This window comes from Providencia sp. 2023EL-00965, from assembly GCF_033550225.1.
Taxonomy (GTDB): domain Bacteria; phylum Pseudomonadota; class Gammaproteobacteria; order Enterobacterales; family Enterobacteriaceae; genus Providencia; species Providencia manganoxydans.
Genome location: NZ_JAWUEH010000012.1, coordinates 1 through 185,401 on the forward strand (window position 1 = coordinate 1; position 185,401 = coordinate 185,401).

Below are 185,401 nucleotides of genomic sequence, written 5' to 3' on the forward strand. Positions count from 1 at the left end.
GAGTGGTGAAAGCTATCGATTGAAAGATAAACGACGCTCAGGTGCCATACCTAAATGAAACAGTGGATCACTTTTGATTGATCGAATTTGAGTTAAAAGTGGATCAGTTTTCGTTGATCGTTGACAACTTCCGTGATGGTGATGAGAAAATTGAGTATGATGGATATGCAGATCACATGTACATCGGTGCAAGCAACAAAGCCCGACCACTGGTTATTGACCGTGATCGCACTCCGTTAACGGCACAAGATGGTCGCCCTTATTGCAACTATCACCATTTTTGCCTATGACAACCAAGGCAAAGGCATATCAGCTTCGCTAGGTGGTGTTCAGTTCTTCCGCGACGGTGACGCCTTCGCAGGTGGCGGTGTCGCGAGCGAAGATGACTTCGATGATCTTAGTGTCGCCGAAGAGGAAGAATCATTGATTTGATCTAGTTTAAATGCGCTGGCATCAATTTTGACTAGCGCATTATTATATTCTTTCAAATGTTTCACTCTGAAAATTTTATTATAATTATTAAGTGCCAAAATTTCGAAAAAGCCCATAACTATGAGAGGAATAAAAAAACCATATTCAGAGCCTTCATACAATTTAAAATAAAACGATATTGCAATAGTAATTACCATTGCAATCAAATAAAAAACAAACTTAGTTACATAACCACTTCTATTTTTCTTGTATTTTTTAAAATCAATTCGAAACCGTCTACCAACAGAGATATAGCTTATAATGTTTCTTAAAACAATATCTCCATAACTCCATTGTTCTATGCGTGAAGATACAAACATAAAAATATTTCTTTCTTTATAATCACTAATCTTTGTAACTCTTCGCTCTATTACTTCATCAATTTTAGCATTGATATATTTAGTGGTTGTTTCACTTTTAACTTTATCTCTATAAAAAGATAGTTCATTTAATTTTTTATTTTTAATTTTATAAAAAACACCAGTGAAAAACTCATATCTATAGCTAAAAAATATAGCAACAGCCAATAACATAAAACTTCTTTTTTCTGGGTCAAAAAAATATTTAATAACATCTTCAATAAAATCCATTATATTTTTAAAATCTGACATGGGTACTGTCCTATAATTTATGAAAAATATACTCTGGCTCGACCTCGAAACATTCAGTAAAAAGCCAATTAAATACGGCACGCATTCTTATGCGGAAACTGTTGAAATTATGCTTTTTGCTTGGGCGTTAAACAACAATTTAGTTCAAGTCTGGGATGTTACAGATAAATCCCCTATGCCTACTGAATTAAAGCAAGCATTAACAGACCCTAACACTATTATTTATGCACATAACAGCCATTTTGACCGCACCATGCTTAATCATAGCGGTATCAAAATAGATGTTAGCCGCTGGCGCGATACCATGGTACAAGCGCTAGCACACGGTTTACCCGGTGCTTTAGGCACATTATGTGAAGTGCTTGGTGTGCCTTTGGATAAGGCCAAAGATAAAGAAGGTAAAGCGTTAATACAGTTATTCTGTAAGCCACGCCCTAAAAACTCAGCGTTACGCCGCGCCACTAGCAAAACTCATCCCGAAGAATGGAAGCGTTTTGTTGCTTATGCGGGGCTAGATATTGAAGCCATGCGTGAAGTGCATAAGCGTTTGCCAAGCTGGAACTATCACGACAATGAGTTAGAACATTGGCATCGTGACCAACTAATTAACGATCGCGGTGTGTGTATGGATATTCAACTCGCCACCGCAGCCATTGAAGCCGTTGAAATTGAACAAAAGCGCTTAGCAAAATTAACGCAAAAGCTAACCGATAATGAAGTACAAGCGACAACACAGCGTGACGCTCTGCTACAACATATATCAGCTGCTTTTGGTGTTGATCTACCCGATATGCAAAAAAGCACATTAGAGCGTCGTATCAATGATCCGGATATTCCTTTGCCATTACGTGAGCTATTAGACATACGATTACAGGCCTGTACTACCAGTACCAGTAAATACAAAGCACTAATGAATGGTGTAAGCCCCGACGGTCGTTTACGTGGAACATTACAATTTTGCGGTGCTTCTCGTACAGGTCGTTGGGCGGGTCGATTATTTCAACCGCAAAATTTACCAAGGCCAACACTCGACCAAGACACCATTGATAACGGTATCGAAGCGTTAAAAGCAGGATGTGCAGACCTCATTTACGATGACATTATGCAACTGACCAGTTCGGCTTTGCGTGGTTGCATTATGGCACCAGAGGGTAAAAAACTTGTCGTCTCTGACCTTTCGAATATCGAGGGCCGTATGCTCGCTTGGCTAGCCGGCGAAGCATGGAAAATTAAAGCGTTCAGTGAATTCGATAAAGGTATCGGCGCTGACCTCTATAAATTGGCCTATGCTCGAGCATTCAATATTGGCCCCGAAGATGTTGATAAGCATATGCGCCAAATCGGTAAGGTAATGGAACTAGGCTTAGGATACGGCGGCGGTGTCGCGGCATTCTTAACATTCGCCCTCACCTATGGCCTAGATTTAGATGAACTTGCTGAAGCCGCATTACCTAATATTCCACCAAAAGTGAAACACGATGCGCTTAGCTGGTATAAAAAATCTATTGAAACCAAGAAAACATACGGCCTGAGTGAAACCGTGTTTATTACCTGCGATTCACTTAAACGTATGTGGCGAAATGCTCATCCCGAAACAGTCTCTTTTTGGTATGAGTTGGAAGATACCGTCCGTCGTGCAATTGCGTTTCCGGGGATCACCTTTCCTTGCCGTAAGCTTAAAGTTAGACGTGATAAAGCATGGTTACGTATTGTTTTACCTTCGGGTCGTGCAGTTTGTTACCCCTCTCCTCGTAATGATAACGGGCAAATCAGCTATATGGGCGTTAACCCTTATAGCCGCAAATGGCAACGTTTGAAAACCTACGGTGGGAAATTAGTGGAGAACGTAACTCAAGCTGCTGCGCGTGATGTTCTCGCGGTTAACATGCCAACGATTGAAGATCACGGTTATGACATCGTGCTCACCGTTCACGATGAAGTGTTGACCGAAGCACTCGATAACCCCGCATTCAACCATGAACACTTATCTGAGTTACTTGCGATTAACCCCGAATGGGCTTTAGACCTTCCACTTAGTGCCGGGGGTTTTGAGGCTTGTCATTATAGGAAGGATTAAAAATAGTTTCATTCTTATTTAAAGTAATGATTTACTATAGGTATACTTTTCTTTTATTTGTGATAAGGCGACCTATAATATGAATAGAGCTATCAATCAAATCAATATAGATATATATCGCAGTGATACTAATCATGATAAATATCTAGTAGTAGAGCACGGTGTACAACGACCAAACCTTAATGACCCTGATTTACAATCAGTGCATATGTTCAGTGAAAACCGACCTTTAACCCCTTCTAATTTTACATTTTATGCCGATGCAGTAAGAGATCTAACCCTAGGCCTTGGATACCATATTCATAGCCAAGGTATCTAATATCAATAGCTATTCTAGTTAACAATTCAATAATTAACTAAAATAAAGAGAGTTCAGAGAATTAATTCTGAATTCTCTTTCGTTAAATTGCCCATAATATCCTACAAGAAGAACCATTATGACATTCATAAACAACGATAGCCCGTTGTATTTCCGCGCGGCTCGAGATGCTGTACGTCTTGAGCAAACCGGAAAATACTTCGAGGCTGCTACGGCTTGGTTGCAAGCGCACCGTCTTGCTCGAGCAAGAAACAATCAAATTTGGAGCGAAAGACGCTCTGATTTTTGTATGAAGCAACTTAAACGCGAAATGTACAAAGGCATTAGTAATGAGCAAAGTACGTGAAGATGTAATCGAAAGGCACTTAGTCAACGAAGTGAAAAAAGCAGGTGGTATCGCTTATAAATTTACTTCACCGGGTCGTCGTGGTGTGCCAGATAGGATCGTACTTTTGCCTAATGGCAAAATCATTTTCGTTGAGTGCAAAGCCCCCCGGTGAAAAGCCCCGCCCCGATCAGTTACGAGAGCACGCGAGGCTTTTTGCATTAGGGTTTCATGTTGTTGTTTTGGATAGTAAAAATCTAAACAACATTATTAGATGATATTAAGGCTTTTCAGGTGGAGGCGTAGATGTATCGGGGTTCTTAACAGGTTTATAACCTTTCTCAGGTATTGAGGTGCGCTCACGATGCTTTGGTTTATATCCTTCCTGTGAGACTTGAGGTTTATACCCCTCGTTAAGATCTCTCAATTTGGATAAGTCGATATCGTTTTGGTCAGACATTTAAATATTTCCTTCTAGTAAACTCTATTTTTTAAAAAATTCAACAGTTACAATATCAGAATTCAGTATTAAAATTCCTGATGTACTATTTACCTTTCTTTCAAAACCACCATCTTTGTTCATAATCCAGTGTTCACTTAAGTATAATTGCATAGGCTCAGGACTACTTGAAGCGAAAGAATCGCCAGAATAAGCCCCTCCAATAATCGTTCCATCTTTTAACGTCACTTTAATCCAGCTCTCTGGCGCATTTTGAAAGACATAATCCCAAGCCTTACCTGTCGGGTGCGGTAATTTAGCACACCATTCACTTTTTCTTATCCTTAAAAAAATAAAGGGTAATATCACTGGAAATATTATAAATACAAATACATAGAACAGATAATATAAAAACGGACAGTCAGAAATTAGCTGACTTTTTTCGACAAAATAAATTGGAATAGCAAGAAAAGCATAATTTATACCGCTGTACGTTATGGCATCAATAACTAATTTTGACGATTCTATATAGTTTGAAGGCTGCAATAGATTATATATTTTCAAACTAATAAAACCGGGAACAATAAAAAGAAAAAACAAAATCAATTTATCTTGATTTAGAACATCCATTAACAAATTCCCTTAATAAAATAAGATTGATTTTATGAAACTATTTACACCACGTCCATACCAAAATCTCATACTCAACCACGAAATTGATATTAAACGCTCAAATGTTTGGGCAGGTATGGGAATGGGCAAAACAGTAGCTACGTTCACCGCATTAGAAGATTTGTTTATGGCAGGAAGTGAAACACAGCCGGCTTTAGTTCTTGCACTATTGCGGGTAGCAAGTTCAACATGGCCAGACGAAGCGGTTAAATGGAATCACTTACGTAATATTGATGTTCAACCGATTATTGGTACCGCCAAAGAGCGTATGGCGGCTATCAAAAACACCAATGCCAGTGTGTTTACTATCAACTACGATAACTTAGTTTGGCTAGTTGAAATATTTGGTGAACATTGGCCTTTTGGTTTCATCATTGCCGATGAAAGTACAAGGCTAAAGTCGTTTAGGCTTCGGAAAGGGGGTAAAACGTGCTGCAGCACTGGCGAAAGTGGCTCACAAACATGTGCATCGATGGGTAAATTTGACGGGAACACCTTCCCCTAACGGTTTAATTGATTTGTGGGGGCAAGCGTGGTTTGTTGATCAGGGTCAACGCTTAGGCAGAACCTATAGCGCATTTACTTCACGTTGGTTCAACAACATTCAATTCCCTGGTCAACAGTGGTCTAAGTTAGAGCCTTGGCTTTTTGCTCAAGAGCAAATGCAAGATGCTTTACGGGATGTCACGATATCACTAGATGCCGCTGATTGGTTCGATATTGAAGAGCCTATCCACAATATCATTAAACTCGAACTTCCCACCAAAGCCCGAAAACAGTATCAAGAAATGGAAAAAGAGATGCTTCTTGAGCTAGAGCATGAAGGCATTGAAGCGCTAAACGCGGCAGCTAAAACAGTCAAATGCTTGCAAATCGCCAGTGGTGCTATCTATACCGATGATAGTAAAAATTGGGTAGAGCTGCACGATGCCAAAATTCAGGCGTTAGAAAGCATCATTAGTGAATCAGGTGGTATGCCAATACTCGTTGCTTACCATTGGAAACACGACCTAGAACGCCTATTAAAAGCCTTTCCTAAAGGTAAAAACTTAGATGCTGATCCCCAAACATTACGCGATTGGAACGCAGGCAAAATACCGATTCTTTTTGCTCACCCTGCTAGTGCGGGTCATGGTTTAAACTTGCAAGATGGCGGGAATATTCTGGTCTTTTTCTCGCACTGGTGGGATTTGGAACAATACCAACAAATCATCGAACGTATCGGCCCAACCCGACAAATTCAAGCAGGTTATAACCGACCTGTATTTATTCACCATCTTATCGCAATTGGGACTATGGACGAAGTTGTTATGGAACGCCGTAATTCTAAGCGCGAAATACAAGACCTTCTTTTAGAAGCTATGAAGAGGAAATAATACCGTGAAAAAAGATGAGCTAATTAAAGCTACACGGCAAATTAAATATGAATCACGCGATGCCATGAACAGTATGGATGATGATTATATTTCATTCCCTGCGGAGCTGATTTATAGAATATGTGATGAACTCCTCAAGTACCAACAACTTAGCCCCTACGCTTGGGAATATCGGAACGCTCGAGGCTTAAACTTTACTAAAGACAAAAAGCAAATCGAGCTTGTTAAAGAATACTGCCCCGATGCAAATATCATTGAACTCTTTAAATTGGATACTCAAAAATAGGATACTAATATGATTGAAACTATAGAACGTGACGACGATTTACTCACAATGAAAAAAGTCGAAAAATTAGTGACTCTAAAAAAATCGACTATTTATGAAATGATCAAACGGAAAGAATTTCCCTCGCAGCATAAAATTGGTGTACGTGCTGCTCGCTGGCTACGAGGGGAAATTAATGAATGGAAACAACAACGAACTGCATCTTAAATCAAACAAAGCTTATCAATATAATCTGCATACCACTGCAGCATTTCTCTCCGCCCTTCTAAATATTGAGCATGGTTATATGTTCCTCGAATAACATTCTTGTCAACGTGAGCTAATTGCAATTCTATCCAGTCAGCGGGAAACCCTTGGTCGTTTAGAATGGTGCTCATTGTATGGCGAAAACCATACCCAACAATTCGACCTTCCCAACCTATCCTTTTTATCATGGCATTAATTGTGTTTTCGCTCATCACCTTCATCGGGTCAGAGCGATTAGGAAACATATATTTAAAGCGACCTGATAATCGACTTAACTCTTTCAATAAAATAATTACTTGGTCAGACAGAGGAACAAGGTGATCTTTCCTTTTCTTCATCTTATCTATAGGTATTGACCACAGCCGGGCATCAAAATCTATTTCCGTCCATTCGCCAAACCTTAGCTCTGCGGTTCTTAGTCCCGTAAGCATCAATATTCTGGTTGCCAGTACCGTAGTTGGGTCACCACTATAATCCGATACCGCAGATAAAAAATCGGGGAGTTCATTAGCTGTCAAAAAAGGAAAACGGGTAGATACGTGCCCTTTCATTGCACTTTTTAATTCGGCTACTGGGTTATACTTCGCTCTACCCGTTGCAATTGCATACTTAAATACTTCACTTGTCCAACGCCTAACTTTACTCGCTTTTTCAGTGGCGCCACGTTGCTCTATCGCATATAACGCTTTCAGAGCATAAATGGGTTCAATGCTATCAACAGGCAGATCACCGATAACTGGATAAATATCCATTTTAAATGCTTCGAGAATATCGGAGGCATATCCTGCAGACCAACGTGATTTTTTAAATTCATGCCATTCAATCGATAATTTTCGAAATGTATTCTCTACATCAGAAACAGCTTTAACTTGCCGAGCTTTAACGGGGTCAACACCGTCTAAGACTTTGCGTCTAGCTTCATCACGTTTTTGTCTTGCTTCTGCTAAAGTAATTTCAGGGTAGACACCAATAGCATACATTTTCTCTCTACCCGCAAATTGATAGCGGTAACGCCAATATTTTGCACCATTGGTTCTAACAAGTAAAAAAAGCCCTGCACCATCGGCAAGTTTATAGTCTTTTATTTCAGGTTTCGCGGTTTCTACTTGGCGAGCGGATAATTTCATAATAGGTACCCAGTGTCCTAACTCAGATACCCATCTTTGTACCCATTTATGCAGAGGATTGCAACGGATCGGACTGGAATTTACTGGATAAAAACACAGTTAAATTTAATTAAAACAAGAAAAAACCCGTTACCTTTCATATCTCTATGGAAAATAACGGGTTCTTATTTGGTGCCGGCTACCGGAGTCGAACTGGTGACCTACTGATTACAAGTCAGTTGCTCTACCAACTGAGCTAAGCCGGCGAATATGGCGGAGAGATAGAGATTCGAACTCTAGGATGGTTTCCCATCGGCGGTTTTCAAGACCGCTGCCTTCGACCGCTCGGCCATCTCTCCATGGGGCGCGATTATGGAGGAATCAGCTCAGCTTGTCTACCCCTGAAAGTAAAAAAATTGATTTTTTTGTTCCGTTTGGCTAATCTTCATTCAATTGTTCTCTATTACATAGCAAAAGTGTTAATATCTGTGCAAAATAGGTGCATTAAACCTTTATAGGCGTATGATTTTTAATCAATTAATATCTTTTTGCCGACAGGAACGTCCACCAGAATATGTACAGACAATCATTAATAAAAACAACACGGCTTACACGTCTATTCTATCTCTTTATCCTCTTACTGGTGGTGATGCTCTCACTATCGCTATTTAACTCCTATAATTCATGGTTACTTAGCCGACAAGCCGCTTTAAACACCATGGCGAAGCAGTTAGCTTATCAATTAGAAGATTATCGCTATCAAGCCAATTTGATTTATAAGCTAGTTAATGAAAAATCAAGTGAATCCCCCCCTTCCTATGCAGTAAACTCGCCACTCCATACCACCAAGATCCGTCATGACGTATTTTGGTTAAGTAGTGCGAATCAAACTATTGATGCTATTTTGTTTGGCAGCGATAAGCCCAAAAATACTCAATTTGCCAGTAAACTTGCTGATTATATGGAGATTGTTTGGGGGGCTCGAAATGAATATAACTCAATGTATTTTCTTAACGGCTCAGATAACACCTTAGTTTTAGTCACTACACATTCAATTTTAAAACCAGAGTTACGCTATAAAGAAAGCTATTTGACATTAACTGCGGAAGAAAAACGCACTGATATGTTAACGCAGTCAACTTTACTGGATAGAAGAGAGATTGTTTCTAATCTACAAAAGTTAACACCAGATAATATTTATTATTACACGTATCGCTTGATGTTCAATTCACCGGGTCAGCTCACTAGCGTGATCTCTTTTGACATTTCAATAAATTCAATCTTACCTTTTAACTTAAAAGGTGATTATTTATCTATCTCACCACGTAATATTGATACCAGCAAAAGCGAAGATGTTGAAACACGTGGCACGAGCCTCGTCTTTTCTCATCAAATCGAAGGCAGTAATTATCAAATTTATTATAAAGTTCCCCTAAAAGATTTAGTCGTTGGTGTGATTGGCTATAATCTCTGGCTATTAATCTGCATGTTAGTGATTATAGTATTGGTGCTTTCTACCAGTATTTTCATCCGTAAACGCATCATTTCACCCAACTCCGCGATGCTACACGAGCTAAATCTCAAAGATAATCTCAATCACGATATTATTAATAATATTAGTTATGGTATTTTGGTTTATGATTTCGCCAGCAACAAAAAACTCCTAAGTAATAGTGTGGTTAATCCCCTGCTTTCTTCAATGGATCTCAATCATATTAAGGAATTAGCAATCAACAACCATGATATGATCCAAGTTTCGATTGAGAATAATATTTATGAAGTTGTTTTAGTCCATATCACTATGCTGGAAGACACCTATCTCTTTGTTATCATTGATAAAGATAAGGAGGTGTTAACTCAACGGCGCCAAGAACTTGCTAATCGTGAATATAAAAAGAATATTCAGCTCAGAAAAGTCGTTTTTGAAAATATGCAGTCTGAAATTCAGCCATCACTGAATGAGTTAAATAAAGCTGTTGAAGGGCTACTTCATGCATCTGAAACGACTAAGCAAGAATTTATTGAGACTATTCTGCTGCAAACAGGCTATATTAATCGTTGGTTTAATAACATTAATTTATTAAATTCAATCGAATCTTCAACGGGTAAATTACAGTTAGATAAAGTTTCAGTCTCTTTGCTAGTGAGCCAATTTTTAAAAAAAAGCCTTGGGAAGTTAAAACATAAAGGGCTGTCTCTTTACTTTCATAATAATATTAATCCTGACTCATTATTCAGTTTAGATACAAGCTGTCTTGAACATTTATTACAGCTAGTTCTGGATTACTCAATTGATACCACAGCATTTGGTAAAGTATCTGTCACCCTTAACTATCAAGAAGATATAAAAAGTCTTGTGATTGATATCAAAGATAGTGGGAATGGTTTAACTAACCAAGAATTGAGTAACTTGCAGCACCCATTCTCTGGTCAAGTATTAAACTCCTCTCAGTTTGCACGTTCAGGGGTGACTTTTTACTTGTGTAGGGCAATCAGTAAAAAGATGGGCGGTAATTTTACAATTAATAGTAGTTCTGCTATTGGCTCTCATTACCAAATCACCCTACCCATAAAAACGGCATTAATAGAGAAAAACTATCCGACCTTACTGGAAGATGTTCATATACGTCTAGATATTCACAATCTTGATGCATCCCGCATTGTTAGAAATATCCTAACTAATTATGGTGCCATTTTTCTAGAATTGCATGAAAGTTCGCCTCATACCGATTGGGATTTATTGATAACAGATAATGATGACAGTACATTTAAGAACCTAATAAAAATTTCAGGAACGGCCTCAGGTGTCAACTCAGTCACATCACGCAACCTTGAAGTAAACTATAACTTTGCAGATGAGCTGATTGATGCTATATCTTTGCTAATTGAATACTCAGAATCTGGAAGCAATAGTTTAGATCACTCTGGTAGCATGTCATTTGCCGATTACGATCATGCCCCAGCTTCTGATGATTCAATAGAAAACATACTACACACTTATCAAAATATTTTATCAAATAGCGATTATAAGGATTTGTTCATCACGACAGTACCGATAGATATTAATAAACTGTATAATAGCGAAAGTGTTGAGGATTTAACCGAATTGAAAAACACAGCACATCGTTTAAAAGGAGTTTTTGCTATGCTGGATTTTAGGTTCCTTCATAAACTTTGTGAAGATTTGGAACTATACATAGCAGAAGAAAACAGCTTGAAAATAAGTAATTGCATTAGAGAACTGGATATCTCAGTGAGAAGACTAATGCCAGAAGGTAACCAATAATATGAATAACCTAAATGTCATTGTTGCCGATGATCATCCTATTGTTCTTTTCGGTATCAGAAAATCACTCGAACAGATTGAATGGGTCAATATCGTTGGTGAATTTGAAGACTCTACATCTTTAATTAATAACTTAGCACGTTTAAACGCTGACGTTTTAGTCACTGATTTATCAATGCCAGGCGATAAGTACGGTGATGGTATTACGTTGATTAAATATATTAAGCGTCACTACCCTGATCTTTCTGTCATTGTTCTAACAATGAACAATAACCCTGCGATTTTAAGTGCTATTCTTGAATTGGACATTGAAGGGATCGTACTAAAGCAAGGTGCGCCAGCTGACTTACCTAAAGCATTAGCCGCATTACAAAAGGGTAAAAAATTCACCCCAGAGAGTGTGAGTAAACTGCTAGAAAAAGTAAATGCAAGTGGCTATGGAGACAAACGTTTATCACCTAAAGAAAGTGAAGTATTACGTTTGTTTGCAGAAGGCTTCTTGGTAACAGAAATCGCTAAAAAGTTAAATCGCAGTATCAAAACAATCAGTAGTCAAAAGAAATCAGCTATGTTGAAGCTCGGTGTCGATAATGATATCGCCTTGCTCAACTACCTGTCTTCTGTCAGCATCGATAATTCATCTTCCGATTAATGGATTGATGTATTATGAATAGTGGCGAAAAACCCGGTTGCACGGGTTTTTCTCTTTCTAAGCTTAACATTAGTTAGAAATACATCTCAGTAAAGTCTCTTTTAACACCGTAATCTTTGTTGGCTTAGATAAGCACTCATCCATACCCGCATCAATACAACGCTGTTTTTCTTCTGCCATCGCATTCGCCGTCAAAGCAATAATGGGTATTGTATGCCCAGACTTTCGTAGCGCTTTAGCTAACTCATAACCATCCATATTTGGCATGTTCACGTCTGTCAATACGATATCAACGGAATGATTTTCTATGTATTTCAGTGCATCAAGGCCATCTACCGCAGTACAAGTGTTAAAACCAATATTGGAAATTTGGTCACTCAATAAAACTCGATTAATTGGATGATCGTCCACTATCAATACTTGATAAGAGCATAACGAAGCATCGATTTCATGTGAGTTTACTTTATTAGTTTCTTCTTTCAGTACATTCCCTAATGCCACTTTTGAAATAATTTTATCGATAACAAAAGGTAATTTTTCATTTTGATAAGTATTGTACAACCACTTATTTATTGAAACCTCTCGCAAATCACCAACATATAGGTTGCATAACTGGATCTCATTTTTACCGTTAACCCCATGCGACTCTTGGTTATCGGTGATCACTAAATCATAACCGGCTGTTTTATCAATTTCATCGTCAATAAATACCATGAAATGACTATGTTTAAGCAGTCTAGCTAAAAAATTGGCTAAAAAGCTATTTTGACAGACAATCGCTATACGGTAACTCAGACGATATTCAGGAATATTATGCTCAACATATTTTTGCCCATAAAGGGGAATTCGGACGATAAATGAACTTCCTAAGCCTGTTTGTGAATTAACTTCGATATCTCCATCCATTAAATTAATCAGTTTTTCACAAATCGCTAGCCCTAAACCTGTTCCTTTATGCCCTACATTGTTTTGGTCATAAACTTGAAAGAATGGATCAAATAATTGCAAAACAACTGCATGGGACATACCTATCCCTGAATCTTTGACTTCAATTTTTAAGTAATTTTGGTCACGCCATACATAAAATACGACAAACCCTGAGTCTGTGAATTTAATACTATTATTGATAATATTTGAGATCACCTGCTGTAAGCGTACTGCATCATTAAATAATAAATCAGGCACATCAGGTTCAATGTAGGAATATAGTGCAATACGTTTCTTAGCAATGAGCGGTAAGTAGTTCGCCAAAACAAAAGCAAATACATCGCGGCAGTTGAATAACTTTTTTTCGATCTTCAACTGTTTGGATTCTATTTTTGAAAAATCTAATATATCACTGATTATTTGCAATAACAGCGATGATGAGTTGTCCATTGTCGTGACAAGGCTATTCGCTTTATCAGATAATTCAAGTCGTTGTAATAATTCGATATTACCAATAATCCCATACAATGGTGTTCTTAATTCATGGCTCACCGTCGCTAAAAACATCGATTTAGCATGGTTAGCTTGTTCCGCGGCATCAGCGACATCTTGTAGTGATTTTTCCATTTGCACACGTATGCTAATGTCAATCAAAACACAAATTGCGACATCTTCATTTTGATAGCGTGAATTAACAAAGCTAATTTGTAAATGGGTGCTGCTACTTGTCACTACATCAATATAGTTACTTGATTTTTGACGAATGATAGTCAGTATCCGTTGTTTATCATCTTCGCTTAATAAACGAAAATAATCATGAGCCAGTTCATTACTTAAAATATTCCCACCATCGCTCAAGCGTAAAATAATGATACCAACAGGTGCTGAAGCGACGATTTTATGGTTAAACTGTTCATGTTCTTCAAGTCGAATAGCCGTGTTTGCTGCTGGAACTAACATTTTCTTTTCAAGCAACCAGATCAAGGAAAAGATCAAACAGCCAGTAAAAATGTTAATAATCGCGCTATAAAATATGGTTACTTTAAGCTCAGACAATATCTCAATGGTTGGTACAGCATAAATTACCGTCATCAATGATGGCGTTAGACGTTTTTTGAATATCAGCTTTGAGTAATCTGAGTTAAAACCAAAAAAACTGGGTTCTGTTATTGATAGTAAACTTGAGTTTTTAGGATTCGAATCTGAAGGATAATACAAAACAGGCTGGTTATAAGCATTTACCACTACAGCTTCAATTGATTTGTTATACCGCGGGTTAAATTGGTTTAAATTAATCGTTCTTTCTAAACCAATAAACCCTAAAAGCTTACCTTCTGAATAGATAGGTTGAATAAGATACAGCTGCCCCGTATCGGTTTGAACGCCATGGACAATCGTATATAAACTACGTTCCTGACCTTGTAACCTTAAGCTTTGATAAGAACGAACATTTTCATAACCAATTTTTTTGAGTACCTCAATATCTGATACCGTTGTACGGATAGGATAATCCATCATACAGTAGCTTTTAGAGCCAATGACATAAATATGATTGAGCCCTTGCGGAGCCGCAATACTGTCTTTCCAAAAATAGATCAGCTGCTCAAATGCCGTTAAATAAGCACTGGTTTGCGTTTTAAAATATTCGCAATTTGCTTCAGATGATAGTGGATACAGTGAGTAAGAACCTGTTGCTGGCAATCTGACGAAGTCTGGCTGGCTTTCTAACTTATCTTCATGCTGCTCAGTCATAAACTGGATGGAACGCAATGTTGTGCCAGTTTGTAAAATAAACGCCTGCATATTTTCAAAGCCTGAATAAAACTGCTGGCGGATATCAGATTTGCTTTCATTAAACTGAGTGTAGAGAAAGAATAAAGTGATAAAAACACCCATTCCCCATAGCATTAAGCCTAGGATGCGGAATAAATCACGGGATAACCTTAATGATGTCCTAAATGATGGTAAATATCTCAATCTTTATCCTAAATAGGGGCTATATCACTGTTATTGAATATACTCGTCATACTCCAAGTTGCAGCGTTTTGCGTTGAGGTATGATGACGCCGCTCATTCGCGCCAGTCATCTACTTTTGTAGGCTCCTAGCGACTCATTCACTTGTCGCCTAGCTGCACCTCGAATAATTTAAAGTATACCTGATACAACTTACAAAAAGCGATAACTGTTAAAGAGGCTGATAGTAGATAGCAAAACGGGCGCCAAAATAGCCGCCCGTTAATTGTAAGCTAATAACCTGATAACTTACTCAGATGTGTTAGCATCTACATCGTTGCTAGAGGTTTCATCTCCCCCTTCTTCATCAGAAGTTTCATCATCCTCTGTTTCTGCGACACGTTGTAGACCAACAACTTTCTCGTCTTCTGCCGTTCTAATCAGGGTAACCCCTTGAGTATTACGACCAACGACACTTACCTCAGCCACGCGTGTACGAACCAATGTACCCGCGTCAGTGATCATCATAATTTGGTCAGTTTCATCAACTTGGATAGCACCAACCACATTACCATTACGCTCACTCACCTTAATAGAGATAACACCTTGAGTTGCACGTGATTTTGTTGGGTACTCTTGCTCCGCAGTACGTTTACCATAACCATTTTCAGTGACTGTCAGAATATGGCCTTCACCTCGTGGAATGATCAGTGAAACGACTTTGTCTTCATCGACTAAACGAATACCACGAACACCGGTTGCTGTACGACCCATAGGGCGAACCGCATCTTCAGCAAAACGTACAACTTTACCTTGAGCAGAGAACAGCATGACTTCGTTTGAACCATTAGTTAAATCAACACCAATGAGTTCATCGCCTTCATTAAGATTAACGGCAATAATACCCGCGCTTCTTGGGCGGCTAAAGTCTTGTAGAGGCGTTTTCTTCACAGTACCGCTAGCGGTTGCCATAAAGACATAATAACCCTCTTCATATTCGCGAACAGGTAAAATAGCGGTGATACGCTCATCTTGCTCAAGAGGCAGCAAGTTGACGATTGGTCGACCTCGAGCACCACGGCTAGCTTCTGGTAATTGATAAACCTTCATCCAATAGAGACGACCACGACTTGAGAAACATAAAATAGTGTCATGGGTGTTCGCCACCAGTAAACGCTCAATGAAATCTTCTTCTTTGATACGGGCTGCGGATTTACCTTTACCACCACGGCGCTGAGCTTCGTAATCAGACAATGGTTGATATTTCACATAGCCTTGGTGAGATAACGTCACAACAACATCTTCTTGGCTAATCAAGTCTTCGATATTGATATCAGCTGTATTCTCTGTGATTTCAGTGCGGCGAGCATCATTATATATATCACGAATCGCTTCTAACTCTTCGCGGATCACTTCCATCAGACGCTCTGGGCTACGTAGAATAAACAGTAACTCTTCAATTTGTTTCAGAAGGTCACGATACTCTTCTAGCAGTTTTTCATGCTCAAGCCCTGTTAGTTTTTGCAAACGCAAATCCAAAATTGCCTGCGCTTGTTGTTCTGTTAGATAGTACTTACCATCATGAACCCCAAACTGTTCTTCAAGCCATTCAGGACGAGCTGCATCATCACCAGCACGCTCTAACATTGCAGCAACATTGCCCAGATCCCAAGGACGTGCAACTAATCCAGCTTTCGCTTCCGCTGGTGTAGGTGCTTGACGGATCAATTCAATAATTGGGTCAATATTTGCTAGTGCAACCGCTAATGCTTCGAGGATATGCGCACGATCACGCGCTTTGCGTAGTTCGAAAATGGTACGACGAGTGACTACTTCGCGACGGTGACGGACAAAAGCAGCAATAATGTCTTTTAAGTTAAGGATCTTAGGTTGGCCTTGATGTAAAGCAACCATGTTGATACCAAAAGACACTTGTAGCTGAGTCAATGAGTATAAATTGTTAAGTACAACTTCACCCACCGCATCACGCTTAACTTCAATCACAATGCGCATACCATCTTTATCAGACTCGTCACGCAGTGCACTGATGCCTTCGACACGTTTTTCTTTAACTAGCTCGGCGATTTTTTCAATCAGGCGTGCTTTGTTCACCTGATAAGGGATTTCATTGACAATAATGGTTTCGCGACCACTTTTTTCGTCAACTTCGACTTCGGCACGAGCACGAATATAAACTTTACCGCGACCAGTTCGATAAGCATCGATAATACCACGACGACCATTAATAATGGCTGCCGTAGGGAAATCAGGCCCTGGAATGTGCTCCATGAGACCTTCGATGCTGATATTTTCATCTTCAATGTAAGCTAGGCAACCGCTGATCACTTCCCCTAAATTATGTGGAGGAATGTTAGTTGCCATACCCACGGCAATACCTGACGATCCGTTAACCAAAAGGTTAGGGATTTTCGTCGGCATCACTTCTGGGATTTGCTCAGTACCATCATAGTTTGGGACGAAATCAACGGTTTCTTTTTCAAGATCCGCCAACATTTCATGGGCAATTTTCGCCATACGGATTTCCGTATAACGCATCGCAGCTGCGGAGTCTCCGTCAACTGAACCAAAGTTCCCCTGACCATCTACCAACATATAACGCATAGAGAAAGGCTGAGCAAGACGAACAATTGTCTCGTAAACAGCGCTATCACCATGTGGATGGTATTTACCGATAACGTCCCCGACTATACGGGCAGATTTTTTATAGGGTTTATTCCAATCATTTCCCAATACATTCATCGCAAATAAAACTCTGCGGTGTACTGGCTTCAGTCCATCTCGAACATCTGGAAGTGCGCGACCGACAATAACGGACATCGCATAATCCAAATACGAACTCTTCAGCTCTTCTTCGATATTGACTGGTGTGATTTCTCTGGCAATGTCGCTCATGGAACCACTGTCCCTCATAACTTCGGATTCAAAGGTTTAGAACTATACCACAATTCGCCAATTTAATAAAAAAAATGAGAAGTGAGTATTTGTCTTTCAAGCCATGTATAATAGCCGAAAAATATCCTTATGTGTCCGCAAGCATCGAGTTTATTGCGTAAGAGCAACAAAAAACCGTTTATGGTACCAATAAATGCCTATTTTATACTCTAAATAATTCAACGAGCCACGAAGCGCTACAAATTGAATATGGTGAGTATAACGTTCGGACAGCTATCTAGAAACAGGAGCTCCACTCATGAATGAGACATCAACCCCAAGCTATCAAAACGTCGACCAACAGGAAATTGAAAAATTTGAAGCTATTGCTTCTCGCTGGTGGGATTTAGAAGGTGAATTTGCACCACTTCATCGTATCAATCCACTGCGTCTTGGCTATATCATGCAGCGTGTCGATGGTTTGTTTGGTAAAAAAGTGTTGGATGTGGGTTGTGGTGGTGGAATTTTATCAGAAAGCATGGCGCGTGAAGGTGCAAATGTCACAGGCCTTGATATGGGTGCGGAGCCATTGATGGTCGCTCGATTACATTCATTAGAATCGGGGATCCCCGTTGAATATGTTCAAGAGACCGTTGAACAACATGCCGATAAATATCCACAAGCCTATGATGTAGTCACCTGTATGGAGATGCTTGAGCATGTTCCAGATCCTGAGTCTGTCGTTCGTGCTTGCGCTAAATTAGTCAAACCCGGTGGGCATGTCATTTTTTCCACGATTAACCGCAACAAAAAAGCATGGCTAATGGCGGTTGTTGGGGCTGAATATGTAATGAAAATGGTGCCAAAAGGAACCCATGATGCGAAGAAATTCATTCGTCCTTCTGAACTCATTGGCTGGGTTGATAACACGCAACTAAAAGACAATCATATCATTGGGTTACATTACAACCCTTTGAAGGATAAATTCTATTTAGGGCCGAATGTAGACGTCAATTATATGTTGCATACTGTCAGCGAATAAATAGCAAGCGTTGCGTTTAAGAAACCAGCAAACAAACTCCATTTACAAAATTTATTTTTATCACCATGTATCGAGCTTCGATTAATAGAATTCCTTTTCTAGTGCAGCTTACCGACATGGTGATTTTTTTTATCCCAAAAGTTATCCACAGAAGACTCAGATTTGTGCACTTGCTAAAAATGTACATTAACATTATCTTGTTATTGTAAAATCAACAAACCACTACATATAGTATGTAATTCAGTTCTAACACTACAAGCCTCATAGGGTCACACCATGAGTTTTTTTATTGTTAGGGATGTGCTATTTCTATTTGTAGGCCAACCAAGGTGTACTTGCTCATGAACCAGAGTCTGTTAGTCACAAAACGTGATGGACATAAAGAACGCATTGATCTCGATAAAATCCACAAGGTAATAACCTGGGCCGCTGAGGGCCTAAGTAACGTATCTGTTTCACAGGTGGAGTTACGTTCACAGATTCAGTTTTATGATGGAATTAGAACCTCCGATATTCATGAAACCATGATCAAAGCAGCAGCAGACCTGATTACTGGTGATACCCCTGATTATCAGTACCTTGCCGCGCGTCTTGCTATTTTCAACTTGCGTAAAAAAGCGTACGGTCAATTTGAACCGCCAACACTGTATAAACACGTCAAACGCCTAGTTGAAATGGGCAAATATGATAAGCATTTGCTGGAAGACTACTCACAAGCAGAGTTCGAGCAAATGGATGGTTTTATTGACCATTGGCGTGATATGAATTTCTCCTATGCTGCCGTCAAACAACTTGAAGGTAAGTACTTGGTTCAGAACCGTGTTACGGGTGAAATTTATGAAAGCGCGCAATTCCTGTATATTTTAGTTGCGGCATGCCTGTTTTCACATTATCCGAAAGAAACACGCCTTGACTATATTCGTCGTTTCTATGATGCGGCATCAACATTTAAAATCTCATTGCCAACCCCTATTATGGCTGGTGTACGTACTCCTACTCGCCAATTCAGCTCTTGTGTACTGATTGAGTGTGGCGATAGCCTAGATTCAATTAACGCAACCTCAAGTGCGATTGTTAAGTATGTTTCACAACGTGCTGGGATCGGTGTTAACGCAGGCCGTATCCGTGCGCTAGGCAGCCCAATTCGTGGTGGTGAAGCATTCCACACAGGTTGTATTCCTTTCTATAAGCATTTCCAAACAGCGGTTAAATCGTGCTCGCAAGGTGGTGTTCGTGGCGGTGCAGCGACACTGTTCTATCCACTGTGGCATTTGGAAGTTGAAAGCTTATTAGTCCTGAAAAATAACCGTGGTGTTGAAGGTAACCGTGTACGTCATATGGACTACGGTGTTCAAATCAACAAGCTAATGTATGAGCGTTTGATCAAGAACCAAGACATCACTCTGTTTAGCCCATCAGATGTACCGGGACTATATGATGCATTCTTTGCTGATCAAGATGAATTTGAGCGCTTATATGTGACTTATGAGCAAGATGAAACTATCCGTAAAACTAGCGTCAAAGCGGTTGAACTGTTTTCATTGATGATGCAAGAACGCGCCTCAACTGGCCGTATCTATATTCAAAACGTAGACCATTGTAATACGCATAGCCCATTTGATCCTCAAGTGGCACCGGTACGTCAATCTAACCTTTGTTTAGAAATTGCATTACCAACCAAGCCATTGAATAACATCAATGATGAAGAAGGCGAAATTGCGCTCTGTACGCTATCTGCCTTTAACTTAGGCGCGATTGATAGCCTTGACGAGTTAGAAGAGCTGGCAGTATTGGCTGTACGTGCTCTGGATGCGTTATTAGATTATCAAGACTACCCGATCATTGCTGCGAAAAAAGGTGCAATGGGTCGTCGTACGTTAGGTATTGGCGTTATCAACTATGCTTATTATTTAGCTAAGCATGGCGTGCGCTATTCTGATGGCAGTGCCAATAATTTGACACATAAAACGTTTGAAGCCATTCAATATTATCTATTGAAAGCCTCTAACGAGCTGGCAAAAGAACAAGGGGCTTGCCCTTGGTTCAATGAAACCACTTATTCACAAGGTATTTTACCAATCGATACCTATAAAAAAGAGTTGGATAAACTGACCAATGAACCTCTACATTTTGATTGGGAAACATTGCGTAAAGATATTCAACAATATGGGCTGCGTAACTCAACATTGTCTGCGTTGATGCCATCTGAAACATCATCACAGATTTCTAACGCAACGAATGGTATCGAGCCACCTCGTGGTTATATCAGTATTAAAGCATCGAAAGATGGTATTTTACGCCAAGTTGTTCCTGATTATGAGAATCTGAAAGGCGCTTATGAGTTATTATGGCAAATGCCTTCAAACAGCGGCTATTTGCAATTAGTCGGTATTATGCAGAAATTTATCGATCAGTCGATCTCTGCCAATACTAACTATGACCCAACGCGTTTTACCACTGGCAAAGTACCAATGAATCAATTGCTAAAAGATTTATTGCTCGCCTATAAGTTTGGTGTGAAAACACTTTACTACCATAACACCCGTGATGGCGCGGAAGATGTTCAAGGTGATCTGGAAGAAGTTGTTGAGTCAGCTGATTCAGATTGTGAAGGCGGCGCGTGTAAAATTTAATAGGAATTGTCATGTCACATACATACACAACCTTCTCTCAAAAGAGAAATGACCAATTGCTGGAGCCGATGTTTTTCGGCCAGCCTGTTAACGTAGCTCGCTTTGATCAGCAAAAGTATCCGATTTTCGAAAAGTTAATCGAAAAACAGCTTTCGTTTTTCTGGCGCCCAGAAGAAGTTGATGTTTCACGCGATCGCATTGATTACAATGCACTGCCTGATCATGAAAAGCATATTTTCATCAGTAATTTGAAATACCAAACGCTGCTTGACTCTATTCAGGGTCGCAGCCCTAACGTAGCACTGCTGCCTTTGATTTCAATTCCTGAATTAGAAACTTGGATTGAAACTTGGGCATTCTCAGAAACTATTCATTCACGCTCTTACACTCATATTATTCGTAATATCGTGAATGACCCGGCACTGATTTTCGATGATATCGTTGAAAATGAAGAAATTCTGAAGCGTGCTCGTGATATTTCAGCGTACTACGATACACTGATTGAAATGACTAATTATTACCATATGTTTGGTGAAGGCACTCACACCTGCAATGGTAAGCAAATTACGGTGTCATTACGCGCTCTGAAAAAACAGCTGTATCTGTGCCTAATGAGTGTTAACGCACTGGAAGCCATTCGCTTCTATGTCAGTTTTGCTTGTTCATTTGCTTTCGCAGAGCGTGAACTGATGGAAGGTAATGCTAAAATCATCAAATTGATTGCCCGTGATGAAGCATTGCATCTCACTGGTACACAGCATATGCTAAATTTACTGCGTTCAGGTCAAGACGATCCTGAAATGGCAGAAATTGCCTTAGAATGTGAAGATGAATGCTATAAACTGTTTGTGGATGCGGCTGAGCAAGAAAAAGAGTGGGCTGAATACTTATTTAGCGAAGGCTCAATGATTGGCTTGAACAAAGACATTTTGTGTCAATATGTTGAATATATCACCAACATTCGTATGCAAGCTGTTGGTTTAAAACTACCATTCGAAGCACGTTCAAATCCAATTCCTTGGATCAATGCATGGTTAGTTTCTGATAACGTTCAAGTTGCGCCACAAGAAGTTGAAGTCAGCTCCTATCTGGTCGGTCAGATTGACTCTGAAGTCAATACTGATGACCTGAGTGATTTTGAACTCTAATCATGGCTAGCCATAAAGTCACCCTGCGGCTTTCGCAGGGTGTGCAAGTCCCCTACCATACCGAGATCCACACTAGCTTGCTCGATGCACTTGAAGACAGCCGTATACCTGTCGAGTTTCAATGCCGAGAAGGTTACTGTGGTTCATGCAAGGTCATGCTTCTAAAAGGGAAAGTGGGTTATAAACAAAAGCCTTTGGCCTTTGTCCAAAATGGAGAAATCCTACCTTGTTGCTGCCACCCTCTTTCTGATATTGAAATCAATCAATAAGTAGCACACTGACAGAACCAAGTAAAAAAGTGTTTGATTGTCACCGTTGTACTATTCATCGAGCAGTCAAACCTTTCTTGAGCACACGCTAAAAAAACAGCAAAAATTTTGTTTGCGTCATATTAGAGCCCTCATCATAACACCACTTTTAGCCTAATAAGTAGAGCACTTATCTTCACAAGTTTGAAGATAAGTGCTCTTTTCACTTTAGCTATTTTGAAGTTAAAAATTGAAGAAATTGCCAATTATTCTATTTTTTATATACAAGTCACAGGAACCCAACTTTGCAGGCATTCAAAATCGCTACGCAATTGCTCTTTATTTTCATTAGTGAAGATGAGGATGCCAGCAGTATCAATAAGTGAACGCGAATTAACAACATCACCAACTTTAATATGCCAGTCTATGTGCCATTCACTTATTAACTTCGGCTCATTTAAACTGGTAACAATTCCATGACCCACAGGTAGTAATGCGCAAACAACATTATTTTGTATATCAGGATGTATGCTTTCTAATGCTGATGAGCCCGCTGTTTGTAGCAAAGTAGCATCAATAAGATTAATGTGACTATTTTGGGTGTGAAACGGTACACCTATCCCCCCTGGAACTCGAGCAGCAATTTCAAGAAAAATAATATCTTGTGAATCTTCTTTGATAAATAATTCATGATGGGTAGAGCCGTTTTGAAAGCCCAACTCGGTAATCAATGTCTGATTAAATTCAAATAACCGCTGGTATTGAATGCTGTCTGTCACGGGATAAACTGAGAGTGGTTTTCCCATAACAAAATCAAAATTACTGCATCCTAATTCTAATATTCCACAAAATACAACTTTACCATTTTGAATAAATGAGTCGCATTGATACATTTTTCCACAAATAAACTCATCTATTTCATAAGAAAATGTGTGTTCATCAATGTTTATCATTTCTTGGGCTTCTCGTAAATCAAGCTCTGAATTGATTATTTTGACATTAAAGCTTCCAGCACCTGAAGTTGGTTTAATGATCATTCTCTCGCCAAGAGCTTCTTTTAGTTCGTGATAATAATTATGAATATTTTCATTCAGTAATTGTATATCTAGCTTTTGATGTTTGGGTACTGAGTTGGGAAAAATAGCACTCACACATTGTTTCATCAATAATTTATCACGGAACTTCAATACCATTTCCGTATGATCTCCATCGATATCAAATGCTAAACGTACTTTTGCTGCGGTTAATACATTATCTTCTTGCTGACAAAAAATAGCGACATCTTCAGCTGAGCCTACTAAAGCGATTTCTTGTTTTACAATTTCAGAGACTTGTTCGAAATCCAATTCAGGACGTAAACTTTCTGTCACGGCCCCACTGACATGATAAATTTTTGCTACTTTTCTAGCCAAAAGTGGATGCGCTACCTCGCTATGTTCAATAACTAAAACTAAACGAATTTGTTGAATTAATTGAGTGAGTACAGCTTCAGAAGCAAATTGTAAATAAGACTGAGAAAGAAGTATGACAGTTTTTTTCATAGTAATAACCCCCTATTAGAATAATTAACATTCATTCTGTATAACAAACGACTATTTTGGATATCATGGCTAGGTTTAATAGCATAGCCACGATGAAGTGTGAGTAGGTTGTCCCAAATAATAATATCGTTTGGGCTATAATGATGTTGATAAAACTGGGAATTCTCGATAATGAAATCTTCTAATTCATTCAGTAATTTCAATGAAACTTCTTGGGATATTTCATCAAAGCAAAAAGCAGTACCTGAGATAGCAAAAAGAGATTGTTGTCCTGTATATGGATGGACTTGCACTAAATTGTGTATTGCAGGAGCAAGGGTCATTTGTTGATCACTGGTTAACAATTGATTTGGTGCAGATGGATTTAATATTGTCCTCCGGTTACCAAAAGCATGGTGCACTCTAATATTATCTAATGATGTTCCACAAATACTTTCAATTTTTATTACTAAATCAGAATTTAGACGAAGAACATTAAGTGCATCAACCATATCTATAAATTGAGTATAACCACCATAAATAGGTTCCCTTAAAGACATTAATGCTGTCGCAATACCGAGACTAGGTTTATAAGACATATCTGTATGCCAGTATGTTCCGCCATCTAAAATACCTTCCTGCTCACCTTCTGGATTAATATAATTAGATATTCGAATAATATCTTTATAACCATCAACAGAAAAATTTTGTAAAACATGATATTCAGGTTCCCCTATTGATAACATTAATCGGTGATAATCCTCCAATGATATCTTTTTATCGCGTAATATAAGTACTTTTCCAACATGAAGTAGAGAATTTAAATAATGAGTGGCCTTATCATTAAATATTTCATCAAATTCATAAATTTCATAAATAAAATTATCTAATAACATCTTAACTTTCATACTCCACCTTATTCATGGTATTAACCGATTTTGCGCCAGCTAATGTACCTGCAACATATAATCCGGCAATAGATGTTCGCCCTAGTTCATTTGATATATATCCATAACTATTTAATTTTAATTGGGATAGATCATTAGGAGGTAGAGTACATGAAACACCTATAGCTGAGATAAATAATGTACTCTGGGAAGAGATTAAAAGTGTTTTTGTGTTATCACTATCTATATCTGAAAAAAGTTCAGAGTATGAAATATCAGCAATATGAATTTTATTTTTTACTTTCTCTATTTTTACAGATAAATATTCCCCATCAGAAAATATAGATGAATAAATCAAAAATGATAACCGAATCTTATTTTTAGTAGTATGACTTTTCCATATGTTTTCAATTGTAATTTGACTTGAGGCCCTAAGTGCAAATCTATCCGTAGTTTCCTGAGGGAATAAGCCCAGATATTTCTTCGCTAAAATTGTCGTATTTAATTTATATGAAGCGGCAATATTGGCTAGTTGAAAAGCAGTATTACCACCACCTAAAATTACGACTTGATTATATTTATTAATATTATGACTATTTTGATTGAATAATTTATAAGCTGAAAAGCAACTTATATGTGGTAATAAGGAAAACGTATCAGGAATTTCTTTTGATATAATGCCCGTTGCTAAAACCAATCCTTGCGAATAATAAATTGTCTTACCAAATTGATTTTCCACTAGACATTTAAACTTATCTTTATATTTAGTAAACCAAATAACTTTTCCAATAATAATCTTAACAGGAAGAGCATCGATAACCCGCTTAACATATTGCACATATTCATTTGCAGTAGGGGTCATCTCAACGCAAGACATACAATCAACTAAAGACAAATTAGTATCATGCAGATATAATTCATCGTAATAAGATTGAAGTCTTTTCTCTCCCATAATTTCCATACAACCACCGATTTGTTCAGTGATAATAGTAACATCTTTACCTAAAGAGCAAAGTCTTGATGCCTCTATTGCAGCTGAAGGGCCACCGCCAATAATAATGAAAGAATCCATATATTAAATCCTTAAAAATTAGATGACATCAAACGCTGGTATGCAGAATCAATAACAGAACTATTTAAAGCAAATGAAAATCTCAACCAATTAGTGTCTTTATTGTAAAAAAAATCATTAAGAGGTAACGGAGTTATCCCTAAATTTAAGGTAAGAAAAATAGCTTGCTCGATAGCAGGTTTATCGGAAAGTCTAGGATGGGATGCCATAATGAAATGCCCACCATTAGGTTTAATTAAATTAAACCCCGCATGAAATAAACCTTCATACAACTTTATTGCTCTTTTATGGTAGAGTTGAGATACACAACTTAGCGTAGAAGAAGAAACCACTTGCATCACCCTTAACGAAGCTCTCTGCAACAATTCAGGTTGACAGTTAGACATATGTTTATGAATTATGAGAGCTTGTTCTAATAACTTCGAGGTTCCAACAAGCCATCCAACCCTAACCCCAGTAGCAGCAAAACTTTTTGATACAGAACCTGCAATCAGAATATTACGTTGAGACATATCTAAATAAGGAGTTAACTCTTCAGTGAAATTGAAATGACGATAGACGTCATCAATTAAAATAGCACAACCTGTGGTATCTTGAATTAACCATAATTGCTGCCAATCATTAGCTGTAAAAACAGCACCTGATGGATTGTGAGGAGTATTGATTAGAATAATACTTTTAGAATTAGCAACCTGTTTCAGGAGCATCCAATCTATAATTAGTTTTTCCGTATTTCTCCCCATCAAAATGGGTTTAAATTTAAGATGAGCTAATTTAGCTAAACCTATATAGTAGGAATAAAAAGGTTCCATTACAATAAGATCAGAATAACCATTTTTACTCCATGCATATAATCCACACAATAATGCTTCAGTACAACCAGAAGTAATGATTGCATCATCGAATGCGTTCAAAAAAGTACTCTTCAGTAACATCTGAATAAGTGGCAAGTATCCTACAGATGGCTGATATTGCCACATATTTAGGTGTGAGTTCTTTATAGCTTCATCCCATAAGTTATCATAAATATTGTCAGGAATTCCTTGTGAAAGATTTAGCGAATTATTTTTCTTAGCAAAATAAGACATATATTCAAAAATACTTACTGATGAATTACTATTCTTTATCATTAACTCACCTTTTTATTTTTAGCGTCAGTAAATTAACAACACTATCATGTATATCAACTTATGTAATAAAAGACTTTAAATTATCATTTTTAATTAAAGTCTTTATAAGCATAATCTTTATTTGTAGTAGCCAATCTATTGAGTCCGCTCCAAAAATTATTAAGAGACTCTAACACTTGACGTGCTCCCTCTATTATTTCCATCTTAGAATCATCATTTTTTGCAGCAGCTAGCATTGCTTCTTGTATCCAATCAACATGATTACACTCAATTAATATATGTAAATAGAAATAATTGTAATCTTCATGTTGCCAACCTTTATATAAACGAAATCCTTCATAAAGATTAACTATCATAGGAAAACCAAATTCCTCTATAACATAATGTGCACCTAATGCATAATTAGGTGATTCAAATAAAAAAAGTCGATTTAAATTTTCAATTAAATCTTTAGTCTCTTGATTATAGTCAGCATTTTCGTAATCATCTAAACTAATACCAATAGCAGTTAATACCTTTTCAAACATAATGTAGTGAGCATCCCCTTTACCATCACCTAACTCAGAAACTACAGTACGACAAATTTTCAATCGAATTAATTCATCACTTACTCTAGGAGCTAGCCCTGAAAGAATTCGTGGAAAAGTTCGAATATAATAATAGTATTGTTGAAATATGGTTTTAACTATATCAAGGGGTAATATTTCTTTCTGAAATGTTTTATAAAAATCATTTTCATTTATTCTTGAAGAAGTTATCATTTTTCGTATTTCATCTACTAGATTAGCATTCATTTTAACTCCTTATTTTATTAAAAATATATTTAGTCATATACTATAAATAATTAAAATTACAGGTAGGCAATAAGCGAAGATAGACAAAGAGAATAAATGAACTCTATGATTCAATTCGCTGAGTATAATCACCCCCTCTGAAACTTGAAGTATAATGAGCATAAACCTATGCTTTAAACTTCATTAATATATTACTAATAATTAATGATATACTGACTAAACCAATTAGAATAGGAACCCAGACGTTACCCCATGGAGCTACAATATATTCAGTTGCAAGTGCAACTACAGGAACTAATGGGGTTATAATAGAAACGCGTGCAGCACCTAATTTTAAAATTGCATGTTGTAATAAGTATACAGGAATAACAACAAAGACGATTGAAAGAAATACTAATTTTGACAAGGTATATAAATCAGTTGCGACTATAGTGAATAACTGTTCTTGAGCTAACGCGCTCGTGACTAAAAGTAAAATAACAAATCGAGTAGTTAAAACATGTAATGTTGTCACCCCGATAACTTTCATTATTTTTGCTGAAAGGAAGATATAAATACCACCTGTACATCCAGCAATAGAAGCAAGAATAACGCCATCTAAGACCATTTGCGTGTTGTTATAATGAAGATCTTTATTAAAATATAATCTAGCCACTATTAGCGCAAAGATAGAAGTTGCAATGAGTAGCGGACCCATGACTTGTAGCCAACCATTATTTCCTTTAAATAACCCTAACAGCATAACGACGATGGGTACCCATCCCTGATAAATAGCAGATTCGACAGATGCCTCAATCCTTTGTAGTGCCATGAACATCAATAACCAACTAAATAATGTTAAAATGTTTAACCAAAAAACCATAAGTTTATTTTCCATAATAAACCCTATAGTTTTCTGCTTTTTGATAAAAGAAAATATAAGAAAGATTATTTGTGCCACTAGTAATGTGAAGAATGTTAACGTTGTTCCTTTAATTTCAGAAAAACTCATTGATACCCATACTGAAGAGATAGACGTAAACAAACAGTAAAGTATGATAAATATCCAACCTGAACTACTCGATAAATAAAACCAATTAATATGATGATTATTATTCATTCTGAGTACCAAATATTAAATAAAGTCACGATAAATACAGGTGACAAGTGAATAGAACCTCATCTCCTATAAAATACATTATCCATATGAATTACAATACAATTCCGAATAACTCTAATAATTTATTAAAAGATTGTGATTGCCTGTTTTTTTACATTTTAATCTTACGTATTTTTCCATATAAGAAAATATATTTAGCTGCCTGCATTTATTTATTTTTTAAATAAACAATACTCATCAACACCTTATTGAATGCAGTATGTATTTTATTAATTTTTATAATTTATAGTATCTATTAGATTTCGGTTACTTTGATGACAAAGCAAATACATTAATGAACTCACTGTTAATTTAATATAGCATGACATTTCTAAAATTGATGAATTTTATTATTATTAAAAAATAAAAATAACGATATTTTAGTTATGAACCAAAGTGGTGCATTTATCTTATAGGCTAAATTTATAATAGAATGATATTAAAACGCTTTATCTCATCATGAATAATATCAATTTCCACAGTGCAATCAAAACCCTATATAGTAATATTATCGCTATTGCTGAGACTTCAAAAACGTTCGCTAAGTAAAATAACCATTTTATCATTTAGCTTTCTACGCATTAGGCTGCTGTATGCAATGAATAAACAATACGTTTTTTGTCATCAGAAAAAGGATATCAGTGGATTTAATATGTTAGGATCTTAGGCTGAGCCTTTCATCATGCACATTGTTGACCTACAAAATAAGCACTCTTTATAACCCACTGATTCTATTAACATCATTTAATATTATACTTTGCTATACAGATAAGTTTAATGCTCATAAGATATTCCGCAAGCAGGATACATTACATATCCGTTTTATATACAGTGAATGACACGAAAAAGCTTGATTTGAGAAATGAGTTAAAATAGCTTGTTCATAAAATATTATGGCGACTGTATGCTGTCAAAAATATATGACAGAATGATCAGAATATATATTGGATGTGAATACGCGTTATAATGAAAATCTCGAAAGTAAAGAGATGCCATTCAAATCAATCAATTTATCAAAAAATTAAATGACTACCGTAAAATATCATTTATTCAACGGTAGTCTGACATACTCATATCACTTTAGAAGTGATTATTTTATGCATTATAGGTAGCCGTACAAACCTGCAAATACCCAGCCAAACACACAAGAAACACCCACACCAATCAAACCCGGTAAAATGAAACTGTGGTTAATCACAAATTTACCAATCCGAGTTGTTCCTGAACGGTCAAATTGAATGGCAGCAAGATCGCTCGGGTAAGTTGGTAAAATATAATAACCATAACAAGCAGGCGCAGATGCAATAATATAGGCGGGATCAACACCAATACCTAACGCAATCGGCACCACCGCAGCTAATGCTGCCGCTTGTGAGTTAACAAATTTAGAAACTAATAATAGAATGACTGCGTAAGCCCATGGAAAATCTTTTACTAATGCGCCAAGGGTGCCTTTTATCTCATCCATATGTGCGCCGAACATGGTTTCTGCCATCCATGCGATACCATACACCGCAACAATTGCTATCATCCCTGAACGGAATACTTCGTTTTTAGATATTTGCCCCGGGTTTGTTTTACAAATAATGATAATCAGTGCACCAGCCAACAGCATAAACATTTGGATCACGAGTACCATGGAAAGTGGCTTACCATTAACCAAAGGTCTTAATTCAGAAACTGCGCCCAAAATGGCAACAACAGCGATGGATGCTAAAAAAATCCACATCGCAACCCAATTAATTTTTGGTAATTTCTTATCAAGTAAAGTCGCGCTGTCACCATAAACATACTCATAGTTTTCTGGCACTGAGATGAATTTTTGGAATTCAGGATCTTTATCTAAATCCTTACCTCTAAACCAGCTAAAAATACCAATAGCCAGTATCCCGATCAGCGTAGATGGAATGGTAATTGCTAATAAATCTAAAAATTCTAATGATTTGCCATTAATAGTGACACCATTAAGCATCGCTACTAATGATACCACTGCAACAGAAACAGGACTGGCGATGATCCCCATTTGTGCACCAATGCTACTGGCCGCCATCGGTCTTTCTGGACGGATATTATTTTTGATCGCGGCATCATAGATAATCGGTAAGATGGTATACACCACGTGCCCTGTACCACACAAAATGGTTAAGATACATGTCACAAAAGGTGCCACAATAGAAATGTATTTTGGATTTTTACGTAGTAGTCGTTCTGCAATTTGCAGCATGACATCCAAACCGCCTGATGCTTGTAAGGTTGCTGATGCGGCAACAACAGCAATAATAACAAGCATAACATCAACAGGCGGTTTTCCAGGCGGTAGACCAAAACCAAACACCAGTATTACCAACCCAACACCACCTAACAGCCCTAATGCCATCCCTCCTTTTCTTGCTCCGTAGAACAAGCAGACAAGAATAATGGCGAGTTGTATCAGAAAGTCCATAAGTTCATCCTTTAATTAATGTTTATCTACATTATCAGGATGAAAGATTGGCAAATTGTTGATTTATATTAATTAGTAAAAGAATTTAATCTTATTTTTCAATGCGATTTCGGCATTACATCACAATATTTATCTTAAGTTACTGTCATACTGTTCTGTTAAGTTAAAATATCCATATAAATCAGTCGATTAATAAAGACATGTTAACATTATAAACCATATACATTCACCTTTAATGATCTAATTTCATAACTCTAATTAATTAGTTACCTAAAACTATTCGCCGTTATTTTCATCACTTAAGTTCAATAAACCCCACCATCGTAAACATATGTTTACATCAAATGTAATTTAGATTTGACAGAAAAAAGCAGATCGCATAATCTGCACAGCTTATTAATCTATGACTTTTAATCAGAGGAATTTGTGAAAAATCGCACGCTAGGTAGCGTTTTAATCGTTGCAGGAACAACAATAGGTGCAGGGATGCTGGCAATGCCACTAGCCGCTGCGGGTGTCGGTTTCACAGGTATCGTTTGCTTACTTGTAGGCTTATGGATGTTAATGAGTTATACCTCATTACTGTTGGTTGAAGTTTATCAACATAATCCACCTGATATGGGTTTAGGCTCTATCGCTAAAAAATACCTAGGTCCAATAGGCCAAATCGTCACTGGCCTTAGCATGCTATTATTAATGTATGCACTCACGACCGCTTATATTGGCGGTGCAGGCGTATTAATTTCCGACAGTCTTTCGTCTTGGTGGAATATTCAAATTTCAACCGAAAGCGCAATCATTCTATTTACCGTGATTGGTGGTGCGGTAGTTTGTATCGGTACCCATTCTGTCGATTTTATTAACCGCTTACTATTTACTGCTAAAATTATTTTTCTGGTAATTATGTTAGCCGTTATGATGCCTCATGTTGAATCTGTCAACTTAGCGTCGATGCCTGTCGAGAAAGGGATGCTCCTAGCCGCTGTTCCTGTGATTTTTACCTCTTTTGGTTTTCATGGCAGTGTGCCTAGTCTAGTTAATTACATGAATGGTGATGTACGTAAATTACGTCTCATTTTTATTACAGGAAGCGCGATCCCTCTGATCGCCTATATTCTGTGGCAAATCGCCACATTAGGTTCAATCCCATCTAGCACCTTTTTAGGTATTTTGGCTCAAGAGGCTGGACTTAATGGTCTATTGACGGCAATCCGAGATGTCGTCGCAACACCACGAGTCAACATTGCAGTGAGCCTGTTTATGGATCTTGCTCTCGCCACTTCATTCTTAGGAGTCGCACTCGGCTTGTTTGATTATTTAGCTGACTTATTCAAGCGTAGTAATCATTTCTTTGGTCGGATGCAAACGACGTTATTAACCTTTTTGCCACCACTACTTGCCGCATTATTTTTCAGTAGTTTTGTGCAAGCGTTAACTTATGCAGCAGTGGCATTGTCAGTATTAGCACTGATCATCCCTGCATTATTAACCATGCGAGTCAGAGCAACAGAAAAGCCCACGGACAAACCTCACTATCAGGTCAAAGGTGGTTCGGCTGTTTTAGGTGTTGTGCTACTTTGTGGTATCGCTGTGATTGTGATCCAATTTGCTATTGTGGCCGGTTTTTTACCTAATGTAGGTTAAATATCTCTCCCATAAAAAAACCTGTACCGTTAATAAAACGGTACAGGTTTTTTCTTTTAGAACAGATTTATTAGAAACTTAAACCTGCACCAACATACCAACCATCAGCAATTTTGTTGTTTGGGTTGTTGTGATTACCTTTAATATCGATGATACGGTAACCTGCATCAACGGATAAAGGTTTAAATACCGTGTAACGAGCACCCACTTTTGCTTCAGTATAAGCATCACTACCCGAAGTTAACGAAGCAGGCGCACCATAAGCTTCGCCATAGATATTTAATGAAGGTAGAGCTTGCCAGCCTAAACCTGCACCAGCCGCTAGTGCCATACCGTTTTTATTATCTTCAGGAGATAAATATAGCGCTTTACCGCCAACATAAGCAGAGAATGGCCCCAGTGGTAAACCAAAAGTTGCACCTAAGCTACCCATTTGACCGTTATGATCACTGCGCGCCCATGAACCATCAAATGCTAGGCCAGAACCTTTAGTACCAATACCAGCGCTTAATTCAGTATAATGTTCACCTGCACTTGCATTTACCGAGATTGCTTGTGCTGTCCCAACAAACATCAGTGATGACGCCGCAGCAGCAGCGAGAAATAATCCTTTACGCATATTATTGCCCCATAAATAGAAGTTATAGTAATAATATTACAATATATAATCACTATTCTCAGCAGTTATTACTGTTTTTTACTTTATGATTACTAAAAAACAACCAATAACTACTGAAATGAGTATCACTTAGCTCAAGCCAATCTCTATTTATAATCATTTTTAATTAGTTATCACAGCAATCGATACGACAAATTAGTTATACTTCAACCAATCAACTATAATCGAATGATAATAATGCATAATTTATCAATTTATATGATATAAACTGCATTAAAAGGATTTATTGGTTTTATTGTCTATAACTCACTGGAGAGTATTGTGATGAAAAAGAAAGGCCTCACGACTGCGTCTGGCGCACCTGTTGTCGATAATAATAATGTAATGACCGCTGGCCCACGTGGCCCAATGTTATTGCAAGATGTTTGGTTCTTAGAGAAATTGGCTCACTTTGACCGCGAAGTGATCCCTGAACGCCGTATGCATGCTAAAGGTTCAGGTGCATTTGGAACTTTCACCGTAACTCATGACATTACCCGCTATACCCGCGCTAAAATCTTTGCTTCCGTTGGTAAGAAAACCGATATGTTTGCACGTTTTTCAACAGTCGCAGGTGAACGAGGCGCTGCTGATGCTGAACGCGATATCCGTGGTTTTGCACTGAAGTTCTATACCGAAGAAGGGAACTGGGATCTGGTTGGTAATAATACCCCTGTTTTCTATTTACGTGACCCTCTAAAATTCCCTGACTTAAACCACGTAGTTAAACGTTGTCCGTATAGCAATATGCGCTCAATGGCTTATAAGTGGGATTTCTTCTCTCACTTACCTGAATCTCTCCACCAGCTAACCATTGATGTCAGTGACCGTGGTTTACCACGTAGCTATCGTAATATGCATGGTTTTGGTAGCCACACCTATAGCTTTATCAATAATGATAATGAACGTTTTTGGGTTAAATTCCATTTCCGCTGCCAACAAGGCATTGCTAACCTAATGGATGAAGAAGCCGAAGCCATTATTGGTAAAGATCGTGAAAGCTCACAACGAGACCTGTTTGATGCGATCAACAAAGGTGATTACCCACGTTGGAATTTGCAGATCCAAATTATGCCAGAAAAAGAAGCATCAACAGTACCTTATAATCCATTTGACCTCACTAAAGTTTGGCCACATAAAGATTATCCACTGATTGATGTTGGTTATTTTGAATTAAACCGTAACCCTGCCAATTACTTCTCGGATGTTGAGCAAGCTGCATTTAGCCCAGCGAACGTCGTTCCAGGTATTGGTTTCTCACCTGATAAAATGCTGCAAGGTCGTCTGTTCTCATATGGTGATGCACATCGCTATCGCTTAGGTGTTAACCACCATCAGATCCCTGTTAATACCCCACGCTGCCCGTTCCATAATTACCATCGAGATGGTGCAATGCGTGTTGATGGCAATAGTGGTAATGGTGTGACTTATGAGCCAAACAGTGCTGGCTTATTCCAAGAACAGCCTAATTTCAGTGAACCACCACTGACGATTGAAGGCGCTGCTGACCATTGGAACCATCGTGAAGATGAAGACTACTTTAGCCAGCCTCGTGCTTTATATGAATTACTGGATGATGCAGAACATCAACGCATGTTCAAACGCCTAGCAGGTGAATTAATTGAAGCGTCTGAAGAAACACAAAAACGCCAAATTGATTTGTTTAAAAAGGTGCATCCTGAATACGGTGCAGGTGTTGAAAAAGCGCTTAATGCACTTAAATAACGTTAGATAAAAATTAAGTTCGGGCTCTATGCTCTAAATAGTTCGAGATGCAGGAAGAAGACAAGCGAAGGCTGGTGAGCTGCATAGATAACTCTATGCCTCGGTGAGCGTAGCACGGTCATCTCCCTGCAACTTGAAATATAAAGAGTATATATTAGAGCCCTAATTATTTAACTCTCATTATTGATTGTATACCCAGTCTCTGACCTGCTTTCGAGAGACCTTAATGCCACTGCTTTTTAACTGACTTTCAAGTCGATAGAAATGTACAGGAAATTGATATGGCGTGAGTTTGTCTTTTAACCAATCCGCAATCTCACTTAATATCTGTGTCTCGCTGACATCCACCACTGCCACTCCTCGTTGCCCAAATTCTTTATCATCAATTGGTATAATAAAGCTCTGTTTTACCGCAGGATGGCTATTAATAACGGCTTCAATATCTTCTGGTTGGACACATTCACCACCACTGATAAACAGATTATCTAATCGCCCAAGCACTTGATATTCACCATCAATATAAGCTCCTTTATCATTAGTTTTCAACCAACCCTCAAGCGTATTGAGTGGTTTTATTTTCCCATCAAACCAATAACCAAGGGCTTGGCTATGCGACTTAATTTGAATTTCATCGTCGACTAATCTGACTTGTTTACCACTAAGAGGCAGGCCGACCCCTTTTCTACCATCGGCACGTTTAGCACACACCGTTGAAGCCATTTCTGTCATGCCATAACCACTCCAGCAATCAATTCCTTTGCTTGCGGCTAAATCAGTTAATGATGTTGGTATTGTCGCACCACCTAACAAAACTTGTTTTAGGGTTAATGAACGACTTTCTGTTTGCTCAAGCAGTCGCCATAATTGTGTTGGCACCAAAGAGGCATGACTGACCCCTTGTAACGATTCAATTAAACATGCTGATTTAACTGCTAATTTAGCGCCACGCAATAACCAACGCCATAAAATACCTTGCCCAGAAACATGAAATAACGGTAACGATAACAACCAACAATCATTCAATTGGTAGTCCATTGCCTGTAACACACCATTAGCGCTATCAAAATGCGCATACATACTATGCAGCGCCGCTTTAGGTAATCCTGTCGAGCCTGACGTTAAGATCAGGGTTGCGGGCTGTTCAATCATATGCTCAAAACATGGCAAATGGCTTATCTGCTGCGGATAAGAAGGATTCGTCTCTATAAATTGTAATTCGGGATATGAAAATAAATTGAGTAATCCATCATCAAAGTCAATAACGAAATCAATATCGAGGTGCGGTAATAAATCTTTCAGTAATAATTCAGGTTGTCGTGGATTCAGAGGTAACACCTTTGCACCACAACGTAATATAGCCAATTGGCTTAAGAGCAGTTGTGGGCTATTTTTCCCGCGTAAGATAACAGTCTGGCTATTACGTAGCCCCTGCTGATAAAAACACTCAGCAAGCGCGGTAATTTTTTCGGATAACTGCAACCACGTCAAAGCGCTATCATCCGTTAGCAATGCAATAGCACTAGGTTGTTGACTGGCCCAGTGCTGCCAAGGCCAGTCATTAAAACGTGTTAACTCTGCCATTCGATTGTTAATTCATCAAGCTGTGTAACCGGAAGTGAGCTATTAGGCCAAGTTCTAATTAATTGAGACTGAATTAAATCAAGTGTATCTAGCCCCGGTATCGTATGCGGTGTTAGCTGATGTGCGATACGAGCTAATTGTGTTAGCCCAAAGCTCGTTTCTATTGATGAGCTGATCACCGCTTGCAAACCATGTTGATGTGCCTCAGTCACCAATTGACGACAATAGGTTAAACTCCCCGTGAGCGTAGGCTTGATCACTATCGCAGCTACCCCTGCTTGCGCTTCGACTTTGAAATTAGCTTCTCTAACACTTTCATCCCACGCAATGGCAATACCCGTATCTGCGGCATATTGCAGTGACTCTTCCCGCGTTTTGCAAGGCTCTTCAAGAAAGTCGATGCGGTGACGATATTCAGGATTAACGTATTTCGCAAAACCCTCCGCTTTGGCTCTTGTCCAACTGCGGTTTGCATCAAGACGTAATTTCAAGTCAGGTACCGCTTCTAGCAGCAAGTTAGTGACCATACCGTCACGTACCGCTTCATACAACCCAACTTTGACCTTAGCAATCTTTTCACCTTCCATTGCATCAAGGCGTAAAATAAGGTCGTCAGGATCACCACTACACAGTGGCGCTTTACGGTAGTCTGCTTGCTCGGGTAGTTCACCTGATAATTCAGCTAAGGCACAGCTGCAACCAAAAGCAACCGATGGTAAAAGGCTATCTATCAAAGGCTGCCCACTTACCCACTCCGTCAACTTTTGTTTTGCTTCTTCGGTGGCTTCAGCTAATGTTTCTCGACTAAACTCAGGAAGGGGCGATATCTCTCCCCAACCTACGTTCTCCCCATCCTCTAAGCGAACCAGCAACCCATCACGAGTTTTTAGGCGTTGGTAACGCAGGATAACGCCTGCCTCCATCGGCAGGCTAAACGCGTAAAGTGTTGCCTTACGCATTATGGGTTACGCTTATATTTAGAGAAGTCAGGCGCACGTTTTTCATTAAAGGCATTACGGCCTTCTTGACCTTCTTCGGTCATGTAAAACAGCATAGTTGCATTACCTGCAAGTTCTTGTAAACCAGCTTGTCCATCACAATCTGCATTTAAAGCTGCTTTCAAACAACGTAATGCCATTGGGCTATTTTCTAACATTTCACGGCACCAACGCACTGTTTCTTTTTCCAGTTCAGCGTAAGGAACAACCGTATTCACCAGCCCCATATCTAATGCTTCTTGTGCATTGTACTGACGGCATAAGAACCAAATTTCACGAGCTTTTTTCTGGCCAACGATACGTGCCATGTAAGAAGCGCCCCACCCACCATCAAAGGAGCCGACTTTTGGCCCTGTTTGACCAAATACGGCGTTCTCTGCGGCAATCGTCAGGTCACACATCATGTGCAGTACGTGACCGCCACCGATGGCAAAGCCTGCCACCATCGCAACAACCGGTTTAGGGCAAGTACGAATTTGGCGTTGAAAATCCAATACGTTAAGGTGGTGTGTACCACTTTCATCACGGTAGCCGCCGTAGTCACCACGGATTTTTTGATCGCCACCAGCACAGAAGGCTTTTTCACCTGCGCCAGTCAAAATAATGGTGCCTACCGTGTCATCATAACGTGCATCAGACAACGCTTGGATCATCTCTTTCACGGTTTGTGGGCGGAATGCATTACGTACTTGCGGACGGTTAATGGTAATTTTTGCAATCCCTTCAGGTGATTTATGATACAGAATATCATCAAACCCCTCAGAGCAATCTTGCCATTCAATCGGAGCATAGAGCTTTTCTTCGCTAGGATAAATCATTATCAGGTTCCTTTAACCACAAAGTGATAAAAAATGGTGAAGCGCAGTTGCATAGTCATGCGGATTTTCACGATGAGCATTATGCCCTGCATTGTTAATTAGCGTAATCGGCAAAGCATATTGTTGCGAAACGCTTCGAAATTTTTGGTCTCGTTCGCCACAAAAATAGCGAAATGGTATCGAGAGCTCAGATAGCTTGTCGGCTAAAAAAGGTTGTTTGGCTAATGAGGTATTTTCTAAAATATTCGCAACCGATTGAGGATTGTTTTGCTGGCGTAATAATACTAATTGTTGGCGTTCATTAGCGGTTAAATGAGCAAAAACCGCTTGTTGATACCAATCATTTAGCACTATTTCAATCGGCTCAAAACGAAAACGTTGCGCCCATTGATGATCGTTTTTCTCTCTTTGAGCACGCAGAGCAACCTCATTTAGCCCGACATTTCCGCCTTCAATAATCAAACCACATAGCCCATCAGTCTGATAGTAACATGCATAGTGCATTGCTAAACGCGCACCCAATGAGTAACCAATAAGATAATATTGTGAAATACCATGATGTTGTATTACCTGAGCTAGCTGCTGATCAAAATCAGCAAAACCATGACAATCTATGGAGCTAGAGGCTCCGTGCCCCGGTAAATCTATACGCAGAGAGGGATAATTTGGACAGAGATCAACAATAGGTTGCCATTCATCAGCACTGCCTAGTAATCCATGTAGCCAAATCAGCCACGGTCCTGATTGGTGTTGATTATCACGGTAGGCCGCTAACATCAAAGGTTACCTACTTCATCAAGTAACTGTTTGAATGTGCGCGCCCCTTCATCGCTATCGACAACTAATTCGATCAATAACGTACCTTGTTGATTATGCCAAAACTGCTCAACAACATTGAGTAATGATAACCAATCTTTTGGAGCCTCATATTGCAAGCCAAACATCAAAGCCGCGTGCTGAAAATGAACGTTTTGTGGCATGCAGTAGTAATCTTGTCGTGTTTTTTCAGGCGTTGGCAGCATCGAAAAAATTTGCCCTCCATTATTGTTCACTACAATCAAAATGGTTGGAGCAGAAGGTTCTCGCAATAATGCTAAACTGTTGAGATCATACAGAGCAGAAAGATCACCAACAATGCCCAATGTCGGTTTTGCTGTTGCTCGTTGTACGCCCGCCATCGTGGCAATTAGCCCATCGATACCACTCGCACCTCGATTACTATAAACCGGATATTCAGCAGGTAATTGAGCAAATGCATCAATTAGCCTAACAATAAGGCTATTACCAACAAATAATTGCCCTTTTGGTGCCAAAAGTTGTGGTAGCTGATGCGCAACCGCAGCTTCAGAAAATTGATGTTGTAATTGCTCTGTGACGTGCTGTTGCGTACGTTCTGCTAATGCTAATAAACCATCACACCAAGTACCGCGCGGTTGTGCAGGATGTTCATCAAGCCAGCCTTTGATAGAACAGGTTAATTTTCGACCATAATGATTTGCTGGGTCAAGACGCCCTTGGATCGTATCAATGACCCAGTATTCTTGTGGATGGCATTGAGCCTGCCATTGAAGTAAGCGTTTACCGGTTAAACTTGAGCCAAATTGCACCACTAATTCCGCTTGCTTCAGCCAATCTTGAGCTTGAGGATGAGCTAACCAGAGATCTGCACATGGGTAAGGCTGCCCTGTTTGCGAAAGAACATCACCAATTAATGGCCAGCCAAGCATTTTAGCCCAGTCAGCAACGCGTTGGCCATCCTGTTCATTCATTCTACCGGCTATCACGACACCTTTTTTTTGGCGCCAAAAGTACCAATCTGAAATATGCGCAACGGTATTTGTTAAAGGTTCACTTAACCAAGGTAAATTTGAATGCCACCAATCACCTAACTGTTGTTGCCACTCATAGGCTCCGTCTGTCTCACCGTATAATGGCTCTGCAAATGGGCAATTAATATGAAATGCACCTTGGTGTAACAAGTTCATGCCATTATCAATAGCACTGACTAGCCATTTTGCAGAAATATCTTCTGTTGGCCTTGGCAACATCAAGCTTTGCGTAGGATGCGAAGCGAATATATGTGTCTGACGAATAGCTTGGTTTGCACCGCAATCAATGAGCTCTGGTGGTCGATCTGCGGTGAGAAAAACGATTTTTTCACCCGTTAAGCCTGCTTCAATCAAAGATGGATATAAGTTAGCCACTGCGGTGCCTGAAGTTACGATCACACCAACAGGTGCTAAACTCGCTTTTGCTAAACCTAATGCAAGATGCCCTAACCCTCTTTCATCAAAATGCGTGTGACAATGTAATTTGTTATTCTTTGCCGCAGTTAAAGTCAAAGGGGTAGAACGTGAGCCGGGCGCAATACAAATATGTTTCATGCCATGACGGGTCAGCGCTTCGATAATAATCTCAGCCCAACGCATATTAAAAACAGAATTCGACATAATAAGCTCAGTAAGTTATTTATTATCAACAAGTGTAATGCGCTTAATAAAAATTTCTTGATCTTAGAACAATTTTTAGTGAACTAATTGAAAGCAAAAGAAAATAACCATTCTATTAATAAGGATATTAATCCTGTTCAAGCAATGATTTTAAACCCGCAGCCTTGTTTTCAATTTCAATCCATTCTTGTTCGGGATCAGAATCGCTGACGATACCTGCACCAGAAAATAGCGACAATTTTTGATGTTCAATTTGAGCGCAGCGTAATGAAACTGCAAATTCACTTTTATTAAGACTAACGAAGCCTCCCGTTCCGGCATACCAACGCCGAGAAAAAGGCTCATGTTCAGTTAAAAATTGTCGTGCAACTGCGCGAGGTAAGCCACACACTGCTGCGGTAGGCTGTAATCGTTGAAGGCATTCGCTATCTGATGAAGAGATCAGCGTTGCCGCAATCGAACGGTATAGATGTTGGATCTTACGTAAGCGAATTATTTTCGCTGGAGAGACGTCAATTCCTGTGACAATACCTTGTAGTTGTTGGCAAATATCATCAACGACAACTAAGTTTTCATGCTGGTTTTTACTGTCTTCCATCAACCATTTTGCATTTTGTGCCGCAATATTGTCATCCATATCATTAGCGACGGTACCTGCTAATGCCTCAGAATTTAATTGGGTTCCTTGACGCAAATACAGGCGTTCAGGTGTAGATGATAAAAAACCCGACTGTTTATCAAACGCCATCATAAAGTGATAACATTGATGATTCACTTGTTGGCTAGCCAATAAAAATTCAGCCACTGATACGGATTTTGACAAAGTGAGCTTAGTCTCCCGCGCCATCACCACCTTTTCCATATGGCCAGATTTCATGCGGGTAATTGCATCGCTCAACAATTCACACCATTGTTTTTTTTCTGGTGAATGCTCATAGCTTATGATTCGTGCATCTAAAGGAAGAACTGATGATGTAACAGGTTTAAGCTGCTTTAGAAATTCTATCGCAGCCAAGCGATCCTGTTCCCCCACGATATTAATAGTGATGGTGATTGATGAACGTTGACGAAAAATTTCTAAACGCGGTAAAAAATAATAAGCTGCATTCTGTTTATCAGCTTTTGTGATGCCATCGCCAAATGCATTCCAGCCATTTAGCCCCCATAGACGCATATCAGGGTAATCTGCATTAGCGGAGAGAAAAGCTTCTGCTGCATCAATATCATTAAATTCACATGCAGTGCCAATTGCACTACATTCATCAGTACCAGTACGCTGATACCAATAAAATTGTGGGTAGCAAGGCTGTTCAGATAGCCATTCAAGCCCTGGAAAAGCTGATTGCCCCTCAACTTTCCAGCATAAACGAGTCAAATTTTGATTATTCAATACCAATTCTGACAGTTGTTGAAGAATTCCAGTTACTAAATTATCTATTTTTTTATATGCCACTTTAGATCCCTACTGCCATCCCCACAAAGACTGTAGGTAATTATATAGTGCAATATAATTTATTGACACATTCATTATTCCTGACAATAGGTGTTACCAATAAAAAAATCAAATTTGCTTTAACAATAGCTTCCTATTTTATCAACAAGATATAGTCTATCTATTTGTATATTATGGCTAAATTTAAAATTGAATCTCTTTGATTTATATCAAATTTCATCACTAACTTAGCATTTATTACCCCAATAAACATGAAAATACGATGACTAATTAATACGCATATCGTAATAAGAATGAGCATTAACCTCCCCTAAATCAAATTAAGTTATCACTATTAACAATTTTGACAACGCTAGCGATTTACACAATTCAAATAAATCTCAATTATGTTGAGATAAATTATTCAGTGGATGAAGAAAAAATAGACATTTTCATTTTTAAATTAAAATAATAGAGATCTGAGTTAAGTATCACTAACTATATTATAATATATACAATACTCTATTGATTGATTGGAAGTAAAATCAATGATGATTATATTAATACGTCAATTTCTAATATATATTCTCATATTTTATTATCTTCTATTCTACAAACATTCAAGTAGCTTAGTCACTACTCACTGGGTATAAATAAATCTAAATTAATACATTACGTCATAGAGCATAGAATATTAATGTTTTTCTATTTTATTTTAAATAATAAATAAAAAAACGATTCAAATACAAACTTAAAATATGACGAGTCGCTATGAGTTAAGAGATTATATACCTATTATATTAACCCGTTATTAAATTGGAAACCAATCATTATGAGTGATACAAACTATGATAAAATAATTGAAAAAGAAAATATAGGAAATGTAACGCTTGCATTATTAACTAACCAAGATCCTCTTTCTGCCCGTGCCCCCGGAATTTTCACTCAACTCGATCTTATCAATATTCATAAATACATCAACTTTGCATTAACATTACCCACTTCTTCTCACGATATCTTGTCATGGTTTAAAATTAGTAGCTCAGCAAACTTTCCGCTTGAAATCAGCCACCTCACAAATACTATCCAACTAATTAATAGTCATGCAAAAACTTGGGATAATGTTGAACAACAAGTAAAACAGCAAGCGATTAATCTATCATTAACTAGCCGAAATATTGTTCAAACAGGTAATCAAATAGTCGATTATATTAATCACATGCCAATTGTCCAACAAATAGCAAACAGCTTAGATGAACTCTCTGCGGAAGAACTACGAAATATAAGATATCAAAATGACGATCAACAGATTGCTACAGAATTACTCAGCATTCTAGGTTTTATAAAAGATGATATTTTAAATCAAGCAGATAAGACATCAAAGATAAAAAATATTATTTCTGATTTTCGAGTACATATTATCGGAGGGAATTTATCTAACAATCAAGAAGTCGATTCTTTACTTTTTAAAATTAAATCGATTTATATGCAATTAGATTCTACTGATGATACTCATACAGAATCTAATCTAATTGAAAAGATCTCAGCGCTTAAACACGAAGTGATGATCCTCGAAAAAGAATATAAACATTTTGTTAAACTCAGTTTTACAGGGCTTGCTGGTGGTCTTATCGGTTTAATCATCACAGGAGGAATATTTGGTAGCCAAGCAGAAAAAGTTCGCCACAGGAAAAATGGGTTAATAAATCAAATTAGTGAATTAAATGAACAAATTAACCGCGACCGTTTTATGAAGAAAACAATCCTTGATATTCAAATTAATCTACAAAAAATTGAAGGCCATTTTAAAGATGCCCGCTTAGCCATTGACCATTTAGATTATATGTGGCTCGTGATATTAACAGAAATTAACCAATCGATAGAGACATTCTCTCGTATCGATAATGCTGAAAATCTTCTTAAATTCATTGCCCGTTTTAAAAAAATTATCACTGCATGGGTCTCAGTTCAAATATATGCAGATCAACTAGTCGAACTATTTGATGTTCAGCTCACTAAATCTTCTCAGGTTTAATAAAGGTAATCATATGTATACTATTGCAACGACTCCTGTTTTACCTAAAATTGAAATTTATCAAGTAAGAATGCTAACTAATAAAATTAAAAATTATAATCAAAGCATTATTAATTATGACCCTATTATTTTCAATCAAATAAAAAGAATATCTAACCAAGCCAGTCATCTAAATGAGTTAGTTAGAAACTCACTCCCTATCATGAAATTAAAAACTCGCTACATCATAAACAGTACTATGTACAATAGTTTCGCATATCATGAAACAAATCAATATCAAAAAAGCCTCAATGAACTAGAAACCATCGAGTTTATTGATGACCTTGCTGATCTTAAAGATGAAATTATCAAATTAAAGACACCATTGCGTACAACTATCGATTTTCTATCAGTATTGGAACTTGATGAAATAAATCAACTAAAACACCATTATTATACTCAAAAGAAAGCAAATCTTTTAATATCCATTGAAAACAATAATAAAAAGATAGAAGAATTCACTCAAGATATGAATATTATTATTAAGGCTGAAGAAGTCATATTAAATTATCGACTTTCTGATATGTTTGATAAAATTTTTCCAGAGATTTCTGTCATTGAGTCAATGGATATCCCACCGTCAAAGAAAGATTTAATAAAATTAGCGATCGATTGTGCCAAACGTCTTTTGGTTATTATTGATAATGGCTTAGATTTCATGAAACTCGTTGATGCTCGATTATATTTAACCGACCAGTTATTTGTTTTAAGGGAACAAGCTAGAGAATATAGTGAACGTAGTAATAAACTGGATTATTTACTGACATTAGCCGGTGATGTCACGAAAATAGAAAAAAATAAAAACAGTATTATCGAAAACTTCCAACAGCTACAGAGTTATTTACAACAATGGATTGATTATATAAATCATTGTTTAAATGAAGAAATAATGGATATCCATAAAGCGATAAAATCTTGTAATACTTTTATGGATTTTATCCTTGAGACAGAATATCAATATCAGCGCCAATTAGCCGATTAAAAAAAAGCGGCTACTCAAAGGTAGCCGCTCTGTTTAGCAATAATCAACTGTATTAATTACAAACTAATTACTGCTAATGCACTTGAAGCGATATTGATCAGAGGCTGTGGCCATACACCCATTAGGATAACGATGATAGCGCAAATTGCTGCTACAACAGTACCAAAAGTGGCTTTTGCAGGGCCAGTATAACGATCTGCATGCTCTGCATCACGGCTATACAAGCTTGCCATAAAGCGTAGGTAATAGAACAAACCAATAGCGCTACCAACAACGACTGCACCAGTTAACCACCATAGTTCCGCATTCACCGCAGAGATAATCACATAGAATTTACCAATAAATCCTAATGTAATCGGCACCCCTGCTAAAGAAAGCATCATCACGGTTAGCACAGTGGCTAATACTGGCTTATGCCAGAACAGACCACGGAAAGCACTTATATCGTCTTGGTCATCACCACGGTACGGACTAGATACAATACTAATCACACCAAACGCACCTAAACTTGCAAATAAATAGCCTGCTAAATAAATAGCCACTGTCACTTGCGATGCAATTGGGTCAACGCGTAATGCAACTAACGCAACAAGCAGGTATCCCATATGCGAAATTGATGAGTAACCAAGCAGACGTTTTGCACTTTTCTGAGTGATAGCCAACAAGTTACCAAACAGAATAGATGCTATCGCTATCACACTTACCACAATCGCTAAGGTATTACTTTGCGCTGCTGGTGCTTCCATAAAGATACGCATCAATACGGCAAAGATCCCTATCTTACTGCCTGTTGCTAAGAATGCCGCTACAGGAGCTGGTGCGCCTTGATAAACATCAGGTGTCCATAATTGGAATGGGAACAGAGACAGTTTGAAACCAAACCCAACGATCAGCATACCTAGACCGACTAATACGAGTGGGGCATGGATTTGGCTGTCAGTGAGGCTCTGGCCCACCGCAGAGAAGCTCAGGCTACCTGATTCTGCATACAGTAACGCGATACCAAACAACAAGAAAGAAGAAGCGGCAGCAGATAGCACCATATACTTGATACCTGCCTCCAGCGAGCGTTTACGCTCAAATGTGTAAGCCACTAAGCCGAACAGAGGTAACGAAATCAGCTCGATACCAATGAACATTGATGCCATGTGGTTAGACATTGAAAGTAATACCCCACCTGCCACTGCAATTGTCAGCAGCAAATGAAATTCATCTCTGTTGTCGTTGAAACCTTCCAACCAATGGAAGGCGAAGATGCTTGTTGCCATACCCGCAATCAAGACTAGTGCAGTGTAGAACATTGCATAGCCATCAACACGAATAAGCTGAGTGACTTCCATTGGCAAACTATCAGCAATAAAGAACAGTGATAGCAGCGCAACTGCGAAGCCAAATACTGTCAATGTGGCACTTGTTAGATGATCGCGTCGCCACGCAATGGACAGCATCACAACCACCGCCGTCAATCCGACGATCAACAGCGGGAGTATTGCGATCAATTGTTGAGGTGTTATTGTCATGGCGAATTACGGCCTTAATGTTGTAAGTGAAGCAGTGTACAGGTTATGTAATGTTTCCATCGCACCCGCTGAAGTATCTAACAGCGGTTGAGGGAAGAAACCGATGATAACCAGTAATACAGCCAGAGCTAGCAGCACACCAAACTCACGTGCAGTTAACCCTTTCATTTCGCTTTCGGACTTTGGTGTACCATAGTAAGTTTGTTGCATCATCCACAATGAATAAACCGATGCAAACACCACACCAAAGACCATAATGCAAGTCACTAAGGTGAACTGGCTGAATGTACCGAACAGGATCATAAATTCACCGATAAAGTTACCTGTTCCCGGCATACCTAATGTTGCAGCAGCGAAAAACAGTGACAAACCCGGTAACCATTTGATCCGTTTCCACAAGCCGCCCATCATGCGCATATCACGAGTCTGTGTGCGTTCATACAGCTGGCCACTGATAATAATCAATGCCGCACCTGACAGACCATTGGTGATCATTTGGATCACCGCGCCTTGGTACGCAAGTACTGAACTTGCATAGATAGCAACAGTGACAAATCCCATGTGAGACAAGCTACTGTAGGCAGCTAATCGTTTGATATCCGTCTGTTTAAACGCTAACCAAGCACCATAGAAGATGCTGATCACACCGAGTGTCATCGCAATTGGTGTGAATTCAATAGACGCTTCAGGGAACAGAGGCAAAGTGAAGCGTAGCAAGCCATAAGCGGCTGTCTTCAACATGATACCTGAGATATCAACAGAACCCGCCGTTGGAGACTGTTCTTGCGTATCTGCCATCCACCCATGAAATGGAACTAACGGCATTTTCACTGCAAAGGCAATAAAGAAACCTAGCATTAGCATAAAGCCAACAGTGCTAGACATCTGAGTGCCAAGCAACTCATTGTAGTTAAATGTCCACACGCTAGTATCACCGAAGTGGACTAATGCTAATCCAACAATCGACACTAACATAATCAAGCCGCTGGCTTGTGTGTAGATAAAGAACTTAGTTGCTGCATTAATATGTTGTCTGTTTTCTGCCCCTTTGTGCCCCCAGTTCGCAATCAGGAAGTACATTGGGATCAACATCATTTCCCAAAAGAAGAAGAATAAAAACAGGTCAACGGCCGTAAAGATCCCCATCACCCCTGCAATAATCCACAACAGGTTAAAGTGATAAGCACCTTGGTTAGCTTGGTTTTCGCTCCATGAACTGAGTACTGAGAAAGCACCCATAATCGCGGTCAATACCACCATCAGTAGCGATAAACCATCAATAGCAAGATGGAAATTAATCCCCAGCGATGGGATCCACGGCATAAAGAATACGGCTTGCCATTGTGGGATGCCTTGTGGGTTTGCCAGAGAATAATCTCCCTGCAACCACAGCTGGATTGATAATATTAATGTTATTCCCATTGAAGCCAGCGCAACCCAACGAGGTGCACGATGGCTGAATCGGTCAGCCTGCCAACTTAGCAGGCCTCCGATGAAGGGAATGAGTATTAGCCAAGGTAATAGCATGGCGCAATGTGTCCCTTAATTAAACCAAAAGCAGCAGAGCAAGAATCAGCACTGCACCCAGCCCCAATGAGGCAACATACCAACGGACTTGACCGTTTTCACTCACTGCTAACCCTTTATTTGCCCAACGAGACAAACAAGCAGGTAAATTCATCAATGAGTTAATTGGATCGCTTTCCAGCAACCATGCTACACCTTTGAAAGGTTTCACAAAGACAACATCGTACAGCCAATCAAAGCCCCACGCGTGATACCACCACGTAGAGAAGAAACGGCCCGGCGCGCTTTTAGCGATGCCTGTTGCGATAGAACGTCTGAACAGATAAATGAATGTCACAATCAACAGACCGATAACCGCGAGACTACCTGAAAGGATTTCCAACTGTAGTTTGCCAGCTTCATGCTCTAGCGGGTTAACAGGGAAAACACCTTCTAGCGGCTGGTGGATTTGTGCACCAATAAATGTTGCTAGAATAGCTAAAATGCCCAGTGGTACAGAGTGAGTAAAGCCTTTGACCTTGTGCGCTTTGATTTTCGCTTCGCCGTGGAACGCGATGAAAATCATACGGAAGGTATACATTGCGGTTAGCAGTGCACCGATGAGGCCGGCCCATAACAGAACGGTTTGCCCATCAACTTCAGCACCCCATAAAATCGCATCTTTACTGTAGAAACCAGCGGTAAACAGAGGCAATGCCGCCAATGCACTTCCACCAATTAACATCACAGCGTAGACGTAAGGGATTTGCTTACGCAACCCACCCATTTTGAAAATATTTTGTTCGTGATGACATGCAATGATCACCGAACCCGCTGACAAGAACAGTAACGCTTTAAAGAAAGCGTGAGTCATCAGGTGGAAAATTGCCGCATCCCATGCTTGCACACCAAGCGCCAAGAACATATAACCGATTTGACTCATGGTTGAATAAGCAAGTACACGTTTGATATCGGTCTGTACCAATGCAGCACAGCCTGCAAATAGCAGCGTCACACCACCAACAATACCGACTAAATGTAGAATTTCAGGTGCCATCAAGAACAACGCGTGAGTACGCGCGACAAGATATACACCCGCAGTCACCATGGTTGCTGCGTGGATCAGTGCAGAAACTGGAGTTGGACCTGCCATCGCATCAGCTAACCATGTCTGTAGTGGTAACTGGGCAGATTTACCTACCGCACCACCTAAGATCATTAAGGTTGCCCATGTGATTGCTGTGCCGCCTTCCGCCATTTTTTGTGGCGCCAGAACAGCCATTTCGCTGAAATTCAAGGTACCCAGTTCATTCCACAGAATAAACATACCGATAGCTAAGAACACATCACCAACACGGGTTACAAAGAAAGCTTTCATCGCGGCTTTGCCGTTATCTGGATTGGTATAGTAGAAACCAATCAATAGGTAACTGCACAGCCCTACCCCTTCCCAACCTAGATACATCAGCATCATATTATCAGCGAGGACTAAAACCACCATACTCGCGATAAACAGGTTCGTGTAGGTAAAGAAACGTGAATAGCCTTCTTCGCCACGCATATACCAAGAAGCGTACACGTGGATCAAGAAGCCAACCCCTGTCACAACACCTAACATTGTCAGTGAGAGGCCATCAAGGCGAAGACTAAATGGGATATTAAAGTCACCCACTGACATCCAAGTCCAAAGCAGCTCGGTATACGGAGGATATGCGCCGTTTGCAAGTACAGGTTGTTCTAAAAACTCAATACCCACATACAGTGCAACAACCGCTGCAAGGCCGACTACCCCAGCACCAATAATAGCTGAAACATTTTCTGACCAACGACCGCGGGAAAATGCGAGTAGCACAGACCCCAGTAGTGGCAGCAAAATGGTTAAATAGAGTAAGTTCATCCGCGCATCTCACTGACTTTATCAATATTCAGATTCTGACGATGACGATGGAGTTGCAGTAACAACGCCAATCCAATACTCGCCTCCGCAGCAGCCAGCGCAATGGCCAAAATGTACATAATTTGGCCGTCTGGTTGCCCCCAGAAACTCCCTGCGACAACGAAAGCTAACGCAGTTGAGTTAATCATGATTTCCAGTCCGATCAGCATGAACAGCAAATTACGGCGGATAACAAGACAGCTTAGTCCCATTACAAATAAAATCGCCGCTAAAATCAGACCATGTTGAAGAGGTATCATTATTGTTCCTCCGCATTTGCATTGGCATTGCTAACAATGTCAGCGCCGTTTTCGTAGCGGTCACGACCGACGTGGAACGCAACCACGAGACCAGCAAGCAACAGCAGTGACGCTAATTCAACCGCGAGGACATAAGGTCCAAACAGGCTGATAGCCACTTCTTTTGCACTGATCACCGTACCTGCAATACCTTCTTGGTATGACAAGCTAGTGATGCCATAAATCAATAGCGCTAATAGAACCAGAGACAAAATTGCCGGCCCGATCCAATTTTTTGGCGCTAACCACTCACGCTCTTGCTCTTGTACAGAGCGTCCGAGGTTGAGCATCATCACGACGAAAACAAACAACACCATAATGGCACCTGCATACACGATGATTTCTAATGCACCCGCAAAGTACGCGCCGAGTGAAAAGAACACCATGGACAGTGCCAGCAAAGAAACAACCAGATACAACAACGCATGTACCGGGTTAGTATTGGTTATCACCCTCAAAGTTGCTAATACAGCAACCAGACCGGCGATATAAAATGTAAATTCCATGAATATCGCTCCTTATGGCAACAGGTCTTTGACGTTAATCGGTTTGGCTTCGTTATCCGCTTCACCTTTGTCTTTACCTGCAATCGCCATACCCGATTTACGGTAAAAGTTATAATCAGGATATTTACCCGGACCTGAAATTAATAAGTCATCTTTCTCGTAAACAAGATCCTGACGACGCCATTCACCCATTTCAAAGTCAGGCGTTAATTGGATAGCCGTTGTCGGGCAAGCCTCTTCACACAAGCCACAGAAAATGCAGCGTGAGAAGTTAACGCGGAAAAATTCAGGATACCAGCGACCATCTTCATGTTCTGCTTTTTGCAATGAGATGCAGCCTACAGGGCAAGCAACCGCACACAAGTTACAAGCAACACAACGCTCTTCGCCATCTGGATCACGAGTTAGTACGATCCGACCACGGTAACGGGGTGGCAGGTACACAGGCTCTTCAGGATACATTTGTGTTTCACGTTTTTGGAACGCATGTAATCCAACTAACCAAATACTGCGTACTTGAGTGCCGAAACCGACCAATAAATCTTTCAATGTCATGGTTCAATCACCCCTTACTGAGCATTGTATAAAATGACTGCTGCGGTACCCAGCAGGTTAAGCAGCGTCAGTGGCAGACAGATTTTCCAGCCAAAGGACATCACTTGGTCATAACGCGGACGCGGTAAAGATGCACGGATCAAGATAAACATCATCATGAAGAAGGCAGTCTTAATCGCAAACCACAGGAACGACGGCAAGAATGGACCATGCCAGCCACCAAAGAACAGTGTCACGATCAGCGCAGAAACGGTCACAATACCGATATACTCACCCACGAAGAACAGGCCAAATTTCATACCTGAATATTCTACGTGGTAACCATCGGCGATTTCTTGCTCTGCTTCTGGTTGGTCAAATGGATGACGGTGACATACCGCAACCCCGGCTATCGCAAAAGTCACAAAACCGAAGAATTGTGGAATAACGTTCCACATGCCTTCTTGTGAATTGACGATATCAATCAGGTTAAATGAGCCTGCTTGAGCAACCACACCCATCAGTGATAGACCTAAGAACACTTCATAACTCACCGTTTGTGCAGATGCACGCATTGCACCGAGCAGTGAGTATTTGTTGTTACTTGACCAACCAGCGAATAGCACCGCATAAACAGCCAGACCTGCCATCATCAGGAAGAATAAGATCCCGATATTCAAGTCTGCAACGTGCCATGTTGGGCTAACCGGAACGATAGCAAACGCAAGGAACAGTGAGCAGAATGCAATCACTGGCGCTAGCGTAAAGATTTTTTTGTCCGCAAACTGTGGGATCCAGTCTTCTTTGAACAACATTTTGAACATGTCGGCAATTAATTGCCCCATGCCAAAAGGTCCAACACGGTTAGGACCGTAACGGTTTTGGAATAAGCCGAGAATACGACGTTCACCCAAACTCATGTACGCACCACAGGTAACGACAACCAATAGGATGACAATCGACTTAAGAATGGAAATTAACACTTCCATCACTTCTGGGGATATCCAATCCATCATGCACCCCTCCGTAGATTATTGACTGACACACCCGCCATTGCTGGTGCAATACCTGGCATCCCCAAAGGCAGACCGATTTGACCACTCGACAGATTTTGGCTTAAACGTACAGTCAAATTGAAAGCTTGACCTTGATGACTGAATTCCGCTTTAGCGCCAGCACCCAAACCGAGAGCTGCTGCATCTTGTGCATTCAACATCACATAAGGCTCAGGCATACGCTCTTGGATCACCTCTGAACGTTGTGACATTTCATCACTGCCGAACAGATGATAATAAGGCGCAACCACCCACTGTGCTTCAGTTGCATGATAAGCCGCTGGAATATCAGTGAAATAAGCCAATTTAGCTTCAGTTGAATTAAACAGACGCACACCCGGATCACCGAAACGTAGATGCCCACCGACTTCGCTTTGGAATTTGTTCCAAGCTTGTGGTGAGTTCCAACCAGGTGCCCATGCAAATGGAATTTGCTGACGCGGAGCCGTTGGGCTGTTGTTACCTTCCATTGAGAAGGCAAACGCAGTGTCTTTATCTTGCGGTTGACGTTGCTCATGGACTGATTGATTTGCCAACATTGCAGTACGACCACTGTAACGATGTGGTTCACGTGCTAACTTCTGGCCACGAATGCGGAAAGACGCTTTCGGTGCTGCATCAACAATACCGGCGAACTGTGGCAGTGCCGCAACACAATCCGCAATCACATGATCAAGTTGAGACCAGTCAGCGTCACGTTCTTGTGCTTCCGTTTGCAGAGAATGCAACCAACGCCAGCTTTCGTTCATCACGATAGATTTGTCGTAGAAAGATGGATCAAACACTTGGAAGAAACGTTGTGCACGGCCTTCTTGGTTGATTAAAGTCCCATCGGCTTCTGCGAAGCTTGCAGCTGGCAAAATCAATGACGCTTTATCCATGATGTCAGTGTGTTGATGGTCGGCAACAATCAAGTGTTTCAATTTAGCCAGTGCACTATCAACGACATTGACACTGCTATGACGATAAAGGTCATTTTCCATTACGATAGCAACGTCAGCTTCGTTCGCGTTAATACGCGCAAATGCGCTATCTAATGATTGCGCTTTCATCATGGCTAAACCGAAGCTATTTGCATGCGATGCAAGGTAAGATAAACCAACTTGTGCACCTTTCGCTTTCAGTGCAAAGGCAACGTTTGCAGCAGCTTGGATCATGGCATCACTTGCCGAGTGGCTACCACTGATAATCAATGGTTTTTTAGCCCCTGCCAGCGCTTGTGCGATGGTTTCTACTTTGGCTTTTAAATCAGCTGGTAAATCAGCAACTGCGGGTGCATCACCGTTGATCATATTCGCAATGGCGAAACCAAAGCGCGCTTGATCAGCGACTGGCGCACGATAGTTAAATGCCGCAATATCATCTAAGCGAGTATCATCAACGTTAGTGATAAACAGTGGATATTTCGCATGTTGACCGATATTCATGATCGCAGCGATTTGCCAATCAGCGACTTTCTGTGCTGCTGCCATTTCGCGTGCTTTGCCTTTTACAGCTTGACGAACGGAAAGTGCCATGCGTGCACCAGTTTGAGTTAAGTCTTCACCCAATACCAGCACCGCATCATAGCCTTCAACTTCACGTAGGCTAGGCGTATAAACACCACCGTTTTGTAAGATATTTTGCATCAACTCAAGGCGACGTTGCTCATCAGCCGAAACACCTGAGTAGAAGTTTTCTGCACCCACTAATGCACGTAAAGCATAGTTGCTTTCGATGCTCGCGCGCGGCGAACCAATACCAATCACTTTTTTCGCTTGATTGATTATTTGTGCACCACTTTGCATTGCTTCGATTGCAGAAACAACTTGCTTAACACCGTCTTTATTTAAGAGTGGCTGACGTGGTCTGTCTTTGCGGTTAACGTAGCCGTAACCAAAACGACCGCGGTCACATAAGAAATAGTGGTTTACTGAACCGTTATAACGGTTTTCGATACGGCGAAGTTCACCATAGCGCTCACCTGGACTGGTATTACAGCCGATACTGCACTGTTGGCAAATACCCGGTGCGAACTGCATATCCCATTTACGGTTATAGCGTTCTGAGTGAGTTTTATCGGTAAAGACACCTGTAGGGCAAACTTCAACGAGGTTACCGGAGAATTCGCTCTCTAACGTACCATCTTCCGTACGTCCGAAGTAAACATAGTTATGTGCACCATAAACGCCTAAGTCAGTGCCATCAGCGTAGTCTTTATAATAACGCACACAACGATAACAGGCGATACAGCGGTTCATCTCATGACTGATGAAAGGCCCTAGATCCTGATTAATGTGAGTACGTTTCGTGAAACGATATTTACGCATATTATGACCGGTCATCACCGTCATATCTTGCAGATGGCAGTTACCACCTTCCTCACAGACTGGGCAGTCATGTGGGTGGTTGGTCATTAACCATTCAACGACACTTTCACGGAATTGTTTGGCTTCTTCATCGTCAATAGAGATGTAAGTACCTTCCGTTGCGGGTGTCATACAGGACATAACGAGACGACCGCGGGTGTCATCCGCGTTTTGATATTGCTTAACCGCACACTGGCGGCAAGCGCCAACGCTTCCCAGCGCCGGATGCCAGCAAAAATAAGGAATATCTAGCCCCAGAGAAAGGCAGGCTTGTAACAGGTTTTCAGACCCGTTTACGTCATATTCTTTGCCGTCTACATATATTGTAGCCATAGTCAGCATGCTTCCCAAAGGCCCGCTCAAAGCAGGCGTTAATCAAAAATACGTTCTTCGTGAAAAATAACTTTTGCGGTTGCTCATTCGCAAAAGCGTTACCAACGCTGTTTCAGCAAGTTGGGTTGGATACCGGCTATCTGGGCAATATTGCGCAGATCTTTTTGCGAGATACCCGCTTCAAATTCTTCACGGAAATATTTGATGGCGCTCTGTAAAGGCTCAACCGCACCCGGTGCGTGAGCACAGAAGGTTTTACCCGGACCTAAGAAACGACACAACTGCTCTAACGTTTCAATATCCCCCGGTTGCCCTTCTCCTTTTTCCAACGCTTGTAAAATTTTCACGCTCCATGGCAAGCCATCGCGGCAAGGTGTACACCAACCACATGACTCACGAGCAAAGAAAGTTTCAAGGTTGCGAACTAAAGAGACCATGTTGATTTCGTTATCAACAGCCATAGCTAATGCCGTACCTAAACGGCTCCCTGCTTTACCGATAGATTCAAAATCCATTGGTAGATCAAGGTGATCACCTGTCAGGAAGTCCGTACCTGCACCACCCGGTTGCCATGCTTTTAGGGTCAAACCATCGCGCATGCCACCCGCGTAGTCCTCTAGCACTTCACGTGCTGTGGTGCCAAATGGCAGCTCCCACAACCCCGGATTTTTAACGCGGCCAGAGAAGCCCATCAATTTGGTGCCGGCATCTTTGCTCTTACCTGCGCTTAAGTTGATATACCACTGGTCTCCATGCTCTAAAATCGCAGGTACGTTACAGATAGTTTCAACGTTATTTACACAGGTTGGCTTGCCCCATGCACCGGATGTCGCAGGGAATGGTGGTTTTGAGCGAGGGTTAGCACGACGACCTTCAAGGGAGTTAATCAGTGCGGTTTCTTCACCACAAATATAACGACCGGCGCCTGTATGCACAAACAGTTCGAAATCAAAGCCAGAACCCAAAATATTTTTGCCAAGCAGACCCGCAGCTTTTGCTTCTTCGATGGCATGACGCAGATGTTTTGCTGCCTCAACATATTCGCCACGCAAGAAGATATAACCACGGTAAGCTTTGAGTGCAAATGCCCCGATGATCATGCCTTCAACTAATAAATGTGGCAGTTGTTCCATCAAAAGGCGGTCTTTATATGTGCCCGGTTCCATTTCATCTGCGTTACATAAAAAGTAACGTAGTTTCATGTTTTCGTCTTTTGGCATCAGGCTCCATTTCAGACCAGTGGAGAAACCTGCACCACCGCGACCTTTTAAGCCAGCGTCTTTGACTAAGTTAACCACTTCATCAGGAGCCATGCCTTTAAGTGCACGCTCTACACCTTTATATCCGTTTTTACTGCGGTACTCATCCAACCAAACAGGTTGATTGTCATCGCGCAAGCGCCATGTCAACGGATGTGTCTCGGCAGTACGGATCACGGGTTGAAAGGAGTTTGTCATGGATACTGCTCCAGTAACTTTTTAATATCTTCAGGCTGTACGTAGCTGTGGGTATCCTCATCAATCATCATGGTAGGACCTTTATCACAGTTACCCAAACAACAGGTTGGTAGTAATGTAAAACGACCATCTTGTGTTGTTTGACCTGGGCGAATATTGAGCTGGTTAATAATTTCAGCTTCTAATCCCTGATAACCCGTGATGTGACAGACCACACTGTCGCAATAGCGAATAATGTGGCGACCAACAGGTTGACGGAAAATTTGGCTATAGAATGTCGCTACGCCTTCGACGTCACTTGCAGGGATGCCCAGTACTTCAGCAATCGCGTGGATAGCGCCATCTTCAACCCATCCACGATTTTTTTGCACAATTTTCAGTGCTTCAATTGAGGCAGCACGTGCATCTTCATAGTGATGTTTTTCACCTTCAATTTCAGCACGCTCAGCCTCTGTTAATACGAAGCCGTGCTGAGGTGTTGGTTCAAAAACATTAACACCATCAAGACTGGTCTGCTTATTATGTTCATTATGCATGGTTAGCGATCCACATCCGACATTACAAAATCGATACTACCCAGATAGACAATCAAGTCAGAAACCAGACTTCCGCTGATCACCGCTGGAATTTGCTGCAAATGCGCATAACTCGGTGTACGGATACGGGTACGATAGCTCATGGTGCTACCATCACTCGTCAGGTAATAACTGTTGATCCCTTTGGTTGCTTCAATCATCTGGAATGATTCATTGGCAGGCATCACTGGGCCCCAAGACACTTGCAAGAAGTGATTAATCAAGGTTTCAATGTGCTGCAACGTCCGCTCTTTTGGTGGCGGAGTTGTCAATGGGTGGTCAGCTTTGAAAGGTCCTTCAGGCATATGCTTCAAGCATTGTTCAAGAATGCGAATACTTTGACGCATCTCTTCCACTTTAATCATCACACGATCATAACAGTCACCGTTGTGAGCAATTGGAATATCGAACTCAAAGTTTTCGTAGCCTGAATATGGACGCCATTTACGCACGTCGAAATCAATGCCTGTCGCACGCAAGCCAGCACCTGTTACACCCCACGCCAATGCCTCTTCTTTAGTGTAAGAAGCAACGCCGATAGAACGGCCTTTCAAAATGGAGTTTTTCAGTGCGGTCGTCACATAAGATTCAAGACGTTTTGGTAGCCAATCTAATAGCTCGCGTAGCAACTTATCCCAACCACGCGGCAGATCATGAGCTACACCACCGATACGGAACCATGCAGGGTGCATGCGGAAACCCGTAATGGCTTCAACGACGTTATAAACTTTCTGACGATCAGTAAATGCAAAGAATACAGGTGTCATCGCACCAGTATCTTGAATATAAGTACTGATATACAGCAGGTGACTGTTGATACGGAACAGTTCCGATAACATAACACGGATCGTTTTCACGCGATCAGGTACTTCAATACCTGCTAGTTTTTCAACGGCCAATACGTATGGCATTTCATTGACACAGCCACCGAGGTACTCGATACGGTCAGTGTAAGGAATATAGCTATGCCATGATTGACGCTCACCCATCTTCTCAGCACCACGATGGTGGTAACCAATATCAGGTACGCAGTTAACGATTTCTTCACCATCAAGTTGTAACACAATGCGGAAAGCACCGTGTGATGATGGGTGGTTAGGTCCTAAGTTTAGGAACATGAAGTCTTCGTTTTCGTTGCCGCGAGACATGCCCCACTCTTCTGGTTTGAAAGTCAATGCTTCCATTTCCAGATCTTGTTTTTGCTTAGTTAGCTCAAACGGGTCAAACTCGGTCGCACGTGCGGGATAATCTTTACGGAGTGGATGACCTTCCCAGCTTGGTGACATCAGTAAGCGACGTAAGTTCGGATGACCTTGGAAGGTGATACCGAACATATCCCATACTTCACGCTCATACCAGTTAGCATTTGGGAACAGTGAAACAAGAGAAGGCACATTGAGATCTTTTTCACTCAATGCCACCTTCAACATAATATCACGATTGCGGTCTATCGAGATTAGGTGATAGAAAACACTAAAGTCCGCCTCTGGCAAACCTTGTCTGTGTATTCTTTGACGCTCATCAACCCCATGTAAGTCAAATAACATGACATACGGTTTTGGCAATTTTTTCAAAAAATCTACAACTTCAAGTAACTGTTCGCGTCTTACCCAGATAACTGGCATGCCAGTACGGGTTGCTTGAACAGAAAAGGCATCCGGCCCAAATTGGTTGCGCAACTCCAGAAGCACAGGATCACTTAAGTGATCTTGTGTCTGCCATCCTGGCTGGGTACTCTCTTGCGCTATCTGATCTGTCATCATTCTTCACCATAACGCTTGATCAGGTTTATTATTTCGCAACACATTGCTCTGTTACGCTGTATGGCTTTAAGCCTTAAATTTCGTCTGGGGTACGCAGGTTAGTCACTGCGATACGTTCACCGTGTTTTCTTTCTCTTTCTGACTGCATATTGGCACGGTAAACGCCCTGATCACCAACAACCCACGAAAGAGGACGACGCTCTTTACCGATAGATTCTTGTAACAGAAGCAGTGCTTGCATATAAGCTTCAGGGCGCGGCGGACAACCTGGGATATATACATCCACAGGAATAAATTTATCAACGCCTTGAACGACAGAGTAAATATCGTACATACCACCAGAGTTGGCACATGAGCCCATTGAGATGACCCATTTTGGTTCTAGCATCTGATCATAAAGACGCTGAATAACAGGTGCCATTTTTGTAAAGCAGGTTCCTGCTACGACCATAAAGTCGGCTTGACGAGGTGAAGCACGAAGTACTTCTGCCCCAAAGCGGGCTACGTCATGAACTGCTGTGAACGACGTTACCATTTCGACATAGCAACATGAGAGACCAAAGTTATATGGCCAAAGAGAATTTTTGCGGCCCCAGTTAACCACATCATGTAATGCATGAGAAAGTTTTCCCATATACACGCTGTTTTTGACTTGCTGCTCAAGTGGATCTGTAACGATTTCTTGAGTTTGCAGGGGGTAACGGTCGTTCTCACCGTTCGGATCTATGCGGGTGAGCGTATAATCCATTGTATAATGCCTCGCTTTTTACTGCGGATGACGATTGCTGATTTTAATAACTTCACTAGGACCTTTAACTGCGCGACGTGAACGGACAGGAGTCCAGTCCAATGCACCGACGCGGATCAGGTAAAATAGTCCCGCCAACAATACCAAAATAAAGATTGCTGCTTCGATAAAGCCTAACCAGCCAACTTCACGGACGGCAACGGCCCATGCAAACAGGAACATAGCTTCAACATCGAAAACAACGAAGAACATGGCAACCAGATAAAATTTGGCTGACATACGAAGACGGGCACTCCCTACCGAATCGATACCGGACTCATAAGGTACGTGTTTTGTTCTGGCTTTGGCGCGACTGCCGAGGAAATGACCAGCGACCAACATAAACGAACAAAGGGCGATGGCGCCGACAAAGAATATCGCAAACGCCCAGTTATGGGCTAACGCTAGGATAGATTCAGACATACTCGTTGCTTACTCATTACATATGGTGCGTAAATCTGCTCTTTTTAACATCACGGCAGTATTGCACCATAATTGCCCAGTTAACTGAGAAGAAAGACCAAAAATCATCACCAAACATAAAAATCAGCCTGAAGACTGCGTTTGGTTTGTCCTCTCTCTGACTATTTATTTTGCTTAACTTAAGCAAAATAACCCGTATTTGTTACAAATCCTTGACATTTTAAAAACAAGGTTGAAACAAAAAACACTCAAAAGCAGCTAAAACGTGTCAGTGTGATAATACACCTAGTAAACACAATGACTAGTTTAACTGATTATTCGCTTTTACTACACTATTATCTCAGGAAAAACCTGTCTTACCAGATGAAAACTTGCTCTTTTTATTTGATCTAACGCACAGTTTTATTGAAAATATACTCAGATTGTTTACAGAACATTCAAATTTAGTCTAAGTCGTATTAACTATTTTTTACTCACTAAATCAAGTAACTGTCTGACTAAGCAGCCCAATTTTAGCAATTATTCAAAATATGATTGTTAACAACATAACAACTTCTTAACGAAAAAATGAAATTTCTGTTCTGCCATCCACATCACAATTATTTCACGTTATAATTATTTTAACCATACTTATTAAGTGGTTAATTCGCTTTTTTTACCTACAAACTGCTCAAAAAAAAGCCGCGACATCATCGCGGCATTCTTATTAGATATATTCTAAATAATTCGAGATACAGGTAGGTGACCCGTGAAGATAGATATTGAACAATTTATAATTAATATAAACCTTCACTTTCACTGACAACTGTATCATCGGCTGTAGGTGCAACTGCATAAGGAATTTTTTTATTCTCTATGGCACTAAACACCGTCAGCACAAAATCCTTTTGCTCATCCGCATTTTTATATAGCCAATACTGAATATCAGGTAAACGTGGTAAGCCATCTGCTTCATTTAAAATACGTAAATCCGCATTTTGCATTTCCATTGGTCGTGCCGTGACGCCAACTTCTGCATTCACAGCAGCTCTGACAGCTGGCAATGATGCAGCTTCATAGGCAACATGCCAAGACAATCCAGCATCATCTAATGCATCAGTACTCATTTTACGGAATGGGTTTGATTCATCCATTACCACTAATGGGATAGGTTCATTAGCACGCAATTGGAAATCAGGTGCGCTGTGCCATAATACAGGCACTGTTCTCAATGCTGTTTTAGGGTGATGACTAATACGTGCAGTTGTCAATGCTAAATCGATTTCATGATTATCTAACATCGATTCAATAAAATGCGCACGTTTAATTCTTACCTCAACAGCAAGGCGAGGGAAAACAGACGCAATACGATTTAATAAGAATGGCAATAAAATATCGACAGTATCATCCGATGCACCAATGCGCAGCTCACCTTCAGCGTCATTGTAGGTCAATGATGCTGTCGCATCATCGTTAGCACGTAAGATTTGTCTCGCATAGCCAAGAAGCTGTAAACCATGAGCGGTAAGTAATTTATTTCGCCCATGACGAGCGAATAATTCACGGCCTACCAGCTGTTCTAGACGTTGCATTTGCTGGCTCACAGCAGACTGTGTGCGACATACAGCGGCGGCGGCGGCAGCAAATGTATTGAGATCGGCTACCGCAACGAATGTGCGCAGTAAGTCCAGATCGAGATTCATTATTGGACGATTGGAATTTATCATCATTATTCTCTTATATAATTTTATGGTACCTGGTGTTCCTGCTCTCCTCCTTGAGATCAGCTTGTTTAATAACTTAAAATAACTTGCTTAGTGCTTTCCAATCCCTAGGATCGCATTGACTACTCTTTAAATGTGTTGATAGCTCGTAAAACGACAATACCAACCTACGACAAAAAAAGTTTACTAAGTGAGCGATTTAATTTAAATCCCAAATACAACCTTCTTATTTTGTCGCTCCGCAAATAGTAACATATTTAATGTAATTGCAATTATTTTAATGTAAATGCCTATAGGCACATACTCAAAAAGACAATTTTATCATTTAAAATCAATAAATTGAAATCATTTGATTTAATCTTTGTGGCTACTTTTTTACTAGAACAATCAATATTACTAACAAAAAGAGCTCGTTTTTGCTGAAATTTCGTGGAAATTTATTTCTAAACATCTAATTTCGTCATCAATCTTACAATTTGATACAAATTTTTTATTTCTTACTTAACTACATGAAGATTTTTTGTTTTTTCCTCCAAAACTGCGATATTTGACGATATATAAACCCAACTTAATAAATACAAACAGATAACTAGTTTGATATAATAAAAATATTTAGTATTCATCTATCGCATTACGGTATTAGCCAACCTTTTACACCAAAAATTATCTACTATCTTCAAAAGCTTCCGAGGTAGGAGTAGAGTAGAACTGTTCGCCGGAATCCCCCTACTTAAAGCATCCCAAATAGGGTAATGAGAGAAACAATGAATACGATAAAGAAATCTAACAAGCTTGATAATGTCTGCTATGACATTCGCGGGCCTGTCTTAAAAGAAGCAAAACGCTTAGAAGAAGAAGGTAACAAAGTCCTCAAGCTCAATATCGGTAATCCGGCACCGTTTGGCTTCGAAGCCCCAGACGAAATATTGGTTGATGTTCTACGCAATTTACCAAGCTCACAAGGTTATTGTGATTCAAAAGGCTTATATTCAGCCCGTAAAGCCATCGTTCAACACTATCAAGCACGTAATATCCGTGAAATGACGGTTGAAGACGTTTATATTGGCAATGGTGTTTCTGAATTAATTGTGCAGGCGATGCAAGCCCTGCTAAATAATGGCGATGAAATGTTAGTGCCTGCCCCTGATTACCCGCTGTGGACTGCGGCAGTTTCTTTATCAGGTGGTAATGCAGTGCATTACATGTGTGATGAGCAACAAGGTTGGATGCCAGATATTGAAGATATTCGTAAAAAAATTAGTCCTCGTACCCGCGGGATTGTTATCATCAATCCAAATAACCCAACAGGTGCGGTATACAGCAAAGAGCTATTATTAGAAATTGTTGAGATTGCTCGTCAACATAATCTGATTATTTTTGCTGATGAGATTTACGATAAGATCCTTTATGACGATGCAGTCCACCATTCCATTGCTGCTCTTGCCCCTGATTTGTTAACAGTGACCTTTAACGGGTTATCTAAAACATACCGCGTAGCCGGTTTCCGTCAAGGTTGGATGGTTTTGAATGGTCCAAAACAGCAAGCTAAAGGCTATATTGAAGGTTTGGAGATGCTGGCATCTATGCGCCTTTGCGCAAACGTCCCAATGCAACATGCTATCCAAACCGCTTTAGGGGGTTATCAAAGTATTAGTGAGTTTATTCAGCCGGGTGGCCGATTGTATGAACAGCGTGAGCGTGCATGGGAACTTATCAACCAAATTCCTGGAGTCTCTTGTGTTAAACCACAAGGTGCTCTATATATGTTCCCTAAAATTGATATTAAGCGCTTTAATATTCATGACGACCAAAAAATGATCCTAGACCTACTACTACAAGAAAAAGTACTTTTAGTGCAAGGAACTGCATTTAATTGGCCGGAACCTGACCATTTCCGCATCGTTACGCTACCCTATGCAGATGATCTTGAAATGGCAATTAATAAATTTGGTCGTTTTATCGAAAACTACCGTCAATAATCCCCTATATACTCTAAATAATTCGAGATGCAGGTAGGCGACAAGTGAAGATAGGCGGGGAGCATAGATAAACTCTATGACTCGACTAGCTGAATGTAGTCAACAACCCTGCAACTTGAAGTATAACGAGTATTTAACGCTCTTACCACAATGAGAGCATTGCTCCTTTCATACTATAAAGTTCTACAATAACGGTATCAACAATATATAATGTAATGCCCTATTTTATTAATTTAATATAAATGAAATAGGGCATCAATAAAAACATACTGCTATAAACATTCGAAATTTACTTTTATAAACCATCGAGAAAAGATGGTTTTAAATGAAAATTTAAAGTATAGAAATAAAATAAACTGCTGCTAAGAAAAATAGCAATAAAATAATGGGGAAGTATTTCATGGCATTCCTTACTATTATTGAATAATAATGACCTTTTCATTATAGTTTTTTATCACGTCAAATCAAACACTAATTATAAACTTATATAGTTGCAGAACATTATAATCTTAATTTGATTATCCATATTAAACAGGCAATGATTATTCTCTTATTATTCCCTCGCAATAAATAAGTTGCCATCACGTCATCAAGCAAAATCTGACAACAACGTTACCTTTTAAAATAATAAGTTAACTAAACACTTCCGATTAAAATCATCTATTTTTAGATTATATTTTTCATTCTCTATATCTGGAAGCACATACTCCATATATGCAGATATTTCATAAAAAGGCATACCTTGCTTATTTTTAGTTTGTAATCACCTCATAAATATCAATGTAAATAATTTATCGACTATCTATCCTATAAAAAATAAATATTCAGCCTTAATCATCGCTATGTTTATTTCTACTAACATTACACGCTTATGCATGTCTTAGGTTTGCTTTCACTTATCAGTAAACTGTAACCAATAAATTAATTAATAAGTTCAATAGGATTGATATATAATTTTAAAATTATACATATCAATTTTGAGCCTTCTCCACTACAATATAGCTTTAGCCAATAGGGAGTAATCATGAGCTACTTTTTTGCCCACCTTGCTAGAATGAAACTGATCCATCGCTGGCCATTGATGCGCAATGTACGCACTGAAAACGTTTCAGAACATAGCTTGCAGGTTGCAATGGTTGCCCATGCACTCGCTATCATAAAAAATAAACGATTTGGCGGGAATGTTAACCCTGAGCATGTTGCCTTACTCGCGATGTATCATGATGCCAGTGAAGTGATTACGGGCGATCTACCAACTCCCATCAAATATCATAACGAACAAATTGCTCATGAATATAAAAAAATAGAAAAGTTTGCTCAACAGAAGCTGTTAGATATGTTACCTGAAGAACTCCGCGAGGATTTTAAAGAACTTATCATTGAAGAGTTGCAAACTGAAGAAGAGCACTTTATTGTCAAGCAAGCAGATTCACTTTGTGCCTATTTAAAATGCTTAGAAGAGCTATCTGCTGGAAATAGTGAATTTAAATTGGCTAAAAAGCGCCTTGAAAAAATTCTATCTGACAGAAAAAGCCCTGAAATGGACTATTTTATCGAAATATTTGTTCCTGGTTTTAAACTTTCCCTTGATGAAATTAGCAACTAATTTACAGGAAGGAATAACATTTTTATTCCTTCCTTGCTGAATTTAATTTATTTCGTTCAATTCGGTATTACATCCTGATGATACCGGAAATGCGACATAAAACGTTTTGGCATCACCATTGACACCTAATATTGCCCTACCATCATCCTGTTCACCTAATGAACAATAAAATCGTCTTTTGCTTTGATACGTTTTACCACTTTTTGTGTGTATTTTAATGATCCAATAATCATAGCGATCCCAAGGCCCCACTGCGTATCGAAACACAAATGCATCCGTTATTTTTGTTTTATCAGGAACATTATGGATTATTTTACTTGTTCCATAGACTTCAGATTGGTCAATAAGTCCCGATACAAAATGAGTAAACTCAACTTCTATCAATTCCTCTCCCCAGTAGTTTTCGAAGTCACAATAACCTGTAAGATATTCATATTCACCAAAAATTTGTTCTTTTTTCATTTATCCTCACTAAAATGTATATTCCAAACGGAATTCATCATCGATGAAATATCAACAATACAGGATAAATTCAAATGTAATATCATAATTGGTATCATAGAATAATAAAAATAAAATTCTGGTGACTGACTAAATAAATGAGTCAGTCACCTTTTATTAAAAATAATTTAGAAAGGAAATAAAATAGGAACAATTAATATACTAATAATCATGACAATAACAGTAAATGGAACGCCGATCTTAATAAAATCACTAAATTTATATCCCCCAGGTCCCAGCACTAAGGTATTTACGGGTGAAGAAACTGGTGTCATAAAGGCTGCCGATGCGGCTATTCCTACTATCATAGCAAACGGTAACGGCGACACATCCATATGACGAGCTGCTGCAATGGCAATTGGCGCCATCAAAACAGCAGTGGCTGTATTAGAAATAAATAAGCCAATTGAGGCGCAAAGTATAAATAAACACAACAACATAACGTGTGGCCCTAACCCACCCGCAATTTTCATGAGAGCGTCAACCGCTAAAGCAATACCACCTGTTTGTTGTAGTGCGATAGCAAATGGCATCATCCCTACAATTAAAATAATACTCGGCCAGTGAATTGACTTATACGCACTCTCCATATCAATACAACGAAATTTGCCCATCAATAAACAGGCAATGAGCGCGGCAATAAAATTGGGGATCTCATTGGTTACCATCATAGCAACCATCAAGGCAAGACAAAATAAAGCATGTGGGGCTTGAGATGATGCAGGAGCGACAGCTTCAACTTCCGCGGCTAAGTTTAATACAATAAAATTACGAGGCTTAGTTGAAAGAATACGAATTAATTTCCAGTCACCAATCACTAATAAAATATCACCAAGCCTTAGTGGTTCATCAACTAATTTCCCCCCTATCGCCTTACCATCACGTCGAATACCAACAACGTTTAGACCATAACGAGTACGAAATTTAATATCTCGGAGACTTTTGCCCAATAGTTCGGAATCCGGGTTCATCGATACTTCCGCCATCCCCACATCACGCGACTGGTCGGAGAAATAATCGCCACGCAGGATCATCGGTTCAAGTTTTTGCTCAAAACAAAACTGTCGCAGAGCATCATCACTCACTGCAATATCCACTAATAAAACATCTTGCTCTCTTAATTCCGTCCCCCCCGTTGCACTCACCATAACACGCCGAAATTTACGCCAACGTTCAATACCAACCACGTTAGCTTCATAACGCGAACGTAAATGTAATTCATCGAGGGAGTGCCCAATTAATGGTGAACCTTTACGAATAGCAAGACGACGAGCCCTACCCGTTAATTTATAATCACGAATTAAATCACGGAAAGTACGCTGATAGCGCTCAGGTAATTTATTAGGCTCACTACTCCCTAGCCAACGACGAGCAACCCACATGTAAGCGATCCCTGCCAGTAAGATCACAATACCTATTGGGGTGATTGAAAAGAATTGGAAGCCTTTGATACCTTCTCGAACTAACTCACTGTTGACCACCATATTTGGCGGTGTTGCGACTAATGTCATCATGCCGCTGATCAAACCAGCAAATCCTAATGGCATCATTAGACGACTTGGGGAAATTTTCATGCGCCCAGCAACGCTAAGCACAACAGGGATAAAGATAGCAACCACACCAGTCGAACTCATAAAAGCCCCGAGCCCAGCAACGGTGATCATCAAAAACACTAACATTTTACTTTCACTGCTACCCGCGACACGAACCAGCCAATCGCCCATTTGGTAGGCTATACCCGTTCGCACTAAACCATCACCAATCACAAATAAAGCCGCAATCAATAATACGTTAGGGTCAGCAAAGCCTGCTGTCGCCTGCTCTAAAGAAAGTGTATCGCTTAGCACAAACGCGACAATCACCAGTAATGCCACCACATCCATCCGTATTTTATTTGTGGTGAACAAAACTATCGCGATCAATAAGAGGGTTAACACCCACAGCAATTCTCCGTTCAAAAACGTCCCCTTTCAACGAAAAAAATAGTGTTAGATATTCCCTTAGTTAACCATGTTTTACGGAGAATTACTTTGATTTAATCGCTGTTAGACATTTTTTGATACATGGAGTGTAAAAACACCATTTTTATCTGGGCCTGTCACCGTAATCTGCGTTAATGAACTGATAATTGCATCAATTTGTTGTCTTCTTGGCATACTCTCTGGCGCGTGCACGGCTACAACTTGACAGCCTGCATCAAGTGCTGAATAAATCCCTGCTTGAGCATCTTCAAAAGCCAGACAATCGTTTGGTGATAAATTGAGGGATTGTGCCCCTAAGAGGAAAGGTTCTGGGTCAGGTTTACCTTTTGATACCTTTTCAAAAGTAACCCAATGTTTTGGTTCAGGTAAACCCGAAGCTTTTTGGCGTCCATGTGCTATTGGTACCGTTCCTGAAGTCACAATCGCCCAAGGTGCACCTATCTCTTCTAAACGTGTCAATAAAGCCACTGCTCCGGGTAATGCGACGACACCTTCCATATCGGAAGCTTCCATTTTTTCTAACCAGCGAAAGCGAGACATAATTTCGTCTTCGCTGGCTTCAGGCATAAAGTGACGTAAGCTAGTTAGCGCAGGTTTTCCATGGATATAGCTAATGATTTCTTCGGGTGAACCCCCTATTTCTTTACCAAATAAACACCAGCAACGTTCAACTACCGCTAATGAATCGGCTAAAGTACCATCAAGATCAAACAGAAAACCTTTTGCTTTTAACTCCACATTTACCCCTTAGAAACGCATTTATGCGTTAATAACCTGATTAATTTCCACGGCAGACAAATGGTATTGACGAGGACAAGCACGCCAAATACCTAGCATCCGCACATATTTATCCCACATTGGTGTTTGAGAATTAAAGCCATGAGTTCCGCTATCAAAATGGGTATAGCGGCCTTCGGTATTGACCATAAAGCGTACATAGCTCAAGTAACGCGCTTCTGTCGCTGCGTCAAAGCCTAAGAACTGCACACGGCGTTCATCGATACCTTGAGGATCACTCATATTTCCATAAGACACTTGTAATGCATGATACATTTCCATGATATCAATCACGGTGCGACAAGTGCTCTCACTTAATTCGCCGAAGTCTCTATCTAGCTCACGCATTTGTAAGCCGAAGCCACGCTCAATAATAGTTTGCAAACGACGGTAGCGATCTGCATTATCAGGATCCAACATCGTCATCATTTTGTATTGATTTGATAAAATCAGGCGTTGTGCATTAGTCATTTCCATCATGATCCTCCTCGGAAAATTTTTAGCTCATCTTCGCATTCAAAATTCATGATGGACAGTGAAAACACCACTTTTATTGATCTAAACAACCTTTTTACATTACTTGTTGTTAAATCGAACTTTTAATTTAAATATCTTCAATAAAAGACTTATCTAACTGCTTAAATGCGCGTTGTAACAACTGCGCTAATGCCAAGTAATCAGGTTGATGTTCGATAGGCGCCATAGCAATGCCTGCTTGGGTAAATTTGTCGCGGATTTCATAAAACCAACTGAGCAAACTAGCAGGCAGTGGAGTTGCCGCCCTTTTTCCTAACCACCATAAGCCTTGCATTGGTAAACTACAGGCAAACAGAGCTGTTGCGACCGCAGGTCCGAGCTGTCCGCCAAGCGCAATTTGCCAAGCGAGCGTAAAAATAGCGATCGGTGGCATAAAGCGGATACCAAAGCGCGTTGCTTTGATCATGCGTAATTCGGGGAATATTGGAGATAACTTTTTCTCCATTGGAAATGTTTTTAGGTACAGGTTCCCCAGCCTAAATCGTTTGAAAAAACCTGGCGGTGAGTTTTGTAATGTACTCATGGATACCTTCCTATTAAATCTTTGCTTCGCCATCACCATACGCCATTTTATCCGTAATGCCTATACTCATGATACTTCAAATAGCAACACCTTTCGTTAAGGCATAATGACCACGTTCATTCGCACTCATCACCTAGTTATTTTGCCGAAATCAGCTATTCTGATGGATAGGTAATTTTGCATAAAATGCGTATTTTATAGGGCTGTTATGATTTCAATCAATCAAAGCTTCTATTTATAAAAAAAACATACAAAATATAAAATATTTTTAGTAGAATTAACCGCATTTAGTATTGCTGTCGAAATTTGCTAGCCGAGTAAGGTTATCAATGTTCAACAGGCTTGTTATATATTGGGGTTCTGACGTGTTATTTCAACACCAATGGCTGAATGCATTAAACTATGCACTTAGCCAATAAAAGATACACTCTAAATAATTCAAGATGCAGGTAGGCGACAAGCGAAGATAGACGGGGAGCATAGATAAACTCTGTGACTCGGCGAGCGTAGCGTAGTCACTTATACCTCAACGAAAGCCCTGCAACTTGAAGGATGACGAGTATAAACACATATAACGTCCCCCTTTTATTGTACCCAATAAATTTTAAATGATTTGAAGTATCACAGACTGTTTACTTCTAAATAATTCGAGGTGCAACTAGGCGACAAGTAAATGAGTCGCTAGGAGCCTACATAAGTAGGTGACTAGTGCGAGTGAACGCAGTCACCATACCTTAACGAAAGGCGTTGCAACTCGAAGTATGACGAGTAAATGACTTGAATCATAAAATTAGGGTACAAAATACGCTAGGCTCTAGCACATTAGATTTTTACAAAGTCTTTTTAGGCAATTTTGCATTTTAAAGGCTTCACTACAACAATTAACAATAGGTATTTCCATGTCAAGTAAGCTGGTACTGGTTCTAAACTGCGGTAGCTCCTCACTGAAATTCGCCATCATCGATCCATCTAATGGCGATGAATATTTATCTGGTTTAGCTGAGTGCTTTAATCTGCCGGAAGCCCGTATTAAGTGGAAAATGGATGGCGCTAAGCATGAAGCTGAATTAGGCGCAGGTGCTGCACACAGTGAAGCGCTGAATTTCATTGTTAACACGATCTTAGCAGAAAAACCTGAGTTGTCTGCACAAATCGCCTCTATCGGTCACCGTATTGTTCACGGTGGTGAGAAATTCACTTCATCGGTATTAATCAATGATGAAGTTGTTGAAGGCATTAAAGCAGCCATCCCATTTGCTCCACTGCACAACCCAGCTCACTTGATTGGTATCGAGGAAGCAAGAAAAGCATTCCCTCATTTGGTTGGTAAAAACGTTGCCGTATTCGATACTGCATTCCACCAAACTATGCCTGAAGAAGCATACTTGTATGCGCTGCCATACGAATTATATGAAGAGCATAGCATCCGCCGTTATGGTGCTCACGGTACTAGCCATTTCTATGTGTCTCGTGAAGCCGCTAAAAAATTAAACAAACCTGTTGAAGAATTAAATGTGATCACCTGCCATCTAGGTAACGGTGGCTCAGTGACTGCGATTGTTAACGGTCAATGCGTTGATACTTCTATGGGACTAACGCCACTGGAAGGTCTGGTGATGGGTACGCGTAGTGGTGATATCGATCCTGCGATTATTTTCCATCTTCATGATTCTCTAGGTATGAGCGTTGATCAAATCAATAAGATGCTGACTAAAGAGTCAGGTCTACTTGGTTTAACTGGCGTAACCAGCGATTGCCGTTATGTTGAAGATAACTACGATACTAAAGCAGATGCGAAACGTGCGATGGATGTATTCTGCCATCGTTTAGCAAAATACGTTGGTGCATACAGCGCACTGATGGAAGGTCGTCTTGATGCTGTTATCTTTACTGGCGGTATCGGTGAGAACTCAGCTCAGGTTCGTGAACTGACACTGAAAAAACTGGCTCTGTTAGGCTTTGAATACGATCATGAGCGCAATTTAGCTGCCCGTTTCGGTAAAGAAGGTCTAATCACCACTGATAATAGCCGCCCAGCGTTAGTTATTCCAACGAACGAAGAGTTAGTGATTGCCCAAGACTCTGCTCGCTTAACCGCTTAAGGTCTCGATACCGCCAGCTCTACGCTGGCGGTACTGTTTTATAATTAGAGAGAGGTTCCCGTGTCTCGTACAATTATGTTAATTCCTACCGGCACCAGCGTTGGCCTAACCAGCGTCAGTTTAGGTGTCGTTCGCTCAATGGAACAAAAAGGTGTTCAATTGAGTGTATTTAAGCCTATCGCACAGCCGCGTGTTTCAGGTCAGAAAGACCAAACTACCGAGGTTTTACGCTCTCATTCAAGTATCACATCTATCGTCGAACCATTAGAAATGGGATATGTTGAGTCATTACTGACCTCATCAAAAAAAGACGTATTGATGGAAGAAATTGTTGCTCGTTACCATGAGCAAACTAAAAATGCAGAAGTGGTTCTGATTGAAGGTTTAGTGCCAACCCGTAAGCACTCTTTTGCCCAATCACTAAACTACGACATCGCGAAAACTTTAGGCGCTGAAATTGTGTTCGTTACTGCGCCAGGCAACAGCACAATCACTCAAATGAAAGAACGTTTAGAGTTAGTGCGTAACGAGTTCGGCGGCCCACGTAATAAAAACATCATTGGTGTCATTGTTAATAAAGTCAATGCACCTGTTGATGAACAAGGCCGTACTCGCCCTGATCTGTCTGAAATTTTTGATGACTCAACTAAAGCAACCGTCACTAATATCACACCAAAAGAATTAGAGTGCCTAAGCTTACCTGTACTAGCCTCTATTCCTTGGAACTTTGATCTGATTGCGACTCGTGCCATTGATATGGCAAAACACTTAAATGCTGAAGTGATTAACGAAGGTGAAATTAACACTCGCCGCGTTAAATCAGTTACATTTTGTGCACGTAGCATCCCTCACATGCTAGAACACTTCCGTCCGGGTTCATTGTTGGTCACATCTGCTGACCGTCCTGATGTATTAGTTTCTGCTTCCTTAGCAGCAATGAATGGCGTTGAAATTGGTGCTCTACTATTAACTGGCGGCTACCATATCGACGCACCGATCCGCCAGCTGTGCGAACAAGCCTTCGAAACCGGTTTACCCGTCTTCATGGTGAAAAGTAATACGTGGCAGACTTCATTGAACTTACAAAGCTTCAGCTTAGAAGTTCCAGCAGATGACCATGAACGTATTGAAAAAATTCAAAACTACGTTGCTCGTCATATCAGCAGCGAGTGGATTGAGTCATTAGTGGCTGATTCAGAGCGTCCAAACCGCCTGTCTCCTCCTGCATTCCGTTATCAATTAACTGAATTAGCACGTAAAGCGGGCAAACGCATTGTTCTGCCTGAAGGTGATGAGCCACGTACTGTTAAAGCGGCTTCTATCTGTGCTGAACGTGGTATTGCAACTTGTGTTCTACTGGGTAATCCAGAAGATATCCGTCGTGTTGCATCCGCTCAAGGTATCGAATTGGGTACAGGTATTGAAATCGTTGACCCACTGAAAGTACGTGAAGAGTATGTTGCTCGCCTTGTTGAATTACGTAAAAACAAGGGAATGACCGAAGTTGTTGCACGTGAGCAATTAGAAGACAACGTCGTTCTCGGTACATTGATGTTGGAAAAAGGCGAAGTTGATGGCCTCGTTTCTGGCGCGGTTCACACCACAGCAAACACCATTCGCCCACCGCTACAGTTGATTAAAACTGCGCCGGGTAGCTCGCTGGTGTCTTCCGTGTTCTTTATGCTATTACCTGAACAAGTTTTTGTTTACGGTGACTGTGCAATCAACCCAGATCCAACCGCTGAGCAACTGTCTGAAATCGCTATCCAATCTGCTGATTCAGCAAAAGCGTTTGGTATCGACCCACGCGTTGCGATGATCTCTTACTCTACAGGTAACTCAGGTGCGGGTAGCGATGTAGAAAAAGTACGTGAAGCAACACGTCTGGCACAAGAGAAACGCCCTGATCTGATGATTGATGGTCCACTACAGTATGATGCTGCGGTAATGGCTGATGTTGCTAAGTCCAAAGCACCAAACTCACCCGTCGCAGGTAAAGCAACTGTATTTATCTTCCCTGATCTGAATACAGGTAACACCACTTATAAAGCGGTTCAACGTTCAGCGGATCTGGTTTCTATCGGTCCAATGCTGCAAGGTATGCGTAAACCTGTAAACGACTTATCTCGCGGTGCATTGGTTGATGATATTGTCTACACTGTTGCCTTAACAGCCATTCAAGCTGCACAAAATGAAAATGCTTAATCACTACGATTAACCTTTCATTCGCAAAAAGCCAACTATGATAGTTGGCTTTTTCTTTATCTATAAAATGAATAATATCAACAATAATCAAACACATTAGTTTGAATGGTTTTGATGGCCAAATCTTTATCAATAAAATCGTAGATAAGCACACCTTTACCTGCACTTTGTTGCAACATCGTTAATTTGTTAGCAAGGATTGGATTCAAAATATCTGCATACCCCCTAGGATCCCCTAATTTTCCATTGGTTGCGCTGATATGGTTGAGGACTAGTTTATGGCTGTAATGCGGCATGGGTAATAATAATGCATCGATGTCCTGTATTTTCTCTTCAATCTCAGGCCCATTCCAATTATCTTGCAATACGATATTGTTATTTTCATGCCAATTATATGCCCAAGTGAGATCCCCCAATGAAGATACCTGCCATATAGGTGCAGCACATTCAATTGCAATAATCTTCCCTCTTGCTTCACCCAATGTTGGCCATACATAAATATCACCATTATCATTGAGTTTTGGTAGATAAAGATTATCAAGATAGTCAGCAATAAAGGTTTGAATAGCTGATTTGTATTGCTCGAAATCATCTTTTTTTCATTGGCATTTTGGATCCGTACCAACACAAACTCAGATGGATTTTGAGCTAAAAATTGCTGTAACTGTTCGAAAATAACTTGAGCGGAAATATCGCTGACCCACTCACGATGCGCAGCAACCAAATCTCGCGTGATCCTTAAATCAAAAAAACGTACCCCAATATTCAGTTGCTCAATCAACGACAGGTGCTGAGTTTTATAATAAGCACTGTCACATAAGGCCGTCATCGCATCATGCGTTCCCGGAATGCTCAATTCAGTCACTGACCGGTTATCATTAATATATTTTAACCAACAAGGTAATTTATTATTTATCATCAGGCATACTCACCTTTTATACTCTAAATACTTCAAGATGCAGGTAGTCAACTTCACTGCAACCTGAAGTATGACGAGTATATTATTAAAAATTATCCGAAAGTTTGCCTTCCGGATAATCATCATTATTGTGTTGCTCCAGCGGCCTTTTTCATCTTAATTAACTTCCAAGATAACAACGCCGCAATCAGAGTTAAAATAGATAGACCAATGAATACATGACTGATAATCGTTGTTGGGGTAAGTACTTCACGAAGAATTTTGCCATGTTCATCTAATTGTGGGCTAAAAATAATACTAGCCTTGTTATGACGAAATTTAGAAACATACAACATGAATCATGCATTTCAAAATTATTACTTATAAAAAAATTATTCCATGATCGTTTTCACATATCATTAACCTTCATATTTATTCATGACGGATTTGCTACATAAATAACACAACAATAAAGTGCAATGTCATTAATGCTAAATATTTCAATAGGTTACTTTTATTTATAGAAAGGAAAGTAATTGCTGGTATTTAGACTTAATGTAAGGTGAGACACTCATCAATTTATGACTATATTAATTGAAAAATCATTACGGCTAATAAATAAAAAGCTAGGAGAAATATCCCCTAGCTTTGGTGTTTAGACAATATTTTATTTTTGTCTGTTATTTTTTAACAGTAAATAAAGATACAATCGTAGCAACAAGTATATTTAATATAAATGCAGCAATACCGATATTCATAAACTCAAGTCCCTCGCTTAACCAAGGGAATAATTGAGATAATGAGATATGTTCAATATAAGTGATAGCGAGGAAAAGTACGCCTGCAATAATGCCTGCGATCGCCCCAGCAGCTGACATCGGATTATATTTTCTAAAACTCATTAATAACGCAGGGAAAAACTGCGCAACAATATTGACACCAAGTAGCATTATCGCCACCAAAGTATCATTACTGTGGAAAATAAAATACAAACTGACTAAAGCAACCAGTGGCACCATAAAGCGTGCATAAATACCAGATTGGCGTTTTTCTTCACTGACATTTAACGCTTTTTGTACCACCCCCGCTAACATATTCGATGTTGTCAGCAGCAACATCGAACCAGGAACCAATGCGGTTAACATTCCCGCGGCACCAATTAAACCGACAATGACGGGTGAAAAAGTCGCCTTAGAAATTTCAAATAACGATAAGTCAACTTGTGAGCCGTCAAGATGAGGTATTTGTAGTATTGCAGCATAGCCTACAAAGAAAGCAAACAACATGATCAAACTATAAGCAGGAATTAAAATACTATTGCGTTTCAATGACTTTTCATTTTTTGCCGTAAATACCGCCGCCATATAATGTGGCCAACAAAAATAGGCAACTACCGATAAGAAGATAGTGGAAATATACCAAGGAATATTTAACCCTTTTTCTGAAAAGGTTAAAAAGCCGGGGCTTGCGGTATCAATCGCACGGAACATATCACTAAAACTGCCATAATAATGCAGCGGAATATAAATACCGATAAATAACACTACCAGTAATATCATCAAATCTTTTAACGCTGATGTCCATGCAGAACCATGAATACCGGAAATCATCACAAACAAAGTAACAGCAATGATCCCAATCCAAATCGCCATATCAGCAGGAATTGCGCCATAAGAGGCCTGAGACACAATGATCCCCAACCCTTTAAGCTGCAAGACAAATAAAGGCACCATTGCCGCAATAGAAATTAAACTGACTAACAATGCTAAACCTTGACTATGGTATTTCGCTCCAAAGAAATCTGAAATCGTTCTGATATCATTTTCTTTAGCAAATCGCCAAACTCGTGGGTGCACCCAATACAAAAAGATCCCCATAAATGCATTGACGGCTAATGTATACAGAATTGCGGGTCCTTTACCATATGCCCAACCACTTCCCCCTAAAAAGGTAAAAGTGGTATAAATTTCCCCTGCACTGAGTAAAAAAACCAACAACGCACCATAACTACGCCCTCCCACCGACCACCCTTCGTGATCCATGGTTTTGCCTTTTTTGGCTCTAAGCGCAAGATAAATGCTAAACAGGAAAAACAGCGTAATAACAACTAATGCTGAGCTCATTGTTCTTCCTTACTGTGTCTAGAGTCTAATACATTAATTAGCAGCATAATCAGTGCACTAATAACCACCCAAGCAACGATCCAAAACATTAAAAACGGCAGTCCCATCACAAACGGTTCTACACGATTGGCATAATAAATACCTACCGTCAGCGCTAGTAAAGGAAAGATGACCAAAAAGTGATACCATTTCATAGATAAGCTCCTTGATGATTAACCACGAGAAACTAAATTTCGTGGTAGATGGCTCAGCATTTCGACTCCATCCTCGGTGATCAACAACATATCTTCGATCATAATACTTCCAACCCCAATGCCGTAATAAGGTGTTTCAAGGCTCATTACCATACCCGCTTTAAACACTTCCTGTGCTGCCGCACTCACAAACGGGGCTTCCTCTAACCCAGTAAAAACACCGTCACCATGACCTAAATGACCACGATTGTAGTGAGGCAAGCCAGAATTACGAATTAATGTCATAGTGTCATTAAAGACATCACTTAATTGCACTCCCGGTGCAACTCGGCTTAACATATATTCATGCCCTTTCTGGATAGTTTGATAAAGCGATGAGACTTTGTCATTTGCTTTACCCACCACAAATGTTCTGGCGATATCAGCACCATAGCCAGCCACATCAACACCACAATCAAACTTAATTAAATCACCTTCTTTGGCTGGCACATTGTCAGGTAACATTTTGGGTGAAAAATCACTGCCTACCGAGATCAAATTAAAACGGCTATAGTTCGTTTCAGGATATTGCATAACTTTCGCTTTAAACGCTGCGGTTAACTCGGCTGAAGTACACCCAACTTTAATTAACTCACTTGCCGCTTGAATACCTGCTTCGGTAATTTCCGCACTTTTTCTTAGCTGCGCTATTTCCCACTCACTTTTAATCATACGCAATTCATTAAATAACGGCGCAGAATCCACTAAATTAAGTTCAGGGATCACTTTGTCTAACCACACTTTACCTGCGTAGCTAATTTGATTTAACTCGATAGCAACCTGTTTACCATCCCCTTTAACATCTGCTAAAGCGTCTTTTAATAAGCTGAAGATAGCTTCAATTGGGCTATTAATCGGTCGTGGCTTTATCACTTTGCCATGGTCGGGGTTGTACGGATCATCAACATCAACCCAAATAGGGAAAGTTACGATATGTGCATTCGGCATTTCTAATTGCAAATTTGCCGCTTCAAATTCATTCATAATAACCAGTGATTTTATCGCAGGATCACGAAAAATAACGGCAATCGCTGTACCCGTTTGTCTAAAGGTATACATAAAGAAACTCGCAAATCCTGTTAGATGATAGAAGTTATCAGCAACTGTTGCGATGAGCACTTCGATATCATCACGTTCCATGATTTGACGCGCTTTCTTTGTGACATTCTCAAGGTGTTGTTTTTTCAAAAAAGAGATATCTTTATATGTTGTCATTATTTAATTTCTCGGGTGATGTCTAAATATCAATACCACCCCACTCAGTAAGCTTTGCGGGGTGATGAATATAACAATTAATCTTTCTACCATTTATAACTAATAGCTATACATTATTCTAGATAATACTATATAGGAAATAAGTGGAAGCATAATTGAAAAGCCAATACTGACGGTTAACTGATTGAAATAACTTTAATATTTAGCTCTTTCTGCGAAGGGATTATTGATAGTATATGTAAGGATGGTTGACCTTTGCTGCTGATCCTTACAACTAAAAAGATAAAACAAAAGTTTAAAAAATCGATGATTATCTTGCTCAACTCAACTCTCCATTGTTTGAGTTAAGTATTATGCTTGCATGTCAGTCTACCAGTACGCTTAAAACATGCGTCTTTCATATGAGGCGATATTGAGAGGCTATCGCCGAATTCAGTAGACCACGAACCTCTCATCTACCCTACCTAGTTGGCCGTTAATTTGAATAAAAATTCACCGTCAAAATCAACGCCTCTAGCTATCAGCACAAGAAATGGCTTTATCAAATTGATTATTACGCGTTAACCATAAGGAGAGTGCTTTCAGTGAATCTGGAGTGAACTCATCACAACGCGCGCTAATTTCATCAGGTGTTAACCAACTGACTTCAACAATTTCAGATTCCTGTAAAGCAAATGGGCCATGACTAACACAACTAAACAAACCACCCCAAATACGACAGTTCTCACCTTCGTAATAAAATAAGCCATGCTCAGCAAATGGCACTCCAGAAACCCCAAGCTCCTCTTGTGCTTCACGCTTTGCGGAATCAAGAATATTTTCGCCTTGAGTTACCACTCCACCTGCCGTTGCGTCCAAATAACCTGGATAAAAATCTTTGATATCAGTTCGCCTTTGTACCAAAATTTTTCCCATGCCATCATGGACAACAATGTAGGTCGCACGATGACGTAGATTTTCTGCACGCATTTGTCTGCGAGTTGCCTGGGCAATCACCTCATTGTTATCATCAACAATATCAACCCATTCAACCACTTCGGTTTGTTCATCCATCCTTAAAACCTTTTTTATCAGCCTGTTAAGTACAGTTGTTATGCCATAGAACTTTACCGAAAACGGTCAAGCAAACAGTCTATCTCTCCGATATCACTCAACATTCAACTTGATGTATGCTGAGCACATAACAAGGTATTCTTTTCATTGCTCCCTTGCAAGCGAACACCAATAAATTTGAGTGTTTATTCCGTACTATTGACGAATTAATCGACATTTATCATTTCCTTATGAAATAATTTTCACAAAATTGTTAACAGCCTCAGCAAATTTATGAAGCAACTGCTATAGTTAGCACAAATAGGCTCGATATTAGTCCCATTTTTCACAGGAGGCGATTATGCGGATACTTATTACTGGCGGTACAGGGTTAATTGGTACACCCCTCGTGCAACGACTTGTTGCGCGTTCAGATAAAGTAACTGTACTAAGCCGCTCTCCACAAAAAGTTTACAGTCATTTCTGTAAAGCTGTTGAATGTTGGACTTCTCTTCAAGATAAGCAAAACCTTAATCAATTTGATGCGGTAATTAACCTTGCAGGAGAGCCTATCGCCGAAAAACGCTGGAGCGATGAACAGAAAAAAATCTTATGTGAAAGCCGCTGGGTAATAACTCAACGCTTAACGGAATTAATTGCAGCCAGTGATACACCACCACATACTTTTTTATCCGGCTCCGCTGTCGGTTATTATGGCGATCAAGGGCAAGCGGTTGTGGATGAATTTGAACAACCCCACGACGAATTTACTCATTATTTATGTCAACATTGGGAAGCGCTTGCTCAAAATGCCGAATCACCAGCAACACGGGTATGCATATTACGTACTGGGGTCGTCATGTCATTAAATGGTGGAGCATTGGCAAAAGTCCTCCCTATTTTTAAAATGGGCGCTGGTGGTCCTATTGGCCATGGAAAACAGTTTATGCCGTGGATCCATATTGATGATATGGTAAATGCAATCTGCTTTTTACTCGATAATCATTCATTATCAGGGCCATTTAATATGACAGCCCCTTATCCCGTTCATAATGATCAATTTTCAGCTATTTTAGGCGAAGTTATTAACCGTCCTGCGTTTATTCGTACCCCTGCCTTTGCTATTAAAGCCATTCTGGGTGAAGCCGCTGCATTAGTTCTTGGCGGTCAACAAGCTATTCCTAAGCGCTTAGAAGAAGCGGGTTTTCAATTTGAATATATTGAATTGAAAATTGCTTTAGAGGATTTATTTAAAAAACAATAAAAAATAGCCATACCTATGAGGTATGGTTATTAAGATCATGACATATTTTATTATAGATATAACCTATACTCGTCATACTTCAAGTTGCAGCGTTGTTGATTAGCTTCATTCGCACTAGTCATCTACTAATGTATGCGCCTAGCTGCATCTTGAATTATTTGGAGTATATACTAAAAATGAAATAATTAATTTATATAACTATCAATCTATGAGTTTTTATTTCTTAATTATTAAGCTATATATGATATGGGTATTAATCTTTTAACTAATTACATTGAGCGATAATTTACATGAAAAGATTACTTATATTAATTTATAGTTTTATTAGTTATATCTCCTTTCTAATTGGTTTTAGCTTTTTATTTTTACTATTAACCAATATTGGTATCCACAATATGCAAAGTGATAACAGTGTATCCGATATTTCACCTTGGCTTATCAATATTGCGCTACTTTTGCTGTTTGCTTTTTCACATTCGTTACCCGCTAGACTCACATTTAAACAATCGTATCCATTGTCTCCTGCCATAGAACGAAATAGTTATGTCTTTTTCTCTGGTTTGGTACTCATATTTTTAGCACTGTATTGGCAACCGCTACCGGGAAGCCTCTGGCAATTACCTGCTAATAATAGTATTGCAATCGGATTAAATCTCATTGGAGGGTTAGGTTGGCTGATCTGTATCAGCTCAACTTTTATGGTGAGTCATAGTGACTTATATGGTTTACGCCAAGCTTGGCTACAATGGAAAAAACAAATCTATACCCATATTCCATTTCAAATGAAAGGTTTCTATAAATTGACACGCCATCCAATGATGACTGGTTTTTTAATTGCCTTCTGGTTTACCCCTGATATGACAAGTGGTCGGTTATTATTTAATATTGGTATGACACTTTATATTTTCTGGGGGATCTATTTAGAGGAAAACGACTTAAGAAAAACATTAGGGCAAGACTACCATAATTATATACAAAACGTACCTAAGATTTTACCTAAGCTATTTAAAAAATAACATTTATTATTAGGCTGAATAATATAATTAAATTCAGCCTAAAATTTTATTATTTACTACCTTGCCAACGGGTAAAGAGATCTTGTTCTAATTGAATATCAAATTGATCTAGAATTCGATTTACTGTTTGATCAACAATATCTTGAATTGTTTGGGGTTGATGATAAAAAGCTGGCATTGGAGGCATGATCACCGCGCCCATTTCGGCTGCTTGTACCAGTAAACGCAGGTGGCCGAGATGTAATGGGGTTTCACGTACGCCTAACACTAATTTTTTACCTTCTTTTAATACCACATCTGCTGCGCGCGTGACTAACGTATCAGTATAGCTATGTACAATGCCCGACAGTGTTTTCATGGTACATGGCATGATCACCATGCCCGCTGTACGAAATGAACCTGATGAAATCGCAGCCGCGATATCACGGCTATCATAATTATGATCAGCCAGCTGTTGGATATCTTTTACTGTATAGTCGGTTTCTAACGATAATGTCTGGCGAGCAGCCGCACTCATCACAAGATGTGTTTCCACATGATCCACTGGTTTTAAAACTTCTAATAGCCTAATGCCATAAATGGCACCACTTGCACCAGTTAAACCAATGATTAGCTTTTTCATGCCACCCTCTTTCCAACGAATATATCCAGCGCTAATCATAACAGCTATTGTGATTAAAAACCTTCAAATCTACCGGTTAGATCGCCAAAACTAAAGATGTTAACTTTTCAGAATATCGAAATTTTCAGTAGTATTAAATTAAATAATAGAGCTTGTTTTATGTTTAGGAGTAACTTTTAAGCTACGGCTTGCTGAACAAGATATAAACCTTATCTAATAAAAAAACCAGCCTAAAATGGGATTTCCCATAGGCTGGTTTTCTTCTTAAATCAAAAGTGATTAACCTTCGTTATAAATCTCTAGGTTCTCAATCTCATTTTGATCTTTAATTTTTAGCTCATCATCTCTACGTAGATTCTCTAAATAATCTAAGTAGGTCTGGTCGATATCTTTTGTGACATAAATACCATCAAACACTGAACATTCAAACTCACTGATTTCAGTATTCTCTTCACGAACGGCATCCACTAAATCACTGAGATCTTGGAAAATCAAACCATCAGCACCAATGAGCTTACGGATTTCATCAACTTCACGACCATGTGCAATCAATTCATTGGCGTTTGGCATATCAATACCGTACACATTCGGGAAGCGAACTTCAGGTGCCGCAGATGCAAAATAAACATTTTTCGCACCAGCTTCACGCGCCAGTTCAACAATCTGTTCTGAGGTGGTACCACGTACAATTGAATCATCAATCAATAATACGTTTTTATCACGGAATTCCGCACGGTTAGCATTCAGCTTACGGCGAACTGATTTACGACGCTCTTGTTGCCCTGGCATAATAAATGTGCGGCCAACATAACGATTTTTCACAAAACCTTGGCGGTATGGCTTATCTAAAATATGCGCGATTTCTAAAGCGATATCACAAGATGTTTCAGGTATTGGGATCACTACATCGATATGTAAGTCTTCCCACTCACGAGCAATTTTAGCGCCTAACTTTTGCCCCATACGCAATCTTGCGTTATACACTGATATTTTATCGATAAAAGAGTCTGGGCGAGCAAAATAAACATACTCAAATAAGCATGGCGTTAATTGTGGGTTCTCGGCGCATTGGCGTGTATACAGTTGACCTTTCTCAGTCACATAAACCGCTTCACCGGGTGCAACGTCACGTAAAAACTCAAAGCCTAGTGTATCTAATGCAACGCTTTCTGAAGCTACCATGTACTCTTCAGCCCCATTTTCCAGCACCCGACGACCTAATACTAATGGACGGATACCGTGAGGATCACGAAATGCCAGCATGCCATGACCAATAATCAAGGCCACACATGCATATGCCCCACGCAATCTTTTATGCATGGCAGCTACAGCTGTAAATACATTGTCTGGCTCAAGTGGAAAGTGATCAAAGCGGTCTAACTCATAAGCCAATATATTTAATAAAATCTCAGAGTCCGAGGTGGTATTCACATGACGGCGAGCTGTTTCAAATAAACGACGCGTCAGTTCATGCGCATTTGTCAGATTCCCATTGTGAGCAAGGGTGATACCAAAAGGCGAGTTCACATAGAAGGGCTGTGCTTCTGATGCGCTTGAACTTCCCGCAGTTGGATAACGTACATGGCCAATTCCCATGCAACCTTGCAGTCTGAGCATATGCCGCGTTTCAAAAACATCTTTTACGAGGCCATTCGCTTTACGTAAACGAATATTATTTTTGCCATCAATGGTAGCAATCCCTGCTGCATCTTGCCCACGGTGCTGAAGCACAGTTAAAGCATCATAAATAGATTGGTTGACCGGTGATACACCGGCGATACCGACAATACCGCACATTTAGTCTTTCCTCATCAGCCAGACGGAGAGATGTTCTCCGGTAGGAAACTTGACGCATTTTGCAGGTAGTCAAAGAACCACCTGATTATATGACTGAACTGCGGAATAAGTTCCGAACGTTGCCAATCCTCACTTTGAGGAAGTGGTGTAAAGGTATCAAGAAAAAATAATAACGCAGATACAATTAACACACCACGCAACGCACCGAAGCAGATCCCCAGAACACGATCTGTGCCCGATAAGCCAGTTTTTTGAACCAGAGAACTAATCACATAGTTAACAACTGCACCGACAATTAATGTCGCAATAAATAATGCAGCAATAGCAATACCATTTCTGACTAGTATGTCCTCAAAGCGCGTAAAATACTGTGCTAAGTAAGGATAAAATGTACTAGCAACAAAGAATGCACAGCCCCATGTTATCAGTGATAAAGCCTCGCGAACAAACCCTCGGATCAGGCTTACCAGTGCCGAGAAGCCAATGATGGCAATAATTGCATAATCTAACCAGACCATATTTCATTCCAAAATTCGCACCCACGGCAGTGGCTGGAGTGCATTCTAACAGAAAACGAAAACGTTTGCGTAACCAATTTACATACAATTTAAAAAAACCAACGGCGAAAAGAAAAATTCATATTCGCCGCTACAATTGGTTAAAAACTCAAATTTTTATACTCTAAATAATTCGAAATACAACTAGACGACAAATCAATTCGTCGCCAAGGGCCTACAGCAGTATATGACTATTGCGTTGAGTATAGTCACTATACTTCAACGCAATATGCTATAAATCGAATGATAACGAGTATCTTATTCCTAATTCAATACGATGATTTACTCATGGCTTGAAAGCCCTAATCTCACCTTGCAGCCCTGTTATCGAACGCAACTCAGGTAATGCGCTTTCTAAGCGTTGCCGTGAAGCTTCTGGCCCAACAAAAATACGCGTTAATTGGCCATTCACTGGTCGTGAAGGAACCGTATAGACTTGATACCCAGACAACCGTAATTTTGCGACAATTTCCTCAACCTTCACTGAATTTTTCAATGCACCAAGCTGCACTACAAACGCTTTCCCCTGTGGAGCTTTAACTTCAGGCTTAGGCTCTGGTTTTGGTTCCGGCTTCGGCACTGGCTTCACTTCAGGTTTTGGCGTAGGTTTAGGTTCTGGCTTTTTAGGCTGTTCAGTTGGGGTAACCGCTTTTTCTGGCAATGTTGTGGCAGATTGCTGTTCGCGCTGCTGTTCATCTTGTTTCTGCTCAGAAATCGCTTCAGATATCATGGCTTCCGATACCGCGCCTGACGTCGAAGATTGCGTCAGCGGTGCGATCGCTTCGATATCTTGCTCGTCACCCGGTTTTGGAATAATAGGTATGGCCGCAAATTCATTTTCATTGTATTTCTTATCGCCATCAAGTAATGCGGGTAACACAATGATCCCCGCAGCAACTAAAACAATGGCGCCGACAAGACGATTTTGAAATTTACTTGCCACCTACGCTATCCTTTTGTTTGATCTAACAACATCATTACATGAGCAACAGTATGGAAAGAACCACAAACAATCACAATATCCTTCTCTGTTGCATCAACACAAGCTTGCTGCCATGCTTCATCAACCGAATCAAATACCTTTGGCGAATCTAGATATTGGCTTAATTGAGATGCTGATGCACCACGAAACTCAGTTAATGACGCCACATACCAATCCGTCACTTGCTCAGATAAACGCGTTAATGTGCCTTGGATGTCTTTATCGCCTAACATACCAACTACCGCACGGATCCGTCGCCCTTCAACCGAAGGAAGTTGTGCTAAACGAGTCACCAGATAACCTGCTGCATGTGGATTATGCGCCACATCCAGTATCATCAACGGTTTCTCACCAATAATTTGAAAACGCCCAGGGAGTTGAGCAGACTTCAAGCCCTCTCTCACCGCCTGATCAGTAATTTTATTGGCTAGTTGATGGTTAGTTTCTTTGAGACAGCAAATAACCCCTAAAGCAGTCGCTGCATTAGCGAGCGGTACATTAGGTAACGGTAAATTCGCCCACTGGTATTTATCGCTTTGCCATGACCAATTATTTTCGTGTTGCTCAAAAGACCAATCTTTATCACGACGAAACAGCAGAGTACCAATTTCATTGGCATATTGACCGATCGATTCAGGCATGTCTGGTTCACCGACTACACCATAACGACCACCACGGAAGATACCCGCTTTCTCGAAACCAATGTGTTCTCTGTCAGAGCCTAGCCAATCAGTGTGATCGATAGCAATACTGGTGATTGCCGTGACATCAGCATCGACGATATTGGTCGCATCTAAACGCCCACCTAACCCTACTTCAAGGATCACCACATCTAACGCAGACTGTTTAAACAACTTCAGCGCTGCCAATGTGCCATACTCAAAATAAGTTAATGAAATATCGCCACGTTCCGCTTCTATATCAGCAAATACACGACAGAAATCCGCTTCAGCTAGCTCTTGACCTTGAATACGTACCCGCTCGGTGTAGCGGACTAGATGTGGTGAACTATAAACTCCCACTTTGAGGCCAGCCGCCATTAAAATAGATTCAAGAGTATGGCAGGTTGTCCCTTTACCATTAGTGCCTGTCACGGTGATCACGTGAGGTGCGGGTTGAAGCAACCCCATTTGACGAGCAACTTGTCCGACGCGCTCTAGCCCCATATCAATATTTTGGCTATGCAGGTCTGTAAGATATGAAAGCCAAGTCTCCAATGGAGACTCGGCATTTGGAATAGTAAATTGATTACTCATCATCTTTTTTATGCTTAGCAGAGTCCTTTACTTGCTCATGAGCATCGATGACAACATCGTCTTTAGCGATATCGATTTTCACTTCCTCTTCAACCACAGGTACAAACTCTTCTGTATTGAAGCTCGGTTTATTGGTTAACATTGCTAATACATCAGCTAACGTATCACGCATATCAGTACGGCGAACGATCATATCGATAGCGCCTTTCTCTAACAAGAACTCACTACGTTGAAAGCCTTGAGGCAATTTTTCACGTACCGTTTGCTCGATAACACGTGGGCCTGCAAAACCAATTAACGCTTTTGGTTCAGCGACGTTGATATCACCTAACATTGCTAAACTTGCCGATACCCCACCCATGGTTGGGTCAGTTAATACAGAGATGTATGGCAGACCACGTTCTTGCATTTTTGCTAACGCTGCACTGGTTTTCGCCATTTGCATCAGTGACAACAGCGCTTCTTGCATACGCGCGCCACCACTTGAAGAGAAGCACACTAATGGGCAGTTATCTTCTAGAGCTTGTTCAACTGCACGAACAAAGCGAGCACCAACAACGGATGCCATTGAGCCACCCATGAAAGAGAATTCAAATGCCGCCGCAACAATTGGCATTTCTTTTAACGTCCCTTTCATTACCACGATAGCATCTTTTTCACCCGTCTCTTTTTGAGCCGCTGAAATTCTATCTTTATATTTTTTTGAATCACGGAACTTGAGTATATCTTTTGGCTCAAGTTCACTGCCTAATTCCGTTGTAGAGTCTTCATCAAGAAAAGCTTCAAGGCGCTGGCGTGCATGAATGCGCATATGATGATCACATTTAGGGCACACTTGTAAGTTACGCTCTAACTCAGCCCCATACAATACTTGTCCACAACTATCACATTTAGTCCAAACCCCTTCAGGGATATTGACTTTAGTTGATTGGGTCAAGTTACCTTTCTTTAATATTTTTTCAATCCAGCTCATTAATAGACCTTTTCGTCTGATTGATCTCTGGCTACTTCCTTGAGAAGCCGAATATAACGCCTCTCAGGTAAAACACCAGTATGTAATTTTGTGCCATTAAACCACAATGGTACTCCACTGTGGATAAAAAAATTTAAAATCCGTTACGGATTATCACTGTTTTGCGTAGCGACACGCTTTTCTTTCGCTGCTGCACGGCGATGACGGATCACTTCAATCACCCCCGGAAGAATAGAAATAAAGATAATGGCGACTATCAATAATTTCAAATTCTGCTGTACGAACGGCAAATCACCAAACAGGTAACCTGCATAAGTGAATGATAACACCCATAATAACGCACCTGTCACATTATAAAAGGCAAAATGACGATAAGACATTTTGCCCATTCCTGCAACAAATGGCGCAAAAGTTCTAACAATCGGCACGAACCGCGCCAATATAATGGCTTTACCACCGTGTTTTTCATAAAACGCATGGGTTTTATCTAAATAAACACGACGGAAAATTTTTGAATCGGGATTTTTAAATAATTTTTCGCCAAATATACGACCGATTGTATAGTTAACTGCATCACCTAAAATAGCCGCGATGATCATCAGTGTAACCATTAAATGCACATTCAAATCATTACTATCTAATGCAGAAATTGCTCCTGCGACAAACAATAATGAATCACCAGGTAAGAATGGGGTTACTACCAGCCCAGTCTCACAAAACAAGATCAGAAATAAAATACCGTACACCCAAGTACCATATTCAGCAACCAGCTCTGCTAGATGCACATCGATATGCAGAATGAAATCGATAATAAAACTGATAAACTCCATAAATGTCCTCGTGATTTATGAATAGCGTCCCTGCTATATCTAAGATTCTTAAGATTAGATTTACATCAGCTCATCGGCTAAAAAAAGCGGCCCCATCACATTCGATGGCAGAGCAAATTTCTCAGGATAATCAACCGCAACTAAGTACAAACCTTCAGCTTTAGCGGTCGCCGCAGCTTTTGTTCTGTCCTTAAGTTCCAGTAATTCTGCCATCCAATTAATATCTTGATTACCGCAACCAATCTCTAGCAGACTTCCAACAATATTTCTGACCATGTGATGAACAAATGCATTGGCTTTGATATCCACCACCACATAGTTACCATGACGGCTAACTTGCACGTGCATTACATTACGCCAAGGCGTCCTTGACTGGCACTGGACTGCTCTGAATGAGGTAAAATCATTTTCCCCCAATAGAACTTGCGCCGCCTGATGCATTCTTTTTTCATCTAATGGATAATGAAAATGCGTGACGCCATTCGATAAAATCGCAGGTCGATAGCGATGATTAAAAATGACATAACGATAACGACGTGCTGTTGCACTGAATCTCGCATGAAATTCTTCATCAACACCTTGGCACCAACGCACGGCAATATCGTCAGGCAAATGGGTATTAACGCCCATTGTCCACGCTGCCTCTTTGCGCACTACTGGCGAATCAAAGTGCACCACCTGCCCTGTCGCATGTACGCCTGCGTCAGTACGCCCCGCACAAAACACACTAATCGGCTGATTAGCCACTTTAGACAGCGCTTCTTCGAGACAACCTTGTACACTTTTTACTTCTTGTTGGCGTTGCCAGCCATAATAGCGACTACCGTTATATTCAATGCCTAACGCAATGCGAGACAACTGGGTTGACTCGGACATCAGTAAGATAGCTCCTGAGCCAGTTTTTCTGCGGTTTCAACTGCCATCAATGCACCGCCAAAACGCACATTATCGGCAACCGACCAAAACTGTAAGATTTCAGGAATACCGTAATCATTACGGATACAACCAATACTCAAATAATCGTTGCCAGAGGCATCAGTCACTTGAGTTGGATAATCGCCTTCTTCTGAGACCTGAATATCATCAAAACGTTCAAGTTCATCGCGAGCTTCTTCCATACCGACGGGTCGTAAGGTTTCAAGGTAAACCACTTGGGCATTACCATAAAATACTGGTGATTGAATAAAGCTCACAGCAACGGGTAGTCCATCGTCCTGCAATACTTTGCGTACTTGCTCAACCAGACGGCGCTCTTGCTGTACACTGCCTTCTTCATCGGCTAATGTTGGTAACATATTGAATGCGAGTTGTTTAGTAAAACGGCCTTCTTCAGCTGGGATGCCATTTAACAAACGGGCACTTTGTCCTGCGAGTTCATCCACTGCCGATTTACCATAAGCAGAAACAGATAACATATTTGTCAGCGTAATACGTCCCACTCCTGCCGCATCAATTAATGGCTTAGTGGCACTCAATAATTGGCTCACATAGCTATCTGCAACAGCAATAATATTACGATTGCGATAATCAGCTAAGACATGCGGGTTTACACTCGGTACAACTAAAGGGACATCTGGTTCGAGAGCAAACACACCACTGCTATCAATCACAATACAACCTTCTTGTGCCGCTTGTTCCGCATATTGCAAGCTGACTTCATCACTTGCAGCAAAGAACGCCATTTGAGCTTGCGACCAATCAAAGTCGGTAGCATCTTGGACTTGATAACTTTTGCCATTAAAACGAATGCTCTCCCCTGCTGTTCGCTCGCTGGCTAACAAGTACAATTCGCCAACCGGAAATTCGCGTTCTTGTAATAATGCTAAAATGGCTTCACCGACAGCGCCGGTTGCACCCAATAACGCAATATTCCAACCTTCAGTCATTGCTGTTTCTCCAAAAAATAACGATTAAATGAAATAATTAGCAAATAATAAGTTAATGATGTAATCATCAACTTATTATCGTTGTTTGCTGTATTCACTTAATTAAATGTGCATTAAAACCCAGTGCAGATAGTTGTGATGCAACCTGAGCATCATCACAACCAATGTTGAGAGACGACCACTCACGGCGCTCCTGATAGTGCTTGCGTAATTTGTCAAACTCACCGGGTATTGCGGCGACTTCACGCAATGCAGCGTCGTCGCGACGCACATCATACACGAGATGAACCAGCCTTTTGAGCTGACTTTGCGATAATTTACCTTGAAATGTTAGTGCGCTAATTTCAGGTGTAGGTAATAAAGAAGACAGCGCGATATTGTCTGGTTTGCCTAAGAATTGGCAATACGCCTCGTAGACTTGGGTTGTACCACGTGCCTTACCTTCAAGGGTATAACCTGCAATATGTGGTGTGCCAATGTCTACCCATTGAAGTAATTCAATATCTAAATCTGGCTCGGGCTCCCACACATCTAAAACGACAGAAAGCGATTTACCTTGTTTCAATAGTGATAACAAAGCTTGATTATCAACGACTTCACCACGACTAGCATTGATAAGGATCGTGCCATCACGTAGCTCAGCCAAACGTTGAGTATCCATTAAATGGTAGGTTTTATCCGCACCATCCATATTCAATGGGGTATGGAAAGTCAAAACATCCGCTTCCGCCAGTACTGTTTCTAAAGGTAAAAATTCGCCCTGACCTTCTGCTTGCGCACGAGGAGGATCGCATAATAATGTTTTTACCCCCCAAGCTGCCAAGCGATTGGCTAAACGGCCTCCAACATTACCAACGCCAATAATTCCGACTGTTTTATCACGCAAATCAAAATGATCGCGTTCCGCTAACATTAATAATGCAGAAAATACATATTCAACCACAGCGATTGCGTTACAACCCGGTGCTGAAGAAAACGCGATCTTGGCTTGGTTGAGCCATGCTGTATCGACGTGATCAAAGCCCGCTGTTGCCGTACCCACGAATTTAACTGGTGTATGGCTAAGTAATGCGCTGTTAACTTTGGTAATTGAACGTACCATAAGTGCGTCGGCATCAAGCAATTCACCTTCAGGTACTGGGCGGCCTGGCACAGCAGTAACTTTACCTAGCTTGCTAAATAATTGCTGAGCATATGGCATGTTTTCATCAACTAAAATTTTCACTGAATTCGCCCCAATATCATCACGCGTCTTTTAAATAAAAATGCAAAGTATACTCTAAATCATTCAAGGTGCAGCTAGGCGATAAACGAACGCTCAGCTAGAAGTATAGAAAACACTGTGGCTAGCGTCAGTGAGTGTAGGTGCCCTATATTAATGAGAAGCGCTGCAATTTGAAGTATGACGAGTATGTCATCTATTTTGCCACGTTCCAGCACCATTTCCTATGTACGATTTACTTCGTTTAACGATTCTTTAGTACGAAAACGATCAGGGGTCACACCCGATATTTGTTGAAACATTGCAATAAATGCCGATGCGGAGCTATAGCCCACATCCAGCGCGACCTCATGCACACTTTTTCCGCGTTCTAATCCAGCTACCGCATGCAAATAACGTAAACGCTGACGCCATTCACTAAACGACATCCCTAGCTCTTGCTGACAACGACGCGATAACGTTCGTTCTGAGGTGTAACTGCGTTTAGCCCACTGCGCTAAAGTCGAGTTATCAGTGGGATCTCTTTGTAAGGCATCTAAAATGGGGGCTAAAAATTTATCTTTTGTGATAGGAAGATAGGTATCTTGGCAAGGTGAAAGTGCAAATTGGTCAACCAACACACTGGCTAAGCGCTTATCTTCATCGGTTTGAGGCTCAACAATTCCCCTTTGATAAAAATTGGACATAATCGTCTGAAAAATGGGGCTTAGTCGAACTACGCAGGCACGAGAGGCTAACTTGCCGCTGAGGTGTTGTGCAAAATCGATGATCCGAAATTTAACACTTTGTTTATTAAAACTCGCATGCTGGACATCGGCAGGTATCCAAATGCAAAATTCAGGTGGCGCTAGATAATGCTTACCGCCAACTTCCATTTCCATGATCCCACACACCACATAGAGCAATTGCCCAAACGAATGAGAGTGAGATTTATACTCTGTCTGGGTATCAATTTGTTCATGCCGTAAGGCAATAAACGCAGGTTCAATGATATTGCACTCATTAATTAGTCGTTTCGATGTGTTTGTAATTTGTTTCATGAATGTTGTCTGAAAACCGTTATCGAATGTCTGAATATCAGTATATATAAAAAATCTGACAAGGCTATACTATTGCCATCATTAGGGAGAAGCATTTGATGAAAAATTTAATCTTTCCGTTAATAGCGGTTTTACTGTGGTCAATCAATGCGATTGTCAATAAAGCGGCTGCAACGGCCATCGATCCTGCGGCAATATCTTTTTACCGTTGGGCATTAGCACTATTAGTCATGACTCCATTCGTACTGCGTTCAGTTCTTAGACATTGGTCGGTTGTCAAAAAACATTGGTGGCAATTAGCCATTTTAGGGGCACTAGGCATGATGCTTTATCAAAGCCTTGCTTATTATGCGGCCCACTCAGTCAGCGCAACCTTTATGGGGATCATGAACTCATTGATCCCATTGCTAACCGTGGTAATTAGTATATTTGTCCTACGAGTCATTCCAACGGTCGGTATTTTTATCGGTACACTACTGTCATTGGTTGGGTTAGTTTGGCTAGTGAGTCAAGGAAACCCTGCCACTCTATTTTCTCAAGGACTTGGTACAGGTGAGCTATTGATGTTAATTGCCTCCGCAGCCTATGCTTTATATGGCGTACTGACTAAACGTTGGGCAATTCAGTTATCAAGTTGGGATTCACTGTATGTGCAGATTTTCTTTGGTGTGCTCCTATTAATACCTAACTTTTTATTGGCTGACGATGTTTCACTCAATAGCCATAATATTGGTCTTGTGGCCTTCGCAGGGATTGCAGCATCAATTATCGCCCCTGCGATGTGGATCCAAGGTGTGATGCGCTTAGGTGCCAATACAACATCTATCTTTATGAATTTAGCGCCAGTATTTACAGCAATTATCGCGATTTTTGCGCTCGGCGAAGAATTAAAAAGCTACCATCTATTAGGCGGCGGAGTGGTCTTACTTGGTGTAATGTTAGCACAACAATTACGCACGCCACTGACTGATCTTTTCAAGAGTAAAAAACACATTGAGCAGAAAAAAGATTGCGTAAACGATAACAGCCAGTAAAATTAGCTTTCAAGCAATGCAATGTCGTAATCCATATGCCCCACTTATGTGGGGCTATGTTTTTTATTTATACCCATTAATTATTAAATGAATCATCTTAATTTAATTTATTTAATAAAATACCAATACATTAAATATTACATTGTTGAAAACATTATGGATTAGGTAACTAATATTATGATGAATATGTAAAAGGATAGCCATGCTCCCTAATATTAAGCCATTTCGAATAGCCACCGTGACTTTAGCTACACTGCTCGCTTTGTGCTTTACGTCTTCAAAACTTCATCTATCACCATTAGCAACAAGTTATGCTTTCTCTCAATCCGATGACACTCAAAAGGGTTTAGTGTCATTGGCTAAAAATGAGCATAATGACTTGCCATCAACGGTGACTCTTCCTACGATTTTCTCAACCATTGTTAATGATAATTACGCCCAAGAAGCGTATTTACTGTATCGAATCTATGATGGTGATGAGTATCGAGAAAATTTAACACCAGACCGGTTACAAGCTCAAAAATACCTTGAGCTTGCGGCTGAATTAGGCCATCAAGATGCATTGATTGAAATGATTGAACAGTCAACTTTCCGTTTTAATTTTCCCGGAAAGTACCTTGATGAGCTAGCGCAAAAATATATTAATACTCTGTTAGACAAATACCCTGATTCTCCGAAAGCCCTTATTGCTTTAAGCGATCTTTATGCAACATATACAACACATTTTTATAATCCTGAAAAATCATTTGAATTAATTCAAAAAGCGAGTGAAATATCACCATCAGCAGAGAACAACTATAAACTTGCTCAAAAATACGCTCTCGCTCTAGGTACAGAGCAAAATTTAAAACAAGCTATCAGTCTTCTACAAGAAAATATTGCTAACGATAAATTAGTAAAAGATAGCCAATATGCATTAGCACGACTCTATTTTCAATTTGATGTATCCGATGAAATTGAAAAAGACTTCGTTATTGATATACTCAAAGAAGGTGTTGAAAGAAATAAAACTTCTTTATTTCCAGATTATAGCTTAGCACATTACTATGCAGACTATCTTTTAGAGCAAGACCCAATTAATAATAAAGAATATGCTTTTTCATTATACAAAAAAACAGTCAACTATTTTACTGATGCAAATATACATCATGCATTAGCGCTAATAAAATATAAAGAACACGAAAAAGATCAGGCCATGGCCCTTATTTTATTAACGCTAGAATCAGATAAAGAGCGTCATTATCTCACCACAAGAGAGCGTCAAAATGCTTATGACCTACTCTTTGAACATGCTCTTGAGTATCCTAGAGCAATTCAATTTATTATTGAACAATCATTTAATAATGAACGAGCAAAAAATTTCATCCTTCCCTTATTAGATCAAAATCCTGACGTAAGGTTTAAATATGCCATCGCTAATGTTAGCCGTATGAGTATTGAGAATAAAGTTGATGAAAATAAATTAACCTCATATTATCTAGACATAATTAAAGCCGCAGAGTTAGGTTCCATTGATGCTATGCTGTTTATTATTCATGGGAAAATTGATGATAACTTTATTCCTGGAGCCCTTTATTACAATAATAGATTTGATCAACTCACTGGTACAACACAAAGTGATCGTTTGATGTGGCGTAACAAGTGCGCAGAACAAGGGAGTAACCGCTGTTTGGCCGAACTTGGTAAACTCTACCAATATGGGCAATCTGGCGTTGAAAAAAATTATCCGAAAGCACTGGAATATTATCAACGAATTCATATCACACCTAATAAGTATGAGTTTCTGGATTATAAATCTGATATGAAATTGATTGAAAAAGAGCAACAAGAATTCAATGAGCTGCTCAATCAATATCACAATAATGACGCCGAAGCTGCTCACAGGCTAGCCGATATTTATCGGCTCGGTAAATATGGGCAAAAGAAAGACAACATTAAGTGGCTTAACTATCTCGATCAAGCAGCAAACTTAGGCAGTTATGAAGCATTAAATGATCTACAGACATATTATGAGAACGAAGGTTTACTCGAAAAAAATCGAGCTAAAATCCTGCGTTATTATGACCAGCAGATCGCCTCAGGTAATCAATCAGCTACCCTCAGCTTAGGCTTAAATTATTTATACGGATTGCACCTTGTTGATGCAGATCGCACGAAGGCTCGTGAATTATTGAAAAAATCAGGCAAAGATGGCGAGCGTTATCTCACTGAAATGGATAATTTTGATACAAAATTTAATGTGAAAAATAAAGATGCAGATACCAATCTTCAGCTAGGTATCGCACATACATCTGGCCGAGGAGCCAGTATTGATCATTTAAAAGCTCGACAATATTTTAAAGCCGCTGGGGAGCAAGGTGATCAAGATGCTGCTTATACCTATATTAGATCGTTACAAAATGGTATTTATAATTATAAAAAAAATCGCTGGATAGTAGAGCCTAACTGGGATGAAGCTATTTCATGGTTAAAAAAACACCCTCTGACCTGTTGTGAGGAAGATGAGTTATTTCGTTATAATACACTGGTATTACCCGCGTTAAATAATGATATTAATGCAACACTCCGATTGTCCCATTGGTATATTGAGCAACAGCAACATACTGCGGCAGCCTATTGGTATAACAAAATACTGGATAAAACAGATTTAAATATCATCATCCCTGCTCTTGATAAAATAATTACCAATACAGACAAAAAACGCGAATTATATTCATTTGGAACATTGAAGAACAATCTATATTCTAAAGTCCATTTTGCATCTTTAGCGCTAAGTAACAAAAAAGTAGCCGCAAACCCAGAGCTCTACCAGTCTCTCATTCAATACCTGCATGAAGGATTAGACTCAAAAGATCCTGTGATTGCAAATCTTGCATTTGATTCTTTATTGACTGCATATAGAGATGGAACTGAACGATATAGTTATCGAAATCTTCGTCCAAAACATGAAAAAGCGTACGTTGAATTATTAGAATCACAGTCTAAGAAACGTACTGATACGCTAATGCTATTGGCTGAATATTATACAAGAAAAGATCCGCAGAAAGCGCTAGCATATGCCAAAGAAGCTGATGAAAAAGGTAATATTAAAGCAGCTAATTATCTATTTAACTTTTATCTTGCTCAACATGATGCTGAAGATGAGAATTTTGAGCGTGCGATTCAATATCTCAAGAAATATTTAAATATGAGGGAAGCTGCTGATAAAGAGAAGATTAAAGAGCTTACTGTTCCTATTCTAAAGATAACCTACATTGCCAATATTTATTTCGAAGGCTTTGACGATATAGCGCGAGATCTAGATAAGGCGATTGAAATGTATCAATATTTATTAAAATATGAACCTGAAATTGCATTAGAAAAACTTTATGAGGCACATATCCTAAACGGAAATGCCAATGAAGCTTATTACTATGCATTAGTTCTTGATAAAGATATTGATAATGTCACCATGTTTAATACGCTAACCGATGTACAGCGTGAAGCTATCAAGATACGTGCACAAAATTATATCGATGGTCAAAATACTAAAAAATAAATCATAACCGTAGTCCAAACTTTCATAGCATCCGTCTGTACTGATTGATCTGCGACTAACAAGCTTAGCTTCCTATACACTTTGCTTGAAAAATAGCCACGCTGGTTGACCTGAGAGTACTCATCAATCAGCCAGCGTCTGCAAGGAAGCATCCAGCTATTACATAAACCGGTCAGCCCCACCTGAAGCCTCAATAGTCTGACCGGTAACAAACTGATTCCGTTCAGAAAGTAAGAATGCGGTGATTGCCGCAATATCTTCGGGTAATCCAAAACGCCCTACAGGCGTTTTCTCTTTGCCCAATAATGTCATGATCTCTTTATCCGTTTTATCAGCCAGCTCAGGACGACGGTCACGGACATTCGGCAGCATATTCCTAGCCCAGTTATCCGTTATGACAGCACCTACCCCCACCGCGTTAACCAAAATCCCATCAGGCGCAACACTCAGTGCCAGACTACGAGTTAGATTATTGATTGCAGCGCTCAAAGCATGCGAAACCGTCAGTTGGGGGTTTGGATAGATCCCACCAATAGAAGAAATGTTAACAATGCGTCCCCAATTTTGAGCCTGCATTCCGGGTATGACAGCCTTACAAAACCGTCGCATTGCGGAAAACTTAGTCTCTGTCATCGACTGCCACTCTTCTTCTGATGTAGTCAGCAGCGTGCCTGCGTGGGCTCTTCCTGCATTATTTACCAGTAAATCAATGCGCTCAAAAATACTTTCGGCCTGTTTTACCACCAGCTCAGGCAGTTCAGGATCCGTCACATCCCCAGCAATAGGCAGTACGGTTACACCGTATTTATCTGCAATTTTTTGTGCTGCTAATATCAATTGTGCTTTTTGTCTAGCAACCATGATCAGATGGACACCATTCGCGGCCAATTCTTCGCAAATGCTGAAACCAATACCAGTTCTGGCTCCAGTTACTAGAGCCACTTTACCCGTCAGTTTTAAATCCATTTTCAACTCCTTAGATTATGTTCAGTGATTAATGTGAATAACATGAGTAGCAATTTTCTGTTTCAAACACTTGGGGAATAAAATTCAGACGTCTGAATAAAGTGGTCAAAGAATCGGGAATAGATATTGCCTAGAGTAGACAACATTGCGTTTAGAACGAGGTGTGAACATGTGTACTGATAGCGAGGAACTTTCTTCGATCAAGCTCCTAATACTGGCAATTATTTGCTGTATCGTTGTCGCTAATATTTATTTTAATCAATCCGTCCTGAATCTGATTGCGAGTTCTTTTCCTAATGAGTGGAAAGCCGTTTCTTTGATCCCCATGGCCACCCAGTTAGGCTATGCGGCAGGTTTGTTCTTGTTGATCCCGCTGGGCGATTATATAGAACGCCAACGGCTTATCCTGCGTCAGGCACAAGTGCTGTTTTTGGCACTGATTGGCATGATATTGTCTCCAACTGCATCAGCGCTGGTGTTTTTCTCTTTCCTGACTGGCATTGCTGCCACCGTTGCCCAACAGATTGTGCCGCTTGCTGCTTCACTCTCGAAAAGTTCTTCACGCGGTAAAACAGTGGGAACGGTAATGAGTGGTGTTTTGGCAGGAATTCTAACGGGACGGGCTATTGGCGGCTTTATCGGTGAATATTTCGATTGGCGAGGAGTCTTTTTGTCTGGCGCAGTCATAACACTGTTCGCGATATTTTTCATCGCCCGTATTTTGCCTTCTCAGTCGTTATCCACTCCGAAATTTAATTATCTCACAGTACTGCGTTCCTTAGGCCAGTTGTGGAAAAATGAACCACAGCTGAGAAATGCCACACTGACACAAGCCCTGTTATTTGCCTCCTTCAGCATATTATGGACTGCCCTCCCTTTCTGGCTAGACTACCGCTACCATTACGGGACAGGCATAACTGGGTCTCTGGCAGCACTGGGGTTAATCGGAATTCTCTGTGCGCCTCTGGCAGGAAGTATCAGCGATCGTCAGGGCCCTTTTAGAATGGTTATCTTGGGCATAGTGCTGATGCTGCTGGCCTGGATTGTTTTCTGGGGTTGGAACAGCATAGTCGGCATGGTGGTGGGCATCCTGTTACTGGATGCGGGGGAACAATGTGTCCTGATCGCGAATCAGCACACCATTTATTCTTTGTGTCTAGAGGCCCGAAACCGTCTTAACACACTTTTTATGTGCATCATGTTTATCGGTGGCGCATGTGGCTCACTGACGGCTACTTGGCTATGGGAAACCACGCATAACTGGATGTTGATTGTGGCTGCTGGGGCGGGGCTCGTGATGTTAGGTATGTTAATCGCCATCAGATACAACCCTTCATCCCCCCAAACGAGCACATAGCTCTCGCGCATTTCTGATGTCTGTTGAGTGTTGAGAATCATCGATGTGGCTTAACACCTCCGTGATTAACTGTTTTGCCACCACACGCTCACCGATTTCAATCAGCAGCGTTGCTAGCGAGCAAACAATGCGCAAAGCCCAGCCATATGCCTGTTGCTGGTATGCTTTATTCAGTGCCAGTTCTAATTGCTGGCGCTGAGCGCAGATCGGTAAATGTATCACGGAAAGACGCATCAGTTCGGGCGTACACCAGTTTTCATGCAGGGTTTGCTGTGAAAGCCTGCTATCCATTTCTGATAATAAAGGAGAGTACTGCCAGTCTAATCCCATGCCTCTCAGCGATCTAAATAACATAGTTTGCTTGATATTCGGCTGACTGAACTGCTCAGCCCAATGGAGAAATAACTCACCGTAGGTTTTCCAAAAATAGAGGTCATGTTTTTCAGCCAGTTCAATAAGCCAAAGAGCGGCCTTTCTTACCCAGCGCGGATTGCGATCGAGCGCCGCTGTCATGCAAGCACCTTCCGCCAATGCGCAACACAACGAACAAATATGTTGTAAACGCGCCGCTTTTTTCACTGCTCGCCATGCAATCTGCTTAGCGGTTTTATACTCACCCTGTACCCACAGTACACGGGATAAAAATGCCTCTCCGGCAGTTTCCTGATCAAGTCCAAACCGGAAAACGTGGTCAGAACCGTCAATGGCAAACCGCTCTAGAGATTGTTGCAAATAATCGCGACCGAGAGCATGCTGCCCCAAAAAATGCCAAGATACCCCCAAAATTCGCAATCCTGTAGCCAGTGCGTTTGTATCATTAATCGCCTGTGCGAGCGTGCACATTGACTGCGCATGATGAAGCGATAGATCCAGTTTTCCGGTGCGTAAGTAATACAACCATAGCCCATAATAAGCTTGTAAGCGGATTTCGTTATCGTCGAGTTGTTCAGCAAGTGACAATGCTGTTTGCCAAGTGGATCGTGTTTCAGGAGTGGGACCTTTTGCCCAAGTCGATGCTTTACCCGCAGCTGCACTGAGATCCATTCTCTGATGTAATGTTAAAACTCCCTGCAAACGCGCTTCACTGAGCAACGGATAAATATGACGCTGACATTCATGATAAAGTGAATATTCAATCCAGAATGGCGTCATGGCCTGTAATATATCAAGTCCTTTTGCAGGGTTAGCTCCTTCAGTTAAGGTATGCTGTAAAACACTGCGTAAATCATTAAGGATAGAGTCATAACGTGCTCGCCACTGTTTCGTTGGCAGCCTATACCAATCGAGCTGAGCTTGCTCCGCTCGACGATGGCAATAGTCAGCAAACTGAGCGGCAAGCCTTGGATAGACTCCTTGCAGCCTGAGTTTATCGCAAGCGAACTGACGAAGGGTTTCCAGTAAACGAAAACGGGTAACGGGTGCCTGAGTAATCACTTGGATCAGTGACAGGGAGACCAATCGTTGGAGATCATCGACCATCTGCCAACTATTTTCTTCGGGAATCTGTAAGAAGTCGGTCACAGCGTTCACGGAAAATATATCGGTGAAGATCCCCAAAGAGCAGAATAATTTCTGTTCACGCGGATTGAGTAATTGATAAGTCCACTCTAGCGTAGTCTTGATTTTTTGATGTCGAGATACCCGAACGCTTTGTCTGTTGCTCAAAAGCTGAAAACGATCTTCCAGACCATGATAAATCTCACTGACGCTCATAATCGGTAACCGAGAGGCTGCAAGTTCAATTGCTAGGGGGAGCCCGTCAAGATGACGGCATAATTCACCTATCACCGGCAGCTCAGCATTTGATGGATGGTAATCAAATCTCTGAGCCTGAGCGCGTTCAATAAATAGGCGAACACAGGGAAACAGCAGCAATCGTTGAGAATCGGCCTCTTCTTTTTCTGGAACCACTAGTGGCGGTAGAAGGTACTGTTGCCGCCTGACTAGTAAGTAACATGGTAATATGCGGTGCTGCATTCAGTAGCAAGGCAATCACCGGTTTTAACTCTTTAATAACATGCTCACCATTATCAATCATCAACAAGCACTGGCGTTGGGCGAGCTGATGCGATAAATCAGAATCGTTATGAACAGCAGTTAATGGCAGATGCAAAGCCTGTGAGAAAGCGGAGAGAAGACTAGAAGCGTCAGAGATGTGGGCCAGTTCAACCACACAAACACCATCTGGATACTTTGCCCGAACAAAATTAACGACTTCCCAAGCCAAACGCGTCTTACCCACGCCGCCTAGACCAGTGATAGTGACAAGTGGGTGCTGACGTATTAAGGCGCATACCTCCTGCACTGCTTGATCACGCCCTAAAATCGAGGTTAGAAAAGGAAAAACAACCGGGGATTTTCTGCTATGTTCTGACGATACGACTTGATGACTGGGCAAAAGGTCAAAACGGTAGCCAGCACCAAATTCGGTCGTTAGAAGATGACGATCGTTGCCAAGCACGCGACGGATGACAGAAATCTGCGCTTGAAGATTATTTTCCTCAACAATTTCATTCCCCCATACCTGAGTAAGCAATCGGTCTTTACTGACGACTTGGCCTTGTGCACTGACCAGAGCAACCAGCACATCAAAGGCTCTGGCAGAAATTTTAACCGGTTTACCGCGATGCAGCAGGATCCTCAATTGAGGCCAAATTTGCCACTCAGCAAAGCGGATTTCATCGGTAGATTTCATGATGACACTCTCTTTTGTCGGGATCCTCTGTCGCAGGTCAGCGGTAGTATAAAATCAGGGGCAGCGTGCCTCATAACACAGTAGTTAATTCAGCAATAATAACATAGGGGATTTCTCATCACAGCCAGATGAGCGATATAAAGTACAATACATTGAATTAAACATTTTGACACTAAACTGCCCTCAAACAGCGCTCAAGTGCCTAATTTAAGTGAAGAGCTGACGCACGTAACAGTGCAACAAAGATGATTTTTTGAATGAGATCGTTCATATTGATTGGAAAGAGTTCACTTCCACTAAGAAAATTAAATTAACAAAGGCTGAAAATGACAAAGCTCGAGGAATTAAAAAATATTTATCCCGATGCACTTGTATGGCAATTTGGCGATAGCCCAGAACTTGCTGACGAACTTGTACAACTGGTTTTGAGTGGAATTAAAACAGCGACATGTTCTTCGATAGCATCTTTTCAGCATGAATATAAGCGAGGCGAAGCCCCCTACGTTGGCAGTTATAATATCATTCTTAACGGAGCCGGACAGCCAATGTGCGTAATCAGAACTCTCAAGATGCAAGTCATCCGCTTCAATGAAATGACCCGTGAACTCGCCAGTAAAGAAGGTGAAGGTGATTTAAGTCTGGAGTATTGGCAAGAAGGCCATAAGCGTTATTTTGAACGTGAAGGCTCTTATTCTGAAGAAATGGAGCTTATCTTTGAGGAATTTGAACTTATAGAAATTTTGTAACTGCCCGCTTTGGCACAGGACTACCCTAAGCGAGTTTCAGCGGTCAGCCATGAGCGAGGAGCGGATAACAAATTAGTCGGCAAGCCATGGGGAAATTTTAATGCTTCTATTCAGGCCAGCCATCGGATCCTACTGGCCATTATTAAAACCGGAAACATATTCAAAATGCTCAGGTCATCGGATCTTCACTTTTAGTCCAATAACGAGCGTGGCAAGAAACATTACGCAACCAGCGGTGATGAAAACCCCTATCACGCCGCTGATGCTAAAGAGTAAGCCTCCTAGTGCAGCTCCAGCAGCAATTGAAGACTGTACTGCTGCCACTACCATACCCCCTGCTGTTTCAGCCTGATCGGGAACGGAACGTGCTACCCAGTTTGACCACGCCACGGGAACGCCACCAAAAGCCATCCCCCATAACGCAACAAACAATATCAATCCATTTTCGTTCAGGGGCAATAAAATCATGCCCAGTGCTGCCAAACCGACAAGTGCTGGCATCAGTATCAGCGTAAAACGCAAACTTCTTTCCATTAGCCAACCAGTCAGCAGCGTTCCGATAAAATTAGCCACGCCGAATCCAAGCAGGATTAAAGATAAATGGTCTACATCAAGCTGAGTAATATTTTCAAGAGCCGGTCGAATATAGGTAAACATCGCATACTGACCAGTATGTACAATAACACATCCAGTCATTCCGATCGCAACGCCTGGGCGGCGAAGCACATCCAAGATAGTTGCAGTTGCCATCATTCTACGTGGAGCCATTCTAGGAAGCGTAAACAACTGAAAAATGAGTGTCAGCACGCCTACTCCAGTTGCAGCGATAAAAGCACTGCGCCATCCATAAAGCCCACCTAAGTAGCTTCCCAGCGGAATCGAAACGACTGTTCCGACGGCAATACCACTAAAAATAATGGAGAGAGCACGCGGCACTCTTTTTGCAGGAACCAGCCGCATAGCTACGGCAGCTGCCATACTCCAGAACCCACCCAGAGCTATACCCAACAGAATGCGCATTACAAGTAAGATTGACAGGCTCGATGAAAGTGCCACAAGCAGGTTGGAAGCAATCATTAGCACGGTAAAACCAAGCAAGACATTTCGGCGATCATAATTGCGCGTCAGACGGGGAACTATCAGGCCAGCAAACAGTGCTACCACTGCTGTTATCGTCACAGCCTGACCTGCAAGGGCTTCGGTAACACCAAGATCAGCGGCCATAGGTGTCAGCAAGCTAGCTGGGAGGTATTCTGCGGTCAGCAATCCAAACACCCCCATCGTCAGCGAAATAACAGCCATCCATGCGGATTCTTTAGGCTCTGAACTATTCAGACTAGCAGATATGGCTTCAGGTGCTTCATTTCTCATAACATACTCTTTTCAGGAAAAAATTTAGGTTCCAAGTCTAGAGCTGTGAAGCCGGATGATCTATGATGTTACATCCTGATTTTTTACCCGAAACGCCGGAAATACATGTGAATAAACATTTTGCTCTGTCATCCGAACTCATCAGTGAACTATTGCTTGAAATGCGCCTACGTGGCGTACAGTACCGTCGTTTACTGACTGGAACTGAATTTGGTGTCGGTTTTAGTAATAAATCGGGCCATGCCTATTTTCATTACATCGCTGTGGGAACTGCTTTGCTTCGTACAAACGATGGTGTGCTTCACAAGCTGAAAGCCGGAAGCATGGTATTTATGCCACAGGGTGAGGAGCATCAGCTTATATCGGATGTCAGCTGTGCAATTCAACATATCGATACGTTAGGCTCTGCGCCTTTAGGAGAGGCTGTCAGCGGAATCAATACCTGTCCCAGTACGCATCCGACTCCCAGCACAGTTCTGTTTTATGGCTGTATGGAGTTCGATCTTGGTGGAATGCAGGGCTTGGGTAAACTGATGCCGCAAGCCATAGTGGTGGAAGCAAACGAAAAGGTATATCCGGGACTGGTTCCCATTCTGGATGCAATGAAATTTGAAATTTGTTCTGGACGTGCTGGCTTCGCGGGCATTTTGGCACGCCTAGCAGAAGTGGCTGCTGCCATGATCGTTCGTGGATGGATAGAAAACGGCAGTGAAAATGCCGCTGGCCTTATCGCTGCGCTACGTGATCCGCGGCTTGCCCGTGCCATTCTGACCATCCATCGCGATACAAGTCGAGAGTGGTCTGTTGCAGAGCTTGCTGCTCAGTCTCATGTTTCACGTTCTGTTTTCGCTGAACGCTTTACATCAATCATTGGAATACCTCCCCAGCGCTATGCAAGGGAAGTACGAATGCGCCTCGCTGTTCACTGGATTATTCACGATAAAGTCTCAATCGACACGGTAGCTTTACGTCTCGGCTATGCCTCACAGGCAGCATTTAGCAGAGCTTTTAAGCGTATCATTGGGTATCCACCGGGTGTTATGCGAAGCAACCAACTAAAAGCCATTCAGAGTTAAATTACACATTCCAGCTTTTAGGTTTTCCCCCATCTTTGTGATGAATCTGCTGATTGCAAAGGAACTCATATCGATGGGCTGGAAAGAGCGTCACCGACAGGGACACGGTTACTGGAACGCTAGTATCTACAAGCTACCTGAGTAAATATTTTAGTTAGATATTTAATGCATCCAGCCTTTCGAAGCCAATAAATCCGCTTTTGGCAGTCAGATTAGATTGGTTTTTTACCATAACAGTATCCGATCAAACACAACGAATTTACTTTTATTAGTGCTCTATCCCCTATTCATCACGGGCTAGTTTGAAACACCACCCTAGCCAGTAGCCCACCCAATTCCGTCCCTTTCAATAATTGCAATTCCGTGCCGTGGTAAATCGCAATATCTTTTACCAATGCAAGGCCAAGTCCAGAGCCTTCCATCGCTAATGCATTATTTAATCGTGTAAATGCTTCCATAGAACGCGTTATTTTTTTATCGGGAATACCGGGGCCTGAGTCTTCTACTTCCAAAATAGTATGCTGCTTGTCTTCACTGAAGAGTATTCGTACCGTTACTATGCCATTGGTAGGGGTATATTTAATCGCATTATCAATTAAATTGGCGCACATTTCAGAAAGCAAAATTGGCTCTCCTTTGATCCATGATTGTTCTTCCCCCTCATAACCTAAATCAATACCTTTACTTTCAGCTTGCCCTAGGCGAGTAAAACAAGCCTGCTGAACCAACTCAACAAAATTGATTGCTCGATATTGGCGGATAGCTTCTTTTTCATGTGCTTTTAAACGTGCTAGCTGCAATAACCTATCAGTTAAGGCAATAGTACTATCCAACGTATTATTAATGGCATGTAAACTTTGCTGTCGTTGTTGTTCATCATTGCTATTCAATGCCACAGACACTTGTGTTTTCAACACGGTTAAGGGCGTTTTTAATTGATGAGAGGCATCAGCACTAAAACGCTCTTGGCGCTTCACCATTCTTTTTAATCTTTCAATATAACGATTTAATGCATCTACAAGCGGTGATAACTCTGACCATGGTAATACATCGGGTATAGGTGTTAGGTCATTTGCAGAACGCCCCATCATCAAATAAGATAATTTTTTGAGTGGGGTTAATAGGCGGCTCAATAATAGATAAGCTAGAACCAAGGTCAAAAATACCACAGTTCCTTGGCTCATTAAGGATGAAATGAGTAATTGGCGTGCAAATTCGTGTCGTGATGCGACTGTCTCTGCCACACGGATCTCTACCATTCCCATCATGCCGCCTTCATTCACGGGTTGATAAAATGAGGCAACACGGATCGGTAAACCTTTGTATTCAGCATCGTAAAAATAAACCAGTGCCGTATACAGCTGAGAACGCAACCAATGCGGGGGGATCTCAGGTAAATCATTATAACCTGAAATAGTTTCACCACTTGGAGAGATGACTTGATAGAATAAGCGGTCATTAATGTTGCGCTCAAAACTGTCTAAGACAACATAAGGCACATCAACGATTAAATGACCATCTTGCACTTGTATACGTTCAGCCACTGTCCTCGCGGAAGAAAGCAAAGTGCGATCATAAGCTTGGTTCGCCGCATTTTTGGCGCTGTAATAATGGGTGTAGACTGTAAAAGCCCCCAAAACAATAAGGGGGATACCGAAAAAGAGCAGCAACTGATGAAAGAGAGAGTGTGGATGAGAGACTAATTTCATACACTACACTGCTCTAGTCGGTATCCTAATCCGCGAAGAGTACTAATATTGACATCTGTCCCCGAAAGTTTTTTTCTGACGCGATGCACATATAATTCAATACTCTGTAAATTAGCTTCATCGGAGAGGGAAAAAACCTGCTCAAACAATTGTGTTTTTGAAACAGGACGCCCACGGCGATTGAATAAGGTATTGAGTACAGCAAACTCCCTTGGTGTTAAGGCAAGTGGTTCTTGGTTCAGCAAAAAATAGCCATCTTCATGATAGCAAAGTGAACCAAAACGTTGCTGTTCATTGACCTGCCCTTGACTACGACGTAACAGCGCTCTAATTCGTGCTTCCAATTCAGCTAAATCAAAAGGCTTAGTCACATAATCATCAGCACCTGCATTGAGCCCTTTGACTCTATCTGCAACATCCGAGTTGGCTGTCAATAATAAAACGGGCAGCTCTTGTCCACGTTTACGCATTTGTGCCAGTACCTCTAAGCCATTTAGTCTTGGCAAAGAAACATCCAACACCACCAGCGAATAACTTTCTGTTTGTAATAGTTGATCGGCTATGGCGCCATCACTCGCGATATCCACCGCAAACCCTGTCGAGCTAAGTGCTTTTTGTAACCACAATGACAACTCATCGTGATCTTCCACTAGCAAAATTCTCATTGTTCATGCACTCATTTAAGCAGATTTTGCGTATACGTTCGCATTAACCTCTACGTAATGAAAGACTTAAGCATAATATTTCCAATCCAGCTCACAGGAATACCTCACGCACACAAATTAACATTAAATTAACAATTAAAAATAATTAATAATAAACAATCTGATATTCATCACAAAAAAATAACTTTGTTTGTTAATGAAAGGTAAATGAAAGCTTAGTGAGCCCATGATGTTGGCGAGAAAAACAACAATGACATCTCTTTATTTGATTTCGTGAGGAAAAAAAATGAAAAAATTATCATTAACCACTGTTGCGACCGCCCTATTTTTTGCCAGCTTACAGCAAGCCAGTGCCCTACCTGATCGTACAGAGTGTATTGCTCCAGCGAAACCCGGTGGTGGTTTCGATTTAACCTGTAAATTAGTTCAAGTATCTATGCTTGAAACAAAAGAAATAGAAAAACCAATGCGGGTCACTTATATGCCAGGTGGTATTGGTGCTGTTGCTTACAATGCTATCGTAGCACAACGCCCAGCCGAGCCAGGTACCATTGTCGCATTCTCTGGCGGTTCTTTACTTAATCTCGCACAAGGAAAATTTGGCCGTTATAACGAAAATGATGTGCGTTGGTTAGCCAGTGTTGGTAGCGATTACGGCATGATCGCGGTTCGAGAAGATTCACCCTATAAAAATTTGCAAGATTTAATGGAAGCGTTCAAAAAAGATCCTAACAGTATCGTTTTCGGTGCTGGTGGTTCAATCGGCAGCCAAGATTGGATGAAAACTGCTCTGCTCGCTAAACAAATCGATGTCGACCCGCGCAAAATGCGTTATGTCGCCTTTGAAGGGGGTGGTGAAACATTAACAGCATTACTCGGTAACCACATTCAAGTTATGTCTGGTGATATGAGTGAAATGGCACCTTACCTTAACGATGGCAAAGTACGCGTACTGGCGGTTTATGCTGATAAACGCCTCAGTGATGGGCTTGAAAATATCCCAACGGCGAAAGAGCAAGGTTATGAAATTGTCTGGCCAATTATTCGTGGTTTCTATATGGGGCCCAAAGTTTCAGATGAAGACTATAACCAATGGGTCGAAGCCTTCCAAAAACTACAACAAACCGATGAATTCAAAAAACAACGCGAACTACGCGGGTTATTTGAATATAACTTAACAGGTCAAGAACTGGACAATTACGTTAAAAAAGAAATCGAGCAATACCGAGAACAAGCTCGCTCATTTGGTTTAGTGAAATAACGGGGGCCGATGATGAGCCAGCGCATATTTGCCATTGTTTGGCTGATATTGTGTGGGATCGGTCTTTACATTGGTTGGGGCATCCAGAGTGAGTTCTCATACGAACCTCTGGGGCCTCGGCCTTTCCCGATAGCCATACTCTCCTTAATGGCTTTGTGTGCCTTACTGTTACTTTTAGGCAAACAAGAAGCTATTGAATGGCCAAAACCTTATGTTTTACGTCGCTTAGCACTGCTGATCTTGTCATTAGTGATCTATGCATGGGTATTCGAATGGTTAGGGTTTCCATTATCAACCAGCTTACTGACCATCAGTGTTGCATTGCTATTTGGCGCGACACCAATTGCCGCAATTATTTCAGGACCAATACTGGGTGTTGTACTGTTTTATGCCTTCGACAAGCTACTTGATGTCACCCTGCCTATTGGCAATCTGTTTAATTAAGTAAGGAAATAGCCATGGAAACTTGGATGTATCTTTCGCAAGGGTTTGAAGTCGCATTAATTCCTCAAAACTTGCTGATCGCCCTTATCGGCTGTTTTATTGGCACCGTCGTTGGCATGCTACCCGGTTTAGGGCCAATCAATGGTGTTGCGATACTGCTTCCTTTAGCATTCGCATTAAAACTGCCTCCAGAATCAGCATTAATATTATTAGCAACCGTATATTTAGGCTGCGAATATGGTGGGCGTATATCTTCTATTTTACTGAATGTTCCCGGTGATGCCGCTGCCATTATGACAACTTTAGATGGCTATCCGATGGCAAAACAGGGTAAAGGTGGGGTTGCACTATCTATCTCAGCAGTCAGCTCATTTATTGGTTCAAGTATCGCGATTGGCGGTATCATTTTATTTGCACCACTTTTGGCACAATGGGCTTTAGCATTCGGACCGGCTGAATATTTTGCGCTTATGGTATTTGCGATCGCTTGCCTTGGCAGCATGATGAGCCAAAATCCCATTAAATCACTATTAGCCGCGCTAATTGGTTTATCTTTTGCGACCGTAGGCGTAGATGCAAACTCAGGTGAATACCGTTTTACTTTTGATAGCGTTCATTTATCAGATGGGATCCAATTTATCGTCGTTGTCATTGGATTATTTTCTGTTAGCGAAATTTTGTTAATGCTAGAAGGTACCGCTACAGGACAAGGACTGATCCGCAAAACAGGTCGTATGCTATTTAATCGCAAAGAAGCTAAACAGTGTGTAGGTCCTACATTACGTTCTTCATTTGTTGGTTTTTTTGTCGGTGTGCTCCCCGGCGCAGGTGCAACAATAGCCAGTGCTATCACCTATATGACTGAGAAAAAAATCAGTGGTGCAAATAACCAATTTGGTAACGGTGATGTACGTGGGGTCGCGGCTCCAGAGGCTGCTAATAATGCCTCAGCCTGTGGCTCTTTTATCCCAATGTTAACCTTAGGCGTCCCCGGTTCAGGAACCACGGCAGTCATGATGGGGGCATTAACGCTGTATAACATCACACCCGGTCCAGGTATGTTTACAGAGCAACCTGATATCGTGTGGGGGCTAATTGCCGCATTACTGATTGCAAACGTGGTTTTATTAGTCATGAATATCCCATTAATTGGCTTATTCACTCGCATGCTTACCGTACCGCTGTGGTTTTTAGTGCCCGCGATCGCTACAGTTTCTGCTGTTGGCGTCTATGCTGTTCACAGTACAACGTTTGACTTATTACTGATGATGGGACTCGGCGTATTTGGTTATATATTACGGAAAATGAATTTCCCACTATCCCCTCTGATTTTAGGTTTTGTACTTGGTGAGATGCTTGAGCAGAACTTGCGCCGCTCTTTATCAATCAGTAATGGTGAGTTCAATATTTTATGGAGCAGCACTATCTCACAATGCTTACTGGCTATGGCAGTGCTAGTGCTAATATTACCGCCAATTATTAAACTTATTCGTAGAAAACGCCAACACCAGTCCCACACAACTGAATAATCTTACTCGCAATCAATTCTCTGTAACATTTTGCCCCAGTTCTATTTTGGGGCATTTTTTATTCAGTTTATTCCATTGATTTTATTAAAAATCAGACAATCTCTATATAAAAACAGTCTTGGCTTTTTATATTATTTTTGTATTATCTCACTTTAGAATACCATTACTCTTAATATGTTTATTAAAATATTTACGCGTCTATTTAACTGGCAACCTAAACCACTTGCTTATAACCAATATGCCAAGGTTTTAAATGATAATTACCAAATTAGTAGCCAAAATCCAGCGACCTTGACTTATAAAGAAAGCGGCTATTTATTAATTAAATCTCAAGGTGAAGTACATGTACGCTGTAATGGATTATTAGTTTTACGTTTAAAACGCAATATTAATATTATCACGATTGGTTGGATTGGTAATAAAACCCAGATCCTCGATATCAAACACAATATTTTCACGTCATCACGCGGCTTTACCTCCTCAAATAGTCGCCATTATTCAACGACGACAACCTCTTCTGAGAGCAGCTCTTCAAGCCATGAGCAACGTTCAAGCAATAGCAATGATAGTTATGAGTGTAGTTCGTCCGGAAGTGATTCATGTGGTGGTGACTCAGGTGGTGGTGGTGATTAAATATTCCAGTCACCCAATAAAAAGAGCGAAAACCTAATCGTTCTCGCTCTTTAAAAATTTATTTAGCTAATTAAATAAATTAAGCTTTGTATTTGCTCATCACTAACGTTGCGTTAGTACCACCGAAGCCAAAGCTATTTGACATTACAGTCTCTAGCGCTTGTTCAGTTGGTTTAGTCACAATATTCAAGCCTTCTGCTTTAGGATCTAACGTCTCAACGTTGATGCTTGGCGCGATAAAGCCATGTTCTAACATTAGCAGGCTATAAATCGCTTCATGTACACCCGCAGCACCCAGTGAATGGCCGCTCATTGCTTTAGTTGCAGAGATAGCCGGAGAGTCATTGCCAAAGACTTCTTGAATAGCTTCAAGCTCTTTCGTATCACCGACAGGTGTTGATGTACCATGAGTATTGATGTAATCAATTTTACCATCGACACCCTGCATTGCCATTTGCATACAACGTACAGCACCTTCCCCAGATGGAGCAACCATATCAGCACCATCAGAAGTCGCGCCATAGCCGACGATTTCTGCATAAATGTGCGCGCCACGCGCTAATGCATGCTCAAGTTCTTCAACAACGACGATACCGCCACCACCTGCAATAACGAAACCATCACGGTCAACATCATACGTTCTTGATGCTTTGCTCGGGTCTTCATTGTATTTGGTAGACAGTGCGCCCATCGCGTCGAATTCACAAGTCATTTCCCAACTAAGCTCTTCACCACCACCGGCGAAAACAACATCCTGCTTACCTAATTGGATCAATTCCACTGCGTGACCAATACAGTGCGCTGATGTTGAACATGCTGAGCTGATTGAATAGTTAACACCTTTAATTTTAAATGGCGTCGCTAAGCAAGCAGAGATACCCGATGCCATCGCACGAGTGACCATATAAGGACCAACACCACGTAGGCCTTTTGCTCGCATACCATCTGAGCCTGCAACTTGGTTACGAGGAGAACCACCACCCGAACCCACAACAAGGCCAGTACGTAAATTAGAAACTTGTTCGTCAGTTAAACCCGAATCACTAATTGCCTGCTCCATAGACAAATAAGCGTAAACTGAGCAATCGCTCATGAAACGGCGGATCTTACGGTCAATTAAACCGTCTGTATCCATTTTTACATTACCCCAGACGTGGCTACGTAGCCCCGCCTCTTTGAATTCTTCTGAAAAAGTGATCCCGGAACGACCTTCCTTCAGAGAAGCCAGTACTTCTTCCTGGTTATTACCAATACTGGAAACAATACCCAGGCCAGTGATGACTGCACGCTTCATTCATTACCTCATGTCTTTTAATAATGTGAGTACGGGATTTATAGTGTGCCACTTTAGCTTACACTTGTACGCTGAACAAGTCCGATCAGGGTAAATATTTGTATTTTTTTCTTATCTAACATAACAACATTTTTGTTCAAAGGTAGCCTTGGTGCCTGTTCAGCGCTAAAATTCAGCTATTATTTGGATAATATTAGGCATAAGCGTGAAAAAGTCAGCAGTTCAAACAGCCCGCCTTAGCTGGAACGACGAAGGCACTCCGATTTCAGAACAATTTGATGACGTCTATTTTTCTAATCAAGATGGTTTAGCAGAAACCCGTTATGTTTTTTTACAGGGAAATCAATTTCCAGCACGCTTTGAGAGCCATCCATTTGAAACCTGTGTTATTGCGGAAACGGGTTTTGGTACAGGCCTAAACTTTCTCACTTTATGTCAATCTTTTGAAGAGTTTAACCGTAATCATCCACATGCAACGTTACAGCGATTACACTTTATTAGTTTTGAAAAGTATCCACTTAGTCGAGATGACCTTAAAATGGCACATAGCCGTTGGCCTGAGCTTGCTGCGCTCTCAACCATGCTGTGTGAACAATGGCCTCAACCACTCCCCGGAAATCATCGAATTGTATTAAAAAATGGGCTAATTACACTTGATTTATGGTTTGGTGACGTAAATGAACAATTAACCCAACTTAATAGCAATTTAAACAATAAGATAGATGCTTGGTTTTTAGATGGATTTGCACCTTCAAAGAATCCTCAAATGTGGAGCGAACAACTGTTCGCTGCAATGGCTAAATTTGCTCGTCTAGGAGGAACGTTTGCCACCTTTACCTCTGCTGGTTTTGTTAAACGAGGTTTACAACAAGCAGGGTTTACTATTAAAAAAATTAAAGGATTTGGTCATAAACGTGAGATGCTTACGGGTAACTTAGCCGATAAAAATGACAAAATGATGACACCTTGGTTTGCCAGACAAGCTGCATCAACACCCGATGACATTGCCATTATTGGTGGCGGCCTCGCCAGTTTAACCACCGCCTATGCACTCATACAACGAGGTGCGCATGTTACTGTTTATTGTAAAGATGAACACGTGGCACAAAATGCATCAGGTAATCGACAGGGAGCGGTTTACCCACTGCTTAACGGTAAGGCGAATGCATTAGAACAATTTTTTGTCAGCGCGTTTCCTTACGCACATCGTTTTTATCATCAGCTAAGCCGTCAAGGGATCGAATTTGATGGGCAATGGTGTGGTGTTTCCGAATTGGCTTACCATGAAAGAAGTCGCCGCAAAATTAATTCCATGTTACAAACCCAATGGCCAGAGCAATTTGCCGCAGAAAAAAACCGTGAACAGCTGAGCCAATTAGCGGGGTTGGATGTCAATCATTCAGGTATTCATTACGCCAATGGCGGCTGGCTGTGCCCTGCTCAACTTTGTGAAAATCTTATGCGGCACCTCAGTGAGAAAGGGGCTAAGTTTCACTTTAAGCACAACATTAAAGAACTACAACACACTGAAAAAGGCTGGTTATTACACGCCGAAGTTGAAGAACAACAACAATCCTTTATACATCAAACCGTAGTGATTGCTAATGGGCATCTGCTGACCCAATTTTCACAAACGGAAAAACTGCCTGTGACCCCAGTCAAAGGACAAGTCAGCCATATCCCAACAACGGCCATACTAGGACAGTTAAATAATGTGCTCTGTTATGAAGGGTATTTAACACCAGTTAACCCTGCGGATCAGCAGCATTGTATTGGTGCCAGCTATCAGCGCAATCAACTCGACTTTGATTACAGTGAAGCTGACCAACAAGAAAATCGTCAAAAATTACGGGATAGTTTGCCTGATATCACATGGACTGAAGAGATTGATGTTTCAGGAAAGCAAGCACGACAAGGGATCCGCTGTGTTATTCGCGACCATATGCCGCTAGTCGGTAATGTTCCCGATTTTACACAACTCATGACTCTGTATGAAAATCTATCTGAACAAATGACACAACCAGAAGATATTCAAGCTGCTCCTGTTCATCCTAATTTATTCATATTAGGTGCGCTTGGCTCTAGAGGGCTCTCGACTGCGCCTTTATGCGGTGAATTACTTGCAGCACAAATCTTTAATGAGCCATTACCATTCAATGATGAAACGCTAGCAGCACTACACCCTAATCGATTTTGGGTCAGAAAATTATTAAAAGGTCGCGAAGTAAAAGTAAAACCATAGACGATCAAATTAACCAGCAGTTAAAAAAGCCTCTTGCAACATAGAGGCTATCATTGTGTATTGTCTCTAAACGAACTACTTTTGGTTATTTTTTCTGCGGTTACAGTACCAGCGACTAAACCAATTAGTGATGTAGATATAGCAGAATATGATCAACGTAATGGTCAAAATATCCATATTTAACGTATTCGTATCGAAACCAATAATGCTAATAAACAGGGTTGGCGATAAAATTAATAATAATAAATCAAAAAATAGCTGTAGACGATACGGCTTAGCTGAAATAACATTCCAAATCGTTTTATGAACACTCATTAAAGTAACCTCTTATTCTGAAATCAAACGCTATGATTAGGGTTATTTTTACACTGCTTGCTGCCTAATATATAACCGAAATAGATAACAATAAACCCAACGACTACGCTCAATATTAAATATACGACGCCAGTCCATAAATATTGAGGGTATTTCATTATCTCTACTGCTCCGTACACAAAACTGGAAAAAGTAGATAACCCGCCCATCACTCCAGTAGCAAAAAAAGCATTCATTGATTGGCCAATGCGTTTACTGGTGAGTAACCCTGCAACAATACCCAATAAAAATGAAGCACTAATATTGGCAATGAAAATATCTAAAGGAAACTGGTCTGCCATTTTCGGTACAGAAATCATTAATAACTCACGAAAAATTGCGCCAATAGCACCACCGATAAAAACTAAGATTGCAATATTCATATTTTTATCCTTTAGTTAATCAACCACGCGCCAAAAAATGCAGCCATCAGACCTGCAATAATTGACAACAATAAATAAAACAACGCTAATATTTTTTGTTTTGTTTGCGTCAGTTTTAGCGCATCAAGCTGCATACTACTAAATGTGGTGTAGCCACCTAATAAGCCAGTTAATATGGCTGATTGTAGAAATGAACCATAACGATCATCCCAATCTAACAAAAAATAACTGCTTAAAAAGCCGATTATAAAAGCACCTGATACATTAATAATGAAGGTCGATAAAGGAAATTTACCGTGATATTTTTCACCGACTAAACGTCCAATCCACCAACGTAATAATGAACCGATCCCACCACCAGCACCGACTAAGGCGATATCAAAAGCGAGCATATTGAGTACCTCAATGTATTTAATTTCAAATAGAAGATATTTCCCAAACTGACGTACATACCTTTTCTAATAACATTTTATTATGACTAAAAATAATCATCGCTAATGGTCTGTCTTGTGATAATTCAATCAGAAATTGCCAAATATCTTTTTGTAAATGTGCATCAAGTTGAGCCGTTATTTCATCGGCGATTAATATTTTAGTGCGAGGATCTAGCGCTCTTAATAGAGCAATACGTGCCAGTTCTCCCCCTGAAAGCTCACTCGGACGTCTTTCTAACCATTGTGCTTTAATTGACAAACGTTCGAGATATTCATCACTTGGTTTCCATGCATCATTGACACTTGAGCCGACAGTTCTATATGGATTAAAACTTTTCTCTGGGTGTTGTGGCACTAATTGTATTGGACAATAACCTGTTGGCGCTAATGCCTTTCCCTCAAATAAAATCAAACCATTAGAGGGTGCTTGCCATTGTGCTAATACTCGACCTAATGTGGTTTTACCAAAGCCACTTGGTGCAGAAAGTCCTAAGCGCTCATTATTACCTAAGCAAAAGGAAAGATCGTTCCAGAGTGTATTCCCTCCCTGAGTGATACGTATATTTTTTACTTCTAACATCTTCCCTTCCTCTTACACCTAAAATAGTCACTATTAGCTAAATAAAATCCAACCTGCCGCAATCGACATACAAATTAAGGCAATGATACCGCCTGATTTTGTAAATTCTAAAAATGAAATTTTAATACCATGTTGGGCTGATTGATCGACAGCAATAATGCCCGCAAGGCTACCAAAAACAAAAATATTACTTGAAAAACAAGCACCAAAAATCAATGCAGCTCCTAGTGGATCAGCATTACCATCGGGAGAAACGAATTGAATTAACAGCATCACGGTTGGCGTTGTCCCAATAAAGATACTCATAATACTTGAGACCAAAAATAGCGTAATAGGGCTACTCAGATCGATACCTTTATTTAACAAATAATGCAAAACTTCCTGCGGAACCCCTGTCTTAGCAAAGGCAGCGTTAATAATAAACAGGCCCATTATTAGCAATAACAGATCACCATTAACATGCTTTAGCATGTCACTAGAGGCAATTTTCCTATTTAATAATAAAAAGCAAGCCGCTGAGAGTGCCACTAACTCTCTAGGTAAATCTGTAAACAAAAACGCAATAATGACAATGGCGATCACAATAGCGGCTTTACCCGTTTCCCATTGATTAAATGGGATCACCGTATGTGTTTTAGGGGGTAGCGATGCCTTTTGACTTTCAGGTAAATACCAATTTTTACGATAAAGTAAGCTAATTGCACACCAAACAACAGGCAAAGAAAGCAATACAGGAATAGCGGTGATATGCAGCACGCCTATAAATGAAAGATCTAAGCCTTGTGCAACTATCATATTTTTAGGACTACCAATCAATGAACCTGCTGCCCCATTGTTTGCTGCGAAACAAAAGCCCAATAAAAATGGAATTGGATTCAACCCTCTTGCTAATGTGATTGAAATTAACAATGGCGTCATTGCCACGACCACCACATCATTAGTCAATACCGAAGCAAGTACAGCACCAACAATAATAAAGACCAGTAACAATTTGGGTGGGCTAATTTTGAGGATAGCCATTTCATTCGCGACTTTATGATAAAAGCCAGAAACGGTGAATGAAGCCGATACCACCATCAAGCCAAATAGCAACCCAACTGCTTGATAATCAATAGAGTCCCAAGAAGCTTTCGGGGTAATAAAACCAAAACCAATCATTGCTAAGGCGCCAGCAACAGCCGCCCCCGTGCGGTCAATTTTTATTCCTGGAAACGTGCCAAAAGCCATCGCGATGTAAACCAGCACGAAAATAATAATAATTGAATCCATATTTAGCTCGCCATTTTTATTCTTGTATTATTTCACTTGAAGCAAAATAAAATAATGAGCTGTGGTCATTCCACAGCTCATATTCAGGTCTCTACGCATCTTCTAAGAATCTAGAATATTGTTCGAGAAAATAATGTTTTCAATTATTTGGCTATTGATACTCTCACCAAAAATCATTTTAATTAATACTTCACTACCTAACGATGATAAAGAGATCAACAGGTCAGCATGCAGTAATTTCAAGTTTTCGTAGTTATTATCATCGTTGACGACCATAACACTTTTGATATTCGCGCCGACAATCTCTTTAGCCGCCAGCATCGCAATCGTGTTTTCGGCATCTGAATCTCCAAGTATAAATAATGCTTTGGCATCTGCTAAATTCACTTGGTTTAAGCTTTTCTTATTGATTTGTGATGTCGTGATCACTGGAGCATTATCTGGATAATTGTTTTTGTGTTCTTCTTTACACAGCACCATCACATCTAAATCACGCTTTTTTAATCCATGATAGGTGTTTAACGCTAAAGGGCTAGCACCGACAATTACATAATGATCTTTCATACGGAATAATCTCTTTTTGACAATTTCTTGTGTGCTCTTTGCAAACACTCCTAAAAAATAAACAATAGAAGTGGTAAAAATTGTGATACCCAATATCACAATAGAAATGGTAAATAACCTTGCTTCTACACTAATAGGAACAATATCCCCGAATCCTACGGTTGTCATACACACCAGCGCAAAATAAAACGCAGAAGAGATATCGGTTATATGAGGTTGGAACTGATCACCAAGATACAGTGAGCCAAATACTGAATATCCCAGTAAAGCAATCAAACTGACAAAAGCAACAAAGCCCGCACCGGATAAGCTATGCCGGTGGAATATTTTCCAATTTGCAATCAATGCAATTAATATCAGTAGTGAGAGCGTTCCCGTTAATACATTCTCTCTTGCTAAGAGCAAGTTAATCAGAACGAGAACAAACAGCATAAAACAACTAAATACCCATCCAATTCTGATACCTAAATAAATAGGTAATGCCAAAATAATCAAAACGACCCCGATAGCAAACCGAGGGATATCCAGTAATTTAATGAAACCTAATGACTGCAACCAATCAACAAAATTATGGTGTTGTGGGGACAAATTAATATTATATGACGCTAAGATAGGCAGTATTATCAATAGCCCATCCAGCAAGATCAACAATGCTAATGTTGTCCTTATCATCGTCATATTTTGAATGTATTTATAAATCGCATTCTTTTTCATATCGATATGACCTAAAATTATATTTTATACTGTCAATAGTCCGCGTTGCAGGTAGAGGACCAGCAAAGATAGTCGAGAAGCTTAAATAAATTAGGTAACCCGACCAGCAAAGCATCGCCCTCCTCTGCAACTCGAAAGATAACGAGTATAATTATGATTGCCTATGTTCAGGCATAATATCTTGGTTCGGTACTAAGAATAACCATGATGCTAAAACAAATGGCATGGTTAATGTAGGTATACCAAACGGCTCCAGAATAATATCTAATGCACCTTGAACAAAAACAGTAAAGATAACTCCGATGATAGCATAGACTACCACTCGATAACTCGGCTTATTAAATGTTGAACCTAAAGCAATTGCAGTTAAAACGGCGCTAAATGAATATAAACCAGTATGGATGCTAACAAAATCGCCTTTCAATAACGTGGCAATAATAAATGCTAATAGCGAACCAACAATAGCAAACACTGCGGCCCATATTGAGCTAACAGCAAGTCCAACCACAAAAATAATACCAACAATCACACTACTTAGTAAAAAGACTTCAGAAACACCACGGAAGACATCAGCAACAATATCACTGTGTGGAATACTGCCAATTGGCTCAATAAATTGTTGCGGAAGCGCCGGTGCTGGTAAAGCAACACCTTTTATACCTAAAAAACTGTAACTGGCTAATAAGATAGTCCAAGAAACTAATACAAAAGGAGCGGTTAATGCAGCAACTTTCCAATTTTTTAAGAAGTCCATTAAGGATATGGTCGCGATCACCGAAACAATACTACCTAAAATAATCGATAACCAAACAAAAGGCGTATTTTCTAAAAAAGTAGGTAAAGCTACACCAACTAAACAGCCATTATAACCATACAACCCCGAACGCAATGAGCTTGTATCCAACTTACTGATATACGCAGTCAATGTGGATACGACTGTGCCTAATAGGCAGCCAAAGGCTACAGCAGGCATGCTTTCTAAAAATGCTCCGATAAAGATTGCAATAAAAAATAGCAATCCAGTTAATGGATTATTTTGAAACATCACTTGAGCACAGCCACGAAGTGTGACATCAATAAACTGTACTGTAATATTTTTATCAGCAAGCTGATCCCAAGCATTTTTATTTATTGTTGAAGTGTTCATCGTAATGTCCCTTCTATTCCTTGGCATAGGTATAGATAGGATCGTTAATCAACGATCCTACCTGTCATTATTTGACGAATATCTTTGTAACTTAATAAGCTAAATAAGTTTATATACTCTAAATAATTTTAGGTGCAGCCAAGCGACGAATAAACTGATCGCAGCAGCATAAAAACTATATGACTAACGTAAAAGAACGCAGTCGCCATACTTTAATAATACAAAGTATGGCGAGTATACTTTTTAACGCCATAAAAAAGGCTTCTGTAATGTTATTCCCAGTATTTCTTCACGTGCGATTTGCCAAAAATATCTAACAGCCTCTTTCACTTTTGGACTATCAACACCCAATGCTTTAAAAATTAAACCGCAATCATTAGGTAATTGAGTTGCCCCAAATGCAATATTGTTCTCTGTATCATAAATAGCTTCTAGACGCTCTAAAATACGACTATGGTGAATTTTAGGCGTTAGCAAAATAACATTGCCAAACGTATCAAATTTATCCATCACCGCAGTGGTCATTAATTGTTCTTTTTTAGGCTCTAGAATATATTTCTCAACAAACAATTCTTTATTCGATGAAGATTCTGCTCTGATATGCGAAGAGAAAATATCAAAACCAAACTGCTCATCTTGGTGATGATACTTACGTCCCGACATCAATATTTCAGAATATATCATTGTCGCACTCGGATGAATGTTAATCCGAGTATCAGTAATAAAGCGTGAATTGCGATGAGGAATAATTGGATCAGGTAAATACTCTAAATAACCATCTTCTTCAACGATAATATTTTGGAATTGTGTTGCATAGTTTGCTTCCATCATATGCACTTTCGTTGCAGATTGTGTGGTTACATGAGCACACGCCCCCTTTTCCACAATGATATCCAACGCTTGACGGTCGCCCTGCAAAAGACAACCTGAAGTAGAAATCATGGTGACACAAGGTAACTGTGGCATCATTTCATCCCAATAGAGTGCTTTTTGCACCAGAGATGGAACACGACGTTCCATCTCTACTAGCTCGCTGCGATATTCGCCTTGCGCAAATCTTAGCTTGAGATAACCACTTTTACCTACCGCACCGCTTTGCATTTGTTTAGGCTCATCTTGATAGATGGCAAGTTCAGGTGCATTGTTACCGAGTGTATGTGCTTGAACACGTGATGGTGTATTTGCGATATCTGCCCTGAATTGAGTCATACTTAGCCCCTTGATGATTGATGGGTAAACAGGAATTTATCCATAATCATATCAACCAGTTCAACAACACCTTCGCCGGTTTTACAGTTAGTCATCACATATGGACGATTACCGCGAACCACTTTCGTGTCGTGCTCCATCACTTCAAGGCTCGCGCCAACATAAGGGGCAAGGTCAATTTTGTTAATGACTAAAATATCAGCCTGTACTAAACCTGGACCATTTTTACGTGGAATTTTTTCGCCTTCAGCCACATCGATAACATAGATGTAAAAGTCAGCCAATGCGGGACTAAACGTTAATGTTAGGTTGTCACCACCACTTTCAATCATGATCACATCGCTATCAGGAAAACGCTCTTCCATATCTTCTACCGCAGCAATGTTCATACTTGGGTCTTCACGAACAGCAGTATGCGGACATGCACCTGTTTCCACACCCAAAATTTTCTCTTCGTCTAAAATACCTTTTAAAGTACGTTTAACTTGTTTCGCATCTTCAGTGGTCACAATGTCATTAGTGATAATTAACGGTTTAACGCCACGCTCAATGAGGATCGGAGTAATTACTTCAATAATTGCTGTTTTGCCTGAACCTACTGGTCCACCGATACCAATCCGAGTCATTTTTTTCATCATTGTTCCTCAAAATTTTTTAGTTAATCATCAGTTCATAAACAAACGAACAAACGATTTTGTATGCACTGCTGCCAGCACATCAATCACTGGCACATACGAGGCCATTTGTTGAATATCGCCACATGATGCAATGTCACAAAAGATGTCGATATCTTCATTCAATTCAAACAGAATATGTTGTGTTTCATAATGCGTAACACGCATCAAGCGCATTGCTGCACTCAAAATCGTCATGGCAATACCATATTGATGCATGACCACCACATCTCTTTCTGTTATTCCTTGAACTGCCATTACAATGGCTTGTGTCACTGGCTGGGTTCCTGCTGCTGTGCCATTTTTAATTTGTTCTAGCCACCAAGCAACTTGCTGGTTTTCAAATATATGTACTGAGATCTCCGCGAGTTTCTTTCCCATACGGGTCGTCATTATTCTCGCTTCTTCATTTAATTTACGATTGTGCACAGCCCAATCGATATTAATTAATGCTTCATTATCTTGTGCGATAACGGCTCGATGGGCAGCAACTACCGCAATACCATCAGAGCTTGCCGCAACATTGAGTGATGTACGGACAAATGACTTTAGCGTTTCTTTATCGTGCACAACGCCTTTTTGTATTGCCGACTCTACGCCATTTGAAAAGGTAAATGCACCTATAGGTAGCGCCGAGTCACCAAACTGCATGATCCTAATTAAATCAGATGCCTTCATACCACAATCCTTAACTGCAATGACCATTAATGCTTATGTGTATGGCTATGCCCATGGTGATGGTCATGATCGTGATCGTGGTGATGGTCGTGATCATGGTCATGAGAGTGGCTATGTGCATGTTGGTGAATTTGACCAATTGCCACATGGACATGCGTATCGGTATCTTCCGCACCACCAAATAATAAACGCGCTTCTGAATGTGTCAGTTTTGGTAAAATAGACTCACCTTTTACGAAAGCAAAAGTATCTTGAGAAAAACCATGGGTACGCATAACCGATTCCATGACTTTTTCACTCACCGTTAATGGCACATAAACTTGATTCTCTTTTAAAACCGCTTTCCAGTGCTGGTTTCCTAATGCATGTCCCAATTCAAAACTAACTCGAATTTGTTCTTCAGCATCCAAACTTTGCAAGCGCTGTAAATTAACTACCATCACGTCACGCAAAGAAATCTGCACAATAACCATCGTATTGGCGGCTTCATCAAATAAAATAACATCGCCATCAGAAAGTAGGACATTACGATCTAATGCAATACCGAGATCAAGACCCTTTTCTGTATGTTTACGACAACGACTCTTCTGTGCTTCACGTTGGTCAAGTATCAAAACATCCAGCTGTGCTTTTTGACTTTTTTCTTGCCAAACTGGATCTTTTTTCACATTTCCAAGAATTTGTTCAATGATGATCATCGCATTACCTATTATGTTAATTCTGCCTGCTTGAAGGCAGGCAGAAAATAAAACAATCAAATTACTGGTTGTGTCGCAGTATTAACCAAAGAAATAACGTTGGTTCATGGCTGCTTCACTAATCGGTTGGCAAGTAGCATGTTCGCCATTCACTTTTACAGCAAAAGTTTCAGGGTCAACTTCAATATTCGGAGTTTCACCATTACGAACTAAATCACGCTTACCAATCGCACGGCAGTTGTTCACCGCCACAACTTGGCGCTCTAAACCAGCTTTTTCTTTAACGCCATCATCTAATGCTGCTTGGGAAACAAATGTGACACAAGTGTCATTAACGGTTTTACCCATAGCGCCAAACATTGGACGATAGAATACAGGTTGTGGTGTTGGCAGTGACGCATTTGGATCGCCCATTGCCGCCCAGTTAATCAAGCCACCTTTAATCACCAGTTTTGGTTTAGCACCAAACATTTTTGGATCCCATAACACCAAGTCAGCCATTTTACCAACTTCGATTGAACCTAAGATGTGACTCACACCTTGTGCAATCGCTGGGTTAATCGTGATTTTTGCAACGTAACGTAAAACGCGGAAGTTATCATTACCCGGCGCATCTTCAGGCAGTTTTCCACGTGAAGCTTTCATTGCATTCGCGGTTTGAATGATCCTCAACCAGTTCTCACCAACACGACCCATCGCCTGTGAGTCACTAGAGAACATCGAGATTGCCCCCATATCATGCAATACGTTTTCCGCTGCGATAGTTTCTGGACGCACACGACTTTCAGCAAACGAAACGTCTGATGGTATATTTGGGTTTAAGTTGTGGCAAACCATGATCATATCGAACAATTCTGATTGGCTATTAACACCAAAAGGAAGTGTTGGGTTCGTTGAACTTGGCAGCACGTTTGGCTGGCTAACAACTTTAATAATATCTGGTGCGTGACCACCACCAGCACCTTCTGTGTGATAGGTGTGGATAGTACGGCCTTCGAACGCTTCGATAGTATCTTCTACATAACCACCTTCGTTGAGGCTGTCTGTATGCACAGAAATTTGCACATCAAACTCATCAGCGATACGCAGTGCGTGACGAATTGCGTTCCCTGTTGCGCCCCAGTCTTCGTGTACTTTTAAGCCTGCCGCGCCAGCAACTAATTGCTCAATTAATGGTTCACGGGTATATGAGTTACCTTTACCCAAAATACCAACGTTGATTGGCAAGCCTTCAATGGCACGCAGCATGGCACGCATGTTCCATGGACCTGCAGTTACTGTGGTGCCGTTGGTACCATCAGTTGGCCCAATACCACCACCAAAGAAAGTCGTTACACCGTTTGATAACGCAGCATAAGCCTGCTGAGGTGAAATTAAATGAATGTGAGTATCGATACCCGCAGCGGTTAAAATTAAGTGCTCACCTGAGATAGCATCAGTGGCTACACCCACCACCATTCCAGGGGTGATATTGTCCTGAACATTCGGGTTACCACTTTTACCAACCCCAACGATTTTACCGTTTTTAATCCCTACGTCGGCTTTGATCACGCCTAAACGTGCATCAACAATAGTGACGTTGGTAATAACGAGATCAAGAACCCCGTTATCGCTGGTAAAGGTGTTATTTGCACCCATACCATCACGCAAAGATTTACCTCCACCATAGACAGACTCTTCGCCATATCCGCGTAAGTCTTTCTCGATTTCAATATACAGATCTGTATCACCTAAACGAATTTTATCGCCGACTGTTGGGCCAAATAGGCCGCTATATTCTTGTCTAGAAATTTGTGGCATTTTATTTACCTTTATAGTTTATAAGGTACATAGCTATTTATCATTATCGATAAACAACACAATTACTGTTCTTTATGTTTATAACCGCGAGCAATCGCTTCATTTAATGCAATCGCTTTTGCTGGACGCTCTGTTGTTGCGACGTTATTCCCTGCCCAACCATCAACGAGGTTATTAAATCCATAAACAGTTTGTTTTCCACCGAAAGGGATAAGTGATACTTCAATTTCATCGCCTGGTTCAAAACGTATTGCAGTAGTAGACGCAATATTTAAACGCTTACCATAAGCCGCAGCACGATCAAATTCTAATGCATGGTTAACTTCAAAAAAGTGAAAGTGAGAGCCTATTTGTACTGGACGGTCACCGGTATTTCGCACTTTTAATTTCGTTTCAGGTTTGCCTACATTAAATTCAATTGGGGTATCCGCTAAAATAACCCCGCCTAAAGGTGTAGGTGCTTTTGTATCTGTTTTCGCGTTGCTCATATGCTCACCTCGTCATCAGCTTATTTTATCGGATTATGCACAGTAACCAGACGTGTGCCATCAGTAAAAATAGCTTCAACTTGTACGTTTGGAATTAAATCCCACACACCATCCATAACATCTTTTTTCGTTAAGACAGCAGCAGCTTCTTTCATCACATCTTCAACGGTTTTACCATCACGTGCACCTTCTAAAGCAGTAACCGTAATAATGGCAACCGCTTCTGGGTAGTTTAATTTCACACCACGGTCACGACGTTTTTGTGCAACGTCTGCGAGTGTATAAACCATCAATTTTTCAATTTCCCTTGGGGTTAATTGCATAACGCCTCCTCGATTGATAAAAGTTTGTATTTATCAATACAGATAAATATTTATTACACGCATTAAATAGCCATACTCAAAATAATTCGAGATAAGGTCGACAACACACGAAAATAGACGGAGCATAAATAAACCATATGATCCGGCTAGCTGAGTATAGTCCCCCCTAAAATTCAAAGTATGACAAATATAAACAATCCTTTGCGCTATAAATCCTTGTAAAAACCAAATAACAAGTTCGTTGCATTTAAAAAATAATCATTAATATTAAAGTCACCTTATCTCACCAATAAATACTCATCAAATGACCAATCAAAATAAGATAACCAATATTATTAATGATACCTTGTTAAAAGTTTGTTATTTTTAAATACTAAAATGATTATTGTTTAAAATTCATAAATTGGTGTTCAGGCAAAGAATGCCATAGAGATTGGAGCCATTTCCCCCCTCCACCATTTTGTAATTTTTCACTCGTTAATACTTCTTCAAGTGACCCATTGCGTAAAAGTGCAATACGGTCGGCGAAACGTACAGCCATCGCAAGATCATGTGTTACCCACAAAATACCTTTTCCATCTTGGCAAAGTGACTTGATATGTTCCAATAGCTGGATTGCATGTTCATCATCCAACCAAGAAGAAATCTCATCCGCTAAGATATATTCAGCACGCGATAATGTCGCACTACAGGCTAAAACACGTTTTGCCATTCCACCTGATAATTGATTTGGATAATTATTCACCACACTGGATTGCAAGTTATATTGCTGCAAATGCAGTGCTACATCGTGCATTTTGATATGCTGCCCACTTAACACGGCCGCCCTTTCGAGTTGAGGGCCGATTCTAATTAAGGGGTTTAGAGCACTGACACCCTGTGGTATATAACATAAAGAATTACCACGATACTGCTGCTTGTTTTTTTCAGTTAGCTTATTACCATTTAAAACAATATTGCCATGACAACGCATATTCTCTGGTAATAAACCTAAGCCACTTTGTAACAATAGGCTTTTACCTTCACCACTGCCCCCCACTAGCGCAACCATCTCACCGGGGCGAACATCCAATGAAATATCATTCAATAATGGCTGCCAACGTTTTTTTCCAAGCCAACGAAACTGTGCAACATCTACGGTTAAATGATCAAAACTTAACATCATACTCCCCTTAACCATAAGTTTTGGACAGATTTGGCAAACTGGTCAAATAACAGTACCAATCCAACTAATGCAAGACCCGGAAACATCGCTAACCACCAAGCACCTGTACTTAAATAACGCAGCGCATCAGATAGTAAAATGCCTAATGATGGCTCATGTGGTGACAAGCCAAAACCAAGAAAACTCAATGCAGCGCTGTGTAAAATTGCATGTGGAAACATCAATAATGTTCCAACCATCCACTGCGGTAAAATCATCGGCAGATAATCATATCGGCAACGATATAGTGCACTGTTACCAATCCGGCGCGATAACATGATGTAATCTGCTTGTTGTACTCGCAATAACTCAGAACGTAAGATAAGCGTTAATTTTGGCCAGTGAGTTAATGCAACCGCCCAAATGACTCCCGCTTTTCCACCGCCTAATGTAAAACAAATCAAGATCAGCAACAGCAAATGTGGCAGTGCTAATAATGAATCGATAATGCCACGCACGATATAATCCATCGTTTTGCTAAATGACGATAAGCCCGCCATCACAACTGCGATTAAACCACTCGATACCGCTGCCGTCGTTCCAATCTGCAAACTGGTCGCTAAACCTTGAAATACGCGATCCCATAAATCACGCCCTAAACTATCAGTACCGAATAAATGAACTAATGAGGGCGCTTGACGGCGATCTAATAAATTCACTTCGACATCAGTCTGTGAAAGCCACAAGGCATAAATGGCTAACACGCATAAACACACTAAAGAAATTATTAACTTCAGTAAAGCTCGGTTTGGGTTATAGGTCATGACTCTCTAATCACTCCCTGATTAATCTTTTTCAATAACAAATCTGAAAGGCTATTGCTGAAAAAGATCACCACTGCACACAACATCACAATCCCCATGAGCAATGGAATATCCCCCCGTAGCCCTGCATCAATTGTCGCTTGCCCTAAACCAGGGTAAGCAAATACCTTTTCAGCCAATAATGCGCCGCTGAGTAATTCCCCCACCGAAGCAAATTGCAAACACATCGCGGGTGTAATTGCATGTTTTAAGATATGAAAACTCATCATTGGCCATCCTTTATCACCCTGCGCTTTCGCATAGTGAATGAACTCGCTATTCATCACTTCCGCCACTTTAGAGCGCGTGTGTAAGGCGATATTTCCAACACCCAGCAGCCCTAGAGCGATCACGGGCAGTACTAAATGATGGATTTTTTGTGACCATGTCGCTGTTTGTTCGTCTAAACCGATTGGCCATGCACAACAAATTGGCGCCCAATGCAACGAAACAGCAAATAATGACAGTAATAATAATCCTATCCAAAACACAGGGATCGACGCTAATAGGTAAGATAATGTTGAAATCACCCTATCTGGCCACCGGTTAAGGTAACGTCCCGCAACCAATCCCAAAGCAAAACCAATAATCCCTGAAAATAACCACGCTGATATCAATAATGCTAATGAAGGCGCTAATCTATCGGCTATGACTTGTGATACGGGTGTGTTATAGAGCATCGAATAGCCCATATCACCTTGTAATAGCTGCGAAAACCAACGCCAGAACTGCATCCATAATGGCTGGTCAAGCCCCCAACGAGCAGCAATCAGTGGATACTGCTCAGGGGGTACATGCATTAAATCATTACCAATATAAGCTTTTATCGGATCAATAGGTGAATAGCTTAAGAGAATAAAAACCCCTATCGCTGTCACCAACAGCAAACAAATAAATCGCAGTAAAAGCCCTATTGTTGTACGCATTATTTACAGGTCCAAGCCCAATCATCAACGTTATTCAGTACAGACCAAGAACCATGAATTTCAGGTGCACCTTTGCCTAATTCAACACAATTATCTAATAAATAAATGTGTTGAATATTCATCAACCACGCCCAAGCTGCATCACCTTGGATACCTGTTCCTGTTTGACCATTCCAATCCACTTGTTGCCATAATGGAATTGCGGCTGTTTGGTCTGGCTGGCGCAACGCCTCTTCGATGATTTCATCAATAGCTGGATTTTTATAATAACCAGGGTTGTAGAAACCAACACCCGCAGCCTTACTGCTATAGTTATGAACCAGTTCCATTGGGTCGAGGCTACCCCAACCAAACAATGTTGGGTTGGCATGCATGTAACGCTCAACGGTTTCCCAACTTCCTGATTTCAGATCCATCTCAATACCAATAGGTTTCAAACTTGCCCTTACCGCTTGAGCTAAATCACGACGCGTAGTATCACCGCTCGCATACCAGAGAGTCAGCTTAGCAACCTTACCGTCTTTTTCTCTTAAGCCGTCTTTATTTAATTTCCAACCAGCCTCTTCTAAAATCGCTTTCGCTTTTTCTACATCACCATCTTTAAACGATGATTTTGGGTTATTCCAAGGTAATCCTTCAACCCCTGTGTAGGCAGGGATAGCAAATCCTTCAAGTACCGATTCAGACAGCAATTTACGGTCAATCACATAGTTGATGGCTTTACGCACCGCCACATCGGAGGTGATATCATTACCAATTGGATTGCCTTGTGCATCTTTTTCACCTGCTGGAGGAATAGGGAAAGAGATCCCTCTATTCTCTACACTATGACGTTCAACCAATTTCATATCTTTGACATCTTTTGCATTCGCTGCGATAGCCGCAGGGATGCGCACGATATCAAGTTGACGACTTTGTGCCGCAGCGAAAGCCGAGTCTTCATCAAGGAATACGAAGACCATCTTATTAAAGTCGTTTTTTGGGCCTGCATAGTATGGGTTTTGTTCAACGATCAGTTGCTGTCCCGGTTGAAATTCAACTAAACGATATGGACCTGCACCAATCGGATTATGTGCATACTTTTTAGCATCGTACTTATCGGCAGAAACAATACCTAATGAACCTAATACGTTAATAAAGGTACTTTGTGGTGATGATAATGTAATCTTAACGGTTAATGGGTCAATCGCTTCAGCGTTAGCAAAGTTCCCCATATCCACTTTACCACCACTTGCAGCGGCATTGTTATAGGTGAAAACCACATCTTTTGCTGTTAATGGTGAGCCATCAGAAAATTTTAAATCTTTCTTTAATGTTAGCGTCCAAATTTTACCATCATCAGAATGTTCATATTTCTCAAGCATATAACTATGCCATGACAAATCTGCATTCTGTTTTAACAGCGGACTATGAAGAAGCATATAGCTGCCATGACTCCAGCCTAACATAGGGTCAAAACCTTCTGTTGGTTCAGAACCAATAGCCAGACGTAAAGTATGTTCTGGTGAAGTAGAATCGGCTAGAGCACCCATAGATAGCCCCATTAAGCATGCGGCTTGGATTGCTGTTGCTAATCTCTTTTTCATATTATCCTCTTTCTATTTCGTTCATTTTTATAATAATGTTATTTAATAATAGGTTAATCAAAAACTAAGCCACCGAAGTGGCTTAGTGACTAAACTCGACTAAACACTAGTTAGATTTTTCTCTATACGCATCTTCATCAAATTCAGTGATATCTAAATCATCACCAACAGTCTGTTGATTTACTTTGACTGGGGTAAATTTATTAATGATCCATAGAATTAATAATGTAAATACGAACGACCATACACTAGTAAAGACAACAGCAACAAGTTGCTTCACAATTTGCATACCATTGCCTTCAAGTAAACCTGCTGGTCCTTTAGGGTTCCAAACTGTGGAAGCAAATACCCCAACTAAAATAGAACCTGTGATCCCGCCTACACCATGCACACCAAAAACATCCAGTGCATCATCTAAATGACGTCTCACTAAAAACACAAAGAAATAACAAACAAGACTTGCAATAATACCAATGATTGCCGCTGAGCCGATTGATACATAACCCGAAGCTGGCGTGATCGTTGCTAAACCTGCAACGGCACCGGTTAAGAAACCAACTAATTTTGGCTTACCTGTATGCAGACGTTCAATAATAAACCAAGTGACTGCTGCAAAAGCCGCAGCAATATCCGTGGTTAAAAATGCAGACACCGTGACTGTATTTACTTGCAACTCGGAGCCCGCGTTAAAGCCATACCAACCAAACCACAGTAAAGCAGCACCTAATGCAATATAAGGAATATTATGGGTTCCATCTGAGGGTACCATCCGTTTGCCGACATACAGTGCGGACGCTATCGCAGCAAAACCGGCTGTTGCATGCACAACAATCCCACCCGCAAAGTCAACAACGCCCCACTTAGCAAAAATTCCCTCGGGACTCCATACCATATGAACAAATGGGCAATAAACAAATAACGTCCATAAGGTCAAAAAGATCAGATAAGCAGGGAAGTTAACTCTATTTGCAAAAGCCCCTGTTATTAATGCAGGTGTAATAATGGCAAACATCATCTGATAACTGAAATGTACCAGTATTGGTAACCCGCCATCATTCCCTGTATACATGGTTTGGGGACTGACGTTATTTAAAAACGCATAATAAAATGGATCACCAATGATCCCATTAATTGATGGACCAAAAGATAATGAATAACCGACAACAAACCAAATAATCGCCACCCATCCCATAGAGAAGAAACTTTGGGACATTATGGTAATAACACTTTTACGAGAGACTAGGCCGCCATAGAAAAAAGCCAGTCCTGGAGTCATTAACATAACTAAACTTGTACACAGCAGCATAAAGGCCGTATTTGGAACATCCAAAACCGACAGTATATTTTCCATAAACTTTCTCACACTAGATAGTCATATATAAATCAGTGAACTTATTATTTATAAAATAAGCCCATTTGTAATATTAACCTACCTATATAATAGAATAAGCACAACGATTATCAACAATATTATTTAGATCATTCAAGATTCATCTTCAACGATCATCTCAATGTAATAATCATTACAAATACAAGGGAGTTATCATGATAATACTCACATTATGTTAATAATAAGTTATATTAATTAAATTAATGTGCCTAATGGCTAAAAAAGAACGAATTAGTCTATTTTGGACTATCTTTATTGGACCAATAAAGGATAATGAAAGTCTATTCTCTTAAAATAACTAAATGAAATCTAAACTAAATAGTGAATAAATTTCATTCATTGTTAAAAGAGACAAAATAACATTTTGTCTCTGCTAGATTAAGAATTTAATAACGATATTTAGATTATTTTATAATTACCCTAATAAAAAACTAGAGTATACACAAATAACAACAGATATGCGTACAGATTAGATAAATCACTCGATAGATTTAATACGCAAAAATAAACTTGATATATATCAAAAATAAGTATTCTTATTAAATATATTATTATTGTGTTTGTATTATTGACATAAAAATAAATATATTAACAATATTACTCTGTTGTTCTCTTGTAAAAAATTAAATATAGTTTAATTATTTTAATAGAATAAATGCTTGATAATTGCCATTATCCAGATACTAATAGTTGAGTATTAAAATCATCTATTTTAACCCCTAAAAACAGAAATAACTAAACTGTTTATTTTAAATAGTCTATATATGACTAACATAGCTATATTACTTCAATATAGCCTAGCCATGGAGTGTATTATCAATACTTATCTAAACTACCTAATAATATTAAGACGCATCGCACATCGTTGTTCAGCGTTAAAACCTGCATTCACTTCTTGTTGCAATATAGATGCTAAGTCAGTAGTTAATTCACTCGCTTCTACTATCGAAAAACCTAATCGCTGGTAGTAAGGTGCATTCCATGCAATCTCGCGGAAAGTGGTTAGCGTGACAGAACGAACCCCTTCCAGTAATGCGAACTCTACTACTTGTTGGATCAATCGACGTCCGACACCTTTCCCCTGCCAAGACTGACACACCGAGACTTCACAGATATGAAGGCTCTCTTGCAATCGTTCGATATTGATAAAAGCGACTGGCTGATCGTTATTATTGACAGCCACCCACTCCATTTCTTGAGCTATATAATTAAGATGATCTTGTTCTGATTGCACATCATCATCAGCAATCCAACCTAATTCAAGGTGACCACGAAATGTTTGTGCTGCTGAATGTTCAATAGTCGGTAAGATCGCAGCATCAGAAGGAACGGCTTTACGAATTGAAAACATTTTTTGCTTCATAATAAAAAAGAGGGATCCCCCCTCTAGACTCGTCATACCTCATGTTGCGGTAATTTTCGTTAAGGTATAGTGATCGCATTCACTACTTGTCTAGCCGCACCTCGAATTATTTAGAGTATAGGGGGTGTTGACGAAGCGAATAAAAGCCTGTTTTTTCCGCTTCTTTATTTAAAAAAATTAGATGTGTTTAGCGCACTTCATCTAAGAGTGATTTCCACATGCCTAGTACTAATACTTGATCTGGAGGGGTTAACTCGCCACCTTTAATCGCTTGTTGAATACTGTCTTCTACACGTTGATAGAGAGCATCTGCGCTAGTTTCTTGTTCTTCTTCAAGTTCAGCTACAGCAAGGGTTAAATGCCCACGCAAATAGCCGCCGGCAAATAATTCATCGTCACTTGCGTGTTCGACCATATCATCAATTTTTGTCAGTATGCGTGTTTCAAAATCCGCAAGCATGCTTTATCCTTACTGTCGTTAGTGTATCTATATTCATCATACTTCAAGTTGCAGCGCTTTACGTTAATACAAGGTAACTGCGCTCATTTGCACCAATCATCGACTTGTGTATACGCCTAGCCACACCTCAAATTATTTTGAGTATATTAGGAGAAGATATCTTCCGGATAAGGAAAATCTTCTGCGCAAAGAGGTGGGGTATTGTAAAACGTTTGTAGCGCCTTCACAAAGCGTAATGGCCTTTCAGGAATACCATTTGCTAAATATTCCATCACTTGGCGATGAACTTTGCGTTGAAATGCGATACGGTCAGGCTCAAAATCCCCTTCTAAGTTATCGCAACTCACATTAAAAGGGATCCCAGCGGCAACACAAAATAGCCAATCGAATGATTGAGGCTTAACCTCAACCACCTCAAACTCGCCTTGTGTTTTTTCATCACGGCCATCAGGGCAATACCAATAGCCATAATCAACCTGTTGGCGCCGAGCCTCTCCCGCAATACACCAGTGAGAAATTTCATGCAAAGCACTCGTAAAGAAACCATGAGCAAAAACAACACGATGATATGGCGTATGCTCATCCGCAGGTAAATAAACAGGCTCGTCATCACCTTTAACTAATTTCGTGTTGTACTCTTCTCCGAAGCATTCTTCAAAAATATCTATCAACTGCTGATAATGATGTTTAGTCATGAAATTCAAATCATTTTAAAATAACGAAATAACCCAAGCCTTGATTGCATCACCATGACTATCATGGAGCAATTTAATACTCATTAACAAAGAGATGATCACTATCATCGGTCGGATCAGTTTTTGTCCTTTAGTCAGCACTAAGCGAGCACCCAATCTCGCGCCAACCATTTGGCCAACAAGCATAACAAAGCCTAGTGCCCATAAAACATGACCTCCGATAATAAAAAATATCAAAGATCCAGAATTTGATGCAAAATTAAGTAATTTCGCATGGGCTGTCGCTTTCGCAAGGTTGTAACCTAACAATAAAACATAGCCTAGTGCTAAAAATGATCCCGTTCCTGGTCCAAAAGCACCATCATAGAAGCCGATTGTCATCCCAATAGCCACACCAAAAATCGGAATACTAATACGCTGTTGGCGGTCTTGAGCGCCCAATGATGGTGTTAACAAGAAATACAGCCCGACACAAATCACCATGATGGGTAATAGCTGCTTCAGAAAGTCAGTATTAATCATTTGGATAACAATAGCACCAGCCATAGCGCCAATGACTGTCATAATGAAGGGAAATATTTGCTCGCGTAAATTGATAGCTCTACGCCTGACAAAGTACAACGTAGACGAAAAAGAACCGCCCACCGCTTGGAGTTTGTTGGTGGCTAACGCTTCGACAGGCGTGATCCCCACAGACAGTAATGCAGGTATGGTTAATAAACCGCCCCCACCTGCAAGCGAATCAATAAATCCCGCAAACAACGCAACACAGAACAGCAGCAAATAGACTTCAGGTGCAACAGCGGTCAACCAATCCATTTTTAATCCAAATAACAATATTGCTAGCAATATGTAATATACATTATGACCTATGATCACTCAGTATTACTGCCTAGATGAATATGTTTAAGCAGGTATCATCCAAACCTTTATACTGTCATCCTTCAAGTGCAGCACTTTGAGTTATCAGAGTATACACCGTATAGACTCTAAATAATTCTATACTCGTCATACTTCAAGTTGCAGGGTTGTTGACTACGCTCAGCTAGGCGACAAATGAATGAGTCACTAAGAGCATAGTCACCATACCTCAACGCAAAACGCGGCAACTTTGAGTATGACAAGTATAATGATAATTAAGCAAAAGGCTTCATCGTCGGAACAACATCTGCACATTGTCCACGGTGACGCAAATAGTGATCCATTAATACAATCGCCATCATCGCTTCCGCAATTGGCACGGCACGAATACCAACGCATGGGTCATGGCGACCTTTAGTGATCATTTCAACTTCTTCACCATCACGGTTTAACGTTTTACCCGCTACCGTAATACTCGATGTCGGTTTCATTGCGATATGTGCAATGATTGGCTGACTACTGCTGATCCCACCAAGAATACCGCCAGCATGGTTTGAGCTAAAGCCATCACGAGTAATTTCATCGCGATTTTCACTGCCTTTAAGGCCAATAACCCCAAAACCATCACCAATTTCTACACCTTTTACTGCATTGATACTCATCAATGCATGGGCAAGATCGGCATCTAAACGATCAAATACAGGTTCACCTAACCCAGCTGGCACATTTTCAGCCACCACGGTTACCTTTGCACCGATAGAATCCCCTTCTTTCTTTAAGCCACGCAATAGCTCATCTAATGCATCAAGCTTACTTGGATCAGGGCAAAAGAACGGATTTTCCTCAACGATAGACCAATCTTTGATTTCGCACTCTACTGTCCCCATTTGGGTTAAGCAGCCTCGAATAACAATACCCAGTTTTTCATGTAGGTATTTTTTGGCAATCGCACCTGCCGCAACACGCATCGCGGTTTCACGTGCCGAAGAGCGGCCACCACCACGATAATCGCGCTGGCCATATTTTTGCTCGTAGGTGTAATCTGCATGACCCGGTCTGAATACATCTTTGATCGCACTGTAATCTTGTGAGCGCTGATCGGTATTTTCAATCAGTAGACCAATACTGGTACCTGTTGTAATACCATTAAACACACCCGATAAAATTTTCACCTGATCCGGTTCACGACGAGCCGTAGTATAACGCGAAGTTCCGGGACGACGGCGATCTAAATCCCCTTGTAAATCTGCTTCTGTCAGCGCTAATCCCGGCGGTACGCCATCAATGATACAACCTAAAGCCAAGCCGTGAGATTCACCAAATGTGGTCACACGAAACAGTTGCCCTATTGAATTTCCAGCCATGCCAAATCCCTAGTTCTTATTAAGCGATTGTTATTGTGATGTTGTGATTGTTTAGAATGCCGCGCAATATCCACTTAATCAATATAAAGTTGGAATTGAGCATGATGTTCCAATAATTGATCACGGGTTAACATAAACACACCATCACCACCATATTCAAACTCTAACCAAATAAACGGAACGTCTGGATATTGTTCGATAAGATGCACCATACTATTACCGACTTCGCAGATCAGTACCCCTTCATCAGTGAGGAAACGTGGTGCATTGGCTAAAATACGGCGCGCAAGTTTCAACCCATCACTGCCTGCTGCCAATGCTAATTCAGGCTCAACACGGAACTCTTCTGGCAAGTCATCCATATCTTCCGCATCCACATAAGGTGGGTTAGTCACGATCAAATCATATTTAACTTCTGGCATATCCCTAAATAAATCAGAACGAATTGGGATCACGCGATGTTCTAACCCATGATTAGCAATATTTTGCTCGGTGACAGCCAGTACATCAGCTGAAATATCGACGGCATCCACTTCTGCTTCAGGGAACTCATAAGCACAGGCGATAGCAATACAACCACTACCAGTGCACATATCAAGAATAGTTTGTGGCTCGTCCGCAACCAAACCAACAAAATGGTTATTTATCAATTCGCCAATTGGTGAGCGGGGAATTAACACTCGCTCATCAACATAGAATTCGTGACCACAAAACCATGAGCGATTAGTCAGGTAAGCCACAGGGATACGCTCATTGATACGACGCAGTACACGTTCAATAATACGATGACGCTCCGTTGGTGTCAGGCGCGATGTGAGTAGTTCATCCGGTATATCAAGCGGTAAATAAAGCGTTGGTAGTACTAATTGTAACGCCTCATCCCAAGCATTATCGGTACCGTGACCATAATAAACATTGGCTGCATTAAAGCGGCTCATTGTCCAACGCAAAATATCCTGAATGGTATGAAGCTCAGCAACAGCTTCATCAACGAAGATCTTTTCCAAGAAGTGTTTCTCCTGACTGTATATCGAAAGTCTTCAAGTTTGCCACGAAGTGAGACACAAATCAGCAGATTAATATAATTAAATCGTGAAGGAATAGATAAAGAAGACAATTAAAAAAAGCACATGCCCTCATAGGATGAGAGCATGGCCAAAATTAAATAAAGAGATTAATTATTCGACTGGTTCAGCGTTATAATTTGGCTGAGTATCCGCTTCTGGTTTTTTCACCCACAAAGCATATGCACCTGTTAAAATAACTAGCCAAACAATACCAACATATAAGGCAATACGGGTATCTTCGAAATAACCAAGCACCCCAAATATGAACAGCATAAAAATTATGGCAACTACAGGGCCGACAGGCCATAGCGGTACAGGGAACTTCAGTGAGGCAACTTGTTCTGGCGTCATTTTTTTGCGCATCGCCACCTGTGATACTAATATCATTAACCAAACCCATATAGTGGCAAAGGTAGCAATTGAAGCAATCACTAAGAACACTTTTTCTGGGATCAGATAGTTAAGTACCACACCCACTAACAGGACAAGCGACATAACCAATACCGTCATCCATGGCACACCATTTTTGGTTAACTTAGTGAACGCTTTCGGTGCTTGCCCTTCATGAGCCATACCAAACATCATACGACCTGCGCCAAAGATATCACTATTGATCGCGGATATCGCTGCGGTGATCACCACAACGTTTAAAATATTCGCCGCTGAAGAAATACCTAAGCTATCAAATATTTGTACAAATGGGCTACCTTGAGAACCAATTTGATTCCATGGGTAAATACACATTAAAACAAACAGTGTCAGAACATAGAATAGCAGGATACGAATCGGTACCGCATTGATAGCACGAGGGATCGTGACATCAGGATTTTTAGCTTCACTTGCCGTGATCCCAATCACTTCAATTCCACCAAAGGCAAACATCACCACAGCAAAGGATGCGATCACACCTCCAATTCCATTTGGCATAAAGCCGCCATGCTCAAACAAATTTGAAATTCCAACGGCGTGATCGGAAGCCTGACCAAAACCAAACATCATGATTGCAGCACCACCGACAATCATTGCGACAATCGCCACAATTTTGATGATAGAGAGCCAAAATTCCATTTCGCCAAACACTTTTACATGGCACAAATTAATGGCGCCGATAAAACAGATAATACCTAGCACCCAGATCCATTGAGCGACCTCAGGGAACCAAAGCTTCATATAAAAACCAAATGCGGTTACGTCAGCTAAGCAAACAATTAGCATTTCAAAAACATAGGTCCAACCTGCAAAAAAACCTGCACGTGGCCCCAAATAATGGCTCGCATATTGTGAAAAAGAACCTGCAATCGGGTTATGAACCGCCATTTCCCCCAATGCCCGCATGACCATAAAAACCGCAGCTCCACCTATAATATAAGCAATTAATACCGCAGGACCTGCGGTTTCAATTGCCTTGGCTGAGCCGTAAAACAGACCTGTACCAATCGCTGCCCCGAGGGCCATAAACCGGATGTGACGCGCAGAAAGTCCACGCGTAAGTTTTGTTGTGCTTTGCATGATTTATCCTTCGTATTATAGTTTTAATTACGTTAGTGCAGATAAATACCACAAGCGGTCGATACATTGCCGACCGCTTATTATTTGCGTGATGTATTATTTAGAGAAGACTGCTCCCTCAGAGAACAGAGTTGATAATTTATGTTCTGCAATCAGGTTGATTGCAGCATCGATATCGGGTGCAAAGTAACGGTCTTTATCATAGTACGCCACTTTATCACGCAATGTTTTACGCGCTTTTTCTAATGTTTCACTTGATTTTAGTCCCTCACGGAAGTCCATTCCTTGACATGCTGACAGCCATTCAATGGCTAAAATACCTGTCACGTTTTTGGCCATTTCCCATAAACGGCGGCCTGCCGCTGGAGCCATAGACACATGGTCTTCTTGGTTAGCTGATGTTGGTAAGCTATCCACACTCGACGGATGTGCTAATGCTTTATTCTCACTCGCCAATGCCGCAGCGGTCACTTGTGCAATCATAAAGCCTGAGTTAACACCACCGTTATTCACCAGAAACGGCGGTAACTGCGACATATGTGTATCCATTAATAACGCGATACGGCGTTCCGATAATGCGCCTATTTCAGCCAGTGCTAAGGCAATATTATCTGCCGCCATCGCGACTGGCTCTGCGTGGAAGTTACCACCTGAAATAATGTCACCATTATCAGAAAAGACTAATGGGTTATCAGACACCGCATTGGATTCAATTAAAATCACGTCAGCAGCTTGACGAATTTGAGTCAAACAAGCTCCCATCACTTGTGGCTGACAACGTAATGAGTATGGGTCTTGTACTTTGACACAATTAGCATGTGATTGAGATAGCTCACTCGTCGGCGTTAGAATTTCACGGAATAAGCCAGCAACATCGATTTGTCCTTTCTGCCCCCTCACTTCATGAACTCGAGCATCAAACGGTTTACGAGATCCTAATGTTGCTTCAACACTCAACGAACCACAGACAATACCGCTGAGCAGAAGATTTTCCGCCTCAAACAACCCTTTCAAAGCGAAAGCTGTCGATACTTGTGTCCCATTTAACAGTGCCAATCCCTCTTTTGCTTCCAATTTTAGAGGCTTCAGTCCTGCTTTTTCGAGTGCCGATTTCGCACTGATCCATTTACCTTGGTATCGTGCTTTACCTTCACCCAGTAACGTTAAACTCATATGCGCAAGAGGCGCTAAGTCACCAGATGCTCCTACAGACCCTTTAGCAGGGATCAGAGGATAAACTTGATGATTGACCAAAGCGACCAAAGCTTCAATCACCTCCAAGCGAATACCTGAAAACCCACGAGCCAAACTATTAATTTTTAACACCATAATCAGACGAACTAACTCATCATCAAGTGGCTCACCAACCCCAGCGGCATGTGACATAACAATCGAGCGTTGCAACGATTGGAGATCTTTCGTCGCAATACGGGTGTTGGCTAGCAAGCCAAACCCTGTGTTGATGCCATATGCCGTTTTATCTTCTGCAATAATTTTATTAACAGTGGCAACACTTTTTTCTATCGCAGAGTGTGCACGTTTATCTAATGTGACAGTTACTGGTTGTGCAAGAACAAGGCGCAAGTCATTCAGTGTCATTTTTCCTGGATGGATAGTTAACTTAGTCATTAATTGCACCTCTTAGCGTGTTTTGATCATGGGTAAATTAAGATTTTTTTCTTGCGCACATTTAATCGCAATATCATAACCAGCGTCAGCATGGCGCATAACACCGGTTGCAGGGTCGTTATGTAGAACCCTTGCGATACGTTCAGCAGCTTCATCGGTACCATCGCACACAATAACCACCCCAGAATGTTGTGAGAAGCCCATACCTACACCACCACCATGGTGTAATGATACCCATGTTGCACCACTTGCTGTATTTAATAGCGCATTCAGTAATGGCCAATCTGATACCGCATCGGAACCATCTTTCATTGCTTCAGTTTCACGGTTTGGACTTGCCACTGAGCCTGAATCAAGGTGATCACGACCAATAACGATAGGTGCTGATACTTCACCACTGCGTACCATTTCATTAAATGCCAAGCCTAGTTTTGCTCTATCACCTAAACCAACCCAGCAAATACGAGCTGGTAAGCCTTGGAAACTAATGCGTTCACGAGCCATATCTAACCAACGATGAAGGTGTTTATCATCAGGTAATAGCTCTTTGACTTTGGCATCCGTTTTATAAATATCTTCAGGGTCACCCGATAACGCTACCCAGCGGAATGGGCCTACGCCACGACAGAATAACGGGCGAATATACGCAGGTACAAAACCAGGGAAATCAAATGCATTTTTAACGCCCATTTCAAGGGCCATTTGGCGAATATTATTACCATAGTCAAACGTTGGAATACCTTGTTTTTGGAACGCTAGCATGGCTTTTACATGCTCAGCCATTGATGCTTTGGCTGCTTTTGTGATGCCTTCAGGATCTTTCGCACTGCGCTCGCGATACTCTTCCCAGCTCATACCAATTGGTAAGTAACCATTGAGGGGGTCATGGGCGCTGGTTTGGTCAGTGACCATATCGGGACGAACACCACGTTTTACTAATTCAGGAAGTACTTCAGCCGCGTTAGCACATAACGCGATCGAAACCGCTTTTCCTTCTGAGGTGTACTTTTTAATACGCGCTAATGCATCATCCAAATCAGTCGCTTGCTCATCGACATAGCGCGTGCGCAGGCGAAAGTCGATACGGCTTTGTTGGCATTCAATGTTTAATGAACATGCACCTGCCAATGTTGCCGCGAGTGGCTGAGCGCCGCCCATACCACCTAATCCAGCGGTCAATACCCAACGCCCCGTCAGATCATCATTAAAATGTTGGCGCCCTGCTTCAACAAAGGTTTCATATGTCCCTTGAACAATCCCTTGGCTACCAATATAAATCCAGCTTCCCGCAGTCATTTGACCATACATCGCTAGGCCTTTCGCATCCAATTCATTGAAATGCTCCCAATTGGCCCAATGCGGTACAAGGTTTGAGTTCGCAATTAATACACGAGGTGCATTTTCATGGGTTTTAAAAACCCCCACGGGTTTACCTGATTGCACTAGCAAGGTTTCATCGCTTGCTAATTCTTTTAGAGTTTCGACAATTTTGTCGTAGCACTGCCAGTTGCGTGCTGCTCGGCCAATACCACCATAAACCACTAACTCATGTGGGTTTTCTGCAACGTCAGGATCTAAGTTATTCATAAGCATGCGCAAAGGGGCTTCGGTTAACCAACTTTTTGCGTTGAGCGTGTTGCCTCTCGGAGCTCTGATATCACCATTTCTGTATTTATTATTTATCGTTGTCACATTCATACCCTCTTTCGATAGATTCAGTCTGTACTGATAATGTCTTGCTATAGGTATAGTTGTATATACATGTACAATCAATACCCATTTTAACATTAAATTTAGGATAGGAAGACGAGGAAAATAAAATAAGTCATTATTTATTAGCCAGTTAGACTGATTTTACGCAAAGTTGATGGTGAATAATTCTTCTAAATCTGCCAGTGAGATCACATTAGATTTACAATTAATTCACATTAATAAATTGAATGACCTATTGGAGGAATTCAGGAAAGTAAACAGAAGTGAGTTTAATTGACAGATAATTAAATGCACTATTTTTCAAAAAGATAAATAGCAAGCAACCTTAATATCAAGCGTTGCTTACTATTCCTAAGAGGTAAAATGCCCTTTTAGCTTATAGCGATTGCCGGGAAATAATAATTTTGTACTTGTCACAACAAATGATTGAGACCACGTACGTCGCGATATCAATAAGCAAGAGGAGCCGATAGCAATGTTCAACAATTTGGCGGCTCGTTCATCAGCTTCTATCGCTTCAACAATATGTTCTCCTTCCGTCAAGGGTGCAACCATTGACAAATAATCATGAGGAGTAATAGCTGAAAAATTTTGTTTTAAATAATCAGGAGCCGCTAGCGCATTAACATAGCGATCTTCTATCTGTACAGCTACCTCATTTTCATAGTGAACAATGATAGAATGAAATACCATTGTATCCGCTGAAATGTTCAACTCAGCAGCAAGGGAAACCGATGCAGGAACCTGTTCTAATCTTATGATTTTACAACTGTAGTTATGGCCTCTCGCTAATATTTCCGCTTCAATGCTATGGATCTCAAATAACGCTGATTGCCCCTTTGGCTCGGCAACAAATGTACCGACCCCTTGCACACGCACCAATAACCCTTCAGCAGTTAATTCTCTCAATGCTCGATTAGCCGTCATTCGACTACATTCAAATTGTTTTACCAGTTCTGATTCGGAGGGGACACGGTCATTAGGTTGCCATTCTCCATTATGGATCTTTTCCGTAATCAGCTGTTTTACCTGTAAGTAGAGCGGAACAGGGGTGTCCCTAGGACTTTTTTTATTTGCCGTCACAATTTTTTCCATTAAAAAAGTAAAATATTAAGCTCGCAATAAAATTGGCAAGAGCTACCTTGGCACTATCGAGTTATATACTCGCCATACTTCAAGTTACAATACTTTTGTTAAAGCTCGTGGCTACCCCATCATACTGATTATGCTCTTAGGGACTGACACACTTGTCACCTAGCCATCGCTCAAATTATCTAGAGTATACAATCAAGTAGCCAATATTTTGACCGTCGCAAATAAAATCTAATCTCCTGCAAAATAGCCTTAAGAGAAATAACTTACCTATCTATATTATCAGTTTTGTATGGCGATATAAGAATTTTATGACTTAATAACCAACCAATACCATTAAACATTATGGTGACTAATATTTCCTTGATAAACACGCATATATAAAGGCTGGCTACCTTGCTCATAAATCATCTCAACGGGATCAATAGCATTCCATACCACAAAGTCCGCCTGATATCCCACTTTTAACTGCCCATGGGTATCCTCTCGGCCTAATGCTTTCGCAGCGTGACATGTCACACCGGCCCAAATTTCTTCAGGTGTTAATCTAAACAATACCGCTGCCATATTCATGATCATACGCAATGACGCAAAAGGGCTGGTTCCTGGGTTAAAATCTGTCGATACGGCCATCGGGACCTTGTGTTCACGTAACAGCTCAATTGGTGGTAATTTAGTTTCCCGTAAAAAGTAAAATGCCCCCGGTAAAAGTACCGCTACCGTTCCACTTTCTTTTAAGGCACGAATACCATTGAGATCAAGATACTCAATATGATCAACCGATAAGCCTTTAAAACTTGCGACGAGCTCACTACCACCGAGATTGGACAGTTGCTCTACGTGCCCTTTTACTGGAATACCTAATTTTTGTGCTGCGGCAAACAGTTTATGGCTTTGCTCCAAAGAAAAACCTACACTTTCACAAAACACATCAACGGCTTCAAATAAACCTTGCTGCCACAAAGCTGGCATAATCTCATTACAAATAAGATCAATATATTCGTCAGCTTTATCTTTATATTCAGGGGGAACGGTGTGAGCCGATAATAATGTAGAACTGACGCTAACGGGGTAAGAGTCTGCGAGTTTTTTAGCGGCTAATAATTGCTTTTGTTCGCTGACAAAATCTAAACCATAGCCTGATTTCATCTCAATAGTCGTAACACCCTCACGGATCAATGCCTCTAGCCGAGGTTGAGAAACCTGAAAAAGCTGCTCCTCATCCAATGAACGAGTCGCACGCACCGTTGAGTTAATGCCCCCTCCTTGCTGACTTATCGTTTCATAAGAAACGCCATTCATGCGTTGCTCCCATTCCGCCGCACGATTACCACCAAACACTAAATGTGTATGACAATCAATCAAACCCGGTGTCACTAAGCGCCCTGCTAAATCCACAACGTGGCAATCTGTAGTATTAAGCGATCCTGCTGGAACAATCGCTACAATCAGATTGCCGCGTGTCACCATATCAACATTTTCTAGCAATCCATAAGCAATATCAGACTGCTGATCCATGGTTGCAATACGGCCATTTTGCCAGATGACATCTTGAGCTAGGGTTTTAAATGACATAACAAATCCTATGGTTTAAAAATGCATTGAATGTTGCAACAAAACAACAGGTATAGATATGTATATACAATTAGACAAAACAACGTGATTTGTCAATGTATACTCGATAGTTTAGTTAAAAATTTGTTATTTTAGTCTTAGAAATTACGCCTCTAACAATAAGAGACAAAAATAGGTTAAACTTAAAGAAATATAATTATCTAAAAAAGACAGTTAATATAATGAAAAACAAATTTGGGTTAAATGATGATGATATTCATCTGTTTAAAGAAGCCATCCAGGGCGCAAAGAAGATAAAACAAGATCAAATTTTACATACACCTATTCGTGCCAAAGTGACTCAACCATCGAGTAAAAAAGTTCAACAAGAACAAATTGATGCAACATTTTATTTTTCTGATGAGTTCCAACCTCAATTAGAAGATGAAGGCCCTACTCGCTATCTAAAACCCGGCGAAAGCCCTTACGAATTAAAAAAGTTACGCCGTGGAGATTACGTTCCGGAACTCTTTCTTGATCTACATGGCTTGACCCAAATGGAAGCTAAGCAAGAAATTGGCGCATTAATTGCGGCATGTAAACGTGAAAATATATTTTGTGCTTGTATTATGCATGGCCATGGTAAACATATCCTAAAGCAACAAACACCGCTCTGGTTGGCACAACATCCAGATATTATTGCCTTTCATCAAGCACCTAAAGAATGGGGAGGTAACGCTTCAATTCTGTTACTCATTGAAACCCAAGAAAGCATCAGACGTTAGACCCATTAACTTAAAGTAGCCCCTTAGGGGCTAGTTAACTATTGGTTCATTGAGAATAATTGTGATGGACTAAGCATCCAGTCTAAATGAGCTTTATGGTGCCCCACATCGATTTCAATACAAGCGATTGAGGAAGTAATAAACATAGGTGGTGCCTCATGTGGACACAACTCAGAAACTAAATAACCAACTAATGGCAAATGAGAAACGACTAATACCGCATTTGCTCCCGTCACTGCGAGATCACGAATATGATCAGCTACAAATGTGGCATTCCCCCCCGGGGTCAACATCTCCATTACTTCTGCCTGCATAGGAAGGCTTAAATTTTCCCTAACCACCTGTAGCGTTTGTTGCGCCCGCAAATAAGGACTGACAAGTACATTATCAATTGCTGGGTTACGTTTATTCAACCACTGAGCCATCAATGCTGAGTCATCTCTTCCCTTTTGCGTTAACGCTCTCGCTGCATCACTGGCAGCCTGTAATGCCGCGTCACCATGACGCATAATATAAACTTGCATAATCCACCATTTGGGTTAACTAAGTCACCAGACTCGCTAACCTTATTTATTAAAATACCTTTATATATCAAATGATAATATTCTATTGAAGCATTATTCATTCACGCAAAACAACCTAACTAAGCTTCAAATTATTGAAAATACAATTGTTGCAAAAATCAGCATTAACCACACCGAATGTGTGATTCTGCATCAAACCATTTAAAAATAAAATGACTTAAGTAGTTTTTTTGTTTTTAGTTTGTCTGAAATATATCTAGATTTTGCAGTCAACTTAACGTTACTGTTTATCCTATCTTACCTACTTTGTGATGCTTTCATTTCCCCGACAATTAACCATAAAAAAACCCGATGTTTGCTATAACAAGCAAATTCATCAGGTTTTTTATTAGGTTAGCGCTCTATTTGTTTGATCCTAGCCTGACTCACTACACTTAGAGCATTATCCTTTCCTCGCTATCCAATGTTCTACTCAGAGAAGAATTGCTCATTATTTTGTGCCATTTGACACAATCGATCGCAAGGTCTGAATTTTTCACCATATTTTTCAGCTAAGTTATTCATCGTATCAACTGTTTTTTGAATACCCAAGCTATCCATATAGCGGAAAGGACCACCAAAGAATGGCGGAAAGCCAATTCCAAATACAGCACCGATATCTCCATCACGTGCATTTTGAATAATTTTTTCATCTAAGCATCGTACCGCTTCATTCAACATTAACATCACACAACGTTCTGCAATATCAATTTTGCTTAAATGATTTTGTGGATGAATACCCACTAATGAATAAAGGCTCTTATCAACTTGGCGCTTATGAGCCTTTTTCCAAAAGAATAACTTAGATGACGCTTGATGCTCATACAAATAAAAACCTTTACCATTTTTCTTACCTTTACGACCATCTTTATTCACTTTATCTAAAAGTTCAGGAGCCATAAAACGCTCTCCAAAACGCTCGACGAGTATAGGAAGAATTTTTGTCCCTACATCAATACCCACTTCGTCTAACAGATTGAATGGCCCTACAGGAAACCCAAAATCAACTAACGCGCTATCAATATGTTCAATTGACTCACCATGCATTAAACACTCAGCCGCTTCACATAGATAAGGCGCTAAAATGCGGTTAACATAGAACCCTGCGTCATCACCAACGACTATTGCTGTTTTACCCTGCTTTTTAGCTAAAGCGACCGCCGTTGCAATAGTTTGAGCATCTGTCTGCTGATGAGGGATCACCTCAACTAAAGGCATTTTATCTACAGGGCTAAAATAATGTAATCCAATCACTTTTTCCGGGTGTTTGGCTTTTTCTGCAATCTGATTAATAGGTAATGATGATGTATTTGAAGCAAAAATAGCATGGCCTTTAGTCACATCTTGGATCTCCGCAACCATTTTTTGCTTTAATGTAAGATCTTCAAATACCGCCTCAACAACGATATCAGTATGCTCAAAACCTTGATAATCGAGAGTACCTGATATTTTCGCCATGACTGCATCACGTTCACGAGCAGACATTCGCCTTTTATTCACGCGCTGAGTTAGCCGATCCCAGCTATAACGCAGTGCTTGCGCTACACCGCTCTCATTAATGTCTTTGATACGAACAGCAAGATCACCTCGCATTGCAGTAACATAAGCGATCCCTCCGCCCATCAAACCACCACCTAACACACCTATCTGTTTAAATTTAGCAGGAACCGCTGCTGAACCCGTTTCATTTTTTAATGAAGTTGTCGCAAAAAAGAGGCTGCGCAATGCTGCCGATTGTGGGGTCATCACTAGCTCACCAAAAGCTTTTGCTTCCGCATCATATCCCGCTTTAGCCCCTTTTTCGACCCCTGTTCTCACAACTTGAATTATCTTCTCAGGTGCTGGATAGTGCCCTTTGGTTTTACGCATCACCGTCTGTTTAGCCGTTGAAAATACTTTATTGCGTAATAATCTACTGCTTAACAACCTTTGCTGCCAATGGATAGGAGCTCGCTGAATTTTACCTTTCTTTGCCATTTGAATAGCAACATCCAGCAAAATAGTTTCAGGTACGACATCATCCACTAGTCCGATTTTTTGAGCTTGCTTAGCGCGTAACTGCTTACCTGTCAGCATCATATCTAATGCACTAGGAATACCCACTAATTTAGGTAACCGCTGTGTTCCACCAGATCCTGGAAGTAACCCAAGTTGTACTTCAGGTAGACCTAGTCGTGTTTTATCATCATTCGAGCAAACCCGTGCGTGGCAAGCTAATGCCAGCTCTAAGCCCCCTCCTAAGCAAGCCCCATGAATAGCAGCAATGATAGGCAATGGATAATTTTCTAATTTATCAAATAAAATATGACCTTCTCTTGAAAGTTCACTGGCTTCTTCTTTACTCGTGCAATTAGCAATCATGCTAATATCAGCACCAGCAATAAAGCTGTCTTTCTTCCCAGAGGTGATCACCAGCCCTTTCAAGCCTGATGTTGATTGTGCCTGCTGTAATATGGAAAGGAATTGCTGGGCAAATTCAGCCTTTAAGGTGTTCACTTTTTCGTTAGGGACATCAATATAAATCACCCCTACAGTTTGCGAATGAACTTCAAGACGAAATGCCCCCTTAGCGATTTCACCTTGCATTTCTCGCGGAGAATAATCAGTCATTATTCCACCTCCAAAATCATTGCTGCACCTAAGCCACCCGCTGCACATGCGGTTGTTAGACCAAACCCACCGCCACGCCGGCGAAGTTCATGAAGTGTTTGCGTTACCATACGTGCACCTGTCGCAGCAAAAGGGTGTCCATAAGCAATAGAACCACCCAAAACATTAAATTTATCCATGTCCACTTCACCAATTTCTTTGGTTAATCCTAATTTTTCTTGTGCAAATTGGCGACTTGAGAATAATTTAAGATTTGCCAGCGTCTGAGCTGCAAATGCTTCATGCATATCAATTAAGGTGAGATCTTGCAATGTCAGCCCTGCACGTTTCAGTGCAATCGGCGTTGCATAAGATGGTCCTAGTAACATATCTTGCCAAACATCAATCGCAGAAAAAGCAAAGCTACGAATATAACCTAATGGTGTATAACCTAATGCTTTTGCTCGCGACTCTGTCATCATTAGAACAGCAGCCGCGCCATCCGTTAATGGAGTACTATTCGCCGCGGTAACAGAACCATGTTTACGGTCAAATGCAGGCTTTAATTTTGCATAAGAAGATAAAACTGAGTTTGTACGAATATTATTATCTTGAGTAAACGCTTGTTTGAAAGGTGGCATATAAGCGGTCATCACCTCTTGCTCTAATACACCACTTTCCCATGCTTTCGCCGCCAGCAAATGTGAACGATGAGCCAACTCATCCTGTTGTTCACGGCTAATATGGTAGCTTTTAGCCATTTGTTCAGCGGTATCCCCCATACGTAACCCTGTAGAATACTCCGCGACTGCTGGTGCAACGGGTAACAAATCCTTTAAACGTAATTTCGCGATAAGGGATAATTTTTGGCCTAACGATTTAGCTTTACTCAAAGAAAGTAGTGTTGCAGCTAATTTTTTGGATACGCCAATTGGTAAAACTGAAGAGGAATCGGCGCCACCGGCAATACCAACGGAGATATGGCCAGCCATCATACTTTCAGCAATATTGGCCATTGCTTGAAAACTGGTTGCACAGGCTCGTGAAACGCTATAAGCATCCGTTGAAACACTCATACCCGTCCCGAGCACAATCTCCCTTGCAATATTTGGAGCAGCAGGCATTTGCACAACTTGCCCAAATACCAACTGCTCAATCAACGCTTTCTCAATACCACTTCGGTTGAGTAATTCAGCAACCACCGCTTTTCCCAAATCAACCGCGGCAACCCCTTGGTATGCTGTCGCTTGTTTAGCAAAAGGTAGACGTAGACCACTCACAATCGCGATCCTTTCTTTTGCTGAATAATTACTTTCGCCATGATGGGAAGTTTGATTCATGGTAGCTCCCGCTAAAATTTTCTAGCTTATAGACCCTACAGATATCGTCGTTGTTTACATTTAGGTGTAATGAATAGATATGCACCTAAAAACCTAATTTAATAGCGATACTTTCACAACTGTTGAACCCTAAGAGGTCTGACCTGTTATTATTGTTAACATAAAGGTTACATTCAGAAAACCGTGATATTGAGAAAATGCGAGCTTGCACACAACTTAATGAGTATCAATGAAAGATTGGAACAATTAAGGTAGGAAATAGATATTGCAAGAAAATAAAGAAACCTTCACTATTGTGCAATAAAGCAACAGCGAAGGTCGCAAATAGTTAATCAGTTGATTGATTAGCGTAGGCCCAATTGAAAAATCAGACTTTCTGCTTCACAGCTAAATGTGAAATCTGCTGATAGCTCAACACCGCCCTCAACATTCACTATCGAATGTTTGATGATACAAGGGTCTGATTCAACTGATTTAGCTTTTTCTGTTAACTGTTTCAACATGGCTTCCGCTTCTGCTTGGCTTGCGAAAACATGCTGATATGATGCAGTACAATCTTTGTTATCTAAGATTGTGCCCACATCCACACAACAGCAAGCAGCTGTCTCTTCTGCGCTACAGCGCTTAATCGCATCAGTCATTTTATTCTCCAAATCAACAAACTGTTAAGCTGCTATCATAACGCCGAAAAACAGCGAAAAACCAGTGTATACCAAAGCTATCACCGACTATCTGCTATAAGTTTGATCTAACCCCATAAATTACAGCTATAAGTAAAATTGTCACCATTCAATGTTGCAATTTTGTTAAACGCATCGCAATTTTGAAAACAATTCAGAGATAATTGTAAAACATACTTGCAACACATGAGGTGGTCAGACCTATACTCTAGTAACTGGTCTGATTTGTCATAAAGGCAAGCGACCCTACAATTCTGCGCTTCTTGCGATAGAAGTCGCCTAATATAAATAATAAACAAGAGGGTTTTGGTCATGAGCCAGAAAAACCTATTTACTCGATCAGCTTTGGCAATAGCAGTGGCAATGATTTCATCTAACGCTGGAGCCGCTGGTTTTTTGCTTAATGAATATTCCACATCTGCGCTAGGACGTGCATTTTCTGGGGCAGGTGCAATCGGCGATAACGCAAGTGAAGGTAGTCGTAACCCAGCAGCGATGATGTTATTTGATCGTCCTGCTCTTTCAGTTGGTGCGGTGTATATTGATCCGAGCGTTGATATTAAAGGCCGTGGAGCCTCCCCACTCGGTAGTAATTTAAATGCGAATGATATCGCACCTAGTGCGGTAGTACCTAATGCTCACTTTATTTTCCCTATTAATGATAAATGGGCAGTGGGTACCTCAATGACGACAAACTTTGGGCTCGCAACTGATTTCAACAAAAACTATGCCGCAGGCCCTATCGGCGGTAAAACTGACCTAAAAACCGTGAATTTAAACTTAAGTGGTGCTTACCGCTTAAATGATAACTTTAGTTTTGGTTTAGGTGTTGATGCTGTTTATGCAGATGCAGAAATTACACGTCATGCGGGGGATTTGAGTATAATCAGCCCATTGCCCATGTCGCCTAGTACCACTATGGCAAAATTAACGGGTGACGATTGGGGCTATGGCTGGAACGCAGGGATCCTCTATGAATTAAACCCTGATAACCGCTTTAGTTTGACTTATCGTTCAAAGGTTAAGGTCAAATTTGAAGATGGTAAATACTCAAACGATTTACCAAACATGCCTCTACCAGGTGGTCTTGTGGGAACTGGTGGTGAGAAAATCAAAGGGAAACTTGATCTGAACTTACCTGATATTTGGGAGTTCTCTGGTTACCATAAAGTTGCACCAAAGTGGGCATTACACTATAGCGTTGCCTACACGGGATGGAGTGAATTTAAAGATCTTACCGCATACCGCAGTAGTGATAATCAACAATTATTCCATAAAGCAGAAAACTTTAAAGATGCATGGCGCTTTGCTTTGGGTACCACCTACTTCTATGACGATAATTGGACATTCCGTACCGGTATTGCCTACGATGAAAGCCCTGTACCAACTAAATATCGCTCAATTTCTATCCCTGACCAAGATCGCTACTGGTTAAGTGCGGGTACAACCTATGCATTTAATGAAAACGCCTCCGTTGACCTTGGTATCTCTTATATGTATGGCAAGAAAGTGAATATCTCCGAAAAACTCAGCGAGAGCGCAGCTGTGCCACTGCCAGCCTACGAGTTTAAATCTGAAGGTTCGGCTTGGCTGTATGGCGTAAACTTCAACTATACATTTTAATTGATATGAACCTCATAAATAACAGGGGCATCCCCCCTGTTATTATTTCTCCCAAATACAAACAAACCTTTTTCTATCTGTAAAACTTCATTTTTAAGTTATAAATCACTGGCATTAACCTGATTTTCTACATTGAAAGCACATTATCATCATCAAGGTAGCAAAATATCCTACCTACTACTACGTAAAAAGCCTTGAAAACGCAGTTCTCGCCTGAGTTGCACTTGACATCTGCCCAGATAAATCTATAAATTAAATTATGGCTGGCTTGTAAATTAACTGTTAAAGTCCCTACACCACGCCTACCACTGTAAAACTATTTCAATTTGTTTTTAAACACCCATTTCGTTGTAAATAGTTTTGCAATTCTTTTTCATAACATCACAACACCCTGCATGTTCTTGTCATAACGCTATGTACAATAAGTTTATTGTTTAGCGCAACATGGCAGCATAGATGTATGGGCAAAACACATTAACGTTAAGCCATCATTAATACGCCGAGCGTTAATCATAAAGAGGCAGATATGAGCACATAGGAGAAAAGTATGGGAACTTTATTTACCGTTGGTTTTATTGGTGTATTAGGCGTCATCGCACTAGTAGATGCAATAACTTCTCGAGGAAACCGAGGCAATGAATAACATCTTTATCACTCTCTAATGTCTGATGACAAAAGAGAGTGATAACGTTAATCGCATAGACTAATCAATAGAATCTAAATCACCTTCGATTGCCGATGCATTAGGATTCACCGTCGCTTTTAATTCCCCACCACTCGATAAGAAATCATTACGTTGGAAATAGGCTTCTCTCATTAACAAATACGGATCTGAAGAGTTCTTCAATAAACCATCAGAATCGAGTAATTGTGAACGGGTTTCAATACCTTCAAGCGCCCATTTACCCGCTGACATCCAGAACGTCAAATAACTTAACATCGGATATAGATCATCGACTAAGTTACCCCCCTCTTCACGTACCGTAAAGCTACCGTAGCCCGGTAACACAACATATGGGCCATAGCCAACATCATAGTAACCTAGAGTATTACCAAAACGTTTAGGTTCTTCTTTCGCTAACTGAGGGTTTGCCATTGAAGCTACGTCGATAAGCCCCCCCACTCCGAAAACGGTATTGAGGAAAAAGCGATTAAAATGTTTAAAACCTTGGCTGACTTCGCCTCGTAGGAAGCTATTCAGCATACTGGCTGGTTCTTCAAGGTTAACAAAAAAGTTGGTTAAACCATTACGTGCAGGCATCGGTACATAATCACGCCAAGCCACTGCAACAGGCCTTAAAACGTACGGGTCTAACACATTGTAGTTAAAATTGAACATCGCTCGGTTAAAACCTTCAAGCGGATCCGAACGTTCCTGAGTTTCAGGGTTTATTGAACTCGAACATCCAACAAGCAAAACTCCCGCAAGAAGAACGCCACTCATGCGAAACTTCATAATACTCTCCATCCCCTGCACCACCAGCCATGGCACTTTTCTACGAATTATAAGCTAATATGTTTATATTAAAAGCAAACAGATATAATTGTTAATCAATTTGAGTGCTAAGAACAACTAAGCAACCATAATGTTAACTATACCTTATTTATGGCATCCATTATTATAAGAAATGTGATTAAACAGGTAAGAATCACTTTTTATCGGGCAAGAAACACAAAAATGTAGAAGATTCATAGTGATAATGCACACTATTTTAAGTATTACTATGATTTACATGTATAATTCTCATTTATCCAATTATCACATACAACTTATTTATCTAACCAGTCAATCAAAACTTCACTTGAGCAAAAAAACAACTAAAAGCTCTTTTTGCAGCTTTTGATAAAAGAAATTCCACGTAACAACTTGATTCAACAGGAAGTCAGAAGTAGAATGCCAACCACTGCGACATTAGCGGTAAAGTCCCCTTAGTTAAATGGATATAACGAGCCCCTCCTAAGGGCTAGTTGTAGGTTCGATTCCTGCAGGGGACGCCAAGACCAAGTTACCGACAGTTACCAATCATTACCAAATAACCCGTTAAATCAGCATCTTCGCCAAATCAATAGTTATCACACATAACCTAACATTACTTGACTGCACCATAAAAATGCGGGCATATATGCGGGCACTAATAAATAATCAATATAAAGATGCCCACATTCCGACAATGTAAACAAATATCAGTGACAAAAACAAAAATCATACAACTAAATGCAATCGATACATTTCTAAATGGTACGAGCAGAGAGAAATAATTCAGAATAAGTCGATAAGATATGCATTTCCCTTTTCTCCCTATCCATCTTATTCCTCTATACCATCAAAGCTGTGCCAACATTTCCTGCGTAATCAGTACCACTCCACCCTCTGAACAATAAAAACGCTGTTCATCCTCTTCTTTATTTTCGCCTACCACCAATCCACTTGGCACATGGCAACCTTTATCAATAATGCAACGTTTTAAGCGGCAAGCACGCCCTACACGTACCTTAGGGAGTAACACTGAAGAATCAATTTGGCAAAAAGCATCAATATTTGTTTCTTGAAAAATAACTGAGTTAGTAATCATTGAATCCGCAATTATACAACCAGAGTTAATTAGCGAGTTAATGACCATACCTTGTGTTCCTGAACTACCTTGAATAAATTTAGCGGGGGGTAGCGGGTACATTGCTGTACGAATTGACCAATTATGGTCATACATATCTAGTTCAGGTGCAGCAGACACTAAATCAATATTCGCATTCCAATAAGAGTCGATAGTGCCGACATCACGCCAATATGGCTGAATTTTTTCATTAAAATTAGATGTGACACATGAACGAGCAAATGGATGTGCCCATGCTACCCCTTGTGCGACGACCTTTGGGATGAGATCTTTACCAAAATCATGATGAGTTTCTATAAGAATGTTTTCTTCTTTCAGTAATTGATATAGGTATTGCGCATCAAAAACATAAATTCCCATACTGGCTAATGAAGTATCAGGTTTGCTAGGCAGCGATGGTGGGTTTTCTGGTTTTTCGATAAATTGGATAATACGTTCGTTTTCATCGATATCCATAATTCCAAAGCCAGAAGCTTCATTTTGTGGTACTTCAATACAAGCCACCGTGCATTTACTGCCTTTTTCGACATGGTCGAGCAACATTTGCGAGTAATCCATCTTATAGATATGATCCCCCGCTAAAATCAAAATATATTTTGCTTGATAATGCCTAATGATATCTAAATTTTGAAAAATGGCATCAGCAGTACCTTGGTACCATCCATCATTTCCTTGCTTTTGCTCCGCCGGCAAAATATCAATAAACTCATTGGCTTTATCATTCATAAATGACCAACTCCGTTGAATATGTTGGATCAATGAATGCGAGTAGTACTGCGTTAAAACACCTACGCGGCAAATACCTGAATTGATGCAATTTGATAATGTAAAATCAATAATTCTAAATTTCCCACCAAAAAATAATGATGGCTTAGGTTGCTTATTCGTCAGCGCTTTTAAGCGTGTTCCTCGCCCCCCAGCAAGGATCAACGCCACCGTTTTATTTGGTAGCTGTTTTGCTAACATTAGACGTTGCACAGTGTTTGGTTGTGATTGAGTCAATAACCTCTCAGGCATATAACCTCCTCAAAAAGCTTAATGAGTAAAATTATTATTAGTCAACACATCAATATTTCTTGGATTACTTTGGTATTTTTCAATCATTTCACTAAAACAGAGAAAAGGCTCACTGTTCACCCAATCACCTGTGGGTAGTGTTATATGCTGGATTTGCTCTGTTAAATTAATAATTATTAACCACTTACCAGATAATAATATTTGTAACGGCAATGTTTCATGCCATTGCCATTGTTCAGGTGTTAATGGCTCTCCATGTTGATTGAGCCAAACCACATCAGCGGCATTCTTTTCACTAGAAAAATTTCCTGTCCACCATTCACCTTCGGTTAGAGCGGTTATCTTATGCCTTAAAGCTGTCAACCGACTTGTAAATTGGATCAACTCTTCGTCTCTTGTTTGCCAATTAATCCAACTTACAGGAGAATCCTGACAATAAGCATTGTTATTTCCTTGTTGGCTATTTCCTTGTTCATCACCAGCTAGCAACATCGGTGTTCCCAGTGATAACATCAAAAAGGTCAATAAATGCCGTTGGCTTTGAGATCTTTTTTGTAATATTTGAGGATCGTCAGTTATCCCTTCAAAACCGTGGTTATTACTGTGATTACTATTACTACCATCAGTATTGCTTTCTCCATTAGCTTGATTATGTTTATGATTGAAGCTCACAACATCTTGAAGAGTAAAACCATCATGAGAAGTAATTTTATTGATAGAGACATAAGGTAAGCGCTGGCTCTGTTGATAGATGTCACTAGAGCCTGCGAAGCGGCTCGCAAATGTACCTAAAGAGACACCTTTATTTAAGGTAAATTGACGGATATCATCACGAAAACGGTCATTCCATTCCGCAAATGGAGTCGGAAAGTTACCTAATTGATAACCGCCAGTCCCAACATCCCATGGTTCGGCAATGAGTTTTAATTTGGATAAAACAGGATCTTGAGTAATTGCTCTTAATAATGGGGAATTTGAGGAAAATTCAGGCGTTCTACCGAGTACTGTTGCTAGATCAAAACGAAAACCATCAACATGACACTCATTTGCCCAAAAATGTAGGCAATCTATCACCCACTGTTTCACCATTGGATGAGATAAATTCAGTGTATTTCCACACCCCGTCCAATTATGATAATCACCATTATCTTGCAACCAATAATAAGTACTGTTATCAATACCTCTAAATGACAATGTGGGGCCTAAAAGATCTAATTCGGCGGTATGATTGAAGACAATATCTAAAATAACTTCAATGCCTGCACGATGTAAGGCTTTTACCATGTCTCGAAATTCGTTTAGCGGTGAGGTATTAGCTCGACCAGACCAATATGTCGGTTCAATCGCAAATGGCGCTAACGTGTTATAACCCCAATAATTGGTTAAGTTTAATTTTTGCAAACGAGGCTCATCAAGGTGAAATTGTATGGGCAGTAATTCAATAGCAGTAATACCCAGTTGTTTTAAATAGCTAATCATTACTGGATGAGCAATAGCCGCATAGCTACCTCGGATCTCTTGTGGAATATCAGGGTGTAATTGAGTCAAGCCACGTACATGCGCTTCATAAATGATCGTCTGTGACCACGGCGTATTTAGTAATTCATCATCCCCCCAATCATAATTGTCTTGTGTAACAATCGATTTAGGCGCAATGCTTCCATTATCAATTACATCTCTACTATCTATCCCATCAATAAATAGATGTGCATCTTGTACTTTACTACTCACAGCTCGACTGTAGGGGTCAATCAGTAGTTTATTAGGGTTAAAACGCAAACCTTGTTCTGGCTGCCAAGGGCCATGCACTCGATAACCATAATGAAGACCAGCTGTAGCACCCAATAAATAGCCATGCCAGATATGGTTATCATCACGTATTAAGTCATAACGAATTTCTTCACCCTGTTGGCTAAATAAGCATAACTCTACTCTTTCAGCTTTTTCGCTATAAAGTGCAAAATTGACGCCATTTTTATCGGCCACACAGCCTAATGGCGTTGAATGCCCCGCGCTTAATTTAAAGTTAACATTTGCCATTGTTCATCTTCCTTTTTGGTTGAAAAGGAGGAATACAACTATCATTGAATGAAATTTATTATGACAAGTAATAGGCTTTGTGTGAATATTTGCCATATCATCAATATCCCCTTTATGATTGTCGAATATCGTCCTAATTAATCATGATGTTATATCTCTTACTAGAATAATTAAGCCGCTGGCAACTCTGTTTTACTTGTTTGAGTTAAACTAGCACATAAATATCAGTACATCAGAGCAAAAATATTCTCATGAAAAACTTATCCTCAAATTATAAATCAGTAATGTATAAAAAAGATTATCAAAACGAACTAAAACTTTCTTTCAACTACTTCCATACTTATTCTAAAAAATTAAATAACCGTAATGCCTGTTAGGTTCGCTAAAGCTAACCTTGCATATTAATTTACAAGAGCTTTTCAGCATAAAGTGAGAAGTTTATAAGTTATTAAAACTTCATCCCAATTAGTCACCTTAAGTTATTACACCTTAAAAACCCCATTTGTGAGTTTAAAATTTCCATTTATTATCAATGCATTAGAAAAACAAATGTGATTAAACTACTACCATACTAATCACATCCACTTTACAGTTAATATTATAGTGTGTTTTTTTTGTTATTTAAAAATTCGAATATTTTTTACATTAAAAGTAAACTCAACATAAATAAACAGTAATCTACATTATAGATTTTAATTTTTCAGCAACCCATATTTTAGGTTACCGCTTTATTTTTACATAAATAGATAGTCATTTAAAAATGATCGCTTGGTAAGGGTTTAGCACAATATGTTCACTTTCAATATTTAAATCTTTAATATTACTCAAATATAGTTTATTTATATGACTATTAACCTTCTCATTTTTATCATTGAAATTACAATAAATATTTACCCATTGATCTTTTAATACTCTACGGTAGGCAATAACATTTTCTGGTGCCTCAAGCGCTATAAAAGTACCATGAATAAGAATGTCTCTGATCTCAGAATGTAATCTCAGAGAAATAAGCTGTTGATAGAATGAAAAAAGAGAATCTGCTTGCTGTTGCTGTTCTTGAGCATTAATGGTTGTGTAATTAGGATTGATTTTTAGCCACGGTGATGCAGAAGTGAACCCTGCGTGCAAGTCTGAATTCCATTGGAATGGCGTTCTTGCATTATCTCTACTACGTGCAGCAAAATAACTCATCATCTTCTGCTGATCATAATTATGTTGTAATCCCCATTCATATAATTTAAAAACATGTAAATCATCATGCTCATCTATCGACATGGCACAGTTAGTCATACCAATCTCTTGTCCTTGATAAATAAATGGCGTACCACGTTGCATCAACAAAAAAGTCGCCAACATTTTTGCTGCAACTAAAGATGATTCAGTGCCTTTTGGCAGAAATTTATTTAATGAACGTGGTTGATCATGATTTTCCAGATATGGAGCCCCCCAACCTACCCGTTGGGTATCAAGCTGACTTTTTATAAAAACTGGCTTTAACCGTTTTCCAGTAATTGGCTTTAATGTAAAAGGTGGTTGTTCATCAATATCAAGATTTGCAATGCTAAAATCAAATACCATCGAAAAATAGCCATGTTCTCCTACATAGTCATAGAGATCTTTTTCAGGAACATCAATTTCAGCAACAGTCATACAATTGGCGGGGCGAAAAGTATTATCTGCAAGTTGATTAAGAAATTTATCTATCCCAGGTTGATTGACAACCCAAGGGATCAGGGAGGCGGTACCATCTTCATGATCAGGTGCAAAATAATGAACTGAAAGTGCCTCTGGTGATTTTTTTAAATTACCAATCGCATCAATACGAAAACCCGCGACGCCTTTTTTTATCCACACATTAATCATATCAATAATTTCTTGACGTAATTGTGGGTTTTCCCAGTTAAGATCCGGCTGTTCTGGCCCAAAAGAATTAAAATACCAACGATGAGTGTTTGGAACATGCGTCCATACCGAGCAATCAAAATAGCTACGTAAATTGTTAGGTGGGGTCGATTTATCCCATTCTATAAATGTATAGTAATCGGCATATCGGCTATTTGGGTCGGCGAGTGCAGCTTTAAACCATGGATGCTCATCTGATGAATGATTGAGAACTAAATCGAGGAGTATTTTTATGCCACGCTTTTTTGCTTCCGCAATTAGCTTATCTAACGTCGCATTATCACCAAAAATAGGATCAACCGTTGAATAATCAGAAATATCATAACCATTATCTTTCATCGGTGATTTAAAAATAGGGCATAGCCAAATAACATTTACCCCAAGAGCTTGTATGTAATCTAATTTTTTTATGATCCCTGCTAGATCGCCTATTCCATCACCATTATCGTCACAAAAGCTTTTGGGATAAATTTGATAAACAACCGCTTCTTTCCACCATGCATCTGTCATACTCACCTCATCATTATGTCAATAATAAATCTGTGTTAGATACAGCATGTAACTTTGTTTTACCTATCCTTGTATATTAAAAACACAAAAATTTCACTAATACTAACGTAAAATTGACGGTAAGCTATCCATAAAAATGAACTCCCTTTGCAAGCAGCAATTGGCAACTACTTTACAAGCTATAGCATAATTATCTAAAGAGGTAACTCAATCACTTAACGACTATCACTTTCACTCATTATAATGTCATTAGCTGAGTCTTTTTGAATACATGATGGACTTTATGGCGATCTAACCTATTAATATTTAAATCGAATGCACTGATCATACATAATGAATGTTCCGAAAATTTATATCATAAGAAAGTATATCTAGTCGTCCATATTATATTAATTTGTTAAAATATTTGGACATTTTGATTAAGAAAACGCTTACCACTCTATAAATAAAATCAACATTCAATATAAACACCCCACATCTTTGCACATTTCTATCATATTAATGCCTAGCACATCTAGATCACTATTATTAAGTTCTACTGTATTAGAAAATAAACCCAAGCTATTTTATTTATTGATGACATATTAGGGAGAGATTCCACTATGTATATTTACTGTGTTCACAATAGTAGTGTATAACAAACACCCATAACTAAATGTATTTCAAAAAAAACGATAGTGTAACAAAATGAAAATATCAATCTTAAATTAAAAAAATAACAAATAAAATAAACTTAAAATATATGATAATCCCATCATCATTCCAAAAAAGAACTATTCACATATCTTGTTAATTTATAAAATTATAAAGTCAAATTTTTAAATATTTTGTCAAGTTTTATCATTAAATCAATAGACAAAATCTATTAAAAGAACTCTTATCCATTGACTGAAATGTGTTTACTTAAATAACGAGTGGGCTATATTTAATTCCAGTTTAACACGTAATATGTTAATCACTAGTTGTTTCTACTGTAAAAATATTAATTAGAATATATTAAACACTTGCACCATTAAAGGGTATTAATTAGAGCATGTTAAATATTTGTATCAGATAACATAAGCACTTCACTATAAATGAAGTGGGTTCGACGTTAATATTGATTAATTAAATTAAACATTAACGGTTACTGATAAAATATGGAATGGAGCCCATACAGCTATTATTAAAAGGAACAAGTCCCTAGTTAAACTACTTAATCTAATTATATTTAATAGAAACACAAAAAAACAAGTAAATATATATTTTAAATTTAGCTTTTCACATACTTAGGAAGATCATCATGAAATTAAATAAAATTGCTTTAATTGGTACATTTGCGGTTGCAGCTCTATCTTCTCAAGCATTCGCAGCGCAAGATGCTACTGTAAATTTTAACGCGCGCTTAGTAGCAGCAACATGTGATATCAGTGCTTCTAAATCTTTAGTAAATTTAGGTACTCACTCAATCGAAAAAATTACTGATATCAATAAAGCATTAGCAGAATCAAACTTCAACTTAGTATTAAATAAATGTACTAAAACTTATTCTGATGATACAACTGCAACAGAAGTTTCAATCCTAACAACTGGTGAAGCTTTAGCGGGTCACTCTGATATGTTTGCTGATGCTCAAGCATCACAAATTGGCGTTAAACTAAAAGCAGGTACAACTGAATTAACACCTAACGCAGAAACAACTATCAATAACCTGAAAATTTTAGGTGATAACGACTATATCGTTGAAGTTACAGCTGGTTTATATGCAACTTCTAAAGATGCTGTCGCTCAAAATTTAAATGTTCCAGTTACTTTTAGCGTTGCATACGACTAATAACTACTTTAGTTAATTAGCTAGTTGAGCAGGCAGTATCAATATACTGCCTGCTATAAAGGAAATAAAAAATGATAAAATTAAAATCCTTAATTTTTACCTTATTGACTCTTTCATTTACTACTCAAGCAGGCGTCGGCTTAAGCCAAACACGTATTATAATTGAAGAATCTACTAACTCAGCCTCTATTTCTGCGCGAAATGAAGATGATAAATCCTATTTAGTTGCCAATTTTGTTACACACAAATTAGACAGCAAAATAGCAACTGACGGTTTATTTGTAATTACACCTTCCATTTTCAAATTATCGCCGAAGCAACGTAATATTATTAAAATTAAAGCAATTACAAATAAATTTCCAAAAGATAGAGAGTCGATGTATTACTTTCACTCTCGTAATGTACCCGAATTAAATGAAAATGATGGAGTAAAGGTGGGCTTAGAAAATGTCATCAAAATTTTCTATCGTCCTAACAACTTACCGATGCAACAAGAGATTGCGTTTAAAGGTATCAAAATAGCAAGTACAACAAATGGTATCAAATTAGTTAATGACTCCCCCTACTATATTAATTTAGCAGGATTATTTGTTAACAATCAAAGCATCAAACTGAATAAACAAAATAATGTGTTAGCACCATACACTGAAGTTAGCTATCCGAATCAAATGAAGAGTGGAACAGTAAAATGGGCTGTTATCAACGATCTTGGAGGATATAATGAATACCATGGAATGGTTCAGTAAAATAATATTAACTCTAAGTATTATTATTTTTTCGAGCCAACTTACTGCACAAAATGGGCAAATACAGTTCAAAACCCGAATAACAAAAGGAACTTGTGAATTCGATGATAATAATGATTTAAATAAAATCATCGATTTTAATAAAATAGGTGTTCTTATTGCTTCTGACATCGATGGACAACCAATAAAAAAACCTATTTTCACTGAAAATTTTTCCTACACTATTGTCTGTGAAAACTTTCCTGTAAATACTGAGAAGAATATAAAAGTAAAATCAAAACCAGCTTCTTCAACACAATTTAGCAATGGTATATTTTACGGATTAACCGATACAACTAAAACAGGCTTTTTACTTGAGTCATGTGATAAAAAAAACCAAATCTGTAAAGAAATAAATGAAGCAGGTATTGCAAATTTTTCATCTACGACCAGTGATTCAGTAGAAATTAATTATCGAGTAAGTCTAGTAAAACGTGAAAATGGTGTAAAACCAGGTGATTCTAACGCCGCCGTGACCTTTGAATTTTATCAGGATTAGCTGCCATGAAAAAAATATCACAAGTATTAATCTCTTTATTAATGTTTTTCATGCATTTTCCGGCAATGGCCACTGATGACTATATGGTTAGATATGAGTTTTCTGTTTTATTTTTAGCAAAAACTTGTGATATTGATGTTCCATCTGAAATTTTGCTAGGTAATCAATCAGGTATCACCACTGTTACCGAAATAAAAAATGACAGCGTAAGCAAAAATCTTACTATTGGTTTGAAAAATTGTAATAACCAATCGCAAAGCGGAGCGCAAGTTTATCTGTCATCGGGAAATACATTGAATGGAACTAATAATTTTTTCAATGATGACCCGAATGGTGTCATTGGCGTTCAATTATTAGATGGTACCCGTATTATCGATATTAACAACAACCCTTTAGGTAAGCCTAGTGCCGCCTCTATTATTTGGGATAATATTGAAAATACAAGCGCAACAAAAAGTATCAATGCTAAATTACGTTGTGCAATAGATAATTGCGAGCCAAATGAAGGTGATTTCTCTGCAACATTAACTATCGGTTACTATGCCGATTAATAATACAGCGAAAACTTACATGAAAAAGATAGTTAAAGCCTTACTAGGAATTTTATTTGTAACTCAAAATTCAATTGCAGCAGTTTCACTGGATCATTCAAGAATAATATTTACCCAAGGTGATAAAAGTCAAAGTGTTAGTGCTTACAATTCAGCGAATAAAAAATACCTAATTCAAAGCTTAGTTTTTTCTAGTTTAGATGCTGAAAATGAACCAAGCTACAATTTTACGGTAATCCCCCCTATCGTAACATTGAAAGAAAATTCTCATAATGCATTAAAAATCCTTCCAAAAGGATTAAATGAGCTACCACAAGACAAAGAGTCGTTATTTTATTTGATGGTTAATTTTATACCTGAAATAAAACAAAAAGATAATAATGAAAATAATCAAATAAATACAAAATTCAATTTATCGACAAAAATAGTAATAAAAATGTTTTATCGTCCGAATGGTATTGACGGAAATGTAAAAGACTATATTAATAAACTAGCTGTTAAGCAATCTGGGAATAAAATTATTATTAATAACCCATCACCTTACCATTATACGTTTGTTAATATAAAAATGGACGGTAAACCCTATACGAGTGATAGAGCACCAATGGTCGCTCCTTTTTCTACAATAGAGATATCAATAGCAAAAAAAATATCGAAATTAGAATGGGGAATAATTAATGATTATGGCGGTGAAACATCACTAAAATCAGTAGTATTTGATGGGACTAAATAATGATGAGAAGTAAAATATTCGCTTTTTTTCTTTTATGCATTAGCTTCCCAATGACAGTATTAGCAAATTCACCAACTGGTTTTGACTTTCTTCTTAAAAGATACGTTTATAACGAGAGTGATACCGGTGGTATTAGTATCGATATGATAAATGGTAATGCTAGTGACTATTTAATGGAAGCTTGGATTGCAAATGTTGATGAAGAAACATTGCTGCCGAAAGAAAAAAAAGATACTGAAAGTGTTCCTTTTATTATCTTACCACCATTAAAAAACATGAAAGCAGGCTCTCAAGCCTCTTGGAATATACGACGTACTGGTATTCAAATTAATAATACTAATATGCCAAAAGACAGGGAAAGCCTTTTTTGGATCGGAATAAGGGGCGTTCCTAGTGAAGAAAAAACAAAAGTAGAAAACAGTGTGACATTAAATATCATTCCTAATTTCTACTTTAAATTACTCTATCGCCCTAAAGAAATTGAAAATTTAAAAACAGGTGACTTAGCCAAAAAAGTCAAGATCACCCGAAATAATAATGTAGTAAAAATAGAAAATCCGACACCTTTTTATTTAACTTTTGATTATTTAAAAGTCGCAGGAAATGAAATTAAAAACGGTGAAAGAGAAATTACATTAATACCTTTTTCAGCGAAGGAAGTTATGCTACCCAGCAACAAGGCTGGAAAAATTGAGTGGCGATTCACGGATGAATATTTGATGGAATTAAGTAAAGAGACATCAAATTAAATTCCAGTTGAAACATGATTAACTATAACGATAAATGGTGATGTTGTGAAAGGGATGAAACTTAAAATAATAGCATTAGAGGTTTTTGCATGTTGCTATGCAATGACCCCTGCTTTTACGCACGCCGAGTCTTATTTTGACCCCGGCCTGCTAATGCATGGTAGCGGCATTGATATCAATCAAATCGATCTAAGCGATTTTACAAAAAGTAATACTGTGACTCCAGGTAATTATGATGTCGCTGTTAACGTTAATATGATACATGCAGGGGAATTTAACATCCCGTTTACCAAAGATAAAAATGATAAAATCATTCCTAATTTTACCGTCGAACAATTGAAAAATTTCGGTGTTAATGTATCTGCGGTGCCTAAGTTAAGAAACTTAGCTGATAATGCTGAAATTACTAATTTATCTGATTATATCACTGACGCACTTGTTACCTTTGATGTGCAAACACTCACTGTCAATTTGTCTATTCCACAAATTGCCATGGTACCTAATTTTGCAGGCTATGTTCCGCCTGATGCTCGTGATGACGGTGTGACAGCCTTAATCATGAATTATGTACTTAACTATAGTAATAACCGCCAACTATCTAAATACCACCAAGAATCAAGTACCTCAGATTCAATTTTTACAAATATCAATGCAGGTATTAACTTTGGTGCATGGCGCCTCAGAACTAGCTATTTATACAACTACAGTAAAAATAGTGGTTCATCCAGTTTTAGTGATTCTGCTTTTTCAAATACCTATGTATACCGAACTATTAATGCCATTAAATCGACCCTGAGAGCAGGTGAAATTTCATCGGGCGGTACAATTTTTGATTCAATCCCGATGAAAGGGGCAAGTTTAAAATCAAACCCAAACTTGAACCCAAACAATATGCAGGGATATGCTCCTGTTGTTGAGGGCTTCGCAAACTCCAATGCAACGGTAACCGTACGCCAAAACGGTAGTGTTGTATACCAAACGTTCGTCGCACCGGGTCGATTTGTTATCCGCGATATTCCTGCTAGTGGTTTAGCTGGGGATATGGAAGTCACAATTGAAGAAGAAAATGGCAAACAAACCGTTTATACCCAAGCTTATTCATCATTACCAATGATGGAAAGGCAAGGAATGTATAACTATGAGCTTGTTGCTGGCCGTTATAACGGAGGGATTACAACGGACTCAAAAAGAAAAACTTTTACCCTAGGAACATTTAGTGTTGGTTTACCCTACAACATTACGACCTACGGTGGTTTGCTCGTGTCTAATGGATATAATTCTATCGTTGGAGGTGTGGGTCTTTCCTTAGGTGTATTAGGTGCTTTATCCACCGATATAACCCACTCGGATGCGAAATTTTCTGATCAACGCTTAAAAGGTCAATCTTACCGTATCCGGTATTCTAAAAGCTTACTTTCAACGGGAACGTCATTTGACTTAACTGCGCTACGTTATACTACAGAAAACTTTTATTCATTTTCTGACTACAACAATGCGGGATATGATATAAAAAATGGGTTAGCACCATGGACAGGTTCAAGACAACGTTATAGTTTCCAAACTTCGATCAGTCAGTCCTTTGGTTCTTATGGTTCTTTATCATTAAGAGCGGCAAAAAATACCTATTGGGGCGGGCAAAGCTCCAATACCTCTGTCGGTATGTCATACAATAATAATTACAAAGGCATATCTTATAGCTTAAGTTATATGGTTGACCGAGTAAAAAGCTACAACAACTCATGGCCTGAAAACCGTGTGGTTTCTTTAGATATTACAGTGCCCTTCAGCTTACTGACTAATAATGAAATGACTCAAACGATGAGCGCTCGTTACGGTATTAGCATTGATAACCACGGCGAAACACGAAATCAAGCGGGTTTGACAGGAAGTGCGTTAGAAAATAAATTCAGTTACGGATTGTACCAAAACTACAATAGTCAAGGAAGTAACTACGGTGGTAGCTTAAATGGTACATATTCAGCAGATAATTCAACGCTCTCAGCTGGTTACAGTTACTCTGACACAAACCGCACAATGAACGTAAGTATGAGTGGAGGAATGATCGCTCACTCTGATGGGATTTCATTGTCCCCGAATATTGGAGATACCGTCGCTATTATTACCGCTGATGGCGCTAAAGGCGCAGAGCTAACAATGGGTGCCAAGTTTGACCGCTTTGGTAATGCGATTATTCCACAATTAGCGAGCAATACAGCAAACCAAATTTCTGTCAACGTCAATACGTTACCAGATGATATTACTTTCAAAGATACATCCATGATGGTGTACCCAACTGAAGGTGCAATTATCAAACGTAACTTTAAAACCAAAATTGGCTACCAAGCCATCATTCATATTAGTACAGCAGGTAAAATACCACCATTTGGTGCCATTGCAACGCTTATTTCTGCCGATAAAGATGATGATATTAATACAGGTATTGTTGGTTCTAATAATCAGTTGTACATGAGTGGATTACCTAATTCCGGAAAACTAAACATTAAATGGGGTAATCAAGGTGATCAATGTTCAATTAGTTACACATCATTAGAAAGTATAGCGGTAACCGCTGATTCACCAGTTAGAACGCTAATAGCTGAATGTAAATAAAGAGCATTAAAGCCAAATGACGGATAAGAGAATCACCATGAAAAAAATAAAATCCTATTTTCCATTTTCATCCAATGTAGCATCAAGCTTGCTATTCACATTGCTATTTGCTGCACAATTTCCAGCACTAGCAGCAGATAAACTCACTGTTCGAGCTGGACAATCAGGCTATTTGGGAGAGTTATACCCTTCAGCAAAATCTGCTTTTTTGAGCTACCACCCTTCATGGCACTATTCAAGCACGTCTCCGCTGCAGGATCCTAACGTTAACTACCCGATGCTTCCACGCAATGCTGTTTACTTACAATTTTCAACACTAAGTGGCGGCTATATTAATTCCAACTTTCCAAAGTATGAAGGAGCCCCAGGTATTAGACTTATTAACGAAAATGATCCAAATAAAACTATTGTATTACTTCTAAATGGTACTGTATCTGCTTCATTTTATAATGCAAATTACTCATATGTCACAAAAAGAGCCGTTATTAAGCGTTCAAGAACAATAAGTGGTAATTTATATCAAACAGACTCTTTAGGCTGGAAGCTTGAAAATAATACATCTACAATTGAGAAATATTTCATTCCTGATTCACGGAATAGAACAGGAAATATTACAGCTGATATTAGCAGTTTTTCTGCTTATGCTAGCTCCGAATCAGGCGCTCCGACAACGATAACGAAAGGACGTTATAGACTGTCAACTGATGAACAATTACGGTTCGGCCGTAGTAACTTATATTCTATATATGGATGGGCATCAGCAGATACACAATTATTAAATGATAATACTCTAAGTATCGAAGCCTTAGATTCGTGTATTGTTAAACCGATGACTGCAACCAATATTGTATTTAACAATCAATTGGCTGGTTATAAAGTCAATCAACTATTGGAAACCCGCCCCGCCACACTGTCATTAGATTGTGTGACAACTGGCAAATTACTTATGGTGTTATCGGCTAATCAGCAATTGCATGGTCAAAATAGTACAGGAACAACATCAAGTACGAATCTTGCCGGAATGGCTTTGGATTCTTTGTCAGGAAATTCAGCTAACTCAACTGAGCGCCCTTATATTGTAACCACTAAGGTACCACCGGCATCAGATATCTGTCGAAATGGTCACAGTGATGCATTAGTTTACTATGACCGCATTAAACTAGAAGATATTACCACTACAAATTTACGCCAAAACTTATACTTTAATCTTTGCCAAAATGGGAATGTAAAAGCAGGTGCGTACCGTGGAAGTATTGATGTATCTTTTTATCTTGAATAAAAATTAAATTGATAAAAAACGTTAATGCTGTAAGTCATTAATGTCTTATTACACATATTATTGATATTTAATTAAACGCTGCCACTCACTATATGCTGCGAGTGGCAATCTATATTTAAAATAATAATAAGCACTGCTAAATACAAAATAAGTCACTCGCTCAGAGGCATGGGAGATACGATCAGCCCCTCTTAACGAAAAGCATTACGACTTGAAATATCACAATGATTACGCTTTAGGGTAATCGGTTTTATTTAATATCGTTGCATGCGCCCCCACAGGGAATAAACTAATGGAACTAAATCCCTGATCTTGATACCCCATAATTCCACCATCTGTTCTCATTTCATTAAGGTCAATCAAGATGATACCTAACGTTGGGATAATTTTTTCACGCCAGATAAATAAATACAGATTATTTGATATTTTAATGTAATGACAACGGTCAACATCCGCTAACCCCTTTTCAACACCATCCAAACAATGCCACGCATAGAATTGTTCATTCAGATAAACATGCTCATAACGCTCTTTAGGATTATAAGTATACATATTACGCATACCAATAAGCTCTGCGGTATAAGTCGGTGCTTGTCCTTGCTTATTATCAAGGGTTCCAAGTTGAATGCCGATTTTAACATCCGTTAATGGCAGATTTTGCTCAACCTTACTAAAGGCTGAAATACGAATATCAGTTTCCGTGGGTAAAGTGCCTTGAAGCAAGACACAGTTATTATCTTGCTCGTTAATAATAATAGTAATCCCTACACGCCAATCTTCAGGTGAAATAAAATTAACAAAATAAACCCCAGACCGAATAGAAGTAATCCTACAACCAACAATAGCATCTTTCCATTTAATTTGCTGATCAGCAGGAAAAGAGACTGCTATTTGTTGCATTGTATCTGCAAAATTTAATTGAAATGTCTTACCTGTTAATTTATTACTGACCTCTAAAATATAGCTATCCGGTGCAAAACCATCTGATAATGCCCCCACTTGGATAAATGTAGCTTCTTCAATCATAATAGCTCCTTAGGTAAAAGCGAGAGTAGGTAAATCGACAACTGTTGCACCACCATCAATAACCAGTGCTGCACCAGTAATAATCGAAGCATCCGCCGAACATAAAAACTTGCATGCTAAAGCAATTTCTTTTGCACTTGCTGGACGTTGTAATGGCACGTCACGGCAAACATATCGATAAGCCTCATCCAATGAAAACTGATGTTGTTCCATCAATGGCTGCATCTCTGCATCCGCCATTGGTGTTTTTACCCAGCCGGGACAAATTGCATTTGCTCTAACCCCTTGTCTTCCATAATCACGAGCAACAGAACGCATGAGTCCAATTAGTGCATGCTTTGCTGTAACATAACCACAAGCTTCAGGGCCAGCAGCTAAAGACGCTAATGAACCAATGAAAAGTACGTTGCCTTGACTCCGTATTAAAAAGGGTAAACATCCACGAATACTAGCAAATGCACTGTCTAGATTAGCGGATATGGCTTGCCGCCATTGTTGGTCGCTCATATCCTCAACCGTCCCTAGCCCCATTCCTCCTGCATTGCAGATTAATACATCAATTCTATCTGTGTACTGTTGAATCTGTGGCAAAATGTTCTCATCCCATGATGTTGCAGTAGAAACATCAGCGACAATGGCTATTGAGCCTGTTTCTTGAGCAATTTTTTGTAGGGGTTCTGCACGGCGCCCAATGATAAAAACTTTGTCACCTTGAAGAGTAAATAGCTGAGCACAAGCAGCACCGATTCCAGTACCACCACCTGTAATAACAACGGTTCTTGCTTCCATACCCTCTCCTATCGCGACTCATGCTTAATACAAAGTTAATTTTTACTTTAAACAATTCGAGATGTAGCTAGGAACAGAAAAATTATGCGACTAACTCACATCTGCGTAGTCACCATACCTTAGCGAAAAACCTTGTAATTCGAAGTATGACGGGTCTATTTGTTAATATAGAAACAAATTACCAAACCTGACTATCGCTCTAAGGAACGATATTCATAAAAATGCGATAGAAGTGGATAAATTAAGAGGGAGTAAGATAAATTTATCAGCCAGCCTTTTATTATCGTATCCTAAATAATTCTAGATATAGCTAGAAGCCTACTGAGGTGTTTGACTCGTGCGAGTGCGCGCAGCCAACACGGCTGCGGCACGGTGTGTGACGACTATAATTCACTGATAAATTTAGATAGTTAAATTTAAGGTAAGATTGCAAAAGAACGAACAGGGAAACCACTGGCATTGTTAGGTTTGGCGACCAAATTAAAAATCACAGCACCTCGGGTTGGTAATTTATCAAGATTAGCCATTAATTCAATCTGATATGTATCTTGTTCCAATACATAATATTCCCCCTGCAAAGCATTATTACGCCGAAAATCTTGGGCTGAATCGGTATCAAAAGTCTCATGGCCAATCGCTTTAATACCTCGTTCTTCAAATAAAAACGTCAATGCATCCATTCCCCAACCTGGAATTTGATTGTTGCCCTCTGTATCTTTATTATCCATTGCTTTCTGTGATGGCCAGCGATGGCTCCAATCGGTTCTCAACGCAACAAAAGTTCCGGCTTCAATTTGTCCATGTTGTTTTTCAAAATCAAGCACATCTTCTCGCGAAAAAGCAAAGTTTGGATCTTGTTTAGCGCGCTGTGATTGGTCAATGACGATCAAAGGTAAAACTAACTCTTTAAGCTCTAACTCGTGTAGATAACGTTTCCCTTGTACAAAATGGCATGGAGCATCAATATGCGTGCCATATTGACCGGGGAAAGTAAATTGCTGTGCAAAAAAACCATCTTTATAATCGAATAATGTCTGAAATTTCGCTGCTTCGAACATAAAAAAACGTGGTGAATCTTGATCAAAACTATGTGTTAAATCGACCCACTTTTTTGACTTTAATAAATTTAGGGCATTCAATAATTCATTAGACATAGATTTTCCCTTTTGCGATGTATTTGCTCAGTTATTATTTTTATACTTAAAATAATGAGATGTATAGCTAGACAACCGGTGAACTTCATCACCCAAAGCACGACTATCTGAAGTATAGCAATGCCTTTATTAATTAACTAAAAATAAACACTTTGTCCATCAATACAAGACGAATATTTTTCATATTACATCACTGTTATTTCCAACCATCTTAAAATAATAAAAAACCACCTAATAACATACTAGGTGGCCATAATTAACAATAAAAAGTAGACTAGGATTTTGTTAGTTACTTATTCCATACTTCAGGCTCAATAAAGCCATCATATATGCGTTGTGAACGAATATAATCCGCATATTCTTTTGACTCGAAAGCATCTTTTAAATCTTTTGCCCATTGAGAGTTCACATTATCTTGCATTACTGTCACAATAACACGATGCTCTAAAGGCGAGTCTTCAATCACTAATCCATCCGCAATACGCTGGCCTGCACTCGCAACATAGTTACCATTTACCACAACAAAATCAACATCATCTAATAAACGTAGACCTTGCGCAGCATCTGTTTCACGGATATCTAAATTATATTTAGCAGGCTCTATATCATTCACGCTAAAAGTTAATGTATTGGTATTAGGCTTTATTTTTATCCAACCTAATTGCTCTAAAATTCGAGCTCCACGCTCTGCGTTTACCGGATCATTAGATAATGCGACAATCATACCATCTTTTACTTCATTCAATGATTTATGTTTGTTAGAACGTAAACTTTGTGGTGCGCTTGGGGAATCCGCTAAGGCAACCATATTGATATTATTTTTCTTATTATACGCTTCCATATAAGCTCGGCTTTGATTTACTGAAGCGTCAATGGATCCCTCTTCAAATGCGGGGTTTATTTGCCTATTTTGTGAAAATTGTCGCAAGGTAACTTTATAACCTTTTTTTTCTAATATCGGAACGATTCCTTTTTCGACTTGATCAATATAATTACCAACGCCAAAGCCGATGGTTATTTCCTTCTTATTTGGGTTATTTTTCTCGTTATTATCATTACATGCAGCCAATGCAATCACTGCTGTGGCAACTAAAGCTAAATATTTTATTTTTTGTTTCAACATGATGTTACGACCCTGTGTAAATAATAGGGTCAGTATAATCATAATTATTTCATCTGATTTATAACATATCGCTATAACTTATTACTAATATTATATATAAAGCCATTTTAATAACATTTAGGAATATGGATATAGCGATTTGTTCGTTCGAATAATGGGTTTCTTGTTATGTAATGAATAAATAAGATAAAAATGTATATAAAGAGAATTGTAAGATGTCTATTCCAAATAATGATTTAATTAATGAACTCATTGAACTAACACCAGAGTCAAATTTAGCAATTACCAGAAATGAACGAGCAGCTGCGACTGACAATACTCAAGCCGCTTTTGATATTATTTTTTCCGTAGATTCTTCTCGTTTAACACCTGAAATAAAATATCACTTCGCGAGTATTGTGGCCGAGCAAACAGGTAGTGCAACACTGGCGTATTTTTATCAGCAATCTTTAGGTCAGCATCCCCTCAATTTAACTGATCCCGCCTTTAAAGCTGCCGAAAAATATTTACAAACACTGGTTAACCACCCCAAACAAACTGATTATCAGCTACTCAATGCTTTAACTCACCATGGGTGGATTGAAAGTGACATCATTTTACTCGCTCAATTAATTACCTTTGTTACTTACCAAGCTCGCTTGATAGAAGGATTGCGATTGCTACAACAGCATGAGCCATCACATATTCACACACCCTTGATTACTGCTGGGCAGTGGAATAATCACCCACAAACACATCAAGGAAAACCTTCTCCAACCGCATTCACCCAAGAACAACTTGGTTGGGAAGCATGGCTCAACGCTCGTGATCCTCAAACTCTTGATGCCGACGAAACACAAGTGATGAAAAAGTTTGGACAACTAAACTCTGAATATTTTTTATTGCTTGCTCATCAAAGCAAAATTCTGGAAATTCGTACCTTAATTGATCGCGGTGTTTTTTATACCGCCGGTGGCCTACCTCGCTGGGAGCGTGAATTTGCCGCAGCAGCAGCAAGTAAAGTTAATGGTTGTATTTACTGTGCTTCAGTTCATGCACGTAAAGCTAGTCAATATGCTAAAGATCGTCGTACTGATGTTGAAAAGTTATTAGCGACACCCGTTGGCTCAGCGCTTGCCGACGGTTTCGATGAGCGCCTAACCGCAATCACCGACCTAGCAACTGCGCTTTCTGCTACACCGATACAGGCTAACCATCAGCAAATTGTTTTATTGAGGAAATTGGGATTATCTGAACTCGAATTACTCGATCTCATTCAGTCTACTGCGTTTTTCTCTTGGGCAAACCGTTTGATGCTTTCTTTAGGTGAGCCATTTCAAATCGAAGAAAATAAGGAGTAAACCAATGACCTCGTATAATGGTTTAAAGGTTCTGGAAGAGCAAATTCATCGTGATTTGCAATACCTTAATTTACCGCTAACAAATTGGTCATTAACGCCAAATCATTCGCATCATCAATTGGATGTAGCGATCATTGGCGCTGGAATGTCAGGTATCACTGCCGCTTTTGCTCTTAAATTACAAGGAATTGGATCCGTTGTATTTGATCAAGCCGTTGCAGGAAGAGAAGGTCCATGGCAAACCCCTGCGTTAATGGAAACATTACGTTCACCAAAACATGTTGTTGGCCCCGCACTTGCCTCACCTTCACTGACGTTTCAAGCTTGGTTTAAGGCACAGTTCGGTGATGAACAGTGGGATTTACTAGATAAAATTCCACGCCTGCAATGGGGCGAATATCTTCAATGGTTCAAAAAAATGACCGCCCCTTATGTACTGAATCAGTATCAATTAATTGATACTGAATTAAGTGCACAGGGTTACATACTTACGTTTAAGACGCCAGACGGAGAGCAACGCTATCAAGCACAACATGTGATCCTTGCCACAGGTATGGAGTCATTCAGTGAACCTAATATTCCTGCATTTATGGATACTATTCCTAATCATTATTGGGAACATTCTTACGCAGGGAGTGATTATAGCCGTTTCAATGGATTAGATATTGCTGTAGTTGGCTACAGCGCTGGTGCAATGGATAGCTCAGCTACTGCATTAGAACACGGTGCTCGCTCGGTTGAATTACTGATCCGAGCGAAAGATATGCCAAGAGTTAATCGCGGTAAAGTTGCTGGAAACCCTGGGTTTACCCAAGCCTATAGTCAATTTACTGACGCTCAAAAATGGCATTACAGCGACTATGTTGTTAAAGCCAAGACTCCAGCACCGCATGGCAGCACGCTGAGAGTATCTCGCCATGATAATGCTTATTTTAATTTCGATACTCAAATCAAGCAGATCACAGTAAAAAATAATAAACTGCATATTGATACAACCACTGGCGAGTATATTGCTGATTATCTGATCTTAGCCACTGGCTACCGCTTAAACTGGCAGAAACATACTGCATTTAGCAAAGTTACCCCTTTTATTCGTACATGGGGAGAAGTTTATCGTCCTCCTAGCGATGAAGAGAACAGTGAATTTGCTTTATATCCTTATTTAGGTGCTAACTTTGAGTTTCTGCCAAAAGAAAATTGTCATCTATCTGAATTAAGTAATCTGTATTGCTTTAATTTAGCGGCATCACTCAGCATGGGCCCGATTATTGGTTTAATCCCTAATACCAATACTGGCGCACTAAAACTTGCAGAGCATATTGCTGCTAAGCTTTATCTTGCTCATCAACAACAACACTTGCAACAGGTGAAAGACAGTACTGAAGCTGAGCTACTAGGAGATGAGTGGCAACCAGCACTCCCTTATCGCTTACGGATCACCCAAGCGGATAGTGTGGAGTAATTATGATTACATTTAAAAACATCGAAAAAATCTATCAAAAAGAAGGCCAGTCACTAACCGCACTGCAAAATGTTAATTTACAAATTAATGAAGGTGAAATTTTCGGTTTTATTGGCTATAGCGGTGCGGGTAAAAGTACTTTGATCCGCTTAGTGAATCAGCTCGAAAAACCCTCTTCAGGTGAAGTGATCATTAATGGGCAAAATATCGCACATCACAGTGCGGCAGAAATTCGAGCTCATAAAAAAAGTATTGGCATGATTTTTCAACATTTTAATTTATTAGAAACCAAGACTGTTGCCCAAAATATTGCCATGCCATTACTGTTATCTGGTGTGAGTAAACAAGAAATCGAACGACGTATTGATGATATTTTAGCTTATGTAGAACTGAGCGATAAAAAACATCAATACCCGGGGCAGCTTTCTGGTGGACAAAAGCAGCGAGTGGGTATTGCTCGTGCATTAATTAATAATCCCAAAATTTTATTATGTGACGAAGCCACATCGGCATTAGATCCACAGACCACATTATCGATTTTATCATTGCTCAAAAAAATCAATAGAGAGCAAAAAATTACCATTTTATTAGTTACTCATGAAATGGAAGTGATTGAACAAATCTGCCACCGCGTAGCTGTGATGGAAAATGGTCGTGTTGTTGAAGAAGGCTCAGTCCTCGATATATTTGCAAACCCGCAACAACCGACAACACAGAAATTTGTGCGTACAGTACTCAATGAGGAAATACCTAAACGCGTATTAGATAATTTAGAGCATCAACACAATGTTTATCGCTTAGAGTTTTTAGGTGCTTCGGCACAACAGCCCGTGGTCAATGAGCTGATATTACAAGATAAAGTAAAAATTAATATTTTATTTGCCAACATGAAAGAAATCAGTGGCGTAGTTTTAGGCAGTATGTTTGTACAAATTGTTGGTGAAGAAAACAATATTCGTGATGGCATTGAATTTTTGCGCCAGCGTGGCGTTGCAGTCAGTAAGGGGGCTCTATGACACAATGGTTTGATACGGCATTAACCAGTAAACAATTTTTCCTCGCAATGTCCGAAACCTTTACCATGGTTTCTATTGCGCTGGTGATTGGCTCATTACTAGGTATTTTGTTAGGTATCGTTTTAGTGGTCACTCGACCTGATGGTATATGGGAAAACAAGTGGATATACCGCATTATCAACCCAATTATTAATACTATTCGTTCATTGCCTTTTATTATTTTATTAGTCGCTATGATCCCTCTTACTCGACTTATGGTTGGCACTTCAATCGGCACAACCGCAGCGATCGTACCTTTAGTGATCTATATTGCTCCTTATACTTCACGTTTAATTGAAAATTCTTTGTTAAGCGTTCATTCGGGGATCATTGAAGCGGCTGATGCCATGGGAGCAACCAATTGGCAGATTGTTTGGCACTTTATTTTACCTGAGGCCAAATCATCTCTGATCCTAAGTTTAACTGCTGCCAGTATCACACTCGTTGGCGCAACAGCAATGGCAGGTGCTGTCGGTGGTGGTGGTGTTGGCGATTTAGCACTCAACTATGGCTATCAACGCTTTGATAATGTTGCGATGGCCATTACCGTTGTGACATTGGTCATCATTGTACAAGGAATGCAGATGATCGGTGATTATCTCGCTAAAAGGGCAAGATATCATTGATAACACAATGACCGGTATGAACCGCACTTATCGGTCATTTTTCTCCTCTCCCTCTCCTACTATTGTTCACTCATCCTATTATGCAGAAACCACACTAGAACATAATTGATTGATTAGCATGAAATTAATATAACCACATAAACAAAAAACCAAAATACATTAAATAAATTAACCATTATAGGAATTCAAGTACTAAACATTATTAATAGTCAATAAAATTATCATATAAAGACAACGTCTGATTTAAAAATACAGTTATATGTCAATTTATTTTTTTTTATCTGTTGTATAATCATAGTGATATAACGATTAAATTAAAATTATTGTGTTTTCAGCCATAGTACTAACTTAATTGTTTTATTTTCATTGCTGATGACCTTACTCGCAACAATGATACATTATCAGCGTGTTACTCACCCCCTAACTTAAATCTGATTATGCTAACAATTGAACAGTTAATATTACTCACTTCTATACTCATCTTACTGGGTATTTTTTCCAGTAAACTCTCGGCTAGGCTAGGCTTGCCAATGCTGGTTATGTTCCTATTCATCGGCATGCTAGCAGGGGAAGATGGCATTGGCCAAATCGCGTTTAACAATGTTAACGTCTCTTATGCTGTTGGTTCTCTAGCGTTAGCACTGATCTTATTTGATGGGGGTTTGCAAACTTCGGTGAAGTCTATTCGCCTTGTTTGGAAACCCGCATTCACTCTCGCTACATTTGGTGTATTAGTCACCGCAGGTATTACAGGATTAGCTGCGGCGTACATTTTAGGTATACCGCTACTTGAAGGCCTTTTACTTGGCGCAATTGTGGGGTCAACGGATGCTGCTGCCGTTTTTTCATTATTACGTAATGCAGGGATCTATCTTAATGAACGTTTGCAATCAACTTTAGAGATTGAAAGTGCCACTAACGACCCGATGGCAATTTTTTTAACCGTCGGCCTGTTACAATTACTAATGAACCAGCAAGCTTCAGGTAGCGAGCTACTATTATTATTTATCAGTCAAATGGGGATTGGTACCTTAGTTGGTCTAAGTGTTGGCTGGCTATCGATCAAAATTATTAATAAGATTAAATTACTGGCCACAGGACTTTACCCTGTATTAGTAGCAGCTTGTGGCTTACTATCCTTTGGTATTGCAAGCAATTTACAAGGTAGTGGTTTCTTATCAATTTTTGTGACTGGCGTCGTTATCGGTAATGCTCGTTTTGTTTTTCAGCGCAATACTTTCTTATTTCATGATGGGTTAGCTTGGCTAAGCCAAATTATCATGTTCGTCATGTTAGGCTTATTAGTCAACCCAAGTTCATTACTGGAAGTGTGGTTTGAAGGGCTGGTTATTGCACTGGTATTAACCTTTATTGCTCGCCCAATTGCCGTTGTTCCTGTGTTAAAATTATTTGGGTTCAATCGCGAAGAGATCACATTAGTCTCTTGGGTTGGTCTGCGCGGCTCTGTCCCTATTATATTAGCCATCTTTCCTTTTATTTATGGCTTACCTGGAGCAAATCTAATTTTTGATGTGGTGTTTTTTGTGGTGTTAATATCGGCTACATTACAAGGCTCAACTTTACCTTATGTCGCCCGCAAACTGAATTTGATGCAGCCCCCTCCTCTTCTTCCAGCCGCAACGCTTGATATCACAGCTGTCGATCAAATTGATGCAGATCTTGTCGAATATACTTTAGGTGAAGATTGCTCTGCTGTTGACCGCCGTTTATCACAATTGGCTTTACCTGACCAAACCGTTATTGCCATGATCACTCGCGGTAAGAGCGTTCTTCCTCCTAGAGGGTCAACAAAGTTACTTGCCAATGACCATTTATTTGTCGTCCTGAAGCCTGAAAATCGCCTTTTTCTCGAACGTCTATTCTCTGAAAAGATTTCTTCCGAGTTAACGCCTATAGAGCTACCATCAACAGGGCTTAGCCTAAAAGGAACAACAAGGCTTGATGAAATTTATGAATCTTATGGCATTCAAATTGATAATGAGAACATACAAACGCTAGATCAGTTTATTTATAGTATCTCAACTGGAGAACCAACTCAGGGCATGGTAATTAGCTTGACGTCTTTACAGATGAGGATCAGTGAGATGATTGGTTCACGGATAGTCACAGTGGTATTAGAGCCAATACCTTTAGAGGATAGCTAGTAAAAATCTAAACGCCATTTTTGATTATATACTCTAAATAATTCAAGGCGTAGTTAGAAGACCAAGTCAACGAGGCGCTAGGAACATAGGAAATACGTAACTAGCGTAAGTGGACATAATCAGTACGCCTTAACGAAAAGCGCTACAACATGAATTATGGGAGTATGAATTAGCTGACATTGACATCCCCTATATCAATATATTTACTTAAAATCATTGTTTTTCACTTTATTATCTCTGGAGCATCCAGTAATTTTTTATTTCCACTCATATGATCTTCGGTATTTCTGACCATAAAAAAATAAAAGCCCATGAGAGGGCTTTTATTTCATAGTATATAAATAATGACAGATGCAGTATTTATTGATAGTACAATAGAGAAAGTTCTCAATGTCTATTTATATAATGTTCTTAATTGAAACAATTAAGTTCTAGATTGCTTAATTAAGTTCCACTTTGGAACATATATAATCAATAGTTAGATAAGAGAATAAATAGAGTCGTCAAACCCTTTAGATTCTTTATCTTCACTTGCATGGGTATCATCTTGAAGGACTTCACTAAAGAATTCCCCCATATTTACATCTAATACTTTCAGTACTCTTACTAAACAGTCGATATCTATACGGTTTACTCCACGTTCATAGCGGAATAGTTGTTGCTCGCTGATATCAATCTCTTTAGCTAACTGAAAAACAGTATAGCCTTGAGACTTTCTTAACGATTTAATTTTTTGTCCAACTGCACAAGCGACAGGATATTTTGTATTCATAAACATTCTCGCTTCAACTTATATTATTAATGAAATAAAAAATCAGCAGGTGATTCTCTGTGTTTTTCTATTGTTATCTTTATTTATGATATAGCCATTTGGATGTATTAACGACGATTCAGCCTATATCTTGAGAGGGATGATATACTAGCAATATAATTAGTTTCAACTAATCCAAAAATGACATTGCAACTATGTAACTAAATATTATCATAATCACAAAAAGCTTTAAAAATGAGGATTTCCCTTTACTTTCAATAAATTAAAGCATTTAACAATTAATAGTTGTTGTTCTAGGCAAACATAGTCCCGCAGGTAACCACAAAATTTAAACCTAAATTAACCTTATTTACCCGATAAATAATCTAAAAATAACGGAAATAAACAGAATAATTTAATACTGTAACAGTATTAATGATTTTTGAAACCGATATTCATAAAATGAATACACACAATACGATAAACACACAAATAGTGTAAAACAAAGTAAAAAAGAGAAATTATTCCCATATTATCATTTTGATATCTTAAATATCAATAGCTTATATCAATAGTCTTTTTGTTACAATCGACAAAAAACACTGAATTTTTAAAGTAGCATAAGAAAAACTATAGCTAGCTCACTAAACATAACAAAACATTAACGTTATGTATCTTTTTGGTTTGCTATACATGAAGCATATCACAAAAAATAAAAATTTAAATTCTTTCAAATACACAGTTTTTTATGTTAAAAAACAAATCCAAATATGATATCGCTACTGTATATTCACCCCATAAACTAAACAGCAAGAATTTATCTCCATAAAATTTACCTTTGTAGATTTTTATCGCATTATAAATCACTGACTATTGAGTAATACCCAATATAATTCTTACCAAATTAGCCCAAAAGAAACCGACTTAATCCTAAAAACTAGCTATTTATGCTTAACTCCTAATTCTCTTACACAATAGTAAACTTCCCTTACATCGTAATAATTTTAATAGAACCACAAGAGATACAACAATGCAGAGTTCCACAACTCACTACTAGAGTAATTACAAGCTAAAAATTTGTTAGACTATCTTTTATTGAACCGTGTATTTTTATATACAAAGCCCCAACTCTTAAACTATTTGAATGTCTTTATACTTGCTCTATCACTCTATGCTAAATTAATAGCATATTAACGAATACGGACTCCTTAACATCAAACTGTTTACAATTAAATTGTAAAAAGAAATAACGTCACGTTACAATAAAAGAATGATCCATATATATCTTTAAACAGTATATTTACATTCCCTATTGTCATATTAATAAGTATTTTTGTTTTTGATTTATGTTTAGCATGGTGTTTTATCATTGTGGTAAACCACAGTATTAAATTAAACAACCTGTAAGGTATCTTGAATGTCTCATCCCTCCTCTGACAACTAATAATGCTAATTAGCTTAGAAAACTTCACAAGGGTTGACTGAGGGCACTACAATTTAATTTAAATGACAAAGCTCATCTCTTTATCGCTTATGCAAACATAACAATATGGAATGGCTTAGTGGGTAGTATGTATATATTACAGAAGGAGCATTAATTTGTTTGCTAATGTGACAATGAGAATATAGTCATCAAAATGATGATTCAAACCAACATCTCTAGATCACAAATCAATGAACACCACGAAATACAGATAAATAGCCAACCTCTAGCTTTCGCTAAAATTGCTGTGAGTTGAAATATTGTGAATACAAACCAATTGAGTGCATATGTTGGTAAAGCCATTAAAAGCGCTATAGCTTCGCTGTAAATCATTTGGATGTATGTTTGGTATCTATTCTAGGTATGATGTAGACGTTTGAGAGAGAATCAATCGTAGAGCTTCTCACCCGCACTCTACGTGCAACATGCAAAGATCTTTTTTTTGGGATTAAGAACAGAGTGTTTCTTTAGATGGTGGGTCGTGCAGGATGACTCGGCCGATGGCCTCGCCCTTCGGGTCGTTGCGCAAGCGCAACGCTGTCTCGCTTCGCTCGGCTCGAACCTGAACGCAGCTTCTCACCCGCACTCTACGTGCAACATGCAAAGATCTTTTTTTTGGGATTAAGAACAGAGTGTTTCTTTAGATGGTGGGTCGTGCAGGATGACTCGGCCGATGGCCTCGCCCTTCGGGTCGTTG

152 protein-coding genes, 3 tRNA genes, 1 other RNA gene and 3 pseudogenes are annotated in these 185,401 nt (G+C 39.8%); 50 read left to right on the plus strand and 109 right to left on the minus strand.

Annotation, left to right across the window (positions count from 1 at the left end; all coding sequences use genetic code 11):
- Window positions 1–131: 131 nt before the first annotated feature.
- A pseudogene (locus SC428_RS14995) lies at window positions 132–432 on the plus strand (ssDNA-binding protein); the annotation flags it as partial.
- On the opposite strand, the gene SC428_RS15000 reads toward SC428_RS14995, so the two are convergent.
- The gene (locus SC428_RS15000) at window positions 330–1,082 is read right to left on the minus strand and encodes a hypothetical protein (protein ID WP_318708505.1); all 753 of its coding nucleotides are present in this window, start codon (window positions 1,080–1,082) and stop codon (window positions 330–332) included. The pseudogene SC428_RS14995 and the gene SC428_RS15000 sit on opposite strands and share 103 nt — an antisense overlap.
- Before the next feature lie 19 nt (window positions 1,083–1,101).
- On the opposite strand from SC428_RS15000, the gene SC428_RS15005 reads away from it, so the two are divergent.
- From SC428_RS15005 to SC428_RS15020, 4 genes and pseudogenes are all read left to right on the plus strand, one after another.
- Complete coding sequence (locus tag SC428_RS15005) at window positions 1,102–3,159, plus strand: DNA polymerase (RefSeq protein WP_318708507.1); 2,058 nt, start codon at window positions 1,102–1,104, stop codon at window positions 3,157–3,159.
- A 79-nt stretch (window positions 3,160–3,238) separates the two neighbouring features.
- Window positions 3,239–3,478 (plus strand): hypothetical protein, encoded by a 240-nt coding sequence (locus tag SC428_RS15010; protein WP_318708511.1) that lies wholly within the window; start codon window positions 3,239–3,241, stop codon window positions 3,476–3,478.
- 118 nt (window positions 3,479–3,596) lie between these two features.
- On the plus strand, window positions 3,597–3,824 hold the full coding sequence (locus tag SC428_RS15015; protein ID WP_318708513.1) for an ANR family transcriptional regulator: 228 nt from the start codon (window positions 3,597–3,599) through the stop codon (window positions 3,822–3,824).
- Window positions 3,808–4,081: pseudogene (locus tag SC428_RS15020) on the plus strand (VRR-NUC domain-containing protein). Before SC428_RS15015 ends, SC428_RS15020 begins: the two are co-directional and overlap by 17 nt.
- Before the next feature lie 2 nt (window positions 4,082–4,083).
- On the opposite strand, the gene SC428_RS15025 reads toward SC428_RS15020, so the two are convergent.
- Window positions 4,084–4,263: a hypothetical protein gene (locus SC428_RS15025; RefSeq protein WP_318708515.1), complete on the minus strand. Its 180-nt coding sequence runs from the start codon at window positions 4,261–4,263 to the stop codon at window positions 4,084–4,086.
- Between the two features lie 24 nt (window positions 4,264–4,287).
- Complete coding sequence (locus tag SC428_RS15030) at window positions 4,288–4,872, minus strand: DUF6338 family protein (protein ID WP_318708517.1); 585 nt, start codon at window positions 4,870–4,872, stop codon at window positions 4,288–4,290.
- A gap of 34 nt (window positions 4,873–4,906) precedes the next feature.
- Between SC428_RS15030 and SC428_RS15035 the strand changes: the two are divergent.
- The 3 genes and pseudogenes from SC428_RS15035 to SC428_RS15045 all read left to right on the plus strand — a co-directional run bounded on the left by SC428_RS15035 (window position 4,907) and on the right by SC428_RS15045 (window position 6,783).
- Window positions 4,907–6,290: pseudogene (locus SC428_RS15035) on the plus strand (SNF2-related protein).
- Between the two features lie 4 nt (window positions 6,291–6,294).
- Window positions 6,295–6,576: a hypothetical protein gene (locus tag SC428_RS15040; protein WP_006660318.1), complete on the plus strand. Its 282-nt coding sequence runs from the start codon at window positions 6,295–6,297 to the stop codon at window positions 6,574–6,576.
- A gap of 9 nt (window positions 6,577–6,585) precedes the next feature.
- Window positions 6,586–6,783 (plus strand): helix-turn-helix transcriptional regulator, encoded by a 198-nt coding sequence (locus SC428_RS15045; protein ID WP_318708526.1) that lies wholly within the window; start codon window positions 6,586–6,588, stop codon window positions 6,781–6,783.
- Here the strand turns inward: SC428_RS15045 and SC428_RS15050 are convergent.
- The 3 genes from SC428_RS15050 to SC428_RS15060 all read right to left on the minus strand — a co-directional run bounded on the left by SC428_RS15050 (window position 6,780) and on the right by SC428_RS15060 (window position 8,287).
- Window positions 6,780–7,949, minus strand: a complete 1,170-nt coding sequence (locus SC428_RS15050) for a tyrosine-type recombinase/integrase (protein ID WP_318708528.1) — start codon at window positions 7,947–7,949, stop codon at window positions 6,780–6,782. The two genes, SC428_RS15045 and SC428_RS15050, sit on opposite strands and share 4 nt — an antisense overlap.
- A 169-nt stretch (window positions 7,950–8,118) precedes the next feature.
- Window positions 8,119–8,194 (minus strand) — tRNA-Thr (locus SC428_RS15055).
- A 5-nt stretch (window positions 8,195–8,199) separates the two neighbouring features.
- Window positions 8,200–8,287: transfer RNA gene (locus SC428_RS15060), tRNA-Ser, on the minus strand.
- 215 nt (window positions 8,288–8,502) lie between these two features.
- Between SC428_RS15060 and rcsD the strand changes: the two genes are divergently transcribed.
- A complete protein-coding gene (gene rcsD, locus SC428_RS15065; protein ID WP_318708530.1) occupies window positions 8,503–11,214 on the plus strand; it encodes a phosphotransferase RcsD in 2,712 nt (903 codons plus the stop codon).
- A 1-nt stretch (window position 11,215) separates the two neighbouring features.
- A complete protein-coding gene (gene rcsB / locus SC428_RS15070) occupies window positions 11,216–11,866 on the plus strand; it encodes a response regulator transcription factor RcsB (protein WP_070929256.1) in 651 nt (216 codons plus the stop codon).
- 69 nt (window positions 11,867–11,935) lie between these two features.
- Here rcsB and rcsC read toward each other — a convergent pair whose 3' ends face one another.
- Both rcsC and gyrA read right to left on the minus strand, forming a co-directional pair.
- Window positions 11,936–14,770: a two-component system sensor histidine kinase RcsC gene (gene rcsC / locus SC428_RS15075; RefSeq protein WP_318708535.1), complete on the minus strand. Its 2,835-nt coding sequence runs from the start codon at window positions 14,768–14,770 to the stop codon at window positions 11,936–11,938.
- Window positions 14,771–15,056: 286 nt separating this feature from the next.
- Window positions 15,057–17,660, minus strand: coding sequence for a DNA topoisomerase (ATP-hydrolyzing) subunit A (gene gyrA, locus SC428_RS15080; RefSeq protein WP_318708537.1), 2,604 nt, complete (start codon window positions 17,658–17,660; stop codon window positions 15,057–15,059).
- A 298-nt stretch (window positions 17,661–17,958) separates the two neighbouring features.
- Between gyrA and ubiG the strand changes: the two genes are divergently transcribed.
- The 4 genes from ubiG to yfaE all read left to right on the plus strand — a co-directional run bounded on the left by ubiG (window position 17,959) and on the right by yfaE (window position 22,731).
- Entirely contained in the window at window positions 17,959–18,681 is a 723-nt protein-coding gene (ubiG, locus tag SC428_RS15085; RefSeq protein ID WP_070929253.1) for a bifunctional 2-polyprenyl-6-hydroxyphenol methylase/3-demethylubiquinol 3-O-methyltransferase UbiG, read from the plus strand.
- A gap of 341 nt (window positions 18,682–19,022) precedes the next feature.
- Window positions 19,023–21,314: a class 1a ribonucleoside-diphosphate reductase subunit alpha gene (gene nrdA / locus SC428_RS15090; protein ID WP_070929252.1), complete on the plus strand. Its 2,292-nt coding sequence runs from the start codon at window positions 19,023–19,025 to the stop codon at window positions 21,312–21,314.
- An 11-nt stretch (window positions 21,315–21,325) separates the two neighbouring features.
- Window positions 21,326–22,462 carry a class Ia ribonucleoside-diphosphate reductase subunit beta gene (gene nrdB, locus SC428_RS15095; RefSeq protein WP_070929251.1) on the plus strand — a complete coding sequence of 379 codons (1,137 nt, stop codon included), beginning with the start codon at window positions 21,326–21,328 and terminating at the stop codon, window positions 22,460–22,462.
- A gap of 2 nt (window positions 22,463–22,464) precedes the next feature.
- Window positions 22,465–22,731 (plus strand): class I ribonucleotide reductase maintenance protein YfaE, encoded by a 267-nt coding sequence (gene yfaE, locus SC428_RS15100; RefSeq protein ID WP_070929250.1) that lies wholly within the window; start codon window positions 22,465–22,467, stop codon window positions 22,729–22,731.
- 257 nt (window positions 22,732–22,988) lie between these two features.
- On the opposite strand, the gene SC428_RS15105 is transcribed toward yfaE, so the two are convergent.
- From SC428_RS15105 to SC428_RS15135, 7 genes are all read right to left on the minus strand, one after another.
- Entirely contained in the window at window positions 22,989–24,251 is a 1,263-nt protein-coding gene (locus SC428_RS15105) for an ATP-grasp domain-containing protein (RefSeq protein WP_283125322.1), read from the minus strand.
- Window positions 24,248–25,138, minus strand: a complete 891-nt coding sequence (locus SC428_RS15110) for a TauD/TfdA family dioxygenase (protein ID WP_318708542.1) — start codon at window positions 25,136–25,138, stop codon at window positions 24,248–24,250. Before SC428_RS15110 ends, SC428_RS15105 begins: the two co-directional genes overlap by 4 nt.
- A complete protein-coding gene (locus tag SC428_RS15115) occupies window positions 25,128–26,189 on the minus strand; it encodes an FAD-dependent oxidoreductase (RefSeq protein WP_318708544.1) in 1,062 nt (353 codons plus the stop codon). The genes SC428_RS15110 and SC428_RS15115 overlap by 11 nt, the downstream gene beginning before the upstream one ends.
- An 11-nt stretch (window positions 26,190–26,200) precedes the next feature.
- Window positions 26,201–27,319, minus strand: a complete 1,119-nt coding sequence (locus SC428_RS15120; RefSeq protein ID WP_283125325.1) for a pyridoxal phosphate-dependent aminotransferase — start codon at window positions 27,317–27,319, stop codon at window positions 26,201–26,203.
- Window positions 27,320–27,408: 89 nt separating this feature from the next.
- The gene (locus tag SC428_RS15125) at window positions 27,409–28,113 is read right to left on the minus strand and encodes a TenA family transcriptional regulator (RefSeq protein ID WP_283125326.1); all 705 of its coding nucleotides are present in this window, start codon (window positions 28,111–28,113) and stop codon (window positions 27,409–27,411) included.
- A gap of 166 nt (window positions 28,114–28,279) precedes the next feature.
- Window positions 28,280–29,212, minus strand: a complete 933-nt coding sequence (locus tag SC428_RS15130) for an EamA family transporter (RefSeq protein WP_283125327.1) — start codon at window positions 29,210–29,212, stop codon at window positions 28,280–28,282.
- A gap of 1,141 nt (window positions 29,213–30,353) precedes the next feature.
- Window positions 30,354–31,694 (minus strand): anaerobic C4-dicarboxylate transporter, encoded by a 1,341-nt coding sequence (locus tag SC428_RS15135; RefSeq protein WP_070929249.1) that lies wholly within the window; start codon window positions 31,692–31,694, stop codon window positions 30,354–30,356.
- Window positions 31,695–32,180: 486 nt separating this feature from the next.
- Here SC428_RS15135 and tyrP point away from each other — a divergent pair, with 486 nt between their 5' ends.
- Window positions 32,181–33,338 (plus strand): tyrosine transporter TyrP, encoded by a 1,158-nt coding sequence (tyrP, locus tag SC428_RS15140; RefSeq protein WP_412544697.1) that lies wholly within the window; start codon window positions 32,181–32,183, stop codon window positions 33,336–33,338.
- 70 nt (window positions 33,339–33,408) lie between these two features.
- Here the strand turns inward: tyrP and SC428_RS15145 are convergent, their stop codons facing one another.
- Entirely contained in the window at window positions 33,409–33,957 is a 549-nt protein-coding gene (locus SC428_RS15145) for a YfaZ family outer membrane protein (RefSeq protein ID WP_070929247.1), read from the minus strand.
- A 324-nt stretch (window positions 33,958–34,281) separates the two neighbouring features.
- Between SC428_RS15145 and SC428_RS15150 the strand changes: the two genes are divergently transcribed.
- Window positions 34,282–35,721 carry a catalase gene (locus SC428_RS15150; RefSeq protein WP_070929246.1) on the plus strand — a complete coding sequence of 480 codons (1,440 nt, stop codon included), beginning with the start codon at window positions 34,282–34,284 and terminating at the stop codon, window positions 35,719–35,721.
- A gap of 180 nt (window positions 35,722–35,901) precedes the next feature.
- Here the strand turns inward: SC428_RS15150 and menE are convergent, their stop codons facing one another.
- The 6 genes from menE to SC428_RS15180 form a co-directional block, all read right to left on the minus strand.
- Entirely contained in the window at window positions 35,902–37,302 is a 1,401-nt protein-coding gene (gene menE / locus SC428_RS15155; protein ID WP_283125329.1) for an o-succinylbenzoate--CoA ligase, read from the minus strand.
- Entirely contained in the window at window positions 37,290–38,261 is a 972-nt protein-coding gene (gene menC / locus SC428_RS15160; RefSeq protein ID WP_070929245.1) for an o-succinylbenzoate synthase, read from the minus strand. Before menC ends, menE begins: the two co-directional genes overlap by 13 nt.
- A complete protein-coding gene (gene menB, locus SC428_RS15165) occupies window positions 38,261–39,118 on the minus strand; it encodes a 1,4-dihydroxy-2-naphthoyl-CoA synthase (RefSeq protein WP_140178631.1) in 858 nt (285 codons plus the stop codon). The genes menC and menB overlap by 1 nt, the downstream gene beginning before the upstream one ends.
- Window positions 39,119–39,130: 12 nt before the next feature.
- Complete coding sequence (gene menH / locus SC428_RS15170) at window positions 39,131–39,895, minus strand: 2-succinyl-6-hydroxy-2,4-cyclohexadiene-1-carboxylate synthase (RefSeq protein WP_070929244.1); 765 nt, start codon at window positions 39,893–39,895, stop codon at window positions 39,131–39,133.
- Window positions 39,895–41,568, minus strand: coding sequence for a 2-succinyl-5-enolpyruvyl-6-hydroxy-3-cyclohexene-1-carboxylic-acid synthase (gene menD / locus SC428_RS15175; RefSeq protein ID WP_070929243.1), 1,674 nt, complete (start codon window positions 41,566–41,568; stop codon window positions 39,895–39,897). Before menD ends, menH begins: the two co-directional genes overlap by 1 nt.
- Before the next feature lie 127 nt (window positions 41,569–41,695).
- Window positions 41,696–43,021 carry an isochorismate synthase gene (locus SC428_RS15180; RefSeq protein WP_140187283.1) on the minus strand — a complete coding sequence of 442 codons (1,326 nt, stop codon included), beginning with the start codon at window positions 43,019–43,021 and terminating at the stop codon, window positions 41,696–41,698.
- Window positions 43,022–43,832: 811 nt separating this feature from the next.
- Here SC428_RS15180 and SC428_RS15185 point away from each other — a divergent pair.
- Window positions 43,833–45,035, plus strand: a complete 1,203-nt coding sequence (locus tag SC428_RS15185; protein WP_140178637.1) for an alpha-xenorhabdolysin family binary toxin subunit A — start codon at window positions 43,833–43,835, stop codon at window positions 45,033–45,035.
- A gap of 13 nt (window positions 45,036–45,048) precedes the next feature.
- The gene (locus tag SC428_RS15190; protein ID WP_140178639.1) at window positions 45,049–46,056 is read left to right on the plus strand and encodes an alpha-xenorhabdolysin family binary toxin subunit B; all 1,008 of its coding nucleotides are present in this window, start codon (window positions 45,049–45,051) and stop codon (window positions 46,054–46,056) included.
- A gap of 56 nt (window positions 46,057–46,112) precedes the next feature.
- Here the strand turns inward: SC428_RS15190 and nuoN are convergent, their stop codons facing one another.
- The 14 genes from nuoN to SC428_RS15260 all read right to left on the minus strand — a co-directional run bounded on the left by nuoN (window position 46,113) and on the right by SC428_RS15260 (window position 62,804).
- Complete coding sequence (gene nuoN, locus SC428_RS15195; protein ID WP_070929240.1) at window positions 46,113–47,576, minus strand: NADH-quinone oxidoreductase subunit NuoN; 1,464 nt, start codon at window positions 47,574–47,576, stop codon at window positions 46,113–46,115.
- 6 nt (window positions 47,577–47,582) lie between these two features.
- Complete coding sequence (gene nuoM, locus SC428_RS15200; RefSeq protein ID WP_070929239.1) at window positions 47,583–49,103, minus strand: NADH-quinone oxidoreductase subunit M; 1,521 nt, start codon at window positions 49,101–49,103, stop codon at window positions 47,583–47,585.
- A gap of 19 nt (window positions 49,104–49,122) precedes the next feature.
- Window positions 49,123–50,979, minus strand: coding sequence for an NADH-quinone oxidoreductase subunit L (nuoL, locus tag SC428_RS15205; protein WP_070929238.1), 1,857 nt, complete (start codon window positions 50,977–50,979; stop codon window positions 49,123–49,125).
- On the minus strand, window positions 50,976–51,278 hold the full coding sequence (gene nuoK / locus SC428_RS15210; RefSeq protein WP_004921109.1) for an NADH-quinone oxidoreductase subunit NuoK: 303 nt from the start codon (window positions 51,276–51,278) through the stop codon (window positions 50,976–50,978). The genes nuoL and nuoK overlap by 4 nt, the downstream gene beginning before the upstream one ends.
- Window positions 51,278–51,823 (minus strand): NADH-quinone oxidoreductase subunit J, encoded by a 546-nt coding sequence (gene nuoJ, locus SC428_RS15215; RefSeq protein WP_070929237.1) that lies wholly within the window; start codon window positions 51,821–51,823, stop codon window positions 51,278–51,280. The genes nuoK and nuoJ overlap by 1 nt, the downstream gene beginning before the upstream one ends.
- Before the next feature lie 12 nt (window positions 51,824–51,835).
- The gene (gene nuoI / locus SC428_RS15220; protein ID WP_070929236.1) at window positions 51,836–52,378 is read right to left on the minus strand and encodes an NADH-quinone oxidoreductase subunit NuoI; all 543 of its coding nucleotides are present in this window, start codon (window positions 52,376–52,378) and stop codon (window positions 51,836–51,838) included.
- Between the two features lie 14 nt (window positions 52,379–52,392).
- Window positions 52,393–53,370, minus strand: a complete 978-nt coding sequence (gene nuoH / locus SC428_RS15225; RefSeq protein WP_070929235.1) for an NADH-quinone oxidoreductase subunit NuoH — start codon at window positions 53,368–53,370, stop codon at window positions 52,393–52,395.
- On the minus strand, window positions 53,370–56,093 hold the full coding sequence (gene nuoG / locus SC428_RS15230; RefSeq protein WP_140186591.1) for an NADH-quinone oxidoreductase subunit NuoG: 2,724 nt from the start codon (window positions 56,091–56,093) through the stop codon (window positions 53,370–53,372). The genes nuoH and nuoG overlap by 1 nt, the downstream gene beginning before the upstream one ends.
- A gap of 98 nt (window positions 56,094–56,191) precedes the next feature.
- Window positions 56,192–57,550, minus strand: coding sequence for an NADH-quinone oxidoreductase subunit NuoF (nuoF, locus tag SC428_RS15235; protein ID WP_070929234.1), 1,359 nt, complete (start codon window positions 57,548–57,550; stop codon window positions 56,192–56,194).
- Complete coding sequence (gene nuoE, locus SC428_RS15240) at window positions 57,547–58,086, minus strand: NADH-quinone oxidoreductase subunit NuoE (RefSeq protein WP_070929233.1); 540 nt, start codon at window positions 58,084–58,086, stop codon at window positions 57,547–57,549. The genes nuoF and nuoE overlap by 4 nt, the downstream gene beginning before the upstream one ends.
- Before the next feature lie 2 nt (window positions 58,087–58,088).
- On the minus strand, window positions 58,089–59,888 hold the full coding sequence (gene nuoC / locus SC428_RS15245) for an NADH-quinone oxidoreductase subunit C/D (protein ID WP_175442560.1): 1,800 nt from the start codon (window positions 59,886–59,888) through the stop codon (window positions 58,089–58,091).
- A gap of 73 nt (window positions 59,889–59,961) precedes the next feature.
- On the minus strand, window positions 59,962–60,636 hold the full coding sequence (locus SC428_RS15250) for a NuoB/complex I 20 kDa subunit family protein (protein WP_004921127.1): 675 nt from the start codon (window positions 60,634–60,636) through the stop codon (window positions 59,962–59,964).
- Window positions 60,637–60,654: 18 nt separating this feature from the next.
- A complete protein-coding gene (locus SC428_RS15255; protein ID WP_070929231.1) occupies window positions 60,655–61,098 on the minus strand; it encodes an NADH-quinone oxidoreductase subunit A in 444 nt (147 codons plus the stop codon).
- Window positions 61,099–61,874: 776 nt separating this feature from the next.
- Window positions 61,875–62,804 (minus strand): LysR family transcriptional regulator, encoded by a 930-nt coding sequence (locus tag SC428_RS15260; protein ID WP_140178741.1) that lies wholly within the window; start codon window positions 62,802–62,804, stop codon window positions 61,875–61,877.
- A gap of 761 nt (window positions 62,805–63,565) precedes the next feature.
- Between SC428_RS15260 and SC428_RS15265 the strand changes: the two genes are divergently transcribed.
- Entirely contained in the window at window positions 63,566–64,780 is a 1,215-nt protein-coding gene (locus SC428_RS15265; protein WP_070929229.1) for a pyridoxal phosphate-dependent aminotransferase, read from the plus strand.
- Between the two features lie 1,024 nt (window positions 64,781–65,804).
- On the plus strand, window positions 65,805–66,386 hold the full coding sequence (gene yfbR / locus SC428_RS15270) for a 5'-deoxynucleotidase (RefSeq protein WP_140178645.1): 582 nt from the start codon (window positions 65,805–65,807) through the stop codon (window positions 66,384–66,386).
- 42 nt (window positions 66,387–66,428) lie between these two features.
- Here the strand turns inward: yfbR and SC428_RS15275 are convergent, their stop codons facing one another.
- The 5 genes from SC428_RS15275 to yfbV form a co-directional block, all read right to left on the minus strand.
- A complete protein-coding gene (locus tag SC428_RS15275; RefSeq protein WP_070929227.1) occupies window positions 66,429–66,848 on the minus strand; it encodes a hypothetical protein in 420 nt (139 codons plus the stop codon).
- A 167-nt stretch (window positions 66,849–67,015) separates the two neighbouring features.
- Entirely contained in the window at window positions 67,016–68,845 is a 1,830-nt protein-coding gene (locus tag SC428_RS15280) for an SLC13 family permease (RefSeq protein WP_070929226.1), read from the minus strand.
- A gap of 87 nt (window positions 68,846–68,932) precedes the next feature.
- Window positions 68,933–69,607, minus strand: a complete 675-nt coding sequence (locus SC428_RS15285; RefSeq protein ID WP_318708577.1) for a sugar phosphatase — start codon at window positions 69,605–69,607, stop codon at window positions 68,933–68,935.
- A 21-nt stretch (window positions 69,608–69,628) separates the two neighbouring features.
- A complete protein-coding gene (locus tag SC428_RS15290) occupies window positions 69,629–70,123 on the minus strand; it encodes a YfbU family protein (protein WP_070929224.1) in 495 nt (164 codons plus the stop codon).
- A 127-nt stretch (window positions 70,124–70,250) separates the two neighbouring features.
- Entirely contained in the window at window positions 70,251–70,706 is a 456-nt protein-coding gene (gene yfbV, locus SC428_RS15295; protein ID WP_070929223.1) for a terminus macrodomain insulation protein YfbV, read from the minus strand.
- 899 nt (window positions 70,707–71,605) lie between these two features.
- On the opposite strand from yfbV, the gene ackA reads away from it, so the two are divergent.
- Both ackA and pta read left to right on the plus strand, forming a co-directional pair.
- Window positions 71,606–72,808, plus strand: coding sequence for an acetate kinase (ackA, locus tag SC428_RS15300; RefSeq protein WP_070929222.1), 1,203 nt, complete (start codon window positions 71,606–71,608; stop codon window positions 72,806–72,808).
- A gap of 60 nt (window positions 72,809–72,868) precedes the next feature.
- Window positions 72,869–75,013: a phosphate acetyltransferase gene (pta, locus tag SC428_RS15305; RefSeq protein ID WP_140178653.1), complete on the plus strand. Its 2,145-nt coding sequence runs from the start codon at window positions 72,869–72,871 to the stop codon at window positions 75,011–75,013.
- A gap of 77 nt (window positions 75,014–75,090) precedes the next feature.
- Here the strand turns inward: pta and SC428_RS15310 are convergent, their stop codons facing one another.
- The 6 genes from SC428_RS15310 to yfcD form a co-directional block, all read right to left on the minus strand.
- Window positions 75,091–75,495, minus strand: coding sequence for a hypothetical protein (locus SC428_RS15310; protein ID WP_318708583.1), 405 nt, complete (start codon window positions 75,493–75,495; stop codon window positions 75,091–75,093).
- A gap of 562 nt (window positions 75,496–76,057) precedes the next feature.
- Window positions 76,058–76,267, minus strand: coding sequence for a hypothetical protein (locus SC428_RS15315; RefSeq protein WP_318708585.1), 210 nt, complete (start codon window positions 76,265–76,267; stop codon window positions 76,058–76,060).
- A gap of 324 nt (window positions 76,268–76,591) precedes the next feature.
- Window positions 76,592–78,034 carry a sodium:solute symporter family protein gene (locus SC428_RS15320; RefSeq protein WP_140178658.1) on the minus strand — a complete coding sequence of 481 codons (1,443 nt, stop codon included), beginning with the start codon at window positions 78,032–78,034 and terminating at the stop codon, window positions 76,592–76,594.
- Window positions 78,031–78,228, minus strand: coding sequence for a DUF3311 domain-containing protein (locus SC428_RS15325; RefSeq protein ID WP_070929218.1), 198 nt, complete (start codon window positions 78,226–78,228; stop codon window positions 78,031–78,033). The genes SC428_RS15320 and SC428_RS15325 overlap by 4 nt, the downstream gene beginning before the upstream one ends.
- A gap of 18 nt (window positions 78,229–78,246) precedes the next feature.
- Window positions 78,247–79,482: a M24 family metallopeptidase gene (locus SC428_RS15330; RefSeq protein ID WP_412544698.1), complete on the minus strand. Its 1,236-nt coding sequence runs from the start codon at window positions 79,480–79,482 to the stop codon at window positions 78,247–78,249.
- Between the two features lie 513 nt (window positions 79,483–79,995).
- Complete coding sequence (gene yfcD, locus SC428_RS15335) at window positions 79,996–80,535, minus strand: NUDIX hydrolase YfcD (RefSeq protein WP_070929216.1); 540 nt, start codon at window positions 80,533–80,535, stop codon at window positions 79,996–79,998.
- Window positions 80,536–80,875: 340 nt separating this feature from the next.
- Between yfcD and SC428_RS15340 the strand changes: the two genes are divergently transcribed.
- Window positions 80,876–81,778: a TIGR01777 family oxidoreductase gene (locus SC428_RS15340; protein WP_140178662.1), complete on the plus strand. Its 903-nt coding sequence runs from the start codon at window positions 80,876–80,878 to the stop codon at window positions 81,776–81,778.
- 290 nt (window positions 81,779–82,068) lie between these two features.
- A complete protein-coding gene (locus SC428_RS15345; RefSeq protein ID WP_070929214.1) occupies window positions 82,069–82,794 on the plus strand; it encodes a methyltransferase family protein in 726 nt (241 codons plus the stop codon).
- A gap of 49 nt (window positions 82,795–82,843) precedes the next feature.
- On the opposite strand, the gene SC428_RS15350 is transcribed toward SC428_RS15345, so the two are convergent.
- The 11 genes from SC428_RS15350 to SC428_RS15400 all read right to left on the minus strand — a co-directional run bounded on the left by SC428_RS15350 (window position 82,844) and on the right by SC428_RS15400 (window position 93,959).
- The gene (locus SC428_RS15350; protein WP_140178666.1) at window positions 82,844–83,416 is read right to left on the minus strand and encodes a UbiX family flavin prenyltransferase; all 573 of its coding nucleotides are present in this window, start codon (window positions 83,414–83,416) and stop codon (window positions 82,844–82,846) included.
- Between the two features lie 279 nt (window positions 83,417–83,695).
- A complete protein-coding gene (purF, locus tag SC428_RS15355) occupies window positions 83,696–85,213 on the minus strand; it encodes an amidophosphoribosyltransferase (RefSeq protein WP_070929213.1) in 1,518 nt (505 codons plus the stop codon).
- 14 nt (window positions 85,214–85,227) lie between these two features.
- Complete coding sequence (gene cvpA, locus SC428_RS15360) at window positions 85,228–85,731, minus strand: colicin V production protein (protein ID WP_070929212.1); 504 nt, start codon at window positions 85,729–85,731, stop codon at window positions 85,228–85,230.
- Between the two features lie 325 nt (window positions 85,732–86,056).
- On the minus strand, window positions 86,057–86,713 hold the full coding sequence (gene dedD / locus SC428_RS15365; RefSeq protein WP_070929211.1) for a cell division protein DedD: 657 nt from the start codon (window positions 86,711–86,713) through the stop codon (window positions 86,057–86,059).
- 5 nt (window positions 86,714–86,718) lie between these two features.
- Window positions 86,719–88,008 (minus strand): bifunctional tetrahydrofolate synthase/dihydrofolate synthase, encoded by a 1,290-nt coding sequence (gene folC, locus SC428_RS15370; protein WP_217495506.1) that lies wholly within the window; start codon window positions 88,006–88,008, stop codon window positions 86,719–86,721.
- Complete coding sequence (gene accD / locus SC428_RS15375; protein ID WP_070929209.1) at window positions 88,001–88,981, minus strand: acetyl-CoA carboxylase, carboxyltransferase subunit beta; 981 nt, start codon at window positions 88,979–88,981, stop codon at window positions 88,001–88,003. Before accD ends, folC begins: the two co-directional genes overlap by 8 nt.
- Window positions 88,982–89,124: 143 nt before the next feature.
- Window positions 89,125–89,811, minus strand: coding sequence for a DedA family protein (locus SC428_RS15380; protein ID WP_070929208.1), 687 nt, complete (start codon window positions 89,809–89,811; stop codon window positions 89,125–89,127).
- Between the two features lie 60 nt (window positions 89,812–89,871).
- Window positions 89,872–90,687, minus strand: coding sequence for a tRNA pseudouridine(38-40) synthase TruA (truA, locus tag SC428_RS15385; RefSeq protein WP_070929207.1), 816 nt, complete (start codon window positions 90,685–90,687; stop codon window positions 89,872–89,874).
- Window positions 90,687–91,697 carry an aspartate-semialdehyde dehydrogenase gene (locus SC428_RS15390; RefSeq protein WP_318708600.1) on the minus strand — a complete coding sequence of 337 codons (1,011 nt, stop codon included), beginning with the start codon at window positions 91,695–91,697 and terminating at the stop codon, window positions 90,687–90,689. Before SC428_RS15390 ends, truA begins: the two co-directional genes overlap by 1 nt.
- Before the next feature lie 94 nt (window positions 91,698–91,791).
- Window positions 91,792–92,922 carry a 4-phosphoerythronate dehydrogenase PdxB gene (gene pdxB, locus SC428_RS15395; RefSeq protein ID WP_070929205.1) on the minus strand — a complete coding sequence of 377 codons (1,131 nt, stop codon included), beginning with the start codon at window positions 92,920–92,922 and terminating at the stop codon, window positions 91,792–91,794.
- 221 nt (window positions 92,923–93,143) lie between these two features.
- Window positions 93,144–93,959, minus strand: a complete 816-nt coding sequence (locus tag SC428_RS15400; protein ID WP_318708603.1) for a helix-turn-helix transcriptional regulator — start codon at window positions 93,957–93,959, stop codon at window positions 93,144–93,146.
- A gap of 98 nt (window positions 93,960–94,057) precedes the next feature.
- Here SC428_RS15400 and SC428_RS15405 point away from each other — a divergent pair, with 98 nt between their 5' ends.
- Together SC428_RS15405 and SC428_RS15410 are read left to right on the plus strand one after the other, a co-directional pair.
- On the plus strand, window positions 94,058–94,993 hold the full coding sequence (locus tag SC428_RS15405; RefSeq protein ID WP_283125344.1) for a DMT family transporter: 936 nt from the start codon (window positions 94,058–94,060) through the stop codon (window positions 94,991–94,993).
- Between the two features lie 349 nt (window positions 94,994–95,342).
- On the plus strand, window positions 95,343–98,531 hold the full coding sequence (locus SC428_RS15410) for a sel1 repeat family protein (RefSeq protein WP_318708606.1): 3,189 nt from the start codon (window positions 95,343–95,345) through the stop codon (window positions 98,529–98,531).
- Between the two features lie 159 nt (window positions 98,532–98,690).
- Here SC428_RS15410 and SC428_RS15415 read toward each other — a convergent pair whose 3' ends face one another.
- On the minus strand, window positions 98,691–99,497 hold the full coding sequence (locus SC428_RS15415; protein ID WP_318708608.1) for an SDR family NAD(P)-dependent oxidoreductase: 807 nt from the start codon (window positions 99,495–99,497) through the stop codon (window positions 98,691–98,693).
- 169 nt (window positions 99,498–99,666) lie between these two features.
- On the opposite strand from SC428_RS15415, the gene SC428_RS15420 reads away from it, so the two are divergent.
- Window positions 99,667–100,854, plus strand: a complete 1,188-nt coding sequence (locus tag SC428_RS15420; protein ID WP_318708611.1) for an MFS transporter — start codon at window positions 99,667–99,669, stop codon at window positions 100,852–100,854.
- Here SC428_RS15420 and SC428_RS15425 read toward each other — a convergent pair.
- Both SC428_RS15425 and SC428_RS15430 read right to left on the minus strand, forming a co-directional pair.
- Entirely contained in the window at window positions 100,831–102,765 is a 1,935-nt protein-coding gene (locus SC428_RS15425; protein ID WP_318708614.1) for a hypothetical protein, read from the minus strand. The genes SC428_RS15420 and SC428_RS15425 overlap by 24 nt on opposite strands.
- Entirely contained in the window at window positions 102,695–103,549 is an 855-nt protein-coding gene (locus SC428_RS15430; RefSeq protein WP_318708616.1) for a winged helix-turn-helix domain-containing protein, read from the minus strand. Before SC428_RS15430 ends, SC428_RS15425 begins: the two co-directional genes overlap by 71 nt.
- A gap of 326 nt (window positions 103,550–103,875) precedes the next feature.
- On the opposite strand from SC428_RS15430, the gene SC428_RS15435 reads away from it, so the two are divergent.
- The gene (locus SC428_RS15435) at window positions 103,876–104,295 is read left to right on the plus strand and encodes an ASCH domain-containing protein (RefSeq protein WP_070929198.1); all 420 of its coding nucleotides are present in this window, start codon (window positions 103,876–103,878) and stop codon (window positions 104,293–104,295) included.
- Window positions 104,296–104,469: 174 nt separating this feature from the next.
- On the opposite strand, the gene SC428_RS15440 is transcribed toward SC428_RS15435, so the two are convergent.
- Window positions 104,470–105,666 (minus strand): MFS transporter, encoded by a 1,197-nt coding sequence (locus SC428_RS15440; RefSeq protein WP_070929197.1) that lies wholly within the window; start codon window positions 105,664–105,666, stop codon window positions 104,470–104,472.
- A 62-nt stretch (window positions 105,667–105,728) separates the two neighbouring features.
- On the opposite strand from SC428_RS15440, the gene SC428_RS15445 reads away from it, so the two are divergent.
- The gene (locus tag SC428_RS15445) at window positions 105,729–106,742 is read left to right on the plus strand and encodes an AraC family transcriptional regulator (RefSeq protein ID WP_070929196.1); all 1,014 of its coding nucleotides are present in this window, start codon (window positions 105,729–105,731) and stop codon (window positions 106,740–106,742) included.
- A 290-nt stretch (window positions 106,743–107,032) separates the two neighbouring features.
- Here SC428_RS15445 and SC428_RS15450 read toward each other — a convergent pair whose 3' ends face one another.
- Both SC428_RS15450 and tctD read right to left on the minus strand, forming a co-directional pair.
- The gene (locus SC428_RS15450) at window positions 107,033–108,451 is read right to left on the minus strand and encodes a sensor histidine kinase (protein WP_070929195.1); all 1,419 of its coding nucleotides are present in this window, start codon (window positions 108,449–108,451) and stop codon (window positions 107,033–107,035) included.
- The gene (gene tctD, locus SC428_RS15455) at window positions 108,448–109,116 is read right to left on the minus strand and encodes a transcriptional regulator TctD (RefSeq protein WP_070929194.1); all 669 of its coding nucleotides are present in this window, start codon (window positions 109,114–109,116) and stop codon (window positions 108,448–108,450) included. Before tctD ends, SC428_RS15450 begins: the two co-directional genes overlap by 4 nt.
- 286 nt (window positions 109,117–109,402) lie before the next feature.
- Between tctD and SC428_RS15460 the strand changes: the two genes are divergently transcribed.
- The 4 genes from SC428_RS15460 to SC428_RS15475 all read left to right on the plus strand — a co-directional run bounded on the left by SC428_RS15460 (window position 109,403) and on the right by SC428_RS15475 (window position 112,983).
- A complete protein-coding gene (locus SC428_RS15460; RefSeq protein WP_070929193.1) occupies window positions 109,403–110,377 on the plus strand; it encodes a Bug family tripartite tricarboxylate transporter substrate binding protein in 975 nt (324 codons plus the stop codon).
- 12 nt (window positions 110,378–110,389) lie between these two features.
- The gene (locus SC428_RS15465) at window positions 110,390–110,821 is read left to right on the plus strand and encodes a tripartite tricarboxylate transporter TctB family protein (protein WP_070929192.1); all 432 of its coding nucleotides are present in this window, start codon (window positions 110,390–110,392) and stop codon (window positions 110,819–110,821) included.
- A gap of 14 nt (window positions 110,822–110,835) precedes the next feature.
- A complete protein-coding gene (locus tag SC428_RS15470; protein ID WP_283125356.1) occupies window positions 110,836–112,350 on the plus strand; it encodes a tripartite tricarboxylate transporter permease in 1,515 nt (504 codons plus the stop codon).
- Between the two features lie 174 nt (window positions 112,351–112,524).
- Complete coding sequence (locus tag SC428_RS15475; protein ID WP_070929191.1) at window positions 112,525–112,983, plus strand: hypothetical protein; 459 nt, start codon at window positions 112,525–112,527, stop codon at window positions 112,981–112,983.
- Window positions 112,984–113,062: 79 nt separating this feature from the next.
- On the opposite strand, the gene fabB is transcribed toward SC428_RS15475, so the two are convergent.
- The gene (gene fabB / locus SC428_RS15480) at window positions 113,063–114,277 is read right to left on the minus strand and encodes a beta-ketoacyl-ACP synthase I (RefSeq protein WP_283125357.1); all 1,215 of its coding nucleotides are present in this window, start codon (window positions 114,275–114,277) and stop codon (window positions 113,063–113,065) included.
- A gap of 205 nt (window positions 114,278–114,482) precedes the next feature.
- Here fabB and mnmC point away from each other — a divergent pair, with 205 nt between their 5' ends.
- Window positions 114,483–116,519, plus strand: coding sequence for a bifunctional tRNA (5-methylaminomethyl-2-thiouridine)(34)-methyltransferase MnmD/FAD-dependent 5-carboxymethylaminomethyl-2-thiouridine(34) oxidoreductase MnmC (gene mnmC / locus SC428_RS15485; protein ID WP_318708629.1), 2,037 nt, complete (start codon window positions 114,483–114,485; stop codon window positions 116,517–116,519).
- Between the two features lie 75 nt (window positions 116,520–116,594).
- On the opposite strand, the gene SC428_RS15490 is transcribed toward mnmC, so the two are convergent.
- The 30 genes from SC428_RS15490 to hutI form a co-directional block, all read right to left on the minus strand.
- On the minus strand, window positions 116,595–116,834 hold the full coding sequence (locus SC428_RS15490; RefSeq protein WP_318708632.1) for a hypothetical protein: 240 nt from the start codon (window positions 116,832–116,834) through the stop codon (window positions 116,595–116,597).
- 23 nt (window positions 116,835–116,857) lie between these two features.
- A complete protein-coding gene (locus SC428_RS15495) occupies window positions 116,858–117,256 on the minus strand; it encodes a CrcB family protein (protein ID WP_070929187.1) in 399 nt (132 codons plus the stop codon).
- Window positions 117,257–117,267: 11 nt separating this feature from the next.
- Window positions 117,268–117,648, minus strand: a complete 381-nt coding sequence (gene crcB / locus SC428_RS15500; protein WP_283125360.1) for a fluoride efflux transporter CrcB — start codon at window positions 117,646–117,648, stop codon at window positions 117,268–117,270.
- Between the two features lie 25 nt (window positions 117,649–117,673).
- Window positions 117,674–118,270, minus strand: coding sequence for an ATP-binding cassette domain-containing protein (locus SC428_RS15505; RefSeq protein WP_318708637.1), 597 nt, complete (start codon window positions 118,268–118,270; stop codon window positions 117,674–117,676).
- A 33-nt stretch (window positions 118,271–118,303) separates the two neighbouring features.
- Window positions 118,304–119,539, minus strand: a complete 1,236-nt coding sequence (locus SC428_RS15510; RefSeq protein WP_070929184.1) for an SLC13 family permease — start codon at window positions 119,537–119,539, stop codon at window positions 118,304–118,306.
- A 102-nt stretch (window positions 119,540–119,641) separates the two neighbouring features.
- On the minus strand, window positions 119,642–120,817 hold the full coding sequence (locus tag SC428_RS15515; protein ID WP_070929183.1) for an ion channel: 1,176 nt from the start codon (window positions 120,815–120,817) through the stop codon (window positions 119,642–119,644).
- A gap of 151 nt (window positions 120,818–120,968) precedes the next feature.
- The gene (gene yut / locus SC428_RS15520) at window positions 120,969–121,964 is read right to left on the minus strand and encodes an urea transporter (protein WP_070929182.1); all 996 of its coding nucleotides are present in this window, start codon (window positions 121,962–121,964) and stop codon (window positions 120,969–120,971) included.
- 243 nt (window positions 121,965–122,207) lie between these two features.
- Window positions 122,208–123,173, minus strand: coding sequence for an urease accessory protein UreD (locus SC428_RS15525; RefSeq protein WP_070929181.1), 966 nt, complete (start codon window positions 123,171–123,173; stop codon window positions 122,208–122,210).
- Window positions 123,174–123,175: 2 nt separating this feature from the next.
- Complete coding sequence (gene ureG, locus SC428_RS15530; protein WP_053110480.1) at window positions 123,176–123,808, minus strand: urease accessory protein UreG; 633 nt, start codon at window positions 123,806–123,808, stop codon at window positions 123,176–123,178.
- Between the two features lie 30 nt (window positions 123,809–123,838).
- Window positions 123,839–124,525 (minus strand): urease accessory protein UreF, encoded by a 687-nt coding sequence (locus SC428_RS15535; protein ID WP_053110482.1) that lies wholly within the window; start codon window positions 124,523–124,525, stop codon window positions 123,839–123,841.
- A 26-nt stretch (window positions 124,526–124,551) separates the two neighbouring features.
- Window positions 124,552–125,223, minus strand: a complete 672-nt coding sequence (gene ureE / locus SC428_RS15540; RefSeq protein ID WP_070929180.1) for an urease accessory protein UreE — start codon at window positions 125,221–125,223, stop codon at window positions 124,552–124,554.
- A gap of 81 nt (window positions 125,224–125,304) precedes the next feature.
- On the minus strand, window positions 125,305–127,023 hold the full coding sequence (locus tag SC428_RS15545) for an urease subunit alpha (protein WP_053110486.1): 1,719 nt from the start codon (window positions 127,021–127,023) through the stop codon (window positions 125,305–125,307).
- Window positions 127,024–127,085: 62 nt separating this feature from the next.
- The gene (locus SC428_RS15550) at window positions 127,086–127,511 is read right to left on the minus strand and encodes an urease subunit beta (RefSeq protein ID WP_070929179.1); all 426 of its coding nucleotides are present in this window, start codon (window positions 127,509–127,511) and stop codon (window positions 127,086–127,088) included.
- Window positions 127,512–127,531: 20 nt separating this feature from the next.
- Complete coding sequence (locus tag SC428_RS15555) at window positions 127,532–127,834, minus strand: urease subunit gamma (RefSeq protein WP_070929178.1); 303 nt, start codon at window positions 127,832–127,834, stop codon at window positions 127,532–127,534.
- Between the two features lie 382 nt (window positions 127,835–128,216).
- A complete protein-coding gene (locus SC428_RS15560; RefSeq protein ID WP_140186593.1) occupies window positions 128,217–128,996 on the minus strand; it encodes an ATP-binding cassette domain-containing protein in 780 nt (259 codons plus the stop codon).
- Window positions 128,996–129,802, minus strand: a complete 807-nt coding sequence (locus SC428_RS15565) for an ABC transporter permease (RefSeq protein ID WP_070929177.1) — start codon at window positions 129,800–129,802, stop codon at window positions 128,996–128,998. Before SC428_RS15565 ends, SC428_RS15560 begins: the two co-directional genes overlap by 1 nt.
- The gene (locus SC428_RS15570) at window positions 129,799–130,767 is read right to left on the minus strand and encodes an ABC transporter permease (RefSeq protein WP_070929176.1); all 969 of its coding nucleotides are present in this window, start codon (window positions 130,765–130,767) and stop codon (window positions 129,799–129,801) included. Before SC428_RS15570 ends, SC428_RS15565 begins: the two co-directional genes overlap by 4 nt.
- Complete coding sequence (locus SC428_RS15575) at window positions 130,767–132,353, minus strand: ABC transporter substrate-binding protein (RefSeq protein WP_070929175.1); 1,587 nt, start codon at window positions 132,351–132,353, stop codon at window positions 130,767–130,769. Before SC428_RS15575 ends, SC428_RS15570 begins: the two co-directional genes overlap by 1 nt.
- 106 nt (window positions 132,354–132,459) lie before the next feature.
- Entirely contained in the window at window positions 132,460–133,704 is a 1,245-nt protein-coding gene (locus tag SC428_RS15580; RefSeq protein ID WP_070929174.1) for an ammonium transporter, read from the minus strand.
- Between the two features lie 871 nt (window positions 133,705–134,575).
- On the minus strand, window positions 134,576–135,094 hold the full coding sequence (locus SC428_RS15585) for a GNAT family N-acetyltransferase (RefSeq protein WP_140178702.1): 519 nt from the start codon (window positions 135,092–135,094) through the stop codon (window positions 134,576–134,578).
- Between the two features lie 199 nt (window positions 135,095–135,293).
- Entirely contained in the window at window positions 135,294–135,566 is a 273-nt protein-coding gene (locus SC428_RS15590; RefSeq protein WP_070929173.1) for a YfcL family protein, read from the minus strand.
- A 146-nt stretch (window positions 135,567–135,712) separates the two neighbouring features.
- On the minus strand, window positions 135,713–136,261 hold the full coding sequence (locus SC428_RS15595) for an elongation factor P hydroxylase (protein WP_070929172.1): 549 nt from the start codon (window positions 136,259–136,261) through the stop codon (window positions 135,713–135,715).
- Between the two features lie 15 nt (window positions 136,262–136,276).
- On the minus strand, window positions 136,277–137,080 hold the full coding sequence (locus tag SC428_RS15600; RefSeq protein ID WP_140178704.1) for a TSUP family transporter: 804 nt from the start codon (window positions 137,078–137,080) through the stop codon (window positions 136,277–136,279).
- A gap of 317 nt (window positions 137,081–137,397) precedes the next feature.
- Entirely contained in the window at window positions 137,398–138,486 is a 1,089-nt protein-coding gene (gene aroC, locus SC428_RS15605; RefSeq protein ID WP_070929170.1) for a chorismate synthase, read from the minus strand.
- A gap of 74 nt (window positions 138,487–138,560) precedes the next feature.
- Window positions 138,561–139,493 carry a 50S ribosomal protein L3 N(5)-glutamine methyltransferase gene (prmB, locus tag SC428_RS15610; RefSeq protein WP_070929169.1) on the minus strand — a complete coding sequence of 311 codons (933 nt, stop codon included), beginning with the start codon at window positions 139,491–139,493 and terminating at the stop codon, window positions 138,561–138,563.
- A 171-nt stretch (window positions 139,494–139,664) separates the two neighbouring features.
- Window positions 139,665–141,062 carry an amino acid permease gene (locus tag SC428_RS15615; protein ID WP_140187295.1) on the minus strand — a complete coding sequence of 466 codons (1,398 nt, stop codon included), beginning with the start codon at window positions 141,060–141,062 and terminating at the stop codon, window positions 139,665–139,667.
- 96 nt (window positions 141,063–141,158) lie between these two features.
- On the minus strand, window positions 141,159–142,691 hold the full coding sequence (gene hutH / locus SC428_RS15620) for a histidine ammonia-lyase (RefSeq protein ID WP_070929168.1): 1,533 nt from the start codon (window positions 142,689–142,691) through the stop codon (window positions 141,159–141,161).
- A gap of 12 nt (window positions 142,692–142,703) precedes the next feature.
- Entirely contained in the window at window positions 142,704–144,389 is a 1,686-nt protein-coding gene (hutU, locus tag SC428_RS15625) for a urocanate hydratase (RefSeq protein ID WP_175442559.1), read from the minus strand.
- A 366-nt stretch (window positions 144,390–144,755) separates the two neighbouring features.
- Entirely contained in the window at window positions 144,756–145,499 is a 744-nt protein-coding gene (gene hutC, locus SC428_RS15630; protein ID WP_070929167.1) for a histidine utilization repressor, read from the minus strand.
- A 333-nt stretch (window positions 145,500–145,832) separates the two neighbouring features.
- Complete coding sequence (gene hutI / locus SC428_RS15635) at window positions 145,833–147,071, minus strand: imidazolonepropionase (protein WP_318708665.1); 1,239 nt, start codon at window positions 147,069–147,071, stop codon at window positions 145,833–145,835.
- A gap of 221 nt (window positions 147,072–147,292) precedes the next feature.
- Between hutI and smrB the strand changes: the two genes are divergently transcribed.
- Window positions 147,293–147,835, plus strand: coding sequence for an endonuclease SmrB (gene smrB, locus SC428_RS15640; RefSeq protein ID WP_140178711.1), 543 nt, complete (start codon window positions 147,293–147,295; stop codon window positions 147,833–147,835).
- Window positions 147,836–147,873: 38 nt separating this feature from the next.
- On the opposite strand, the gene sixA is transcribed toward smrB, so the two are convergent.
- From sixA to SC428_RS15660, 4 genes are all read right to left on the minus strand, one after another.
- Entirely contained in the window at window positions 147,874–148,359 is a 486-nt protein-coding gene (gene sixA / locus SC428_RS15645) for a phosphohistidine phosphatase SixA (protein ID WP_070929165.1), read from the minus strand.
- Between the two features lie 468 nt (window positions 148,360–148,827).
- Window positions 148,828–151,008 (minus strand): fatty acid oxidation complex subunit alpha FadJ, encoded by a 2,181-nt coding sequence (gene fadJ / locus SC428_RS15650; RefSeq protein ID WP_412544704.1) that lies wholly within the window; start codon window positions 151,006–151,008, stop codon window positions 148,828–148,830.
- Window positions 151,008–152,327: an acetyl-CoA C-acyltransferase FadI gene (gene fadI, locus SC428_RS15655; protein ID WP_070929163.1), complete on the minus strand. Its 1,320-nt coding sequence runs from the start codon at window positions 152,325–152,327 to the stop codon at window positions 151,008–151,010. The genes fadJ and fadI overlap by 1 nt, the downstream gene beginning before the upstream one ends.
- A gap of 344 nt (window positions 152,328–152,671) precedes the next feature.
- On the minus strand, window positions 152,672–152,968 hold the full coding sequence (locus tag SC428_RS15660) for a YfcZ/YiiS family protein (RefSeq protein ID WP_081336000.1): 297 nt from the start codon (window positions 152,966–152,968) through the stop codon (window positions 152,672–152,674).
- 351 nt (window positions 152,969–153,319) lie between these two features.
- Between SC428_RS15660 and fadL the strand changes: the two genes are divergently transcribed.
- Entirely contained in the window at window positions 153,320–154,630 is a 1,311-nt protein-coding gene (fadL, locus tag SC428_RS15665; RefSeq protein WP_140187297.1) for a long-chain fatty acid transporter FadL, read from the plus strand.
- Window positions 154,631–155,333: 703 nt separating this feature from the next.
- On the opposite strand, the gene mlaA is transcribed toward fadL, so the two are convergent.
- Entirely contained in the window at window positions 155,334–156,086 is a 753-nt protein-coding gene (gene mlaA, locus SC428_RS15670; RefSeq protein WP_070929162.1) for a phospholipid-binding lipoprotein MlaA, read from the minus strand.
- Between the two features lie 467 nt (window positions 156,087–156,553).
- Here mlaA and SC428_RS15675 point away from each other — a divergent pair.
- Window positions 156,554–156,628 (plus strand) — tRNA-Arg (locus SC428_RS15675).
- Window positions 156,629–156,954: 326 nt separating this feature from the next.
- Here the strand turns inward: SC428_RS15675 and glgC are convergent.
- From glgC to SC428_RS15690, 3 genes are all read right to left on the minus strand, one after another.
- The gene (glgC, locus tag SC428_RS15680; RefSeq protein ID WP_318708674.1) at window positions 156,955–158,259 is read right to left on the minus strand and encodes a glucose-1-phosphate adenylyltransferase; all 1,305 of its coding nucleotides are present in this window, start codon (window positions 158,257–158,259) and stop codon (window positions 156,955–156,957) included.
- Window positions 158,260–158,277: 18 nt separating this feature from the next.
- A complete protein-coding gene (glgX, locus tag SC428_RS15685) occupies window positions 158,278–160,299 on the minus strand; it encodes a glycogen debranching protein GlgX (protein ID WP_318708676.1) in 2,022 nt (673 codons plus the stop codon).
- Between the two features lie 750 nt (window positions 160,300–161,049).
- Entirely contained in the window at window positions 161,050–162,711 is a 1,662-nt protein-coding gene (locus SC428_RS15690; RefSeq protein ID WP_070929095.1) for an alpha-glucosidase, read from the minus strand.
- Between the two features lie 1,282 nt (window positions 162,712–163,993).
- Here SC428_RS15690 and SC428_RS15695 point away from each other — a divergent pair.
- The 8 genes from SC428_RS15695 to SC428_RS15730 all read left to right on the plus strand — a co-directional run bounded on the left by SC428_RS15695 (window position 163,994) and on the right by SC428_RS15730 (window position 171,730).
- A complete protein-coding gene (locus SC428_RS15695; RefSeq protein WP_070929094.1) occupies window positions 163,994–164,524 on the plus strand; it encodes a fimbrial protein in 531 nt (176 codons plus the stop codon).
- A gap of 71 nt (window positions 164,525–164,595) precedes the next feature.
- Complete coding sequence (locus SC428_RS15700) at window positions 164,596–165,270, plus strand: molecular chaperone (protein WP_070929093.1); 675 nt, start codon at window positions 164,596–164,598, stop codon at window positions 165,268–165,270.
- Window positions 165,245–165,808: a fimbrial protein gene (locus tag SC428_RS15705; protein ID WP_070929092.1), complete on the plus strand. Its 564-nt coding sequence runs from the start codon at window positions 165,245–165,247 to the stop codon at window positions 165,806–165,808. The genes SC428_RS15700 and SC428_RS15705 overlap by 26 nt, the downstream gene beginning before the upstream one ends.
- A 5-nt stretch (window positions 165,809–165,813) precedes the next feature.
- Window positions 165,814–166,359 (plus strand): fimbrial protein, encoded by a 546-nt coding sequence (locus tag SC428_RS15710; RefSeq protein ID WP_070929091.1) that lies wholly within the window; start codon window positions 165,814–165,816, stop codon window positions 166,357–166,359.
- Window positions 166,360–166,378: 19 nt separating this feature from the next.
- Window positions 166,379–167,092 (plus strand): molecular chaperone, encoded by a 714-nt coding sequence (locus SC428_RS15715; RefSeq protein WP_180355083.1) that lies wholly within the window; start codon window positions 166,379–166,381, stop codon window positions 167,090–167,092.
- Window positions 167,092–167,841 carry a molecular chaperone gene (locus tag SC428_RS15720; RefSeq protein WP_283126482.1) on the plus strand — a complete coding sequence of 250 codons (750 nt, stop codon included), beginning with the start codon at window positions 167,092–167,094 and terminating at the stop codon, window positions 167,839–167,841. The genes SC428_RS15715 and SC428_RS15720 overlap by 1 nt, the downstream gene beginning before the upstream one ends.
- Window positions 167,842–167,895: 54 nt before the next feature.
- Window positions 167,896–170,451, plus strand: a complete 2,556-nt coding sequence (locus SC428_RS15725) for a fimbria/pilus outer membrane usher protein (protein WP_318708709.1) — start codon at window positions 167,896–167,898, stop codon at window positions 170,449–170,451.
- A 37-nt stretch (window positions 170,452–170,488) separates the two neighbouring features.
- Window positions 170,489–171,730, plus strand: coding sequence for a hypothetical protein (locus tag SC428_RS15730; protein WP_318708686.1), 1,242 nt, complete (start codon window positions 170,489–170,491; stop codon window positions 171,728–171,730).
- A 228-nt stretch (window positions 171,731–171,958) separates the two neighbouring features.
- Here SC428_RS15730 and SC428_RS15735 read toward each other — a convergent pair whose 3' ends face one another.
- The 4 genes from SC428_RS15735 to SC428_RS15750 form a co-directional block, all read right to left on the minus strand.
- On the minus strand, window positions 171,959–172,756 hold the full coding sequence (locus SC428_RS15735; RefSeq protein ID WP_070929087.1) for a MoaF C-terminal domain-containing protein: 798 nt from the start codon (window positions 172,754–172,756) through the stop codon (window positions 171,959–171,961).
- A gap of 9 nt (window positions 172,757–172,765) precedes the next feature.
- Complete coding sequence (locus SC428_RS15740) at window positions 172,766–173,545, minus strand: SDR family NAD(P)-dependent oxidoreductase (protein WP_070929086.1); 780 nt, start codon at window positions 173,543–173,545, stop codon at window positions 172,766–172,768.
- Window positions 173,546–173,961: 416 nt separating this feature from the next.
- A complete protein-coding gene (locus SC428_RS15745; protein ID WP_318708689.1) occupies window positions 173,962–174,699 on the minus strand; it encodes a cyclase family protein in 738 nt (245 codons plus the stop codon).
- Window positions 174,700–174,988: 289 nt separating this feature from the next.
- Entirely contained in the window at window positions 174,989–175,822 is an 834-nt protein-coding gene (locus tag SC428_RS15750) for a MetQ/NlpA family ABC transporter substrate-binding protein (RefSeq protein WP_233445746.1), read from the minus strand.
- Between the two features lie 215 nt (window positions 175,823–176,037).
- Here SC428_RS15750 and SC428_RS15755 point away from each other — a divergent pair, with 215 nt between their 5' ends.
- From SC428_RS15755 to SC428_RS15775, 5 genes are all read left to right on the plus strand, one after another.
- A complete protein-coding gene (locus tag SC428_RS15755) occupies window positions 176,038–177,162 on the plus strand; it encodes an alkylhydroperoxidase domain protein (RefSeq protein ID WP_140183128.1) in 1,125 nt (374 codons plus the stop codon).
- A 4-nt stretch (window positions 177,163–177,166) separates the two neighbouring features.
- On the plus strand, window positions 177,167–178,624 hold the full coding sequence (locus SC428_RS15760) for an NAD(P)/FAD-dependent oxidoreductase (RefSeq protein ID WP_318708694.1): 1,458 nt from the start codon (window positions 177,167–177,169) through the stop codon (window positions 178,622–178,624).
- Between the two features lie 2 nt (window positions 178,625–178,626).
- Window positions 178,627–179,640 (plus strand): methionine ABC transporter ATP-binding protein, encoded by a 1,014-nt coding sequence (locus SC428_RS15765; protein WP_140183126.1) that lies wholly within the window; start codon window positions 178,627–178,629, stop codon window positions 179,638–179,640.
- On the plus strand, window positions 179,637–180,305 hold the full coding sequence (locus tag SC428_RS15770; protein WP_070928809.1) for a methionine ABC transporter permease: 669 nt from the start codon (window positions 179,637–179,639) through the stop codon (window positions 180,303–180,305). The genes SC428_RS15765 and SC428_RS15770 overlap by 4 nt, the downstream gene beginning before the upstream one ends.
- Before the next feature lie 437 nt (window positions 180,306–180,742).
- The gene (locus SC428_RS15775; RefSeq protein WP_081335968.1) at window positions 180,743–182,470 is read left to right on the plus strand and encodes a potassium/proton antiporter; all 1,728 of its coding nucleotides are present in this window, start codon (window positions 180,743–180,745) and stop codon (window positions 182,468–182,470) included.
- 478 nt (window positions 182,471–182,948) lie between these two features.
- Here SC428_RS15775 and SC428_RS15780 read toward each other — a convergent pair whose 3' ends face one another.
- Both SC428_RS15780 and SC428_RS15785 read right to left on the minus strand, forming a co-directional pair.
- Window positions 182,949–183,242 (minus strand): helix-turn-helix domain-containing protein, encoded by a 294-nt coding sequence (locus SC428_RS15780; RefSeq protein ID WP_070928815.1) that lies wholly within the window; start codon window positions 183,240–183,242, stop codon window positions 182,949–182,951.
- A 1,934-nt stretch (window positions 183,243–185,176) separates the two neighbouring features.
- Window positions 185,177–185,304: non-coding RNA, RtT sRNA (locus SC428_RS15785), on the minus strand.
- Between the last annotated feature and the right edge of the window lie 97 nt (window positions 185,305–185,401).

Bases quoted from the DNA above. Each gene is read 5' to 3' on its own strand.
- SC428_RS15000 (WP_318708505.1), bottom strand. From the start codon at position 1,082: ATGTCAGATTTTAAAAATATAATGGATTTTATTGAAGATGTTATTAAA.
- SC428_RS15005 (WP_318708507.1), top strand. From the start codon at position 1,102: ATGAAAAATATACTCTGGCTCGACCTCGAAACATTCAGTAAAAAGCCA.
- SC428_RS15010 (WP_318708511.1), top strand. From the start codon at position 3,239: ATGAATAGAGCTATCAATCAAATCAATATAGATATATATCGCAGTGAT.
- SC428_RS15015 (WP_318708513.1), top strand. From the start codon at position 3,597: ATGACATTCATAAACAACGATAGCCCGTTGTATTTCCGCGCGGCTCGA.
- SC428_RS15025 (WP_318708515.1), bottom strand. From the start codon at position 4,263: ATGTCTGACCAAAACGATATCGACTTATCCAAATTGAGAGATCTTAAC.
- SC428_RS15030 (WP_318708517.1), bottom strand. From the start codon at position 4,872: ATGGATGTTCTAAATCAAGATAAATTGATTTTGTTTTTTCTTTTTATT.
- SC428_RS15045 (WP_318708526.1), top strand. From the start codon at position 6,586: ATGATTGAAACTATAGAACGTGACGACGATTTACTCACAATGAAAAAA.
- SC428_RS15050 (WP_318708528.1), bottom strand. From the start codon at position 7,949: ATGAAATTATCCGCTCGCCAAGTAGAAACCGCGAAACCTGAAATAAAA.
- rcsD (WP_318708530.1), top strand. From the start codon at position 8,503: ATGTACAGACAATCATTAATAAAAACAACACGGCTTACACGTCTATTC.
- rcsB (WP_070929256.1), top strand. From the start codon at position 11,216: ATGAATAACCTAAATGTCATTGTTGCCGATGATCATCCTATTGTTCTT.
- gyrA (WP_318708537.1), bottom strand. From the start codon at position 17,660: ATGAGCGACATTGCCAGAGAAATCACACCAGTCAATATCGAAGAAGAG.
- ubiG (WP_070929253.1), top strand. From the start codon at position 17,959: ATGAATGAGACATCAACCCCAAGCTATCAAAACGTCGACCAACAGGAA.
- nrdA (WP_070929252.1), top strand. From the start codon at position 19,023: ATGAACCAGAGTCTGTTAGTCACAAAACGTGATGGACATAAAGAACGC.
- nrdB (WP_070929251.1), top strand. From the start codon at position 21,326: ATGTCACATACATACACAACCTTCTCTCAAAAGAGAAATGACCAATTG.
- yfaE (WP_070929250.1), top strand. From the start codon at position 22,465: ATGGCTAGCCATAAAGTCACCCTGCGGCTTTCGCAGGGTGTGCAAGTC.
- SC428_RS15105 (WP_283125322.1), bottom strand. From the start codon at position 24,251: ATGAAAAAAACTGTCATACTTCTTTCTCAGTCTTATTTACAATTTGCT.
- SC428_RS15110 (WP_318708542.1), bottom strand. From the start codon at position 25,138: ATGAAAGTTAAGATGTTATTAGATAATTTTATTTATGAAATTTATGAA.
- SC428_RS15115 (WP_318708544.1), bottom strand. From the start codon at position 26,189: ATGGATTCTTTCATTATTATTGGCGGTGGCCCTTCAGCTGCAATAGAG.
- SC428_RS15120 (WP_283125325.1), bottom strand. From the start codon at position 27,319: ATGATAAAGAATAGTAATTCATCAGTAAGTATTTTTGAATATATGTCT.
- SC428_RS15125 (WP_283125326.1), bottom strand. From the start codon at position 28,113: ATGAATGCTAATCTAGTAGATGAAATACGAAAAATGATAACTTCTTCA.
- SC428_RS15130 (WP_283125327.1), bottom strand. From the start codon at position 29,212: ATGAATAATAATCATCATATTAATTGGTTTTATTTATCGAGTAGTTCA.
- SC428_RS15135 (WP_070929249.1), bottom strand. From the start codon at position 31,694: ATGGACTTTCTGATACAACTCGCCATTATTCTTGTCTGCTTGTTCTAC.
- tyrP (WP_412544697.1), top strand. From the start codon at position 32,181: ATGCTGGCAATGCCACTAGCCGCTGCGGGTGTCGGTTTCACAGGTATC.
- SC428_RS15145 (WP_070929247.1), bottom strand. From the start codon at position 33,957: ATGCGTAAAGGATTATTTCTCGCTGCTGCTGCGGCGTCATCACTGATG.
- SC428_RS15150 (WP_070929246.1), top strand. From the start codon at position 34,282: ATGAAAAAGAAAGGCCTCACGACTGCGTCTGGCGCACCTGTTGTCGAT.
- menE (WP_283125329.1), bottom strand. From the start codon at position 37,302: ATGGCAGAGTTAACACGTTTTAATGACTGGCCTTGGCAGCACTGGGCC.
- menC (WP_070929245.1), bottom strand. From the start codon at position 38,261: ATGCGTAAGGCAACACTTTACGCGTTTAGCCTGCCGATGGAGGCAGGC.
- menB (WP_140178631.1), bottom strand. From the start codon at position 39,118: ATGATTTATCCTAGCGAAGAAAAGCTCTATGCTCCGATTGAATGGCAA.
- menH (WP_070929244.1), bottom strand. From the start codon at position 39,895: ATGTTAGCGGCCTACCGTGATAATCAACACCAATCAGGACCGTGGCTG.
- menD (WP_070929243.1), bottom strand. From the start codon at position 41,568: ATGTCGAATTCTGTTTTTAATATGCGTTGGGCTGAGATTATTATCGAA.
- SC428_RS15185 (WP_140178637.1), top strand. From the start codon at position 43,833: ATGAGTGATACAAACTATGATAAAATAATTGAAAAAGAAAATATAGGA.
- SC428_RS15190 (WP_140178639.1), top strand. From the start codon at position 45,049: ATGTATACTATTGCAACGACTCCTGTTTTACCTAAAATTGAAATTTAT.
- nuoN (WP_070929240.1), bottom strand. From the start codon at position 47,576: ATGACAATAACACCTCAACAATTGATCGCAATACTCCCGCTGTTGATC.
- nuoM (WP_070929239.1), bottom strand. From the start codon at position 49,103: ATGCTATTACCTTGGCTAATACTCATTCCCTTCATCGGAGGCCTGCTA.
- nuoL (WP_070929238.1), bottom strand. From the start codon at position 50,979: ATGAACTTACTCTATTTAACCATTTTGCTGCCACTACTGGGGTCTGTG.
- nuoK (WP_004921109.1), bottom strand. From the start codon at position 51,278: ATGATACCTCTTCAACATGGTCTGATTTTAGCGGCGATTTTATTTGTA.
- nuoJ (WP_070929237.1), bottom strand. From the start codon at position 51,823: ATGGAATTTACATTTTATATCGCCGGTCTGGTTGCTGTATTAGCAACT.
- nuoI (WP_070929236.1), bottom strand. From the start codon at position 52,378: ATGACATTGAAAGATTTATTGGTCGGTTTCGGCACTCAAGTACGCAGT.
- nuoH (WP_070929235.1), bottom strand. From the start codon at position 53,370: ATGGATTGGATATCCCCAGAAGTGATGGAAGTGTTAATTTCCATTCTT.
- nuoG (WP_140186591.1), bottom strand. From the start codon at position 56,093: ATGGCTACAATATATGTAGACGGCAAAGAATATGACGTAAACGGGTCT.
- nuoF (WP_070929234.1), bottom strand. From the start codon at position 57,550: ATGACAAACTCCTTTCAACCCGTGATCCGTACTGCCGAGACACATCCG.
- nuoE (WP_070929233.1), bottom strand. From the start codon at position 58,086: ATGCATAATGAACATAATAAGCAGACCAGTCTTGATGGTGTTAATGTT.
- nuoC (WP_175442560.1), bottom strand. From the start codon at position 59,888: ATGATGACAGATCAGATAGCGCAAGAGAGTACCCAGCCAGGATGGCAG.
- SC428_RS15250 (WP_004921127.1), bottom strand. From the start codon at position 60,636: ATGGATTATACGCTCACCCGCATAGATCCGAACGGTGAGAACGACCGT.
- SC428_RS15255 (WP_070929231.1), bottom strand. From the start codon at position 61,098: ATGTCTGAATCTATCCTAGCGTTAGCCCATAACTGGGCGTTTGCGATA.
- SC428_RS15260 (WP_140178741.1), bottom strand. From the start codon at position 62,804: ATGATAAATTCCAATCGTCCAATAATGAATCTCGATCTGGACTTACTG.
- SC428_RS15265 (WP_070929229.1), top strand. From the start codon at position 63,566: ATGAATACGATAAAGAAATCTAACAAGCTTGATAATGTCTGCTATGAC.
- yfbR (WP_140178645.1), top strand. From the start codon at position 65,805: ATGAGCTACTTTTTTGCCCACCTTGCTAGAATGAAACTGATCCATCGC.
- SC428_RS15275 (WP_070929227.1), bottom strand. From the start codon at position 66,848: ATGAAAAAAGAACAAATTTTTGGTGAATATGAATATCTTACAGGTTAT.
- SC428_RS15290 (WP_070929224.1), bottom strand. From the start codon at position 70,123: ATGGAAATGACTAATGCACAACGCCTGATTTTATCAAATCAATACAAA.
- yfbV (WP_070929223.1), bottom strand. From the start codon at position 70,706: ATGAGTACATTACAAAACTCACCGCCAGGTTTTTTCAAACGATTTAGG.
- ackA (WP_070929222.1), top strand. From the start codon at position 71,606: ATGTCAAGTAAGCTGGTACTGGTTCTAAACTGCGGTAGCTCCTCACTG.
- SC428_RS15315 (WP_318708585.1), bottom strand. From the start codon at position 76,267: ATGTTGTATGTTTCTAAATTTCGTCATAACAAGGCTAGTATTATTTTT.
- SC428_RS15320 (WP_140178658.1), bottom strand. From the start codon at position 78,034: ATGAGCTCAGCATTAGTTGTTATTACGCTGTTTTTCCTGTTTAGCATT.
- SC428_RS15325 (WP_070929218.1), bottom strand. From the start codon at position 78,228: ATGAAATGGTATCACTTTTTGGTCATCTTTCCTTTACTAGCGCTGACG.
- SC428_RS15330 (WP_412544698.1), bottom strand. From the start codon at position 79,482: ATGACAACATATAAAGATATCTCTTTTTTGAAAAAACAACACCTTGAG.
- yfcD (WP_070929216.1), bottom strand. From the start codon at position 80,535: ATGGATGAACAAACCGAAGTGGTTGAATGGGTTGATATTGTTGATGAT.
- SC428_RS15340 (WP_140178662.1), top strand. From the start codon at position 80,876: ATGCGGATACTTATTACTGGCGGTACAGGGTTAATTGGTACACCCCTC.
- SC428_RS15345 (WP_070929214.1), top strand. From the start codon at position 82,069: ATGAAAAGATTACTTATATTAATTTATAGTTTTATTAGTTATATCTCC.
- SC428_RS15350 (WP_140178666.1), bottom strand. From the start codon at position 83,416: ATGAAAAAGCTAATCATTGGTTTAACTGGTGCAAGTGGTGCCATTTAT.
- purF (WP_070929213.1), bottom strand. From the start codon at position 85,213: ATGTGCGGTATTGTCGGTATCGCCGGTGTATCACCGGTCAACCAATCT.
- cvpA (WP_070929212.1), bottom strand. From the start codon at position 85,731: ATGGTCTGGTTAGATTATGCAATTATTGCCATCATTGGCTTCTCGGCA.
- folC (WP_217495506.1), bottom strand. From the start codon at position 88,008: ATGAGTAATCAATTTACTATTCCAAATGCCGAGTCTCCATTGGAGACT.
- accD (WP_070929209.1), bottom strand. From the start codon at position 88,981: ATGAGCTGGATTGAAAAAATATTAAAGAAAGGTAACTTGACCCAATCA.
- SC428_RS15380 (WP_070929208.1), bottom strand. From the start codon at position 89,811: ATGGAGTTTATCAGTTTTATTATCGATTTCATTCTGCATATCGATGTG.
- truA (WP_070929207.1), bottom strand. From the start codon at position 90,687: ATGTCCGAGTCAACCCAGTTGTCTCGCATTGCGTTAGGCATTGAATAT.
- SC428_RS15390 (WP_318708600.1), bottom strand. From the start codon at position 91,697: ATGACTGAAGGTTGGAATATTGCGTTATTGGGTGCAACCGGCGCTGTC.
- SC428_RS15400 (WP_318708603.1), bottom strand. From the start codon at position 93,959: ATGAAACAAATTACAAACACATCGAAACGACTAATTAATGAGTGCAAT.
- SC428_RS15405 (WP_283125344.1), top strand. From the start codon at position 94,058: ATGAAAAATTTAATCTTTCCGTTAATAGCGGTTTTACTGTGGTCAATC.
- SC428_RS15415 (WP_318708608.1), bottom strand. From the start codon at position 99,497: ATGGATTTAAAACTGACGGGTAAAGTGGCTCTAGTAACTGGAGCCAGA.
- SC428_RS15420 (WP_318708611.1), top strand. From the start codon at position 99,667: ATGTGTACTGATAGCGAGGAACTTTCTTCGATCAAGCTCCTAATACTG.
- SC428_RS15430 (WP_318708616.1), bottom strand. From the start codon at position 103,549: ATGAAATCTACCGATGAAATCCGCTTTGCTGAGTGGCAAATTTGGCCT.
- SC428_RS15435 (WP_070929198.1), top strand. From the start codon at position 103,876: ATGACAAAGCTCGAGGAATTAAAAAATATTTATCCCGATGCACTTGTA.
- SC428_RS15440 (WP_070929197.1), bottom strand. From the start codon at position 105,666: ATGAGAAATGAAGCACCTGAAGCCATATCTGCTAGTCTGAATAGTTCA.
- SC428_RS15445 (WP_070929196.1), top strand. From the start codon at position 105,729: ATGATGTTACATCCTGATTTTTTACCCGAAACGCCGGAAATACATGTG.
- SC428_RS15450 (WP_070929195.1), bottom strand. From the start codon at position 108,451: ATGAAATTAGTCTCTCATCCACACTCTCTCTTTCATCAGTTGCTGCTC.
- tctD (WP_070929194.1), bottom strand. From the start codon at position 109,116: ATGAGAATTTTGCTAGTGGAAGATCACGATGAGTTGTCATTGTGGTTA.
- SC428_RS15460 (WP_070929193.1), top strand. From the start codon at position 109,403: ATGAAAAAATTATCATTAACCACTGTTGCGACCGCCCTATTTTTTGCC.
- SC428_RS15465 (WP_070929192.1), top strand. From the start codon at position 110,390: ATGAGCCAGCGCATATTTGCCATTGTTTGGCTGATATTGTGTGGGATC.
- SC428_RS15470 (WP_283125356.1), top strand. From the start codon at position 110,836: ATGGAAACTTGGATGTATCTTTCGCAAGGGTTTGAAGTCGCATTAATT.
- SC428_RS15475 (WP_070929191.1), top strand. From the start codon at position 112,525: ATGTTTATTAAAATATTTACGCGTCTATTTAACTGGCAACCTAAACCA.
- fabB (WP_283125357.1), bottom strand. From the start codon at position 114,277: ATGAAGCGTGCAGTCATCACTGGCCTGGGTATTGTTTCCAGTATTGGT.
- SC428_RS15490 (WP_318708632.1), bottom strand. From the start codon at position 116,834: ATGAGTGTTCATAAAACGATTTGGAATGTTATTTCAGCTAAGCCGTAT.
- SC428_RS15495 (WP_070929187.1), bottom strand. From the start codon at position 117,256: ATGAATATTGCAATCTTAGTTTTTATCGGTGGTGCTATTGGCGCAATT.
- crcB (WP_283125360.1), bottom strand. From the start codon at position 117,648: ATGCTCGCTTTTGATATCGCCTTAGTCGGTGCTGGTGGTGGGATCGGT.
- SC428_RS15505 (WP_318708637.1), bottom strand. From the start codon at position 118,270: ATGTTAGAAGTAAAAAATATACGTATCACTCAGGGAGGGAATACACTC.
- SC428_RS15510 (WP_070929184.1), bottom strand. From the start codon at position 119,539: ATGGATTCAATTATTATTATTTTCGTGCTGGTTTACATCGCGATGGCT.
- SC428_RS15515 (WP_070929183.1), bottom strand. From the start codon at position 120,817: ATGAAAAAGAATGCGATTTATAAATACATTCAAAATATGACGATGATA.
- yut (WP_070929182.1), bottom strand. From the start codon at position 121,964: ATGAACACTTCAACAATAAATAAAAATGCTTGGGATCAGCTTGCTGAT.
- SC428_RS15525 (WP_070929181.1), bottom strand. From the start codon at position 123,173: ATGACTCAATTCAGGGCAGATATCGCAAATACACCATCACGTGTTCAA.
- ureG (WP_053110480.1), bottom strand. From the start codon at position 123,808: ATGAAAAAAATGACTCGGATTGGTATCGGTGGACCAGTAGGTTCAGGC.
- SC428_RS15535 (WP_053110482.1), bottom strand. From the start codon at position 124,525: ATGAAGGCATCTGATTTAATTAGGATCATGCAGTTTGGTGACTCGGCG.
- ureE (WP_070929180.1), bottom strand. From the start codon at position 125,223: ATGATCATCATTGAACAAATTCTTGGAAATGTGAAAAAAGATCCAGTT.
- SC428_RS15545 (WP_053110486.1), bottom strand. From the start codon at position 127,023: ATGCCACAAATTTCTAGACAAGAATATAGCGGCCTATTTGGCCCAACA.
- SC428_RS15550 (WP_070929179.1), bottom strand. From the start codon at position 127,511: ATGAGCAACGCGAAAACAGATACAAAAGCACCTACACCTTTAGGCGGG.
- SC428_RS15555 (WP_070929178.1), bottom strand. From the start codon at position 127,834: ATGCAATTAACCCCAAGGGAAATTGAAAAATTGATGGTTTATACACTC.
- SC428_RS15560 (WP_140186593.1), bottom strand. From the start codon at position 128,996: ATGTTAAGTTTTGATCATTTAACCGTAGATGTTGCACAGTTTCGTTGG.
- SC428_RS15565 (WP_070929177.1), bottom strand. From the start codon at position 129,802: ATGACCTATAACCCAAACCGAGCTTTACTGAAGTTAATAATTTCTTTA.
- SC428_RS15570 (WP_070929176.1), bottom strand. From the start codon at position 130,767: ATGCGTACAACAATAGGGCTTTTACTGCGATTTATTTGTTTGCTGTTG.
- SC428_RS15575 (WP_070929175.1), bottom strand. From the start codon at position 132,353: ATGAAAAAGAGATTAGCAACAGCAATCCAAGCCGCATGCTTAATGGGG.
- SC428_RS15580 (WP_070929174.1), bottom strand. From the start codon at position 133,704: ATGGAAAATATACTGTCGGTTTTGGATGTTCCAAATACGGCCTTTATG.
- SC428_RS15585 (WP_140178702.1), bottom strand. From the start codon at position 135,094: ATGTTTTCAATTCGTAAAGCCGTTCCTTCTGATGCTGCGATCTTACCG.
- SC428_RS15590 (WP_070929173.1), bottom strand. From the start codon at position 135,566: ATGCTTGCGGATTTTGAAACACGCATACTGACAAAAATTGATGATATG.
- SC428_RS15595 (WP_070929172.1), bottom strand. From the start codon at position 136,261: ATGACTAAACATCATTATCAGCAGTTGATAGATATTTTTGAAGAATGC.
- SC428_RS15600 (WP_140178704.1), bottom strand. From the start codon at position 137,080: ATGGATTGGTTGACCGCTGTTGCACCTGAAGTCTATTTGCTGCTGTTC.
- aroC (WP_070929170.1), bottom strand. From the start codon at position 138,486: ATGGCTGGAAATTCAATAGGGCAACTGTTTCGTGTGACCACATTTGGT.
- SC428_RS15615 (WP_140187295.1), bottom strand. From the start codon at position 141,062: ATGCAAAGCACAACAAAACTTACGCGTGGACTTTCTGCGCGTCACATC.
- hutH (WP_070929168.1), bottom strand. From the start codon at position 142,691: ATGACTAAGTTAACTATCCATCCAGGAAAAATGACACTGAATGACTTG.
- hutU (WP_175442559.1), bottom strand. From the start codon at position 144,389: ATGAATGTGACAACGATAAATAATAAATACAGAAATGGTGATATCAGA.
- hutC (WP_070929167.1), bottom strand. From the start codon at position 145,499: ATGGAAAAAATTGTGACGGCAAATAAAAAAAGTCCTAGGGACACCCCT.
- hutI (WP_318708665.1), bottom strand. From the start codon at position 147,071: ATGTCATTTAAAACCCTAGCTCAAGATGTCATCTGGCAAAATGGCCGT.
- smrB (WP_140178711.1), top strand. From the start codon at position 147,293: ATGAAAAACAAATTTGGGTTAAATGATGATGATATTCATCTGTTTAAA.
- sixA (WP_070929165.1), bottom strand. From the start codon at position 148,359: ATGCAAGTTTATATTATGCGTCATGGTGACGCGGCATTACAGGCTGCC.
- fadJ (WP_412544704.1), bottom strand. From the start codon at position 151,008: ATGACTGATTATTCTCCGCGAGAAATGCAAGGTGAAATCGCTAAGGGG.
- fadI (WP_070929163.1), bottom strand. From the start codon at position 152,327: ATGAATCAAACTTCCCATCATGGCGAAAGTAATTATTCAGCAAAAGAA.
- SC428_RS15660 (WP_081336000.1), bottom strand. From the start codon at position 152,968: ATGACTGATGCGATTAAGCGCTGTAGCGCAGAAGAGACAGCTGCTTGC.
- fadL (WP_140187297.1), top strand. From the start codon at position 153,320: ATGAGCCAGAAAAACCTATTTACTCGATCAGCTTTGGCAATAGCAGTG.
- mlaA (WP_070929162.1), bottom strand. From the start codon at position 156,086: ATGAAGTTTCGCATGAGTGGCGTTCTTCTTGCGGGAGTTTTGCTTGTT.
- glgC (WP_318708674.1), bottom strand. From the start codon at position 158,259: ATGCCTGAGAGGTTATTGACTCAATCACAACCAAACACTGTGCAACGT.
- glgX (WP_318708676.1), bottom strand. From the start codon at position 160,299: ATGGCAAATGTTAACTTTAAATTAAGCGCGGGGCATTCAACGCCATTA.
- SC428_RS15690 (WP_070929095.1), bottom strand. From the start codon at position 162,711: ATGACAGATGCATGGTGGAAAGAAGCGGTTGTTTATCAAATTTATCCC.
- SC428_RS15695 (WP_070929094.1), top strand. From the start codon at position 163,994: ATGAAATTAAATAAAATTGCTTTAATTGGTACATTTGCGGTTGCAGCT.
- SC428_RS15700 (WP_070929093.1), top strand. From the start codon at position 164,596: ATGATAAAATTAAAATCCTTAATTTTTACCTTATTGACTCTTTCATTT.
- SC428_RS15705 (WP_070929092.1), top strand. From the start codon at position 165,245: ATGAATACCATGGAATGGTTCAGTAAAATAATATTAACTCTAAGTATT.
- SC428_RS15710 (WP_070929091.1), top strand. From the start codon at position 165,814: ATGAAAAAAATATCACAAGTATTAATCTCTTTATTAATGTTTTTCATG.
- SC428_RS15715 (WP_180355083.1), top strand. From the start codon at position 166,379: ATGAAAAAGATAGTTAAAGCCTTACTAGGAATTTTATTTGTAACTCAA.
- SC428_RS15720 (WP_283126482.1), top strand. From the start codon at position 167,092: ATGATGAGAAGTAAAATATTCGCTTTTTTTCTTTTATGCATTAGCTTC.
- SC428_RS15725 (WP_318708709.1), top strand. From the start codon at position 167,896: ATGAAACTTAAAATAATAGCATTAGAGGTTTTTGCATGTTGCTATGCA.
- SC428_RS15730 (WP_318708686.1), top strand. From the start codon at position 170,489: ATGAAAAAAATAAAATCCTATTTTCCATTTTCATCCAATGTAGCATCA.
- SC428_RS15735 (WP_070929087.1), bottom strand. From the start codon at position 172,756: ATGATTGAAGAAGCTACATTTATCCAAGTGGGGGCATTATCAGATGGT.
- SC428_RS15740 (WP_070929086.1), bottom strand. From the start codon at position 173,545: ATGGAAGCAAGAACCGTTGTTATTACAGGTGGTGGTACTGGAATCGGT.
- SC428_RS15745 (WP_318708689.1), bottom strand. From the start codon at position 174,699: ATGTCTAATGAATTATTGAATGCCCTAAATTTATTAAAGTCAAAAAAG.
- SC428_RS15750 (WP_233445746.1), bottom strand. From the start codon at position 175,822: ATGTTGAAACAAAAAATAAAATATTTAGCTTTAGTTGCCACAGCAGTG.
- SC428_RS15755 (WP_140183128.1), top strand. From the start codon at position 176,038: ATGTCTATTCCAAATAATGATTTAATTAATGAACTCATTGAACTAACA.
- SC428_RS15760 (WP_318708694.1), top strand. From the start codon at position 177,167: ATGACCTCGTATAATGGTTTAAAGGTTCTGGAAGAGCAAATTCATCGT.
- SC428_RS15765 (WP_140183126.1), top strand. From the start codon at position 178,627: ATGATTACATTTAAAAACATCGAAAAAATCTATCAAAAAGAAGGCCAG.
- SC428_RS15770 (WP_070928809.1), top strand. From the start codon at position 179,637: ATGACACAATGGTTTGATACGGCATTAACCAGTAAACAATTTTTCCTC.
- SC428_RS15775 (WP_081335968.1), top strand. From the start codon at position 180,743: ATGCTAACAATTGAACAGTTAATATTACTCACTTCTATACTCATCTTA.
- SC428_RS15780 (WP_070928815.1), bottom strand. From the start codon at position 183,242: ATGAATACAAAATATCCTGTCGCTTGTGCAGTTGGACAAAAAATTAAA.